The organism is Roseivirga sp. BDSF3-8, from assembly GCF_041449215.1.
Taxonomy (GTDB): domain Bacteria; phylum Bacteroidota; class Bacteroidia; order Cytophagales; family Cyclobacteriaceae; genus JBGNFV01.
Genome location: NZ_JBGNFV010000001.1, coordinates 2,230,102 through 2,460,787, shown reverse-complemented (window position 1 = coordinate 2,460,787; position 230,686 = coordinate 2,230,102). Strand labels below are relative to the sequence as shown.

223 protein-coding genes, 3 tRNA genes and 1 pseudogene (2 of these 227 running past the window's edge) are annotated in these 230,686 nt (G+C 46.5%); 107 read left to right on the top strand and 120 right to left on the bottom strand.

All coding sequences use genetic code 11. The features are described 5' to 3' along the window. The 5 genes from AB9P05_RS10235 to AB9P05_RS10215 form a co-directional block, all read right to left on the bottom strand. On the bottom strand, positions 1-343 hold the 5' portion of the coding sequence (locus AB9P05_RS10235) for a uridine kinase (RefSeq protein ID WP_371908731.1). The gene continues 287 nt to the left of window position 1, outside the view; only the first 343 of its 630 coding nucleotides appear in the window; the start codon lies at positions 341-343; its stop codon lies off the left edge, out of view. Positions 344-350: 7 nt separating this feature from the next. After that, positions 351-929 (bottom strand): non-canonical purine NTP diphosphatase, encoded by a 579-nt coding sequence (locus AB9P05_RS10230; protein ID WP_371908730.1) that lies wholly within the window; start codon positions 927-929, stop codon positions 351-353. An 8-nt stretch (positions 930-937) separates the two neighbouring features. After that, on the bottom strand, positions 938-1,420 hold the full coding sequence (locus AB9P05_RS10225) for an FKBP-type peptidyl-prolyl cis-trans isomerase (protein ID WP_371908729.1): 483 nt from the start codon (positions 1,418-1,420) through the stop codon (positions 938-940). A 98-nt stretch (positions 1,421-1,518) separates the two neighbouring features. After that, positions 1,519-2,445: an FKBP-type peptidyl-prolyl cis-trans isomerase gene (locus AB9P05_RS10220; protein WP_371908728.1), complete on the bottom strand. Its 927-nt coding sequence runs from the start codon at positions 2,443-2,445 to the stop codon at positions 1,519-1,521. Then, positions 2,438-3,475 (bottom strand): bifunctional oligoribonuclease/PAP phosphatase NrnA, encoded by a 1,038-nt coding sequence (locus AB9P05_RS10215; RefSeq protein WP_371908727.1) that lies wholly within the window; start codon positions 3,473-3,475, stop codon positions 2,438-2,440. The genes AB9P05_RS10220 and AB9P05_RS10215 overlap by 8 nt, the downstream gene beginning before the upstream one ends. Positions 3,476-3,666: 191 nt before the next feature. Between AB9P05_RS10215 and AB9P05_RS10210 the strand changes: the two genes are divergently transcribed. After that, entirely contained in the window at positions 3,667-4,086 is a 420-nt protein-coding gene (locus AB9P05_RS10210) for a nucleoside-diphosphate kinase (RefSeq protein WP_371908726.1), read from the top strand. Between the two features lie 22 nt (positions 4,087-4,108). Here AB9P05_RS10210 and AB9P05_RS10205 read toward each other — a convergent pair whose 3' ends face one another. Further along, the gene (locus AB9P05_RS10205; protein WP_371908725.1) at positions 4,109-5,248 is read right to left on the bottom strand and encodes a lysylphosphatidylglycerol synthase transmembrane domain-containing protein; all 1,140 of its coding nucleotides are present in this window, start codon (positions 5,246-5,248) and stop codon (positions 4,109-4,111) included. Further along, positions 5,249-5,998 (bottom strand): ScpA family protein, encoded by a 750-nt coding sequence (locus AB9P05_RS10200; protein ID WP_371908724.1) that lies wholly within the window; start codon positions 5,996-5,998, stop codon positions 5,249-5,251. A gap of 204 nt (positions 5,999-6,202) precedes the next feature. On the opposite strand from AB9P05_RS10200, the gene dxs reads away from it, so the two are divergent. Then, a complete protein-coding gene (gene dxs, locus AB9P05_RS10195; RefSeq protein WP_371908723.1) occupies positions 6,203-8,122 on the top strand; it encodes a 1-deoxy-D-xylulose-5-phosphate synthase in 1,920 nt (639 codons plus the stop codon). A 17-nt stretch (positions 8,123-8,139) separates the two neighbouring features. After that, positions 8,140-8,916, top strand: coding sequence for an alpha/beta fold hydrolase (locus AB9P05_RS10190; RefSeq protein ID WP_371908722.1), 777 nt, complete (start codon positions 8,140-8,142; stop codon positions 8,914-8,916). A gap of 364 nt (positions 8,917-9,280) precedes the next feature. Here AB9P05_RS10190 and AB9P05_RS10185 read toward each other — a convergent pair whose 3' ends face one another. Continuing rightward, positions 9,281-10,090, bottom strand: coding sequence for a DUF695 domain-containing protein (locus AB9P05_RS10185; RefSeq protein ID WP_371908721.1), 810 nt, complete (start codon positions 10,088-10,090; stop codon positions 9,281-9,283). A 791-nt stretch (positions 10,091-10,881) separates the two neighbouring features. Here AB9P05_RS10185 and AB9P05_RS10180 point away from each other — a divergent pair. The 4 genes from AB9P05_RS10180 to AB9P05_RS10165 all read left to right on the top strand — a co-directional run bounded on the left by AB9P05_RS10180 (position 10,882) and on the right by AB9P05_RS10165 (position 13,741). Continuing rightward, positions 10,882-11,427: a hypothetical protein gene (locus AB9P05_RS10180; protein ID WP_371908720.1), complete on the top strand. Its 546-nt coding sequence runs from the start codon at positions 10,882-10,884 to the stop codon at positions 11,425-11,427. A gap of 46 nt (positions 11,428-11,473) precedes the next feature. Then, a complete protein-coding gene (locus tag AB9P05_RS10175; RefSeq protein ID WP_371908719.1) occupies positions 11,474-11,830 on the top strand; it encodes a hypothetical protein in 357 nt (118 codons plus the stop codon). Between the two features lie 610 nt (positions 11,831-12,440). Then, a complete protein-coding gene (locus AB9P05_RS10170) occupies positions 12,441-13,262 on the top strand; it encodes a hypothetical protein (protein WP_371908718.1) in 822 nt (273 codons plus the stop codon). 5 nt (positions 13,263-13,267) lie between these two features. Then, positions 13,268-13,741, top strand: a complete 474-nt coding sequence (locus AB9P05_RS10165) for a hypothetical protein (protein ID WP_371908717.1) — start codon at positions 13,268-13,270, stop codon at positions 13,739-13,741. A 168-nt stretch (positions 13,742-13,909) separates the two neighbouring features. On the opposite strand, the gene AB9P05_RS10160 is transcribed toward AB9P05_RS10165, so the two are convergent. Continuing rightward, positions 13,910-15,130: an HNH endonuclease gene (locus tag AB9P05_RS10160; RefSeq protein ID WP_371908716.1), complete on the bottom strand. Its 1,221-nt coding sequence runs from the start codon at positions 15,128-15,130 to the stop codon at positions 13,910-13,912. Positions 15,131-15,226: 96 nt separating this feature from the next. On the opposite strand from AB9P05_RS10160, the gene AB9P05_RS10155 reads away from it, so the two are divergent. From AB9P05_RS10155 to AB9P05_RS10135, 5 genes are all read left to right on the top strand, one after another. After that, a complete protein-coding gene (locus tag AB9P05_RS10155; protein WP_371908715.1) occupies positions 15,227-16,366 on the top strand; it encodes a hypothetical protein in 1,140 nt (379 codons plus the stop codon). A gap of 38 nt (positions 16,367-16,404) precedes the next feature. Beyond that, positions 16,405-16,806, top strand: coding sequence for a hypothetical protein (locus AB9P05_RS10150; protein ID WP_371908714.1), 402 nt, complete (start codon positions 16,405-16,407; stop codon positions 16,804-16,806). Between the two features lie 892 nt (positions 16,807-17,698). Next, complete coding sequence (locus tag AB9P05_RS10145; protein WP_371908713.1) at positions 17,699-18,925, top strand: exonuclease SbcCD subunit D; 1,227 nt, start codon at positions 17,699-17,701, stop codon at positions 18,923-18,925. Next, complete coding sequence (locus tag AB9P05_RS10140; protein ID WP_371908712.1) at positions 18,922-22,002, top strand: SbcC/MukB-like Walker B domain-containing protein; 3,081 nt, start codon at positions 18,922-18,924, stop codon at positions 22,000-22,002. The genes AB9P05_RS10145 and AB9P05_RS10140 overlap by 4 nt, the downstream gene beginning before the upstream one ends. Positions 22,003-22,318: 316 nt before the next feature. Beyond that, a protein-coding gene (locus tag AB9P05_RS10135) for an IS3 family transposase (protein WP_371908711.1) occupies positions 22,319-23,490 on the top strand; the annotation gives its coding sequence in 2 pieces (ribosomal slippage) (positions 22,319-22,574 and positions 22,574-23,490; 1,173 coding nt in all). A gap of 66 nt (positions 23,491-23,556) precedes the next feature. Here the strand turns inward: AB9P05_RS10135 and AB9P05_RS10130 are convergent. The 3 genes from AB9P05_RS10130 to AB9P05_RS10120 form a co-directional block, all read right to left on the bottom strand. Next, entirely contained in the window at positions 23,557-24,066 is a 510-nt protein-coding gene (locus tag AB9P05_RS10130) for a hypothetical protein (protein WP_371908710.1), read from the bottom strand. 91 nt (positions 24,067-24,157) lie between these two features. Next, on the bottom strand, positions 24,158-24,784 hold the full coding sequence (locus AB9P05_RS10125; RefSeq protein WP_371908709.1) for a hypothetical protein: 627 nt from the start codon (positions 24,782-24,784) through the stop codon (positions 24,158-24,160). A 206-nt stretch (positions 24,785-24,990) separates the two neighbouring features. Then, positions 24,991-26,094: a hypothetical protein gene (locus AB9P05_RS10120; protein ID WP_371908708.1), complete on the bottom strand. Its 1,104-nt coding sequence runs from the start codon at positions 26,092-26,094 to the stop codon at positions 24,991-24,993. A gap of 182 nt (positions 26,095-26,276) precedes the next feature. On the opposite strand from AB9P05_RS10120, the gene AB9P05_RS10115 reads away from it, so the two are divergent. Then, a complete protein-coding gene (locus AB9P05_RS10115; RefSeq protein WP_371908707.1) occupies positions 26,277-27,071 on the top strand; it encodes an SDR family NAD(P)-dependent oxidoreductase in 795 nt (264 codons plus the stop codon). An 87-nt stretch (positions 27,072-27,158) separates the two neighbouring features. Here the strand turns inward: AB9P05_RS10115 and AB9P05_RS10110 are convergent, their stop codons facing one another. Then, entirely contained in the window at positions 27,159-27,308 is a 150-nt protein-coding gene (locus AB9P05_RS10110; protein ID WP_371908706.1) for a pinensin family lanthipeptide, read from the bottom strand. Between the two features lie 155 nt (positions 27,309-27,463). Between AB9P05_RS10110 and AB9P05_RS10105 the strand changes: the two genes are divergently transcribed. The 3 genes from AB9P05_RS10105 to AB9P05_RS10095 all read left to right on the top strand — a co-directional run bounded on the left by AB9P05_RS10105 (position 27,464) and on the right by AB9P05_RS10095 (position 33,117). After that, positions 27,464-28,042 carry a redoxin domain-containing protein gene (locus tag AB9P05_RS10105; RefSeq protein WP_371908705.1) on the top strand — a complete coding sequence of 193 codons (579 nt, stop codon included), beginning with the start codon at positions 27,464-27,466 and terminating at the stop codon, positions 28,040-28,042. After that, positions 28,033-29,307, top strand: coding sequence for a hypothetical protein (locus AB9P05_RS10100; protein WP_371908704.1), 1,275 nt, complete (start codon positions 28,033-28,035; stop codon positions 29,305-29,307). Before AB9P05_RS10105 ends, AB9P05_RS10100 begins: the two co-directional genes overlap by 10 nt. Before the next feature lie 114 nt (positions 29,308-29,421). After that, positions 29,422-33,117, top strand: coding sequence for a BamA/TamA family outer membrane protein (locus AB9P05_RS10095; protein ID WP_371908703.1), 3,696 nt, complete (start codon positions 29,422-29,424; stop codon positions 33,115-33,117). Between the two features lie 2 nt (positions 33,118-33,119). Here AB9P05_RS10095 and AB9P05_RS10090 read toward each other — a convergent pair whose 3' ends face one another. Further along, positions 33,120-33,602 (bottom strand): hypothetical protein, encoded by a 483-nt coding sequence (locus tag AB9P05_RS10090; protein WP_371908702.1) that lies wholly within the window; start codon positions 33,600-33,602, stop codon positions 33,120-33,122. A 50-nt stretch (positions 33,603-33,652) separates the two neighbouring features. On the opposite strand from AB9P05_RS10090, the gene AB9P05_RS10085 reads away from it, so the two are divergent. Both AB9P05_RS10085 and AB9P05_RS10080 read left to right on the top strand, forming a co-directional pair. Continuing rightward, complete coding sequence (locus AB9P05_RS10085) at positions 33,653-34,117, top strand: NUDIX domain-containing protein (RefSeq protein WP_371908701.1); 465 nt, start codon at positions 33,653-33,655, stop codon at positions 34,115-34,117. A gap of 47 nt (positions 34,118-34,164) precedes the next feature. After that, entirely contained in the window at positions 34,165-34,974 is an 810-nt protein-coding gene (locus AB9P05_RS10080) for a toxin-antitoxin system YwqK family antitoxin (RefSeq protein WP_371908700.1), read from the top strand. 43 nt (positions 34,975-35,017) lie between these two features. Here the strand turns inward: AB9P05_RS10080 and AB9P05_RS10075 are convergent, their stop codons facing one another. The 4 genes from AB9P05_RS10075 to AB9P05_RS10060 all read right to left on the bottom strand — a co-directional run bounded on the left by AB9P05_RS10075 (position 35,018) and on the right by AB9P05_RS10060 (position 39,342). Beyond that, positions 35,018-35,407 carry an RDD family protein gene (locus AB9P05_RS10075; RefSeq protein WP_371908699.1) on the bottom strand — a complete coding sequence of 130 codons (390 nt, stop codon included), beginning with the start codon at positions 35,405-35,407 and terminating at the stop codon, positions 35,018-35,020. Positions 35,408-35,518: 111 nt separating this feature from the next. Then, entirely contained in the window at positions 35,519-36,709 is a 1,191-nt protein-coding gene (locus AB9P05_RS10070) for a formimidoylglutamase (RefSeq protein WP_371908698.1), read from the bottom strand. Positions 36,710-36,874: 165 nt separating this feature from the next. Then, a complete protein-coding gene (gene nqrF / locus AB9P05_RS10065) occupies positions 36,875-38,176 on the bottom strand; it encodes an NADH:ubiquinone reductase (Na(+)-transporting) subunit F (protein ID WP_371908697.1) in 1,302 nt (433 codons plus the stop codon). 179 nt (positions 38,177-38,355) lie between these two features. Next, a complete protein-coding gene (locus tag AB9P05_RS10060; RefSeq protein WP_371908696.1) occupies positions 38,356-39,342 on the bottom strand; it encodes a radical SAM protein in 987 nt (328 codons plus the stop codon). 225 nt (positions 39,343-39,567) lie between these two features. On the opposite strand from AB9P05_RS10060, the gene AB9P05_RS10055 reads away from it, so the two are divergent. Continuing rightward, complete coding sequence (locus tag AB9P05_RS10055; RefSeq protein ID WP_371908695.1) at positions 39,568-40,080, top strand: hypothetical protein; 513 nt, start codon at positions 39,568-39,570, stop codon at positions 40,078-40,080. A gap of 62 nt (positions 40,081-40,142) precedes the next feature. On the opposite strand, the gene tnpA is transcribed toward AB9P05_RS10055, so the two are convergent. The 3 genes from tnpA to AB9P05_RS10040 form a co-directional block, all read right to left on the bottom strand. Then, positions 40,143-40,589, bottom strand: a complete 447-nt coding sequence (gene tnpA, locus AB9P05_RS10050; RefSeq protein WP_371906921.1) for an IS200/IS605 family transposase — start codon at positions 40,587-40,589, stop codon at positions 40,143-40,145. 125 nt (positions 40,590-40,714) lie between these two features. Further along, a complete protein-coding gene (gene accD, locus AB9P05_RS10045; protein ID WP_371908694.1) occupies positions 40,715-41,557 on the bottom strand; it encodes an acetyl-CoA carboxylase, carboxyltransferase subunit beta in 843 nt (280 codons plus the stop codon). Positions 41,558-41,652: 95 nt separating this feature from the next. Beyond that, the gene (locus AB9P05_RS10040; protein ID WP_371908693.1) at positions 41,653-42,711 is read right to left on the bottom strand and encodes a class I fructose-bisphosphate aldolase; all 1,059 of its coding nucleotides are present in this window, start codon (positions 42,709-42,711) and stop codon (positions 41,653-41,655) included. A 151-nt stretch (positions 42,712-42,862) separates the two neighbouring features. Between AB9P05_RS10040 and AB9P05_RS10035 the strand changes: the two genes are divergently transcribed. Beyond that, a complete protein-coding gene (locus AB9P05_RS10035; protein WP_371908692.1) occupies positions 42,863-43,057 on the top strand; it encodes a hypothetical protein in 195 nt (64 codons plus the stop codon). Between the two features lie 40 nt (positions 43,058-43,097). Here the strand turns inward: AB9P05_RS10035 and AB9P05_RS10030 are convergent, their stop codons facing one another. The 5 genes from AB9P05_RS10030 to AB9P05_RS10010 all read right to left on the bottom strand — a co-directional run bounded on the left by AB9P05_RS10030 (position 43,098) and on the right by AB9P05_RS10010 (position 52,451). Beyond that, the gene (locus AB9P05_RS10030) at positions 43,098-43,391 is read right to left on the bottom strand and encodes a DUF4834 family protein (RefSeq protein ID WP_371908691.1); all 294 of its coding nucleotides are present in this window, start codon (positions 43,389-43,391) and stop codon (positions 43,098-43,100) included. A 24-nt stretch (positions 43,392-43,415) separates the two neighbouring features. Continuing rightward, positions 43,416-46,229: a carbamoyl-phosphate synthase large subunit gene (gene carB, locus AB9P05_RS10025; RefSeq protein ID WP_371908690.1), complete on the bottom strand. Its 2,814-nt coding sequence runs from the start codon at positions 46,227-46,229 to the stop codon at positions 43,416-43,418. 345 nt (positions 46,230-46,574) lie between these two features. Beyond that, on the bottom strand, positions 46,575-47,972 hold the full coding sequence (lpdA, locus tag AB9P05_RS10020; protein WP_371908689.1) for a dihydrolipoyl dehydrogenase: 1,398 nt from the start codon (positions 47,970-47,972) through the stop codon (positions 46,575-46,577). 112 nt (positions 47,973-48,084) lie between these two features. Next, complete coding sequence (gene odhB / locus AB9P05_RS10015) at positions 48,085-49,665, bottom strand: 2-oxoglutarate dehydrogenase complex dihydrolipoyllysine-residue succinyltransferase (protein WP_371908688.1); 1,581 nt, start codon at positions 49,663-49,665, stop codon at positions 48,085-48,087. A 62-nt stretch (positions 49,666-49,727) separates the two neighbouring features. Beyond that, on the bottom strand, positions 49,728-52,451 hold the full coding sequence (locus AB9P05_RS10010) for a 2-oxoglutarate dehydrogenase E1 component (RefSeq protein WP_371908687.1): 2,724 nt from the start codon (positions 52,449-52,451) through the stop codon (positions 49,728-49,730). Positions 52,452-52,725: 274 nt separating this feature from the next. Here AB9P05_RS10010 and AB9P05_RS10005 point away from each other — a divergent pair, with 274 nt between their 5' ends. From AB9P05_RS10005 to AB9P05_RS09970, 8 genes are all read left to right on the top strand, one after another. Next, the gene (locus AB9P05_RS10005) at positions 52,726-53,286 is read left to right on the top strand and encodes a 30S ribosomal protein S16 (RefSeq protein ID WP_371908686.1); all 561 of its coding nucleotides are present in this window, start codon (positions 52,726-52,728) and stop codon (positions 53,284-53,286) included. Positions 53,287-53,295: 9 nt separating this feature from the next. Beyond that, the gene (rimM, locus tag AB9P05_RS10000) at positions 53,296-53,820 is read left to right on the top strand and encodes a ribosome maturation factor RimM (RefSeq protein ID WP_371908685.1); all 525 of its coding nucleotides are present in this window, start codon (positions 53,296-53,298) and stop codon (positions 53,818-53,820) included. Positions 53,821-53,824: 4 nt separating this feature from the next. Then, complete coding sequence (trmD, locus tag AB9P05_RS09995) at positions 53,825-54,517, top strand: tRNA (guanosine(37)-N1)-methyltransferase TrmD (RefSeq protein WP_371908684.1); 693 nt, start codon at positions 53,825-53,827, stop codon at positions 54,515-54,517. A gap of 87 nt (positions 54,518-54,604) precedes the next feature. Next, on the top strand, positions 54,605-54,964 hold the full coding sequence (rplS, locus tag AB9P05_RS09990; protein WP_371908683.1) for a 50S ribosomal protein L19: 360 nt from the start codon (positions 54,605-54,607) through the stop codon (positions 54,962-54,964). 41 nt (positions 54,965-55,005) lie between these two features. Then, complete coding sequence (gene dapF, locus AB9P05_RS09985; RefSeq protein WP_371908682.1) at positions 55,006-55,842, top strand: diaminopimelate epimerase; 837 nt, start codon at positions 55,006-55,008, stop codon at positions 55,840-55,842. Positions 55,843-55,915: 73 nt separating this feature from the next. Further along, complete coding sequence (gene secA / locus AB9P05_RS09980; RefSeq protein ID WP_371908681.1) at positions 55,916-59,293, top strand: preprotein translocase subunit SecA; 3,378 nt, start codon at positions 55,916-55,918, stop codon at positions 59,291-59,293. A gap of 5 nt (positions 59,294-59,298) precedes the next feature. Then, complete coding sequence (locus AB9P05_RS09975) at positions 59,299-59,820, top strand: SPOR domain-containing protein (protein ID WP_371908680.1); 522 nt, start codon at positions 59,299-59,301, stop codon at positions 59,818-59,820. Continuing rightward, positions 59,820-61,016 (top strand): M20 family metallopeptidase, encoded by a 1,197-nt coding sequence (locus AB9P05_RS09970; protein WP_371908679.1) that lies wholly within the window; start codon positions 59,820-59,822, stop codon positions 61,014-61,016. The genes AB9P05_RS09975 and AB9P05_RS09970 overlap by 1 nt, the downstream gene beginning before the upstream one ends. Before the next feature lie 83 nt (positions 61,017-61,099). Here AB9P05_RS09970 and AB9P05_RS09965 read toward each other — a convergent pair whose 3' ends face one another. Then, entirely contained in the window at positions 61,100-62,218 is a 1,119-nt protein-coding gene (locus AB9P05_RS09965) for a hypothetical protein (RefSeq protein ID WP_371908678.1), read from the bottom strand. 365 nt (positions 62,219-62,583) lie between these two features. Here AB9P05_RS09965 and AB9P05_RS09960 point away from each other — a divergent pair, with 365 nt between their 5' ends. From AB9P05_RS09960 to AB9P05_RS09950, 3 genes are all read left to right on the top strand, one after another. Next, on the top strand, positions 62,584-63,786 hold the full coding sequence (locus AB9P05_RS09960; protein WP_371908677.1) for a Na/Pi symporter: 1,203 nt from the start codon (positions 62,584-62,586) through the stop codon (positions 63,784-63,786). A 79-nt stretch (positions 63,787-63,865) separates the two neighbouring features. Then, positions 63,866-64,243, top strand: a complete 378-nt coding sequence (locus AB9P05_RS09955; protein ID WP_371908676.1) for a hypothetical protein — start codon at positions 63,866-63,868, stop codon at positions 64,241-64,243. Continuing rightward, positions 64,224-64,991, top strand: a complete 768-nt coding sequence (locus AB9P05_RS09950; protein ID WP_371908675.1) for a geranylgeranylglyceryl/heptaprenylglyceryl phosphate synthase — start codon at positions 64,224-64,226, stop codon at positions 64,989-64,991. Before AB9P05_RS09955 ends, AB9P05_RS09950 begins: the two co-directional genes overlap by 20 nt. On the opposite strand, the gene AB9P05_RS09945 is transcribed toward AB9P05_RS09950, so the two are convergent. The 7 genes from AB9P05_RS09945 to panC all read right to left on the bottom strand — a co-directional run bounded on the left by AB9P05_RS09945 (position 64,977) and on the right by panC (position 70,685). Next, positions 64,977-65,897, bottom strand: coding sequence for a helix-turn-helix domain-containing protein (locus tag AB9P05_RS09945; RefSeq protein ID WP_371908674.1), 921 nt, complete (start codon positions 65,895-65,897; stop codon positions 64,977-64,979). The two genes, AB9P05_RS09950 and AB9P05_RS09945, sit on opposite strands and share 15 nt — an antisense overlap. Before the next feature lie 132 nt (positions 65,898-66,029). After that, entirely contained in the window at positions 66,030-67,169 is a 1,140-nt protein-coding gene (locus tag AB9P05_RS09940) for an acyl-CoA dehydrogenase (RefSeq protein ID WP_371908673.1), read from the bottom strand. A 72-nt stretch (positions 67,170-67,241) separates the two neighbouring features. Next, positions 67,242-67,934, bottom strand: a complete 693-nt coding sequence (locus tag AB9P05_RS09935; protein WP_371908672.1) for a zinc metallopeptidase — start codon at positions 67,932-67,934, stop codon at positions 67,242-67,244. A 2-nt stretch (positions 67,935-67,936) separates the two neighbouring features. Next, on the bottom strand, positions 67,937-68,431 hold the full coding sequence (rfaE2, locus tag AB9P05_RS09930; protein WP_371911345.1) for a D-glycero-beta-D-manno-heptose 1-phosphate adenylyltransferase: 495 nt from the start codon (positions 68,429-68,431) through the stop codon (positions 67,937-67,939). Then, entirely contained in the window at positions 68,382-69,458 is a 1,077-nt protein-coding gene (locus tag AB9P05_RS09925) for a lysylphosphatidylglycerol synthase transmembrane domain-containing protein (RefSeq protein WP_371908671.1), read from the bottom strand. Before AB9P05_RS09925 ends, rfaE2 begins: the two co-directional genes overlap by 50 nt. Beyond that, complete coding sequence (gene panD / locus AB9P05_RS09920; protein ID WP_371908670.1) at positions 69,448-69,798, bottom strand: aspartate 1-decarboxylase; 351 nt, start codon at positions 69,796-69,798, stop codon at positions 69,448-69,450. The genes AB9P05_RS09925 and panD overlap by 11 nt, the downstream gene beginning before the upstream one ends. A gap of 38 nt (positions 69,799-69,836) precedes the next feature. After that, positions 69,837-70,685, bottom strand: a complete 849-nt coding sequence (panC, locus tag AB9P05_RS09915; RefSeq protein WP_371908669.1) for a pantoate--beta-alanine ligase — start codon at positions 70,683-70,685, stop codon at positions 69,837-69,839. A gap of 125 nt (positions 70,686-70,810) precedes the next feature. Between panC and AB9P05_RS09910 the strand changes: the two genes are divergently transcribed. The 3 genes from AB9P05_RS09910 to glmS are packed head-to-tail and all read left to right on the top strand — an operon-like array spanning position 70,811 to position 75,054. Beyond that, positions 70,811-71,620, top strand: a complete 810-nt coding sequence (locus tag AB9P05_RS09910; protein WP_371908668.1) for a glycogen/starch synthase — start codon at positions 70,811-70,813, stop codon at positions 71,618-71,620. Further along, on the top strand, positions 71,604-73,175 hold the full coding sequence (locus AB9P05_RS09905; RefSeq protein WP_371908667.1) for a DUF4270 family protein: 1,572 nt from the start codon (positions 71,604-71,606) through the stop codon (positions 73,173-73,175). Before AB9P05_RS09910 ends, AB9P05_RS09905 begins: the two co-directional genes overlap by 17 nt. Positions 73,176-73,218: 43 nt before the next feature. Further along, entirely contained in the window at positions 73,219-75,054 is a 1,836-nt protein-coding gene (gene glmS / locus AB9P05_RS09900; protein WP_371908666.1) for a glutamine--fructose-6-phosphate transaminase (isomerizing), read from the top strand. 132 nt (positions 75,055-75,186) lie between these two features. Here glmS and AB9P05_RS09895 read toward each other — a convergent pair whose 3' ends face one another. Together AB9P05_RS09895 and AB9P05_RS09890 are read right to left on the bottom strand one after the other, a co-directional pair. Continuing rightward, positions 75,187-75,600 (bottom strand): lipocalin family protein, encoded by a 414-nt coding sequence (locus tag AB9P05_RS09895; protein WP_371908665.1) that lies wholly within the window; start codon positions 75,598-75,600, stop codon positions 75,187-75,189. 31 nt (positions 75,601-75,631) lie between these two features. Then, positions 75,632-76,297, bottom strand: a complete 666-nt coding sequence (locus AB9P05_RS09890; RefSeq protein WP_371908664.1) for a 3-hydroxyacyl-CoA dehydrogenase family protein — start codon at positions 76,295-76,297, stop codon at positions 75,632-75,634. 49 nt (positions 76,298-76,346) lie between these two features. Here AB9P05_RS09890 and AB9P05_RS09885 point away from each other — a divergent pair, with 49 nt between their 5' ends. The 5 genes from AB9P05_RS09885 (at position 76,347) to AB9P05_RS09865 (ending at position 79,838) form a co-directional block, all read left to right on the top strand. Further along, positions 76,347-76,727: a RidA family protein gene (locus AB9P05_RS09885; RefSeq protein ID WP_371908663.1), complete on the top strand. Its 381-nt coding sequence runs from the start codon at positions 76,347-76,349 to the stop codon at positions 76,725-76,727. A gap of 4 nt (positions 76,728-76,731) precedes the next feature. Beyond that, the gene (locus AB9P05_RS09880; RefSeq protein WP_371908662.1) at positions 76,732-77,205 is read left to right on the top strand and encodes a hypothetical protein; all 474 of its coding nucleotides are present in this window, start codon (positions 76,732-76,734) and stop codon (positions 77,203-77,205) included. Positions 77,206-77,277: 72 nt separating this feature from the next. Beyond that, entirely contained in the window at positions 77,278-78,822 is a 1,545-nt protein-coding gene (gltX, locus tag AB9P05_RS09875) for a glutamate--tRNA ligase (RefSeq protein WP_371908661.1), read from the top strand. A 12-nt stretch (positions 78,823-78,834) separates the two neighbouring features. Continuing rightward, the gene (locus tag AB9P05_RS09870; protein WP_371908660.1) at positions 78,835-79,074 is read left to right on the top strand and encodes a hypothetical protein; all 240 of its coding nucleotides are present in this window, start codon (positions 78,835-78,837) and stop codon (positions 79,072-79,074) included. Next, the gene (locus AB9P05_RS09865; protein ID WP_371908659.1) at positions 79,074-79,838 is read left to right on the top strand and encodes a TIGR00266 family protein; all 765 of its coding nucleotides are present in this window, start codon (positions 79,074-79,076) and stop codon (positions 79,836-79,838) included. The genes AB9P05_RS09870 and AB9P05_RS09865 overlap by 1 nt, the downstream gene beginning before the upstream one ends. 6 nt (positions 79,839-79,844) lie before the next feature. On the opposite strand, the gene AB9P05_RS09860 is transcribed toward AB9P05_RS09865, so the two are convergent. Beyond that, on the bottom strand, positions 79,845-80,459 hold the full coding sequence (locus AB9P05_RS09860) for an isoprenylcysteine carboxylmethyltransferase family protein (RefSeq protein WP_371908658.1): 615 nt from the start codon (positions 80,457-80,459) through the stop codon (positions 79,845-79,847). A gap of 63 nt (positions 80,460-80,522) precedes the next feature. Here AB9P05_RS09860 and AB9P05_RS09855 point away from each other — a divergent pair, with 63 nt between their 5' ends. After that, positions 80,523-81,257 (top strand): class I SAM-dependent methyltransferase, encoded by a 735-nt coding sequence (locus AB9P05_RS09855; RefSeq protein ID WP_371908657.1) that lies wholly within the window; start codon positions 80,523-80,525, stop codon positions 81,255-81,257. Here the strand turns inward: AB9P05_RS09855 and AB9P05_RS09850 are convergent. Next, complete coding sequence (locus AB9P05_RS09850) at positions 81,254-82,039, bottom strand: Fpg/Nei family DNA glycosylase (RefSeq protein ID WP_371908656.1); 786 nt, start codon at positions 82,037-82,039, stop codon at positions 81,254-81,256. The genes AB9P05_RS09855 and AB9P05_RS09850 overlap by 4 nt on opposite strands. Before the next feature lie 49 nt (positions 82,040-82,088). Further along, positions 82,089-82,655: a hypothetical protein gene (locus AB9P05_RS09845; RefSeq protein WP_371908655.1), complete on the bottom strand. Its 567-nt coding sequence runs from the start codon at positions 82,653-82,655 to the stop codon at positions 82,089-82,091. 181 nt (positions 82,656-82,836) lie between these two features. On the opposite strand from AB9P05_RS09845, the gene AB9P05_RS09840 reads away from it, so the two are divergent. The 5 genes from AB9P05_RS09840 to AB9P05_RS09820 all read left to right on the top strand — a co-directional run bounded on the left by AB9P05_RS09840 (position 82,837) and on the right by AB9P05_RS09820 (position 86,194). Beyond that, a complete protein-coding gene (locus AB9P05_RS09840; protein WP_371908654.1) occupies positions 82,837-83,238 on the top strand; it encodes a plastocyanin/azurin family copper-binding protein in 402 nt (133 codons plus the stop codon). A gap of 745 nt (positions 83,239-83,983) precedes the next feature. After that, positions 83,984-85,207: a cysteine desulfurase family protein gene (locus tag AB9P05_RS09835; protein ID WP_371908653.1), complete on the top strand. Its 1,224-nt coding sequence runs from the start codon at positions 83,984-83,986 to the stop codon at positions 85,205-85,207. Between the two features lie 138 nt (positions 85,208-85,345). Further along, entirely contained in the window at positions 85,346-85,594 is a 249-nt protein-coding gene (locus tag AB9P05_RS09830) for a hypothetical protein (protein ID WP_371908652.1), read from the top strand. 34 nt (positions 85,595-85,628) lie between these two features. Next, complete coding sequence (locus AB9P05_RS09825; protein ID WP_371908651.1) at positions 85,629-85,889, top strand: pinensin family lanthipeptide; 261 nt, start codon at positions 85,629-85,631, stop codon at positions 85,887-85,889. Positions 85,890-85,942: 53 nt separating this feature from the next. After that, a complete protein-coding gene (locus AB9P05_RS09820) occupies positions 85,943-86,194 on the top strand; it encodes a hypothetical protein (RefSeq protein ID WP_371908650.1) in 252 nt (83 codons plus the stop codon). Between the two features lie 56 nt (positions 86,195-86,250). On the opposite strand, the gene AB9P05_RS09815 is transcribed toward AB9P05_RS09820, so the two are convergent. The 7 genes from AB9P05_RS09815 to AB9P05_RS09785 all read right to left on the bottom strand — a co-directional run bounded on the left by AB9P05_RS09815 (position 86,251) and on the right by AB9P05_RS09785 (position 91,696). Continuing rightward, entirely contained in the window at positions 86,251-87,705 is a 1,455-nt protein-coding gene (locus AB9P05_RS09815) for an alpha/beta hydrolase (protein WP_371908649.1), read from the bottom strand. Between the two features lie 36 nt (positions 87,706-87,741). Further along, positions 87,742-88,122 carry a hypothetical protein gene (locus AB9P05_RS09810; RefSeq protein WP_371908648.1) on the bottom strand — a complete coding sequence of 127 codons (381 nt, stop codon included), beginning with the start codon at positions 88,120-88,122 and terminating at the stop codon, positions 87,742-87,744. A gap of 21 nt (positions 88,123-88,143) precedes the next feature. Beyond that, on the bottom strand, positions 88,144-88,746 hold the full coding sequence (locus AB9P05_RS09805; RefSeq protein WP_371908647.1) for a DUF4919 domain-containing protein: 603 nt from the start codon (positions 88,744-88,746) through the stop codon (positions 88,144-88,146). Between the two features lie 29 nt (positions 88,747-88,775). Continuing rightward, positions 88,776-89,339 (bottom strand): hypothetical protein, encoded by a 564-nt coding sequence (locus AB9P05_RS09800; protein WP_371908646.1) that lies wholly within the window; start codon positions 89,337-89,339, stop codon positions 88,776-88,778. Positions 89,340-89,392: 53 nt separating this feature from the next. After that, complete coding sequence (locus AB9P05_RS09795) at positions 89,393-90,244, bottom strand: dienelactone hydrolase family protein (RefSeq protein ID WP_371908645.1); 852 nt, start codon at positions 90,242-90,244, stop codon at positions 89,393-89,395. A gap of 111 nt (positions 90,245-90,355) precedes the next feature. Next, positions 90,356-90,778, bottom strand: a complete 423-nt coding sequence (locus AB9P05_RS09790) for a hypothetical protein (protein ID WP_371908644.1) — start codon at positions 90,776-90,778, stop codon at positions 90,356-90,358. A gap of 12 nt (positions 90,779-90,790) precedes the next feature. Next, a complete protein-coding gene (locus AB9P05_RS09785; RefSeq protein WP_371908643.1) occupies positions 90,791-91,696 on the bottom strand; it encodes a DUF72 domain-containing protein in 906 nt (301 codons plus the stop codon). Positions 91,697-91,763: 67 nt separating this feature from the next. Between AB9P05_RS09785 and AB9P05_RS09780 the strand changes: the two genes are divergently transcribed. Beyond that, the gene (locus AB9P05_RS09780) at positions 91,764-92,198 is read left to right on the top strand and encodes a hypothetical protein (protein ID WP_371908642.1); all 435 of its coding nucleotides are present in this window, start codon (positions 91,764-91,766) and stop codon (positions 92,196-92,198) included. Positions 92,199-92,205: 7 nt separating this feature from the next. On the opposite strand, the gene rodA is transcribed toward AB9P05_RS09780, so the two are convergent. From rodA to AB9P05_RS09725, 11 genes are all read right to left on the bottom strand, one after another. Next, entirely contained in the window at positions 92,206-93,480 is a 1,275-nt protein-coding gene (rodA, locus tag AB9P05_RS09775) for a rod shape-determining protein RodA (RefSeq protein ID WP_371908641.1), read from the bottom strand. A gap of 21 nt (positions 93,481-93,501) precedes the next feature. Beyond that, positions 93,502-95,307: a penicillin-binding protein 2 gene (mrdA, locus tag AB9P05_RS09770; RefSeq protein WP_371908640.1), complete on the bottom strand. Its 1,806-nt coding sequence runs from the start codon at positions 95,305-95,307 to the stop codon at positions 93,502-93,504. After that, a complete protein-coding gene (locus tag AB9P05_RS09765; protein WP_371908639.1) occupies positions 95,304-95,828 on the bottom strand; it encodes a Rod shape-determining protein MreD in 525 nt (174 codons plus the stop codon). The genes mrdA and AB9P05_RS09765 overlap by 4 nt, the downstream gene beginning before the upstream one ends. Then, the gene (mreC, locus tag AB9P05_RS09760) at positions 95,825-96,655 is read right to left on the bottom strand and encodes a rod shape-determining protein MreC (RefSeq protein WP_371908638.1); all 831 of its coding nucleotides are present in this window, start codon (positions 96,653-96,655) and stop codon (positions 95,825-95,827) included. The genes AB9P05_RS09765 and mreC overlap by 4 nt, the downstream gene beginning before the upstream one ends. Before the next feature lie 7 nt (positions 96,656-96,662). Further along, entirely contained in the window at positions 96,663-97,691 is a 1,029-nt protein-coding gene (locus AB9P05_RS09755) for a rod shape-determining protein (protein ID WP_371908637.1), read from the bottom strand. 93 nt (positions 97,692-97,784) lie between these two features. Then, positions 97,785-99,311 (bottom strand): bifunctional phosphoribosylaminoimidazolecarboxamide formyltransferase/IMP cyclohydrolase, encoded by a 1,527-nt coding sequence (purH, locus tag AB9P05_RS09750; protein ID WP_371908636.1) that lies wholly within the window; start codon positions 99,309-99,311, stop codon positions 97,785-97,787. 38 nt (positions 99,312-99,349) lie between these two features. Next, the gene (locus AB9P05_RS09745) at positions 99,350-99,922 is read right to left on the bottom strand and encodes a phosphoribosylglycinamide formyltransferase (protein ID WP_371908635.1); all 573 of its coding nucleotides are present in this window, start codon (positions 99,920-99,922) and stop codon (positions 99,350-99,352) included. Between the two features lie 35 nt (positions 99,923-99,957). Continuing rightward, positions 99,958-100,908 (bottom strand): geranylgeranylglycerol-phosphate geranylgeranyltransferase, encoded by a 951-nt coding sequence (locus AB9P05_RS09740; RefSeq protein WP_371908634.1) that lies wholly within the window; start codon positions 100,906-100,908, stop codon positions 99,958-99,960. Positions 100,909-100,980: 72 nt separating this feature from the next. Beyond that, a complete protein-coding gene (locus tag AB9P05_RS09735; RefSeq protein ID WP_371908633.1) occupies positions 100,981-101,778 on the bottom strand; it encodes a Rossmann-like and DUF2520 domain-containing protein in 798 nt (265 codons plus the stop codon). Positions 101,779-102,252: 474 nt separating this feature from the next. After that, complete coding sequence (locus tag AB9P05_RS09730) at positions 102,253-103,161, bottom strand: hypothetical protein (RefSeq protein WP_371908632.1); 909 nt, start codon at positions 103,159-103,161, stop codon at positions 102,253-102,255. A 293-nt stretch (positions 103,162-103,454) separates the two neighbouring features. Next, complete coding sequence (locus AB9P05_RS09725; protein WP_371908631.1) at positions 103,455-104,039, bottom strand: hypothetical protein; 585 nt, start codon at positions 104,037-104,039, stop codon at positions 103,455-103,457. A 722-nt stretch (positions 104,040-104,761) separates the two neighbouring features. On the opposite strand from AB9P05_RS09725, the gene AB9P05_RS09720 reads away from it, so the two are divergent. From AB9P05_RS09720 to AB9P05_RS09705, 4 genes are all read left to right on the top strand, one after another. Next, entirely contained in the window at positions 104,762-105,166 is a 405-nt protein-coding gene (locus tag AB9P05_RS09720; protein WP_371908630.1) for a helix-turn-helix transcriptional regulator, read from the top strand. Between the two features lie 118 nt (positions 105,167-105,284). Then, positions 105,285-106,481 (top strand): DNA adenine methylase, encoded by a 1,197-nt coding sequence (locus AB9P05_RS09715; RefSeq protein ID WP_371908629.1) that lies wholly within the window; start codon positions 105,285-105,287, stop codon positions 106,479-106,481. Continuing rightward, positions 106,482-108,674 carry a DGQHR domain-containing protein gene (locus AB9P05_RS09710; protein WP_371908628.1) on the top strand — a complete coding sequence of 731 codons (2,193 nt, stop codon included), beginning with the start codon at positions 106,482-106,484 and terminating at the stop codon, positions 108,672-108,674. Between the two features lie 4 nt (positions 108,675-108,678). Beyond that, on the top strand, positions 108,679-110,034 hold the full coding sequence (locus AB9P05_RS09705; RefSeq protein ID WP_371908627.1) for a hypothetical protein: 1,356 nt from the start codon (positions 108,679-108,681) through the stop codon (positions 110,032-110,034). Between the two features lie 1,004 nt (positions 110,035-111,038). On the opposite strand, the gene AB9P05_RS09700 is transcribed toward AB9P05_RS09705, so the two are convergent. From AB9P05_RS09700 to AB9P05_RS09675, 6 genes are all read right to left on the bottom strand, one after another. Next, positions 111,039-112,085, bottom strand: a complete 1,047-nt coding sequence (locus AB9P05_RS09700) for a tetratricopeptide repeat protein (RefSeq protein WP_371908626.1) — start codon at positions 112,083-112,085, stop codon at positions 111,039-111,041. A gap of 39 nt (positions 112,086-112,124) precedes the next feature. After that, positions 112,125-112,295: a hypothetical protein gene (locus tag AB9P05_RS09695; RefSeq protein WP_371908625.1), complete on the bottom strand. Its 171-nt coding sequence runs from the start codon at positions 112,293-112,295 to the stop codon at positions 112,125-112,127. Between the two features lie 666 nt (positions 112,296-112,961). Then, positions 112,962-113,489, bottom strand: coding sequence for a hypothetical protein (locus tag AB9P05_RS09690; protein WP_371908624.1), 528 nt, complete (start codon positions 113,487-113,489; stop codon positions 112,962-112,964). 117 nt (positions 113,490-113,606) lie between these two features. After that, positions 113,607-116,738: a T9SS type A sorting domain-containing protein gene (locus tag AB9P05_RS09685; RefSeq protein WP_371908623.1), complete on the bottom strand. Its 3,132-nt coding sequence runs from the start codon at positions 116,736-116,738 to the stop codon at positions 113,607-113,609. Positions 116,739-116,874: 136 nt separating this feature from the next. Further along, positions 116,875-117,411 (bottom strand): hypothetical protein, encoded by a 537-nt coding sequence (locus AB9P05_RS09680; RefSeq protein ID WP_371908622.1) that lies wholly within the window; start codon positions 117,409-117,411, stop codon positions 116,875-116,877. 878 nt (positions 117,412-118,289) lie between these two features. Then, positions 118,290-119,123 carry a hypothetical protein gene (locus AB9P05_RS09675; protein WP_371908621.1) on the bottom strand — a complete coding sequence of 278 codons (834 nt, stop codon included), beginning with the start codon at positions 119,121-119,123 and terminating at the stop codon, positions 118,290-118,292. A gap of 492 nt (positions 119,124-119,615) precedes the next feature. On the opposite strand from AB9P05_RS09675, the gene AB9P05_RS09670 reads away from it, so the two are divergent. Then, complete coding sequence (locus AB9P05_RS09670; protein WP_371908620.1) at positions 119,616-120,188, top strand: hypothetical protein; 573 nt, start codon at positions 119,616-119,618, stop codon at positions 120,186-120,188. Positions 120,189-120,806: 618 nt separating this feature from the next. Here the strand turns inward: AB9P05_RS09670 and AB9P05_RS09665 are convergent. The 6 genes from AB9P05_RS09665 to AB9P05_RS09640 all read right to left on the bottom strand — a co-directional run bounded on the left by AB9P05_RS09665 (position 120,807) and on the right by AB9P05_RS09640 (position 126,533). Next, positions 120,807-123,350 (bottom strand): heme lyase CcmF/NrfE family subunit, encoded by a 2,544-nt coding sequence (locus AB9P05_RS09665; RefSeq protein WP_371908619.1) that lies wholly within the window; start codon positions 123,348-123,350, stop codon positions 120,807-120,809. A gap of 44 nt (positions 123,351-123,394) precedes the next feature. Next, on the bottom strand, positions 123,395-123,811 hold the full coding sequence (locus AB9P05_RS09660; protein WP_371908618.1) for a cytochrome c maturation protein CcmE: 417 nt from the start codon (positions 123,809-123,811) through the stop codon (positions 123,395-123,397). A gap of 62 nt (positions 123,812-123,873) precedes the next feature. Continuing rightward, positions 123,874-124,158: a CcmD family protein gene (locus AB9P05_RS09655; RefSeq protein ID WP_371908617.1), complete on the bottom strand. Its 285-nt coding sequence runs from the start codon at positions 124,156-124,158 to the stop codon at positions 123,874-123,876. Next, the gene (gene ccsA, locus AB9P05_RS09650) at positions 124,158-124,823 is read right to left on the bottom strand and encodes a cytochrome c biogenesis protein CcsA (RefSeq protein ID WP_371908616.1); all 666 of its coding nucleotides are present in this window, start codon (positions 124,821-124,823) and stop codon (positions 124,158-124,160) included. Before ccsA ends, AB9P05_RS09655 begins: the two co-directional genes overlap by 1 nt. A 1-nt stretch (position 124,824) precedes the next feature. Continuing rightward, positions 124,825-125,514: a heme exporter protein CcmB gene (locus tag AB9P05_RS09645; RefSeq protein ID WP_371908615.1), complete on the bottom strand. Its 690-nt coding sequence runs from the start codon at positions 125,512-125,514 to the stop codon at positions 124,825-124,827. Further along, the gene (locus AB9P05_RS09640) at positions 125,511-126,533 is read right to left on the bottom strand and encodes a hypothetical protein (protein ID WP_371908614.1); all 1,023 of its coding nucleotides are present in this window, start codon (positions 126,531-126,533) and stop codon (positions 125,511-125,513) included. The genes AB9P05_RS09645 and AB9P05_RS09640 overlap by 4 nt, the downstream gene beginning before the upstream one ends. A gap of 153 nt (positions 126,534-126,686) precedes the next feature. On the opposite strand from AB9P05_RS09640, the gene rfbC reads away from it, so the two are divergent. The 16 genes from rfbC (at position 126,687) to AB9P05_RS09560 (ending at position 143,763) form a co-directional block, all read left to right on the top strand. After that, on the top strand, positions 126,687-127,268 hold the full coding sequence (gene rfbC / locus AB9P05_RS09635) for a dTDP-4-dehydrorhamnose 3,5-epimerase (protein ID WP_371908613.1): 582 nt from the start codon (positions 126,687-126,689) through the stop codon (positions 127,266-127,268). Next, complete coding sequence (gene rfbA / locus AB9P05_RS09630; RefSeq protein ID WP_371908612.1) at positions 127,265-128,134, top strand: glucose-1-phosphate thymidylyltransferase RfbA; 870 nt, start codon at positions 127,265-127,267, stop codon at positions 128,132-128,134. The genes rfbC and rfbA overlap by 4 nt, the downstream gene beginning before the upstream one ends. Further along, a complete protein-coding gene (gene rfbB / locus AB9P05_RS09625) occupies positions 128,134-129,150 on the top strand; it encodes a dTDP-glucose 4,6-dehydratase (protein ID WP_371908611.1) in 1,017 nt (338 codons plus the stop codon). The genes rfbA and rfbB overlap by 1 nt, the downstream gene beginning before the upstream one ends. A 120-nt stretch (positions 129,151-129,270) precedes the next feature. Beyond that, a complete protein-coding gene (gene tviB / locus AB9P05_RS09620) occupies positions 129,271-130,527 on the top strand; it encodes a Vi polysaccharide biosynthesis UDP-N-acetylglucosamine C-6 dehydrogenase TviB (RefSeq protein WP_371908610.1) in 1,257 nt (418 codons plus the stop codon). Between the two features lie 12 nt (positions 130,528-130,539). Continuing rightward, positions 130,540-131,574 carry an NAD-dependent epimerase gene (locus tag AB9P05_RS09615; RefSeq protein WP_371908609.1) on the top strand — a complete coding sequence of 345 codons (1,035 nt, stop codon included), beginning with the start codon at positions 130,540-130,542 and terminating at the stop codon, positions 131,572-131,574. A 23-nt stretch (positions 131,575-131,597) separates the two neighbouring features. Beyond that, complete coding sequence (locus tag AB9P05_RS09610; RefSeq protein WP_371908608.1) at positions 131,598-132,800, top strand: O-antigen ligase family protein; 1,203 nt, start codon at positions 131,598-131,600, stop codon at positions 132,798-132,800. After that, positions 132,784-134,265: an O-antigen polymerase gene (locus AB9P05_RS09605; protein WP_371908607.1), complete on the top strand. Its 1,482-nt coding sequence runs from the start codon at positions 132,784-132,786 to the stop codon at positions 134,263-134,265. The genes AB9P05_RS09610 and AB9P05_RS09605 overlap by 17 nt, the downstream gene beginning before the upstream one ends. Continuing rightward, complete coding sequence (locus tag AB9P05_RS09600) at positions 134,262-135,551, top strand: flippase (protein WP_371908606.1); 1,290 nt, start codon at positions 134,262-134,264, stop codon at positions 135,549-135,551. The genes AB9P05_RS09605 and AB9P05_RS09600 overlap by 4 nt, the downstream gene beginning before the upstream one ends. A gap of 2 nt (positions 135,552-135,553) precedes the next feature. Beyond that, on the top strand, positions 135,554-136,666 hold the full coding sequence (locus tag AB9P05_RS09595) for a glycosyltransferase (protein WP_371908605.1): 1,113 nt from the start codon (positions 135,554-135,556) through the stop codon (positions 136,664-136,666). Positions 136,667-136,668: 2 nt separating this feature from the next. After that, the gene (locus AB9P05_RS09590) at positions 136,669-137,811 is read left to right on the top strand and encodes a glycosyltransferase (protein ID WP_371908604.1); all 1,143 of its coding nucleotides are present in this window, start codon (positions 136,669-136,671) and stop codon (positions 137,809-137,811) included. A gap of 3 nt (positions 137,812-137,814) precedes the next feature. Beyond that, on the top strand, positions 137,815-138,978 hold the full coding sequence (locus AB9P05_RS09585; protein WP_371908603.1) for a glycosyltransferase family 4 protein: 1,164 nt from the start codon (positions 137,815-137,817) through the stop codon (positions 138,976-138,978). Then, complete coding sequence (locus AB9P05_RS09580; RefSeq protein WP_371908602.1) at positions 138,975-139,598, top strand: acetyltransferase; 624 nt, start codon at positions 138,975-138,977, stop codon at positions 139,596-139,598. The genes AB9P05_RS09585 and AB9P05_RS09580 overlap by 4 nt, the downstream gene beginning before the upstream one ends. Then, positions 139,595-140,731: a LegC family aminotransferase gene (locus tag AB9P05_RS09575; RefSeq protein ID WP_371908601.1), complete on the top strand. Its 1,137-nt coding sequence runs from the start codon at positions 139,595-139,597 to the stop codon at positions 140,729-140,731. The genes AB9P05_RS09580 and AB9P05_RS09575 overlap by 4 nt, the downstream gene beginning before the upstream one ends. Before the next feature lie 3 nt (positions 140,732-140,734). Continuing rightward, positions 140,735-141,946 (top strand): polysaccharide biosynthesis protein, encoded by a 1,212-nt coding sequence (locus AB9P05_RS09570; protein WP_371908600.1) that lies wholly within the window; start codon positions 140,735-140,737, stop codon positions 141,944-141,946. Positions 141,947-141,950: 4 nt separating this feature from the next. Next, on the top strand, positions 141,951-142,622 hold the full coding sequence (locus tag AB9P05_RS09565) for a sugar transferase (RefSeq protein ID WP_371908599.1): 672 nt from the start codon (positions 141,951-141,953) through the stop codon (positions 142,620-142,622). A 64-nt stretch (positions 142,623-142,686) separates the two neighbouring features. After that, the gene (locus AB9P05_RS09560) at positions 142,687-143,763 is read left to right on the top strand and encodes a glycosyltransferase family 4 protein (protein ID WP_371908598.1); all 1,077 of its coding nucleotides are present in this window, start codon (positions 142,687-142,689) and stop codon (positions 143,761-143,763) included. A gap of 26 nt (positions 143,764-143,789) precedes the next feature. On the opposite strand, the gene cysQ is transcribed toward AB9P05_RS09560, so the two are convergent. Beyond that, positions 143,790-144,548 (bottom strand): 3'(2'),5'-bisphosphate nucleotidase CysQ, encoded by a 759-nt coding sequence (gene cysQ / locus AB9P05_RS09555; RefSeq protein WP_371908597.1) that lies wholly within the window; start codon positions 144,546-144,548, stop codon positions 143,790-143,792. A gap of 108 nt (positions 144,549-144,656) precedes the next feature. On the opposite strand from cysQ, the gene cysC reads away from it, so the two are divergent. The 6 genes from cysC to AB9P05_RS09525 are packed head-to-tail and all read left to right on the top strand — an operon-like array spanning position 144,657 to position 149,878. Beyond that, positions 144,657-145,262 (top strand): adenylyl-sulfate kinase, encoded by a 606-nt coding sequence (gene cysC, locus AB9P05_RS09550; protein ID WP_371908596.1) that lies wholly within the window; start codon positions 144,657-144,659, stop codon positions 145,260-145,262. A gap of 8 nt (positions 145,263-145,270) precedes the next feature. Further along, complete coding sequence (cysD, locus tag AB9P05_RS09545) at positions 145,271-146,176, top strand: sulfate adenylyltransferase subunit CysD (RefSeq protein ID WP_371908595.1); 906 nt, start codon at positions 145,271-145,273, stop codon at positions 146,174-146,176. 27 nt (positions 146,177-146,203) lie between these two features. Continuing rightward, complete coding sequence (locus tag AB9P05_RS09540) at positions 146,204-147,484, top strand: sulfate adenylyltransferase subunit 1 (RefSeq protein ID WP_371908594.1); 1,281 nt, start codon at positions 146,204-146,206, stop codon at positions 147,482-147,484. 33 nt (positions 147,485-147,517) lie between these two features. Then, positions 147,518-148,567, top strand: a complete 1,050-nt coding sequence (pheS, locus tag AB9P05_RS09535) for a phenylalanine--tRNA ligase subunit alpha (RefSeq protein ID WP_371908593.1) — start codon at positions 147,518-147,520, stop codon at positions 148,565-148,567. A 20-nt stretch (positions 148,568-148,587) separates the two neighbouring features. Then, positions 148,588-149,439, top strand: a complete 852-nt coding sequence (locus AB9P05_RS09530) for a 3-hydroxyacyl-CoA dehydrogenase family protein (protein ID WP_371908592.1) — start codon at positions 148,588-148,590, stop codon at positions 149,437-149,439. Further along, positions 149,429-149,878 (top strand): hypothetical protein, encoded by a 450-nt coding sequence (locus tag AB9P05_RS09525; protein WP_371908591.1) that lies wholly within the window; start codon positions 149,429-149,431, stop codon positions 149,876-149,878. The genes AB9P05_RS09530 and AB9P05_RS09525 overlap by 11 nt, the downstream gene beginning before the upstream one ends. A 13-nt stretch (positions 149,879-149,891) precedes the next feature. Here the strand turns inward: AB9P05_RS09525 and AB9P05_RS09520 are convergent, their stop codons facing one another. From AB9P05_RS09520 to AB9P05_RS09450, 15 genes are all read right to left on the bottom strand, one after another. Then, complete coding sequence (locus tag AB9P05_RS09520) at positions 149,892-150,854, bottom strand: AAA family ATPase (RefSeq protein WP_371911344.1); 963 nt, start codon at positions 150,852-150,854, stop codon at positions 149,892-149,894. Between the two features lie 38 nt (positions 150,855-150,892). Further along, on the bottom strand, positions 150,893-152,275 hold the full coding sequence (locus AB9P05_RS09515; RefSeq protein ID WP_371908590.1) for a peptidylprolyl isomerase: 1,383 nt from the start codon (positions 152,273-152,275) through the stop codon (positions 150,893-150,895). Then, entirely contained in the window at positions 152,247-153,092 is an 846-nt protein-coding gene (locus AB9P05_RS09510; RefSeq protein WP_371908589.1) for a peptidyl-prolyl cis-trans isomerase, read from the bottom strand. The genes AB9P05_RS09515 and AB9P05_RS09510 overlap by 29 nt, the downstream gene beginning before the upstream one ends. A 22-nt stretch (positions 153,093-153,114) precedes the next feature. Beyond that, positions 153,115-155,355 carry a peptidylprolyl isomerase gene (locus AB9P05_RS09505; RefSeq protein ID WP_371908588.1) on the bottom strand — a complete coding sequence of 747 codons (2,241 nt, stop codon included), beginning with the start codon at positions 155,353-155,355 and terminating at the stop codon, positions 153,115-153,117. Between the two features lie 108 nt (positions 155,356-155,463). Continuing rightward, entirely contained in the window at positions 155,464-155,880 is a 417-nt protein-coding gene (locus tag AB9P05_RS09500; RefSeq protein ID WP_371908587.1) for an ATP-binding protein, read from the bottom strand. Beyond that, positions 155,870-156,208: an STAS domain-containing protein gene (locus tag AB9P05_RS09495; RefSeq protein WP_371908586.1), complete on the bottom strand. Its 339-nt coding sequence runs from the start codon at positions 156,206-156,208 to the stop codon at positions 155,870-155,872. The genes AB9P05_RS09500 and AB9P05_RS09495 overlap by 11 nt, the downstream gene beginning before the upstream one ends. A gap of 38 nt (positions 156,209-156,246) precedes the next feature. Next, positions 156,247-158,304, bottom strand: a complete 2,058-nt coding sequence (locus AB9P05_RS09490) for a GAF domain-containing SpoIIE family protein phosphatase (RefSeq protein WP_371908585.1) — start codon at positions 158,302-158,304, stop codon at positions 156,247-156,249. Between the two features lie 127 nt (positions 158,305-158,431). Continuing rightward, positions 158,432-159,901 (bottom strand): IMP dehydrogenase, encoded by a 1,470-nt coding sequence (gene guaB, locus AB9P05_RS09485; protein ID WP_371908584.1) that lies wholly within the window; start codon positions 159,899-159,901, stop codon positions 158,432-158,434. Positions 159,902-159,994: 93 nt separating this feature from the next. Continuing rightward, positions 159,995-160,825 carry a hypothetical protein gene (locus tag AB9P05_RS09480; RefSeq protein ID WP_371908583.1) on the bottom strand — a complete coding sequence of 277 codons (831 nt, stop codon included), beginning with the start codon at positions 160,823-160,825 and terminating at the stop codon, positions 159,995-159,997. A gap of 4 nt (positions 160,826-160,829) precedes the next feature. After that, on the bottom strand, positions 160,830-162,164 hold the full coding sequence (locus AB9P05_RS09475) for a DUF58 domain-containing protein (RefSeq protein ID WP_371908582.1): 1,335 nt from the start codon (positions 162,162-162,164) through the stop codon (positions 160,830-160,832). Continuing rightward, positions 162,161-163,138 carry an AAA family ATPase gene (locus AB9P05_RS09470; protein WP_371908581.1) on the bottom strand — a complete coding sequence of 326 codons (978 nt, stop codon included), beginning with the start codon at positions 163,136-163,138 and terminating at the stop codon, positions 162,161-162,163. Before AB9P05_RS09470 ends, AB9P05_RS09475 begins: the two co-directional genes overlap by 4 nt. A 7-nt stretch (positions 163,139-163,145) precedes the next feature. Continuing rightward, on the bottom strand, positions 163,146-164,366 hold the full coding sequence (locus tag AB9P05_RS09465) for a DUF4350 domain-containing protein (RefSeq protein WP_371908580.1): 1,221 nt from the start codon (positions 164,364-164,366) through the stop codon (positions 163,146-163,148). 2 nt (positions 164,367-164,368) lie between these two features. After that, positions 164,369-165,082 (bottom strand): DUF4129 domain-containing protein, encoded by a 714-nt coding sequence (locus AB9P05_RS09460; RefSeq protein ID WP_371908579.1) that lies wholly within the window; start codon positions 165,080-165,082, stop codon positions 164,369-164,371. 19 nt (positions 165,083-165,101) lie between these two features. After that, the gene (locus AB9P05_RS09455; protein WP_371908578.1) at positions 165,102-165,986 is read right to left on the bottom strand and encodes a hypothetical protein; all 885 of its coding nucleotides are present in this window, start codon (positions 165,984-165,986) and stop codon (positions 165,102-165,104) included. Continuing rightward, a complete protein-coding gene (locus AB9P05_RS09450; protein ID WP_371908577.1) occupies positions 165,964-166,938 on the bottom strand; it encodes a stage II sporulation protein M in 975 nt (324 codons plus the stop codon). The genes AB9P05_RS09455 and AB9P05_RS09450 overlap by 23 nt, the downstream gene beginning before the upstream one ends. 45 nt (positions 166,939-166,983) lie before the next feature. Here AB9P05_RS09450 and AB9P05_RS09445 point away from each other — a divergent pair, with 45 nt between their 5' ends. Genes AB9P05_RS09445 through AB9P05_RS09425 form a run of 5 tightly spaced genes read left to right on the top strand, consistent with a single transcriptional unit; the run spans position 166,984 to position 170,292 of the window. Next, positions 166,984-167,727, top strand: a complete 744-nt coding sequence (locus AB9P05_RS09445) for an RDD family protein (RefSeq protein ID WP_371908576.1) — start codon at positions 166,984-166,986, stop codon at positions 167,725-167,727. A 5-nt stretch (positions 167,728-167,732) separates the two neighbouring features. Continuing rightward, on the top strand, positions 167,733-167,981 hold the full coding sequence (locus AB9P05_RS09440) for a cytochrome b5 domain-containing protein (protein WP_371908575.1): 249 nt from the start codon (positions 167,733-167,735) through the stop codon (positions 167,979-167,981). Between the two features lie 42 nt (positions 167,982-168,023). Next, on the top strand, positions 168,024-168,890 hold the full coding sequence (locus tag AB9P05_RS09435) for an N-acetylglucosamine kinase (protein ID WP_371911343.1): 867 nt from the start codon (positions 168,024-168,026) through the stop codon (positions 168,888-168,890). A gap of 2 nt (positions 168,891-168,892) precedes the next feature. Beyond that, positions 168,893-169,699 (top strand): N-acetylmuramic acid 6-phosphate etherase, encoded by an 807-nt coding sequence (gene murQ, locus AB9P05_RS09430; RefSeq protein ID WP_371908574.1) that lies wholly within the window; start codon positions 168,893-168,895, stop codon positions 169,697-169,699. After that, complete coding sequence (locus AB9P05_RS09425; RefSeq protein WP_371908573.1) at positions 169,699-170,292, top strand: hypothetical protein; 594 nt, start codon at positions 169,699-169,701, stop codon at positions 170,290-170,292. Before murQ ends, AB9P05_RS09425 begins: the two co-directional genes overlap by 1 nt. Here AB9P05_RS09425 and AB9P05_RS09420 read toward each other — a convergent pair. From AB9P05_RS09420 to AB9P05_RS09400, 5 genes are all read right to left on the bottom strand, one after another. Continuing rightward, a complete protein-coding gene (locus AB9P05_RS09420) occupies positions 170,289-170,876 on the bottom strand; it encodes a SprT-like domain-containing protein (RefSeq protein ID WP_371908572.1) in 588 nt (195 codons plus the stop codon). The genes AB9P05_RS09425 and AB9P05_RS09420 overlap by 4 nt on opposite strands. Before the next feature lie 89 nt (positions 170,877-170,965). Beyond that, positions 170,966-171,226 (bottom strand): hypothetical protein, encoded by a 261-nt coding sequence (locus AB9P05_RS09415; RefSeq protein ID WP_371908571.1) that lies wholly within the window; start codon positions 171,224-171,226, stop codon positions 170,966-170,968. 67 nt (positions 171,227-171,293) lie between these two features. Then, positions 171,294-172,601, bottom strand: a complete 1,308-nt coding sequence (gene der, locus AB9P05_RS09410; RefSeq protein WP_371908570.1) for a ribosome biogenesis GTPase Der — start codon at positions 172,599-172,601, stop codon at positions 171,294-171,296. Between the two features lie 48 nt (positions 172,602-172,649). Continuing rightward, entirely contained in the window at positions 172,650-173,543 is an 894-nt protein-coding gene (gene era, locus AB9P05_RS09405) for a GTPase Era (RefSeq protein WP_371908569.1), read from the bottom strand. 48 nt (positions 173,544-173,591) lie between these two features. Further along, positions 173,592-174,266 (bottom strand): NYN domain-containing protein, encoded by a 675-nt coding sequence (locus AB9P05_RS09400; RefSeq protein ID WP_371908568.1) that lies wholly within the window; start codon positions 174,264-174,266, stop codon positions 173,592-173,594. 46 nt (positions 174,267-174,312) lie between these two features. Between AB9P05_RS09400 and AB9P05_RS09395 the strand changes: the two genes are divergently transcribed. Continuing rightward, complete coding sequence (locus AB9P05_RS09395) at positions 174,313-175,089, top strand: TSUP family transporter (RefSeq protein ID WP_371908567.1); 777 nt, start codon at positions 174,313-174,315, stop codon at positions 175,087-175,089. A gap of 413 nt (positions 175,090-175,502) precedes the next feature. Beyond that, positions 175,503-176,165: an OmpA family protein gene (locus AB9P05_RS09390; RefSeq protein ID WP_371908566.1), complete on the top strand. Its 663-nt coding sequence runs from the start codon at positions 175,503-175,505 to the stop codon at positions 176,163-176,165. Between the two features lie 11 nt (positions 176,166-176,176). On the opposite strand, the gene AB9P05_RS09385 is transcribed toward AB9P05_RS09390, so the two are convergent. After that, a complete protein-coding gene (locus tag AB9P05_RS09385) occupies positions 176,177-177,250 on the bottom strand; it encodes a hypothetical protein (RefSeq protein ID WP_371908565.1) in 1,074 nt (357 codons plus the stop codon). A 37-nt stretch (positions 177,251-177,287) separates the two neighbouring features. Between AB9P05_RS09385 and AB9P05_RS09380 the strand changes: the two genes are divergently transcribed. From AB9P05_RS09380 to recO, 4 genes are read left to right on the top strand one after another with little or no spacing between them, the layout of a single operon-like run. After that, positions 177,288-177,611, top strand: a complete 324-nt coding sequence (locus AB9P05_RS09380) for a 2Fe-2S iron-sulfur cluster-binding protein (RefSeq protein ID WP_371908564.1) — start codon at positions 177,288-177,290, stop codon at positions 177,609-177,611. Positions 177,612-177,623: 12 nt separating this feature from the next. Beyond that, positions 177,624-178,235, top strand: a complete 612-nt coding sequence (locus AB9P05_RS09375; protein WP_371908563.1) for a thymidine kinase — start codon at positions 177,624-177,626, stop codon at positions 178,233-178,235. Beyond that, entirely contained in the window at positions 178,232-180,463 is a 2,232-nt protein-coding gene (locus tag AB9P05_RS09370; protein ID WP_371908562.1) for a hypothetical protein, read from the top strand. Before AB9P05_RS09375 ends, AB9P05_RS09370 begins: the two co-directional genes overlap by 4 nt. Positions 180,464-180,466: 3 nt before the next feature. Continuing rightward, positions 180,467-181,156 (top strand): DNA repair protein RecO, encoded by a 690-nt coding sequence (gene recO, locus AB9P05_RS09365; protein ID WP_371908561.1) that lies wholly within the window; start codon positions 180,467-180,469, stop codon positions 181,154-181,156. Between the two features lie 64 nt (positions 181,157-181,220). On the opposite strand, the gene AB9P05_RS09360 is transcribed toward recO, so the two are convergent. Next, positions 181,221-182,048 carry a phosphopeptide-binding protein gene (locus tag AB9P05_RS09360; protein WP_371908560.1) on the bottom strand — a complete coding sequence of 276 codons (828 nt, stop codon included), beginning with the start codon at positions 182,046-182,048 and terminating at the stop codon, positions 181,221-181,223. Between the two features lie 75 nt (positions 182,049-182,123). Between AB9P05_RS09360 and AB9P05_RS09355 the strand changes: the two genes are divergently transcribed. Both AB9P05_RS09355 and chrA read left to right on the top strand, forming a co-directional pair. Further along, the gene (locus AB9P05_RS09355; protein WP_371908559.1) at positions 182,124-183,095 is read left to right on the top strand and encodes an isopenicillin N synthase family dioxygenase; all 972 of its coding nucleotides are present in this window, start codon (positions 182,124-182,126) and stop codon (positions 183,093-183,095) included. Between the two features lie 13 nt (positions 183,096-183,108). Then, positions 183,109-184,287 (top strand): chromate efflux transporter, encoded by a 1,179-nt coding sequence (chrA, locus tag AB9P05_RS09350; protein WP_371908558.1) that lies wholly within the window; start codon positions 183,109-183,111, stop codon positions 184,285-184,287. Here the strand turns inward: chrA and AB9P05_RS09345 are convergent. From AB9P05_RS09345 to AB9P05_RS09285, 13 genes are all read right to left on the bottom strand, one after another. Next, a complete protein-coding gene (locus AB9P05_RS09345; RefSeq protein ID WP_371908557.1) occupies positions 184,284-185,186 on the bottom strand; it encodes an LD-carboxypeptidase in 903 nt (300 codons plus the stop codon). The genes chrA and AB9P05_RS09345 overlap by 4 nt on opposite strands. 62 nt (positions 185,187-185,248) lie before the next feature. Then, on the bottom strand, positions 185,249-185,815 hold the full coding sequence (locus tag AB9P05_RS09340) for an OmpH family outer membrane protein (RefSeq protein WP_371908556.1): 567 nt from the start codon (positions 185,813-185,815) through the stop codon (positions 185,249-185,251). 30 nt (positions 185,816-185,845) lie between these two features. After that, positions 185,846-186,379: an OmpH family outer membrane protein gene (locus tag AB9P05_RS09335; protein WP_371908555.1), complete on the bottom strand. Its 534-nt coding sequence runs from the start codon at positions 186,377-186,379 to the stop codon at positions 185,846-185,848. A 4-nt stretch (positions 186,380-186,383) separates the two neighbouring features. Continuing rightward, on the bottom strand, positions 186,384-189,041 hold the full coding sequence (locus AB9P05_RS09330) for an outer membrane protein assembly factor (protein ID WP_371908554.1): 2,658 nt from the start codon (positions 189,039-189,041) through the stop codon (positions 186,384-186,386). 8 nt (positions 189,042-189,049) lie between these two features. Next, positions 189,050-189,787, bottom strand: coding sequence for an isoprenyl transferase (locus AB9P05_RS09325; RefSeq protein ID WP_371908553.1), 738 nt, complete (start codon positions 189,785-189,787; stop codon positions 189,050-189,052). Between the two features lie 88 nt (positions 189,788-189,875). Next, on the bottom strand, positions 189,876-190,535 hold the full coding sequence (locus AB9P05_RS09320; RefSeq protein WP_371908552.1) for a DUF6089 family protein: 660 nt from the start codon (positions 190,533-190,535) through the stop codon (positions 189,876-189,878). A 65-nt stretch (positions 190,536-190,600) separates the two neighbouring features. Beyond that, positions 190,601-191,674 (bottom strand): DUF6089 family protein, encoded by a 1,074-nt coding sequence (locus AB9P05_RS09315; protein ID WP_371908551.1) that lies wholly within the window; start codon positions 191,672-191,674, stop codon positions 190,601-190,603. Positions 191,675-191,758: 84 nt separating this feature from the next. Further along, positions 191,759-192,634, bottom strand: coding sequence for an NAD kinase (locus tag AB9P05_RS09310; protein WP_371908550.1), 876 nt, complete (start codon positions 192,632-192,634; stop codon positions 191,759-191,761). A 22-nt stretch (positions 192,635-192,656) separates the two neighbouring features. After that, on the bottom strand, positions 192,657-193,322 hold the full coding sequence (locus tag AB9P05_RS09305; RefSeq protein ID WP_371908549.1) for a CBS domain-containing protein: 666 nt from the start codon (positions 193,320-193,322) through the stop codon (positions 192,657-192,659). After that, a complete protein-coding gene (locus tag AB9P05_RS09300) occupies positions 193,319-194,086 on the bottom strand; it encodes an alpha/beta fold hydrolase (protein ID WP_371908548.1) in 768 nt (255 codons plus the stop codon). The genes AB9P05_RS09305 and AB9P05_RS09300 overlap by 4 nt, the downstream gene beginning before the upstream one ends. Then, positions 194,080-194,691 carry an aminodeoxychorismate/anthranilate synthase component II gene (locus AB9P05_RS09295; RefSeq protein ID WP_371908547.1) on the bottom strand — a complete coding sequence of 204 codons (612 nt, stop codon included), beginning with the start codon at positions 194,689-194,691 and terminating at the stop codon, positions 194,080-194,082. Before AB9P05_RS09295 ends, AB9P05_RS09300 begins: the two co-directional genes overlap by 7 nt. Beyond that, entirely contained in the window at positions 194,688-195,215 is a 528-nt protein-coding gene (locus AB9P05_RS09290; RefSeq protein WP_371908546.1) for a CvpA family protein, read from the bottom strand. Before AB9P05_RS09290 ends, AB9P05_RS09295 begins: the two co-directional genes overlap by 4 nt. Before the next feature lie 2 nt (positions 195,216-195,217). Beyond that, the gene (locus AB9P05_RS09285) at positions 195,218-195,670 is read right to left on the bottom strand and encodes a GatB/YqeY domain-containing protein (protein WP_371908545.1); all 453 of its coding nucleotides are present in this window, start codon (positions 195,668-195,670) and stop codon (positions 195,218-195,220) included. Between the two features lie 61 nt (positions 195,671-195,731). Between AB9P05_RS09285 and AB9P05_RS09280 the strand changes: the two genes are divergently transcribed. After that, the gene (locus AB9P05_RS09280; protein ID WP_371908544.1) at positions 195,732-196,451 is read left to right on the top strand and encodes a pyridoxine 5'-phosphate synthase; all 720 of its coding nucleotides are present in this window, start codon (positions 195,732-195,734) and stop codon (positions 196,449-196,451) included. Then, the gene (locus AB9P05_RS09275; protein ID WP_371908543.1) at positions 196,451-197,227 is read left to right on the top strand and encodes an alpha/beta fold hydrolase; all 777 of its coding nucleotides are present in this window, start codon (positions 196,451-196,453) and stop codon (positions 197,225-197,227) included. Before AB9P05_RS09280 ends, AB9P05_RS09275 begins: the two co-directional genes overlap by 1 nt. Here the strand turns inward: AB9P05_RS09275 and AB9P05_RS09270 are convergent. Then, positions 197,216-197,440 (bottom strand): DUF2905 domain-containing protein, encoded by a 225-nt coding sequence (locus AB9P05_RS09270; RefSeq protein WP_371908542.1) that lies wholly within the window; start codon positions 197,438-197,440, stop codon positions 197,216-197,218. The two genes, AB9P05_RS09275 and AB9P05_RS09270, sit on opposite strands and share 12 nt — an antisense overlap. A 23-nt stretch (positions 197,441-197,463) precedes the next feature. Here AB9P05_RS09270 and AB9P05_RS09265 point away from each other — a divergent pair, with 23 nt between their 5' ends. Next, the gene (locus AB9P05_RS09265; RefSeq protein WP_371908541.1) at positions 197,464-198,192 is read left to right on the top strand and encodes an SAM-dependent methyltransferase; all 729 of its coding nucleotides are present in this window, start codon (positions 197,464-197,466) and stop codon (positions 198,190-198,192) included. Positions 198,193-198,319: 127 nt separating this feature from the next. Continuing rightward, entirely contained in the window at positions 198,320-199,609 is a 1,290-nt protein-coding gene (gene metK / locus AB9P05_RS09260; RefSeq protein WP_371908540.1) for a methionine adenosyltransferase, read from the top strand. Between the two features lie 77 nt (positions 199,610-199,686). Here the strand turns inward: metK and hpf are convergent, their stop codons facing one another. The 5 genes and pseudogenes from hpf to AB9P05_RS09235 all read right to left on the bottom strand — a co-directional run bounded on the left by hpf (position 199,687) and on the right by AB9P05_RS09235 (position 202,423). Further along, positions 199,687-199,986 (bottom strand): ribosome hibernation-promoting factor, HPF/YfiA family, encoded by a 300-nt coding sequence (hpf, locus tag AB9P05_RS09255; RefSeq protein WP_371908539.1) that lies wholly within the window; start codon positions 199,984-199,986, stop codon positions 199,687-199,689. Between the two features lie 28 nt (positions 199,987-200,014). Then, complete coding sequence (locus AB9P05_RS09250) at positions 200,015-200,650, bottom strand: tyrosine-type recombinase/integrase (protein WP_371911342.1); 636 nt, start codon at positions 200,648-200,650, stop codon at positions 200,015-200,017. A 6-nt stretch (positions 200,651-200,656) separates the two neighbouring features. After that, positions 200,657-200,908 (bottom strand): annotated as a pseudogene (locus tag AB9P05_RS09245) (site-specific integrase); the annotation flags it as partial. A gap of 71 nt (positions 200,909-200,979) precedes the next feature. After that, positions 200,980-201,174, bottom strand: a complete 195-nt coding sequence (gene rpsU, locus AB9P05_RS09240) for a 30S ribosomal protein S21 (protein ID WP_371908538.1) — start codon at positions 201,172-201,174, stop codon at positions 200,980-200,982. Between the two features lie 82 nt (positions 201,175-201,256). Further along, positions 201,257-202,423, bottom strand: coding sequence for an acyl-CoA dehydrogenase family protein (locus tag AB9P05_RS09235; protein ID WP_371908537.1), 1,167 nt, complete (start codon positions 202,421-202,423; stop codon positions 201,257-201,259). A gap of 246 nt (positions 202,424-202,669) precedes the next feature. On the opposite strand from AB9P05_RS09235, the gene AB9P05_RS09230 reads away from it, so the two are divergent. The 7 genes from AB9P05_RS09230 to AB9P05_RS09200 all read left to right on the top strand — a co-directional run bounded on the left by AB9P05_RS09230 (position 202,670) and on the right by AB9P05_RS09200 (position 209,591). Further along, a complete protein-coding gene (locus tag AB9P05_RS09230) occupies positions 202,670-203,989 on the top strand; it encodes a UDP-glucose/GDP-mannose dehydrogenase family protein (protein ID WP_371908536.1) in 1,320 nt (439 codons plus the stop codon). Beyond that, positions 203,979-204,944, top strand: coding sequence for a UDP-glucuronic acid decarboxylase family protein (locus AB9P05_RS09225; protein ID WP_371908535.1), 966 nt, complete (start codon positions 203,979-203,981; stop codon positions 204,942-204,944). The genes AB9P05_RS09230 and AB9P05_RS09225 overlap by 11 nt, the downstream gene beginning before the upstream one ends. Further along, positions 204,941-205,966 carry a UDP-glucose 4-epimerase GalE gene (gene galE / locus AB9P05_RS09220; protein ID WP_371908534.1) on the top strand — a complete coding sequence of 342 codons (1,026 nt, stop codon included), beginning with the start codon at positions 204,941-204,943 and terminating at the stop codon, positions 205,964-205,966. The genes AB9P05_RS09225 and galE overlap by 4 nt, the downstream gene beginning before the upstream one ends. 1,010 nt (positions 205,967-206,976) lie before the next feature. Then, positions 206,977-207,159 (top strand): hypothetical protein, encoded by a 183-nt coding sequence (locus tag AB9P05_RS09215; RefSeq protein ID WP_371908533.1) that lies wholly within the window; start codon positions 206,977-206,979, stop codon positions 207,157-207,159. A 344-nt stretch (positions 207,160-207,503) separates the two neighbouring features. Beyond that, positions 207,504-207,896, top strand: a complete 393-nt coding sequence (locus AB9P05_RS09210; protein ID WP_371908532.1) for a TraR/DksA family transcriptional regulator — start codon at positions 207,504-207,506, stop codon at positions 207,894-207,896. Next, positions 207,897-208,463 carry an SMC-Scp complex subunit ScpB gene (gene scpB, locus AB9P05_RS09205; protein ID WP_371908531.1) on the top strand — a complete coding sequence of 189 codons (567 nt, stop codon included), beginning with the start codon at positions 207,897-207,899 and terminating at the stop codon, positions 208,461-208,463. Positions 208,464-208,556: 93 nt separating this feature from the next. Next, complete coding sequence (locus AB9P05_RS09200; protein WP_371908530.1) at positions 208,557-209,591, top strand: pseudouridine synthase; 1,035 nt, start codon at positions 208,557-208,559, stop codon at positions 209,589-209,591. Between the two features lie 212 nt (positions 209,592-209,803). Here AB9P05_RS09200 and AB9P05_RS09195 read toward each other — a convergent pair. Continuing rightward, positions 209,804-209,876 (bottom strand) — tRNA-Phe (locus AB9P05_RS09195). Between the two features lie 84 nt (positions 209,877-209,960). On the opposite strand from AB9P05_RS09195, the gene AB9P05_RS09190 reads away from it, so the two are divergent. From AB9P05_RS09190 to AB9P05_RS09170, 5 genes are all read left to right on the top strand, one after another. Next, entirely contained in the window at positions 209,961-211,325 is a 1,365-nt protein-coding gene (locus AB9P05_RS09190) for a 4Fe-4S dicluster domain-containing protein (RefSeq protein ID WP_371908529.1), read from the top strand. Between the two features lie 10 nt (positions 211,326-211,335). Beyond that, positions 211,336-212,133 carry a (Fe-S)-binding protein gene (locus tag AB9P05_RS09185; RefSeq protein WP_371908528.1) on the top strand — a complete coding sequence of 266 codons (798 nt, stop codon included), beginning with the start codon at positions 211,336-211,338 and terminating at the stop codon, positions 212,131-212,133. A gap of 165 nt (positions 212,134-212,298) precedes the next feature. Next, entirely contained in the window at positions 212,299-212,781 is a 483-nt protein-coding gene (locus tag AB9P05_RS09180) for a hypothetical protein (RefSeq protein ID WP_371908527.1), read from the top strand. A gap of 86 nt (positions 212,782-212,867) precedes the next feature. Further along, positions 212,868-214,889, top strand: coding sequence for an OmpA family protein (locus tag AB9P05_RS09175; RefSeq protein WP_371908526.1), 2,022 nt, complete (start codon positions 212,868-212,870; stop codon positions 214,887-214,889). A 74-nt stretch (positions 214,890-214,963) separates the two neighbouring features. Beyond that, entirely contained in the window at positions 214,964-216,127 is a 1,164-nt protein-coding gene (locus AB9P05_RS09170) for an AIR synthase-related protein (RefSeq protein WP_371908525.1), read from the top strand. 76 nt (positions 216,128-216,203) lie between these two features. Here AB9P05_RS09170 and AB9P05_RS09165 read toward each other — a convergent pair whose 3' ends face one another. Next, positions 216,204-218,510: a M1 family metallopeptidase gene (locus AB9P05_RS09165; protein ID WP_371908524.1), complete on the bottom strand. Its 2,307-nt coding sequence runs from the start codon at positions 218,508-218,510 to the stop codon at positions 216,204-216,206. Positions 218,511-218,524: 14 nt separating this feature from the next. Continuing rightward, complete coding sequence (locus AB9P05_RS09160) at positions 218,525-219,283, bottom strand: HupE/UreJ family protein (protein WP_371908523.1); 759 nt, start codon at positions 219,281-219,283, stop codon at positions 218,525-218,527. A 24-nt stretch (positions 219,284-219,307) separates the two neighbouring features. Here AB9P05_RS09160 and AB9P05_RS09155 point away from each other — a divergent pair, with 24 nt between their 5' ends. Continuing rightward, the gene (locus tag AB9P05_RS09155; protein WP_371908522.1) at positions 219,308-219,712 is read left to right on the top strand and encodes a DUF6702 family protein; all 405 of its coding nucleotides are present in this window, start codon (positions 219,308-219,310) and stop codon (positions 219,710-219,712) included. Here AB9P05_RS09155 and AB9P05_RS09150 read toward each other — a convergent pair. Further along, the gene (locus tag AB9P05_RS09150) at positions 219,699-220,259 is read right to left on the bottom strand and encodes a 2'-5' RNA ligase family protein (RefSeq protein ID WP_371908521.1); all 561 of its coding nucleotides are present in this window, start codon (positions 220,257-220,259) and stop codon (positions 219,699-219,701) included. The genes AB9P05_RS09155 and AB9P05_RS09150 overlap by 14 nt on opposite strands. A gap of 116 nt (positions 220,260-220,375) precedes the next feature. On the opposite strand from AB9P05_RS09150, the gene AB9P05_RS09145 reads away from it, so the two are divergent. The 3 genes from AB9P05_RS09145 (at position 220,376) to AB9P05_RS09135 (ending at position 223,830) form a co-directional block, all read left to right on the top strand. Continuing rightward, complete coding sequence (locus AB9P05_RS09145; RefSeq protein WP_371908520.1) at positions 220,376-220,663, top strand: SemiSWEET transporter; 288 nt, start codon at positions 220,376-220,378, stop codon at positions 220,661-220,663. A gap of 6 nt (positions 220,664-220,669) precedes the next feature. Further along, positions 220,670-221,179, top strand: a complete 510-nt coding sequence (locus tag AB9P05_RS09140; protein ID WP_371908519.1) for a cupin domain-containing protein — start codon at positions 220,670-220,672, stop codon at positions 221,177-221,179. Positions 221,180-221,274: 95 nt separating this feature from the next. After that, on the top strand, positions 221,275-223,830 hold the full coding sequence (locus tag AB9P05_RS09135; protein ID WP_371908518.1) for a M14 family metallopeptidase: 2,556 nt from the start codon (positions 221,275-221,277) through the stop codon (positions 223,828-223,830). A gap of 3 nt (positions 223,831-223,833) precedes the next feature. Here AB9P05_RS09135 and AB9P05_RS09130 read toward each other — a convergent pair whose 3' ends face one another. From AB9P05_RS09130 to mutS, 4 genes are all read right to left on the bottom strand, one after another. Next, positions 223,834-225,801 (bottom strand): hypothetical protein, encoded by a 1,968-nt coding sequence (locus tag AB9P05_RS09130; protein ID WP_371908517.1) that lies wholly within the window; start codon positions 225,799-225,801, stop codon positions 223,834-223,836. A gap of 321 nt (positions 225,802-226,122) precedes the next feature. Then, a tRNA-Leu gene (locus AB9P05_RS09125) sits at positions 226,123-226,208 on the bottom strand. 105 nt (positions 226,209-226,313) lie between these two features. Further along, positions 226,314-226,386: transfer RNA gene (locus AB9P05_RS09120), tRNA-Gly, on the bottom strand. 82 nt (positions 226,387-226,468) lie between these two features. Further along, positions 226,469-229,090: a DNA mismatch repair protein MutS gene (mutS, locus tag AB9P05_RS09115; RefSeq protein WP_371908516.1), complete on the bottom strand. Its 2,622-nt coding sequence runs from the start codon at positions 229,088-229,090 to the stop codon at positions 226,469-226,471. Positions 229,091-229,192: 102 nt separating this feature from the next. On the opposite strand from mutS, the gene AB9P05_RS09110 reads away from it, so the two are divergent. Beyond that, positions 229,193-229,732, top strand: a complete 540-nt coding sequence (locus AB9P05_RS09110; protein ID WP_371908515.1) for an RNA methyltransferase — start codon at positions 229,193-229,195, stop codon at positions 229,730-229,732. 7 nt (positions 229,733-229,739) lie between these two features. On the opposite strand, the gene AB9P05_RS09105 is transcribed toward AB9P05_RS09110, so the two are convergent. After that, positions 229,740-230,686, bottom strand: partial view of a TonB-dependent receptor domain-containing protein gene (locus AB9P05_RS09105; RefSeq protein WP_371908514.1) — the end only. Its footprint extends 1,516 nt past the window's final position; the window shows 947 of its 2,463 coding nt (coding positions 1,517-2,463); its start codon lies off the right edge, out of view; the stop codon is at positions 229,740-229,742.

The window sequence follows — 230,686 nt, the reverse complement described above, 5'->3', positions numbered from 1 at the left end:
TTCCCTCGACCACAATGATGGGGGCGGGCTTGAAAATAAGCTTTGAGGGGGTGGCCTCAGGGTTATTGAATGTATATTCTTCCCGCTCTACGATGACACCTTGCTTGAGCTTACGAATATCGTTAGCATATTCCTCATGATTGATGCTATGAGGGGTGTCAAAGTTCTGGACGCCATTCTCATCCACAGGTTGCAGATGACGTGGCCGGTAGTAATTGTCCTGGCTGATAAGGCAGACTTCATCAGAGGTGAACTTACCTATCAGGCTATTGAGAAAACGGGTCTTTCCACTGGCGCTACCGCCTGTAATGCCAACAATGTAGGGATTATGGCCTTCCTTCATCAGAGGATTATTTCTTCTTTTTAAGGAATTTGATAAGTTTAGCCACGGCGAGAGCCCTGTGGCTGATATCGTTTTTTTTGCTGCTACCCATTTGGGCAAAGGTCAGTGACTCTCCGGAGGGAACAAAAACGGGGTCGTAGCCAAAGCCTGCTGTCCCTTTCTTTTCATCAATGATCTCCCCTTTAATGCACCCTTCAAACTGCCTGAGCTTCCCATCGATGATAAGGGAGATAACGGTCCGGAACTGGGCGCGGCGGTCTTTTTTATCTGCCAGCCTTTCGAGCAGCTTACGGATGTTGGCCTCATTATCACGTCCGGGTCCGGCATAGCGGGCGGAATATACGCCCGGCTCACCATCAAGTGCGTACACCTCGAGGCCGGTATCGTCTGCAAAGCAGTCTACCCCATAGGTTTGATGCACGTATTCTGCCTTTTGGGCACTGTTCCCTTCCAGGGTCTTCTGAGTCTCTGCCAGCTCCTCGTGACAGCCGATATCCTGAAGGCTCAGGATATCGTACTCATCACCGAGAATATCACGGATCTCGTCGAGCTTTTTCTGGTTATTGGTAGCGAAGCAAATCTTCATAATCAGAATTACCTGACGCTAATTAGATGGACTTCGAAACCAATGATTGTATAAGGAGGAATGGGACCTCCGCCGGTGCTACCGTAGGCCAGGCGAGAGGGCAGGAAGAAGGTACCTGCACCGCCTTCGTTCAGTTTTAAAACGCTGTACTCGAACCCTCTTATTACTCTCCCTTCGCCAATGACGAACTCGAGTGGCAGGCCATTTTCGTTACTGTCAAAGACATTGCCACCTGGAAAGAAGCCGGTGTAGCGCACGCTTACGGTATCGCCTTCCCGGGGGGCGGGTCCTGTGCCTACAGAATCGATATAGTAGCGCATACCACTGGTATCGCTCTGGTAGGCAATATTTCTGGCATCCAGAAAGTCCTCGATGGATTGTACCTCTTCTGCGTGAGTAGGGGGAACAAAGGGTTCAGGGTCATCGTCATTAAGACAACTGAACAGGGCGAATGGCATGATAGCCAGAATATATAGCAGTGATTTTTTCATATTCAACAAACGATCAAACGTCCAAATTTACATAGTATACGACAAATAAAAAGCAGGCACAGGGCCTGCTTTGGTATTTAATGCGTTTTTGTATACGCTTAGTTCGCTGTATCGGTGTTTTTCTTTACTTCGGTCACACTCAGCTCAAATACAAGAATGCTGTTAGGACCAATCTGTGCGCTGCGTCTCTGATTTCCGTAAGCCAGGGCACTAGGGATAATAAGGGTGGCTTTATCGCCTTCGCTCAGGTAGCCAATGCCTTCGTTCCACCCGGGGATAAAGCGGGTTATGCCATACTGCAGGCCGATGGGCTCATAAGGTCTGCCTTCCATGAAAACGCCTGCTTCGCGGGCGGTCTCTTCAATGCTGGAATCAAATACGGTACCGTCAAGCAGGTAACCTGTGTAGTTGATCTTAACGCTGTCGCCTTGCTCAACCTCTGGGCCGTCACCTTCTTCGGTGATCACGTAGCGAAGTCCTGATTCGGTTTTTTCCAGGCCTTCCATGTTGTTCTCAGCAATGTATTCTTCAATGGCGGTCTCGTCCTTTTGGGTCTGCTCGCGGCTCATGCGCTCAGCGTACTCCTGCTGGTCGGCTACTTCTACCAGGCGAATGTTAAAGGTGATGTTCTCTTCGGCTTTAACGGTATCAGGAAGCTGATCCATGTTAAAGGTCTTTTTGAAGAAGGTTTCGGCACCGACTTTAGCCTCTACGCTATCGCCTACCTGCATCATACTGATGATTTCTTCAATACTTCCTTTCTGGCCCATCATGGTAGAGTCATACACCATTACGGTATTACCATTAGGCATTTCGCTGCTGCTGAAGAACTCATCTCCATCATCAGCGGTATAGGCAAACTTCATTACCACTACTTTACCATGAGAGGGGCTGGCGCCTTCACCTTCTTCGATGTACTTGTACTGTACACCGCTTTCGAGTGTTTCATACTCTTTGGTATCGCAAGATGTGGCTGCGGCCAGGGCCATAACGGCAAATGCGGCCTGTCTGAAAATTTTATGCATGTTCGTTGATCGGTTTTCCGTTTTGCAATAGTTGGTCTTTGTAGTCATCCAGCAGGCTCTCGAATTTTTCTACTGTTTTTTCGAGGCTGTCATCGGATTTGCCACCGGCGGCATTTTTGTGTCCTCCGCCTTCAAAATGGGCCCGGGCAAACTTATTGACACTAAAGTCACCCACGCTTCTAAAGGACATTTTAACGGCTTCTGTACGGTCGATGATAACAGCGGCCAGGGTGATTCCTTCAATACCGAGCGCATAGTTAACAAGGCCTTCGGTATCACCGGTCTTACTATTAAAGCGCTTTAGCTCTTCGGCAGATATGGCGAAGTAGGCTGTACGGTATTCGGGTAAGACGGTAAGCTTTTCGTTAAGGGCATATCCGATAAAACGCACCCTGTCCAGGCTATTGGTATCGTAAATGAGTTTGGATACTTTGCTCACATCGGCCCCGTACTCCATAAGGTCAGCAGTGATGATGTGCACATTGCGGGTGGTATTAGGGTGCTTAAAAGACCCGGTATCGGTCATGATACCTGCATAGAGGCAATCGGCTATGTCCGGATCGAGGAGATCTGTCTCTTCCATATCACGGATGAGCATATAGATCAGCTCGGCGGTGGCGGCGGCTTTCTTATCCCATTTGCTAAAGTCAGCAAAATCTTCCGGCTCTTCATGATGGTCTATAAGGACCTTGGTAGCGGAAGCATTGCGAACGAGCTCGCCGAGCTCATTGATACGATGGAGATTAGAAAAATCCAGGCAGAAAATGGCTGTAGCCTCTTCTATAAGGCTGGCCGATTGCTGCTCGTTACCCTCGTTGAAGACGATCACTTCATCATTTCCCTTCATCCAGTGCAAAAAGCGGGGATAATCTGTAGGGGTAATGACGGTTACGGAATGGCCTTTCTTCTTCAGAAAAGCAGCCAGCCCTAACGAACTGCCCAGCGCATCCGCATCCGGCTTGTGATGGGTAGTGATAACGACTTTCTGAGGTACGCTTAAGAACTCTTTAAAAGATGCTAAATTTTGCATTGGCAATAACCCTTTTTTGACAGGGGGGTTGACCTCAGTGAAGTGCAAAAGTGATAATAAAATAGATAAAAACAAAAGCAGGCCGGCCTGACCGGGGCTGCTGAGCGCTTTTTGCCTTCACTCTTAATAATTAAATATAAATGCTATTTTTGCGGCCGTAAATACGGTTTTTATTCCAAAATTGACTCAACATGGCAGGAAACAGGACATTTTCTATGATCAAGCCTGACGCTTACGAAGCAGGCAATACAGGCGCGATCCTCAAAATGATGGAAGAAGCAGGCTTCCGTATTGTTAGCATGAAGCTTACCAGACTTACGGCAGATAACGCCGGAGCCTTCTATGCAGTTCATAAGGAGCGTCCATTTTATCAGGATTTGGTATCTTATATGTCCAGCGGTCCTATTGTGGCGCTGATCCTTGAAAAAGACAATGCTGTGGCGGACTTCCGTAAACTTATCGGAGCTACTAACCCTGCTGAAGCAGAGGATGGCACTATCCGCAAGCTGTTTGCCAAGTCTATCGAGGCTAATGCGGTACACGGATCTGACAGTGATGAGAACGCAGCTATCGAGGGTAGCTTCTTCTTTGCTGAAACGGAGAAGTTCTAATCTCCGGTATCGGAAAGATTAATTAATTGCCGGTATCCCCGTGGGTGCCGGCTTTTTTTGTGCCTCCGCCGTTATTTGCTTTCTCTTCCTTCCGGGCTTTGAGCTTATCTTCTTCTGCCTTTTTCTTAAAAAAGACTCTGCGTATCCAGCGGGGAAGCACGAGGGCTCCGAGCAGGAGGTAGAGGTAGTAGGTGAATAGTCTCCAGAGGATGTTGGTGCCGATGGTATAGTTGCCGAGGAAGTTCTCAAAGAACACGGGGAAGGCAAGCTCGGCGGTACCACTGCTACCGGGGGTAGGTGAGAAGAGCATAACTATCCAGAGAATGATCTGCCGGGCGAAAATGGTGAGGTGACCATTGAGGTCGATGCCGGCAAATGCGGACATGAGCGCATTGAGAAGGATGTACCTGGCTGACCATATAAAAATGGTGAAAAGGGAGATCTTAAACCAGTAGGCAAAGCCTTTACCTTTGAGCTGGGCGCTTGCCATGATAATTTCGTTGCCGTGCTCATAGGCTTTGTAGCGCCACCTTTTTAACAGGCGGTTGCTGGTAAGCCGGATAAGGAGCCACTTGAAGCCGCGTGGCCTCACAAAAAGGGCGAAGGCCATAACGGAGGTGTAGAAAGCGATAAGGCTGTAGCTGACGTAAAACACGGCCTTAAGGTTAATGCCGAGCTTGGCTATGGTGGCTACTTCCGGAAATATGTCGCCTCCGGTAACGAGAAGAATGAGGGGGGCAGCGACGACAAAGAAGAGGTTATCGAAGATGGCGGTGACCATAACGAAGGCGAGGGACTTGCCGAGATTAAGGCCTTCCTTATTCATAATAAAGACGGCAACGGCGGTACCGCCTACCACGGAGGGGGTAACGGCGGAGGCAAACTCCCACATAATGATGGTGAATACGCAACTACCCCATGAAAGCTCTTTGCCGGTAATGGTGCGAAGCCTGGCGACATAGCCTGCATCCCGCATGAACAGCACCAGAAAGGCCAGTATGATGGGGAGGGTTTTGGCATTGAGGACGAGCCTCAGGTCTTCCACCCGGATGGATTCATCGCTGGCAAAAAGATAGAACACTATACCCACACCGATAACGATCGGTATCCATACATTTTTAGGGTTTAATGTCTTGAATATCTTCTTAGAGTCGATGTCCATTTAGTGGGCAAGTTCCTTTTCAGGCTTTTTTATCCAAAAATTATTGAAGCCCTCGCCGAGCTGAATAGTGATCAGACTTAACTGCACGAGCTCCAGTATGGCCAAAAAGTTAAAAATGACGGCGATCTTATTGGGGATCTTTTCAATTACCTTTTGAAACGGAACGGGGTCATTACCTTCCACCTGGTTCAGAATAAACTCCTTTTGCTTTTCGATGGTGTAAGGGTATTGTACTACCTGGTGCACCGGCCGGTTCTGCTCATCCTCATACCGCTTCATTACTTTAAGGTATGTTTTCAACAGCTTAAAGAGGTCTATGTTTTGCAGTTCGGCCTCAACATTGGAAAGTTCGCTGAGGGCGCGCACCTCTTTGATGACGTTACCCCTCTTTTCGGCATGGAGCATGTTCTCTTCCATGGTGGAGAGCTCCTTTACTATCTCTTTGTATTGCTTATACTCCAGGAGGTGACGCACGAGCTCCTCGCGGGGGTCTACTTCGTTACCTTCTTCATCGAGAACGGGCCTTGGCAGCAGGGTTTTGGCCTTAATACGCATAAGGGATGCGGCGACCAGGATGAATTCACTTGCTACCTCGATATTAAGTGATTCCAGATGGTGAAGGTAGTCAAGGAAGTCATCTGTGATTTTAGAGATTGGAATATCGTAAATATCAAGCTCATCCCGCTCTATAAAGAAGAGGAGCAGATCGAAGGGGCCTTCGAAAAGAGGTAACTTGATCTCAAAACTCAATTCAGGGAATCTTTTTTACGATTATTGCCGTTTTCTAAATTTCAAAGATATTATGAAATTGCTTAGGAAGCATAGCGAGTGAAATTTTTTATGTAATTTTGACAATGCTGGCAATCCGGAAAAGGGCTTGTCAGCGTATTTTTTAAGGGCAAACATTTCACTTAGGCGAAGGTTTGTTTAATTATTGCACCAAAAAAGGTATACATGCTTATTGAACCCGGTAAGCTGCTGGCCCAGGTAGAGACCCCGGAAGATCTCCGGAAACTCGACCGTTCGCAACTGGTTCAGCTTTGCGAAGAACTAAGGCAGTACATTATAGACACCGTTTCCGTATACGGAGGCCACTTTGGCGCCAGCCTTGGCGTGGTAGAAATGACAGTGGCACTGCATTATGCCTTTAATACTCCGGTAGACCAACTGATATGGGATGTGGGCCACCAGGCTTACGGCCACAAGATCCTTACCGGGCGAAGAAACGAATTTCACACTAATCGTAAATACAAAGGTCTCAGCGGCTTTCCCAAGAGAAAGGAGAGCGAGTACGATACATTTGGTGTAGGGCACAGCTCTACGTCCATATCGGCCGGCCTGGGTATGGCGATAGCTTCTCAGTATAAAAAAGACGACCGCCAGCATATTGCTGTGATTGGTGACGGCGCTATGACGGGGGGTATGGCCTTTGAGGCGATGAACCATGCGGGGGTGAGCAATACGAACCTGCTTATCGTGCTGAACGATAACTGCATGTCGATAGACCCTAATGTAGGGGCGCTGAAGGATTACCTGACGGACATCACGACGAGCCACACGTATAATAAGGTGAAGGACGAGGTGTGGAACCTGCTGGGTAAGATGAGCAAGTTTGGCAAAAGTGCCCAGGAGATAGGCTCAAAGGTGGAGAGCAGCATGAAGAGCTTTCTGCTGAAGCAGAGCAACCTCTTCGAAAGTCTGAACCTGCGCTACTTTGGCCCGATAGACGGTCATGATATAGACCACCTGGTAAGTGTGATGGAGGACCTGAAGGAGATTCCCGGCCCTAAGATTCTGCACTGTATTACGACAAAGGGTAAGGGCTACGCACTGGCGGAAAAGGACCAGACGAAGTGGCACGCGCCGGGCAAGTTCGATAAGATCACGGGAGAGATCCGTAAGAAGGTATATGATACGCCACAGCCGCCTAAGTACCAGGAGGTATTCGGACGGACAATAGTGGAGTTGGCGGAGAAGAACAAAAAGATAATGGGCATAACGCCTGCAATGCCAAGCGGAAGCAGCCTGAACATCATGATGAAGGAGATGCCTGAGCGGGCATTTGATGTGGGCATAGCAGAGCAGCACGCGGTAACGTTCAGCGCGGGACTGGCGACGCAGGGTATGGTGCCTTTCTGTAATATCTACAGCACATTTATGCAGCGGGCGTATGACCAGGTGATACATGATGTGTGTATCCAGAACCTGCACGTGGTATTCTGCCTGGACAGGGCGGGCTTTGCGGGGGCGGATGGCCCTACGCACCACGGTGCCTATGACCTGGCTTATATGCGGTGCATCCCTAATATAGTAGTGGCGGCGCCTATGGATGAGCCGGAGCTACGCAATATGATGTATACCTCACAGCTACCGCGCGAAGGGGCTTATTGTATACGCTACCCACGCGGCCAGGGTGTGACGCCGGACTGGAAGACGCCTATGGAGAAGATCGAGGACGGCACGGGCCGCCTGATCCGCGAAGGTGAGGATATTGCTATCCTGACGATAGGCCATATAGGTAACTATGCGGTTACGGCCTGTGAGGAGCTGGAAAAGCTGGGTGTGGACGCAGCGCACTACGACATGCGATTTGTGAAACCGCTTGATGAGGAGATGCTGCATGAGGTATTCTCTAAATTCGATAAGGTGATCACAGTGGAGGACGGCTGCCTGATGGGTGGCTTCGGTAGTGCGGTGCTTGAATTCATGGCGGACCATGGCTATATGGCAAATGTACGTCGCCTGGGTATTCCTGACCGTATCGTAGAGCATGGTGAGCAGCTGGAGCTGCACCAGGAATGTGGCTTCTCTCCTGAGGGTATTCGCAAAGAGGTGATGTCTCTCCTGGACGCGACTACGGTGGCCAAATCTTAATATTTCCTTAGTATTTTATGTCAACGCTTCATATGCGCCACATGGGGCAGGGCTTTCCTGTGGTGCTTCTTCATGGGTTTTGTGAAACGCACATGATCTGGTCGGATATGGCGGTAGCGCTATCTGCTGACTATAGTGTGTGGATGCCGGATCTGCCGGGATTCGGGGAAAGTAAGAACCTGCCGGATGGTTTTAGCATCGAGGATGTAGCGGAAAAGGTGTATGCGGACCTGAAGGAAAAGGGACTGGAGGAGTTTGCGGTGATCGGGCACTCACTGGGTGGCTATGTGGCGCTGGCTATGGCGGCTAAGCACCCGGAGGCTATCAGGCTGCTGGGGCTATTTAACAGTACGGCTTATGCGGACACGGAAGAGAAGCGCCACACGCGTAATAAGACGATCGAGTTTGTGCAGAACCGTGGGGTGCAGCGCTTCATCGATACGTTTGTACCGAACCTGTTCTATGGCCCCCGCCGTGAAGAGCTGGCGGATGCAATAGAGGAAATAAACCTGATTGCGCGCCGCACTTCCAAAGACAGCCTGGTGAACTACACTAAGGCGATGCGCGACCGCCCTGAACGACTGGACCTGCTGGAGAACTTCGACAAGCCGGTACTCTTTATAGCGGGGGAGGAAGATAGCTTTACGACACAAGAAGATATACACCGCCAGGCGCAGCTACTGCTGAAGCCGTACGTGCAGGTGCTGCCCCAGACGGCTCACATGGCGATGTACGAGCGCTTTACGGAGACGTCGGAGTTTATTAAGGGGGCGCTGATGGAGGTGGTGGGGTAGGCTGCCGGGCTTTCTACTATTTTTATCTTTACTGCTTTTGTTACATCTCCCGGACGGAGCTTTCTGCACATAAGGACAGGTTACCCCTGCCCCCTTCGCCTGGAGCCGGAAGGGGGAATTGGGGTGGTGCTTTCTTAAAGATATTGGATGCAAAATAACTGCACTAGCGCTAGCATCCGCTTGTGCTCCCCGCGTATTGCACTTAATCAACTTATGTATTCCACAACATCGGCTCTATCAGTATTCATCGGTGCCAGTCTGGTTTCGGCCTTACAGGCCTTTTAATTATGCTCATTATATTTCTAGCCTGGTTTCGTCCCGATGGGACTATATTTCATTTGATCATCTGATAAATGGAGTATACCTAATCTTCATGATCCCACTCTTCTTCATTTACTTCCCAGTCCTCGTAAGTACCGTGGAAGGTGAGGGCCAACTTCTGTAAGGCTAGGGTGACTTCATTGATATGGTCGAGCGAAAGTTTTTCTTCTTTCTTTACCTCTAGCATAACAGACTGGTTCTCCTGGCTTTCATCCGATACTTCGAAGCCCAATTTGATTAACTCTGCTCTGCATTTTGAAAGGTTATCTTCATCCTTAAACATAATGAAATGATAGATATTACCGTATTCCGGCCAGGGAAGGCCGCCCTCCTCCTGCTGTTCTTTATAAAACTGATAGTTTTTTGCGTTTTGATGCATTAATAGTGCATCGGCCGGAGGGTACAGGTCGTGGGTAAACACTTTCCAATCGGGATCTGACACTATTTTTACTTCCCAGCTTAGACCTTCAGTATTAGATAATACATCAGACATATGGTCTTCAACAGGCTCATCAGCGGGTAGGTAAAAGAAGAGTAGCTTTTTAGTATGAAGGTGGATACTGCCGGCATAGGTAGCGCCGAGCGCCGCTGTTAATTTCCTATTCAATGCCTCTTCGGCGCTATCTAATGGGGATTCTCTCAGACTGGTCTGAGATAGGAGTAAGGTAACGATGCACAGAGAAGGCTGCCGTGATAGCCCGGCAATTTCCTTACACCCTACATCAACGCCTATATGTGCTTGTTCGTCATGGTGTTCACTATCATATTTTACCCATTCCGACTGGTAAAGGGGCTTTTCATAACGGGGTGGTTCTGGTGAGTCAGATGAAAATAGGCGCTTTATCCAATTCATACGGCATAGGGAGTTTTTGTAGTGGCTATTAAATCGACTTTAAAATATGAATTCTTTAAAGAAGAATGGCAAGACTATGTGCATCGCCCAGGTTTTTCACGCGATTCGATGACAGGCTGGTTTCTGAAATATTGGCTTTTGCCTGAAGCACACCCAGGGTTAGGGACTTCTATAATTAGTGATGGTGAGTCAGGGCTCGTGGTAGTAGAGGAAACATCCCGGCTGGTTTATTAGCCCATTACTTTGCCCTATTACATCTCCCGGACGGAGCTTTCTGCACATAAGAACAGGTTACCCCTGCCCTCTTCGCCGTTACATTTGCTGGCTTTACTGGCCTCGCAGGGCCGGAAGGGGGAATTAGATTGGTGTATTTTCAAGGATATAGTGGGAAAGTTCTTTCGGTGTAGAAGATTGGGTGCGATTGCGACAAGGTGCAAGACTGGCATCTCTACTGTGGTATTCTGATTAAACTTAGTCGGATGATTCACGGAGCTTGTTTAACGCCTCACTCGTATGTAAAAAGTACAATTTTACTGTTATGGAGGGACACCGAACCTTAGGCGAAGGAAGGGCGAACGGATGCCTTACTCTACACGGTTTAAAGACGGTTAAGAGACGGTTCAGTACCGGGTCAGACGATGCACAAAATTTGATTGAAAAAGGGAACTTGCGGGAAAGACAGGGCATATTAAAAGTACAATTTTTAGCCGTTCAATCAAAAGAAAATAGGCTGTAACTATTGCCTTATTTTATGGGTGAGGACTATTTTAGAGGTCTGAACTTAAAAGAACATGGCAGTAAATAAAAAGAATGCCTTGCTGAAAGGCTTTGTAGGAAAAGTAGGCGGCTACGTTTTAAAGGAGCTACCTAATGGTACTCAGTACATTGCTAAACTTCCTGAGAAGAAGAAGGGCAAAATCCCGAAAAATCAAAAGGCGGAGAACGATGACTTTTCAAATGGGGTGACCTACGCGAAACAGGCAAGGCTTTGCCCTGAAGCGATTGCATATTACACGAAAAAGAGAAAGAAGAAGAACATCTCGGTTTTCCATGCCGCAGTAAGTGACTACCGGGGTAAGCCGCAAATAGTAAAGGTGGAGGTGATCCCTAATGATGAAAGGGTCTGCCTGGATGTGATGGCTGTGGATAATGTGGGGATCACGGAAATAAAGGCTGAATATATGGGTTGTGACGGTAAGCCGCATAGCCTGCTACCTAATGTGGAGAACCGGCCCAACCGGTTTGAGATACCTAAAGAGGCTATCGCCTCGGCAGTGACGATAACGGTGAAGGACCGGCCGGGGAATGTGGATAGTTGTGTGGTAGAGGGGTGGTGAGTGATAGAGGTGGTTGAATGAGAAGTTCTGATAGAAATAGAAATGTATGAGTGATAAAATAGAAATTACGGAAAACGAAAGACATAAATTATGTAAAAAGATAACCGAATGCGGTACATACATTAGTGAATGGCTAACTGGTCAGCCAAATGTGGGCGAAGAGTCTCTTACCGATTGGTTCCTGTATGAATTAGATAAAAGTTCTCCACTCCTTCACTACAAAAAATTTAATAAATATGAAGAATCAAGAAAAGGTGCTGACTGGCTATGGGAGATCGTTCTGTCAAATGAAAGTTCCATAACCTTTTTGGTTCAGGCCAAAAAAGTAAGTGATGACAAAAGCGTTAAGAAAGCATTAGCTTATAAAGTAGGAAAGCACAAGACTCCTCAGATGGAGATATAATTAAGGCACGCACACAGTATTACCGCACTACCTTTTTATTGTTTCTATACCATTGCGCAAACTGAGAACTCCCGATGCAGAGGCAATAAGAAGAAAGAAGGTGTTTTTTGGACTGATGCACATTGGTTAAACCGTTATAATAGCCCACCTCCCTTTAGTGAACTAATGGAACTTACTACGCCGATAGCCTGCCTATTTTGTTGTGACCTGTTTAACATTGCAGACTACCTGGAAATGTACTTTCGCGATTTCCGATTTCGTAGGAATTTGAATAATTACATAAAGCAACCTAGTCAAGAGATTCTGAATGTAATTGAGGTAGGGTTTTCTGAAAGCCTGCTTATCCTTGAAGAACGGTATGCCCGGTACGCAGATGGCATTGTGATTGTGGATTTAAGGGAGACTTGATTTAAAAGGCTAATCTGAGGGTAGAGACCTGTGTAATGCAACTTAGTAGGCACCAGAGACAAAAATTGTCCGGTATTGGTACAGAAAACGATCTATTGGACATTTTTAAATGAAAATTGAAGTACCTGAAGGGTGTCATTATCGGATATTTTTTATAATATTTATCACATAAGTGATCGTTTAATAAGAATAGCATACAAAAATGTCGACCGGTGTCTTATTTTGGAATGTGCACAGGAAGGAGCTTGGCAGGGAAATTGCAACTATTTGCGAGGAAAAGGGCATTGGTATTCTTTGCCTGGCTGAATGTCCTAACCCTAACAACTTGCACGAATCGTGGTTAAATGGCTATAAAAGGATAGAAACGCTTTACGAAATTAACCAAAACCTTTGTATATTCTACAAATTATCTGATTTAGAGCTAGAGCAAAAAGAGGAACATCCTAAGCAAAGGGTTGTCTTACTAAATTTGAATAGGGTTCGTAATGAAAATATTCTCGTAGCGTTTCTTCATTTAAATTCGAAACTCTGGAAACGAGAAAGTGATCTTCGTTTAACTGCTGGAATTGTAAAAAGGTGGCTAGATCAAAGAGAGAAGATATACGGAGGAAAGCTTATGGTAGTTGGAGATTTTAACATGAATCCATTTGACCCGGGGATGATTGCCCCAGACGGGTTTAACGCTGTATTGCATTCTCAAGTGGCAAAAAAACGAGTCAGAAAAATTAGCACTGAGTATTATAGCTACTTTTATAACCCTATGTGGTCCTACTTGGGTGATAGAAACTATCAGGATGGATCGGCCAAGGTGGCCGGAAGTTATTATTATAGCAGAAGCACAGATAGTAATTGTGTGTTCTGGAACATGTTTGATAAGGTGATACTACGCCCGGAATTGACAGATGATTTCAATTTTGAGAGCCTTGACTATATCACACATATTAATGGTGATAACCTTCTTAGAAATGGCAGGCCACATAAATCAAAGTATTCTGATCATCTTCCTTTATACTTTAGAATTTGATAACTATGCAGGACATCCAAAATATACTCCCCAGAAGAAATACATCGAGAATAAAGCGCATTAAAGGAGATGCTGCTGATAGTGTATTAGTAAAGTTTGCTCAAGCTATATCAGATACTTACAGGGACGATATAGACGGAATCGTAGAGGAAATCAGTTACCTGGAGGATAAAAGGGCTGATAGGATCGCCGGTAACTACAAAATAGGGTATGCGCTATTCTTAAAAGCTTTGATAGGTTCAGGGCATTTTGTGCAACTTGTGGAAGTTCATTCAATTCAGAATACGATCTATCCGGTAGAGGTAATGCTGATTGGATATGATAGTGGAGAAAACATGATATGTAACAGCGCAGAGGAGCTGGAGCAATGCGTTATAGACTATATGCAATCAGATTATTTCAATGATCTGATTCAGTTTTTATACGCCCGTATAGAAAGCTACAGGGAACGAAATGCAGATGAAGAGGTAGGCGTATAGCCATTTATGCCGTACCTACGGCACTCCTTTATTTTTATATCTATTTATTCTACAAAGGTTTCGCCCCGATGGGGCTTATAGCTACCGAACTGATATAAAAAGGTGGAAGGTTGTCCTGTTTCAGAAATCCGCCTGGATAACTACTGGCATAATACTACGTAAGTCATTTCAGCTAAAAAACTTCTTCCTAAGCGACTCCACTGTGTGATACTCCCCGTCAAATTTGCGGTGAAGCATTCTATGGCAGTTGGGACATACCAGGCTTAGGTCTTCTATACCGTTTAGCTTTGCGCCTTTATGTATTGGGGTATCATGGTGGCATTCTATAAATGGCTGGCCGTACTTATCTATAAACGAGAACTCGCAGACCTCGCAATGTAGCGTACCATTCTGCAGTGCCTGTGCTTTTTTGGCGTTTACCAGCTTTCTGTTACGTTCCCTGGTTAGGTGCGTCACCAGTTTCACCTTTCCTTCCCTGCTAGGTTCATGTTCTATATCATCAGCATCAGAAGGGGGAGCGTAGGGGTTTGGGTTATTTATGAATGGTCTGAAATAGGGCCTGAATAAGTCCCAGATGGCTAACTGGGCATCCTCTACATCATCAATACTAAATATTTTCTCAGGTTCTTCAGTCCGGCCCCAGGCCCTATTACGCAGGTTAGACTCTACAGGAACACTGCTTTTTAACGGAATATCATGGATATTATTAACTACGGCTATTATCCGTACGCTTCTGCCTTTTTGGTAATTCCCATAACCATCTTTCAATACTTTTCTATCAACAGGAGTTACTAAATGTGTTAAATAGATCGTATTTTCAGATCTACCTTTCTGAAACAGGCAAATGATTTCACCGGGGTCTGCGGCAAGTATATTGCTGTTCAGTTTTTCAGGCCAGTGAAGCGTAAAGACATCAGGGCTTTTCAGGTAGGCATTCCCTGCATCATTGGTTACATTCTTAAGGTATTTTATATCCAGGAAACTAGAATCGGCAATGCCAAGATCAAATTCAGGCTTGGGGATATAAATACCTCCGCTGCCATTTAATGTACGACTGTTAATATCCTTACCGGTAGATGAAGCCAAGCTTTTAAGTTTACGAGTCAGTTCTGGGTAGTGAGGATCACGATTTTCTACTTTATCAAAGAAAGGATTAAGAAATTGCTGGGTGTCTCTACCATCACCCTCTCCACTATAATTATCAATACCCATATTTTTGTACCCTATAAACTTACTGGGGCCAAATAAGTCCAGGTATGGTATATAGTACCAATGAGAAAATTGGCTAAAACGACGGAGGGCAATAGAACCCTCAGTTTGTAAATCTTTATTGAAAGCAATAACATTTGCTACAACCTCTTCAAATTCACTTACTTCTTTTAAATTCATATTGTATAAATGGAAATAAATCAGTTTTTTCGTTAAAAAACAATAAAACAAAGAGGGTATAAGGTCAGTGCCTTTATAACCTTTTGATCTTCAGCTATGGAAGAAAAATTCACCCCGCCTACAGAACCTATCAGTGAAAAGGATTTTTGGGAAGCTCTAGAAGCGGGTAGAAGTATATATAATACGATAATTGATTTTCCGGTTGAGTTTGAGCTAAACGAGAAACTGGTTGCAGTTCGGTTTTTCGGGGTAGTCTTTAAAGAAAAGCTTACTGTAAAAGGCTCGGGAGAAAAGGCAAGTGGGATTTACCTTAGAAATACAGTCTTTGAAAAGGATGTTGTGTTTTTGAGCCTGGATGTCATTAGTATGCAGGCTGTCAATTGTGAATTCAAGCACTATCTCAACCTAAGGGGAGGCGTCTATAGTGAAGATAGTTCTTTAGAAAGGTGCGTGTTAGGAGAACTGTATCTATCAAGTGTAAACTTCCAAACCCTATATATTATTGATGGAAAAATAAATGGCAAGTGTATATTTGATAGATGCGGATTTACAAGATCGTTATTAATTAGAAATACCCAAATTCATTCGTATTTTGAAATACGCAATTATAAACCCCATGCTTTCTGCCAAGATCTGAATATAGATCGATCAGTTTTTAATAGTGGCTTCCAGATATTTGATACTGTGATAGATCAAATGACTATTATTGATTGCGTAATCAAAGGCCAGTCTAAGGTACAGTATATTAAAGGTGCTAATCTATTAAAGATTAGCGGCCTTAAGACGAATGAGCCCTTTAACGTTTACCTCAACGATAATGTAGTTAGAAGCCTTATAGTAGAGCCGGGAAAAGAAGCAGAAGGAAAGCTTGTGGTTTGGAAAGGGAGTATAAACTACCTTTCTCTCCTTGGGGGAAATGAAAGTCTCCATATTACGTTTGATGAGCTTCTCATAAGTAGTTTGAATATCGACAGCTTCATCAATCATTACCGAGTCAATTTTTTGGATTGTGAAGCTAAAAAAGCCACTGAGGTTAAAAATTCGAAGTTTACAATTTCGGAATCGGACCTAGGTAAAACAGCCTTTTACGATTGTGATTTTTTCGCCTTCAGTAAGTTCACAATAAAGTATAGTACCACAGACCAAGTGCTGTTAAGAAACACCAAATTATTTAGTACTCAAAAGCTGATAGAAAGTAATCCTGCTGCTGAGCAGCGTGACGTATACAGCAACTAAAGCACGCCAGCAATAACCAGGGTAATCGTATACAGGCATTGGAATTTCAGGCAAGAGAATTTAAGGCCTACAAAAGGGAGATTAAAGACCGCCGATCCTGGTGGCATGGTGACAGGTGGATTTTACTCCTGAGCCAAACGAATGACTATGGCCTGAACTGGCAAAAGCCCATTTTGCTATCTGCTATATGGACAATTTTTTTATATGTGGCCATAGTACTAAGTTTGGACACCAGCGGCAGCAACTGGTCACTAATTACCCAAAACTGGCAGGCTTTCTGGCAGCTTTTTAACCCTGCCCATCGGCTGGAAAGCCTTTTCCCGGATTATCCTAACTGCCTTACGGGCTGGACGTATTTCTGGGACTTTCTGCACCGCTTGGGGTATGCTTTTCTTATCTATCAGACTATTAGTGCCTTCAGGAAGTTTTTCAAAAATTAGCCTAGGGCTACGCTATTACAACCCGGGGGTCCTTATGCGGGGAAATACTTTCTGCTTTTTTCAGGTGGCATAGCCTCGATATGGTGGCAACTATGGTCACTTCCGGATAAGGTTCAACCCCAGATTAATCAACTTTTTGCCCAGGCTCACTATTGTGAGTTTAGCGAAGCGTAACTTGTACGGAATGGATTGTGATTTCCCATTTTTGTAAGTTTTTACCTTACTGCCTTGGTGTAAGGCAAGCGGCTGGGGTGGGGTAGAATATGAAATAATACTCATAATACTTTACTGCTCTGTTACATACGCTGGCAAGCGCACAGGTCCCCGGGACGGAGCATGTTGCCTATAAGGACAGCTTACCCCTGCGCCCTTGGCTATTACATTTGCTGTCTACATAGGCCGCACCGGGCCGGAATGCATAGCCTTCAAGATAAGGGTAGTAGTACACTGAAATGATTACTCTCTTGCCATTTGCCGCATGTACGACCGGAAGCCGGCCCAGCGGAAGCCGGCCCACCGAGAGTCGGACCACCGGAAGCCGGACCACCGGAAGCCGGACCACCGGAAGCCGGACCACCCCGAAATAAAACACGCCTTCGCGTTTTTACTTCCCCCCTCCTATTACCATAGGAGGGGAATTGGTGCTTAGCTTGATGGCTATGGGCCGGAAGGGGGAATTAGGATGGTGTATTTTCAAAGGTATAGCAGGAAAATTCTCACGGTGGCTGAGATTCACTACCAAACGCAACAAGACACCAGCATGGCGTCTCTACTGGTGCTATATCATCATTCTGAACTTCAATAACTCTATGATTCCACCCGCATGATCTGGCTCATTAGGGTTTGACAGGATGTAACAATTATATTGCGGGCATAACCGGAAAGGAAGCGCATGAGGATATTACATACGGCAGACTGGCACCTGGGTAAGCGGCTGATGGACTACTCGCGGTTGCCGGAGCAGCATGAGGTGATGGCGGAGATCTGTGAGGTGGCGGACCGCGAGGAGGTGGATGCAGTGATCGTGGCAGGTGACTTGTTTGATACGTATAACCCGGGCAATGAGGCGATGGAGCTGCTGTACCGTACGCTGAAGCGCCTGAGCAGGGAGGGCCAGCGGCCGGTGATTGCGATAGCGGGCAATCATGATTCGGCGGACCGGATAGAGGCACCTGACCCGCTGGCGCGGGAGTGTGGTATCCTGTTCGCAGGCTATCCGGGTTCGCATATACCTGCCTTTACGCTGGATACGGGGCTGGAGGTGAGCCACTCGGAGCCGGGCTTTGTGGAGGTTCGTGTGCCGGGCATAGGCTACCCGATGCGGCTCTTGCTGACGCCTTATGCGAATGAGGTAACGATGCGCCGCTACCTGGGTGAAGAGGACCGGGAGGAAGCGCTAAGGCAGGTGCTGGCGGAGCGCTGGCAGCACCTGGCGGATAGATATTGTGATGACCTGGGGGTGAATATGCTGACGGCGCACCTGTATGTGATGAAAAAAGGGGGGGCTGAACCGGAGGAGCCGGACGATGAAAAGCCGATCCTGCATATGGGTGGAGCGCAGGCGATCTATACGGAAAATTTTCCTAAAAACATGCAATATGTGGCGCTGGGCCATCTGCACCGCTACCAGACGGTGGACAAGGAGCCGTGCCCGGTGGTGTATAGCAGCAGCCCGCTGTCCTATAGCTTTAGTGAGGCGGGGCAGCAAAAGTATGTGGCGATAATTGATGTGGAACCGGGTAAGGAGGCGGAGGTGCGCCGGGTAGCGCTGGAAAAGGGCCGCAAGCTGATCCGGAAACGCTTCGAAAGTACGGAGGAGGCGGTGGAATGGCTCACTGCAAACGAGCAAACTTTTGTGGAGCTGACGCTGGTGACGGAGACGTACCTGGCTGCGAAGACGAAAAAGCAGCTATATAATGTGCACGATGGCATTGTGTCGCTGATACCGGAGGTGACGGGTGAGCAGGACCCGATGCAGGCAAGGGGAAAGGTGATGCCGGATATGAACCGGGACATTCGCGACTTGTTTAAGAGCTATTTTGAACATAAAAAAGGCCAGGAGCCTAACGAGGACCTGATGCAGCTATTTAATGAAATACTGGAGGCGCAACGCTCATGATTCCTGTAACGCTGACAATAGAAGGCCTGTACTCTTACCGGGAGCGGCAGACGATAGACTTTGAGACTCTTACGAGCGGGCAGCTTTTTGGCATATTTGGCGGGGTGGGCTCGGGTAAGTCGTCTATACTGGAGGCGATCATGTTTGTGCTGTACGATCGCAGTCCGCGACTGAGTGCGCGGGGTGACAACCGGTACTACAATATGCTGAACCTGCAGAGTGACAGCCTGTACATTGACTTTACTTTTAAAGCGGGTAAGCAAAATGAGAGCCTTTACCGCTTTACGTTTACGGCGCAGCGCAAAAAGAGCGACTATGACACGGTGGAGGTAAAGGAGCGTGGCTACTATATTGATAAGGGAGGTGACTGGCAGCCGCTGCCGGATAAGCTGGATACGGCGGAGGTAGTGGGCATGAGCTATGAGCACTTCATGCAAACGATTATCATTCCCCAGGGGAAGTTCAGGGAGTTTATCGACCAGCCGGCGCGTGACCGCACGAAGATGCTGCAGGAGCTCTTCCGCCTGGATAAGTTTGACCTGGGGGAGCCGGCAAATAAGCTGGTGAGCGGTACGAAGGAGGACTTGCTGGTGCTGAATACGCAACTGGAGGGCTTGGGAGAGGTGAGCGAGGAGCAGTTGGCGGAAGGCCAGCAGGCTATAGCGGAGATGAAAGAAAAGCTGCTGGATGGCCAAAAGGAAACGGTGGACCTGCAGGCACAGCAAAAGGAATGTGAACGGCTGAAGGGGCTTTACGACTCGCTAAAGGCATACCGCAATGAACTGACGATACTGCAGGGGCAGCAGGACAGCTACCAACAGCGCCGCTCCTCGCTGGCGCGGTATGAGCTGGCGGTGGTGGAGTTTCGCGATAAGCTGGAAAGCTACGGGCAGCTACAGCAGGACCTTATAGAACAGAAGGAACAGGTAACAAACCTTATCCAAAGCCTGGAACGACAGAAGGGGGCGCTGGCAGAAGCGGAAAAGGATTATGAAGAGGCAGAAAAGGGGCTTGCGAACCGGGAGCAACTGCGCCAGCAGTTGGAGGACCTGGAGCTGATTATTGACATAGGCGAGGAAAGCAGGAAGGAAAAAGGCCTTAGTGAAAAGCTAAAGGCACAGGATGCGGCATGTGAGAAGATCAGGCACGATCTGGAAGAAGGGAAAACAAGGCTGGGAAAAACGAGGGAGCAACAGGCGGGCCTTGAGGATATGCCTGACCGCGAGGGGGAGATTATAACGGCGCTGAACGCACGGCGTGACATACGCCGGCACCAGGAGCGAACGACCAAGCTTAAGGAGACGGTGGCGGCGGAGCGGCTCCAACTGGAAAAGCAGCAGGGGGAGCTACAGGAGCTTCTGAAAAGCAGCGGGCTGGAAGCAGACTCATCCCTGGCTACAGAGGCTATCGAAGAGCAGATTGCCGAAAGGTTACGGGACGCTGAAAAGGAACAGGCGACGCTGGCGGAAGAAAAGAACAGGCTGCAGGTAAAGCACCGGCTATCTGAGTGGGCGAATGACCTAAAGGAGGGAGACCCCTGCCCGCTGTGTGGAGCCACGCACCACCCGGATGTAGCGGGCTTTGAAGCGGTACATAGCCAACTGAAAGTGCTAAGCAAAAAGGAAGCAGCGGAAAAGGATAAAGCAAGGGTGTGGACGGACCTGAAGGTACAGGTAAGCCGCATAGCAGCGACACTGGAGGGGGCGCAACAAAATGTGCAGAGCCGGGAAAGGGAACTGGCGGAACATGAGAGCCAGCCTTTGCCTGAGGTGGCCCCGGACTATGCTGAAGCGACGGAAGAAACGCTGCAGCAGAGCCTGGAGGCAGCGAAAGCGGCCCGCCAGCACAGGAGTAAGCTGGCAAAACAGCGGGAGGAGCAGGAAGCAACAGTGGAAAAACTGCGGACACTCGCTGAAACGCAGGAGCGTGCCCGGCAGGAAACGCAATCGGAACAGCGGATAGCGGCGGCAGCGGTAGCGGATAAAAAGCAGCGGGTAAAGGTGCTGCCGGTGGAGAAGTTCATGGAAAAACCGGTGGAGGAGTTGCGCCGCAGTGCGGAGCGGGGTCGCCGTAAGATCGCGGACCTGGAGGCCACTTACGAGCAGAAAAAGAAAGCGGCAGAGGAGGCTAAGCAGGCTTATGTACAAACAGAAGCTACGCTGAAGAGCCGCGAGGAGCAAAAGAACCTGACGGCAAAGCGTGCGGAGGATAGAACGGCGGAACTCAATGCGCTGGCTACGCAGCATAACTTTGACTCGCTGCAGGATATAAAAGCGTTGCTAAAAAAGGGGCTGGACATAGCGACGGAAAAGGACGCACTGGCGGCCTATGACAAAAAGCTGCACAGCCTTGGGGAGCAGGTGAAGAAGTGCGAGAGTGACATCGACGGCCAGGCTTATGAAGCGGAACGGCATGAAACCCTGAATAGGCGCCTGGATGAACTGCGGGAGACGACGGGCAACCTGGAAAAGCAACTGGCAGTGGCGGAAAAAGAGCGCCAGCGGATGCTGGAGCAGATGGAAAAGAAGAAGGACTTGCTGGAGAAGAAGGAGGCCCTGGAAGTACGCCTGGGCAACCTCAACGAGATTGCCTACCTCTTCCGGGGCAGTGGCTTCGTGCGCTATGTAAGCAGCATACGCCTGCGGGACCTGTGCCGGGCAGCAAACGAGCGATTCTTTAAGCTTACAAAAAACAACCTGAGCCTGGAGCTGAATGAGCAGAATGACTTCATTGTGCGCGACTACCTGAACAATGGCCGCACACGTCTGCTGAAGACGCTAAGCGGCGGGCAAACTTTTCAGGCAGCGCTTTGCCTGGCGCTGGCGCTGGCGGAAAATATCCGCAGCCTGAACGAGGCGGACCAGAGCTTTTTCTTCCTGGATGAGGGATTCGGCTCGCTGGATAAGGATAGCCTGCGCATTGTATTCGAAACGCTGAAGAGCCTGCGCAAAGAGAACCGCATCGTGGGCATTATCTCACACGTAGAGGAGCTGCAACAGGAGATAGACCTTTACCTGAAGATAGAGAATGATAAGGAGAGGGGCAGTATGATCGGGTATAGCTGGAAGGGTGATTAATGAGGGAATTTTGAATGAGGGAATGAGTGAATAATAGAGTTACAGAGTGTGATTGAGTGGTGAGTTTTTAGTTATGAGGGCTTAGTAACGGAGTAATTGAATTATAGAATAATAGAATTTTTAAGCAGGGTACGGGCCGGAGAGTTGGTGCCTTTTTTAATGAGTGAATAACAGAGTAATTGAATAATAGAGTTATCGAGTGTTGAGTTGAGAGAATGAGCGAAGGGTTGAATTGTTGAATAATTGAGTAATAGGTGGATCTGCTACCTTAGATTGGACAGTGAGTTAAGCACATAAGGCTTACCTTTACAGAATAATGAAGAGATTACGCAGACACTTTGATAAGGAGTTTAAGCAAATGGCTGTAGAGTTGTGCGATGCAGACAAAACAGCCAAAGAAGTAGCCGAAGAATTAGGGATTCGTTCCGAACTGGTCAGGCGCTGGTGCCGTGAGTTCAAACAACATGGAGAATCTAGTTTTTCCGGCCAGGGCAACCCTACTTTAAGTGAAGATGAGAAGGAGATAGTTCGGTTAAAGAAAGAGCTACGGGACGCTCAGTTGGAACGTGATATCTTAAAAAAGGCCATAAGCATTTTCTCCAAGGGAGACAGCAGGTTTACCGATTCATAAAGGCATTTAAGGCTGAATATGCTGTTGAGAAAATGTGTAACGTATTCCAGGTCAGCCGCAGCGGTTATTATGCCTGGTGCAATCGTAAACCGTCGAATCGGGCTAAAGCCAGGAAGGGATTACAACAGGAAATACGTCAGATTTATACCGAGGTAAAAGGAAGGTATGGAAGTCCGAAGATCTGTGCAGAATTACAGAGAAACGGCAGAAAAGCCTCCCGTCCTTTTGTCGCCAGGCTGATGCGAGCTGAAAGGTTGAAATGTATCAGGAGCAAAAAATACAGAGGTTATACAACAGATTCAGATCATCACTACAGTATTCCGGACAATCATTTAAATCGGGATTTTACCGCTGCAAGGCCGGCAGAGAAGTGGGTGTCAGATATAACCTATATCTGGGCGGGCACCAAATGGCTTTATTTGACGACTATCATTGATTTATATGACCGTAAAGTCATTGGATGGTCTTTGAGTACGACATTAAGTGTATCTGAGACGGTGATGAAAGCCTGGCAAATGGCAATTAAGAACAGGCCGATAGAAAAAGAACTGATCTTTCATTCAGACCGGGGGATACAGTACGCCTCCGAGGCATTTACTTACGAACTCAGAAAAAGAAGTGTTATCCAGAGTATGAGCAGAAAGGCCAACTGCTGGGACAATGCGGTAGCTGAAAGCTTCTTTAGAACTCTGAAATCGGAAATGGTATATCACACCCATTTTAACAATATCATGCAGGCTAAAAGAGCTGTTTTTGAGTTTATTGAGGTGTGGTATAACCGAAAGAGGCTACATGCCGCACTAGAGTATAAAACACCTGAAGAATACGGAAATACAAACTTACCTATATGTGCTTAATAGATTGTCCACTTTTTTGTTGCAAGTCCAAGGTTTACAGGGTGATTTTTAGTGGGACTGTTACCATTATGCAGAAATATTAAGCACTAAATCGGCATTCAGATCAGCAGCTAACTGCTTAGCGTGTTTGACTGCTTTATCCTTATTGGCATACTCGAAAGAAAGTACGGGCTCGGATGAATCAGAATAAATAAGGGTTTTAAAATCCGTTACCCTCCCTGAAAGAGTCGGGCTAATCCCATTAGGGGTATTAGTGCTTTTGTAGCTTCGTGAAATTACTTTTACGCATGATATGTCGGGCAGGGCAACCCATTCTCCAAACCTATACCCTCCTATGGATTGGTACTCTTTAAATCTATTATGAGTGAAGTCAATTAGCGTACCGCTGTAAAGAGATACAATAAAGAGGCCTATCACTACAGCGCCTATTCCCACGGCCAGGACCTTTTCCAGGGAGCTATCACTCTTTAAAAATAAAGGACTGGCTAAAGCAAATAAGCCTGCAAGTATCAGAAGTATACCGAGCAAGTGTGGTCCTGATCCCAGGCTTCTTTTCTTAAAGTTGAAATTTGCCATACTAAATCACCTTGTGGTGCATAACAGGCATAATTTCAACAATCAGAATTGCTTCCGGAAGCAGTTTTTGCTGAGCGGTATGATCGAACTCCTACTTCCCCCACGCCCGGTAGCCCAGACTGAAGCCTACATAGTCCTGGTAGTCGTCCCCTACCATATTGAAAGCGGCGGACAGGTCGAAGCGGCCTAGCAGGGCACCGGCACGGATGCCGAAGCCGGTATCGGTTACCCAGCGGCGGGTGTTCTGGTAATTACCTGGATCGCGTATAAGGATCCAGCGGTTGTGGGTGAGTATGACCAGATTAACGCCTGCGTAAAACTGATGCCTGCCGCGATTTTTACCTCTTCGTGGCTGCCCAAAAAGATATTCTGCTTTCAGGTAATTGTTAAGGACATAGTTGGCGCCCTCCCGGCACTCACCGCCACAGCCACCAGGTAGTACAAGTACGCCATACGCAAGCGCAGTAGGCTCAAATCGATACCCAAACCTATAGCGTCCGTTTATCAATATGTCCGGCTCAACGAATACACCGATACCGGTAGTGGTATTGAAGAGGGTGTTGGATTGGTTAAAATTGAGCCCTGCCAATACGCCGATCTCCCGGCTGGGCCTTTCCAGGCCGGATCTCTCCAGGCCGGACCTATCCAGGCGGGACCTCTCCTGCGCGGTGGCTTGTACACTCAGGCAGATTATCATAATTATGAAAGCTATCCTCATTATACAGGTACGTTTACTTTTTGATTGCTTTAGTAACATGACCAGCAAACGGGGCTGATGCCGGCCCTACGGACGTAATAGAATAGCTAAAGAAGGACTGCAGAATTCAAGATAAAATAACATGAAGAAATTACTAAACCCTACCATACATATAAAAAACGGAGCCACCTGAGTAGCCCCGTTTATACCTATGCAGACTATTCGTACTATAAACAGGGTCCTGGGCACAGGCTGTCCACCTGAAGCTCCTGCCCCCCAATCATGAATTCCTTCACGGGACCATCTATACATAATCTGATAGGGTTTCCATTACTATCATATACAATATTGATCGTAGTACCTCCTAGTTGTTGTCCGTCGATAGATGAGAACTGACTGAAATTGATAAAATCACCATTTACTTCGAGGTTCTCATTGCCTCCGAAGTCGGCCACATCGATACACAGTCCGTCTACCGTACAGGGAAGATTAAAGTAGGCATTGATATTATTAAGTTGCATCACCTGGCCGCTCATATGGGGTGCAGCAGGGGTCTGCATGGTAGCCTGGCCTTTTGCATACACCGTTCCGTTACTAAACTCAAACTTATCGAACGCTACTGCTCCTTCGCACTCCTCCAGGGCAAAGCCATCTCCCACCTTATAAGGACCGTAGTCCTGACGGTCGAAACTTTCACGACATGTGCATTCATCCTCCATACAAGGCCCAAGGCAAAGATCATCGATAAAAAGCTCCTGGCCGCCCAGGGCAAATTCATATATGGCTCCAGTGAGACAAAGCACAGCGGGGTCACCACTGCTATCATAGGTAATGGTTACCTGCGTATTGCCGATAACCTGCCCGTCTACATTATTAAAGTCGGGGACGTTTACAAAGTCACCATTGATTCTCAGGTTAATATTTCCTCCGTAATCCGCTACTTTGATGCACAAGCCATCTACTGTACAAGGCAGATTAAAGTGCAGGGTGGTATTGCCGGTAAACATGGCACGGCCACTCATATTGACAGGGGCTGCATTCCATGTTTGTGCCAGCCCGCCACTGGTCCAGCTTCCGTCGGTAAACTGAAAGTGTTTTACAGAGATAGCTTCAAGACAGGAAAGGCCTGTAATCGTATCGCCTGCTGACCACTTTGAAAATGGCAGGTTATCGAAGGTTTCAAGGCAGGTGCATTCTTCCGGGTCAAAAATTTCCTGTATTTCATCCGGCAAACTGCCTCCACCTGATTGTTCCACCTCTTCTTTGTTACAGCTTTGGACAATTGCCAAAATAGAAATAAGCAAGAAGACAATTATTCTTAAATACTTCATGGTCAATTGATTTGGGGTTTTTTCCCTTTATCGGAAAACATAGGTTAGGTAACCGAAAAATGACTATAAATGGCCATAAAAAGCCCCGGCGTCATTTACCATAAGCCAACCTCCTCTCCGGCCATTTAAACCCCGCCGGGACCACTCCGTAAACAGGAAGACACTATCAATATTTTTTAGAAATGGATTTACAGCTAACTGGTAAAACCGCCTTCGTGAGCGGATCTACGGCAGGTATAGGGTACGCTATCGCAAAAAGACTCCTGATAGAAGGAGCTGAAGTAGTTATTAATGGCCGCTCCCAGGAAAGCGTAGATGAGGCCATAGAGAAGTTGAAAAGGGAGGTGGCTAAAGCGCAGATTTCTGGTATTCCTGCTGATTTCTCTAATGCGGTACAGGTAGGCGGGCTAATTGAGCGGCTTCCTGATATTGATATCCTGGTGAATAATGCAGGTATTTTTCAGCCGAAAGACTTTGCCGATATCCCTGATGAGGATTGGTACAGGTTTTTTGACGTAAATGTAATGAGCGGTATCAGGCTTTGCCGGGCTGTATTCCCTAAGATGCTGGAGCGAAATGAAGGGCGCATCATTTTTATCAGTAGCGAATCAGGCATTGCTATAGCCGAAGAAATGATACACTATAGCATGACCAAGACTGCACAATTGGCGATTAGCCGCGGACTTGCACAGCTAGCCAAGGGCACGAACATTACCGTAAACTCGGTGTTGCCCGGCCCTACCCGGTCTCGTGGAGTGAAGAAGTTTATTGAAGAAGTAGCCGAGTCACAGGATATGTCAGTAGAAGAGGCTGAACAAGACTTCTTTACTACTAACCGCCCTAACTCTCTGCTGCAGCGCTTTATAGAGGTAGATGAAATTGCTAATACAGTGGCCTATTTTGCCAGTCCGCTTTCTGCGGCTACTAACGGCGCTGCCATAAAAGCCGAAGGCGGAATAGTGACGTCAATTATCTGAGGTAAGATACAAGGATATGCCCCGGCAAAACCGGGTGACGGGCATTTGAAACAGAAGCCCCTGCTTTATTAACAGGGGCTTTATTAATTAATGGTGGTTGCACATACACTGTGTGTAGTAGTTGAACGTAACGCACCAGGCTGACTCTCCACCTTTTACTTCATTCTTCTGCTCTGGCTGCACGTCACATACAAAGCTTTCAACTTTAAGTTTCTCGATGTTCAATTTCTTTTTCATAATTGATAATAATTAAAAAAGCCCCCTACTCTATTACTGGATTTTCAGGTCCCTCCATAAGTCAACCCCCAATTTACTAGTGTCAATTTGTTTTCATAATTATTCCACTGAAAATTAATCATTGATCCGCCTGTTCTCATCAGCGCACTAACAGATTGAAATTCTCAGCATTTGGCCTTATTTTTGACATAGACCCAAATACGATGATGGTATATCTGAGACGTTTTCTCTCGCTGCTGCTGATCAGCGTTGCTTGCCTGGCATTTTCTGCCGCCGTGCCGGCAGAAAAGCCTGCCGGAGAGGTATATGTGTTCCTGTTTTCAGAATGCCCCATCAGCCAGAAGTATATTCCTAAACTAAATAGGCTGAATGAAAAATATCCGCAAATACACTTTACGGGCATTTTCACGGGTTGGGATGAGCCAGCAGATATAGAAGCCTTTAAGGAAAAGTATGGTGTGGAGTTTGAGACTATGCGGGATGAAGGCAACAAAATGGTCGAAATGCTGGACGCCACTACTACGCCGGAAGTATTCCTTTTTGATAATGAGATGACTGCCCTTTATCGTGGCAAAATAGATAACTGGTATTATGCGCTGGGCAAGTACCGCAACCATACCACCCGCCACTATCTGGACGAGGCTATTTCGGCTTACCTTAACGGAGAGATCATTGAAACGGTACGCACCCAACCGGTAGGGTGCCTTATCGAACGGAACAGCGTATGCAAATAAAGATCAGTGGCATCCTTACATGCCTTACGCTACTCACGGCCAGCCTTTCCGCAGTCGCACAGGAAGAGGCCCTTACTTACCATAAGGACATCGAGCCTATTATTATTAAAAATTGTGTACCCTGCCACCGCCAGGGTCAGGCGGCCCCCTTTCCTCTTACCAGCTTTCAGGATGTGATCAAGCGGGCAGACTTTATCAAGCATGCGGTGGAGACCCGCTATATGCCGCCCTGGTTTGCAGACCCGGAGTTTCGTTCGTTTAAAAATGAGCGCATCCTGAACCAGGAAGATATTGATAAGATAAGTGCCTGGGTGGCCCAGGGCAAAAAACGCGGTACGCCTGTAGACCGGCCTGCATTGGATAACCTGGCCGAAAGTTACCCGGAGCCGGATCTGGTAGTGCCTATGAACAAACCCTTCACTATCCCAGGCGATAATCAGGAGCACTTTCGCGTTTTTGTTATGCCTACAGACCTGGAGAAAGAGGTATATGTAAAGGGCATAGACTACCTGCCCGGCAACCGCCGCTATACCCATCACTCACGAATGATGATCGATACGACCAATACCATTCGGGAAGATGACGGCATAGAAATAGGAGAAGAAAGCGTATTTGAGAATAGCACCATTACCCTCTACGACTACTTCTATCATGGTTGGGTACCGGGCAACTTCCCTGTGATGTACCCTGAAGGTATAGCCAAAAAGTTACCGGCCGGCAGTGACCTGGTGATGAACGTACACTACTCTCCCACCCCGGTGGATGAGACTGATAATGCCCGGGTGGCATTTTATCTCTCAGATGAAAAACCTGAGCGGTTTGCCAAAACCTATATTCTCAAAGAATCTGATATTACAAATGGGCCCCTGATAATACCGGCGGGAAGTAAACAAACATTCTATATGCGGTCTCCGGTGATCAGAAAAGACATAAGTTTAATCAACCTGCTACCTCATATGCACCTGCTGGGTAAGTCCTTCAGAGCCTTTGCCATCACACCGGATTCTGAAGTGATCCCATTACTAAAAATAGATGACTGGGACTTTAACTGGCAAATGACCTACCAGTTTCACAAGATGCTGCGCATACCAAAAGGTTCGGTGATCTATGCCGAAGCCACATTTGATAATACGGAAGAAAACCCTCGTAACCCTAGCTACCCCCCCGTGGATGTAGGTTATGGATGGGGTACTAAAGACGAAATGTTTGAGCTAATCATGCAATATGTACCCTACCAGGAAGGGGACGAAGACATAGAGCTATAGGAAACAAAGAAGCCTGAGCACCGTAATTACTTTATCCTCCGGGAAAACTTTTTAATAAACCCACCCATACTATGCAAACCAAGATCGCTCAGGGTGGTTTTTAGCTACATGCTCATGAACTTTACGTACCGATTGATTTTTACCCTGGCACTGTCAGGCCTCATGCTATTAGCCGGATTACGGCAGACCAAAGCTCAAAACAGCACGGATAGCCTCACTTTTAGTTTATTCCTGATCGGCGATACGGGAGCCCCCACCTTACCAGGAGCCAGAGAAAACCTGGAAAAATTGCGCGGCCAGCTACTCCAATCCGGTAAGCACAGCGCGGTTGTTTACCTTGGAGACAACATTTACCCCTATGGCCTTCCGGATGAAAATGACCCTCTCTATGAGATAGAATCACAAAAGATCACCTTGCAGTTAGACCTGCTCGAAGGGTATGCCGGCCAAATCTACTTTATCCCCGGTAACCATGATTGGCGACAGGGTAAGGAAAATGGCCTGAACCGCGTAAGAAACCAGGAACGCCTGGTAGAGTCTTATCTGGAAAATGAAGAGGCCTTTATCCCTAATGATGGCTGCCCCGGTCCGATAGTGAAATACCTCTCTGAAAACATAGTACTTATCGTAGTAGATACGCAGTACTTTCTACATAAAAACACAGTACCCACCAAAGAGGATGGCTGTGAATACACAGATCTGGATGAGGTTCTGACACAGGTACAGGACATACTGGAGCGTAACCAGGATAAGAAAGTAGTACTGGCCACCCACCACCCGTTTTTCAGTGCCGGACCACACGGTGGACATACCACATGGAAGCAACACATATTTCCTCTGACCGACCTGGATGATAACCTCTACATCCCCCTCCCTCTTATAGGCTCAATATATCCCCTGTACCGTAGTTTGCTGGGTGACATTCAGGACATGCCTAACCCGCGCTATTCACAGGTACGCAATGCGTTTGTAAGCTTACTTAACAGCTATCCGAACACTATACATGCGGCAGGCCATGAGCATATGCTGCAGTACTACCTGGAAGATAGCGTGCACTACATTGTAAGCGGGTCTGGCGCTAAGACCGCTACAGTGATGCGCGAAGGGGGAAAATTTCTGGCTAATCAAAATGGTTTTGCCAGGCTGGATTTCTTCGGAAATGGTGATGTAAAACTTGAGTTCCACAGCATTAATAACGAAAAGGCCATTTATGACGAAATCATATTTAATAAGGCGATAGACACATCGGCAGCAGCCGACCTTTCCGAGGGTTCCAGAAACCTGGACTACTCTGACAGTACGGTCATAGTAGCCGCCAGCGGGCAATACGCAGCCAATAGTTTCAGAAAGTGGCTCATGGGCGATAACTACCGGAAGGAGTGGCAACAGCCTGTAAAAGTCCCGGTATTTGATATCTCCAAGGAAAAAGGTGGCCTGGAAATAGTAAAGCGTGGTGGTGGGCAGCAAACCAAGAGTCTGCGGCTGGAAGCTGATGATGAAAAACAGTATGTACTCCGCAGCATAGAAAAATACCCTGAGAATGCTATACCTGCCCCCTTACGAAAGACCTTTGCCGCCGATATCGTACAGGACCAGATCAGCGCCTCTCACCCCTACGGAGCCATAGTGCTGCCTCCGCTAGCTGATGCAGCAGGGGTGTTGCACACCAACCCCAGTGTGGTTTTTCTTCCCGATGATCCACTCTTAGGGCCTTACCGTAAAGATTTTGCAAACACCCTGGTACTTTATGAAGAGCGGCCCGATGAAGACTGGTCGGACCAGGCAAGTTTCGGATATAGCGAAGAGCTGCTAAGTACCCGTTCTGTAATAGAGGACCTGAAAGACGATAGCGATAATTATGTAGTGCAGGATGAAGTACTCAGAGCCCGCCTCTTTGATATGATCATAGGAGACTGGGACCGGCACGATGACCAGTGGCGATGGGCAGAGTATGACAATGATGGTAAAGGAAAACACTACATACCTGTTCCCCGAGATCGAGACCAGGTATTTTTTGTAAATGAGGGGTTTATACCTAAGCTGGCCAGCCGTAAATGGGCAATGCCTAAAATAGAAGGCTTTGACTACGAGATGCGCTACCCTCCGGGGTTTATGTATAATGCCCGCTACTTTGATCGTACCTTTCTAAACCAATTGGAGAAAGAAGACTGGGTCGCTATATCTGACACCTTGCAGCGCCGCCTTACTGATGAGTCTATTGAACAGGCTATTAAGTCCTGGCCAAAAGAAATCTATGAGCTTTCCGGTGAGGAAATAGTAGCTAAGCTCAAAAGCCGTAGAGATAATCTAAAAGGTAATGCCCTTGAGCATTATTCTTTTCTCGCCAAAGGAGTAGACATACCCGGTAGCGATAAGCATGAGCACTATATGGTGGATCGCCTGGATGACGACCGTACCAGAGTCAGAATATACAAACGAAAAAAAGACGAAGGCACTACCGATAAGCTTCTGTATGACCGTACGTTTTTTACTGATGAAACAGATGAGATCAGGCTCTTTGGACTGGAAGGCGAAGACCGCTTCGATATAAAAGGAGATGCAAAAGATGGCATTCTGATTCGGGTAATAGGCGGTGCCGATACAGATACCGTGATAGTGGATAGCAATGTTCGCGGGTGGGTTCGCAAAACCAAGGTGTATGATACCAACGAGGACAATTACATCGTAAAGAACAGTGATACCAAGGACCGCACGAGTGATCGTCTCGACGTAAATGCGTACGACCGCAAGGCGTTTCGCTATGACCAGCTCATACCACTTGTTTCCATAGAGTATAACCCTGACGATGGGATATTTCTGGGTGGGGGAGCGATGTATACGAAACATGGTTTCAGACGAGAGCCCTACGCCAGCAGAAATAAATTTACGACAAACTATGCGCTTAATACCGGGTCGTTCAACATCCGGTACAAAGGTGAGTTCAACCAAACCGTCGCGTCGTTAGACCTTGTGGCCAGGGCCAATATCCGTGCTCCGAGATTTGTTAACAACTTTTTTGGCTTAGGCAACGAGGCGGTAAATGAAGAAGACGCAAATGGCATAAACTATTACCGTGTCCGCTACGAGTGGTGGGATATCGGCGTGGAACTCCGCAAGCGCTTCGGCTTTAGCGAAATTAGTGCCGGTCCTATGTATGAAGGCATAGAGCTGGAAAATACAGGAGGTCGCTTTATTGCAGAAATGGCCGAGAACGATGAACTCGAGCCCAGCCTTTTTAGTAACCGGAACTATGGAGGTATTAGTGGCCACTACGAACTGGATTTGCGTGATGATGAAATAATCCCTAAAAGAGGCATCTATTTCAATATTGAGGGCCGGGCCATGACAGGTATCAATGACCTTAGTAATGATTATGGCGTGTTACAAGGTGATCTCAGGTTCTACAACACCTTCCGCAAGCCATTCCCATTTACCTTTGCCACACGCTTTGGCGGTGGGGTGACCCTGGGTGATTTCCCGTTTTTCCAGGCACAAAAACTGGGCGGTACGGAAAATCTACGTGGCTACCGGATGACCCGCTTTTACGGAGGTTCCATGGCATATAATAATACGGAGGTTCGTATTCACCTGCTGAATTTTCAAACCTACCTTTTCCCGGGTCAGCTAGGCATACTCGCCTTTCATGATGTAGGCCGTGTCTGGTTCGACGGTGAATCTTCAGACAAGTGGCATACAGGATACGGAGGAGGTATATTCGTCTCTCCGATAGGCCAGGTGGTCATTTCAGCCATGATAGGTGCCTCAGAGGAGGATGTATTGCCTTTAGTGAAATTTGGCTTCCAGTTCTAGACCTAATTTACCGGCACGGCATTAGCACCTATATCTCCAACGGCAAGTATGGTAGTATAGCCGGCGCCGGCATCCAAATGTACTTTTACATGACCGTCAAAAGCTAGTAGATCATCAAATGTGAAGTCAGAATCATCCGCCAATACATCCACGTCTGTCGTGCTGATACCCGTGTCACCATCTACCGGATTGAGCATAGCCGCCATCAGTGTATTGTCCAGCGATGCGCTGCCGTAATGCAGATGCGCCGGATGCTCGCCGCCGGGTACTGTATTTTCAAGCCCTATCGTTACCCTTACCAAACCGTTAGTCAGTCTGTAAAAGCTAACGGTTCCAGAAGCATTGCTGCCTTCCCCTGGATTGAGCCGATAGACAATCCCTTCTCCAGTGATGCCGTCTGTTGGTATAGGACCGCCGTCATCATCTGAGCAGCCGGCAAAAACAAGGGTAACCATTACCAATCCGAAAAAACTAAATAGCCTCATGCCTAGTATTTTATTAAAGTAACGCCCGCAGCTAGTAAATCATTTCACTTATGACAATTTCCGCCGGTATTCTCCTTTACAGGAAAAAAGGTAAATCTATCGAATTTCTGCTGGTTCATCCGGGCGGCCCCTTTTTTAAAAATAAGGATAAGGGCTGGTGGACAATTCCTAAAGGGGAGCCGGAAGAGGACGAGAAACTTCAGGACACCGCCACTAGAGAGTTAAAAGAAGAGACTGGTATAGAAGTACATGATAATCTCATTCCGCTGGGGCAGATAAAACAGAAAGGAGGCAAGACTGTGCATGCCTGGGCCGCCGGAGGGGACTGGAATCCGGAGAGCGGCCTACCCGCTGATACCTTTGAAATGGAGTGGCCTCCGCGGTCCGGAAAAAAGCAATCATTTCCTGAGGTAGATCAGGCCAGGTGGTTTACTCCTGAAGCACCTAAAGAGTACATTAACGCCGCACAAACTGAACTGATTGAGAGACTAATAAATACCCTAAAAGGTGATTAGCCTGTTGAGCCCATGGGAAATACATGCTAAAAAAGTATTTTTGAGGAATGATACTTCGTCTTAAGCACCCCATCTCTATCCTAATACTCGGTTTTGTGCTCCTATCCGGCACCGCCTGTTCAGATAAGGACATGAAAAGCCTTAGATCCCTCTTTATCGAGGTACCGGAACAAGAAGCACCGGCACCACCTCCGGAGGAAAAAGACGCCGGTAAGCCAGTCGTTCGTATCAAAAAACGTGCAGACGGAACGGTAAAATCAAAGATCAGGTACCGCTATGGCGTGAAGGATGGCCTGGCTGAGCAATGGTATGATAATGGCAATATGCGCGCAAGCATCGAATATAAGAGTGGTATGCGCCATGGCACAGCTAAAATGTACTATGAAAAAGGCGGCCTATTTCGCGAAACGGAATACCAGAATGACCGCAAAGATGGCATGATGACTATTTACCGTGCAAATGGAAAAGTAAAAGCTAAAATTCCTTATAAAAACGGACACCCAGGTATAGGTACGCAGGAGTTCTATGTAAGCGGTAAGGCTAAAACTGAATACCCGGAATTGCTTTTCGATAGGATCAATAAGCTGGCTTCGGAAAACCGCTACCTGATAGAAGTAGAGTTATCTGAAAAAGGGCGCGATGCTACCTTTTATTATGGCCAGCTCATAGATGGTAAATACTTTCACAATGGCATGATCATGCTGGAAACTCCGGAAAAAGAGAAGGGGCTATTGGAAATCACCCTGCCCCCGGGCACACAGGTCAACGAGACATTGAATATTGTGGCGGTGGCTGAAACAAGCATGGGTAACCCCTATGTTGTGCAGAAAGAACTGCCTGTAAGCATCCAAAACTAAAAAAAAACCGGCATGACCGGGCTTTTATAATATCATCTTAATATCAGGCCTTTATCACAACTGTGCCACCCCAGTTATCCCCTAAACGCTTGCGATTAGAACTAAATACCAAAAAGGCATCCAAGAACTGGAAAATGGGTATGATAAGAGGGACGTTTCTGAGTATACTGGCTTTGTAATTACCCTTAACTGACCCGCGGGTAGACTCTTCTATCACTCTTATATTCATGACATACTTTCCTACACTTTGGCCGTCAAAGAAAGGAAGAGCATCACGAAGCAGAAAATATGCTACGCCAAGCAAAGGTATCACACTCAACATGAGAGCAATGGCAACATCAATTAAAGTAGCAGCCAGACGAGCCGAATAGCCTCCAAGAAGACTTGGCCCTACCTGCGCATATATAGTCGGATTTACAGATTGGGTTGTCATAAAATGTGTCATTTAGGTTATTGCATATTGATAACGTTAAGCAGGCATTTTAGGTTTGCCTGACGCTATATTCTCAATATACGCCATACTGCCATGAGAATCCAGTCCGGCTCATACCAGCTTCGCGTAGGTGTTCAGCCACCTGTCCGGCACTTCACCTTTTGAAGCCTTCTCATAATCGGTATAGCTGCATGGCACCATCCTGTTCCTGGCAAATCGCCCTGCCTGATCAGGGTGAGGTACTTCCATCCACCACTTATCGCTTTTCTTACTCTTAAAGAAAGTAAGGGTTTCCGGCTCACTGGGCATACTTACCACATACTTAAGGTAATCGTTTGAACGAAAGTCCTCGCTATCTTTTCGGTGGTAATATCCTTCAATGAAGTACCACACCATAACAGCAATAAGCTTTGCGGTAGATGAGCGATCATCATCCAGTTCAGCTTCATATCCATAAAAGCCAGCGGAACTTAATTTATCATTGGTGCCCGCATACCATGCTACCTGGCAAGCCTCTTCTCCTGTCATACCAAAGGGCTGTGCGTCTGCGCAGCCGGGAGCATCCCCTATCCTTATTGCAGCCGCATCGAATGAAAGCATATCTGCATTGCGAACTACGGGCTCCATTTCCTGAAGATGCTGCCTCAGATACCCTATCCGGAAGCACTCAAAGTAGAGCTTCTCTAATACCGTAAGGGCCGCGGGGTCGGTCAGGTACGCCTGGTAGGCCAACAGGGTGAAATTAAAAAGGTAATTAGGCTCATGCAGTAATAGCTTCTGCACATGCTTACGGGAGAGAGGAGCCTGGCCATCCTCTTCCATATCAAGAATACTGTCTACACACAGGACACTCACCAGTTTCTCTATATCTTCATAGGCCGCGTACTGCCCGTAAGTATAGGCATGGCTCCCCCCCAGGATTACCGGCATGGTATTTTCTGACAATAAGGCGGCGCAAACTTCCTTGAGACGCATAGTTGTATCTTCCTCATCCATTCCCGGACGAATATTACCAAGGTCTACTACCTTATAAGGCCCTACGCCTTTTTTAAGGGCATAAAGCTGCTTACGAATGGCCATAGAGGCTTCTGCGGCAGGCTTTTCGTTGTACTCATTGTCAGAAGAGAGGCCACCCTCTTCCGACTCATAAGGCAGGCCTATGCCAATTAGGGCAATGTCTGCCTCACGGTAATCCGGCATTTGTCCGAAATTCACCTTGACGTACTTAAGCAAATTAGAAGCACTCCGATTGTCCCTGAATGATTCTTCTGGTATCGACGAGAAAAATATCTTTAAGTCCATATCCAAAAATAGTAATTATCGATAAGTGAAGCGGCGACGGCTTCAATTTCTCTAGGCAAATCAGAAATAGACTGCTAAAGGGGGGCTATTTTTTTATCCCGCAGCACAAAAAGAAAGGCTGCCCTACTTTGTAAGACAGCCTTAATTATATCTGGCTTCGGAGAATTAACCACCGAAGTCGTCAAATCGAATGTTTTCAGGGGGTACACCCAAGTCGTCAAGCATCTTGAGCACAGCCGCGTTCATCAACGGAGGTCCGCAAAGGTAGTACTCAATTTCTTCAGGCTCCGGATGATTCTTCAGGTAGTTATCATACAACACCTGGTGAATAAAGCCTACATATCCATCTCCACTATCCTCAAGGCTATTTTTCACCTTCCAGTTGTCTTCCTCAAGGGGCTCGGAAAGGCCGATATGGAACTGGAAGTTAGGGAAGTCCTTTTCAATATTACGGAAGTGATCCACATAGAAAAGCTCGCGCTTAGAACGACCACCATACCAGTAACTAACCTTCCGGTCACTCTTCTCAGTATGGAATAAGTGGAAGATATGCGAACGTAATGGAGCCATACCGGCACCACCACCAATGTAGATCATTTCGCGGTCAGTAGGGTTGATGAAGAACTCACCATAAGGCCCCGAAATAGTTACTTTATCACCTTTTTTGCGGCTGAATACGTAAGATGAGCAAATACCAGGATTTACATCCATAAACTTACCGGCAGCGCGGTCCCACGGGGGAGTCGCAATACGAATATTCAGCATAATAATATCTCCTTCGGCAGGGTGATTAGCCATTGAGTAGGCACGGAAGATGAGCTCATCATTCTTCATTACCAGATCCCACATACCGAAGTTGTCCCAGTCACCCTTATATACTTCCTGCTTGTGGCCCAGGTCAGGGTGAGGAGTGATGTCGATGTCCTTGAAATTAACAGTGATGGGAGGAACGTCTATCTGAATGTATCCACCTGACTGAAAGTCCAGGGTTTCGCCCTCGGGAAGTCTCACTACAAACTCCTTAATGAAGGTAGACACGTTGTAGTTCGATACCACTTCGCAGTCCCACTTCTTGATCCCGAATATCTCTTCAGGTATCCGAATGTGCATGTCCTCCTTTACCTTAACCTGGCAGCTCAGGCGCACATTACTTTTTTGTTCTGAACGGCTCAGGTGCCCGACCTCTGTAGGAAGAACGTCTCCACCGCCATCTTCTACCACGCACTTACACATGGCGCAGGTACCACCGCCACCACAGGCAGAAGGAAGGAAAATGCTTTTAGTAGAGAGCGTTGAAAGCAGGCTGGAGCCGGCTGAGGCAATGATCGGGTTGTCTTTATCTCCATTTACAAAAATCTTCACATCGCCCTGCTGTACTAATTTGGACTGCGCAAATAGCAGTACCAAAACCAACAGGATGATGATCAGTGTAAAGGCGATTATTGCCGATGTTACAACTGTGGTCATCGAATTACTCGTTTTATTTTACACTACGTGTCAAATTGGGTCACAAATATATCCACAAATAGGCAAAACCATAAGTTGAGAAGGATAAATTTTATTACACCCTAAATCGTTGGACGACATACGGATAAACCCATTTTTAAACACAAGAGAGGCAAAAAAAGTTGACTCGCCAAAGATTTTTATCCTCTAATCCTCAGGCTTTTGTAGGTACCCTTTGTCAGATTGTATTTCAGCGTACTTCTTAAGGCTTTCCAGAAGTACCTGTTTACCTCTACTGCAAATGACGGCTGCATATAGCAATTGATTACACACCCTTCACAAGCCGGCATGCGACCTTCTAAAGCAACAACCTTCTGAACTTCAGGGCTATGGTATAGATCAAACAGCTGATTATCAATGGGGAATTCCTTTTCACCAAGATGATAACATGGTAGTACGAGCTTATTCTCAGGTGAAATTACCAGAGTGGTGCTTGCGGCTTTGCAAACCGGCCGGTCTACATGATTGCCTCCGTCCCTTCTTAGCGCAATAAACCCTTCATTAAGGTACACAAGCTTTTTACGACTCCATTTAATCAGTGATTTAAGGGTATCGTTACTGAGGCTGCTGCCTGTCGTTACATCATTGTACCCAAAAACCGGATTCAGAATAAGTATCAGGTTATCCGGCAGGGTGATCTCCTGATATACCTCCTCTATTTCGTCCAGATTATCCTCAAAAACAGTAAATAAAATGTCTGGCCGCTCACCAAGATCCCTGGCTATACGAATTGACTCAAGGACCTTATCATAACAAGCCACTCCACGCATTTCGTCATGCTTCTCCCGCTCAGAAGAATCAAGCGAGAAATGCAGCATGTCTACTTTTCCTTTTATACGCGAGGCCCATTTCGGATATAGTAATCCATTCGTGGTCAGAGTTGTAATAAAACCGAATTCTTTGGCAAGCTGAAGCAATTCATCTATACGGCGGTGTAGCAAAGGTTCACCTCCGGTAAAGTCAATTACCTTAACCCCTAGCTTTTTCAGATCCCTGAAGTTACTTTCAGCCGTCTCAAGGGTAATGTATGGGCTCGGGCGCTCCCATATGTCGCAAAAACCACACTTGGCATTGCACCGGTATGTCACATAATAATTGCATAAGATGGGGTGACGTATCAGCCTCATAGCTCAAAATAAGGTTTTTTGGTTTCCTCTGACAAACCTGCAGGGTATTATTGAATGATAAATGGCAACAAAAACCAGCTTTCTGTTTTTATCAATAGCATGAATGAGCAAACCGAAAAGGCGAGTCCACTCCCACTACCAGCCCTTCCGTTGGCCCTTACAGTACGGCCAGTCTCAACGCTACGGAGCCAATTACCGGGGTTAGTCCCTTCCTGGCGAGGCCCGGTGAGCTATTTTCTTATTTGCTTTCTGATTTATTTCCTGACCAGGGTGCTAACCGGGTATGACCCCCTGGAAAATACTGTAGCTATTTCCGGTGAACCTCCTTCTGATAATCCGGGCATCAGAACTATCAAGCGTGCCGGGTACTTCCTGGTAAGGCATTTCTGGACATTTCTGGCCATGTTTGCCATTATTACCGGAATGGCTTACCGGGTCTTTTTTGGGGGGAAACCTTTCGGACAGAGGTACTGGTGGAAGCTGTGCCTGTATATTTCAGGTCAGATGCTGTTATTTTCAGCCCTATGCATCCCAATTACATTTTTCTTTCCTCAAGCTTACTTTTTGCCTTTCATTCTTGAAGCGATTTATATACTTCCTGTCTTAGGTCTGATGAGTGGGCATAAGCTGGGCTGGGCCTTACTTAAGTCTGCCTTTGCACTGATGATCGGACATGGGATCTACGCTTTGGTAATTCTTGGCGTCTCCTTTACTGTTATTGACTTGCTAAACCTGTAAAAATAAATTACCCCCACCAAAGGAGGGGGTTTTCAATGGTTATTACCCCCAAAGGGGGATAGTCAGTTATCGAATAGCGGGATATCTATATCCCCATCCTCTTTCTTATCTTCCTTCTCCTGATACTTAACATACCGCTTTATCTTTTCTTCATCTATGCCTACCGTACTTACAAAATAGCCTCGTGACCAAAAATGATTGCCCCAATAGGGTTTTCTGCGAAGACTCTTGAAGTTCTTAAACATCATGATCGCTGTCTTACCCTTGAGAATACCCATGAAGTCTGATACACTAAGTTTCGGAGGTATACTACATACCAAATGAACGTGATCTGGCTGAATGTTCAACTCTTCTACCTTGACCTCCTTCCATTCACATATCGTCTTTATCTTATTCTCCAACGTATCTGCAACAATATCACGAAGTATACGGTGGCGGTACTTCGGGGTCCATACTACATGATAGACACAATAGTAAAAGCTATGCGATAGCTTACGATACTTGCTCATTCCACAATATACCCCTACTGGCATAGCCCTCAAACATGACCACCGTCTAAGACGGTGGTTTTAATTCGATTAATAAAGGCCACCCCGGGTCTAGGGCAGCCTTTCTCAAGGATATTAAATGCTTGCTAGTTTTGAAGCATTTTTAATAATGTAGTAAGCCTGTTTTTCAAATTTCTCCTATCCACAATAAAATCCAGGAAGCCATGCTCTAGAAGAAATTCTGCGCTCTGAAAACCTTTAGGCAAATCTTTACCGATCGTTTCACGAATTACCCTTGGTCCTGCAAAACCTATTAATGCACCGGGTTCGGCAATGTTAAAGTCACCCAGCATAGCAAAAGAAGCTGTTACACCGCCTGTGGTAGGATCCGTAAGCAGTGAAATAAAGGGGACCTTAGCCTCTGATAGTAAGTGCAATTTTGCCGAGGTCTTCGCCATTTGCATTAGTGAAAAGCCTGCCTCCATCATGCGGGCCCCACCAGATTTGGAGATCATTAGAAAAGGGATATTGTTTTCTCTGGAGTGATCAATAGCCCTGGCAATTTTTTCACCAACCACAGACCCCATAGAACCTCCAATAAAGCTGAAATCCATACAGGCTACCGTGACCTCCACACCGTTCATTTTTCCTGATGCGGTACGAACAGCGTCTTTGAGCTCAGTTTTCTTCTGACTTGCTTTAGTCCTCTCAGGATAGGGTTTACTGTCAACAAAATTAAGGGGATCAGCTGATGACATATTCTCATCCAGCTCCGTGAATTCGTTGTTATCAAAGATTATTTCGAAATATTCTTTACTGCCTATTCGGACATGATAATCATCATCGGGGCACACATATGCGTTATTACGAAGCTCACGCATATGTATAATTTTCCCACTAGGTGTTTTATACCAAAGCCCATCAGGCGCTTCCCTTTTATTCTCAGTAGGGGTTTGTATTCCTTTATCCTGCCGTTTAAACCAAGCCATATTGTAAAGCGGGTTTTAATTGTTCACCGGAAACAATAAGAATTTATCATCGCTTCCGCAAAATGATGCCGGGGCATAAGCCCCGGCAAATTTTATCAGGCTACCGTGATTTTATTTTCAAGGTATACATCCTGGATAGCACGGAGAAGTTCAGCGCCTTCTTCCATTGGACGCTGGAATGCCTTGCGTCCGGAGATAAGCCCCATACCACCAGCACGTTTATTTATAACCGCTGTTTTCACTGCCTCAGCAAGGTCAGACTCTCCGCTGGAAGCTCCCCCTGAGTTAATAAGACCTGCACGTCCCATGTAGCAGTTTACTACTTGGTAGCGACAAAGATCAATTGGGTGATCAGAAGAAAGCTTATCGTACATAGAAGGGTGCTGCTTAGCAAAGCCGATGTTTTTAAAACCGCCATTGTTTTCAGGAAGCTTTTGCTTGATAATATCAGCCTGGATAGTTACTCCCAGATGGTTTGCCTGTCCGGTAAGGTCAGCCGCTACGTGATAGTCAGTGCCGTCCTTCTTAAAGCCACTGTTACGCGTGTAGCACCACAGGATTGTAGCCATACCCAATTCATGAGCACGCTCGAAAGCCTCTGCTACTTCAATTAGCTGGCGGTTAGATTCCTCAGCACCAAAATAAATAGTGGCACCTACAGCTGTAGCACCCAGCTCCCAGGCTTCATCCACAGATCCGAACATGATTTGGTCATGCTTGTTAGGATATGTCATTAGCTCATTGTGGTTAATTTTCACCACAAAAGGGATCTTGTGAGCGTACTTTCTGGAAAGAAGAGACAGACCACCAAATGTAGTGGCTACCGCATTACAACCACCTTCTATAGCCAGTTTGATAATGTTTTCAGGATCGAAGTAAAGTGGATTAGGAGCAAATGAAGCACCGGCGGTGTGCTCTATCCCCTGATCAACAGGTAGAATTGAGAGAAAACCTGATCCGGCCAACCTGCCATGATTAAACAGGGAAGCGAGGCTTTTGAGCACCTGTGGGCTGCGGTTGCTTAATCCAAAAATCTGATCAACAAAGTCAGGGTTAGGAAGGTGTAACTGACTCTTGTCAACCGTATTACACGTGTGTTGTAAAAGTGACTCAGCATCGTTTCCGAGTAGTTCTACGATTTTTTCGTATGCCATGCAGATTTCTTGATTTGGTACTAAAGAAGTGTAAAGATACGATAAATTTCAATTCGTACTATTTAACTACATGTGTAAAGGATGGTTGGGTAAAGTCAGGCTTTTGGCAGGCCGGGGGGCTACCTTTATGTTTTATCTAATTTAGGAGGATATGAAAAACCTGATCAAAAAGATGTTACTCACTTTTTCCGTTGCCAGCTTCTTTCTGGCTACCGGTTGTAACCCGCCTGTGTATGTTACACAGAGCCAGCAGGCCTATCATGACTACACGGCGGTTAATCACAACAAGGTGGTGAATAAGACCAAAAAACCCAGGACAAAAAACAAACGGAACAAACGTTACTAGTATTCAAATAAAAAGGAGGCAGCAGCCTCCTTTTCTTATTTTAATCCTTAATCTCTTCGTAATCTACATACTCACCGCCCTTATAGCCGTTTCCAGACGGTTTTCCCTTTCTCTTCTCTTGTTCAGGGATGTAGTCAATGTTTACATTCCCTCCCATAGGTCTAGTATGTTTTTGCTCATTTGCCTTTTGCTGCCGGTTTGCTCTTTGCTGATAATGCCCGAAATTATCACGCGCACTATTTCCCAGTGAACTAAAAAGCATTCTCATAAAAAAGCCGCTGAGCTTATAAACAGCATAGATAACAATCAGAAATATGATTAGGAATTTGAACATTTTTTAAAGGATTTACATAATAACCTATCGGCTCAGATATAGGTTTCGTTCACTATATATTTTCAGGAAATAGTCGTCCAGCAAATCATCAATAAAATAAATCGCCTCTCCAGTGGATTTCATTTCCGGCCCAAGCTCCTTATTTACGTTAGGGAACTTGTTGAAACTAAATACCGGTACCTTTATCGCATACCCTTTTTTGGTCGGATTAAAGGTAAAGTCACTCACCTTCTTTTCCCCTAACATTACCTTGGTCGCATAATTAACATAAGGCTCATCGTAAGCCTTACATATAAATGGTACGGTCCGACTGGCCCGTGGGTTGGCTTCAATTATATAAACGGTGTCGTTTTTAATAGCAAACTGAATATTGATAAGGCCAACGGTGTTAAGTGCCAGGGCAATCTTTTTGGTATATGTTTCGATCTGAGCCATCACAAAATCACCCAAATTATAGGGGGGCAACACCGCATAGCTATCCCCGGAGTGAATACCAGCCGGCTCTATATGCTGCATAATACCAATAATGTGAACGTTCTCCCCGTCACAAATGGCGTCAGCCTCAGCCTCTATAGCTCCATCGAGAAAATGATCCAGCAGCACCTTATTGCCCGGGATTTCCCTGAGGATATCTACTATATGATGCTCCAGTTCATCCTTATTTATCACAATTTTCATGCTCTGCCCACCAAGCACATAGGACGGGCGAACCAGCAGTGGAAATCCCAAATCATCGGAAAGTTTGAGCGCATGACCTGCATCCTGAGCCACTCCGAACTTAGGATAAGGGATGTCATTTTCTGCAAGTAATGTACTGAAGCTTCCCCTGTCTTCTGCCAGGTCAAGTGCTTCAAAGCTGGTACCAAATATCTTTATACCATATCGATCCAGTTTCTCCGCTAACTTCAAGGCTGTCTGACCTCCCAACTGAACGATAACCCCGTCGGGTTTTTCATGCTGAATAATATCATAAATGTGTTCCCAGAAGACTGGTTCGAAGTATAGCTTATCCGCTATATCAAAGTCAGTGGAAACAGTTTCGGGGTTACAGTTTATCATTATGGTCTCATAACCGCACTCTTTTGCAGCCAAAACACCGTGTACGCAACTGTAATCAAATTCTATCCCCTGCCCAATGCGGTTTGGCCCTGACCCAAGGATAACTACCTTCTTCTTATCTGTTACCTCTGATTCATTTTCATGCTCAAAGGTACTGTAATAATAGGGGGTGCTTGCTTCGAACTCCGCGGCACAGGTATCCACCATTTTATATACCCGCTTGACCCCTAAATCAGTACGTTTCTTATATACATCACTCTCCAGGCATCTGAGTAGATGTGCAATTTGACGGTCAGCGTAGCCTTTCTCCTTAGCCTCCATGAGTAATTCCCGGGGTATTGAATCCAGGTTGTACTGCTCAATATCTTTTTCCAACTTCACTAACTCCTCAATCTGATTGAGGAACCACTTATCTATTTTGGAAAGCTTTTTAATTTTATTGAAAGGAATGCCTAGTTTAAAAGCATCATATATATGGAACAACCGGTTCCAGCTTGGATGCTCAAGGCTTTCCAGTATTTTGTCCTGATCTTTAAGCTCTTTCCCATCTGCACCGAGACCGTTTCGCTTAATCTCCAGTGATTGACAAGCCTTCTGTAATGCCTCCTGGAAGTTTCGTCCTATACCCATTACCTCTCCCACAGATTTCATCTGCAGGCCTAGCTTCCTGTCACTTCCTTTGAACTTATCGAAGTTCCAGCGAGGTATTTTTACAATTACATAGTCAAGTGCTGGCTCAAAATAAGCAGATGTAGTCTTGGTAATCTGGTTTTTAAGTTCGTCCAAGTTATACCCGATCGCCAGTTTGGCTGCAATCTTTGCAATAGGGTATCCTGTTGCTTTACTCGCCAGGGCTGATGAGCGTGACACCCGGGGGTTAATCTCAATAGCAATGATATCATCATTTTCAGGGTTTACTGAAAACTGAACATTACAGCCACCTGCAAATTGCCCGATACCATTCATCATTTTTATAGCCAGGTCACGCATACCCTGATACACGGTATCAGGTAGAGTCATAGCAGGGGCTACTGTGATTGAGTCACCCGTATGAACGCCCATCGGATCAAAGTTTTCGATAGAGCAAATAATGATCACATTCCCATTATTATCTCTGAGCAATTCCAGCTCATACTCCTTCCACCCAAGAATACTTTGTTCTACAAGCACTTCATGAATTGGTGAAGCATGCAGACCGCTGGTCAGAGCTTTATCGAAGTCTTCAGCCTTTTCTACAAATCCTCCACCATATCCCCCAAGCGTATAACTTGGCCTGATTACGAGAGGGAAACCAATTTCCTGTGCTATTTCTTTACCCTGCAAAAAGGATGTAGCTGTAGAACCCTGGCAAACACTTACCCCGAGCTCATGCATTTTGAGGCGGAATTTCTCCCTGTTTTCCGTGGTTTCGATAGCATCGATATCCACGCCTATGATCCTGACTCCAAACTTCTCCCAGATGCCTGCACGGTCACAATCTATCGCCAGATTAAGAGCGGTCTGTCCTCCCATGGTAGGCAGGACGGCATCAACTTTATGCTTTTTGAGTATGTCAATAATACTCTTCTTCTCAAGAGGCTGCAGATAAACGTGGTCAGCAGTCACCTTATCAGTCATGATGGTGGCTGGATTACTATTTATCAGAATCACTTCAATCCCTTCTTCACGAAGAGAACGAGCGGCTTGAGAGCCTGAATAGTCAAACTCACAGGCCTGACCTATGATAATGGGACCGCTACCGATAATCAGGATGGATTTGATACTGTTGTCTTTAGGCATTGCAGGTTTTGGATTGGAAATGGCTGCTATTGATAAATTGCACAAATTTAGACCTAAAGACAGGAATAACCAAAGTTTGCCAAAGAGAGGATAAATAAAACCTGGAAACCGAAGGATAAAAAACGCAGGCAAATGCTATTACTAAGCACTGACTATCAATCAATTGAGTATAAGCTTGCTACCTGAATTGAGTTGAATTTTATCCACAATAGGACAAACAATAAAGGTAAAATCAGACTTATATCAGTGTGCTGTCAAGACTTAAGTCCAAATTTTTGGTTTTAAGCAAATGAGACAGGCCAACCCAAGGGTTGGCCTGTCCTGTTTATAAGGGGTTATAATTTCTTATATGTGGAGCGCCCTGTTTTCTGTTGCAGCCAGGCAGGCTTCTTTTATTGACTCTGTAAACGTAGGGTGAGCATGAGACATTCTCGCAACATCTTCAGCAGAAGCCCTGAACTCCATAGCTACTACTGCCTCAGCAATCATATCCGCTGCACGGGGTCCTATGATATGAACACCAAGTATCTCATCAGTTTCCTTGTCTGCAAGAACTTTTACAAGTCCGTCCGTATCCATACTTGCCCTGGCACGACCAGAGGCCTTGAATGGAAAAGATCCTGACTTGTATTTTCTCCCGTCTTCCTTAAGCTCTTCTTCTGTATAGCCTACGCTAGCTACTTCTGGCCATGTATAAATTACTCCGGGTATTAGTTTGTAGTTGATGTGCGGCTTCTGACCAGCCATGGTTTCTGCAACAAAGATACCTTCCTCTTCTGCCTTATGCGCCAGCATTGCGCCGCGAACAACATCACCAATAGCATATATGTTGTCAACTTTGGTTTTCAGGTTATCATCCACCTCAATTTTACCGCGCTCATCAGTAGACAGTCCGGCAGCCTCAAGATTAAGCCCTTCCGTGTATGGCTTACGTCCTATGGATAGGAGGCAATAATTACCTTTAAATTCTTTCTTCTCTCCCTTATCATCCTCAGCAGTAACTACGACTTCATCGCCTTTACGCTCAACCCCTGTTACCTTGTGTTTCAAATTAAAGTCAAAACCGAGCTTCTTAAGCACCTTTTGGAGCTCTTTACTCATTGTTTTATCCATTCCGGGAGTTATTCGATCCATAAACTCCACAACGGTGACCTTACTGCCTAAGCGACCATATACAGAACCTAACTCCATACCAATATACCCGGCACCTATAATGATTAGATGCTTAGGAACCTCTACAAGCTCCAAGGCCTCAGTGCTAGTAATAATTCTTTCCTTGTCAGGCTTTGCAAAAGGCAAATCAGATGGCTTTGAGCCAGTAGCAATAATAAATTTATCCGACTCAATAGTCTTCTCCTCTTTTCCACCTTTGATGACCAGAGTATGCTTATCCTTAAACGATCCCAATCCGGTATGTACATCAATCTTATTCTTTTTCATAAGATACTGCACACCGTCCACTGTTTGCTTTACAACACCGCGCTTTCTCTCAATCATTTGCTTGATATCGACAGAAAGTTTCGAAAGGTTAATGCCATGTTCCTTGAAGTGGTTTTGGGCATTATGGAAATGCTCGGAAGAGTCTAATAATGCCTTTGAAGGAATACATCCTACGTTCAGACAAGTACCACCAAGAACAGGATATTTCTCGACAATGGCTGTTTTTAATCCCAGCTGGGCACAGCGTATGGCTGCGACATAGCCACCCGGACCGGATCCGATAACTACGACGTCGTATTTCATGGAAGAAGGATTTAAGTAAAAGACAGAATTTAATTAAATGCTTGAAGAAAGCGGAGAAGCGAAAAATAAAGGCGGGGAACCACCCCCGCCTTAACCTATGAAAAAGAAAAAACTAAACACCCAGAAGCAACCTTGCAGGGTCTTCGAGCAAGCTCTTAACCCTGACAAGGAAGCTAACGGATTCCTTTCCGTCAATGATTCTGTGGTCGTATGAAAGGGCCAAATACATAATAGGCCTTACGACTACTTCTCCGTTTTCTACCACAGGACGCTCAACTATATTATGCATCCCTAATATCGCAGACTGCGGGGCATTTATGATGGGTGTAGACAGCATGGAGCCGAATATTCCCCCGTTAGTGATGGTAAATGTACCTCCGCTCATCTCATCAATACTAAGGCGGTTATTCTTTGCCTTAGTCGCTAATCGCACAATTTCCTTTTCAATTTGATGGAAACCGAGCTTCTCAGCATTTCGGATGACGGGAACTACCAGCCCGCGATCGGTAGACACTGCAATAGAAACATCACAGTAATCATTGAACACAATCTCATCTTGATCGATCATGGCATTTACGGCCGGAAACTCATGCAGCGCCATGCAAACTGCTTTAGTAAAGAAGGACATAAAGCCCAACCCGACCTCGTATTTATCTTTAAAAGTATCTTTATACTTTTTTCTCAATTCCATGACAGGCTGCATGTTGACCTCATTGAAGGTCGTCAGCATCGCTGTCTCGTTTTTGACAGATACTAACCTTCTTGCGATCGTTTTCCGGAGATTTGACATTTTCTCACGTCGTTGAGATCGATCAGAAGCTGATTGCTCAGGGGCTGAACCCTCACTGGTATTAGTCTCTGTCTTGGCTGGTTTTGAATCAGATGCTTTCTTATCACTCTTTTGAGCGGACATTGCATCTTCTTTCGTGATTCTCCCGTCTACTCCGGAACCTTTCACCTCATCAGGTGAAATCCCTTTTTCTTTCAGGATTTTAGCGGCAGCAGGTGAAGCGTGACCTGTAGCATAAGTGGAATTATCACTCTTGCTCCCGCTGGCAGACTGATCTTTTTCAGACACTCCACCTGAGTCTTTCTTTGAGCTTTCTTCAGCTACCTCAATTTTACACACCGGAGAACCGATTTCAAGGGTTTTTCCCTCTTCAGCTAAAATGGAAAGAAACCCGCTCGCCTCGGCTGTAAGCTCAAATGTAGCCTTATCAGATTCAATTTCTGCAATTACTTCATCTAAGTCAACAAAATCTCCATCTTTTTTTAACCAAGAAGAGATAGTGACTTCTGTAATTGACTCACCCACAGCAGGTACGGACATTTCAATAACTTCACCAGTTTTACTGGCTCCGCCATCTTGTTTCCCGTTATCCTCAGGCTGTGTTTTATCATCCTGCCCGCTTTTTTTAGCTTCAGGCTTTTCTTCACCCTCGCTATCAGCAGCGTCACCGTTTTCATCAATCTGGCAAATGAGTGCTCCGACTTCTAGCGTCTCACCCTCTTTTGCTTTGATCTTCAGTACTCCGGAGGCTTCAGCATTTAATTCAAAAGTCGCCTTATCCGACTCGAGCTCACAAATGACTTCATCCATCTCAACATAGTCTCCGTCACTTTTGAGCCATTGAGCAATGGTAACTTCGTTAATAGATTCCCCTACTGCGGGAACCTTTACTGCTATGCTCATATTATTTCAGATCTAAAGGTCGAATAATTTTTTATGAAAAACAATAATATTTTATGTCGAATTTATGCAAAAGCCTTTTCAATTATCTCTAACTGCTCTTTTGCGTGCATTTTACCATAACCTGTAGCGGGTGATGCACTGGCTTTTCGACTGATAACATCCATTTTGACATCCCGATAAACCCTCAATACAAATGACCAGGAACCCATGTTTTCAGGCTCTTCCTGAACCCATACCACCTCAGCACCTTTGTATTTATTTAATAGAAGTTCATTTATCTGGTCTTTAGGAAATGGATGAACTTGCTCCACTCTAACAAGTGCAACATCCTTACGTTTCTGCTTTTGTTGCTTTTCCTGCAGATCGTAGTAGATTTTTCCACTACACAGTACTACGCGCTTTACAGACTTAGGTTCTGCATAGTGGTCATCCAATATTTCTCTGAAATGCCCACTAAGTAATTCAGACTTTTTAGAAACCACTTTAGGGTGCCTGAGCAACGATTTTGGAGACATTACCACCAGTGGTTTACGAAACGGCCACGCAAGCTGCCTCCTTAAAAGGTGGAAGAAATTTGAAGGCTCAGTTACGTTAGCCACTATAATATTGTATTCGGCTGCTAATTGCAAAAACCTTTCGGGACGGGCATTACTATGCTCGGGGCCCTGGCCTTCGTAGCCATGAGGAAGTAATAAAACAAGACCGTTCATTCGCTGCCATTTGGTTTCTGAGCAGGTTACAAACTGATCTATCATTACCTGTGCCCCGTTGGCAAAATCTCCGAACTGAGCCTCCCAGATAACCAGAGCATTAGGATTGGCCATAGCATATCCAAATTCAAAGCCCATGGCTCCATATTCAGAAAGCAGTGAATTAAATACTCTGAACTTTCTTTCGGTACCTTCAAGGTGATTCAGGCTATTATATGCCTCACCGGTCTTAGCATCATGCAATACAGCATGGCGGTGGGAAAATGTACCTCTTTCCGAATCCTGACCTGATAACCTAACCAGCTTATTTTCAAGCATAAGAGAACCATAGGCCATAAGCTCGGCAGCGGCCCAGTTAAGCTCCTCGTTTTCGAAGAACATCTCTTTACGTTGCTTAAACTGTTTTTCTATCTGGCGGATAGGCTTGAACCCTTCAGGCAAAGAGGTAAGCGCCTTCGCTATCTTAGCATAAGCATCTTCTGAAATACCTGTCTCAGGAGATGAAGCGAAATCTTCAGGAGTAGATCTCCTAAGTTCTTTCCACTCCTTTTCCATTTGCTGATACTGGTATGGTAGAGGCTTCTGTTTTACCATGTTTAACCGGTCCTGAAGCAACTGGCGGAACTCATTATCCATTTGCTCAGCCAGCTCAGCATCCACGTCACCACGCTGTATAAGCTTTTTATTATATACCTCTCGAGGATTAGGATGCTTGGCTATAAGTCCATATAGCTTAGGCTGAGTGAATTTTGGCTCATCGCTTTCATTATGACCATGTCTGCGATAGCAAACCATATCAATAAAGATGTCGCGGTTAAATTTCTGCCGGAACTCTATTGCGAGGTTCATACAAAATACCACCGCCTCAGGATCATCTCCATTCACGTGTAAAACAGGTGCATCAATAATTTTGGCTACATCTGTACAATAAATACTGGAACGGGCATCATCATAATCAGTAGTAAAACCAACCTGATTATTGATGACGAAATGAATAGTACCACCAGTGTAATAGCCTTTAAGCTTTGACATTTGCGTCACTTCATACACGATACCTTGTCCGGCAATAGCTGCATCACCATGAATAAGGATAGGGAGTACAGAATCCTCATCATCATCGTACTCAATATCTATCTTTGCCCGGCAAAAGCCTTCAACCACAGGGTTTACAGCCTCCAGGTGGCTGGGGTTGGGTGCCAATTTAAGATTCACCTTTTTACCTGAAGTTGTTTCAACTTCAGAGCTGAAACCCATATGGTACTTAACGTCACCGTCTCCCATGGTTAGATCAGGATCGGCCTTACCTTCAAATTCGTTAAATATCTGCTCATAGGTCTTGCCCATGATATTCGCCAGTACGTTAAGACGGCCACGGTGAGCCATGCCTATAACGACTTCTTTAATACCAGAGTCTCCCCCTTTATTAATTGCTGCGTCAAGAGCAGCGATTGTGGTTTCGCCCCCTTCCAGAGAAAACCGCTTCTGTCCGAGGTATTTTGTATGTAGAAAGTTCTCAAAGACGACAGCCTCATTCAACTTTCTTAAGATGCGCTTTTTCTCATCTGAAGAAGGGTTGAAATGAAGTGCTTCATGTTCGCTTTTATCCTTAAACCATTGTAAGATTTCAGGCTCCCGGATATACATGTACTCAAAGCCTACGGTGCCTTCATAAATATACTTTAAGGCACCAATAATCTTTTCCAGACTGGCTTTTCCGATTCCGATTAATTTTCCCGCTTCGAATTCCTTTCCAGGGTCACAATTCTCCAGGCCGAAATCCTCAGGATCAAGGATGGCTTTATGATCACGACGCTTTCTAACAGGGTTGGTATTAGACCTTAAATGTCCCCGCGTGCGATAAGCGTGAATCAGGTCACGCACGGCGATTTCATCGGGGTCTGAAGAATCAATACTTACCGACTCACCATTGGCATCAAAGTCTGTTTTATTGAATTCAAAGCCTTCAAAAAAGATCTGCCAGGTTTTATCTACAGAGGTGGGATCGGACTTGTAGCTTTTATATAGTTCATCTATATATGAAACATGGGCGTTTGCTATATAGGAGTATTTATCCATACGGGCTTTGCAGAAAGATTTATTTAACAAAGATAAGAAATCGAATTTGGATGAAAAAACCGTTAAAACGGTTATACGGTTTAAGACATTAATTTACTGTTTGACAACCTCTTATCCGCAAAGCTAAACTAGCCGCGCCTATTAATGTTGTATCTCCATACCAGTTTGCGAGTAAACTAAGGACACATGTGGCATCAATAAAAAAAATTCATATCTTTGCGCTTTAATTTAAAATGCGGACGGGTTCCGCGATCAACGTAAACACGTTAATAAAATGGCTGTTAGAATCAGACTAGCGCGTCGAGGACGCAAAGCGAAGCCTATCTACGATGTAGTTGTGGCCGACTCGAGGTCTCCCCGTGATGGAAGGTTTATTGAAAAAATAGGCCTTTACAATCCGAACACCGACCCTGCAACCGTAGATATTGATACGGAAAAAGCATTTGAATGGGTAATGAAAGGTGCCCAACCAAGTGATACAGTTAGGGCCATGTTATCTTATCGTGGTGTAATGTACCGCAAGCACCTACAGCATGGTGTTTTAAAAGGTGCTATAACGCAGGAAGAAGCAGATAAACGCTTTGAAGAATGGTCTAAATCCAAGGAAGAAAAAATCCAGGGTAAAATTGACCGTCTGGCAAGTGAAAAATCGAAAGCTGCTGCTGAACGCCGTGAAGCTGAGGCAAAAGTGAAAGAAGCCAGAGCTGAAGCACTCCGTCAGAAGCAAGCTGAAGCAGAAGCTGCTGATGCACCTGCTGAGGAAGGTGAAGAGGCTGCCGGTGAAGAAAGCACTGCCGCAGAAGGTGGAGAAACTGCTGAAGAAACAAAAGAATAATCCTCTGCCATGCAGAAAGATGATTGCTACCAACTAGGGTATGTGATCCGAAAGCATGGTACAAAGGGAGAAGTTCAGGCTTTCCTGGATGTAGATGATCCGGAAGCTTATGAAGAATTGGAATCAGTGTTTGTTCTCAAAGAGGGCGATACACTGATTCCTTTTTTCATTGATACCATTGAGATCCGGGGCCAAAAAGCTGTCATCAAGTTTGAAGACATTGAGACGGTGCCGGAGGCAGAAAAAATGGTCGGAAGCCAACTTTATTTACCCCTGGAGGTACTTCCCGAACTTTCGGATAACCAATTTTATTATCATGAGGTGATCGGATACACTGTAGTGGACAAAACATTGGGTCCTATGGGTACGGTCAAAAGTTTCATCACTCTGGGGCCACAACACCTCATGGAGATGGATTATAAAGAGAAACAGGTACTCATCCCCGTAACTGACCATATTGTTATCCGGCCGGACAGGGAGAGTAGTATTATTCATGTGGATTTGCCGGAAGGGTTATTAGATATTTATCTCTAACACGATGCGGATAGACATAATAACTGTTGTACCAGAATTACTGTCAGGACCATTTAGCCACTCTATACTAAAACGGGCGATAGATAAGGGCCTTGTTGAAGTAAATGTAATTAACCTTAGAGAGTATGCCACCAACAAGCATAAGCAGGTAGACGATTATGCATATGGTGGAGGAGCAGGGATGGTACTTATGGCAGAGCCTGTAGTAAAATGCATTGAAAAGCTTCAGGAAGAGCGGACTTATGATGACATTATATATATGAGTCCGGATGGAGAGCCATTTATTCAAAGAGTCGCTAATCAATTGGCCCTGAAAAAAAACCTTATCCTGCTCTGTGGTCATTACAAAGGAATTGACGAACGCATCAGAGAGCACTTTATCACCCGGGAAATAAGTATTGGTGACTTTGTGCTATCCGGCGGAGAATTAGCAGCGGCAGTTGTAGCAGATGCTGTCATTCGGCTTCTACCCGGGGTCATAAGCGACGAGACTTCTGCACTTACTGATAGTTTTCAGGATGGCCTTGTGGCTCCGCCTGTGTATACAAGACCGGCAGACTTCCGGGGGCATACAGTTCCTAAAATTCTCTTATCGGGGCATGAGGCTAAAATAGAAGCCTGGAGGTTTGAAAAGGCGGTAGAGAGGACAAAGCAACGCCGACCAGACCTATTTAATAATGACAGCCTTAATTCATAAAGAAATATTCAGACAAAGCTTTACATTCCAAATAAATGGAGTATCTTTGCAGTTCCGTTTTTGGGCACTGAGAAAAATCCAGAAATCATGAGCGATTTACTGAAAATAGTTGAGCAAGAGTATCAGGAGGCTAGAAATAACCACCCTGATTTTAATGCCGGAGATACGATCAACGTTCACGTAAAGATCAAAGAAGGTAACAAAGAGCGTATTCAGCAGTACCAGGGTACTGTTATCCAGCGTCGTAACAAAAATTCAAACGGTGAAACATTCACTGTTCGTAAGATATCGAACGGTGTTGGAGTAGAGCGTATTTTCCCCATTCTTTCTCCAAGTATCGAAAAGATCGAGGTTATAAGAAGAGGTAAAGTTCGTCGCGCTCGCCTGTTTTATCTACGTGGCCGTCAGGGTAAAGCTGCCAGAATCAAAGAAAAGCTGCGCCGTTAATCATGATCTTTCCGTAAAAAGAAATTTGAAAGCCAACATAAATGTTGGCTTTTTTTGTTATTACCCTAATTGATAATCCACTCATTATCAAACTCATGACTCATATTACATTTTATAAATACCAAGGCACTGGAAATGATTTTGTCATGATCGACAACAGAAGCCAGGCTATCAGTCGTGACAACCTTTCTTTAATAAGGCAATTGTGCGACAGACGATTCGGTATCGGAGCAGATGGATTGATTATGATTGAGAATCATCCGGAAGCAGATTTTGAAATGGTATATTTCAATGCAGATGGGTCTATGAGTATGTGCGGCAATGGTGCACGATGTGCTGTCATGTTTGCCCGGCAATTAAAAATAATTGAAAATACCACCGTTTTCATAGCAATAGATGGAAGGCACTCTGCATTTATCAAGGATGGGCTAGTACACTTGTTAATGGGAAAACCCGGCCCGGTAATAACGAGAGATACTGACAGGTTTGTTGACACCGGAAGTCCACATCATATTCGGTTTGTAAAGAACCTTCAGGAGTATGACGTAGTAACTTTGGGTAGAAAGATCAGGTATGGCGTACCCTATTTGCAGGAAGGCACTAATGTAAACTTCGTAGAGGACAGCGGAGGGGAATTCAGCGTACGCACCTATGAACGCGGCGTAGAGGATGAAACGTACAGCTGTGGCACGGGAGTAACAGCCGTTGCCCTGGCTCTGTCATCGGAAAAAGCCTATCCCTCACCTATAAAAATCAAAACCCGAGGGGGGCAACTACAGGTATCATTTGAGGAAAAAAATGGTCAGTTTGATAATGTTTACCTTATTGGTCCGGCCAAATTTGTATTTGAGGGTATAATCAACCCTGAAATTTTGTAGGGAAGGTAATTATGGCTAGCCTCCTTGCCGAAAAGACATTAACTTTAGAACCTGATTTTTGATATAAGCAACAATGATAAATTTTCTAACGAAAGGCCTGACTAAGTTATTCGGTACCAAATCGGATAAAGACATTAAGGCTGTATTGCCCTATGTAGAGCTAACGAATACCGAGTTTGCTAAATTAAAGGACATCTCTGATGACGAGCTGAGGGCACGAACGGAAAACATTAGGGAAGAAATAAATAATGGGCTAAGCACTATTGATGAGAAGATAGAAGGGCTTAACCGAAAAATAAAGGATGATCCAAATATGGACATCCATCACAAAGAGGAAATTTTTGCTGAAATCGACAAACTTGAAGAGGAGCGTAACAAAGATCTTGAAGATATACTTCTTCAGGTGCTTCCAAAGGGTTTTGCTATAGTAAAAGAGACAGCCCGTCGCTTCAAGGAAAATAAGACCCTGCGCGTTACAGCCAACATGTATGATAAGCAACTGGCGGCTACTTACCAGAATGTGGAACTAGAAGGGGACACTGCTATCTGGCATAATAAGTGGGTAGCCGCAGGCAATGAAATTGTTTGGGATATGCTGCATTACGACGTGCAGATCATCGGCGGGATTGTACTTCATCAGGGGAAAATCTCCGAGATGGCTACAGGTGAAGGTAAAACACTTGTTGCTACTTTACCAGCGTTCCTAAATGCCCTTGCCGGACGAGGCGTACACATTGTAACGGTAAACGAATACCTTGCCAAGCGTGATAGTGAGTGGATGGCCCCTATATTCCAGTTCCATGGCATGAAGGTGGACTGTATTGATAAACATCAGCCTAACTCAGAAGAACGACGGAGTGCTTACGGAGCTGACATTACCTATGGTACGAATAACGAATATGGCTTCGATTATCTCCGTGACAATATGGCCCGCGACAGCAATGATCTGGTACAGCGCCGCCATCATTTTGCTATGGTCGATGAGGTAGATAGTGTACTGATTGACGATGCCAGAACTCCTCTTATCATCTCAGGCCCGGTACCCCGCGGAGATGAACACGAATTTTATGAGCTTAAGCCACGGATTGGCAAACTGGTAGATGTGCAACGGAAACTTGCCAGTCAGTATTTGCAGGAGGCTAAAAAGCTAATTTCTGAAGGTAACGAAAAGGATGGCGGCCTTGCGCTATTCAGAGCCTACCGCGCTTTTCCTAAATACAAGCCATTGATAAAATACCTCAGTGAAGGAGGGATTCGCCAGGTTCTTCAAAAGACAGAGAACTACTACCTGGCTGATAATGGTAAACTAATGCCAGAGGCTGACGAACCTTTGTACTTTACTATAGAGGAAAAGAATAACAGTGTCGAGCTTACCGAAAAAGGAATTGACTTAATTACTGGTGAGGGCGAGGACCCTAATTTCTTTATTCTTCCTGATATAGGAACTGAGATTGCTAAGCTGGAGGACAAAACGGATTGGGAAAACGAACAAGCTAAAATCCAGGAGAAGGATAGTATTCTGCAGGACTACTCAACCAAAGCAAAGCGGATTCATACGGTAAACCAATTACTTAAGGCATATTCACTCTTTGAAAAGGACACTGAATACATTCTTGTAGATGGTAAGGTAAAAATTGTAGATGAGCAGACGGGCCGTGTCATGGAAGGCCGTCGCTATTCTGATGGACTTCACCAGGCAATTGAAGCTAAGGAGAACGTTAAGGTAGAGGATGCTACTCAGACTTACGCAACCATCACTCTGCAGAACTACTTCAGGATGTATCACAAGCTTAGTGGTATGACTGGTACAGCAGAAACAGAAGCCGGTGAGTTCTGGGAAATATACAAGCTTGACGTGGTGGTGATTCCTACCAACCGCCCTATCGTAAGAGATGACCGTCAGGACAAAGTTTATCGTTCTGTACGGGAAAAATTCAATGCGGTAGTAGAAGAGGTTGTGGAGCTTACGGAACAGGGACGTCCTGTACTGGTAGGTACTACTTCGGTGGAGATATCAGAATTGTTAAGCCGGATGCTGAATCTGCGAAAGATTAAGCACCAGGTACTAAATGCCAAGCAACACGCTCGAGAGGCTGACGTAGTAGCTGAAGCTGGTAAGCCTGGTACAGTGACTATTGCTACTAACATGGCAGGTCGTGGTACAGACATTAAACTTACAGCGGAATCGAAACAAGCCGGTGGTCTAGCTATTATTGGTACAGAACGGCATGAAAGTCGCCGTGTAGACCGCCAGCTGCGGGGCCGTGCAGGACGTCAGGGTGATCCCGGGTCTTCCCAGTTTTTCGTTTCATTGGAGGATAACCTAATGCGCCTCTTCGGAAGTGACAGGATCGCAAAGATCATGGATCGGCTCGGACTTGAAGAAGGGGAAGTAATTCAGCATAGTATGATTACTAAGTCGATAGAAAGGGCACAGAAAAAGGTAGAGGAAAATAACTTTGGTACCCGTAAGCGACTGCTGGAATATGACGACGTAATGAACAGTCAGCGCGAGGTAATTTATAAGAGAAGACGTCACGCGCTGCACGGTAACCGCCTTCAGCTTGACATCATGAATATGATGTACGATACAGTAGAAGAGGTTATTACCAATACCAGAGGAGCAGAAGATTACGATGGCTTTAAGCTCAATATGGTAGGTACATTTGGCATGGACATTAATATGGACCATGATTCCTTCACTAAGGGACATCCGGCTCAATTAGTAGAGCAAGTGTACAGCGAAGTATACAAGCATTATCGAGAGAAGAATAAGCGTATTGCTGATACGGCCTACCCTATTTTCCAAAATATTGAAAAAGAACGGGGTGCAACCGTAGAAGACATCGTAGTTCCGTTAACTGATGGCAAGCGCCAAATCCAGGTGGTATCCAGTCTTAAAAAGAACCTGGAGTCAGATTGTAGTGAATTGATTGAATCGATGGAGAAGATCATCACTTTAGCACTCATTGACCAGACATGGAAGGAGCACTTGCGTGATATGGACGACCTAAAACAGTCCGTTCAGTCCGCCGTTTGGGAGCAAAAAGACCCGCTACTTATTTACAAGTTCGAAGGGTTTGAGCTTTTCAAGGCCTTTATAGCAAAACTGAATGAGGACGTAGTGAGCTTCCTGGCTAAATCTAATATCCCCGTTCGAAGTTCTGATGAAGTTCAGGAAGCCAGAGCAAGACAGCGTCAACGGCAAAAGCTACAGGAGCAAAAGGCTGAAAGCGGCTCTGTACTTAGCGGTGGCGGACAAGCATCTAGCAGCGATACACCAAACCGCCCTCCCCGTGAGAAAACAGCCCCTGTTAAATCTGAAAAGATAGTGGGTCGCAATGAGCGGGTTAGTGTTCAATACACAGATGGGCGCGTGGTGAAGGACGTGAAGTTTAAAAATGTAGAAGAAGACCTTAGGAATAACCGCTGCGTAATTATCGAAAGTTAATGGATATGAAAACCAGATTGTTACTTTCTGTCGGCCTGTTGGCGACCCTTTTTGCCGGACCTGCATGTAAAACACTTGAAACCGGTGATAAAACAGCACGCGATCGTTACCAGGAGGATTTGTCTCAGGTCCGGAAGGAGTTTGAAGCTGCTAAAAAAGCTGACCTTTCGGAGCCAGAAGAAGAGATCAATGAGATGGAGGTAACAGTTGGTGTTAGCGGAGATGTAAATAAACGTCTCGAGGTAGTTTATGATACACTTAAAGAGCGTAGAGGAAAGAACCCAGCAGTCCAGGGCTTCACAGTACAGGTATATGCGGGCCCTAGCCGTAGTGAGGCGAATGAAGCTAAGGAGAAGGTTTACCACACTCTGGAAAACGTAAACCCTGAACTTCAGTACATCCAGCCTAATTTTAAAGTTAAGGTAGGACAGTTTTTGGATCGCCTGGAGGCTCAAAAAATGTATGCGCAACTGCGGGAAGAATTTCCACAAGCCCTTATTATTCCTGAAAAAATTTACTTGAAATAATGTCAATTAAGGACAGAGTGCGGTCACTGGCCGCAGATATAAGCCCAAAGGTGGTGGAGATGCGCAGGCATATTCACGCTAATCCGGAGTTGTCTTTCAAGGAATACGAAACCAGCAAATACGTAGCCGGCAAGCTCCGTGAAATCGGGCTAAACCCAAGAGAAGGAGTAGCGGATACCGGGGTTGTAGCGCTTATAGAAGGCCGGAACCCTTCTTCAAAAACAGTTGCACTCAGAGCTGATATGGATGCTCTGCCCATAGTTGAGGAAAATGATGTTCCTTATAAAAGCAGGAATGAAGGCGTGATGCATGCTTGTGGACACGATGTTCATACCGCTTCGCTACTTGGAGCAGCCAATATACTACAGGAAGTAAGAGATAGCTTTGAGGGAACTATAAAGCTTATTTTTCAGCCAGGAGAAGAGAGAATACCAGGCGGGGCCTCTCTCATGATAAAAGAAGGGGTACTTCAAAACCCCGCCCCTTCCGGAATTATTGGTCAACATGTCATGCCATTAGTACCTGTAGGTAAAGTAGGATTCCGGCCGGGTATGTATATGGCCAGCGCAGACGAGCTCCATGTTACCGTGAAAGGAAAAGGTGGTCATGCAGCCATGCCTGAAATGAACATTGACCCCGTCTTGATCACAAGCCATATGATTGTAGCTCTTCAACAGGTGGTGAGCCGTTTTGCGCCTCCTAAGATACCGACTGTCCTGTCATTTGGAAAAATTATTGCGAACGGTGCAACTAATGTGATACCTAATGAGGTCCATTTACAGGGGACATTTAGAACACTAAATGAGGAATGGCGTGAAGAGGCTCACAGGCGGATAAAAAAGCTTGCTGAAGGACTTGTAGAAAGTATGGGAGGAACAGTCGATTTTGAAATCAAGAAAGGCTACCCCTACCTGGAAAATAACCCTGAGCTTACTGACCGGGCAAAAGAAAATGCCATACAGTATATGGGAGCTGAAAACGTCGTGGATCTGGATATATGGATGGCCGGTGAGGATTTTGCTTTTTATAGCCAACAGGTAGATGCATGTTTTTACCGTTTGGGAATTAGGAATGAGGAAAAAGGAATAACCAGCGGAGTGCATACCCCTACGTTTGACATTGATGAGAGGGCTCTGGAAACTGGCTGTGGTCTAATGGCCTGGCTAGCCTTGAAAGAGCTAGGCATCAGCGAATAATAAGAATATAATATTGATAAGATAAAAGCCTGGCTTACTTTGGTAAGACCGGGCTTTTTTGATGTTCACTTCACAACAGTCTCTTAAAATATTCCTTCCCTCAACTCCTGGTTAATGGCTATCGCAAGTAGTATAGAGATAATAAGACCGATAGCGGCGTATAAAGCATCTCTTCCAAGCATTTTTAAAGCCTTATTGACACTAACACGGGCACTGTGTTTAGATGTTCTCTTTACGAAAGCTATGGCAAGCTCACGTCCGCCTAACAGACCAATGAAAACCCAGGTAGTGCTCATTGGTATCTGACTATAGCCTTTGAAGTAATACAAGAGAATAGCATAGACAAAATCGACAATCGTAGCTGCTCGTATATCCGTGACGCCTGATTTTTCCTGAACAATTCCCTGTATACGATCTCCCCGAAGGTAAAAGAGGAGTCCCAGGCCAAGAAAAATATACCCGGCAAAACCAATAAACTGCCAGCCGGAAAGACTACGAGGCAAAAATATGGCAATATTAGCTGCATCCTGCATGATCCATGCAGCCCATAAGGCGCCTGAGGTAAGCCACTGCACAGGCATCCACCATTTGGCAGGCTTACCTTTCATGTATTTGTCAACAAAACGGGCTACCAGAAGCCAGACAATGATAGCTACGACAAAGGCCACTACATAGCCGAGCATACTCTTCTTCAGGACCTTAAATATGGCGTCTGCTTCAGAAGAAAAGGCATTTAGTAAAAGAAAGGTCGTAGAGACAGGCATCCTCATCCTGGTGAGGATCAATAGTATAAGGGGGGCAGCAAGCTGAAGAAAGGTAAAAGTATCAGGTGCTTCACTAAAGCCTTTGGTAGCAAGGCGCTGGTAGCTTACATCTCCATCGAATGTAAACCATGAATAAGTAACAGTCACCACAAAAATACCACCTATATACAGCCATAGGTGGTACCATCTTCTTTCGCTATTAGAAGCAATAAAGGTCCCTATCGTCTGAATACTATCATTAGCAATAGCGGAATAGCCTGCCAAAGCGAAACCAAACCACATAGCAATATTCGGATAAGGTGTAACCGAGCCTGCTACAAATAGCAAAAATGCTATGATCGTAATAAATACGCTTTCCTTTTTAGTAAGATCGAAAAACTGATAAACAACTTTTCGAACCTTCTTCCTATGTAATGATGCTGTACCCTTTCCTGCCATTACCTAAGCTATGGTTTTTTTAGTAGCTCGCCGGTTTTGACGCATATCGACAAAATCGTCAGAATGCAAAGCTAGGCATACTTTAGTTTATACAATGTTAATAATTTGTTAACTGATGAAAAAGAATGTAACAATGCCTTAAAACTGGATTGTGTTGGCAAATAATTAACCTTTCTATCTCAAAGAATTTCGCTTTTAGGCTCCATCTAAAAGATTAACAATTGCTTTACACGCATTGCCAGTTACTGATTCGTTCATTTAATAAATTTGCGCTCTTGTCACGGCACCCTGGCTGAGGCTATTTTTGCAACCCCAGGGTTCTTTCACTTAGTGCAAACAATACATCCAGGTTCTAGCATCAACTCATGGTTATTAACAACGGGGAACAATATAACGAGGAGCAGAGAGGTGGCAGCCTGCTTGGTCGTATTCTCGTGGTTGTAGTCGCACTATTTTTATTTCTCCTATCCATTGAACTGATATCCACGGCCTTTGGGCATTTAGGTCGGGAAACAGCGCAATCTATCATTGCTGCAACCTCCAATCCTTTCATCGGGCTTTTTATCGGCTTGTTGATTACTGCGATCATACAAAGCAGTTCCACCACTACATCTATGGTCGTGGCTGTAGTAGCATCCGGGGGACTAGGGCTCTCTCAGGCTATCCCTATAATCATGGGGGCCAATATTGGCACCACCCTTACGAGTTCTTTGGTCTCACTGGGTTTCATTACTAAAAAAAACGAGTTCCGTAAGGCTATAAGTGCCGGTACTGTACATGACTTTTTCAATATTTTTACGACTGCCATACTGTTCCCCCTTGAGTATGAATATAATTTCCTGTCCGGGCTTAGCCGCTATATTACCTCTCTCATCACGTTAGATATTGATCAAGGAGAGGCTTTTTCCTTATCATTCTTCAAGCTTGAGGCTATTGCTGCCTGGATACTGGAGTTAGTGCAAATACCTGGAGTGGTAGTTGTTATCGCATTCCTTTTTCTATTTGGTAGTATCAAGCTTCTTAGCTCTCTCATCAGCAAAATAGTAATCGGGGGTTCCAGGGACAGGTTAAACAAGTACTTTTTTCAGAGCCCGGCAAGGGCTTTTTGGTGGGGAACCGCGATTACGGGTGGCGTGCAAAGCAGCAGCATTACGACATCCTTGATGGTACCCCTGGTAGCTACGGGTAAAATCCCTCTACGGAAAGCTTATTCATTTATTTTAGGAGCCAACATTGGCACTACTATTACGGCGTTGCTAGCTGCTCTTTTTAAAAGTGATGCGGCCGTTAGCATTGCATTGGTTCATTTACTCTTCAACCTAATTGGCGTCCTTATTTTCCTGCCTTTTCCTGTATTACGCAGGATACCTGTGGGCCTAGCCAGCGCATTAGGCCGTATTACGATGAACCACCGGATTATCGGTTTTATGTACATCATAATCATATTTTTTTTACTGCCGTTTGCTCTGATATACCTTAATAAGGATATGGAAATAGCTTCTGATCTACCCACCACAGAGGTTCTTTTGGAAGAACCCGGCCAACAGATTGAGCCTGCCAAAAGTTAATCACAAAAGCTGGCCTGGGTTTTAAGTTTACTTTTTGCTACAGGAAAGCTACCTTGTAGGTAACTAATCATTTTTTAATATGAGCCAGAATTCACCCGCCCCATCCGAAAGCCAGGAGACCAGCCGTTCACCCCAGGATCTGATGCAGGAAGTTGAAGAACTAGGGAGGCAGATAAGAAGCTTAAACGAAAATGCCGAACTTGATTCACGTCAATTAATGAATCTTATACTGGCAGCGGGGGGAACAATAGCTACGGCCCTGATTATTATTCGGTACTTCAAAAGTAAAAAGAAGCGAAAAAAATCATTCAACCTGTTTGGAAAACCTAAAAAAGACAAGCAATTATCACGTGCTCTGAAACAGCAGGCGGCAATTATTTTGATTGCTATTTTTAGAAAAGAAATTGTAAAATTGCTCCAAAAACTGGAAATCCTTGATGAAGGGGAATTTTTATGAAAGCCTACGGGCTAATAAGAGGGCCGGTAAAAAATCTGTCGCACTGCTAATTGACCCGGACAAGATCCACGATATGGTGCAGCTACAACGGCTAATAAACCATGCATTGGAAAGTCGTGTCGATTACTTTTTCGTGGGTGGCAGTTTGATCACCGACAGTAATTTCAGTCAGGTGGTTCAGTTGTTAAAGCAAAGTTCAGAATTACCGGTAATACTATTTCCTGGTAGTAATATGCACCTGGACCCGTCGGCAGATGCAATACTATTTTTAAGCCTCATATCTGGCCGTAATCCTGAATTGCTTATAGGCCAGCATGTATTGGCCGCTCCGATATTAAGAAAAAGTAAGCTGGAGGTGGTGAGTACGGGTTATATCCTTATAGATGCGGGTAATCATACCACTGTCAGCTATATGAGTAATACGCAGCCTATTCCTCATGACAAGGTGTCTGTGGCAGCCTGTACTGCTATGGCGGGTGAAATGCTGGGGCTTAAGCTGATGTACCTAGATGCAGGCTCAGGTGCTGACCGCCCGGTAAGCCCCCGGATGATATCCGCCGTCGGTAAATCTATAGATACTCCCCTTATAGTAGGAGGAGGAATAAATAACGGGCACAAAGCGAAGGATGCTCTTGAGGCAGGAGCTGATTTATTAGTACTTGGAAACGGGGTAGAAAAAAACCCCGGACTTCTGACCGAGGTTTGTGATATTGTTTATGCACACAATCGCACACTAAACGTTCATTAAGGACTCTCTGCGGCGCATCTTGCCGGCAGGAATACCAAACATCATTTTGAAACGACGGCAGAAATATGCTGTATCTTTATAGCCCACTTCTTTACCTATTTCGCGAATACTCTTCTTAGAGGTACGCAAGAGGTTTACGGCTTTTTCCATTCGCTGATATTCAATGTAATCCTGAGGATTAATTCCGGTCAGCATTTTAAAATACTGCCCCACATAGTCTTCAGATACATTAGCCACATTAGCCAGCACTTTGTTAGAGAGGTCTCCACCCAAATTCTCTTTGATATAAGCAAAGATATTAATAAGGCGGGGGTCTTTAAAGTAGGTACTATTGGTAGCGAGTTGTTCTACAAACATCTTATTAACCAATATATGCCTGATAACCTCCACTACCAGATAATCCACACAGATCTTAACAATCCGATCTTTGCCGGCCAGGTCACTATTGGTTTCTTTTAAAACATCAATCAATAGCTGGCTGATCTTAGAATTATCATTGATAATGAAAGGGGGTATATCGAGAGAAGCAAAAAAGTTTACTGAATCGAAAACCTTAGCTTCAAAAGTGATATAACTATAACTTTCATACTCGGAGTCGGGGTTAACCTCTTCTACCTGCTGAATATAATTTTCTTTATTATTGATAAAGTCATCATTACTCAGCACGACGGCGTTGTTACTTCCGTATGTAATTGGGGTGGACTTACCTCCGGGAATAAACAACATCTCGCCTTCCTTTACTACTTCGCTTTCTTTACCAAACCTCAGCTCTCCTTTGTTTAGCATGAGGATGGTATTCTCAACGTCGTAGAAATTTTCGATGGTATGTGGCTGTATAATCCGGACATTCTTGGCCTTGATGAACCTGACCCCGATAGACTCAATAATCTTATTGTAATCTTCCATTAATCATCAAAATTAACTCGCTTAAAAAGTGCTGACCCTTACCGGATCGCTGTATTATTAATATACGAAAAATTCAAAACGAAATTATACTTTATCTTCACAAAATTGCGAATAGTTCTATTAACGCGGTTTTTATTTTAACAGTTCCCGGCTAATTACAATTTTCTGAATTTCGGAAGTACCTTCGTAAATCTGAGTAATCTTGGCATCACGCATAAGTCTTTCTACATGGTATTCTTTCACAAAGCCATAACCGCCATGGACCTGAACAGCCTCCACAGTAACATCCATTGCTACCTTAGAAGCAAAAAGCTTAGCCATAGCACTTGCCTTAGCATAGTCTTTTTTGGCATCCTTGAGAGCAGCAGCTTTCAGACATAAAAGACGGGCAGCATCAATTTGGGTAGCCATGTCAGCGAGTTTAAACTGGATACCCTGATGATTGGATATAGGCTTTCCAAAGGCTTTACGTTCTTTGGAATATTCCAAGGCAAGCTCGTAAGCACCGCTGGCAATACCAAGGGCCTGAGAAGCAATACCAATGCGACCACCGTTAAGTGTCTTCATAGCGAAGGTAAAACCAAAGCCATCATCACCGATACGATTCTCTTTGGGAACTTTTACGTCAGTAAACATAAGGGAATGTGTATCAGAGCCTCTAATACCTAACTTATTCTCTTTTTTACCTACAGTAAAACCTTCCATTCCTTTTTCAACAATAAGGGCATTGATGCCTTTATGTCCTTTTTCAGGATGGGTGTGAGCTATCACAAGATATACGCTCGCACTGTTTCCATTTGTGATCCAGTTCTTAGTGCCATTAAGCAGATAGTGATCACCTTTATCTTCAGCAGTAGTCCGCTGTGAGGTAGCATCAGATCCAGCTTCGGGTTCAGAAAGGCAGAAGGCGCCGATGATCTCACCGGTGGCCAGTCTTTTCAGATATTTTTCTTTTTGCTCTTCTGTACCGTATGTCTCAAGGCCCCAGCAGACCAAAGAGTTATTTACAGACATTGCTACAGAAGCAGAAGCATCTACCTTAGAAATTTCCTCCATTGCCAGCACATAGGAAATGGTGTCCATGCCACCCCCGTTGTATTTAGGGTCGACCATCATTCCCATGAATCCCAGCTCACCCATTTTTTTAATCTGCTCAGCAGGGAAAGTTTGTGTTTCATCCCTTTCGATAACGCCGGGAAGAAGCTCATTCTTAGCAAATTCCCTTGCGGCAGATTGTACCGCCAGATGTTCTTCGGTAAGTTCGAAAATCATTGCTTGTATAAATAATTATATATTAGACCGGAATTAACTTTTTTTCGGCGAGCAAATATAGAAAAAATTCAATTAATCCCTACCACCAAATAATGCCATGGCCAGATAGGCTAACTGAGCAAATGCACCTATAGCAGCTACCACATACGTCATGGCTGCCCATTTAAGTGCATCTTTTGCCATACTATGCTCCTGACTTGAAACCACCCCTTGCCGGTCAATCCAGGCAAGTGCCCGCTTACTGGCATCGAATTCTACAGGAAGAGTAACTAATGAAAAGAGGGTTATGACCAAGTAACAGCCGAAAACGACCAAGAGGATCGGTTGATACCCGACATTCAAAAAGAACCCACCGCCAAATATTGAAGCAATAACTATAAAGTTCAGTATCCGGCCACTCACACTTTGCACCGGTACTAAGGCTGATCTCAACTTAAGGGGGGCATATGCCTTAGCGTGCTGCACGGCATGCCCGCACTCATGAGTAGCAACAGCTACTGATGCAGCGGAACGCCCATGGTAAACGGCTTCACTGAGATTAACCGTTTTATTTCCCGGATTATAGTGGTCGGTTAGCTCTCCGGGTGTGGAGATGATTTCTACATCATATATCCCATTATCGCGTAGCATCTGAGCGGCTGCCTCGGCGCCACTCATATTCGACCGGAGAGGAATTTGTGAATACTTTTTAAACTTATTCCTAAGCTTGGCTCCTACAGCAAAGCTTATGATTGAGAATATAATACCTATAACAATTAGTCCCATGATTAATCAGGTGCTGATTCTTTTATCTTTTTTACGATGTTGGTAGTGGAGTACCCGCTAACGAGTTTAATTGTAGCGACATTTCCACCCATTTTCATTACGAAATCTGCCCCTACAATGTTGTCTACTGAGTAATCATTTCCTTTGATAAGTACATCAGGAATAAGGGCTTCTATGAGTGCCAGAGGGGTAGGATCGGAAAATAATACCACAGCATCCACAAAAGCGAGAGAGGCGATAATGCGAGATCTGCTAACCTCATCAGTGATAGGGCGTGAGGGGCCCTTAAGCCGGCTCACGGAGGCGTCTGTATTAACCCCAACTACGAGACGGTCCCCCTGGCGGGCAGCTTTTTCAAGGTATTCCACATGACCAAGGTGAATAATATCAAAACACCCATTGGTAAAAACCACTTTTTCACCGGATGCCTTCCATTTATTTACCTGTTTAGCTGCTTGGCTGAGGCTGTAGATTTTCCCTGAGGTGTATGTCTTCATCATTATGCGGGGTTTGAGCTGATCGCCTTTTTACAAACAGGGCAGTAAGTGCAGAGATACCTCCAAAAAGGATGACAGCCACCGTTTGAGAAGTATGTAGTACGGTAGCAAAAAACAGACCGTCTGACTTTCCTATGCCATAAATCACCAGTATTGCACTAACCATAAGGTGGTAAGTCCCAAAGCCGCCTTGTACAGGGGCCGCCATACCTAGCCCTCCCATCATTAGTATGCTGAGCCCGGCAATGGCGGGCAGGCTACTGGTTTCGGGCATGGTGAATACAATTACATAGGACATGAGATAGTACATGAGCCAAATAATGAAAGTACTACCCCAGAAGTGGAGAGGCTTTTTTACCTTTCGGATACTGACAAAGCCCTCTATCACTCCGGACAAAAGGCTTCTTACCTTAATATACAGGCTGGTTTTTCTGATCTTCCTTCGGAATAAAAAAAAGGCTAACACCAAAAGGGCGGAAGAAAATGCTACCACCCCTGGAAGATAACCAGGTATGGAACTGATTACGCCGCTGACATTCTCAGAAATATACCCTGTTATAAAGGTCTGAATCTTATCCTGCTCTAACAGGAGAACTGAGCCAATAATCGCGATCAGAATAAGGAGATCGAGAACTCTTTCTGCCACGACAGCGCCGAAGCTATTGGTAACTGGCACATCGTCTGTCCGCTTAAGCACCATGCACCTGAATAGTTCACCCATCCGTGGTACAGCCAGATTTCCCAAATAGCCGGACATAACAGCCAGAAAAGAACGATATGATTTGAGCCTGAATCCCTGGGGTTCGAGCATGAGATTCCACCGATAGGCCCTGGCCCAGTGGCTGAGCAAACTAAGTACGATACTTAATACTATCCAGGAATAATTAAGGTCTGCAACCCGATCAATAAAACCATCAGTATCAACTTTTTGAAAAAGATACCACAGCAGCCCTATTCCAAGACCTGCAGAGATCAGGTATTTGGCTACTTGTCCTGCCTTTCTAAGTAATGGGCTCTTAACTGACAATCTTATTATCCTTATCTGGAAATAGCAGGGTGGGCTGATGAGACTTGGCCTTTTCCCATTCCATCATGGCGTAGGAGATAATGATAACAATATCCCCTACCTGTGCCAGCCTTGCCGCGGCACCATTAAGGCAGATTTTGCCACTTCCCCTTTCTCCTTTAATAACATAGGTTTCAAGCCGTTCGCCATTATTGATATTGACGATCTGTACTTTCTCGTTTTCAATAAGGTTAGCGCCATCCATCAGATCTTCATCGATAGTGATGGATCCTACATAATGCAGCTCTGCCTGGGTGATACGAGCTCTGTGTATTTTTGATTTACAAACTTCTACAAACATTGCTAAGCCAAATCTTTTTTTAGGTATTGGATAAATCTCTAGATATTAACTATCAGATTATCAATTAGCCGGATATTACCAACATAACCCGCTACGCATAACACAACTTCATCACCTACAGTTTCATTTGAAAGAGGCTTAAGTGTATCCGGATGGGCAATTTCAAAATACTCTAAAGATACGCCATTCTTTTCTTCTATCAACCTGCCTGCCAGGGCACGGGCACCATTTACATTTTTATCGCGCTTAAGAACTTCGGCAGCCGCATTGAGTGCTTCAAAAAAAACCGGTGCTGCAGCCCTCTCCTCTTCTGACAGTCGCATATTCCGGCTGGACATAGCTAAGCCATCTTTCTCCCTAATTATTGGTACTCTTATAAGCTTCACCGGGAAATTAAGGTCTTTAACGAGGGTCTGAATGATGAGGAATTGCTGATAGTCTTTTTGCCCGAAGTATGCCCTGTCCGGCTGTACCATGTGTAAAAGCTTGCTAACTACGAGGCCGACTCCCTGAAAATGACCGGGCCGGAATTTGCCTTCAAGAATTTCTTCGAGGTAGCCGAAGGTAAGGGATATTGTTGCTTCGGAGGGATAAACCTCTGAGGTGTCAGGAGCAAACACCAGATCGCATCCGGCCTCTTCAAGCATCTCACAGTCCTTTTGGAGGGTACGCGGGTACTTCTTGAGATCAGCCGGGTCGTTGAACTGTGTGGGATTGACGAATATACTACAGACAGTAAACAGGTTCTCTTTGACCGACTGGCGGACAAGTGTGAGGTGACCTTCATGCAGTGCGCCCATGGTCGGAACGAATCCGATGGATTTATCGTTTTTACGGATCGAATTCAGGTATTCGCGCAATGCTTTTATCTGCGTGATTACTTTCATCTGTGCGGGACTGTCAAAATAAATAGCCGCAAAAGTACGTTTAAATACCCGTAAATACCTTGAAAAAAGGCAAAAATATTGTAATTTTGTAGTCCCGTTTAGTGTCTAAATTAAACTCCCTCAATATGTCAAAACTTCGCATTCTTTATGTAGCCAACGAAATCAATCCTTTTCTACAGACATCCGAAGTGGCCGAGTTTGTCCGTAAGCTTCCTCAGGCAATGCAGGAGCGCGGAATGGAAATAAGAATTCTCGTGCCTCGTTTCGGAACGATCAATGAAAGGAAGAACCGGCTACATGAAGTGGTAAGACTTTCGGGTATAAATATTTCAGTTGGTGATGAAGAAAAGCCTTTGGTTATCAAAGTAGCTTCTATTCCTAATGCCAAACTCCAGGTTTACTTTATTGATAACGAAGATTACTTCCACCGGAAGCATGTGTTCTTCGATAAAGAAAATAAATTTTTCGAAGACAATGACGAGCGGGCAATCTTTTTCTGTAAAGGCGTTATAGAAACAGTACGTAAACTGGGTTGGGCTCCTGACATTGTACACTGCAATGACTGGATGACCAGCCTCGTACCTATGTACTTGAAAACGACTTACAAAAACGATCCTCTTTTTGCTAATACCAAGACGGTATTTACTGTCTACAACAATGAGTTCACTCATAAATTTAGCGAAAATCTGATCGATAAGGTCAAAATGATCGACATAGAAGACAGTATGCTTACACACCTTGAATCCGCAGATCTTGAAGGATTCATTCGTATTGGCATGCAGTACAGCGATCTGGTGATTAAGTCAGGAGAGAATTTCAATGAGCGCATGGAAGATGTGTTTAGCGAATTCACAGATAAAAAGATAGAGGAAATTGACGCAGACCAAGATTACCTGGAATCATACTATAATTTGTATAATGAACTTGTGGGGTAAGAAAACCTATGGGCTGGCAGTTATTACACTGCTAGCCCTTTTTATGTCTTCTTGTAAAGAAGAATCGCCGATAGGCACAGAACTTGAACCAAATAAAAATAACGTAGGGGTAGCACAGGTAGAAATACCGGTACTTTATGATAATGTAAAAATCGATTCTATCCTCTCTGCTGACCTTAGAAGGAATAACCAATCAAGCAGCTTTTCAAGGATACTTTTAGGAAAAGTTCAGGACCCGAATGTGGGCACCACCACACTTGAAACATATGTGACTTTCGAAATCCGGGATGGTAACAGGAGGCTGTTCCCTGCGCGGGATTCAACCTCGACAAGCCTTGAACTCCGTCTGGCTATAACTGATGCTACCGGCAATTTGAGCCAGGACCAGTCCTTCGATATCTATGAGGTATTTAACGAAATAGAGATAAACAAAAACTACTATACTACTGAGAGGGAGGGATTTCTACCTGGTCAGGAGCCTATAGCTAGTTTTACTCTTTCGGAGCTGGATACGGTTGATTTTGAAGAAGGTGAAATTCAAGAGGCACTGTTAACTCTAAACAGGGACCTGGAAAGGCGTTTGTTTGACTTAGCTGCCGATACATCCAAAACGATATTTGTCTCTGATATAACGCTAAGAGATAACTTCAAAGGCATTGTAATTGTCCCTCGTGATGATAACTCAGCCATTGTCAGTTTAGACAGGGACCTTTTGTCTCTTACATTAAATTACTATTGGTTGTCTGATAATACAGATGAGGACGGAAATGTGGTCCAAACAGACACGGTAGAAGAGTTCACGCTGCTTGGACCTGAGAAGGCCTACTTCAACGCCGAGGTAGATCCTATTATGCCCTTTCAGGGATTATCAGGGAGCGGAAGGCAAGTAGTAGATACTCAGGATCAGTTTGCTTACCTGGCACCGCCCTTAGGGGCCTATCCCAGGCTTAATTTCGAAAATATTAAGTTATTTAAAGATACAGCAAGCACGGAAAATATTGCTGTGAATCTGGCGCAGCTAATATTAAGTGGAATAGAAAACGCCCCGACAACGCCAAAACCGAGGATTCTCTCTATAGGTGTTACTAATGATGATCTGACCTTTGTTAATTCTACTTCGTCTGTATTAGGCAATGAGAGTGTCAGCCCCCTGATGGTAGCCAATGAGTCCGCAGTGATCCTGTCAGGATCTTCGCCGCTCGCATACACCACAAGCTCAGCTATCAGAATGGAACTGTCCGAAGATGGGTCGGAGTATGTGGGTGATATAACCAGCCTGGTACAGCAGCTGATGAGACAGGACTCTTTAAAGGTTGCTTTCAGCAGGGTCGGAGAATCCACTAATGAAATTGACTCAGTTTATGTGGGTTATAATGATTATCTTCTTATTCCCCAATCAGGTATCACGGGTGGTTTAGAGATAGACCCAGGAACTGACTCTACTGCTTCCACAGCTAAGGTTACAGGCGTGTATCCGATATATAATACTGTGAGAACTGTGAAGTTTGACGGTAGCCGTTTCAAGCTTAAGATTTACTATACGACAATCGATTAAGGGGTTAACTCCCCCAGCGTTTAACATTCAATAGTTTCCTTATATGTGTGGAATCGTCGGATATGTAGGGCATAGAAAGGCCAGCGATGTTATCATTAAAGGCCTGAAAAGGCTGGAATACCGGGGCTATGACAGTGCTGGTATTGCCTTAATGAACAATGGTCTTCAGGTCTACAAGAAAAAGGGTAAGGTAGCTGACCTCGAAGAGGTACTTGAGGGCGCAAACCTAAACAGCACTATTGGCATTGGGCATACTCGCTGGGCAACCCATGGTGAGCCAAACGATGTTAATGCACACCCTCACTACTCTTCTACTAAAAACCTGGCCATTATTCATAATGGCATTATTGAGAACTATAGCTCTCTGAAGCAGGACCTTGAAAACCATGGTCACGAATTTCAGAGTGAGACGGACTCAGAGGTATTTATTCACTTCATTGAACATATTCAGAAGGCAAATGATTGTCCGCTGGAAGAAGCGGTAAGGCTGGCGCTGACCAAGGTAGTAGGAGCTTATGCCATCGTGATCATGTCCGCTGATAACCCTGACCTACTGATAGCGGCCCGTAAAGGCAGCCCACTTGTAATCGGACTGGGGAATAAGGAGTTTTTCCTTGCCTCTGACGCGACACCCATTATTGAATACACTAATGAGGTGGTTTATTTGAATGATTACGAGATAGCAATCATTGATAATGGCACCATGCGTATTAAAAATACGCAGGATGTGCCCATGCACCCTTATATTCAGACGCTTAATCTGGAGCTTGAGGCGATCGAAAAAGGTGGCTATGAGCACTTTATGCTCAAAGAGATTTTTGAGCAGCCTAAATCTACAGGTGACTGTATGAGAGGCCGCCTGAATGCTTCAAAGGGCCACCTGGTTCTTGGAGGAATCCGGGAGTATGCTAATAAGCTAATCTCTGCTGAACGTATTATAATGGTTGCATGTGGTACCAGCTGGCATGCATGCCTGGTGGCAGAATATATCTTTGAAGAGTTTTGCCGAATACCGGTAGAGGTTGAGTACGCCTCTGAGTTCAGGTATCGTAACCCAATCATCCGTGAAGGGGATGTGGTAGTAGCCGTAAGCCAATCCGGTGAAACAGCAGATACTCTTGCAGCCATTGAGCTGGCAAAGAGTAAAGGCGCAATTATTTTCGGCGTTTGTAATGTGGTAGGGTCCAGTATCGCCCGCACCTCACATGAGGGTGCTTATACACATGCTGGCCCTGAGATAGGTGTGGCAAGTACAAAGGCATTCACAGCGCAGCTTACTGTACTTACAATGATTGCCTTAAGGGTAGCTCACAAAAAGGGCTCTATTACAGAGCGAAAGTACCATGAATTACTGGTAGAGCTTGAAAATATACCTGGCAAAATTGAAAAGGCGCTAAGCCTGAATGATAAGATCAAGTATATGAGTGACCTGTTTAAGGACGCTCGTAACTTCCTGTATCTAGGTCGGGGGTATAATTTCCCGGTAGCCCTGGAAGGAGCCCTTAAGTTAAAAGAGATCAGCTACATTCATGCGGAGGGTTATCCTGCTGCTGAAATGAAGCACGGCCCGATAGCACTTATAGATGAGGAGATGCCAGTGGTATTTATTGCTACACGGGACAGCTCTTATGATAAGGTGGTGAGTAACATCCAGGAGGTGAAAGCACGGAAAGGAATCGTTATCGCTGTGGTGACGGAAGGTGATGCCCTTATTCCTAAAATGGCCGACCATGTGATAGAGGTGCCTGCGGTTAATGAGGCCCTGATGCCGATGGTTTCGGTGATTCCGTTACAGCTGCTTTCCTACCACATTGCCGTTATGCGCGGGTGTAATGTAGATCAACCCCGTAATTTGGCCAAGTCCGTCACGGTGGAGTAGCCAGACCCCTTATTTGAGTAAAGGATTTAGTAGTGGCTGCCCGGAGGTTTTCCGGCAGCCACTTTTTTTTATATCAGCCGATTAGGCAGGGGACTGCGGTATTGAGGTTACTCTCAACAGACTATTCCTGTTTCAGGAATCTGCCTTTGTAAGATTAACCACGAATCTTTTTGTAAACTCTGAGCGGGCCCCTCTCCATTGCATATTTTTCCCTTCCAGCGTTATAAGCCAGTAGCTGTCATCTCCGCTGCCTGCATCACTATCAAGGTAAAGCAGTAGACCTTCCGGGGTTTCCTCCAGCAGCCACTTACCTGAATTTTTTCCGTAAGGGTCCCCTCCGCTTTCAAAGGTGCCATCTTCATTAAAAACGGCATAGCGGTTTCCAGCCGGATTGTGCTCGTTGGTCACATCGTTTCCATTCTCGTAAAGTTCCCGCATATTCCATCGACCGACTAATTCCCTGGCTGGTTGTGGGGGGTCCTGAAAACCAGACATGAAACATATGATGGTAAGGGTAGCGATAATTAGGTTTACAGAGCAATTCATTAGTAGCTGAATTTTTATCTGGCTCGGGTTATTAACTAAGGAGCAGGTATTCCCGCTTTAAGAGAGGGCATATCTTATACCGTTCATCGTGGGTATCATTGTATAGAGCCTCAAGCAGCTCGTATACATTATCCAGGCCCATTTTGCTACACCATTCAAAAGGCCCCATGGGGTAATTGGTGCCTAGTTTCATTGCTGTATCAATATCCTGGCGGCTCGCAGTACCTTCCTGAATCGTATAAAAAGCTTCATTAATGATCATGCAGACCACCCGGGGTGTAACCATTCCTACCCGGTCCTCCACTACATAGGTTTCAATACCCAGGCTTTTGCAGGTGTCATTTAGCAATGTTCTGTGGCTTTCCTCAAGCATGCTCACCTCGAGCCGGTCCCGATCGAGCATGGTGGGGAGCCCATTGAACCCAAAAAAGGTACAGGCTGCTTCTCCGGTAAAATACTGCAGCTCTGCAAGACTGCTTTTAGGAATACTTAAAAATACAACCAGGCCATCTCTATGTAGGTATGCTTCAAGGTTTTCAGGGCTTTCTTCGGCCAGAAAATCAAACACTACCCCGGCCTTATCAAGCTCAGACGAAATACCGGCGTAACTATCTGCAAAAGCCCAACCCTCACTGTCTTTGAACATAGATTTAAATTCGGGGACAATTTCCTCCCGGGCCAGAACGAGTACATTCATATTTACTAACTTTGGTCCTAAAGTTACGATAATTCAATAAACAACCTGTATGGCTAAGTCAATCATCCGTACGCAGGACGCACCTGCCCCTATAGGCCCTTACAGCCAAGCTGTATTAGCTGGCAACACATTATATGTTTCCGGTCAGATAGCTCTTGACCCTGACTCCGGCGAGTTGATCAATGATAATATCACGGAAGAAACTCACGCGGTAATGAAAAATATGGAAGCTGTGCTGGCTGCGGCAGGCATGTCTTTCTCTAATGTGGTAAAGTGCTCAATCTTTGTAAAGGACATGGGGCAATTTACCACAATCAATGAGGCCTACGGGCAATACTTTGCAGATGCTCCGCCTGCTCGCGAAACGGTTGAAGTGGCAAGGCTGCCAAAGGATGTGAACGTGGAGATATCCTGTATAGCTGTACAGTAAAAGAATGGGATTGCTCCCCGGGCACACAGAAATGCTGATATTACCACTTTCTGAAAAAGAGGTGCGCGAGCGACTTTATCAGGTGGTCTATCCCCTGTCTCATAACCAGCCAATGGCTGCTTATAAGGAAAAAGATGAGTTTTTATTTAACGGACAGGTTAAAAAGGGACATTTTCGGATCAGTCGCAGGGTAAAGCATTCCAACTCTTTTCTTCCTCTGGTGGGGGGCTCTGTGGAAGAAACCAGGAAGGGGTGTATTATACACATCAGCTATTCCTTATTTCCGAGTACCAGAGCTTTTCTATGGTTTGCCCTGACAGTTTCGTTACTAACGGCGGTAATTTTTCTGGTCCAGGAACAACTCCTTTATGCGCTGATTGGCATAATAACGGGGGTTTCCTGCTATGCCGTTGCCAGGGTCTCATTCAGCAGAGCCCTGGAGGAATGTCGCCTTAGGCTGTTGCCTGTATTCGAGTAGCGACCTTCCTGCCGTTTTCTTAATTATTATTAATTTGCGCATTCAACAGCGATTTTTGAGAATATCATGCCCATGAATAAGGAAGTTAGAGTACGTTTTGCTCCCAGCCCAACGGGAGCCCTTCATATAGGTGGTGTCAGAACTGCCCTTTATAATTACCTGTTTGCCCGTAAAAGCGGAGGTAAGATGCTCCTTCGTATAGAGGACACGGACCAGACGAGATATGTGCCGGGAACGGAGGAGTATATCATGGAAGCGCTGGACTGGCTGGGCATTAAAATGGATGAGGGCATCAAAGAGGGGGGCGAGTATGGTCCATATCGCCAGAGTGAGCGGAAAGAGCATTACCGCCAGTATGCAGAAAAGCTTGTTGAAGAAGGAAATGCCTACTATGCATTTGATACACCTGAGGAGTTGGATGCAATGCGTGAGCGGCTAAAGGCGGCCCGTGTGGATCAGCCTCAGTATAACGCGATCACGCGTACGACAATGAAAAACTCTCTTACGCTGTCTGCTGAAGAGGTAAAGCAGCGTATCGATTCTGGTGAGCCTTATGTGATCAGACTGAAGGTGCCTAAGAAGGAGGAAGTCCGCCTGAATGATATGGTTAGAGGATGGGTGATGGTCCACTCTACTGCTATAGATGACAAGATCCTGATGAAGTCTGACGGAATGCCTACTTATCACCTGGCGAACGTGGTGGATGACCATATGATGGGCATCACGCATGTGATACGCGGTGAGGAGTGGCTCCCCAGTGCACCACTGCACGTACTACTGTACCGTTTTCTTGGCTGGGAGGATAGCATGCCACAGTTTGCTCATTTGCCTCTTATACTAAAGCCTGATGGTAACGGTAAGCTGAGCAAGCGTGATGCTGAAAAACATGGGTTCCCTATATTTCCTCTGGAATGGACGGAGCCTGAAACAGGTGAAAAGGTAGAGGGCTTCCGCGAGTTTGGGTTTTTACCAGAGGCATCTATCAACTTCCTGGCATTTTTGGGTTGGAACCCAGGTACGGAACAGGAAATATTCTCTATGGATGAGTTGATTGAAGCTTTTTCCATCGAGCGAATAGGCAAATCGGGTACAAAGTTTGACATTGATAAGGCTAAGTGGTATAACGAACAGTACATCAAAACCAAGTCTGGTGAGCAACTGGCGGGGTACCTTCGCGAAAGCCTGAACCAGGAAGGAATTGAGGCATCTGATGAGCGGATAATCAGGGTTTGTGAAATAATGAAGGAGCGTGTAACGTTCCCCGGCCAGTTCTGGACAGATGCCAAATTTTTATTCGTCACCCCTGATTCTTATGATGAGAAAGTGGTGAAGAAAAAGTGGACGGATGAAGCAGTCCTGGCTCTGACTGAATATAAGAAGGCCCTGGCAGATGTGGATAATCTCACTCCTGAGACGGCCAAAAGTGTGCTTACTGAGACACTGGAAAAAAACAATATAAAGATGGGCCGGGTTATGCAAGCAGTACGACTGGCCATTACCGGGAAGGGTGCGGGGCCTGACCTTATGGATATTATTTCTATCCTGGGTAAGGATGAAGTGATTCTGAGAATTGATAACGCACTGTCTAAACTGGAGGGCCAGGTCATCTCTAAATAAAAACAGAGAGCCATGGCAAAAAAAAAGTCAGAAGATAAAAGACCAAAGGTAGACCCGGAGCTTACGGGCTTCGATATAAAGATTGATAGCTTCGGGGAAATAAAAACCAACTTTGATATAGATAAAATCAACCAGTTCCTTAATCGGAAGGTGGACGACAAGAAGCTACGCGACCGCGACGATATTAATAAGGATACGGGTAGAGTGATGCGTGATGAAGAATCTGAGGACGAAAAAGAAGAGGGTAATTGATGCACGCACACGAAATAGACTATAAGATCCTGGGTGAATCAATCCAGGTAGCAGAAATTATACTTGACCCCGGTGAAGCTGTTATAGCAGAAGCCGGGGCCATGTTGTATATGGACGACGGTATCCGGTTTGAAACCAAAATGGGTGATGGATCGGAGCCAAACCAGGGGTTTCTGGGCAAACTGGTATCGGCTGGTGCACGGGTGATTAGCGGTGAATCGGTATTTGTAACCCGGTTTACAAATGACGGCGCCTCCCGGGCTAAAGTAGCTTTTGCCGCCCCTTTTCCCGGCTCAATCATCCCATTGGACCTGAGCCAATTATACAACAACCAGGTAGTGGTACAAAAGGACGCTTTTCTATGCGCGGCATTGGGCACCAAGATTTCCATATCCATGAGTAAAAAATTGGGTGCCGGCTTATTTGGGGAAGGCTTTGTATTTCAGAAACTAAGCGGCGACGGGATGGCCTTTATGCATGCAGGGGGTATGATCCTGGAGAAGCAACTGGATAACGAAACGCTCCGGGTAGATACCGGATGTCTTGTAGGGATGGAGTCTTCTGTAGACTATTCTATTGATCGTGCCGGCGGACTGAAGAGTATGCTTTTTGGCGGTGAGGGCCTGTTTCTTACCACTCTCAAAGGGTCAGGTAAAGTTTGGCTACAGTCTCTACCGCTTGGGCGTTTAGTAGAAACTATAGGCGGAGGAGGTAAAAACAAAGACAAAGGGGAAGGCTCGGCCATCTCTGACTTCCTGGAGTAATTACTATCACCTGCCCAGCCTGGGAATGAGGGCTGGGACTTTCTCTTTATATTCTTTGTACTCAATTCCAAAGCGGTCCATAAGCCGCTTTTCTTCTATTCTTATGCCTATAAAAATATAGACCACACTAATAAAGCAGATGATCCAATTGGTGATGGTGGGGGCAAACAGGGCATAACCTATTACGATGAGCAGCGCCCCTGCATAAATTGGGTGGCGTATTTTTGATAAGATACCTTCCTTTTTCAGTTCTTTTTCATCGTCTTCGGTATACGGGCTGAATCCGATAAACTGGCGGAAGTCGAAAACCTTAAAAGCGAGCCGGACTACTATTACGCCCCAGGTGGCAAAGAACATTGCCAGATAGCGTAAAAAGTCATTGGGGGGAAGGAGTCGGGGTCCCTGAATCACGGCACCAGCAAGCAAAACAGGGATGATGGTAAACAAGGCAATCAGGTTATAAATGAGCCGGTAGCGCCCTGCAAGAAAGGGCATTGCCCTAAGTAGGTATGCTTTGACATGACGGCTGGCAAGCAGGCTATGAAATGAAAAGTAAGCCACCCAGAGGCCTGCGATAAGCAGGTGTCCACTGTGCCAGCCTAATGAGGTAGTTTGCTCCATAATGCTTTATTACTATCAAATTTACTATAAATTGAGAACTGCCCCATCAATGACAGTACAATTGTGAAAGACTTGTTTTCCGGCCATGCAAAAGATTATGCGACGTACCGGCCTGGCTACCCGGAGGAGTTATACGCGTTTATTTTTTCTCAATGTCCAGGGTTAAACCGGGTGTGGGACTGTGGGACAGGTAACGGGCAGGCGGCTATCAAGCTAGCTAAAACATTCAGAGAGGTGGAAGCTACCGACATCAGCCGGCAGCAACTATCCAATGCTGTTGCTGCAGAAAATATTCACTACCATGTGAACCAGGCCGAGGAGACGAGTTTTGAAGATAAGTCGTTTGATCTGATTACAGTGGCTCAGGCCCTGCATTGGTTTGATTTCTCCGGGTTCTTCAGGGAAGTGTCCAGGGTTTGCAAAAAGGATGGGCTGCTGGCTTGCTGGGGTTATGAGCTACTGAATATAGATGAAGAAACTGATGCTGTCATTCACAGATTTTATGCATCACTTGAACCGTACTGGCAGCCTGAGAGGAAGCACATAGAATCTTGTTATGCATCTATCCCGTTTCCCTATGAAATGAATACCCGGCACTTTACTCAAAAAGAGGATTGGAACCTTAGCGGCTTATGCAACTACCTGAACACATGGTCTGCGGTAAAGAAGGCTGCAAAGGAAACAGGCAGGGAACTGGTGGAGGAAGTCAGAAAGGAACTCTCTGCTACCTGGCCGGAGGATGAGATACGCGGGGTTACCTTTCCGGTATTCCTGCTCTACGGACACCCAAATAGCTAGTCCGGCTTTTGCCTGGCTGGGCAGAAATAGGTACTACGGCCACCGACCTTTATGTTTTGCAAGGGCTTACCGCAGTGGGGACATTTTGCCTTTTTACTTCGATGATTGACGAGGTAATAATCAGGAAATTCACTGTAGTGGGCATCTTTCTCAATAGCGAGCTTTAGGATGTCCTGTAGCTTGTTGTAGACTTTTTCGACCTCATCTTTAGTGAGTTCATTGGCTGGCTTTTCGGGGTGCATGCCTATTTGGAACAGGACATCATCGGCAATCCAGTTGCCTACGCCCGCGGCTACTGACTGGTCCATCAGTACGGTTTTAACGGCTACTTTCCTACCTGAAAAAGCTTCCCCCAATTCTGAAGGGGTAAGTTCTGTCGCATCGGTACCCAGCTTCTTCTTTCTCCGATATTCTTCTATAGTATCTGCGAGCCCCAACCGGGCAAATTTTCTTTTGATGATGAATGACAGGTGAAAACCCTCCTGAAAAGAGAAGAGTATCTGGGTGTATTTGGGGGTATCTTCCTTATCCTTAAAATATCGGAGATGTCCGGTCATACCGAAGTGAAAAACAAGGACCTTACCTGAAGATAGGTGGGCAAAGAGGTACTTCCCTATTCTTTCTGTCTTTTCGAATGATTGGCCTACGGCAGCTTTTTTGATCTCATCGGCGGGGGCACTTAGTACCACAGGATCGTCAGTTTCTATTTTACTGATTTTCTGATGCAATGAGGTGGCATCGAAATACGTTTTGAAAGTCTCTACCTCGGGTAATTCGGGCATAGTAATTTTTTAGAAAAACCATGCCTGAACAGTAATGTTTGTGATCAGTTCATTCTTCCGCTTCGTCCAGAATATCTGTGATCTCTTCCATTTTTTTATCGGAATATCCACCTTCAGTGGCGTACACGACTTTACCATTCTCATCGAGAACAAAGAAGTAAGGACGGTCCTTACGGCCAAGGTCAAGCTGGTCTTTGTAGGATTTGATATCTCCCTTGTAAAACAGAATGTACTGATGCAGGCGCGAGTCGATATTCTCGATTGCTTTCTTTTTGGCTCTACCGGCAGCCACTTTTTTGACTCCGGTAAACATGGGGACAAAATATACATTCACATCATAGGTAAAGCTGGCAAAGAGACCTGCTTCTTCAGATGAGCGTAAAAACTTATCGTATACGGGCACGAGCCATGAGTTGAGCTCATCCTCAGACCTTTTTGAATAAGCCAGGCCTACCAGTGTGTATTTGCCTTTGGTGTCTTCTGGTAGTGATACTATGGCGTCTTCCAGTGTTTCCCCTTCAAGAAAGGGGAAATTACCCCCTACCTGGGCAGTGGCATCTGTAGTACACAGACTAATAAGGGCGAACAGAAAGATGGGTATAACTAAGTTTTTCATATTTTTGACTTTGCTATCAGCTAATGAACGGCAAAAAACATAAAAAATTTCTACCCAGGCAGTCTAAACCTTACAAGGGCAATTATGCAGGTCAGAAATAGGACTTTTTCCAATAGGCTTTAGTTTTAAGTCCTTTTTTATTGTATAAATCTTATACTATTAAAGTAGATCATCCCACCCTATGCGATCGGTGTTTTTTACCTTACTCGTCATATTTGGCGTACTCGTGATTTTATTTAATGTCTTTCAGCAATACCGGCTGGAACGACCTATAGCTGATGTGACTATAAGAGGAAATCAGATGTTGGAGCCTCGAGTGGTTACTATCAAGAAAGGTGAGGAAGTAAGCTGGATCAATAATACGGACAGTGTGCAGATAGTCACGTCTATTCCTGAGCAGAGTGCTCATGCTTACCTGCTTAAGCGTTCTTCCACCATGGCTTCATTTCACATAGGCCGAATAGAACCTGGCAAGAGCCGGAATATGTCTTTTTATGAGGCAGGCAGTTATTTGTATGTTTGCGAGGTGGCTAAGGGAAAGGCTGTGGCGACGGGAATCATTAATGTGGAGGAGAGGGAATAAAAAAGGGGCTGTCTCAAAAGTAGTAAGGCCTTTATTGATGCCAAGCAAGATTAGGATAATTACTTCACACTCTGCATAGCGAAGTCGGACGTGACCGGGTACTAACTTCGTGGAAATGGCAACCACGGTTCCTTCCGGACGAGGTCAACCCCACGGTAGTTTGCAAACTCAAAATTATATTTCAAATAAAAAGAAAGAGGCTGCCTTTTGAGACAGCCTCTTCTTCTAATACTATTGCTTAGCCGCTGTGCTTATCGCGTGGGCAGCGGGGAGAATCTGGTTTCTGGCATGACTGCAGCGCATTGGCATGGCATACAGGACATTCTCTTGGTTCAGTAGCGTTATATAAAGCTTCGTAGCGTATCATATCTATACCTAGTTTAAAAAATCAAACATTCAATTCAGTAATAAAACCCTGAAAAAAGGAGGTTTGTTTAGGGCATTCTTTATTTACAATGGTTTTAAATAATTGATATCCAATTGCTTGAAAATACATGAAAGCATGAGGTGGGGAAACAAATAAGGAGTATGCCAGCCCCTGACTGACAGCTATTTTATTCTGCGAAAGTGTCCCGTTTTTTAACCCAACTTTGTCGGGGTGGGTGAGTTCTACTTCTGAAAGGCGCTTTCTACTCCCGGGTAGTATGGATGTATTGATTACTCTATGCTGCTCCCTGAGGGATACCTTTCCTTTTTTATTTTCAATCTTGACTATTTTATTCCTCCCGTTATCCTAAGGGGATAAATGAAACAGTATATGGGCGATAACGGAATTTTCCTGGATCATAATGTAACAACCCCAACGGATAAGAGGGTGGTGGAAGCCATGCTTCCATACTTCACTGAGAAATTTGCCACTATACACAGCCAGCACTCTCTCGGCAAAGCTTCTGCTAAGGGCGTAAAGGAAGCGGGGGGACATATTGCAAAACTGATTGGCTGCGCTCACTTTGAGCTCACGTATACCTCGGGTGGCACAGAAGCTGCGAATATGGCTATGAAAGGGCTTGAGATGGAGTATGGTGACCAGGGTTTTGAAATCCTTACCACCCGTGGAGAACACCAGGTAATCCGCGACTTGTGTCATTATCTGCAGCAATTAGGGTGTGAAATCCGCTACCTGCCTACTGATAAAGGTGGTATGATACTAACGGAGGCCATAGACGATCACCTGAACAGTAATACACTGATGGTGGCGATAGGAATGGTAAACGGCGAAACGGGTGCCATACAGCCTATAGAGACCTTGGGTGAAAAGGTACGGGCAAAAAATGCCGTGGTGAGCCAGGGTATGCCTCATATAGCGGCACCGGTATTATTTGTGGACGGATCTCAGGCAGTGGGTCGCATACCTGTGGATGTGGTAGGCCAACGAATAGATATGATGTCATTCACTGCGCACAAGTTTTATGGTCCTATGGGTGTGGGTGCTCTGTATATGCGTACGCTGAAACCGAGGCGTGTAAAAATCACCCAGCAGACACACGGGGGCATGTTTCAGCGGGCTATGCGCAGCGGTAACCTGAATGTACCTGGTATAGTAGGCATGGGAGAGGGGGCCAGAATAGCACGGGCTGAAATGGATGAGGAAAACAGCCGATTACAAAAACTGCGTGATACGTTTGAGGATAAACTGACAAGGCTACCGGGTGTCTCTATAGCTGTAAAACCGGAGCACCGTGTTCCTCATTTGACCTCAATACGTTTTGAAGATGCGCCAACATCCACTCTGAATGGTCACTTAAAGCGTGTACAGGCCAGTATTTATTCATCATTTGCCAGCCGGACGGATGAGGGTAGTGTGGTGCTTCGCCGATTAGGGTTTACGATAAAGGAAGCCAGGGAGACGATGCGCTTTTCACTTGGCCGATTCACTACGGAGCAGGAGCTGGATGAGGCTGTGAAGGATATTGAGCAGGCCCTGCTTACTACGCGGCAGGCAGAAACAGCAGCACATTCCGGCGCCTAAGTCTGCCTGTTACCTGCTATCCATTCATTTGACCATGAGGGCTGAGCCAGCAACCGCCAGTTTAATTGGTTAAAATTGATTATATTAATAAGAATGTCCTGCAGGGCAGCAATTATTTAATTGATATAATCATTAATTATGAAGAAAGACAAACTAAGCCTCAAAACTATCGCAGTAGAAAGTTTCAGAACCTCTGCCCGTCCTAATCTGGAGACTATCAGAGGTGGGTACGAAAACAGTAATTGCCGTACAGAATGCTTTGATGGCTGTATATCGGCCGCTGAATCAGGTTGTAACAGTTGTGATGGCGGTGGTACCGGAGGAGGAGGTGGTACTGGCCTGGCATGTGGTACCGACCAAATTGTAAGCTGCTATGTGGCATGCTGATACAAGGTTTCCAACCTTTTAATTAATTACTCCTATGAAGAATGAAAAACTAAGCCTGGATGGTATAAAGGTGAAAAGCTTTCAAACCTCTCTTAACTACCAAAAATCGCAAACGATAAGGGGTGGGTATAATGGCGATAACAGTGAATGCCGCACTTTGTGCAGGCTGGGCTGCGAATCGGCTGCTGAGTCTGGTTGTACGAGCTGTGGCGATACGGGCGGAGGAGGAGGTGGTACGGCGTACTACGAATGTGGTACGCAGGAGAGAATTACCTGTCTGGTACCTTGTGACTAAAGACCGGCGGGCTTTAAAGCTTGCTCTTACCTACATCTCTAAAATAAAGTACTATGAAAAAAGACAAAATAAACCTGAAAGCCATTGAGATCAGAAGTTTTAAAACCACACTGGGTACCAAGGGGTCGCAGATGGTAAAAGGCGGAGTAGAAAACAGCGCATGCCGAACTATCTGTTACCTGGATTGCCAGTCGGGCCAGCATTCAGGCTGTACAAGCTGCGGTGACGGTGGAACCGGTGGCGGGGGTGGCACGGGAGCCACCTGCGATACGGTAGAGATATTCTCTTGCCAGTACGCTTGTTGAGCGAATAAGGACTGAATACTACTAACTTACCGGCAGTTATCTAACTGCCGGTTTTTTTATTCTTTTAGCAAGCGGAAGGTTCTTTGAAAGTGTTGTGATGTGATGGTGACCAGATAAAAGCCTTCAGTTACCCGGGGTGATACTTTCAGCTCTATGCCAGAGGCTGAAGCTGAGCGTACTGCAGATTTCACAGGATAGGACCTGCCGGCTGCATCGGTACAGCTTAGGTGAAGGTCTCCGGGCCTGATATTAGCGGTATTTACCTTAATAATCAGATACTCTGTAAAGGGATTAGGAAATACCTCCAGGTCAATATCAATAGCATCGTCGAGACCACTTACGACTCCTTCTACATGAATGGCTATCTCATCGCTATTCCGGTCGTTTTTGTCGTCAATAGCGGTTAGCTGAAATACATAATCGCCAGGTCTGAGGTTCTTAATGATTACCTCAGGACTATTATAGTTGGTGAGTGTGGGGCCGGCAGGGCCGCTAAGCTGTTTCCACAAATAGGAGGTAATGCTGCCATCTTCATCTGACACGCTTCCTGCAAGGACCAGGGAGTCCAGGGGCAGTTCCACATCTAAATCCTCACCGGCATAGACGTGAGGAGGCAGGTTACCCACTTCCACGCCATTATCTCCGCGTGTATACCTGAGAAACCAGCGATAAAGATTAGGCAGATCGGCGGAACTGTTAGCGGGATTAAAACTGATGGTGTCAGTGGCATCGTGATCTATGGGTGTGCCTTGCCTGTTCATATCCAGGCTGACGAGCTGGGGTGAGAAGGCCGGCTGGCAATTATTAATCTTTTCAATAAGGGTCTGGGCTGAGCTGTAGGTAACGGTAGCGGTATTGTCATGTATGGAATGATAATGAAGGAGGGGAAGGTCTGCAGAAGCAATGAGGCAGGCATCCTGCTCACTGTATGAGCCTGCGAGAACTGCGACTGCGGCCAGGGGGGGTGCTTGGTCACGCCTTTCTGTATCTGCCAGAAACTCGTATACGCCACGGCCTCCCATGCTGTAGCCTACGAGGTAAACTCTTGAAGGGTTGACCCGATAGGTTTCTACCGCATAGCTGATAAATGCGGCAATGTCCTGGCTGTTCCAGTTGGCATCTGACCGGTTCTTTTGTGGTGAAAGTGCCAGAAACTGCCACTCTTTCGCATTCACTGTAAAGGTAAGGTCGCTTCCCTTGTGGATGACCCTGGTCAGGCCGGTTTCGAGCATGATATCGAGGCCGGCACTGGTACCATTGCCTCTTCCGCTATTGCCATGGAGGTATACTATGAGGGGAAAGGTTTCTCCTGACTGATTGTATCCTTGCGGTAGGTAGCGCCAGTATCCGTTAATTTCACCGGCACTGTATTCGCTACCTGTCACTTTGCTATGTTGTTGCGCCAGTAGTACAGTGGTGGACAGGCATAGCAAGCCTGATACAGATAGTAAAAAATGGCAGACCTGTAAAAGGCCGTTTTGCAGAAAACGAGAATAAGTGTTTTTTCTCATGATAAAAAAATAACTGTGTAGCGAAAAAAATCGGGTTTATGCTACTTCAGTCAGGCGCCGGGAATAGACCCGGGTCAGTGCCTTGGCTCCTCCATGGGTGCCTACCCACAGGCCGTAAATACCAATTACGGTACCTATAGGGAAAATAATCAGATTCAGTACGCTTAATATGATGGCCAGATGCCTGGCCCAGTTCTTTAGTTTAATGAGGCCTATACCTGCTATCAGCCCCGGTACACCAAGTATGACGAAGTAGGAGCTCATAAAGAAGCCGGTGATTAAGGTAACGGTCTCGTTTATCTCTTGCAGGGGGCCGGAATTTACAGACACGCCTGCAATAAAATAGGTGGCGGTGCCTATATAGATGAGGCTGATGATAACGAACAGTATACCGAGTGCTTTTAAATGGCTTTTCATAATTATGGTCAGGTTATTAGCTCACTCCTTTACTACATAGTAGCTGAGGGGATTTTCTATGTCAAAAAATATTTTTTTGAGCCCCCGTTCATTAGGGCTCTCGAGGGTGTAGACAGCGAATCTGCCATCTACTACTTTTCGCTCCTTAGGCGAAAGGGAAAGATAATCCAGTAAGTAAGGCTCATCTTCCTGGTAGAGCAGAAAGAGGGCTTCACTGGCTGAGCTACCATCGCCTGTATTGCAGATGACGGTAAGCAGGTTCTGGAAATGCCTCTGGTATGAACGAGCCTTACTGTACTGTCCAAGTTCAGAGTAGCAGGTATACATGGTAAGCGCTACGCCGAGCATGAAGGGGGCTTCTTTGAAAAGGGCCTCCCCTATATTGGCGGCCTCGCTGAATTTTCTCTTCGTCAGAGCACTATCCAGTTCGGCAAGGCGGGCTTTCTGATGACCTGGTTTGTAGCCAGGATGTTTTACGTAGTTACGGTACAGGTTTTCGTAGTCGGCTAGCGTAAGACTGGAATCACGCGCCATGGCTCTGTCCAGCAGTCTGTGATACTTCAGGGAAGAATCATCCGACTGGCTAAAGGCAGGCCGTTGAATATCAAGGGACAAGAGGCCCATGATTATAATCGTATAGCGTATAAACCTGTTCAATTTCTTTGCTTTTCTTCATCGCCCTGGTTCAGAGCGGAGAACTCATTTTCCTGGAGGGCCCCATCTTCATCGATATCGTATATCTTGAATAAGAGGCTGCTAAGTTCTGACATATCCAGTTCACCGTCTCCGTCGGTATCCCACTCTTCAAAGTACTGCAGGCTATCATAAAAGGCTACGAACTCACTTTTCTGCATGATGCTATCGTGGTCTTTGTCCCAATAGGGAAACTTACCTCTCTTCCTGTATTCCTTCTCATTGAGGTAAAAGTTAGTGGCAGCTGCCCATTCGTTAACCTCGAGTACGCCATCATTGTCAGCATCCCAGATGTCGTAGCTGCTGGCAGAAAATTCATTTCTGTTTATCCTTCCATCAGCGTCATGGTCCCAGGCATTTAACAGACCGGACTCGGGGTATGTGGAACTAAACTCTTTATCGTCAATTACAAAATCACCATCCTCGTCCCACGATTCATATTCCTTGTAGTTCTTATTATCACATGAGCACCACGCGGGAATAATCAGTACTATAAGAAGTATGGTAAGTACTCCTCTTATCATGCCTATAAAAATTTATGGGTTTAAAAAAATATAAGAAAGCGATGGATAGCCGGTCACCTCTGGTCAAGATGTTCTTTTAAATAATTTATTGCCTGCTCATAGGCTTGTCTTGTAGCTTCTGAGTCATAGTCAGGATTACTTGGATTGGCAAACGCATGGTTAGCATCATAAAATAAAAGTTCTACGTCTGCGTCAACTTCTTTCATCTTCTCTTTAAAGGCTCTGGCTTTGTCAGGAGTGATCCAGGCGTCTTGCCGGGCAAATATGGCGAGCACATCTGTTTCCAGTTTTTCGAGCTTGTCGGTGTCCATTTCGGGCATGCCATAGTACATGACGCATGCCTCTGCCTTATCGCCGAGCATGATGGCTGCCTGCAGGGACCAGCCACCGCCGAAGCACCAGCCTATGGTACCGATAGCTGCGTCTTCGCCTGCGTACTTACTTGCTGCGCTTATGATAGCACGTGCTCTCTCATCGGATGTTGCCTGCATGTATTTTTGGGCTTCCTCCTGAGAGGAGGCCACTTTACCGTCGTACAAGTCAAGGGCTATGATATTGACCTTTCCACCGAGATCATCATAGAGTTTTTTGGATTCGTTCTTGACATACTCGTTCAGGCCCCACCATTCATGAAAAACAAAAAGGTAATGACCGGAATCATTGGTGGCAGGAATCATCCATGCACGAGCATCGGGGCCATCGGCTAGGTCCAGGTCTATAAATTCTCCTGCCTCTTCCTGGTAAATAAACTCTCCGGGTGGCCGGTGATCAGATGCAAAAGCCTTATCTCCTCCGAGTGAGGCAAACTTTTGGGTAGGGCTAGGGACGCAGCAACTGCTATGCTGTGCAGTTAGGGATAGCGGAAAAAAAAGTACCGCTAACAGGAAAGGAAAACTGAAGCGCATAAGCCTTTGTCATTGATAAAAAAATTCTGCCACAGGGCAGATGACATTTTTCGTCTACTGACTAACCGTGATTATGCGAAAATGTTAAAGGAAAATTTACCGTCAGCAAACCTAGCGGGCCCGAGCCTGAGAAAACGCTTTAAAAGCTAGTACGATGAAAACGGGAATCCACACAAGGTCATTTACGATGAGATGAAACAGAAACTTCTTGTTTACAGTGAGCTCCATGATGTCATAATAGAACCAGATAGCTCCGAAAAACTTAGATAGAATGCCAATGACAATAAGATAACGGAACCGTACGGGGTACAGTGCGGCTATGAAGTAAAGGATAGAAAAGATAAAAATGCCCACGGCTTGCCAGCTAATTATGAGGGGGGTGTCATCTGTACGCTGGGTGACCCACCGGTAAAAAGCATCGGGAAACCAATAGATGAAGGCAGCCCAGGAAAGGTTATAAAAAGAGGCCAAAAGCAGGACACCTCTCATCCAATAGGGTACGGTGGGTTTAGGCTGGGACGTATCGTTGTGCATGGCTATCAATTCTTAAGAAAAGAGGCTGGTTTGTTGGTTTTCATACCAGTGGGGCACAGGTATTTCTGCATCGCACTGTTTATTCAAGGACTCTATGAGGTATAGGGCCAGGTCTGCATTGAGGTGCTGCTCAGGCTCATGCACAAAAATATATACTTCTTTTAATCCTTCCTCTACCCATTGGCTTATTCTTTTTACCCAGGCATCTATTCGGCTGTAGTCGGTGGGGTGTAGATTATGGCCATTGAACCGGAGAAAAAGAAGGGGTGTGGTAAGGCGCTGGTGGAGGACATCGCGGCGGCCGGCGACATCGCTAATGACAGCAGAGATATGGCGCTCTGTAAGATAGCTGAACATGTCGTCCATTAGTGTGGTATCCTGAAACCACTGTGGGTGCCTGAACTCCAGGGCTAATTTAAAGTCCCGGGGGAGGTATTCGAGGAGTTGAATGAGATCATCTGCACGGTCTCCGCTGAAATAGGGGGGTAACTGCAGAAAGGAGGTGCCGAGCTTATCTCCGAGGGCAAGTATATGCCGGAGAAAGCGGTCTATTGCTTCGGGGTTACCAACCATCTGACGGCGATGGCTTATGAACTGGGGAAACTTAGGGCAGAACTTAAACCCATCCTGCACGCTGTCCCTCCACTTATGTATGGTATCGAGGGTGGGGATGTTATAGTGGGTTGAATTGGCTTCTACGGTATAGAACTGTTTGCCGTAGGCCTGGAGGTATTTACTGCCAGGGGTACGGGGTGGAAATACTTTACCTACATAGCCTTTGACGGACCACACGGAGCAGCCGATGTAGTAGGTGACGGGTGCTGCTCCCTGCTGCCTGAGGATGTCGGGGGTGGCGGGATGGGTTTCGGGCAGGTGCCAGTCTACTTCTTCAATATTTTCGAGTCTTCCAAACTTCATATGCTATCAACCAAAGTGATGTTTTTAGGTTATTGATTGTCGGTGGTTACATGTAAAAGGTAAACTTATGAATCTGAGGTTTGGTACTAAGGTAGATGCGGACTGGCAAAGCGTGAGGGAGGGGTTTGATGAAAAGCTATTCAAGGCGCTGAACCCGCCCTTTCCGCCGGTAAAGGTGGTACGCTTTGACGGCTGCCATAAGGATGACGTGGTGTCCCTGGAGCTGAACTTCCTGCTATTTAAACAGCGGTGGACGAGTCTCATCACGGAACACGGCTACTCTGACAATGGCTTTTATTTTATCGATGAGGGCAGGAAGCTGCCTTTTTTTCTGAAAAGATGGAAGCACCACCACGGGCTTATAGGCCTGAAGGATGGCACTGAGATCATCGATGATATATCATACGGCACGGGCACTCTTTTGACGGACTGGCTTATGTACCCTGTGCTTTATGTGCAGTTTGCGGTACGTAAGCCGGTGTATCAAAAGTATTTCGGCTGAAGGGGGTCTACCTTGAGAATGCGTTTTTCCGGTGGGAATCGAGCTTAAGCAGTATGAAGAGTAAGGTGGTAAAAGCGAGCAGGCTGGAACCTCCGTAGCTGAAAAAGGGCAGGGGAATACCGATAACGGGAAAAAGCCCGATGGTCATGCCTATGTTGATCATGAAGTGGAAAAAGAGGATGCAGGCGACGCCGTATCCGTAAATTCTGATGAAGCGGTCTTTTTGCCTTTCACTAATGAAGATGATGCGGTAAAGGAGGGTAATGAAGAGGGCAATGAGAAGGAAACTACCTGCCCAGCCGTGCTCCTCTCCTATGGTGCAGAAAATAAAGTCTGTATGCTGCTCGGGCACGTAGCTGAGCTTGGTTTGGCTCCCTTCGAGAAAGCCTTGTCCCCACATGCCTCCTGAGCCAATAGCGATCTTACTCTGGTTTACGTTATAGCCTGCTCCCTGGAGGTCTGATTCAGGATCGAACAGGACATTGATACGAGCGCTCTGGTGGGGCTGCAGGACATCGTTTACAAAGAAGTCTACGCCAAAAACTACTGTAAAGAAGACGATACCAGCGGCAAGTATGCCTACTATGCGCCAGAACTTCATCTTACTAAAGAGGCCAAGAGCGAGTAGTATGAGGAGGCCTATGGCCAGATACATGTACTCGGGGCCTACCCACAGGGTAAGAATAAAGAGTGCGAGCCCGATAAAGCCGGCAATAAGTACCCAGGGGGTAAGGCCTTCGCGGTATAGCACAAACACGAAGGAGCCAAACACGAGGGCGGTACCGGCATCTCCCTGTATGACGATAAGGGCCATGGGAAGGAGGATGATACCGCAGAGTACGAGGAAGTCCTTATCGAGGCGATCGAACTTCATGGAGCGCTGTGAAATAAATTTTGCCACAGCCAGGGCGGTGGCAAACTTAGCAAACTCTGAGGGCTGGAGGCCGAAGGGGCCAATGCGTATCCAGGATTTGGCTCCGGAAATAACGGGTCCTATGCCGAGTACAGCGACCAAAAGCAGAATAACAAGGGCATAGAAGCCGTAGGCAAAGTGATCGTAGAACTTGAAGTCAATGATAAATATGGCGATGCCGGCGATAAGGGCTACGGCCATAAAGAGTAGCTGCTTACCGGAGTTCATCTCCAGGCTGAATATCTTATGGACGTCTTCGGCATTATACTCGACGGCATAGATATTGAGCCAGCCGAATATGACGAGGCCGAAATAGATCATGACGGTGACCCAATCGACATTAGAAAATATATTACCCTCTCTCCTCAAGTCTGTCTGTATCTGATTTTATTAAAGAAAATCTCCTTTGAGTACGTAATCTTCTATGTAAGGCCGGTCGGTACCGCCTTTGATGTATTTCTCGATCATGAGTGATGCAATGGCGGCAGCGGAACGGGCTCCCTGTCCTGCATTTTCGACGTACACGGCAATGGCAATTTTGGGGTCATTGCGGGGGGCAAATGCCATAAAGCCGGAGTGGTCTTCGCCATGGGGGTTCTGTACGGTACTGGTTTTCCCACACACCTCAATATCTTTTAGTTTGGCCCTGTACTGTCCGGTACCATGGGTGATTACCTGTGCCATGCCCTGCACGACCATCTCGTAATGCTCGGGGTCTATACCGGCATAGTTCTTTTCTTTGTACTCATCGAGTACGTGATTGGTGGTGCCAATGCTCTTTACGAGGTGGGGGCTGTAGTAATAGCCTCTGTTTGCGATAAGGGCGGCGAGGTTGGCCATTTGCAAGGGGGTGATGAGCATCTCTCCCTGGCCTATACTGAGTGAGTAAATGTTGGAGAACTTCCAGCGGCCTTCGCCATAGATGTTGTTATAGTAGGAAGGACCGGGTATGTAGCCGGACTTGGCATTTGGTATGTCTACCTGTGGCTTAACGCCGAGGCCAAAGTTATGTACATACTCCTGCCACTTCTCCAGGCCTATTTCTGTGTCTTTGTAGGTGTTGTCACTGACGTTCTGATTGAGGACGCGGCGAAATACTTTTACAAAGTAGTTGTTACTGGAGTTCTGTATGGCCTTTGGCACATCGTAGTAGCCTGTGGGGGCGTGATCACCTATGAGGGAGCCGTCACAGTATATTTTTTCGGTAGCGGTAATTACGCCTTCCTGCAGGGCAATAAGTGACTGCACGCACTTGAACATGGAGCCGGGAGGGTAGGTAGCCATGAGGGCCCTGTTAAACAGGGGCGCGAGTGTATCGCGCTGCAGGGCTCCGAAGTTTTTACCATAATTTTTACCTGAGAGCAGGTTAGGATCGTAGGTAGGGGCTGAGATAATAGCGAGTATCTCACCGGTGGCAGGCTCGATGGCTACGATGCTGCCTACTTTACCGGCCATAAGTTTCTCGCCATATTTCTGCAGCTCGAGGTCTATGGTGGTAACGAGGTTTTCTCCGGGAATGGCGAGGGTGTCGAAGCGGCCTTCTTCGAGGCTGCCGACCTCACGGCCGAGTGCATTCTTAACCTTATACTTTACGCCTCTTTTACCCCTGAGAAAGGGCTCATAGGACTTCTCTATGCCGCTGTGGCCCAGGTAGTCTCCTGAGCGGTAATATTTAGATGAATCGGCTGCGAGCATGGGGCCGGATATCTCGGCAATGTAGCCGAGTGCATTGGCCATGACGGGGTGCTTATAGGCCCTGGCGGTCCGTGGTTCTATATAAAAGCCATTGAAGTCTACGAGGGCATCCTGTAGCCTGGCAAATTTTTCGTGTGAGATCTGCTTTTCGAAGAGATAAGGAAGCCTGTACCGTTTTGAAACGATGGCGTCTTCCATGCGCCTGACATACTCTTCTTTGGTTATTCCGAGGAGGTTGCAGAAGCGGGCGGTATCTATCCCCTTGGTCTTTATGGGTGTGGCATAAAGGTCATAGAGGGGGGTGTTGTAGGCAATGAGTTCACCGTTGCGATCGGTGATGAGACCACGATAGGGGTGCTGGGTAACCTTAAGCTTAAGGTTATTCTCGGCTTTTAGCTTTAGCTCATCGTTCAGTACCTGAAGGGCAAAGAGCCTTCCCAGGAAAATCAGCCCGATGAGCAGAAATACTGCCATGACCACTATGTGACGGTTCTCGTTCATATAACAGACCTACGTGATGAGTAGAACAAATACTGAAATACGACCAGCATAGTAAAGGTGAGGAGTGTACTTGCCACTACTTTGCTAAGCGTAAAAAAGAATAAGTGAAAACTCCCTACTTCCACGTAAAAGAGGATAAGATGGTGTACGAATGAAAGGGCAATGGCATAGGTTGCAAACCATTGGCTTCCCAGCAGCTTGAGCCGGGGTGTTGACACGTTCTCGTACCCTCCCCGTGGTGTGATCAGATTGATCCAGTAAGGCCTCAGATACATCATGAACACAGAGGCGGCGGCATGAATTCCCAAACTGTCGTAAAAAATATCTACGACCAGGCCGCAGATAAAGCCGAGCAGCATGGCGGGAAGGCGCCCTATGTCAAAAGGCAGCATGAGGAGGGCACCAATATAGATGAAGCAGAAGGCGGTGTCGAAGAGCACCACATTCCTGAATATGAGCACCTGCAGCAGCAGGTAGGCGGCAAAAGCCAGCAGATGTCCTATAAGGCGGGCTCCATTCATGGGGTAATGGCTACATTTTCTATACTGTCTCTTTCTTCTTTCATTTTATTCTCCACCACGTAGACGTATGACAGGTTGCCAAAGTCGGTGGAGAGCCTGAGTTTGATATCGTAAAAAGAGGCGTCTTCTCTGAGCTTTACTTCTTCGACAATTCCGACAAGTACGCCGCCGGGATAGACGGCATTATATCCGGAGGTAATGATGGTATCGCCTTGCATTACACTCTCTGAGCGTGGAATAAATTTCAGCTCTGCGGTAGAGGCGTCTTTGCCTGGCCATGAGGTGCTGCCAAAGTAGCCGGTACGGCGTACCTGGCTGCTTATGAGCATATCATTATGCAATACGCTAATTACGGTGGCGAAATTCTCAGATACGGCCTTTACGCGGCCAACTACGCCTCCGGGCCCTATGACGCCCATGCCGGCTTTGATGCTATCTTTTTCCCCCTTATTAAGGGTGAGGTAGTTATTATACCTCCGGGTGCTGTTATTAATGACCCTGGCAGGGATGTATTGGTAGTCTTCCAGAAGCACGGTTTTGCGGAAGATGTTGCCGGCGGTATCGGCGACATCTTCAAGTACATCGAGCTCTGCCCTAAGGCGGGCATTCTCTGCGGCGAGTTCCTTATTGGCCTCCTTGAGGGAGAGGTACCCGGTAATACCGGACTGTGTCTCGAGCAGATTGCCTACAAGGGCATTGGAGGAATTAAAAAAGGCGGCGCCCTGGTAGTTGTTATTCCGAACTATGAGGTAGGTGCATACCAATTCCAGCAATATGAAAATAAAGAACGCGCGATAACGGTATATTACCTTTAATAATGACCGCATTTACTCCTTAGGTCATCAGTACTGCCTTGTATGAATCGAGGTTCTTAAGTGCAAGGCCTGTGCCTCTCACTACGGCTCTCAAAGGATCCTCTGCTACGTGAATAGGTAGCTTAGTCTTAAGGGCGAGCCTCTTGTCCAGGCCTCTTAGCAAGGCACCTCCACCGGTAAGGTGAATACCGTTATCGTATATATCTGCAGAAAGCTCGGGAGGTGATATCTCGAGGGCTTTGAGCACGGCTTCTTCTATCTTGGAAATGGATTTGTCGATGGCGAAGGCGATCTCGCTGTAGCTGATCTTGATTACCTTGGGTATGCCTGTCATGAGGTCGCGCCCACGGATCTCGTAGTCTTCGGGGGCATCATCGAGTTCGGTAAGGGCTGAGCCTACTTCCATTTTGACCTTTTCGGCAGAGCGCTCACCGATAAGCAGGTTATGCTGGCGGCGCATGTAGTCGAGTATGTCTTTGTTAAAGGTATCTCCGGCGACGCGTATGGACTGGTCGCAGACAATACCACTGAGGGCAATCACGGCGATCTCGGTGGTACCCCCGCCTATGTCTACGATCATGGACCCTACGGGCCTTTCTATGTCAATGCCTATCCCTACAGCAGCGGCAAGGGGCTCATGGATCATGTATACTTCCTTAGCCCCGGCATGTTCGGCGGAGTCACGCACGGCACGTTTTTCCACTTCGGTAATACCGGAGGGAATGCATATGACCATGCGATGGCTGGAGGGGAACATTTTTTTCTTGCCGTTGTCGATCATCTTGATCATCCCTCTGATCATGTGCTCGGCCGCATGGAAATCTGCAATCACGCCGTCCTTAAGCGGGCGGATGGTTTTGATATTTTCATGCGTTTTTTCATGCATCTGCATGGCCTCTCTGCCTATGGCAAGGACCTTGGAAGTGGTACGGTCGATTGCAATGATCGACGGCTCGTCCACTACAATCTTATCTTTATGTATGATCAACGTATTCGCTGTTCCCAGGTCGATCGCTATATCACTGGAGAAAAAGTCAAACAATCCCATTTCGTATTTCCCTTAGCTTTAGGGCATAACAAATTTTATTTCCCCGAAAGTTACTAATTACAAATGTCTCTGAGCGTGTGGCGTGCCTTTTTTTCAATGTTTGAAATGGCGCACCCCGGTAAATACCATGGCCATGTTGTTTCTGTCACAAAAACCAATGGAATCTTCATCTCTTATGCTACCTCCGGGCTGTACTACCGCGGTGATGCCTGCCTCATGTGCGATCTGCACACAGTCGGAAAAAGGGAAGAAGGCATCGGAGGCCATAACGGCACCCTTAAGATCAAAACCAAAGTTTCTGGCCTTTTCTATGGCTTGCTTAAGGGCATCGACGCGTGAGGTCTGCCCTACGCCACTGGCGAGCAACTGGCCCTTTTTAGCCAGCACAATGGTATTGCTCTTAGTATGCTTTGCAATTTTTGCAGCGAACACGAGCGCCTGGGCTTCATTTTCGTCAACCTTACGTTCAGTCACTGCATTAAAATCATCGGTACTCTCACTACTAAGGTCACGATCCTGAACAATAGTTCCGTTAAGAATACTCTTATGCTGTTTCTTAGTTTCCAGCCCTTTATGTTGCTGCAAAAGAACGCGGTTCTTCTTGCCCCTGAGTATTTGGAGGGCGTCGTCGTCAAAGCCGGGGGCGATTAAAACCTCGAAAAATAACTTATGTAATTCCTCTGCGGAATCTTTATCAATTTTGGCATTGCTGACGAGGACTCCGCCGAAGGCTGAAACGGGATCAGCGGCGAGTGCATTGGTGTAGGCTTCCTTAACGGTGCTTCCGTGGGCCACTCCGCAGGCATTGGTATGCTTGAGTATGGCAAAGGTGGTGGTGTCAGGAAACTCCTCTATCAGGGAGACGGCTGCATCTATGTCTACGAGGTTGTTATAGCTAAGCTCTTTCCCGTTAAGCTGTGAGAACATGTCCTCCAGGCGGCCGTAAAATATGCCTTGCTGGTGGGGGTTTTCTCCGTAGCGGAGTACGCGGCTGGTGCGCTGGCTGTTCTTGAAGCGGGGGAGCTTATCTCCTTCGTTGAAGTAGTTGAAGATGGCGGTGTCGTAGTGACTGGAGATGTCAAATGCCCTGGCAGCGAGGTATTTTCTATCCTCAATGCTGGTGTGGCAGTTCTTTTCTTCAAGGATGGTCTGGAGCTCGGCATACTGCTCGCGTGAGCTTACTATGGTGACATCTTTGAAGTTTTTGGCGGCGGCGCGGATGAGTGATATGCCTCCGATATCTATTTTCTCGATGATGTCCTGTTCTGCGGCTCCGGACGATACTGTCTCCTCAAAGGGGTAGAGGTCTACGATGACGAGGTCTATCAGAGGTAGCTCATAGGTATTGATGTGCTGGGTGTCCTCCTGGTGGTCTCTTCTGGCAAGTATGCCGCCGAATACTTTGGGGTGCAGGGTCTTGACTCTGCCGCCGAGTATGGAGGGGTAGTCGGTGATGTCTTCGACAGCCGTAACCTTAATGCCCAGGTCCTCTATAAAGGAGCGGGTGCCACCGGTACTGAAAATTTGTACTCCGGCAGCATCGAGTAGCTTTACAATAGGCTCCAGATTGTCTTTATAATAGACAGAAATTAAGGCGGATTGTATTTTTTTTAGAGACATGGTCGGGGAGTTTTGTCAGGGCGTAAAACTAGAAATTTTTATAAATTATTCTCAATGTAAGTCTGTATGACTTGAGGATAATGGCGATGTTCCAGCGCCAGCACCTTAGCGGCGATGTCTTCGGGCGCATCGGCGGGCTCAAGGTCGGTAGTGGCCTGAAAGAGTACCTTGCCTTCATCATACTTTTCATTTACGAGGTGTATGGTCATGCCGGACACGGCCTCGGCGGCTTCTTTTACGGCGCGGTGTACATTCATGCCGTACATGCCTTTACCGCCGTACTTGGGCAGGAGGGCGGGGTGAATGTTGACAATCCTGTCGGGATAGGCGCTGGTGAGGGAGTGGGGTACCAGCCATAGAAAGCCTGCGAGGGCTATGAAGTCTATTTTAAACTCCCGGAGCAGGTCGAGCACCCGGCCGTTCTCGTAGAGGTCTTCCCTGGTGAAGGAGAGGGCGGGTATGCGCATGTCTTTAGCATGCTGCATAACGGGGGCGTTGGGCTTATTGCTCAGGAGCAGGGTGACACTAATTTCAGGATGGTCTTTGAAGTGTTCGAATATCTTCCGGGCATTGGAGCCTGAACCGGAGGCAAATACGGCGATCTTATGCATACAGCGGATCGGGTTTGGTCATCATTAATCAGCTATTAAAAAAATATCATGCTCAGTATACCGCTTAGCATCAATAGCTTGCAGTAGGTACTGAGTGTACCGAAGGCGCGCCTGGTATCGGCATACACGAGCTTGTATACGAATAGGGTAATGGGCACGATCAGTAATAGAAAGTATATATTGAGCACAGTGTTTTGCAGATAGGAGGCCATGTAAAAAAGAATGAATATAAAGAGGCCACAGAGGACATAGAGGAAGCTTTTGGTCTTTCTCATGCCCCAGACTATGGGGAGGGTCTTACAGCCGAAGCTTCTGTCGCCGCGTACGTCTTCAAGGTCTTTGATGATCTCTCTTACGAGGGTGATGGAAAAGGCGTATATGGCGTAGGTGGTGATGAGAAAGGGGTGATAGGGGTAGTGAACGGCTATGACGAGGAGGCTGGCTGCGGTGAGGAGTGCCACGGTGAAGTTGCCGACAAAGGCAATGCGCTTGAGCTGATTGCTGTATAGCCAGAGGAGGAAGCTGGAGGTAAGGTGTATGAGGCCTATCTGCCAGGAGACGAGTATGGCCATAGCGACTCCGGCAAAATTGAGTATGGTATGGGCGAGCATGGCTTTGCGCCTGGTGAGGCCTTTGCCTATGACTACCTTATCGGGCTTATTGATGTAATCGATCTTGACATCATAGTAATCGTTTATGATGTAGCCTGCGGCTGCGATGCAAATGGTGCTGAGTGAGATAAGGAAGAGGTCGGGATCGAGGAGGTAGCGCTTCCACTGTGGGGGCTCGCCTGCGAGAAAGAGGGCGGCCATGTACTGGGTAAGGACTATGATGCCGAGGTTCTGCACGCGAATGAGGCGCGCGACCATGTGCCAGAAGCCCCGGAGCCCCGGGTCTGCAGGAGGCTCAGGGCCAAAGGATTTCCTCTGGTCGCTATGGGGGGCGGCCATAGGGGGGTGTGCCTTGGCGGTGGGGCTTTTTGTCACATTCAAAAATAGAGGTATGAAACGGACTACACCAACAAAAGCGGATGATTCTATTAAAAGTTTCTGGCTGGCTTACTCGTGGTGATGGGTATAGGTCTGCAGGATGTCTTCACTGATGAGCTTATACAGCCGGGCTTTATCGGGGCTTTGGTTAAGAAAGTCCATGTGTTTGGCAATAGTTTGCCGGTCACCGCGGCGGGCAGGGCCGGTCTGGGCCTTTTCGGGGGAGATCTCGAGGCTATTATTAAGCGTTTCCCGTATGAGGGGCTTAAGCATGTCGAGTTTGAGGTCCTGGCCCTGGAGTATCTCGGCACTGGCGCGTAGCATGTGGTTGGTGAAATTACAGGCAAAGACAGCGGCTACATGAAGACTGAGGCGGTCACGGCTCTCTACGCGGTAGACTTTCTTACTGATGGAGTGGGCCATATTGATAAGGTATTCCTCAGCCTCCTCATTAGTGGCCTCAATGCACACGGGTATGCCTTCGAAGTTCACATCCTTTTCCTTTGAGAATGTCTGTATGGGGTAAAATACTCCCCTGGCCCAGGCACCGGGATGGTCAAGGACATCTATACTAAGAGCGCCGGAAGTATGGGCAAGCAGGGCGCGCTCAGGTAATATGAGGCGGCTGACGAGCTCGGGGACGGCGTCGTCGCTGCTGGCAATGAGAAATATGCGGGCGGTGCTTTCGCTGAAGTCAAGGGACTCTACAGGGGTGGCGGATTCGAGCCTGGTGGCAAGCTTTTCTGCATTCCTGATATCTCTGCTATATACTTCACGGACTACATGGCCTAGCCGCTCAAATGCGGGGGCGACATGCCAGGCAAGGTTGCCTGCGCCGATAATGGTGAGTTCGTACTTTCCTGCCATAAGTGGTAGTTGTTTTAAAAAATGACACAGTGGACTCTAAAAAAAGAGGCCTCAATATAATGAATGAATTTTGAAGGAGGGAATGGGGGAATGATTGAGTAATAGAGTTACAGAGTAATTGAGTGGGGTGGGTAATGAATGAATTTTGAATGAGGGAATGATGGGATTGTTGAGTAATTGAGTTGGAGAGACGTAGATTGATGGGGATGAGGATGGCAGGGTAGTTAATGAGTGAATGATTGAGTAACAGAATAATAGAGTAATTGAGTGGGGGGTTTTGAGTTTTGAGTGTTGAGTGTTGAGTTGGGGGCGGTAGATGGATGGGTTGGTGGATGGCTGAGAAGTTAATGAGTGAATTTTGAATGAGGGAATGAGTGAATGATTGAGTAATAGAATAATAGAGTAATTGAGGGGGGTGGGTAATGATGGAATTGATGAGTAATAGAGTGGTGAGTATTTAGTGGTGATCAATAGTTATTGAATGAGGGGGGCGGCGTTGAAGTGGATGAGGATGGTGCCTTTTTTGTCGGGGTGCATGGTGAAGGAGATGCTGCCGCGCTGGAGGGACATGATGTGGCGGGCGGCGGCTGCGGCGGTCTCGGGGGACTCGGCACGTGGATTGGTGTGGCGCAGGAGGTCGGTGCTGTTGAGCAACTCGAAGTTATGGGGGGTAAGAAGACATGGCTGGCAGTCTATCTGTAAGGCAGGGCTTTCAGGGTGGCTGTCAGGTATGCTGAAGGCGATATGGCCCCCGGCCGCGGTGATGCGTATAAGCTGGAAAAGCAGGGAACGGATGAGGAGGCCGGTAAGGAAGGGGTCGGCCATGGGCCGGGGGACATCCCGGGGGGTGGCGGTTATGGTCACTTTATGCCGGGTGGTATAGCTGGCAAGGGCGTCCACGCTAGTATTTAGCAGGGCATAGAGGTCCAGAGGAGCGGGCTCTGCCTGAATGAGGATGCGCTGGGCGTATAGCCAGTCGAGGGACTGGAGTAGCTGGCTTTCATATTGCCTGAACTGTTGGGCAAGGCCGGTCAGGGTATCTCCTACCCTGCTGTCGTGGGTAAGCTTCTCGAGCTGATGGCAGGCGGCATCAAAGCTACGCCGGACGGGGCGAAACTGAAGATCCAATAGAATGGTCTCTATCCGGCTGATGTCTGTAAACCGCCTGACTTCTTTGTGCTCTTTATGATAGGAGGCGTATTTCTCTCTGACCTTTTGGCGCATGGTGATGAGGTCTGCGGCTATATCAAATACGAGGTCGTTCTTCCTGCCTTTGTTAAGCACTTTGCGTACGTAGCTGACATTGAACCCGGTGATGCGGGCGATCTCTTTAATGTCACCATGTCCGACAAGTCTTTCCTGGAGGCTGGTGGTATCACTCATTATTACTGTGCTCTGTTATTATTTATCTGCTGCGGGCCAAAGGTGCTTTAGGGGGACCGGCAGCCAAAAGGCCACATCTACGACCCACATAAAAGCAACAACTAATTGCCATATGTGAATTAATGAATATTAATGTTGCGTGAAAAATAAATGAGGCGCATATATACACGGGAATCAGATAAAAGGAGGAAGGGGGGCAGGACTGGCCTCTATTAGGCTCATGGATGCCTTTATAAGGGGCATAAAAAAGGCCACCCGGGGGCGGCCTTTTTGCATAGCAATGAATGTAACGCTTATCCGGGCATTCCAGACACAACCTCTACTTCATACTCGGTGACGTTACCGGCATGATCCTCGGCTATAGCGGTAGCATAGACGGGGGTACTGGTGACATCAGCGGTGAGGGTGTAGGCATAGAGGGCGCGATCATCGGCCAGGGTGGCATCGCCTTCCTGGAGGGTGTTACCCGCCCCATTATGAAGTCTGACTTTAAGGCTTTTAAGCTCAAAATCATCGTAGGCAAGAACGAATATGCGGCTACCGGTGGTACCGTCATACTCATCGAGGCTAATGGTCTCGATCTTAGGTGCCTTAAGGCTGTCACGTACCGCCATGTTATAGGCGGATAGCCTGGTGCCTGCTGCGGCGTCTTCGTAGCGTTCCCTCAACTGATCGTTCTGCAAGGCAAGCTTAGCATATACGGTAGCGCGGTTAAAGCGCTCCCGGTGGGCTATTTGCCGGTCTGTAGCGGGTACGCTACTACTGGAAGGGCGCCCGCTTACGAGGGTGCGGCCCATTCTTTGCCTGTACACGATAGATCCTTTGCGGGCTGCGCCACTAGCGCCTTCTACCCAAACGTTGTCTTTAATAATTGCCATTGTTTTTCATGTTTATTTATGTGTGAAACAATGATGCAATTATAGGCCAGGTGGCGCACAATGAGCGACTTGTGTAATAATATAGTGTTTTTTTACACTGGCATTCTGCGATAAATGGACCTAAAATTTACCTATTTAAAATTGGAAATACCTGTTTTACAGATACTTAAAAACAAGAATGGTATTGGAAAAATAAATTGAGAAATTACCGGACGGAAATTTTTTGTATAAGATAGGTACATGTAATGTTTTGCCCATATACGTAAATAAAATGAACTGGTTAAATGCAATAAATTGACATATAGATCATTATGGAGCGTTACAACCTGGACAAGGCGGTGAAAAGGTTACGTAATGTATAATAGGCTATAAGCACAAAAACCCGAACCATTACGGTCCGGGTTACATCACCAGCTATGAATAAAAGATATAATATTATAGACCTGTCATATTACACAGGCGGGGGTGTCAGGCTCAGGGTATGTACAGCAAAGGGTATAGGTCATGCGAAATAACTGGTTCATGGAAATGCAACTGAAGGGCTGATAAAGCAACTCAATCGCTATCTGATACAATAGTACGAACCTCCTGTTACTTTTCAAAATATTTACGCAACATTTTTATTGTTTAAACATCTTATTAGCACATGTGAGTTGCATTTGCTGTCGCCTGACTGTTGCGTTGTCTTATCAAAAAGGCTAAAAAAGCTATATTTGCCAGGAATGGAAAGGCTACAGGAAAACATCCGGATACTGCGAAAGCGCAACGCCCTGAAACAGGAGGACGTAGCCGGATACCTGGGCATTACGCGGGCGGCGTATGGTATGTACGAAACGGGCTCGCGGGATGTGCCGCATGAAAAGCAGGTGCTGATCGCGAAGTTCTATGACATACCTCTACATGAGCTACAGGCGGGTCGTATAGAAAAAAACGTACGAAGCGCAGGGGCTAATCCGGGAGTGGCCTCGCTGCAGAGTGACGAACTGATGCAGCTAAATAAGATGGACCTGGTGAGCCACTGCCTGGCGCTGCAAAAGGAACTGGATGTGGCCCGCAGCCGCAACCAAAGGCTGGAGCAGGACCGCGAGGAGATCAAGCGGGTGCTGAGGGGGCTGATGGAGAGGTAGGCAAATTATGGTATGATCAAAACTATATTTTTCACACCTTCCAAAAATGTGGGTTCATGTTAAGAAATTGATACCTTGCCACATAGAGATAAATTGACTGTTCGGGAACTTATCAAAGATGAAGCGAAGATCTGAAACGCGAGATGCCAAAAACCCTAAGATTCCTCATCTTTTGAAGTATATGGGTTCAAAACGGGAGATAATTGATTTTGTAAAATCTTCTGTCGATAGACTTAACGTCAATACAAATTGGTTTTGTGATCTTTTCTCAGGGACAGGTGTAGTAGCTGGATCTTTTAAGGGGATATACAATATTCATGCAAATGACATCCAAAGCTATTCTGCCATTCTCGCTCAAACCTATCTATTAAATTTAAAAAATACAGTAAGTCCACTAGCAGTTAAAGAGATACATAGCAAATTATTAGAGCGCCTTTCTCATTTTCATTCTAAATACCCTTTTAATTTTGACTACAGTGAAGCTACCAGTTTGAATGACTTTGTAGAGCTCGAACAAGCTCAGCAAAACCTGATACAAAAGACCTTCAAAGATGATTTTCATTTATTCACCAGATACTATTCAGGGACATATTGGTCTTTTGAACAATGTATGTGGATAGATGCAATGCGTGCCATAGCTGAAGAATATAAGGACAAACCACACTACTATGTAATCTTATCCTGTTTGATTTTTTCAATGTCTTATACTTCTCAAAGTACAGGACACTATGCGCAGTATAGAGATGCTAATACTGAAAGTTCCATGAATGATATTATCATCTATAGGAAGAAAGACTTATGGCCTTATTTCGAAAGAAAATTTATAGAATTAACTACCTCCATAAATGGAGGTGCCTCTGAGTTCAAGACCACCACATTAGATTACATCGACTGCCTCCGAATAATTGAAAAAGGATCTATTGTGTATGCAGACCCACCTTATCAGTCAGTGCATTATTCACGTTTCTATCATATATTAGAAACCCTTGTAAGGTATGATTATCCAAAGGTCCTTTTTAAAGGGCGTTATAGAGATGATCGCCATCAATCTCCCTTTTGCAAGAAAAAAACGGTAGAGGGTGCATTCACGCATCTATTTGAAGGTGTAAAATTTAGGGATGCTCATTTGGTGTTAAGTTACAGCGATACCGGCATGATATCACTAGAGGATATTCTGAACATTTCAGAAAAGACGCTAAATCAAGGTTATGAAAGGCAGGTCCTTGATATTGACCACATTCATAGTAAAATGGGGCGAAGTGACATTAGACATCATGATGTGAAAGAATACGCTATCCTTTTTAAACGTATTTAAATGGCAAAGCTTAGAGACATTTCCAGCTTAACAGCTTCTTGGACAAAATACAGCGCTGTCCAAGTGTTAAATAGTATTTCGAGTGAGGAAGAGCTTAATAAATACCTTAAGAAGGAAGTTGAACTGGATGAACCTATTCTTAGGAAATTCCTTGGAATAAAAAAGCTCTCAGACCCCATTCCACAATATTGGTTGGATCTGCAAAAATACCCTAACCAAAAACGCCTTTTTGGACTTCTAGCAGCAATTTTCACTCATTATCAGAACATCGAGGATTTTGCCGAAATTCATTCAACTGGTGATATGAAAGGGGTTCTAATAATGCAAAGAGGAAAGAATTATACCAACCTCAGGAGTGCGTTGGTCGAATCTGGCGCTGCTCCTAATAGTTCTAGGCGAAAAGATGAGGTTCCTTATGATCTGACCCCACTATATGAGAGAGGAGCGGTAGGGAAGTTATTTAAGCAATTACTCTTCGAAAGGCTGAGCAGGGTTGGCTACACAAAGAAAGAGTTAGAAAATGATTTTTATGCCATTTGCTATGGGCACAAATTTCATAATGCAATTAGCCTTACCAAAGAGGCATTTAAAGACTGGTTAGAAGGAAAAAGCTTAATAGATAGTAGCTTAAAATACAATCTTGAACAGTTAAAAAAGTATCAAAAAATACAAGCATTTAGGGTTAATCAGTGGCTCTCCGAATGGAATACTATAGAGTTTAACTCAGATGAACTAAGGGCCAAGCCAGAACCGAATTTCTACATGTTTAAGATGGATGCACGTTTATTGAAACGTTTGTCAGATGTTCATCGAAGAAAAGCAGAGAAATCGCGGTCAGAGGATCATAATACCCAAAGAGCACATAGTACCTCTCGATCAGAAGAGATTCATAATTATATACATGGAGGTTTTCCTTGGTCAACTATCTCGAGAAACCAACAGGAATCGTCTGAATACAGAGATTTGAAAATGCCAGGCATTCTTCCTACAGCCATAATTGCAAATATTCTTGGACCAGAAGCCGAAAGAGGTTCTAGTATCATGAAGCAGTCTGATTTAATCAAAGTACCAAATACAGATGCTGACATAATCGAGCTAACTCTTCCAGACGATGTTTTTAATGAAGAATGGGACCCTGATTTGAAACCCATGGAAATTATAGATGGGCAACATCGCTTATGGGCTTTTGATGAAAACGAAGAAGTTAATGGTAGTTATGAACTACCGGTAGTCGCATATTATAATCTAGATCGAGCTTGGCAGGCTTATTTGTTTTATACTATTAATATCAAGCCTGTAAAAATAAATACTAGTTTGGGGTATGACCTCTACCCACTATTGAGAACCCAAAAATGGCTAGAAAGCTCCAAGGAAGGTCTTATTTTCTACAGAGAAAATAGGGCACAGGAGCTAGTTGAAGCTCTTTGGTCATATAAAGAAAGCCCATGGAAAAACCGTATAAAGATGCTTGGCGAAGGAGATGGTAATATAAGCCAATCAGCATTTATTCGTGCATTAACAAATTCATTTTTCAAGAAAACCGTTGAACAAACCTCTCGGGGAATGGGTGGTCTATTTTCCGATATTATTAAGCATGGCCAAAAAATTCAAGTTATCACGTGGAACCGAACCCAACAAGCTGGATTTCTTATTCTTATATGGGACTTAATTGCCCATTCAGTTGATGAAGATAAATGCAAAGAAGAATGGGCTATTAGCATTCGAAAAAATGAAAAAAGGGAAGACTTTGTAGATGTTTTAGATCCTGCTTTTACCTCAAAAAACTCTCTCTTATCGAGAGATCAGGGCGTTAGAGGTATATCAATGTTTGCCAATGACTTTTTCTATTCTTTGGCGGATTCAGATGAATGGAATTTGAATGAAATTGAATGGGAAGATGATCTGGATGATAAAGCAATCGAAAGTGAAAGTATTGATAAAGCGATCAGTGAATTTAAATCACATTCTTTATATACGGTAATGCAAGCTTTTGCCAAAGAAATTCCAAAATTAGATTGGCGAACAGCTTCAGCAGACTTTGCTGACAATCCAGAACAGAAAGATAAACAAATGAAATACAAAGGAGGAAGTGGCTACAAAGAGGTTTGGAACTCCTTAGCCCAAATATTTATGAAATCTTCTAATAATGTTATTAGAAAGCAGGCAGAAAAGCTAGAACAATTCATTCGATGAAATAATGGCATTGCAAAGTTTTATTGACAGCGCCTCCAGCATCCCTGTAATTGATGGGGCGAAGGAATTGAAAAAGTCCCACATCGTTAATGGAAGATTGATTGATCCAAGTAATCCATTGTGCATTAATGCGATGGACGCTGTTAAAAACCACTTCAAACCTACTGGAACCAATCTTAAAATCAATGAAATAACAACCTACCTTTCAGCATCTTCATTACTCCACCTACTTGATGGATGGGTTTATTTGTCACATGCAATTGAAAGTATTTTAAAAGGTGATAATGGAATCCCTGTCCACCTTGGGTATTATGCAGAGTTGAGAGCCTCAATGTCATTCCTGGCCACTGAAGGGGTTGGAGTCTTTAATTTCGACCATTTGAATATAGGCTCAAATTTTACTGTCTCAAAGAACCCAAGTATTGCTAGACAAGACGGAACACACCAATTCGTCTGGAATGCAATTGAAAAATGGTCAAAATCATCGAATAAGCCAACTTTAGACATGCTTCAAGCATTTATGGTTAATGGTAAAACATTTGATGAATGGCTAAATGCATTCCCTCATGCTACACTAATTACGGGATCGGCTCTAGTGATGAGATGGTTAGCCCAGTGGAATTTTGATGTTAAATCCTACAGAGATGATCGGCAAAAACGTAATGAAGTAAGTTATCGGCCTAAAAGAATAACCAGTAATACTGGTGGATTAAACTTGCACAGCGTTATTAGCCATTTAAGTACTTTCTGGGAGCTTTTTGAACCTGAACAAACAAATAGGTTTCATCTACTGGATAAATTTCTTTTACGGATTTTGTTACAAAATTTATATAAATCACTTTCCCCTACTATCCGCAACAATAACTCACTTGAAGATTTAATTAAGGACACCTTCAATAATTTGGGCTTGAGTCATTCTAGTTCCCTCATTAAATTTCTATCTGATAATACCCCTATTTCCCATCCGTTATTTACCGAAGCAAATAATCATGCTGTTAATCCAACGACAGGATTGCTTAACCCACTCTCAGTCGTTGCGAGAGCAACACTAATGCTTAGAATCGCTACTGGAAATGTATCAATGATTTACTCCAAAGCTGGAATATCAAAAGCAGATTTGGACTTTTTGTGGGATAATTTCGGAATTGAAAATGGATTCTGGCAAAACGGAAATATACCGGAGGATTTTTGTGACATGTGGGAAGATTTAAAAGAATACATTGATGAGGTAGCGGAATGGGGAGCAAAGAAGGGCACAACACTTACTTTGGCAGAGTTATATGAGGATTATAAGATACCAGGTGCTATGAATTTTTACAAACAGTTTCATAGAGCTGGATTATGGGGCATAGCAATTTAGAAGATAATTCCAATTCCCCGATTTTTAATTATCTAAAAGATACCATGGCAGTATTACCCAGCTTCAATCCTATCAATATAAATAAAGAGGAATTTTTGTACTTCAAAAGAACCGAGATCCGGTATCAGCTTAAGCTTACTGGTGAAAATAGTAAATAACCTTTCTTGAACTGCCCTCCCCTACTCCAGCTCAAAGTGGTTTCCCATTCTTTTATGGTGCGCTAGTGTGGTTGGTCCCGGTTTTTAGTAAGGGGGAGTTTGTAAAGGCGGAAAATGACACCTTGAGGATGGGGGAGTAAACACCGGGTAGCAGCCGGCCAGCCAGGAACATTCTGCCGGAGCCCTGCATGGCTGCTCGCCGGAAGCCGGCCCGCCCCTGGTTGGTGAATTTCTTCGAAATTTCTCCAACCGGTCCCCGCCGGATTGCCGGACCACCAAAGGGCGGGGAATGGCTAACATTCTATTTTTTTTAGCCACTTACACTCTTACCTACGGGCTTAGGCTGCGTGCCTACGGCACTTATGGTTGGTTTGCATTATTGGCTACAAAGGCAGCGCCCCGAAGGGGCTGGCCTATGTTAGGCACAGGTGATTAAGGCGCCGAATAGGCCGCGCTGGCAAAATCTCATCACCTGGCTCAGGGTAGGATGATATAATGAGGTGAAAATAATAGGCCGAAGGGGCTACCCTGAGGGGCCGGGGATGCCGGACCACGAAAGTCGAACCTCCGGAATGCCGGCCCAGCGGGATGCCGCCCAGCGGGATGCCGCCCAGCGGAATGCATTAGAAGCTGCCGTAACTGACTGCTTTAAAAAGCATTCTGCCAGTACCTCCGAAAGTCGGACCACCGAAAGTCGGACCTCCCCGAAATAAAACCCGCCTTCGCGTTTTTTGATCCCCTCTCCTATTACCACAGGAGGGGAATTTTAGTGCTTAGCTTGAGGATATTCACCCCGGGAAGGGCAATTGCTGGCTGGGCTGACGGTTTTGGTGTAAGGGTGAGGGTTCAGGTTTGGGTGTGGTCGCTGTCGAGGTCGAGGAGGTAGCCGATGCGCTCGCGCATGTAGCGGACTTTGTTGCGGTAACGGATGGTGTAGAAGGCGAACTGCATGGCGGCGAGCAGGGCAATGCCTCCGAGTATGATGAAGGCGAGCTGGCGGTTATTGGCGGCGCGGCGCTCTTCGAGGTTTTGCAGGCGGGCCTCGGCGGCCTGGTAGCCTTTTTGGGCATGCACGCGGGTGACTTCGGCGCTCTTGTCGTGCTGGCTGAGGCGGTCCCTGAGGTAGGTGATGTCTGCACCGGCCATTTCGGCTTTGAGCAACTGGGCGAGGTCCTGCTCACGGATGGTAAGGTCTGGGTGGGCGAGTACTTCTTCTACGAGGGTGGCAGCCCGGGGGGCATCGCCATGGCGATAATAGGCTTCGGCGAGGTTGATTTTAGCCATGGTCATTTCCTCAGTGGCAAGGGCCTCTTCAAGTATTTGAATTGACTCCTGATAAGAGGCTACCTGTATCAATGCAAAGCCCAAATTAGTTTTGACCTCTGTAATGATGTGGCTATTATTATCCGTCTGCGCAATTGATTCTAATACATCAATGGCCTCTTGAATATTTCCCTTATCGATATAGCAATTGGCAATCCAGTTTTTAAGGTCTAATACCTGCTTTGAGTCTGCGGGTAACAGCGTGATGGCCTCATTAAAGGCTTGGATGGCTTCGTCGTATTGCTCATTGTATCTTAAGCATAGTCCTTTAAGCCAAAGCACGTCTAATTCACCGGGCAGATCATTTAATACAGATAAGGCCTGCTCATAGGAAGCGCTATAGTAATAGGCATAGGCCAGGTTATATCGTATATCTTCCTGAAAGTTTCCCTCTTCTGAAAAATTATCTGCAAGCTCTAAATTCTCAATCGCTCCGGGAATATCTTCTGCTTCAAGAGCTGTTTTTCCTCTTTGAAAGTGGGTCTTGGAAAGGTCTTCTTCAGTCTTATCAATATCGGTACAGGAAAACATTACCCATACAAATAGAAAAAAAATATAGCGTGGTCTCATTCTTATTTAGCTAGTTCAGTGGTCTATGGCAGGCGTATCTTAATTAGTCGACTCTTCCTCTTCAGTGCCTCCCTGTCTAATCGGCGGTTCGGTGCCGACGGTTCCCCCATCGGCTACAGAAGCAGTCCGGTATGGGTCTGTGGATTCATTTTTGGCCCCTCCGTATATGCGGGCGGGGTGAAAGGCATACTGTTTTAGTGCGGCTTTCATCAGGATGTCAGTATTCTATTTGGTGATGCAATTGGGGTCCTGTGCCATGCGGGCAAAAGGAACCGGTAGGCAAGATAAGCATTTTGAGTAATAGAATGATAGAGGAATAGCGTTACAGCGTAATGAGTGAATTATGGAATGATTGAGTAACAGAATAATTGATTAATAGAGTTGTGAGTTGGGGGTGTTGAGCTGGGGTGTTGCCGGTAGAGGCGCGATTGATCGCGGCTTGTGGCGGATGGCTGAGAAGTTAATGAGTGAATGATAGAGTAATTGAGTTACAGAGTAATTGAGTGGGGAGTGTTGAGTTTTTAGTGTTGAGTTGGGGGTGGTAGATGGATGGGGTGGCGGATGGCTGAGAAGTTAATGAGTGAATGATTGAGTAATTGAGTGGGGAGTGTTGAGTTTTTAGTGTTGAGTTGGGGGTGGTAGATGGATGGGGTGGCGGATGGCTGAGAAGTGAATGATTGAGTAATAGAGTTACAGAGTAATTGAGTGGGGAGTGTTGAGTTTTTAGTGTTGAGTTTTGAGTTTTGAGTTTTGAGTTTTGAGTTGGGGGGGGTAGATGGATGGGGTGGCGGATGGCTGAGAAGTTAATGAGTGAATGATTGAGTAATAGAGTTACAGAGTAATTGAATTATCTGTTTGGGGAGAGGGGTTACGGGATTAACGAATGACTCTGAGGTCAAACCGGCCATCGGTTACCCGTAGGGTATCGCAGGTCTCGTTCACGGCGGTGTATTCAAAGGTACCCGACACATATTTCTCAAAAGGATTGTACTCCACAATCTCCACCCAGCCCTCGATATTGTCCCAGGCGCGGTAGTCGCAGTAAAGGCTATCATACCTAATATTGAACTGCATGTCTGAGTCAGGATAATTAAATCTTACTTCTTCTTTATTATAAGGTTCAATAGCTAAACCTACACTAGCATTTTCATCCCTAAAATCTGCTCTAAGAGATATTTTATCAAATACACTAAAATCAGCCAATGCATTGGGATAATAACTCACAAAAGCCTCTCCATTTATGAGGCAGCCAAAGGTGCCTTTGCCTTCGGTGGTAAGCGGGGGCAGTTGCTCTATGGGGGGGATAGGTGCGGGCCTGGGGTTATCATCATCGCCTCCGAACAGGAAGCAGCCGGGGAGTATAAGCAAGGCGACAATGAAGCAGATGCTGGTCAATCGGTGCATGGCTATGCTGAATTAATCGTGGTAAATATACGGGTATTTTTCCAATAGGTAGGACAAGGGAAGGAGGCAACCCCCTGCACGCTGTGCCCGGGGCCACCTCCTTTTATCTGCCTGTTGTTAGTCTATAATAAGCTGCTCGGTCACGGAGCCGCCCTTCCACCATAGCTCGATGGTGTACAGGCCTGCAGGCAGGCCGCTCACATCCAGGGTGCTTGTGCGCTCGTGGTTCTGCTGCTTTAGTACCGTCTGCATGCGGTTATCGCGTATCCGCACGCGGTAGAGGTTACGGCCGGGCTGCTGCTGCGCCTCCGGCGGAAAGCGTACGGTAATCATATTCCCCGCCGGATTAGGATAAAACTCCGGCAGCACGCTGCGCTCGGTGGGGTTGCCCGGCCCTTCGCAGGGGTCTGTGACCGTACCGCAGGGCTCAGACGAACCTCCGCAGCTATAGCCATTGCCGCTGACGCATACATCGATGTAGTCGGTGGCGAAGTTGCAGCCGTTGCGCAGCTTGACCATCACCCGGGCGGGGCCGGTGGTGGTGGGGGTGATGTTGGCCTTCCAGCCCAGGTTTTGTACCTGCCAGCCTTCGGGCACCAGCCACTCGTAGCTTTCTACATTACTCACGGCAGAGACGTAAAAGGTGGTCTCGGAGTCCAGCGACAGGGTACTACTGCCCTGCAGCTCGCCGCTCAGGGCCTGCTGGTCCAGGTCGCCCACGGTGAGGTGGGCAACCGGGGTGCTGTAGATGCCGCAGTCGCCGGCATCCAGTTCTACGGTGACGGGGTAGCTGAGGCCGGTCATGCCTTCGGCGGTACGTACGGTGAGGGTATTGCCGCTTTCGGCGATGACCTCTAAGCGCTCATCGGTGATCCAGGTGAGGGGAAAGCCGAAGGGGTTATTGACGGACAGGGTGACCTCATCGCCGCTGCACACGGTGCCGGGCAGGCTTACCTCCGGCCGCCAGCCGCAGCGGCCTGCGCAGGGCTGGCCGAGGCTGAGGCCTTCCAGCTCGTCCGCCAGCCACCGGCCTTTTGTCTGGGACAGCAGCAGGTGGGGCTGGTTGGTGACGTTCTCGGTAATGTAGTTGACCATGGGAGTTTGCAGGCCGGTGGGCATGGCCGCCGTACCGCTGTAGCGCAGGTAGAGCGCCTCCTGCGGGGGCAGGCTGCCGTCCGGCTCCTGCACGTCCAGGGCGCTTACGGTAGGCACAAAGCTGAACTCGGTCACGGGCAGCAGCTTCAGCACCTCTTCGGGTACTTCCTCATCCACGGCGCTCATGCCCATGGTGCCGCCGGGGGCATTGTCCAGCGGCAGCATGCCGGCCTTACTGTCGATGTTCACGTCCGTTAGCGCCTGGCTCACGGGTATGGTCCACAGGATTTTTTTCTCCATCCATACCTTGTTGCGGTATATGCGCGCAGGGCCGTCATCGGGCAGGGCATTGAGTTTGATGTCCCACTTCAGGTCGTTTTGGGTGGTCACCGGCCCCAGTACAAACAGCCCAGGGCGGCTGGTGAGGGGCGTCAGGGCCGTACCGAGCAGGTTCCACAGGTAGGGCAGGCTGTAGGTGCCACTGAGTTGAAAAAGGGAGGTGCCGGCGGCAAAGGCCTGGCGGTCGCCGCACTCATGCCCGTTAGCCAGGGCGACCATGCGGGTGCGGGCGGGATCTACAAAGGGATACTGCCGGGTAAACTCAAGTCCCCGCAGGTCAATGGGGTCGGCATCGAGGGCCACGGTGTTGCCTTCGTTACGGGCCTGGTAGCGGAGCAGGGAGTTGGCGCCGTAGGAGTTCAGCACGTCCATGCCCATTTGTATGGCGGGGAGCATTTCGCGTACGACCAACTTTTTGCCGATGAGGCCGAGGGGCCCTACTTTCAGCTTGAGGCCGGCGACGTGCTTGAGGCCGAGCTGAAAGGCGACAGGTATGTTTGCTCCCTGGTAGGGCACGTCATTATTGATGAAGAGGCTTATCTGGTGGTCGTAGTCCTTCTCTTCGGCGAGGAGCATGGCATTGGCGCCCTGTATGCCGCCCATGCTCAGGCCCAGCATGACGTTGGGCTCGGTGCTGCCGGCAGCGGCTTTGTCGTCGTTGACGGCCTGTATCACCTGCAGCAGTATGTTCATATTGGGGCTGTAGATGTCGCTGCCGTCGACCCAGTCCACAAACACGATGTCGTAGCCGTTCTCTTCCAGAAAGTCGGAGAGGCGCTGACCGGGATAATCCAGATTAACAACTGCAGAAACCCCGCTAGGCTGCTCAAGAAAATTGTCCACGTCATAATTCTGGGTGGGGTCGTCCGGCGCGATCAGGTGCCAGGGGTCGAAGCCTTCCACCACAATAAAGGGCTTGCGCAGCACGCCGTCATTATTGGCGTATACGCGGGTGACGACGGCCTCGGGCTCCAGGAAGCTGAAGACCTCCACGTCGCGGGGGTTGCCGGCGTATCGGGTGGCGGGGGCGCTCTTGGCCAGGGCGGGTACCCCGCTTATCTGCACCTGGGTATAGGCCTCGCGCAGGGTGCCGTCGGCATGGCTCATGCGCAGGCGGATGTCCTTGCGGCCGTCGGCCCCGTACCAGGCAGCCACGGGGCTGTTCCAGCTAACGGACCGGTAGCCGCTGCCGTCGCCCAGGTCTACGCTGAGGGCGGGAAGGGGCGCGCCGGTGTTAGTAAAGTAAAGGCTGTCCACAAACACAAAGGTCTGGGAGGGGCCGCGGAGTTGGTTGCGGCGGGGGACCATGGCCACGGCGTGGGCGGTGGTAAACGGATTGCCCTGCTTATGGACTACCTGCTCATTGACAATCTCCACATAGCCTCCCGGCAGGCCATCGGTGCGGAAGCGCTGGTAGGCATAGTCCATCACGGGCATGGTGACCGGGCTGCTCACGCCGTTATCGCCCAGGGTTTCGGTGACGGCTATGGCACTCTGCATGATGCGCTGGTGCACCACGGCGGGCTCTTCCATGGTATAGCTGCTGAACTGCATGCTGTACAGGGAGGCATAGAGGGCCTGCCAGCCGAGGTAGTCGGTGGCGGCGGTAGTGCCGGGCTGGCCCTGGTAGGGGGCCACATCGGCGAGGTTATAACCATAGTCATAGAGCAGGTTACTGGGCACATAGGCCGGGTCTACCTGCGCAAAGATGTGGCGCATGCGGTCGTGCACCTCATCTTCTGCCTGGGCCAGGGCGCTGAGGCTAAAGCACAGCCCGGCCACCATAGCCAGCAGGCTACGCGTTACGTTTTTCATAGATATTATTGTTTGTTGATTGCTGGTTTTAGAAAGGGGCTAAAAGCGAGGCACGTAATCAGCCAACTACTCAGAGAGAAACAGCGAGGTGAAAATTGTCCCTGTTAATGCGTGGTAAGGTTGGACACCTCTATTATTAACGAATGACCCTAAGGTCAAAACGGCCATCGGTTATACGCAACGTATCACACTGATCATTGACAGAGGTAAACGCAAACGTACCCGAGACATATTTTTTAAAAGGGTTATACTCTTTAATATCTATCCACCCTTCCACAAAATCTTCAATTTCGTAATAACACCGTGGATGATTTAAATCAAACCTAGAAAAGGTGGCTGATGAATCTGGCAAATGAATTAGTCCTTCTTCTCTATTATAATTTCCTAACCCAATAGTTAAAGCACTTTCTGGCCTCTCATTATAGGCATGAAATGCAATAAAATCTATCGTACTATAATCCGCCAGAGCATCCGGATAATAACTCACAAAAGGCTCTCCGTTTACGAGGCAGCCAAAGGTGCCTTTGCCTTCGGTGGTGAGGGGGGGCAGTTGCTCTATGGGGGGGATAGGTACGGGCTTGGGGTCATCGTCATTGCCTCCGAACAGGAAACAACTGCTTAGCATACTGCCTGCCAGGCAGATAAGGAGGTACAGGCTGGTCTTCTTTATCATAGCTTATTGGTTCTGAGGTAAATTTACTCATTTTTTTTTCAATAGAGTTGGGGAGTGGTTAATGAGTGAATGATAGAGTAACAGAATAATAGAGTAATTGAGTGGGGGGTGTTGAGTGTTGAGTTTTTAGTGTTGAGTTATGAGTTGGGGGGTGGTAGATGGATGGGGTGGCGGATGGCTGAGAAGTTAATGAGTGAATTTTGAATGAGTGAATGATGGAATTGATGAGTAATAGAATTATTGATTAATAGAGTTTGAGTTGGAGAATGGTAGACTGACGGAGATGAGGTTCAATAGAGTTGGGGAGTGGTTAATGAGTGAATGATAGAGTAACAGAATAATAGAGTAATTGAGTGGGGGGTGTTGAGTGTTGAGTTTTTAGTGTTGAGTTATGAGTTGGGGGGTGGTAGATGGATGGGGTGGCGGATGGCTGAGAAGTTAATGAGTGAATTTTGAATGAGTGAATGATGGAATTGATGAGTAATAGAATTATTGATTAATAGAGTTTGAGTTGGAGAATGGTAGACTGACGGAGATGAGGATGGCAGGGGTTGGGTAATGAGTGAATGATTGAGTAATAGAGTAATAGAGTAATTGAGTGGGGAGTGGGGAGTTGGGGGTGGTAGGTAGTTGATGAGGGAATGATAGCGTTGTTGAGTAGCCAAATAGTTGAGGCTATTAAAGGGTTTTTCAGGTATGATGTTCTCCTAAAATACCCAGCCATACTGCCCGCTTAACACGCTAAAGCGTTTATAGGGGGCCTAAAAGGCGGACGAGACCACGTCCGCCTTATGTGTAAGATAGTAATTTTTTCTATCTGTAATTAAAACTGAGGCTGTAAGCGACCTAAAACCCAGCAGGTTGCTTTGAAAGCCAGGCTATTGGGACCTGGAAAATGAGTAGCCTATGGCAAAGGAGTACCAGAGTCTACCCTGGTAAATCCAGTCATTTCCGACATCGCTTGCGTAGTCCTGCCCGGTGACAAATCCAACATCGAACTTATTTAACTGGAAGATGAGTCCTGTGCTCCAACTAAACCCTGGAACGGTGTTGATGCCATTGCCGGGCTCTGTAGTAGTGGTGGTGTTGTTATTAATATTGATAAAGGACAAGCCGAAGGTGGCTGGAAAGGTGAGGTAATAGGGATGCCTTTTTGATATTCTTTTTGTGACACCGAGATAGGGACCAATGGTGACATCGGTACTCATGGTGAAGTTTTCCTCTTTTACCTCGGGACGTAATTTGAAGGGTACTGTGAGCAGACCCGTGGTGACTCTATAATTACGGAGCTCCCACCAGCTTATGTCATAGAGGGTATCTTTCTTAACGGCCATAAAGTCGGAATATGAAGTGGCAATAAACTTACGCTCTCCTTTTACAATAGAAACCCTGACAGGGCTATTGGGGAGAATTGCGCGAGGGCTTGGGTCGGGTATCTGCTTATTGCCCTTAAAGCTGGGGTACTCGAGTATGGCGTACTTTTGATTTTGAATGGTAGCGGTATCAAAATTGGATGAAACGATAAAGCCGGGAAAGGAATAGAGGATGGTATCATCTTCTAATTGGTACCTATCACTTATGGGCTTGAAATTGAGCCGGTCGCTCAGTTCGAAATATGTGCTGTATTCGGAGGTTGATTGGTTTTGGGCCATTGATGGGCTTATGGCTGCTATCAAGATGAATATGGCCATAATGGTAATAGCGGTTCTCATTTAGTTTTTCAGTATTTACAGGTTTTTAAAATAATTATGGCGGAATACTATAAATATTTATGCGGATAATTAAACCTGGAGAACTATGCCCTGAGTGCGGGCATGTAAGTTTCTGGCACAGAATAGAAGGGGTTGTATAAGCGAGGGGTAAGGGTCGACTGGCAGAAAAAGAGGCTATGAAAAAAAAGTTATGCAGGAAAAATACAAATAGTCTCTGAAGTAAAGGGGAAGAGGCACGTTATAGGCTGCCTATAGGATAGGTATAGGATAGGCGAATTAGTTACGGGGCAGAGAGGGAGCAGAGACGAAGGAGCTCGTGGGGTGAAAGGGAAAAAAAAGGTCTTTGAAAAAGGGCCTGATATTGGAAAAGTCAAATTTACACAAGCAGCAGGAAATAAAAAAGCAGGCGAGGTAATGAGGGCTGAATGATTGCATGGAAGGGCGAGGTGGCATGACATACTTTTGCCTTACACGAATGAAACCTGAAAAAACATGGCAAAAGTAACTGAAGACAGCCCCTTTTACGGAATAACGGGTAAAGTGGGGGACTATGTGGTGAAGAAACGTAAAAATGGGACGACGTACCTGGCAAGCAGGCCAAAAAATGGCGGAGGAACGCGCTCGGAAAATCAGAAGGTGAATGAAGAGCGGTTTGCCCTGGCGGTGGATTATGCGATTAATGAACTGCGCAGACCAATGGGTCAACTACACTATGAGGCGTATAAGAAGGATGCGCAAAGTGCCTACCATGCGGCAATACGTGACTTTATGTGCGGTCCGACGGTGGAGCATGTGGAGGTGGCGCGCGAAGGAAACCGCCTGAGGGTGATAGCGGAGGTGACGGACGATACGCAGGTGGTGGGCTGCTGTATCTCTTATGAATGGGAGGGTGAGACGGTGTACGCTGACCCGGAAATAATGGAGGGCTGGGATATGTACTTCTGGGAAATAGTGGACAGGGATATAGATGAGCTTACGATCCACGCGATAGACCAACCGGTGAATGTAGGGGATGTGCTGGTGAAGGTGAAGGAGGAACGGATAGAGGTGGTGAGGTATGAGTAATGAGGGAATGATTGAGTAACAGAGTTACAGAGTAATTGAGTGGGGGGTTTTGAGTGGTGAGTGTTGAGTTATGAGTTGGGTGGTGGTAGATGGATGGGGTGGCGGATGGCAGGGTAGTTAATGAATGAATTTTGAATGAGAGAATGAGTGAATGATTGAGTAACAGAATTATTGGTTAATAGAGTTTAAGTTGGAGAGGAGTAGACTGACGGAGATGAGAATGGCAGGGTAGTTAATGAGTGAATTTTGAATGAGTGAATGATGGAGTAACAGAATAATAGCGTTACAGAGTAATTGAGTGGGGTGGGTAATGAGTGAATTTTGAATGAGTGAATGATTGAGTAACAGAATTATTGATTAATAGAGTTTAAGTTGGAGAGGAGTAGACTGACGGAGATGAGAATGGCAGGGTAGTTAATGAGTGAATTTTGAATGAGTGAATGATGGAGTAACAGAATAATAGCGTTACAGGGTAATTGAGTGGGGGTTTGGGGGGATGGGAAAGGTAGGTGATTGGATTTGAGGTAGGTACAAAAAAATAGGTGCCAGATCTCTCTGACACCCTGAACCTAAATAAACATGAAAAACTAAATTTAGGAATTTTTTTCGAAAAAAGCATCACTCGAGGCCTTTATCTCGCATTTTTTTGAACTCCGTATAGCGGCGGTATACGGCGATGCCAAAACCGAACATGAGGACGATGGTACCTACCCAGAGGATGTTGATAAGGGGCTTCTCCACGACCTTGAGGATGATGTAGTCCTTTTGGGCGGTGTTGATGCCTACGGTGAAGGTCTCTGTCTCGGGCTCGATGTTCATGAGGGAGAGCCTGACACCAAGTTCGGGCGCCTCGGCAGAGATGAGGCCGGCGCGCTTCTCGTTTACCCGCAGGACGTACATGGGCTCGAGGGTAAGGTCTTCCTCACCGGTCTGTACGGCTATCTGTGCTTTGATGGCGATATCGTCGGGCCGGAGGTCTACGCCTTCTACTTCCTGTACGCGGTCTATGCGGTTGATGGAGGCTACATAATCATTGACAAAGAAGTTCTCGCCTACTCTTACGCGGTTCTCTTCGGTTTCGCTCCACTCTTTTTCGTCTTCGGGGTCTGAGACTACGGTGACGTGTGTGTAGAGGTCTTTATCGAAGGCGCGGTGGATGTCGGGAGAGACGACGAAGCCCATGCTGGGATTGTCCTGCACACGGGGGTAGAGGTCAAACGAGCGTCCGCTGGCGGTGGCGTAGTTGACGCGGTAGTAGGTGTTCTCGCTATTGTATGAGATGCTGTCGCCTTTGCTGAAGTATTGCTTACCGTCCCGGCTGTAGGCTTCTTTGGCTATCGCTACCATGGGGTCGCGGGTGGGTATGAGCTTTTCATTGGGCACATAGCCTGGTACGCCGTCGACGTCGCGGTACTGGCCGCGGTATGAGAGGGTATCCTGCCCCATGATGGCGCTCTGATTGAGCCAGAGGAGGAGGTTTTCCTTATTGATCTCATCGGGGAACTCGCGGTCATACAGTAGCCCGGTATTATTGAGGCTGATGACATTGGAGTAGCCACTGCTGAAGAGGATACCGAGGAGCATGAGGCCTACGCCTATGTGGGCGATGGAGCCTCCGCTGAGCCGGAGTCCGCTGGTCTTGAGGACGCGGAAGAGAATGGTGGCATTGGAGACGATGGAGTAGACGCCTGCGGTAACGAGTATGATGTAGGCAGGGTCCTGCATCTTCTGCACAATGAGGATGATGCTGGCTACAAGCAAACTGATGATAGCGGGAGGTATGATGGCCTCGCGCAGTTCTTTGCCCCCGATCTTTTTCCACCAGAAGAACTGGCCGGTGCCGGATAGGAGGAGGAGGAATATGGCGAGCCACATTTGCCACTGGGTATAGAATATCTCGGGATCGGAAGGGGGGGCAAGGTTGCCGTTGCCTCCGAACATCTCGGCGATGGCATTAAATACGGGTATGGAGGTGAATACGAATACCTGGAAGCTCATGAGGCATAGCACGGCGGCGCCTATAAATATCCAGAACTCGCGGCTGTAGGTGCTTACTTCTTCGGCGGTGGTGGGGAGGCCTTTCCAGCGTACGATGCTGAGGGCCACGGTGCCAATGAAGAAGGTGAGCAGGTAAATGAGCAACTGCCCGCTGAGGCCAAGGTCGGTAAAGGAGTGGACGGAGGACTCGCCGAGTATGCCGCTGCGGGTAAGGAAGGTGCTGTAAAGAATGAGGATGAAGGTACCGGTGACGAAGATAACGGAGGCCTTGAGGGCGCTGCCGCTCTTGCGGAAGGTGATCATGGTATGGATGCCGGCTACCTGAATGAGCCAGGGGATATAAACGGCATTCTCGACGGGGTCCCAGCTCCAGTAGCCACCGAAGTTGAGAGTCTCATAGGCCCAGTAGGCGCCCATAAGGATACCAAGGCCGAGTACGGCGCTGGAAAAGATGGACCAGGGAAGGGCGGGGCGCACCCACTCGCGGAAGCGCTTCTTCCAGAGGCCTGCAATGGCAAAAGCAAAGGGGACAAGAGTGGTGGCGAAGCCGAGGAAAAGTACGGGAGGGTGTATGACCATCCAGTAGTTTTGCAGCAGGGGATTAAGCCCTGTGCCGTCCTCGGGTACAAAGTCTGGATTAGTGGCAAAGATGGGTGCGTCCATGACGTCACGCAGGAGCATGAAGGGGGAGCTGCCTATCTTAAGGTCTATACCGGGGATGACGACGCCCATGATCATGGAGGTAAGGAAGGCCTGCACAAGGCAGAAAACGGCCATGACGGGGGCCTGCCACTGGCGGTTGGTACGGATGATGATGAGGCCAAGGATGACGTTCCAGAACATCCAGAGGAGGAAGCTTCCCTCCTGCCCTTCCCAGAAGCTGCTGACCATGTAGTAGACGGGCAGGGTGCTGCTGGCATGTGACCAGGCGTAGTGGTACTCGAAGTAGTTATTATAGATAATGCCAAAAAGGCTGCCTACGACCAGGAAGACGGCGGCGCTGTGTATATAGAAGATGACGCGGCCTGTCTTATTAAATCCCTGCTGCAGCTCGGGGTGGTCTGAAGAGGCACCCCTGAAGAAACTAAAGAAGGAAAACAGACCGGCGACGAAGGCAATAATGACCGCAAGATGCCCTAGCTGGCCAATGAGCAGATGTACCATAGGCTATGAAACAAGGCCCGCCCGGCGTGGGCGGGGGGATTGTCTTAGTTGTTAGATGAAGTGATAACGACGTCTTCCTGGTATTTGGAAGGACACTTGAGGAGGATCTTATCGGCCACGAAGGCTTCGTTCTTATAAGACCCTACGACGACTACTTTTTCGGATTTGGTGAAATCGGGCGGCACGGGCTCACCGAAGTAGACCTTTTGCTCGTCCTGGTTTTCATCGATCATGACAAAAGAGAAACTGAGCTTGGAAGGGCTCTCCTGTATGCCTACGATCTGTCCGGTGGCGTCCTTTTTGAGTTCGCCTACGATGTGGATGGAGTTGTCGCTGCCTGTGTCGGAGAGGGAACGTGCCTCTTTGAATGTGACATAGCTACTGGCATTACCGGAAACGGAGATGATGACCATGATGGCCACTGCTATGACTGCGATACCGATTATATGCGTGACTTTCATATGAGCCTGTGAATTTTTTTGCAAGGTAATAACAAGGGAAACAGAATTAAAATTTCCCGGAATCAGGCATTTTCCGCGACTTTACGGGATGTGCCTATTTCCTTTTCCAGCCGGCTTACTTTCCGGTCAATATTTACGGCATAGGCTATGATACCGGCAAAGATGACGGCAATGATGGCTACGACGACATATATTTTACCATCTTCCCGCATGCGGTCTGCCATGGGTACCCCGGTGTTGGTATAATCACCGGCGGTGATCTCCTGCTTTTCTGCCTGTCGGGCCTGGGCAGGAGAGGCGGCAAATGCGGCGAAAGCGAGCAACAGAATGAACAGTACTCTTTTCATCAGTATTCTTCTTGAGTAGTTAATATGAGGTTACGGGTACGTATGCGCAGGGTGCTGAACCAGACGCCGAGCAGGGTCCAGCCGATGACGGCGGGATAAAAGACCATGCGGAGCTTGCTGTCCATGTCATAGGCATTGAAGCCGGGGTTGCCGCCGTTACCTGGGTGGAGGCTGTCCTGCATACGGGGCAGTATAAAGAGCAATGCGATAAGGGCAAAGAAGGCAAAGATGCTATAGATGCTGCTTACGCGGGCTTTTTGCTGCTCGTCTGTAAAGGAGGAACGGAGTACGAAATAGGCAAAGTAAATGAGGAGGCCAATGGCGGCTGAGTTTTGCTTGGGGTCTCCGCTCCACCACTCGCCCCAGGTGTACTGGGCCCATACCATGCCGGTAATGATGCCGAGGACGCCGAAGGTAACGCCTATGTTGGCAAACTCGACGCTCTTAAGGTCATGGGCGGGGTCTCCGCTACGCAGGTACTTAATGGCGTAGACGACTGATGCGAGCAGCAGGAAGATCATGCCGAACCACATGGGTACGTGAAAGTAGAGGCCGCGTATGGTCTCATTGAGAATAACGAGCCGGGGCACTTCCATAAGGAGGCCGCCTATAAGGGTGTAGGCCAGCAGGGCGACGGCGAGAATTTTCCACCAGTGTTTTTTCATGTCAACTCCTCCACAAATAAGGAAACAGTAATAAAGACAGCACCACCACGATGGCATCGACGGCGGCAAGGGTAATCATATCGTCATAGCTGGAGGAGAGATGGAGGCCATCCATTGCATTTTTGGATATGCTGATGATGAGTATGAGCATGGGTAAAATTACGGGAAAGCTCAATACGGCCATCAGGGTGGCGTTGTTCTCTGCCTTGGCGGCGATACCTGCCACCATGGTGAGGGTGCAGCTAAAGCCTATGGCGCCGAGCAGGATGTTTACCAAAAAGAGGGTATGGTCCTGCACGGGATTGCCTAACACGACTGAGTACACGAGGTAGCCCAGGAGTGATATGACAGCTAATAACAGTGAGTTATACAATATCTTCGCAATAATAATTCCTTGCGGACTTGCGAGTGTGTAGTAGTAAAGCTGGCGCCCCTCTCTCTCTTGTGAAAAGCTCTTGCTGACGGCATTGACGGCGGTGAAGAGGATGATGATCCAGAAGAGGGTATTCCAGGTGATGGGGCTGGTACTGCCAAGGGTAACGTTGAAGCTGAGGTAGCAGACGAGTACGGTGCTGACAATGTACAGCAGGAGGCCATTGAGGGCGTACTTCTGCCGCCACTCAAGCAGGAGCTCTTTCCGTATGAGGGCGGAGACTTCGGATGTGAGTGTATTTGCCTTAAGGTGGCTCATGCAGGGTTATTTCGCTTCTGGTCGTAGCGGATGAGGTAGCGGTTAAGCCCCTTCAACAGTAATAGCAGATAGCCGATGGCGAGGAAGATGATTCCCCCGAGCAGGGCATATACAGGTTTGGATACGCTGAAGAGGGGGGCGTAGTTACCAAAAGGCTGAATAACTTCTATGGCGGGGACTTCTGCGGCGAGGTCTGCCTGGAGTTTTTTCCGGTAGAGGTAGTCGGCATCCTGAAAGAGGGTGGAGTAGCGCGTTTCATCTATCCTATTATCGGTAAGGACGAAGCCTGCTCCCTGCCCTGCGGGGGTGTTGCGGATACTGGCGATAATGGCACTCTTGAGGCTGTCGAGGCTGGCAAGGTCTTTTTCGAGCCGCTGGGCGAGCTGCTGCTCCTGGCGCTTGAGGAGGGCCATGCGCTTGCTGAAGTAGGGTGAGCGCTGGAAAAAGGCGGGCAGTTGCTGATCGAGGCTACGGATGACCTCGACATTGGTAGCTGTGACGTAAATAAGGTATGTGTCGCCGGTAGTCATGGCCTCGATATTGTCTGTAAGGGAGGGGTCTTCTTCTATATCAGACCTGAGTCTTTTCTTAACGAGGTTCTGAAACTCCAGTGAAACGGGCTCGAATACGGCCTGTACGGAAAAGCCTCGGATAGTGGCGGCTTCTTCGGGTGAGATGTTGAGCTCGGCGGCGAGTTGACGGGGCCGGTCGGCCATTTCATCAAGCCGGCTTACGAGGCTGGTGATTACCCTTGGGGTAAAGAGGGAGGAGCGCAGCATGATGGAAGAGGAGTAGGTGTCTTTCTTAATAAAGGAAAACCCTACACCGATGGCGATGCCTATAAGGAAGAGGGTGATAAGCATGCCCTTGTGCCTGACGGAAGTGCGGCGGATAAGGGCAAGCAGGGCGACAAACCGGCGGCCGAGGCTTGCAAGGCCTCTTCGTATGCTTCTGAAGAAGCTGCGGATGTCTATCTCATCGGAATGAGGAGGCTGCGTTGGACGTTGAAAATCAGACATTCTCTAGCGATTTTGCGGTGCAAAAATAGGAATTTATCTCTAGTACACCGCCCTAGATTCCATCATTATATTACAGTATGGCGGTGATTCAGCGGCATTTACCAAATTGTTTTTAATTTTGCAGGCGAGAAAAACCTCTGCCGCTCATTATTTATGCAAATAATTAAGACGGAATTCCCCGGTCTATTCTTAGTAAAACCCCGTATCCTGGAGGATCACAGGGGGTATTTTTATGAGGCGTTCAATTACCGGACGTTCAGGGACCTGACAGGTATAGACATCACGTTTGTGCAAGATAACCAGAGCACGAGCCACTTTGGGGTGATGCGCGGCCTGCACTACCAGCTGGAGCCGTACGGACAGGCCAAGCTGGTGCGTGTGCTGCATGGCCGGATCGTGGATGTGGTGGTGGACCTGCGCCGTGACTCGCCTACCTTTGGCAAGTCTTACACGCTGGAGATGAGCCACGAAGACCATACGCAGATATTCGTACCAAAGGGCTTTGCGCACGGATTTGTGGTGCTGAGCGAAAAGGCGGAGGTGATCTATAAATGTGATGCGTTTTACACACCAGCAGAAGAACGGGGCCTGTACTATAACGATCCTGTACTTAATATAGACTGGCGGGTGGCGGAAGAGGACATCATCATTTCGGAGAAAGACAAAAAGCTGCCTCTGCTAAAGGATGCGGAGTATAACTTCAGCTATTCGGGACATTCAACCATAATCCCATGAAAGGAATCATACTGGCCGGCGGATCCGGCACCCGGCTACGCCCCATCACGCTGGCGATAAGCAAGCAACTGATGCCGATATACGACAAGCCGATGATCTACTATCCGCTGTCGGTGCTGATGCTGAGCAATATCCGCGAGATACTGATCATATCGACGCCGGAAGACCAGCCGCTTTTTCAAAAGCTGCTGGGCGACGGCAGCCACCTGGGCTGTAGCTTCAGCTACGCGATACAGGATGAACCCCGTGGCCTGGCAGATGCTTTTATCGTGGGCAGGGAGTTCATTGGCCATGACAAGGTAGCGCTGATACTGGGGGATAACATCTTTTATGGCGCAGGAATGCGTACGCTGCTTCAGGGCCATAACGACCCGGACGGGGGGGTGATATTTGCCTACCACGTACACGATCCGCACCGCTACGGCGTTGTGGAGTTTGACGACAACCAGAAGGTGATCTCGATAGAGGAGAAACCTGAGGAGCCGAAAAGCAACTTTGCGGTACCGGGGCTGTACTTTTACGATAATGAGGTGGTGAATATAGCGGCGAACCTGAAGCCGAGTAAGCGGGGTGAGATAGAGATCACGGACGTAAACAAGGCTTACCTGGAAAAGGACAAACTGCATGTGGGCATCTTTACCCGGGGCACGGCCTGGCTGGATACGGGGACTTTTGCCTCTATGATGCAGGCAGGCTCCTTTGTACAGGCTATAGAGGAGCGGCAGGACCTGAAGATTGGCTGCATAGAAGAGGTGGCTTATAAAATGAAGTTCATAGACGCTGAGCAGCTTACGAGGCTGGCGCAGCCTCTGCTGAAAAGCGGCTACGGTGAGTACCTGCTCAAGGTGATTGAACAGAAATGGTAATGGCAGATAGGATGAAGCATATACTGATCACGGGGGGAGCAGGATTTATCGGCTCTAACTTTGTACCTTATTTTCTGGAAAAATACCCGGAATATACGGTGCTGAACCTGGATAAGCTGACTTATGCAGGCAACCCGGAGAACTTATCGGAGGTAGCGAAGCACCCAAGGTATACCTTTATACAGGGGGACATCTGTGACGGGGCCATGCTGGGCCACGTGTTTGGGCAGTATGACATACGTGGGGTGATCCACTTTGCGGCGGAGTCACACGTGGATAACTCGATACTGGGTCCTGAGCCATTTATCACTACGAATATTAATGGGACGTTTTACTTGCTGGAAGCGGCGCGGGCTTACTGGATGGAGAGGCCATTTACCTATAAACCTGGTTATGAGGGCTGCCGCTTTCACCATATAAGTACGGATGAGGTATATGGCTCGCTGGGGGCTGAGGGGCTCTTTACAGAGGAGACTCCGTATTCGCCTAACAGCCCGTACAGTGCCAGCAAGGCTTCGAGTGATATGCTGGTGAGGAGCTACTACCATACGTATGGTTTGAGTGTGGTAACGACGAACTGCTCTAACAACTATGGCCCAAAGCAGCATACGGAAAAGCTGATACCGGTGGTGATACGTAAGGCGGTGAACCTGGAGCCGATCCCTATTTATGGTGATGGTAAAAATGTGCGCGACTGGCTGTATGTGCTGGACCACTGCAAGGGAATAGATGAGGTGTACCACGGGGGCCGCAACGGGGAGACGTACAATATAGGGGCTGAGAACGAGCAGCAGAACATTGTGCTTTGCCGTACCATTTGCAGGCTGCTGGACGAGATGAAGCCTCGCGGGGATGGTAAAAGCTATGAGGAGCTGATACGTTTTGTGACGGACCGCCCGGGGCATGACAGGCGCTATGCGATAGATGCCTCTAAGATACGTAATGAACTGGGCTGGGAACCGGAGGAGGATTTTGAGAGCGGCCTGAGAAAAACGATTGCTTTTTACCTGCCGTAGGGGGTAAAAATGGCCCGTAATAAAGGATAGGCTATTTGCGCGTTTTTTTCGCGTAATAATGACTAGTTTTGCCCAAAAATTTTTTAAGGATACTTATCCTATTGAGAATCAGTAGATATTATGAAAAAAATCGGTGTCATAGGACTCGGTTATGTGGGACTACCACTGGCAGTTGAGTTTGGTAAAACTTACGAGACCACAGGTTTTGATATAAACCAGGACCGCATAAAAGAGCTGGAAGGCGCATACGACAGGACTAATGAAACGACTGCAGAGGAGCTAAAGAGCAGCACTAAGCTGAGGTATAGCTCGAGCATTGCGGACCTGAAGGAATGCGACATCTACATAGTGACGGTGCCTACACCGATAGATGAGTATAAGCAGCCTGACCTGACGCCGCTACGCAAGGCTTCGGAAACGGTAGGCAGTGTACTTGGCAAAGGGGACATCGTGATCTATGAGTCTACGGTGTACCCTGGCTGCACGGAAGAGGACTGTGTGCCGATACTGGAGGCTAAAAGTGGCCTCAGGTATAATGAGGACTTCTACTGCGGCTACTCGCCCGAGCGTATAAACCCGGGAGATAAGGAGCACAAGGTGACGACTATTAAAAAAGTGACGAGTGGCAGCACGCCGGAGATTGCTAAGGAGGTGGACGCGCTCTACAAAAGCATCATACAGGCGGGTACTCACCTGGCGTCGAGCATAAAGGTGGCGGAAGCGGCGAAGGTGATCGAAAATGCTCAGCGTGATATAAATATCGCCTTTGTAAATGAGCTCTCTCTGATCTTTGACCGCCTGGACATAGATACTACTGAGGTACTGGAAGCTGCAGGTACAAAATGGAACTTCCTGCCTTTCCGCCCGGGTTTGGTAGGTGGCCACTGTATAGGGGTGGACCCGTATTACCTGACTTATAAGGCGGGAGGGGTGGGCTACCACCCTGAGGTGATACTGGCGGGCCGCCGTATCAATGATAATATGGGGGTGCATGTATCCAGCAAAATGGTGAAGCTGATGGCACATGCAGGCAAGGGTATCAAGGGCTCCAGGGTGCTGGTACTGGGCATTACGTTTAAGGAGAACTGCCCGGACATACGCAACAGCCGGGTGATAGACATCATCCGGGAGCTGGAGAGCTTCGGTGTGGAGGTATCTGTGTATGATCCGCTGGCCGATGCCAAAGAGGTGAAGGACGAATATGGCCTGACGCTGGTAGATAAGCCGGGTGATACGGACACCTACGACGGGGTGGTGCTGGCAGTGGCCCATAAGGAGTTTGGCGAACTGGACTTTGAGAAGCTGAAGAACAACGACGCCATTATTTACGACATAAAATCATTCCTGCCGCGTGAAGTAGCACATGCGCGCCTGTAACAGATAAGAGTAATGAGCAATTACACCATCAAGGCAGACGAAAAAATACTGGTAACAGGAGCCGCGGGCTTCATAGGTTACCACCTTTCTAAAAAACTACTGGAAAACGGCTTTACGGTGATCGGGCTGGACAACATCAATGATTACTATGATGTGAACCTGAAACACGCCCGGCTGGACAAGCTTAAAGCCTACGACTCCTTTCATTTTCATAAGGTAGACCTGAAGGACAAACAGGGGATTGACGCCGTATTTGCGGAGCGCCAACCTGACTATGTGGTGAACCTGGCCGCGCAGGCGGGAGTACGCTACAGCCTGGAGAACCCTTATGTATATGTGGACAGTAACATCACGGGCTTTCTGAACATACTGGAGGCTTGCCGCCATAACCCTGTGAAGCACCTGGTGTATGCGAGCAGCAGCTCGGTATACGGGGCGAATACGAGCATGCCGTTTAGCGTGCATGACTCGGTGGACCACCCGGTGTCTCTGTATGCGGCGACGAAGAAATCTAACGAACTGATGGCGCATACGTACTCGCACCTGTTTGGCGTACCTACGACGGGGCTTCGCTTCTTTACGGTGTATGGCCCGTGGGGGCGTCCGGATATGGCGCTGTTCCTGTTTACGAAGGCGATACTGGAAGACCGCGCGATCGATGTGTATAACCACGGTAAGATGCGCCGTGACTTTACGTATGTGGATGATATAGTGGAGGGTGTGTACCGCCTGATACCTGCGATAGCGGAGCCAAATAATGACTGGGACGGCGATAAGCCTGACACGGCGACGAGCTTTGCCCCATACCGGGTATTTAATATCGGTAATAACCAGCCGGTGGAACTTATGGAGTTTATCGGAGCGATAGAAAAAGCGCTGGGTAAAGAAGCGAAAAAGAACATGATGCCCCTGCAGGACGGAGACGTGCCGGCTACTTTTGCGGACGTGGAGGACCTGATGAACACGGTAAACTTTAAGCCGAATACGTCGATAGATACGGGTATTCAGAATTTTGTGGACTGGTACAGGGAGTACTTTAAGGTATGAGCCCTGCCGGATTACCGGACGCTGTGACACGGCGGATAATCTTTATACACAGGTTATCCGCTGTTTTATTTCCTGCACTGCTGGTTTTTTCGCCGGCACTCCCTAATATCCTGCTGGCCATACTGGGGGTAAGCGGGCTGCTTACGGCCCGCTACACGCGGCCCTTACACATCACAGGCGGCTCCTTCATAGCCGCCTTACTCCTGTTTATACTTTGGAAGCTGGCGGGCATAGCTTATTCAGACGATACGGCGGAAGCCTGGTCACTGATGAGGCGGCAGATGACGCTGCTGGCTATACCTTTTTTCTACCTGTTTCCGGGGAAAATAAGGCGGGTGGACGCTATACGGGCTTTTTATGTGTTTTCCCTGGCTTGTGTGCTGATGGCGGTGTATAGCCTGGGGATGTCTTTGTACACGTACCGGGATACGCTGCAGTATGTGGGGGGGACTAACATCTACCGCTTTGTGCGGCTGCACCCGGCGTACTTTTCTATGTACCTGGTGCTGGTCTTTTTCTTTTTGATGAGGGAGGGGCTGGGCTGCATGCGAAGGAACCAAATGGGGCGTGCCTCGGGGTATGTGGTGGTGACGGGCTTCCTGTTCATTTATATTCTGATGATGAATGCGCGCACGACTACGCTGGTATTCGGGGGGCTGATGGTGCTCTCTGCCATTTTTTACTTTTTCAAAAGCAAACCGCGCTTCCGTTACGTGACTGTGGGGCTGTCGCTGCTGCTGGGGGCGGGCACGTACTTTATCATTCAGGGCTCGTACATGGTGCAAAATGATCTGGTGAACCGCTTTGAGACGGCACTGGATACGCGCATGGAGATATGGATGGCGGGTTTTGATACGGCGCTGCAGCACCCGCTGGCAGGGAGCGGCACGGGTGACAGCCGGATGGACCTGTTTGCCACGTATGAGGAAAAGGGGATGGAAGAGGCGCTGGCGCATCGCTACAATACGCACAGCCAGTACCTGGAGACGATGATACGCCATGGGGTACCGGGCGTGCTGATGCTAGTGGGAATATGGGGGGTGCTGCTGGCAGGGGCTTACCGCCACAGGAGCTGGCTCTGGATTCTTTTTGTGCTGCTGGTGGCAGGGGAGTGCCTTACGGAGGTCATGCTGGACCGCCAGATGGGGCTGTATTTTATCGGGAGTTTTGCGGCGCTGTTTTATCTGATGAACGAAGGACCACGGCCGGATGAAGGTAACGCCTAACAGCCTCATGCTATTTGCGATGCTGCTGGTAGCGGTGGCAGGGGCCTGCGTGGCAGCGACTGCTATGCTGCCTCTGCCTGCGCTGTTGCTGGCGGTAGTGGCCTATGCCCTTGCCTTTCTCCTGATCAAGCATTCGGTGAAAGGCTACAATACGCTGGCTGTTCTCTTTCTGGTCTTTTTCTTCCTGTATAACTACACGGCGCCGATAACGGTGGTGCAGGGGGTGGAGCCTGAGGGCTACTTCGGCGAGGCAACACTTCCTGTAACGGCGGAATTTATCTACCAGGTATCGCTGGCCCTGCTGGCGTTTTCCCTACCCTTTGTGGTAATCGCCAACCGGCATGGAGGCCACAGCCCTCTGCCGGCAGGGCGTTATACGCGACGTATGCTGATATTGGCCATACTGCTGGCAGCAGGGGCAAGTGCGGGGGAGGTGGTGAACCTGCTGCGTGCAGGAGGCACCTCCGTACTGCTGCAGGGCAAGGCGGTGTACCAGGAGGCTACCTCAGACCTCTTTATTACGATTCCCTCGGCCTTTATGGCGCACCTGGCATTTGCGTGCCTGGGCTTCGGGCTGGTGGGCTATTATGATGGTAAGCTGTGGCGCATGGTGCTGAATAAAAAATTTCTGGCCTTTGTGGTGAGTATTCTGCCGGTGATGCTGATCTACGTGGTGCTGGGCCGGCGAGGGCCATTGCTTGGGTGGGCGCTGTCATTTATCATCGGCTTTACCTTTCTCAGATACAAGCGGAGTGTGGGGCTGCCTGTGATCTCGCTGGCGCTGGTGGGGTACTTTCTGCTGGCTTTTCTCTTTGTGGCGAGGGCGCAGATAGCGATAGCGATAAAAACGGGTGATACGGAGCGGATGATGCGTGAACTGAGCAGGCCGGAGCGCTACGAGAAGCTGAACCCGGCGTACAATGAATTTGGCGCGGCTTTTCTGAACTTCACGCGGTTCAGGCTGCGGGAAAAAGAGGTGGGCGAGCAGCGCCTTTACGGGGAAAGCTACCTGGGGGCGGTACTGGTGCCTGTGCCGCGGTTCCTGCTACCCTTTGAAAAGCCGCCTACTATCACGTACCGCTTCCGGGACATGTTTTATGAATCGGAGGCGAAACGGTCGCGCATAGCGGGTACGGGCTTTTCGAGCGTGCTGGAGGCCTACTGGAACTTTGGCTTTTTAGGGGTATTGCCTGTATACTTTCTGGTGGGGTGCCTCCTGTTTTGGGCGGAGCGCAGGCGGGCAAGCCTTAAGGGGTACTCAATTTTGTTTGTGGGGGCTTACCTTATCTTTGTGCCTCTTATGCAATCGTTTCATCGTTCGGCCTTCGGACTACCCTTCGGCATCGTACTGGTGACCCTGGTGCTATATAATGTGGCGGGGGTGCTATTTGTGGGTGACCGCAGCTTTTATAAGCGGGTGGTGGGGCGCTACAGGGGCTCTGCCGGGGAGGAAAATGCGGGATGAGAAAGGATACTGATGTACATGAAAAGACCCCTTCAGGGAAAAAGCCCGGAGGAAGAAAAAAGCTGATCGAGAATTTTTTGTCTTTCTCAGGTATCAATATTCTCAATACGCTGATCCCTCTGCTGATATACCCTTACCTGGTACGGGTGCTGGGGGTAGAGATGGCGGGCCTTATTGCCTTTAGCGGTAGCCTGGTGGCTTACTTCCGGATAGTGGTGGAGTATGGCCTGAGCCTGGTGGGGGCGCGTGACCTGGTGCAGTTCCAGGCCAATAAGCCACGCAGCCTGTCGGTATTCAGCCACATTATGTGGATACGGCTGCTGCTGCTGGCGGCGTCACTGGCGGTGGGGACGGTGGTGATCTTTGCGGTGCCTGTGTTCCAGAAGGAGTGGCTCTTTCACGTGCTGTTCCTTAGCGCCCTGATCGGGGAAACGCTGTATGTGCCCTGGGTCTTTCAGGCCTATGAGCAGATGAAGTATGCGACGCTGAGCATGGTTGTGAGTAAGGTGCTGTTTGCTGCAGGGGTGTTCTGGCTGATTCAGACGAAGGCTGATTACCTGTGGTACCCTATTCTTTTCTCGGGCTCAGCCTTTATCTCAGGGGTGGCGGCACTGTATTTTATTTTCAGAAAATTCAGCCTGCGCATTACAGGACTGCGCCCGGTAATGCTGAAGTATTACCTGGTGGAGGGCTGGTACCTCTTCCTGTCGCGCTTGTTTGTGAACTTGTACAACTCAACGAATATCCTGATCCTGGGCTTCTTTACGAATGAACTGATTGTAGGGTACTATGCCATTGCGGGCAAGGTGATATCGGCGGCTATCTCGTTTGTGGACATCCTTAACCAGGTGCTCTACCCACGCCTGTCTCAGGCGTACCGCAAAAGCAAGGGAGCCTATGAACGCATGCTGAAGCAGTCGGCCATTATCGTGCTGGGGGCCGGGCTGGCGGGTTCACTCTTCTGCCTGGTGCTGAGCGAGTGGATTGTGCTGGTAGTGGCCGGTGAGGTGGTGCCTCAGTCGGTGACAGTGCTGCAGATCATCAGCGCGCTTATCTTCCTGGCCTCCATCGGGTCATTTTCTACCAAGCAGTTTATCATTGCCCGCAAGAATAAGCTGGTGACGCGCATCGTGCTGATCACCTCGGTGGTGAACCTGGTGCTGGTATTTATAGTGGTGCCCTTTTACGGACTGGTGGGGCTGGCGGTAGTATCAGTAGTGGTGCGCCTGACGCAGGCGGGGCAGAACCTTTACGAACTGAAGGTACTTACTAATGAACTGAAATAGACATGGTAGGGATTCACAGAAACAGACCGGTATTATTCGTAATGCCGAGCGACAGGCTGGGGGGGGCGGAGACTATTCTGAAGATCGTGATGCGAACGCTGGCCACCCGGGTGCAGCGGATAGAGGTGGTGTTTATCTCTCATAAAGCGGAAGGCAACTGGGAGGACCTGCCGGAAAATATCCATACGCACACGATCCCCTCTGCTACTGAAAAGGGGGGGCTGATTCCCGCGGCAAGGCTGATCAAAAAGCTGTGCCGTATGGCGCCCTTTCAGGCTACTTTCAGCTCCCACAGCCATGTGAATGCGTACCTGGGACTGCTGAGAAAGGCTGGGACACTAAAAACGGACCGCCTGATCGTGCGTGAGAGCAGCGTGACCTTTGACCGCTATAAGGGTGGATTCGGGAGATTTATGGAGCTGTTGTACCGTACGGGCTACCCGGCGGCGGACCTGGTGATCGCACAGACGGACTATATGCGGGAGCGGCTGCTGGATTACCTGCCGCCGGCCCGCGGATGGAACCTGCGTACGATTCATAGCCCCTTTGATGTGGAGAGGGTAAGGGAACTGGAGCAGGCGGAGGTACCGCCACTGACGGACAGGCCTTATGTGGTATCGGCGGGCAGGCTGGAGCGTGTAAAGGCTTTTGACCAATTGATAAGGGCTTTTGCTCAATTACCTGCGGAGGAGGATCTGGCACTTGTGATACTGGGCGAGGGTAGTGAGCGTAAGATGCTGGAAGAGCTGGCCAAAGAACTGGGATTGAGGGACCGGGTAATCCTGCCGGGGTTTGTCTCAAACCCTATCCCCTACTTTCGTGAAGCGCGCCTGTGTGCGGCAAGCAGCCGGATAGAGGGCTTTTCGAATGTGATCCTGCAGATGATGTCGCAGCACGCGGCGATAGCGACGACACTGGCGACGCCGGACTATGGGCGCCTGCCAGGGGTATTTACCTGCCCGCCGGGGAACCCTGAAGCGCTGGCGGGCATTATGTCACAGGCGCTGCGCCTGAGTGCTGAAGAGCAGGCGCAAAATCGCAGGCAGTTTGCGGCGTATCTGGCAGAAAGAAGCCCTGAAAAGTTCATAGAAGCAGCCTGGAAGGCATCTGAATAAGCATGAGTAAAAAAAAGCTGGCGATACTGATCATCTCCCTCCGCGGGGGAGGCGCGGAGCGGGTAGCCTCTATCCTGCTGCAGGAGCTACACGAGGTATATGATGTGCACCTGGTGCTGATGAGCCGGGATATTGTCTATGACATACCGGATAACATTAGGATACACTACCTGACTGACCAGCCTGCGGATGAAAGTACGCTGAGCCGCATGATGAACCTCCCCCGGCTGGCGTGGGCCTATCATAAGCTGGCGCGCAGGGAGGGCTTTGATGTGTCGCTGTCTTTTATGTACCGCCCTAACTTTATTAATGTGCTGGCCCGCAAGCTGGGTATGAAGGCGCGTGTACTGATCAGTGAACGCAATAACCCGAGTGAGCAGCATCCGCTATTCAGGTTTCTGGTGAGAAGGCTGTATGGTGATGCGGACGTGGTGGTGCCTAATGCGGCAGGTATGGGCCGTGAGCTTATCAATAACTTCGGTGTGCCGGAAGCGAAAGTAGCGGTGATCCATAATCCGGTGGACTTCTCTCTGATCCGTGGGGAAGGTGATATACCTGCCAACGCTAATGCGGGTACTGAAGGGCCCTTCCGCTTTGTGACGCTGGGCCGGCTAAACCGCACGAAAAACCAGGTGATGCTGGTGGAGGCCATGCACGTGCTAGAAGATAAAGACTGTGTGCTGGATATAATCGGGGAGGGGGATCAGCGCCCGGTGATTGAAGATGCGATAAAAAAATATGGCCTGGAAAAGCGCGTAAACCTGCTTGGATTCAGAAAAAACCCCCACCAGTACATGGCCGATGCAAATTCTTTTGTATACGGTTCCAACTTTGAAGGCTTTCCTAATGTCTTGATAGAGGCCATGGCCCTGGGGCTGCCGGTAATCAGTACTGACTGCCGCTTTGGACCGAGGGAGATACTGCATCCGACGGATACGGATTATAGCCGCTCTGTAAGTGCCCCGCTAAGGGCTGAGTATGGCTACCTGCAGCCTCTGAATGATGCGAAGGCTATGGCTGACACTATGAGGCTGATAATGGAGAACAGTGACCTGAGAGAGCAAATGTCGAAGAAGAGCCTGGAAAGGGCGGGTGAGTACGAAAAGGATAAGATCATCACCCGATTTCGTCAAATCATCGGCTAGGAAATGCCCAAACTCATACGGATCACTACTGTACCTATCAGCCTTAAGCTGTTGATAACGGGCCAGATGAAATACATGGCCAGACAGGGGTATGATGTGTATATGGTAAGCGCAAAGGGCCCGGAGATACCGGAGGTGACGGCCCGCGAGGGGGTGCCACACAAGGTAATCGGGATGACGAGGCGCATCACGCCATTGGCAGACCTGCTGTCGTTATTCAGGATGATTCTGTATATGCGTGATATAAAGCCTGACATAGTCCATACACATACGCCAAAGGCGGGCTTGCTGGGAATGCTGGCTGCCTGGGCTTGTGGTGTGCCTGTAAGGGTACATACGGTGGCGGGCTTGCCGCTCCAAACGGCAAGGGGCATGAAATTCAGGTTGCTTACACTTATAGAAAGAATCACGTATGCCTGCGCTACGGAAGTATGGCCTAACAGCGGGGGGCTTTATTCTTACATAGAGCAAGGGAATCTCACTTGCTCTTCAAAGCTGCATATGATAGGCCGCGGCTCCTCTAACGGCATTGATCTGAGCGTCTACTCAAGGGAAGCCCTGGACTCTGGCACTCTCCGGAATATAAAGAGGGCGATAAGCTATGACGCTGAAAAGCGCTACTTGCTGACAGTGGGGCGCATGGTAAAGGATAAGGGCATAGTGGAGCTGGTGGAGGCATTTGACGAGGTGGCTGCCACCCGCCCGGATCTGCATCTTGTGCTGACAGGACCCTTTGAGGAAGAGGGCAATGCCCTGCCTGAAGCTGTCCGGGAGTATATCCTTCACCATCCGCGCATAACCCATATAGCCTGGACGGACGATATCCCTTACTACATGGCTATAGCTCACCTGCTTGTACACCCATCGCACCGGGAAGGGTTTCCTAATGTCCTTCTCCAGGCCGGCGCCATGGACTGCCCTATCGTATGTTCGGACATTTCGGGCAATAACGATATAGTTCAAAATGGAAGGACGGGCCTATTATTTGAGGCAGGCAAAAAAGACGCAATTGCTGAAAACCTTTCATGGGCATTGGATAGACCTGAGCAAATGAATAGTTTTGCACTAACTTTAAAAAGTGAAATTATCACTCACTTCAGGCGTGAAAATATACACGGTGAAATAGCGGGGCACTATCAGCGACTATTAGAAAAGGTAAAAAATTGAAGCCTGTAGTCATCATAGGATATTCAGGCCACGCCTATGTGGTTTGTGACCTGCTGGAACAGCTTGGGAGGCAAATTATGGGCTATTGTGATAAGGAGGCGAAAGCTGTAAATCCTTTTGGCCTGCGCTACCTGGGCAGTGAAACGGAAGGCAGTACATTAAGGGAGATTAAAAACTCAGACATCTTTGTCAGTGTAGGCGACAACTCTATTAGATTGAAAATCAGCAAGTTTCTTACAGGCCACCATTGCACTTTCTCTACTTTACTTCACCCTGCGGCGGTGATATCTGCCCATGCGCGCATACAAGCGGGCACCATGGCGGCGGCCGGTGCCGTGGTAAATGCGCTGGCGGAAGTGGGAGAAGGGGTGATACTGAACTCTGGCAGCATAGTGGAGCATGAGTGCCGGGTAGGTGCCTATGCACACATAGCGCCGGGTGCGGTGCTTGCCGGTAATGTGCAGGTAGGCGAAGGTGCCTTTGTGGGGGCTAATGCGGTAGTAAAACAGGGCATACGAATAGGCTCAGAAGCGGTGATAGGCGCAGGTGCGGTAGTAATAAAAGATGTGCCCGAAGGGGCTGTTGTAGCCGGTAATCCACAAAGAAAGATCAGAGGATGATACCATTGACGATACCGGAAATAAAAGGCAATGAGTGGAAGTACGTGAAGGACTGCCTGGATACGGGATGGGTATCTTCTGTAGGCGCCTACGTAAGCCGCTTTGAGCAGTCCGTGGCAGATTATAGCCACTCCTCTTATGGTGTGGCCACCATGAACGGGACAGCGGCTCTCCACATTTCCCTGCTGCTTAGCGGGGTGAAGCCAGGTGATTATGTAATTGTGCCCAATCTCACCTTTGTGGCGAGCATAAATGCGATCCGGTACACGGGGGCGAGCCCTCTGCTTATGGACATAGATGAGGCGAGCTGGCAAATGGACCTGGACTTGCTGGAACACTACCTGAAAGCAGAAACGACTGTAACTGAAGGTGTCTGCCGGTTAGATAAGGACAACCGGCCGGTAAGGTGTATTATGCCGGTGCATGTGCTGGGGGGCATAGGAGATATGGACCGGCTGTGCAAGCTGGCAGAGAGGTACAGCCTTACTATGGTGGAAGATGCCACGGAATCACTGGGTAGTACCTTCCGGGGCAAACCGGCAGGAAGCTTCGGTGCCTTTGGCTGCTTCAGCTTTAATGGTAACAAGATCATTACTACCGGAGGGGGTGGTGTACTGGTAACGGCAGATAAGGGGCTGGCCGAAAAGGCAAAACACCTGACGACACAGGCTAAGGCGGACCCGGAGGAGTACTACCATGACGAAACGGGCTATAACTATCGCCTGGTGAATGTGCTGGCTGCCATGGGGGTGGCCCAGATGGAGCAACTACCGGGCTTTATAAAGCGGAAGAAGGAAATTGCGGCTTACTACCGCGAGCAGCTTGGGGGTGTAGGTGATATACGCTTTCAGGAGCATGATAAGGACTGTGACAGCAATGAGTGGCTGTTTACGATCCGTACCGAGAGACAAAAAGGGCTGCTGAAGCGCCTGGCGGAAGAGGAGATCATAGCCAGGCCCTTTTGGGTGCCCATGAACAGGCTGCCTATGAGTAGGACTGATCTGTATGTGCAGGAGAAGGATGTGGCGGGTAAGGTGTATTCGGAGTGCCTTAGTATCCCCTGCTCCTCGGGCATTAGTGACGGAGAGCTTGAGACTGTCACGAAGACGATAAAAGAATTTTTCAGGAAATAAGAAATGGTGTTTCTGAATCTGTCAGCATTTATAAAGCGCATTACGGGCCGCAGCGAAAGCCTGCTGGCTCCTGATCTGGAGGCTTATCATGATGAACTAAGCAGCCGGATAGACGGGGCTTCGGTATTGGTCATAGGCGGAGCGGGCACCATAGGGTCAAATTTTATCAAGGCGCTGCTGGCCTATAAGCCAGCTAAACTATATGTAGCCGACACGAATGAGAACGGTCTGACGGAACTGGTGCGTGATCTGCGCAGCAACCCGGACCTGAATATACCGGAAGACTTTAAGACGTACCCGCTGGACTTCTCGGGGCCGGTCTTTGAAAAAATATACCGTGCCGAGGGCCCTTTTGATATGGTGGCCAACTTTGCGGCTCATAAGCATGTGCGCAGCGAAAAGGACCACTACTCTGTGGAGGCGATGGTGCGCAATAATGTGCTTAATGCGGTGGGTCTGCTGGAGCTGATGGCCGAACAGCCTCCGGGCCGCTTCTTCTGCGTATCGACGGACAAGGCGGCTAACCCGGTAAATGTGATGGGGGCGAGTAAGAAGCTGATGGAGGATGTGGTGCTGAACTATGCGGACCGCCTGCATGTGTCGACGGCGCGTTTTGCCAATGTGGCCTTCTCCAATGGCAGCCTGCCTGCAGGGTTTATTGAGCGCCTGCATAAGCAGCAGCCGCTGGCAGCTCCCAGGGACATCAGGCGCTACTTTGTCTCGCCGGAAGAGTCGGGACAGCTTTGCATGCTGGCTTGTGTGCTGGGGAATAACGGAGATATTTTCTACCCTCGCCTGGATGCGGATAAGGATATGGTATCCTTCACGAGAATAGCAGAGGACCTGCTGGCCGAGTATGGGTTAAGGCCTGATTATTGCAGTGATGAGAAGGAAGCTATACAAAAGGCGAAGAACCTTGACCCTGAGGCGAAAACGTATCCGGTTTTATTCTTTCCCAGCAATACAACGGGTGAAAAACCGTTTGAAGAATTTTATACGTCCCTGGAAACGAGGGATGAAGAGCGATTCACAAGCCTTGGTGTGATCACGGAAAGTGCCTGTGCGGCACCTGATGCGGCAGCGCTCAAATCAGACCTCGAAAAACTTTTTCAGAGGAATGATTACAGTAAAAAAGACGTTGTTCAACTCTTGGGCAAATATGTCCCGGGTTTTGCACATGAAGAGAAAGACAGACATTTAGACCAAAGTATCTGATACTATGTACCAGTATGTAAAAAGAGGTTTTGACCTTATCATCTCTCTGACCGTGTTTATCATGGTTAGCCCCCTGTTTCTGGCGATCATGCTGATCCTCAGTGTTACGGGTGAGCGGGAGGTGTTTTACCGCCAGAAGCGCGTAGGTTATAGAAATGAGCCGTTCTATATACTCAAATTTGCCACGATGGTAAAGAACAGCAGTAAGATCGGCACCGGAGATATTACCCTGCGCAATGACCCCCGGGTAACTAAAGTGGGGCGTATACTTCGCATTACCAAGCTTAATGAGCTCCCCCAGATCCTGAATGTGATCAACGGAGATATGAGCCTGGTAGGCCCGCGCCCTCTGATGCCTGTAAGCTTTGAGAATTATTCTCCTGAAGTACAGGCCAGTATTTATAATGCGAAGCCGGGGATCACAGGGATAGGCTCGATCATATTCAGAGACGAGGAAAAAATGGTTTCTGAGAGCGGAATGGAGCCGCGGATGTTTTACTCGCAGTTCATTTTCCCCTACAAAGGGGCGGTGGAAATGTGGTATCAGCGTAACTCCTGCTTTTTCACAGACTTAAACCTGCTGTTGCTTACTGTTTGGGTGGTGCTCAACTCAGACTCGAGAATATACTATAAGGTGTTCCCGGATCTGCCCAAAGAAACGGCCCAGTTCGCATAAAATCCTGAAAACAGGGGTTATTGATCGGCCAATTGCTTAATTTTGAGAGCGCAATGCTGAAGGTATGTCTTTATTGATCTACAGTTTTATCACTTCTTTTCTGGTGGCTTTTTTTACCATCCCGCTGGTAATAAAGTTTTTCACCAAAAAGAAGATATTTGATATACCTGGCGGCCGAAAGATCCATAAGAATTTTACTCCCTCCATGGGTGGTATTGGTATATTCGGGGGGCTAATGCTCTCGTCAGTCTTCTGGATGACTTCGGGTGAGCTGGCGGTTTTCAAGTATGTCTTCGGCGGGCTGGTGATCGTATTTATCACGGGCATGCGTGATGACCTCATTCCCCTTCGCCCTTCCTACAAGCTTATTGCTCAGATAGTGGCTGCTTCCATGGTAGTGGGACTCAGCGATATCCGCCTGAACTCCCTCCACGGCCTCTTTGGTGTATATGAAATCCCTTTTTGGCTTGGTACTTCCCTATCTGTTTTCACGATCATTGTCATCACTAACAGCTTTAACCTGATAGATGGGGTGGATGGTCTGGCAGGTACTATTTCCGTCATCGTGCTATCGTCCTTCGGGATCTGGTTTTACCTATTGGGTAATTACCCTATCAGTATCATGATCTTTGGCATGATCGGGGCCATAGTGGCTTTCCTAAACTTTAACTGGGAGCCGAGCCGGATCTTTATGGGGGACACGGGGGCGCTGGTCATCGGCTACTTTATGTCTATACTGGCTATTTATTTTATTGAGCAAAATGATAGCCTCTCGCAGGGGCATGCCTATAAATTTACGCCTACCATATCGACAGCGGTAGCGGTACTCATTATCCCTCTTTTCGACACGCTGCGCGTGTTTATTTCCCGTGCTATCCGGGGTAAGAGTCCTTTTTCGCCTGACATGACGCACCTTCATCACTTGCTTCTGCGCCTTGGCCTGAGCCATAGCGGGGCTGTCATGGTACTGGGGGGTGCTAATTTACTTTTTATCGTTATGGCCATTGCCATGAGCAGCCTGTCTGACGTTATCGCGCTGCCTGTAATAGTAGGGACGGCTCTCTTACTGAGCCTCTTTCTGGAAGGATTGGCCAGGAGACAGGATAAAAAAAGACAGAACGCTCTAAGTCGCCCTGCCTGATCATTTCATTTATTTTCCGGACAGCCTTACCAGCCTGTACACAGAAATGATGTGTTAAGCAGTGATTCCTTGTTATAGCGGAAAGGCTCCGGGCCGGTTTCGATCATTACCCTGCCGCCGGCAGCTTCGAGTACGGCATGGCCTGCGGCGGTATCCCATTCCATAGTGGGCCCGTGGCGATAATAAATATCTGCCTTGCCCTCTGCCACCATGCAAAACTTTAGGCTGCTGCCTACTGAAATACTGTCTGTAACACCATATTCGTTCAGGACCTTTTCTTCCTCAGGGTTAGCATGGGACTTGCTTCTTACTGCCACCAGGCCACTCTCCTTTTTACCGTTGACTGTAAGCTTCTGCTGCCAGTCTCCTTCTACCTTAAAGGCTCCGTCCTCTTTAGCTCCGTAGTACAGAATATCCTTGGCGGGCACGTACACCACACCGGCGACGGCTTCATTATTACGGATAAGCGCGATATTTACAGTAAACTCACCATTACGCTTGATAAATTCTTTAGTGCCGTCCAGGGGATCCACTAACCAGTACTCTTTCCACTGACTACGATCCTGATAAGTGATCTCTTTGCCTTCTTCACTAATGACGGGCATGTCCGGGAAACTTTTTTTCAGCCCTTCCATAATGACTTCATGAGAGGCCTTATCAGCAAGAGTAAGAGGCGAATTATCTTCCTTAAAGTCCACTACGGACGAAAAATCCTCGTTCTGATAAATGCCCATGATGGCAGCCCCGGCATTTCTTGCTATTTCAATAATGGTATTAAGTTCCATCTTTCAATTCTAAATGGCTAAATTTACGATTCAAAGCTACGTAAAATTCGAACTACGGTCCGAATACTATATTTTTTTATTATAGTTTTGTAAAAAACTTAGGTGATTTTGGAAAACATTCATCCAATTTTTGACACCATCCTGACTAAACAAGATAAGGAATCGCTTTTAAAACAGCGAGCCAAGGTTATCTGGATGGTGGGTCTGTCAGGATCCGGCAAGAGCACACTGGCCCGGGCGCTGGAAAATGACCTTCATAATAAAGGCTATTTAACCAAACTGCTCGACGGCGACAACCTGCGCACCGGGGTAAATAACAATCTTGGGTTCAGTACGGAGGAGCGCCGCGAAAACATTCGCCGTGCAGCAGAGGTTTCTAAACTTTTTGCCGATTGTGGCATCATTACCATTTGTTCGCTCATCAGCCCTACCCATGATATTCGCAGCATGGCGCGCGACATCATAGGCAGGGATTCGTACCTGGAGGTATTTATCAATTGCCCGCTGGAGGTATGTGAAGAGCGTGATGTAAAGGGACTGTATGCCAAGGCACGCAAGGGTGAAATAAAAGCATTTACCGGAATCAGCAGCCCCTTTGAGGCCCCTGCAACACCCGATATTGAATTACGGACGGATATACATAACTTAGCCGATAGTAGCCGGCAGCTTGTAGAGGCCGTTCTTCCGGTAATCGATTACAAAGACGAGAAATAACATCATTAATGACTTCTTATAATCTGACGCACCTCGAGCAGTTAGAATCGGAAGCGATTTTCGTGATACGCGAGGTAGCTTCGCAGTTCGAGAACCCTGTTCTGCTGTTCTCCGGTGGTAAAGACTCTATCACCGTTCTCAGGCTGGCTCAGAAAGCCTTTTGGCCTGCCAAGATTCCTTTTTCGCTCATGCACATCGACACGGGTCACAACTTCCCCGAGACTATCCAGTTTCGTGACAAGCTTGTGAAGGAGCTTGGTGTAAACCTGATCGTTCGCACGGTGCAGGACTCTATAGATAAGGGCCGGGCCCGTGAGGAGAAAGGACCTAACCCCAGCCGTAACTCTCTGCAGACCATTACGCTGCTGGATGCCATCGAAGAATTTAAATTTGACGCAGCTTTTGGCGGTGCCAGACGGGATGAGGAAAAGGCGCGCGCCAAGGAGCGATTCTTCTCTCACCGGGACGAATTCGGCCAGTGGGACCCTAAAAACCAACGCCCCGAACTGTGGAACCTGTTTAACGGCCGGAAGCACGTAGGAGAGCACTTCCGGGTGTTCCCGATCAGTAACTGGACTGAAATGGATGTGTGGCAGTACATCAAGCGTGAGGAGCTGGAAATACCCGAGATTTACTTCTCTCACGAGCGGGATGTGGTTACGCGCAGCGGGGTATTGCTTGCCAGGAGTGAGTTCATTACCCTGATGAATGATGAGGCATACGAAAAACGGGTGGTTCGTTTCCGTACCGTTGGCGATATGACTTGTACGGGTGCTGTTGAATCCCCTGCCGCTGATCTGGATCAGATCATACAGGAGGTAGCCGCGGCCCGTGTTACAGAACGCGGAGGCCGTGCAGATGACAAACGCTCTGAAGCTGCCATGGAAGACAGGAAGAAGCAGGGTTATTTCTAGAATATTTTTTAAAGAAGAGATTTCGAGATGATCGAACAATCCATAAATACAGAAGACTACCTGAAAATGGATCTTCTGAGGTTCACCACTGCCGGAAGTGTGGACGACGGTAAAAGTACGCTAATCGGCAGACTGCTGTTTGACTCAAAGGCTATTTTTGAGGACCAGATGGATGCCATAGAGCAGTCCAGCCAGAAGGCAGGCGACAGCTACGTAAACCTGGCGCTTCTTACTGACGGTCTGCGGGCAGAACGTGAGCAGGGCATTACCATTGATGTGGCCTATCGTTACTTTGCCACACCTAAGAGAAAATTTATCATTGCGGACACTCCCGGTCATATCCAGTACACGCGTAACATGGTTACCGGTGCTTCTAATGCCAACCTGGCTATTGTACTGGTAGATGCGCGTAATGGGGTGGTAGAGCAAACCTGCCGGCATGCATTTATCGCCTCTCTCCTACAGATCAAGCACCTGGTACTGTGCATCAATAAGATGGACCTGGTGGACTACAGTGAAGAGGCTTATGAGAAGATCAAAGATGACTTCGAGGATTTCAGCGCCAAGCTGGAAATACCTGACATACACTTCATTCCTATCAGTGCCCTGAAGGGGGACAATGTGGTGAAGAAAAGCGAAAACATGCCCTGGTATGACGGCGGCACGCTACTCTACACGCTGGAAAATGTGCACATAGGCAGTGACCTGAATTATGTGGACAGCCGCATGTCTGTACAGCGCGTGATACGCCCGCAGAGTGATGAGTACCATGACTTCAGAGGCTACGCGGGCCGTATAGAAGGGGGTATTTTCAAGCCAGGTGACGAGATACTCGCCATGCCCTCAGGCTTTACCAGTAAGATCGCCAACATCCACCTGATGGATAAAAAACTGGGTGAGGCCTTCCCTCCTATGTCGGTGGTGATGACGCTTGAGGATGACATCGACATTAGCCGCGGCGACATGATCGTAAAACCTCATAACCAGCCTACTGCCAGCCAGGATATTGAGCTGATGATTTGTTGGCTAAATGAGAAAAAGCTGCAGCCTAATGGTAAGTATGCTCTTCGCCATACCTCACAGGAAGTACGCTGCATTATTAAGGACGTGCGGTATAAGGTGAACATCAACACGCTGCACCGCATTGAAGACGATCTTGAAATTGGTCTTAACGATATCGGACGTATTCGTATTCGTACTACTAAGCCGCTCTTCTTTGACAGCTACAAGAAGAACCGTAATACGGGTAGCGTAATATTGGTAGATGAGTTTACGAACGAAACGGTAGGTGCTGGCATGATCATCTGATCGGCCTGCCGGGAAATAAAGAAGAAAGAGGAAATGCAGGATAAGATCCGGGAATTAACGAATGAGATAGAGGGCTATCAGGTTTCCAACAATGATGAACTGGAGGCCTATCGTCTGAAATTTATCAGCCGTAAGGGGGTGATGGGCGAGCTTTTTGCCGGGCTGAAGGACGTGCCCAACGAAGATAAAAAAGCAATGGGTCAGGCCCTGAACGTGTTGAAAAATGAGGCGCAGGATAAGTTTAAAGAACTTATTACCAGCCTGGAGGAAAGCACAGCAGGCGCTAAGTCTCATGACCATCCAGATCTTACCCTGCCGCCTGTGCCTGACCAGTTGGGCACTATTCATCCGCTGTCTAAAACGCAGCAGCGTATCATTGAAATATTTGAGCAGATCGGGTTCAGTGTGGCAGAAGGCCCGGAAATAGAGGATGATTTTCATAATTTCAGTGCACTGAACTTCCCGGAGAACCACCCGGCCCGCGAAATGCAGGACACATTCTTCATTGAGAAGAATCCGGATATGGTACTGCGTACGCACACTTCATCCGTTCAGGTACGGGTAATGGAAACGACGAAGCCGCCGCTGCGTAAGATCATGCCGGGCAGGGTATACCGTAATGAGGCGATTTCAGCGAGGGCCCACTGCTTCTTTCACCAGGTGGAAGGTATCTACATCGCTGAGAACGTGAGCTTTGTGGATCTTAAGCAAACGCTCTATCACTTTGCCAAGGAGATGTTCGGGCAGCAGAGTAAGGTACGCTTCCGTCCCAGCTACTTTCCGTTTACAGAGGTAAGCGCAGAAATGGACGTTAGCTGCGGCCTGAATGAGCCGGGCACCTGCGAAATTTGCGGAGGCCGTAAGAATGTATGTAAAGGTACCGGCTGGGTAGAGATATGCGGTGCAGGTATGATAGACCCCCAGGTGCTGGAGAACTGTGGTATAGACCCGGAAAAATACACTGGTTTTGCCTTTGGAATGGGGGTGGAACGTATCGCTATGCTGAAGTACAATATCGAGGATTTACGCCTTTTCTCTGAAAACGATATACGCTTCCTGCGTCAGTTTACCCCCATGGGATAATATAGAAGAACAAAGATTCTATGAATATAAGTAAAGTTGCCGTAGCCGGATCAGGTGTAATGGGCGCAGGTATCGCGCAGGTAGCTGCCATGGCTGGCTACGAGGTGATGATGTATGACCTGAAACCTGAAATGCTGGAAAAAGGTCTTGCCACTATCACTAAAAACCTGAATAAGGGAATAGAGAAGGGTAAGGTGACTAATGAACAGAAAGAGTCTGCCCTCTCCCTCATAGCGACTACGGATCGCCTGGAAGAGGTAAAGGCAGACCTTATCATAGAGGCGGTAGTGGAGCGGCTTGATGTAAAGCAAGGGTTATTTAAAAAGCTGGAGGAGATCAACGGACCCGATACGATTCTGGCGACAAACACCTCTTCTATTCCGGTAACACGTATTGGAGCGGCCCTCAAAAGGCCTGAAAACTTTCTTGGCCTGCACTTCTTCAATCCGGCGCATATTATGAAGCTGGTAGAAGTAATCAGCGGCGCTGCCACCAGCAGCGAGGTAGCCCAGGCCGGATACGACTTTGCGGAACGTATCGGAAAAACCCCGGCCGTGGCAAAAGATTCTTCCGGCTTTATCGTTAACCGTGTGGCGAGACACTTTTATGTAGAGAGCCTGAAAATTGCGGAGGAGGGTGTAGCGGATGTGGAAACGATAGACGGCCTGCTGCAAGGGGCCGGATTCCGTATGGGACCTTTCCGCCTGATGGACCTGATAGGAGTGGAAACGAACTTCAGTGTGACCAAAAGTATGTTTGAAGCCTTTCACTACGACGTTAAATTCAGACCCAGCCGCATACAGGAGCAAAAAGTGGATGCCGGTCACTTCGGCCGCAAGTCGGGCCGCGGCTTCTATAATTATGAGAAATAAGGCACATTATTTTCTAGTTCTCTTACTCAACCTCACTGGCTTATACCTGAGCGCCTGCTCATCTGATGAAGAGCCTTACCCCCGCTTTCCGGTGGTTACGGTATATGAGGAAGTATATCTGGACAACCCAATCCTGCAGGCAGACCTGGACAATCCGTCTAAGCGCTTTGTGTACCTTAACGCCGGCATTAATGGTATCATCCTCCACAAAACAATAGATGAGCGCTACATCGCGCTGGAAAGACTGTCTCCGGTAGATGTGGATGCTGACTGTACGGTGAATGTGGATGTGTCAGGCTTTTTCATTGACGACCCTTGCTCTGATGCCACGTGGGACCTTGAAGGAAACCCTTCCGGAGGTGGTAATGCATGGCCACTTTACCAATACCAGACCAGCCGCACAGGACAGGGCGGTAATTACCTGATCATTACAAACTAACGGAAGCCGGAGACTACAGCAGCTCTCCGATGATCTTCTCAATACTTATGCCTTCCGCCTCAGCCTTGAAGTTACGCACGATACGGTGACGAAGGGCGGGCACAGCAACAGCTTTTACATCTTCGATATCGGGAGAGTATTTAGCATTTAGCAGGGCATTACATTTGGCTCCCAGCACAAGGAACTGTGAGGCCCTGGGGCCTGCCCCCCACTCCAAGTATTCATTGGTAAGGGTATGCGCGCGCTCAGTCCCGGGTCTGGTCTTGCTTACAAGGTCCACAGCATACTCCACTACATTATCAGCCACAGGTACTTTTCGGACCAGCTCCTGGTAAGCCATGATTTCCTCAGCGGTCAGCACAGTATTCACCTGGTTTTTTACGGCGGTGGTGGTATTCTTCACCACTGTTACTTCATCTTCGTAACTGGGATAGTCCAGATTAATATTGAACATGAATCTGTCAAGCTGGGCCTCGGGCAGGGGATAGGTACCTTCCTGCTCTATGGGGTTCTGGGTAGCCAGCACGAAAAAGGGCCTGTCCAGCGGAAAGTATTGCCCGGCTATGGTAACGGCATACTCCTGCATGCTTTCGAGCAGGGCAGCCTGGGTTTTGGGCGGGGTACGGTTTATCTCATCAGCAAGGATGATATTAGCAAATATCGGCCCTTTGATAAACTTAAAGTTTCTGTCCTTATCCAATGTCTCAGCTCCGAGTATATCGGAAGGCATTAGGTCGGGCGTAAACTGAATACGGTTAAAACTCAGGTGAAGCGCTTCGGATATGGTTTTAATAAGGAGTGTCTTGGCCAATCCGGGCACGCCTACCAGCAGGCTATGGCCCTGGCAGAAAATGGAAGTAAGCAGCAGGCGGACTACCTTGTCCTGTCCTACGATTACTTTTGAAATTTCGGCAGTGAGCCGGGTATATGCTTCGTGAAAACTATCCGCTGCTTCAACATCGGTTTTAAACTGCACCATATATTCGAGCTAATTAAAAAAATTGGCCCCTGCTGTCAGGGGCTGTCCATTATTCCGCACTGATCGTAGTCCGGATCGATATAAATATACACTTCTTTTTTGGCCTGTTCGAACCAGTCGTCCAGTGCACTGGTCTTTTTCTCATTTTTTGTGGCCAGAAATATCTTCTGATAATCCTGCTTCAGGTTGGCCTGGTGAGGCGCTATCTTATCTTTATAATAGATAATGCGCATTCCTGTTTGCCCGTCTGCCGATGTGAATTCGATAGGCTCTGAAATATCCCCTACCTGCATGGTATCAATCGTAAAGAAAAGGGTGGGGTCGAGGTTTTCAGTACTCACCCGGGGTGTGCCTGTGTTATCCAGAAAGAAGCCGCCACTGTTGCCGGTCTGCTGATCATCGGAGTATTCCTTGGCTGTCTCTTCAAACTCTATACTATCATTAACGATAAGGGTACGAAGGCTATCAAGGTATTCAGAACTGCGCTTCAGGTCAGATGGCCTGGTCTTAGGCTTGATAAGTATGTGACGGGTATTGAATTCGTTACCCCTTCTTTCTATTAGCTGAATGACATGAAAGCCAAACTGTGTCTCTACTGGCATGCTTATCTCTCCAGGCTTCATTTTAAGGGAAGCCGCCTCATATTCAGGAGCAAGCTGCCCGCGTGCGAAGAAACCAATGTTACCACCGCTTCTCTCAGCACCAGGCTCTTCGGAGTACATTCTGGCCATTACGCCGAAATCAGCCTCGCCATTAACGATATCGCTCCGGATTTCTGTAAGCTGACGTTTCACCTTTTCCTTTTCTTCATCCGTAGGTTCGGGAAATTTCACTATCTGACCTACGGTTACTTCGGTAGAAAAGAACGGAAGGCTGTCCTGAGGTATCCTGTTGAAGAACTTTTTTACTTCTGCAGGTGATACAGTGACCGAGTTAGTAACTTCACTCTCCATGCGGTCAGCCGTAAGCTGCTCTCGCAAATCTCCGCGCAAATCGTTTCTGATTTCCTCTACGGATTTATTGTATATCTCCTGAACCTTCTCCTCACCACCAATCTGGGAAAGGATGATGTTCATACGCCGGGCCAGGTTAGCTTCAACTTCAGGCTCTGTCACTATGACGGAGTCTATCTCAGCCTTGGCAACTAACACCTTGGTGAGCACCAGGTCTGACAGCATCTGACACCTCACTCTGTCGCCTCCGCGCTGCCCTCTGGACATCAGGTCGAGGTAAGCTTTATCGAGGTCAGACTTGAGAATGATGTAATCATCTACCTTAGCTATGATCTTATCCACAACCATTCGCTCGCCTTCCCCACTCTGTCCGTATGCAAGGGGACTGATGGCCAGTAATACCCCCAGGCAACAGGTGACCAAAGCCACTATCCTCTTACTCAATCGAATAGATCTCAAACTCATTGTTATCTTTTGCTTCTTCGTATATATTCCTTTCTAGCTGGTCTGCTAGAGCTACTTTGCGTTTGTTAATGATGATGTTTCTGATATCATCTTTCACAAACTCTAACGGTGAGGTCTGGTCTGAAATTTTATAGTCCTGAATATGAAGTAGGTATTCGAACTTTTCATCGTCAGTTTCCGCAAAGGTATTACTTTCCAGAAACTGTACCTTATTGGGAATGCTCATAAAGGGCGTGTTGGCAATCACCTCATCAAAATTAAGCCATAGAGAATCCTCCATGGAATAGTTCATTGCAAACCGGAAGGCGTAGCTTTTAAGCTCTTTTTTATTTTCAGCATCGGGCTTCCTCATCATTTGTTTTATCTGAGCAAGCTTAGGAGCGTCTTTGGGTACTTTTAAAAACCACCCGCGAATGATGTTCTGCTTAAGCTGAAAATTGTCCTGATTGATATCATAGTAGGCCTTAACCTCCTCATTACTCACAGCCGTGTCCAGGTTCTCATTGATGTATTGTTTCTGAAATTCATAGACCATCAATGCATAGCGGTAGTCTAATATTTTTCTTTCAAGTTCGGCTTTATCATAATCCACCTCTTCCGAAGCTTGCGAGATAAGCAGTTGCTTCCTGACCCAGCTGCGGATGTAGCGGTCAACAAGGCTGGCGCTATCGGTAGCATTCATGCCTCTGGGGACTATCCCCGCCAGGTCTGTCATCCTTAGCTGAGCGTCACCTGCCTCGGCCACCAAGGGGTCCTCCGAATCGTCTTCTCTGCTACGTATACCCAACTTATCACATGATTGAAAAGCGAGCATCATCAGTAGGCAGACTAACCACCCTTTACTCATTCTCAAACTTCCTGTATATTTCGTTCAGTGCCCTCCGGTTTATCTCCACAGGGTATTTCTCCCGAAGTTCAGCTACCCACTCCTTTTCCAGATGCTCCTGGTAATCACTGATGACCTGACCTCTTATTTCAGACAGTTGCTTAGCCTGAGGCTCAAGCACCTCATATATCCGGATGAGGGCATTTTCATCATCTGTTACTTCATAAACTCCTTTTTCGGCAGGCAGGTCCTGTAGCATTTCGTTACCTGACACTTCAAACCGCCCATAATCTACACGGAATGACAATGGACGCCCCTCATTCAGGAAAGCCTCCATGTCTTTAGGAGACGTGCTCATAATGGCTAACGCCGCCGTGCTACTTTCCGTACCTTGTGTTCTCAGCTTTTCGCCATTTATGCCAAAACGGCTCAGGGTCTGGCGAACTGAGTCTGCAAACGCCTCATCTTCCTCAGGCAGTGAAGCCGTAAGGATCAATGATGATTTGGCATTTACCCGTCTGGCAAGGCTATCCAGCTTAAAACGGTGCAGGTTGTTGAACAGCATGTCACCATCTCCGGGTTCCAATACTGTGGTACTACCGGATACAGGGTAGAGGTCAGCTTTCAGCAGGGGCTTTACTTCATCTGCCAGGCTGGCATCTGAAAGTTTAATTATTGCTGCATTAAAACGTTTGCCCCATTGGTATTTTTCAATGTTTTCCTGGTAATAGTTCCGAAGCCCGCTAGTGTCACGGGTGGCTTTTGACCATACTTTTCGATCCATTAGTTCGAATAGTAATATACCTTCACGGTACTCCTGATACAGAAGGCGATAGTCATCGTACTTATCTGCCAGGTGCTCTTCTTCATACTCTACCAGTTTCATTTCTGTCCAGCGGTCATACAGGTTTCTTACGGAAGGCTCGGCAGTCCCTCCCCTGTTGAGCCCTTCAGCAGACCGTTCCGCGAGGGAAATGAAGTCGCTGACATAGTAAGGTTTTAAATTGATGGTAAATACCGCCTTGGACCCAAGTGAGTCTGACTGTGCTTTCTCCCAATTACCGGAAACAGCAGCTGTTGACACCAGAGCGACCATCTGCTCCAGGACCTCAGTATTCTCTTGGAATGAGTTTTCTTCTTTGAGGCGCTTAATGAGTGCTTTCTTGTTCACTTCGGCCCGGCTATCCCGGTTAATTTGCCGGGCAATATTTTCCCGGACATCCTCCAGAGCAGGAACTGACTGTCGCTCAAGAAGTCTAATAATATGCCAGCCATACGGGGTTTTAACAGGCTCGCTTATGTCTTTTGGGTTTTCTAGGGCGAAGGCAGCATTCTCAAAAGAGGGTACCATGTTACCAGTTCCAAACCAGGGAAGCTCACCTCCTCGATCTTTTGTATTCAAATCTTCTGAGTACTCACTGGCTGTCTCGAACCAGTCCGCTCCCTGGTCAAGCATACGGTAAATCTCTTCAGCTTTTTTACGGGCCGCCACGCTGTCTTCAACGCTCATACCCTGAGCGGCGCGAATCATAATATGAGCCACTTTTATTTTTCCGCGGCTTTCGCGCTTATCGTGTACTTTTACAATATGATAGCCATAGCGTGTACGGAAAGGCTCACTAACCTCCCCTTCCGCGGTGGCATATGCAGCCTCCTCAAATGGATATACCATTTGCATGGACGTGAAATAGCCGAGATTGCCGCCGTTTTGAACCGCAGAGGGGTCTTGGCTATTGGACCGGGCAAGTGCATTGAAATCCTCCCCATTTATGGCCCTGTCCCTTAGTGCGGTTATCTTTTGGTAGGCTGCCAGGGTGTCCTGCGGTGAAGCGCCGGGATCTACCGTGATAAGGATATGGCTTGCGTTCACCTCCTGCTTGCTTCGCTCGTATGCTTCTTCAATCAGGGCGTTGGTAATAGTTGTTTCGGTAAGATAGGGTTTGGCCAGTTGCTTACGGTAGGTCTCGAGCTCCTGTATAAAAGCTTCCTCATTTTGCAGCCCCAGTGATTCTGCCTCTTTTACCTTCAGCTTAAAATTTACGAATAGCTCCAGGTACTCGTCTATCTCCTGCCGGGTGATGACGGAGTCATTATTGAAGTTGTTCTTATTAAAAACATAAATGAACTCTTCGTTTGTTACCTCTTTGTCACCGACCTTAAACAGGTAATCGCTGTCATGACTTCCCTTTTTGGGTGCAGAACAAGCGGTAACTAAAAGGGCTAGTCCTAGGATGATACTTGCAGTCTTTTTCATTTACCTGGTTGTCAGATATATTTTTTACGCAAATCGATGACAATTTTAGCGATTTTTTCTGACAGAACATATGGAAAAGCTAAGGGGAGGGATACAGAGAGGGTAAAATCAGAGCTTTTTGAAGAGACGGCAGGTGTTTTGGTTGCGTTTGCTCTCGAACTGGATGTCGTCCATAATACGCCTTACCAGCATCAGGCCAATGCCTCCTTTCTTCTTTTTCCGAACCACTTCCTGAAGGCTGGGCTCCTTATATTCTGCAAGATTAAAGCCTATTCCCTTATCGGTGATTTCAAAAATAAAGTCATTGTCCTTGTTCACGCGGATGAACAGTTCAAGATGTTCGTTGGGATTACATTGGTGTGAATGGATCATCAGGTTGGCGCATACCTCATCCACCGCCAGCACAAGTTTGTTTACTTCCACTTCGCTGACGTTGTATTTAGCCAGTACTTCCGATACAAAAGACCGGATTTCGCACAGCTTATCCTTGCGGCAGGGTACTTTATATTTAAACTTAGCCGACAACCTCTATTGCTTTCTCTTTGGTATCTACTAACGTAAGTAATTGATCCAGGCCCAGAATTTGAAAAACATTTTTAACCTTTTCGTTTACGCCATAGATCACCATTGTTTTGCCTTCTTTTTTCATATCCTCAATGTAGGACATGAATACCCCCAATCCTGCTGAGGAAATATACTCCAGCCCGGAGCATCCTATGGCTATTTTTTTATAGCCACTTTCAAGAGCCTCAGCAATGGCTGTATCAAGGTGAATAGAAGAACTGGCATCCAGTTCGCCCTGAACGGTAATAAAAAATATTTCTCCTTCTGCCTGAGTATCAATATCCACCATAAATTGGTACGAATAATCCCCTTAAGGGTTTGTTTTCTTTATAAAAATTTTATAACCAGTGCGGTGTAATCATCGTCAAGTCTGGCCTCTCCGCTAAATAAATAGAGGTCTTCTAACACTTTATCGGAGATATCTTTAGGTTTTCCGGTAGCCTCTTTCTGAATCAAATTTTTCAGCCTCTCATATCCGTATTCCTCACCCTCCTTATTTCTGGCCTCCACAATACCATCGGTATACAGAAACATAACATCGCCAGGCTGATAGGTTACCGTGTTGGTTTGTACGTAGCGGCTGTACTCAGAGTTTCTTAAAATTCCGAGCCCCAGCCCACTATCGGCATAATAGCATGCTGATTGCGTTTCTTTGCTATAGTAAAGTGTAGGACAATGACCTGCCCTGACAAACTCAACAGTACGGGTATTAGTATTAATCAGGAAATAGGAAGCAGTAATGAAGCTGCTCTTATCAAGGCAGCGGCTGAGGGCGGCATTTGCCTGGATGATAAAGTCAGCAGGTGAGTCTTCCACATCTACGAGGCTATGGAAGACCCCCTTCATCTGAGACATATGAAATGCCGCAGAGGTACCCTTACCGCTAACGTCACCGATAATGACCGCTAGCTTATGATCATTTATTCTGAAAAAGTCATAATAGTCACCTCCTACCTCATCTGCTGCCTCGGAAAAGGAAACCATACTAAGGCTTTCTTCCTCTAATACGGAATGAGGCAGAAGGCTTCTCTGGACTTTTTTAGCAATTTTAAGGGCCTCCCGGTATCGTTCGTTCTCCAGGGCCTCACCGAGCAGACGGAAGTTTTCAAGGGATATACTGGCCTGATTACAAAAGGCATTGATGATATCAATCATCTCCTTGTTAAATCCATCTTTCACATCCTGCAGGAGGACGAGGGTGCCTACCTGCTCACTTTGCACAAAGAGGGGATATACCAGTATGGACTTATAATCCGGGTGGCGTAGGTTAGCAGACAGGCGTACATTTTCAGGATCGTCAGAGGACTCCCTATCGAGCACCTTCTTCACGCTGGCCTTATTTATATACCCTATAATCTCAGGGATTTCATTCTTACTCAGGTCGCGGGTATAGTAGGTGTTATTTTTTCGACCTTCAGCGCCGTATACTTCAAGCCAGGCTGCATTTGCAAGCACGGAGCTGGCGGCACTGTCAAGCAATATCTCGTATACACTTTCTTCCTGTTGCTCACGGGTTACTGTTTTACTAAGCCGCTGGAAGTTGATGACTTCCTCAAGTTTTTTCTCAAATACAGAAGATGTGGGCAGGTTAAAGAGTATAACCAAGAGTGAAAAAATAGCATAAGCCAGTATAAAAATGACCAGCGAAAGCATGAATACACTGGTGGTAGGCTCTATAGTAAAGTGATAACTGGTGCTGTACTCAAGCAGATTTTTAAGGAAGTACCATAAATAGAGGATGACCAATAAGATGAGTAATATGGCTTTCCACTTCTGCTTAAAATTCAAATAGGCTATCCACTTAAGATTTACACTGAGTACAAAACCCAGAATAAGCAGAGGGACTATAATAAATAATGAGACCGACTCGAATAGCTGCAGGTTAAAAAAATCGACAACTAAGCTACCTAAAAGCAGGTATTCGAAGGCATTCCAGGCAGTAAGTAGCCACCGGTTCTTCTGATATAGAATAAGGCGCTTCCATACCACAAAGGTGGAAAGCAGGAAGGCGAGAGTAAGACCAAGATTTATATGGTAGAAAAAATCTATGAGCAGGGCATTACTGGCAAGCTTACTGTTGCCCATCATAAAGAAAAAGAACTGTATGAAGAGGGAGACCACAGTGGCCACAAGGCCGGTAACAAATACCCGCCAAAGCAGATCGATGAAATTAACACTTTCCGCCTTACCAATCCTGAACCGGTAATAAATGAAAAGCAGTACAATGAAGAGATCGAGAAGAATGATTGGCAGGCTCTTATTAATGCCGGAATCAATGTTATTGATAGCACTGAACTGGGAAAAGAGGCCGGTTATGAGTAGCCCCAGCCAGGAGGTTACGGCAAGAAGCAGACTGATTCTTCTGATATGTCTGGCTGACAGCATTCGTGTTATTCTAATTCTGTTCCTCTTTGAGGCCTAAATTTAGTAAATACTTGAAATGAAGAAAGAGGACCACCCACTGATGGTCCTCTTTTTATGTCAAATACGCATAATCTTAAGTAGAAAGGTATTAGCGGCTATAGTTAGGCGCCTCACGGGTAATGGTAATATCGTGAGGGTGGCTCTCTGCCACACCTGCAGCGGTGATCTTGACAAACTTTGCCTGCTTAAGGTCATCAACCGTAGCAGCACCACAATATCCCATACCGGCGCGCAGGCCTCCGGTAAGCTGGTAAAGCACTTCTGAGACGAGCCCTTTATACGGAACACGTCCTACGATGCCCTCTGGTACAAGCTTCTTAATATCGTCTTCGGCGTCCTGGAAATAGCGGTCCTTACTGCCATCATCCATAGCCTCCAGAGAACCCATACCACGGTATGATTTATATTTACGTCCCTCCAGCAGAATAATGTCTCCGGGGGCCTCTTCTGTACCTGCAAGGAGTGAGCCGATCATTACTGAGCTGGCACCACCGGCCAGGGCTTTTACCACATCACCACTAAAGCGAATACCCCCATCGGCAATTATAGGCACATCGGTATCTTTAAGTGCAAGGTAACAGTCGATGACGGCAGAGAGCTGGGGTACGCCTACACCGGCTATAATACGGGTGGTACAAATACTTCCCGGCCCTACTCCTACCTTAACGGCATCGGCACCCGCATCAGCCAGGGCTTTGGCGGCATCACCCGTAGCCACGTTACCTACTATAAGTTCAAGGTCGGGAAATTTTGCTTTCACACGTTTGGCTGCCTCTATTACCCCTTTGCTATGTCCATGTGCTGTGTCAATGCTTACCACATCAACACCTGCGTTTTTCAGGGCTTCAATTCTTTCTATGAGATCAGGGGTCACACCTACTGCAGCCCCCACGCGCAGGCGCCCGTACTTGTCCTTGCAGGCGTTGGGCCTGTCTATGTTTTTGAGAATATCCTTGTAAGTAATAAGCCCGGAAAGCCTGCCCTCTTTATCTACAATAGGCAGTTTCTCTATTTTATATTGCTTAAGAATGTCCTCTGCTTCCTCCAGGGTTATGCCAGGCTTGGCCGTAATGAGGTTATTACTGGTCATAACGGAAGAGACGCGTGCCCCAAGATCCTTCTGGAACCGGAGATCTCGGTTGGTCACGATACCTACCAGTTTACCCTCAGCATCAGTAACAGGGATTCCCCCGATCTTATGCTCTTTCATGATTTTGACTGCATCAGAAACAGCCGCATTTTCATTGAGCGTAATGGGATCCAATATCATCCCACTCTGCGAGCGCTTAACCTTACGAACCTGATCGGCCTGACGCTCGGTGCTCATGTTCTTATGAATAAAGCCCAACCCACCCTCAAGGGCCATGGCTATTGCAAGATCTGCCTCAGTCACTGTATCCATAGCAGCAGATACCAGTGGAATATTGAGATTGATATTGCGAGTTAGCCGCGTGGGGGTGGTGGTATCGCGGGGTAGAACTTCGGAATAACCGGGAATTAAGAGGACATCATCGTAAGTGAGCGCCTCTTTAATGAAAAAGGAAGTGTCGTGGTTCATAGCAAATAACCCTGTAATTATTTGCCAGTCAAAATTACGCAGCATTTACCAGATTTAAAACCTGATGCCTCACATAAATTTTCAGAAATCTCCCTAATCTTCAGGAATGTACCTTAGCAGGACTAGTGGAGCCGCCTGACCCGCACCCGCAGGCTGGGATATTTCCAGCTTCTCTTTATCCCACTTTGCCAAGGTCTTTTCACCTGTGAATTTGTGCCAGATCATATTATACACACCGCTGATGTCTGCTTTCTTAAGTATGCCCAGTACTTCGCCTTCTTCAGCACGGTAGTTACCAGCTTCGTAAACGACTACCTGCCACACATCTTCCATAGGGATAACGGCTACGGTAAAGTCCCCCTCTCCTTCTTCTACACGATACAGTCCGATGATAGAGGGATTTACGGCGGCATTGATCATGGTATCGAGCTCTTCCTTTTCATATTGAAGACGTTTGCTCTTTTTAGACTTTTTGGCTTTATCTTCCTGAAAATCCAGTTGGAAATCTTTTAGCTTCCTTAGCGCCCAGGAACCTCCGTCCTGAAAGGCATCTGCAGGGGAGTTTCCGGAACCACCGCCTTTAGCGCGGTACATAAGCACTCCGTTACAGTCTTCGAAATCAAATATTACCTGGTACTTACCTATCATACGAGGCACTGTTTCTATGGTAGCGTAGGTGGCCAGGCAGGGGTTTTTCTTTAGCTCTGCAGGCCAGTTAGACTGGTCACCCATCAGGACTTTGTATCCGCTACTCAACATGGTAGCAGACACCTGGGATACCAGCCCATATGGATCGAGTGTGTCTTCCTCTCCGTATGATGGGTCTATGACCACGTATTTTACGGAGTTCATAACATCAGGCACCTGCGCCAGCAGGGGCGCGCATGTAAGTAGTGACAGGGTAAGAAGCAGGTATTGTTTCATATGATTAAATAAGACCTCTCGCCTTTAACTCCAGATACTTGTTTACAGTTTGAACAGTCAGGTTTTCCGGAGGTGTTAATACGGCATGAACGCCTATTTTATTTAGTTCTTTTACTATTTGCTTCTTTTCCAGTACAAATTTCTCGCCAATTGTCTTGATGTACACTTGCTCCAGATTCTTGGGGGTACTATTGAGCAAGCCGGTCAGTTCTGTGTTTTCAAAAAAGATGCAAACCACAAGATGGGAGTGGGCTAGCCGCCGAAGGTGAGACAGCTGCCTCTCCATGGAAACAATGCTCTCAAAGTTGGTAAAGAATAGCAACAGGCTTCTCTGGTTAAGTTTTCGTAGAAGCTGAACAGTTACTCTTCCCAGATCCGATTCCATAAAGCTGGTTTCCTGATGATACAAGGCTTCGTTAATAAGCTTCATCTGGACATTACGCTTACTGGCGGGAATGATCTGGTCTACCGTTGATTCATAAGTCACCAGGCCTGCCTTATCATCTTTTTTGATGGCAATATTTGTGATGGCCAGGCTGGCATTAATAGCGTAGTCCAGGAGGGTCATGCCTTTGAAGGGGCTTTTCATTAACCTCCCCTTATCTATTACAGCATAAATATGCTGTGATCGCTCATCGGTATAGTTATTAACCATGAGCTGACTACGCCTCGCGGTGGCCTTCCAGTTAATAGTGCGGAAATCATCACCAGGGACATAGTCTTTGATCTGCTCAAATTCCATGTTATGGCCAATCCGGCGGATTTTTTTTATGCCTGAATCCACCAGTTGATTGGATATAGCCAGCAACTCATACTTCCGCATTTGTATATAGGAGGGATATACGGCTACTTCTTTGCCATAATCGTAGCGGTACCTGCGCCGGAAAAAACCAACCGGGCCGGAGGCAAAAACGTTAACAGCTCCGAAGCTATACACGCCTCTTTTCACGGGATGCAGGGTATACCGAATTTCTTTTTCTTCACCCGCCTTGATACTGTAGCTAAAGTTTACATCCCGCTTCTGAAACTGGTGGGGGATCTCATCGACAATACCTCCTGTAACCCTGAATGAATAATAGTTATGAAGCTCTATGCGGATAGAATTATCATCACCGTTACTGAGCTTATCGGGGGCTACTCGCACTGCTTCGACACCATTCTTCAAGGAATAAATCATAAGCAAATCCAGTACTATAAGCACGAGATAAACAAGCAGCAACACCCTGCCTATGTAGAGCAAGGGCGCAAAGAAATGGCCCAGCAGGAACAGTCCGGCAAGGGCTCCTCCTACAAGGTAAAAGCGGTTAGAAGTGTACGATGTCCTTAAAAAACTGATCACCTTGGCACTTCCAGTTTATCGATAATACGACCGATAATTTTATCTACAGAGTCCCCTTCCATTTCCTTTTCAGGAGTTAGGATAAGACGGTGCCGTAATACGGGTGCGGCTATGAATTGCACATCTTCGGGCGTGACAAAATCACGGCCACTGATAGCGGCATACGCTTTGGCACCGGCAAGTATAGCCAGGGAGGCTCTGGGCGAAGCGCCCAGGTAAAGATCATGATGTCCTCTGGTATCGGAAACAAGGCTGGCAATGTATTTAAAAACCTCGTCGCTTACGTGGATCTCCCTGGTGATCTGGCGGTACTTTACTATTTCCTCACCGCTCAATACCTTACTGAGCGTATCCAGCTTTACCCCGGTGGTATCGGTGTGGAATTTCTTAAGAATGCTTACCTCATCATCTACATCCGGGTAACCTACCTCTATTTTAAAGAGGAAACGATCCAGTTGGGCTTCCGGCAGTCTGTAGGTGCCTTCCTGTTCGATGGGGTTCTGGGTAGCTACTACCATAAATGGTTCCTGGAATGGGAGTGTTTCCCCATCAGCTGTTACCTGACGCTCTTCCATTACCTCAAATAGGGCAGCTTGGGTTTTAGCAGGAGAGCGGTTTATCTCATCAATGAGAAGGATATTGGTAAATACCGGCCCCTTGCGATAGCTGAAAGTGCCCTCTTTCATATTGAACACGCTGGTACCAAGAATATCGGAAGGCATGAGATCAGGAGTGAACTGAATACGGCTAAAGTCCACATTAAGAATACGTGCAAGCACTTTACTGGTGAGGGTTTTGGCTACTCCGGGAACCCCCTCGATAAGTACATGTCCATCAGCCAGCAGGGCGGTAAGTAATAAATCTACCATCTGGTCCTGGCCTACTATGACCTTGCCTACTTCCAGACGTATTCTACTGACAGCTTCACTGAGACCGGAAAGGTCTAACCGGCTATCGAATATCTCATTTTCCATGTTTTCTCTAGTTATAGAATCTTTCGATCTTGTTGTTAAGAGAGAGCAAGCCCCCCTGATCTATCACTAAGGTATTTCTGAATCTGTTTACTTCGGCAACCAGCGCTTTGATCTCACTCTTAGGCTTACCACTTTTCTTCTGAAGCCTGTCCTCAAAAGCAGCATCCAGCCTGGAGGTATCCAAGTAGTACTTTGTCCGAATGTAGTCCAATAGAAACTCGGTCTTTTTTAATGCCAGGTTGGCGTGGTCTCTTCGCTGGTAATAGAGCCTCCCTATGGTCTCTGTAAATTCAAGACTGGTGTTTTTGGGTGGCTCCATAACCGGAATTATCCTCTGCCTGCGTTTGGAATTAAAGAATGCGAAGAGAATAAGCAGGATCAATGCCAGATACCATGTGTACCGGAGGGAAACCCGATCTTTAACATAGCGCAGCATACTCGTATTTGCCTGTGAGCCTCCCATGAGGTAGTGCGTATTGTACACTACCGTGGCTGATGAGGGTAATCCTGCCAGAGCAAGTGAGGCAAACTTATGGTTGTCCTCCTTTAGAATATTGTAGTTAGTAAGGGCCAATGGGCTGGCTGAAAGGGTAATTGATCCTTTACCCACAGGGCAATTTACCAGAACTGCGTATTCATCGAGATTAGAAGTGGCCCATACATTTACATTAGCAGTGCTATCCAGGCGGAATAAGGTAGGGGTTTGCTGCTCCCTGAAGGAGAACTCTCCTTGCATACCCGGATGGGTAGAAATAACATCCAGGCGACCATTTCGCATAACACTGGCCGGTGTTGGGTTATCACTCTCCTCCCCTTCCCAAATATCAATGTTCATAAAGATATTTTCAGAAATGCCAAGGCTATCTAAAAGACCACCCCGGAACAATTCGGCTGAAATAAAAAAGTGATTCCCCTTCCTGGCACGCCTTAGGATTTCCTCATTTTCCAGCCCGGTAGTAACGAACTCTTTAGAAATTAAAATCATTGCCACAGGGTCATCCTGAGTCATTTCGTTAAATACCTGACTTATAGATCCCCGGGTGTGTATGAGCGTGTCGGGCTCGAGAATATCATCGACCAGATCATAAAAAACATAGGTACCAAAGGGTATCTTATGATCAGTTTTGAAGGTCTTACGCCAGTCCTGTTTTTGCGGCAGAGCATAGGTAAATGCTATAAACCCGCCGATGATAAGGCCCATCCATATGAGATAACGGTGGTTTTTCATCTTTATGCGAGCGATTTTTTCATATGATCAAACACAGACCGTACCCTTTCCACCTGGGCCAGGTTAACATCGAAGTCACCGTACCAGCTATAGACAAAGTAATAGTTGAGGGTTTCAAAATCGGATGCCAGTGGATCTACCCTCATTTCTCTCAAATAATCGGCATTGGTTTTATGTGGCTTCCAGTTTATACGCTCTTTATCGCTGAGTTCTTTTAGCATATGCAGATAAATGAGCCTTATCACTTTCCTGTAATGGCCATTTTTCATGGCAGCCTCTATCTCAGAAGCAAAATCGATCTCGTGAATATTCTCATCTTCCACCTTGTAGGTAATGGCAGAAGATTTTTTACCACCCCGGTAGAAGAACCCAAGGTCGAATCCAAACATTTTGGAAATGATGAAAACAATGAGCGCGACAATTATCAGGGTGAAAATAATAGTCCCGATACCACCGCCAAAGGCAATCTCAGCGGCACCCGCAAACCACTCTGCAATCTTTAGCAGAATAATATCCATCAGCGAGAGGCCTTCTACGCTTGCGTTTTCTTCATAGATGAAGTCCGGATCATTTCGGTAGGTCTCGAGAGCTTCATCAGGCAGGGTTTGAATAGCAGAAACCTCAGTGGCTGTGGCTCCAGCAGTTTGTCCGGAGGCAAAAGAGGCAACCATAGGGATTATCAGCATAGCCAGCCATAGTATCCGATGGAGTCTCAAAGTGAGTGTCTTAATAAGATTAATAGGAAACAATGTTCTCGTTATTGTCCTCTTCTCTTTTCCCAAAATTATTTACAGCGTCCATAATGCCTGGGGCTTCGGATGCTTCTCTGAGGCTTCCATACAAAAACAGATTTCCCAGGTAAACTAACACATAAGAGAGGTAAGCCAGGGCGGTGGGTATAGCCACTATAAGTGTTGTGACCCATATGGGCACATCAATACCAGATTCTCCTATTGCGGATGACATCCCGACAAATGCCGTAAGAATATAGACAGGCACTTGTATAACTGAGCCAATTATACCAGCCAGTAGGGCCATGATGAAAATAAAACCAAGGCTTGGGAAGAATTCCTGGTTAACAAGTTTTACAGAACGCCCGAGAGAGGAAAATATATCGGTGTCCTCCATGATGTAAATAACATGGCACAATGACATGGCTACAGCAAGGTAAATACCAGGTAAAATCAGGAAAATGAAACCTACTATAACGATTAGAAAATAGACAATATTAAGGAAAAAGACAGGGATCAGTTTTCCTTTAATCACGTGCCATACTGCCTTTCCTGACACCTTTTCGCCAGGTTCACTCAGTGATGAGTAGACCTTCATATATCCGGCCACTACGCATACCATTATGGTGAATACGACCAGTGATAAAAAGTATATCACAAATATCATTGGCCCCATGCCATAATCATTTGGATAGGATGCTATTACCTCCAACTGAAAGGCTGTATTGAGACCTCCTAGTAAAGCAAGGAGCAACAGAGGAACACCTACAAACCGGGCGAGGACATGTAGCAATGGTTTTGCTTCACGGCCTATAAATGAGAAAGCCGCACTGAACTTCTGTCCAAAGTCTCTCTCTTCGAAGAGTTTAATCCTGGGTCTCTCCTGCATCTTTTCTGTTCTTTAGGTTATAAGGGAGAACAAAGAAATAATAAATGAGAATAAATAGCGAGATAATTATGATGGATAGCTTACCTGCCCAATGCCAGTGGGTATAACGGGTGATAAAGGACTCTATAAACCCTGCTATGATGAAGAAGGGAATTAATCCTACAATCATTTTCAGGCCCTTTTTAGCCCCTTTTTTTAGAGAAACCACCCGGGAGTAAGTTCCGGGAAATAGTAGGCTGTTACCCAAAACGATACCTGCACCACCCGCCAGTACAATTGCTGAAAGCTCTATAGTACCATGTAAAAGCACGACTAAGAGGCTATCGCTCAGCAAACCATGCTGAAAAAACATAGTAAAAAAGGCTCCAAGCATTATGCCATTACTGAAAATTATGTAAACGGCTCCTACTGTGAAAATAATCCCCCGTACAAAGGCATTAAAACTGACGGCTATATTATTGATGGTAATTGAGAAAAACATGCTGACCTGGCCGCTTTCACCATAAATTCCCAGAGGGTCGCCGTTACTGATATTCTCCAGGGTATGATCTACGTATACGTCTCCTAGTATAACCCTGATAAAGGACTCATCTCCTAGTGTACTGAGCACCCCGATTAATGTGCCTGCTGCAAAAAACAGGAAGCTGTACAATACTTCTTTATACGATTCGGCAAAAGCGAGAGGAACTTCATACTTCCAAAAAGTGATAAACCTACTCCCCTTTTCTTTTTTATTACGATAGATATTATGATGGAACCTGGAGGTAAGTTCGTTAAGGTAGGAGGTAGTCTTAGCCTTAGGAAAGTGAGATTTTGCAAAGGCAAGATCGTCAGTTAGTTTGATATAGAGTTCGGCCACCTTATCAGGGTGTATGGCCTGCTTATCTTCTATCAACTTTTCAGAGGCCTGCCATCGATCGAGATTTTGCTTTACAAATGCCGATTCTCGCATTTTTTTTAGAAAAAATTTTGTGAAATTTAGCACAAATTAATCGACATGCAAAGAGTAAGTATTGAAACCACGCAGAACGTCGACATTGAATATGATCTGGCGAGCATAGGAGATAGGATCGGGGCGACGCTGATAGACTATGCGGTATTAGTAGTGTATGTGTTATCCATTATATTATTGGCGGTCATATTTGCCCCTTCAGGGTTTGATATAGATAGGATGGACGAAGGGCTGCTTGTTGTCATTTTGGCATTAATCGCTGTTCCCTATGTTTTTTATTTTCTCGTTCTGGAGCTGGCCCTTAACGGACAGACTGTCGGAAAGCGTTTTATGAAAATAAAGGTGTCCCGTATGGATGGCCGCTCTCCAAGATTTAGCCAATACCTTATACGCTGGTTATTTCGTCCAATTGATGTAGGTATATTTTACGGAATAGTGGGTCTCCTATGCATAGGTATCGGTGAGAAAGGCCAGCGGCTGGGTGATATACTGGCAGGCACTACGGTGATTAAACTTAACAGGCGTACACGTATTGATAATACAGCTCTGGCGCAAATTGCCAAACAGGACGATTATCAGCCTACCTATATGGAAGCTGACAAGCTCACCGATCAGGAAGCAGCCCTGATAGAAGAGGTACTTTCGATTTCTACCAAAACGGGTGACAGAGAACCTGTGCTACGACTTTACACCAAGGTCAAGCAACTTCTCGATATTCAGACCAATGAAACTCCGGAAATCTTTCTCCGCACCGTGGTTCGTGACCATGCTCACCTCTCCGCTAAATAAACAGCATGGCAGTAAAGCCTATCACACATATGCAACTGGCCTTGCGAAACGGCCATGACAAGGAAGAAATATGGGTGGCCTATGAGGGCAAAGTGTATGATGTGACCCGTAGCCGGCTATGGCGTGACGGCAAGCACTATGAACACTGGGCCGGGCAGGACCTGACGGAGGAGTTGACAGATGCGCCACATACGGAAAAGGTTTTCGAGCGTTTCCCTGTTATCGGTATATTAGCACCCCAGCCGGGCACCTGATCCCGGTCTTTATATTTTTAACCTTTATTCTGCCCGGTGCGCATGATTTTAATAGCAGACAGTGGCTCCACGAAAACTGATTGGCGTCTTTTAGGTAAAGATGGCCAGATAACACAGGCCAAAACACAGGGCTTCAACCCCTTTTACCAGGATCAGGAGACAATAGAAAAAGAGCTTAGCGAGGTATTGCTTCCTCAGCTTTTGGGAAAGCCAGATGAGATCCATTACTATGGAGCAGGTATATCGGGCGAACGAAACCAACAAATTCTTCATTCTGCACTACTTACTACATTTCCGGAAGCGGCGCTTATAGAAGTGCAAAATGATTTGCTTGCATCAGCAAGGGCTCTATGTGGCTCGGAGGAAGGCATTGCCTGCATATTGGGTACGGGAGCTAACTGCTGTGTATACAATGGCGAGGAGATCGTCTCTACTGTGGGGGGGCTGGGGTATGTTTTTGGCGATGAGGGGTCGGGCGCGAGCCTGGGTCGTCAGCTACTGAGCGAGTACCTGCATCACACGCTACCCAAACACTTACATGAGGCATTTGATAAGCGATATAGTACCAGCAGAAATGAGATTCTGGAGAATGTGTACAAGCGACCAATGCCTAACCGCTATCTTGCCGGTTTTAGTAAGTTCTTGTTTCATCACAAAAATGACCCACACATCTATCGCATGATCTACCTGAGCTTTACGGAGTTTATGGAGAAAAATGTATTGAAATGCACAAATCATCAGCATTACAAAGTGCATTTTGTGGGCTCTATAGCGTTTTACTATAGTGATATTTTGCGCCAGGTGGCAAATGACTGCCATGTGGCACTCCGCAATGTACTTGAAACCCCAATAGCCGGTCTGAGCTTATATCACCAGGAACAGGCGGGTATTTCTGGCCGTTACCTATGAGCATGGAAAACACAACAGAAAGCACCTCTAAGCACGACAACCTACATACAATGTCCACAGGACAGCTCCTGCAGGGAATTAACCAGGAGGACCATACGGTTCCCATAGCTGTAGGTAAGGCCATTCCGCAAATTGAAAAACTGGTGGAGGAGATCGTTCCGCGAATGCAAAAAGGAGGAAGGCTTTTTTATATCGGTGCCGGCACCAGTGGCAGGTTGGGCATTGTGGATGCATCCGAGTGCCCCCCTACCTTTGGCGTACCTCATGATATGGTGATTGGCCTGATCGCAGGAGGTGATAGTGCCATCCGGAAAGCCGTGGAGTTTGCAGAAGATGACCGTGAGCAGGCATGGAAGGACCTTAGCAGCTATGATGTTACCCAAAATGACACGGTAGTTGGCATAGCGGCCAGCGGCCGTACTCCCTATGTACTTGGCGGAGTAGAGCAGGCCAGGCAGGCGGGGCTACTGACTGGGTGCATTACCTGTAATACTGACTCAGAACTGGCCCGACTGGCTGAGTATCCCGTTGAAGTGATTACAGGACCTGAGTTCGTGACAGGCAGTACACGGATGAAAGCGGGAACGGCTCAGAAACTGGCCCTGAATATGATTTCTACCGCAGTAATGATTAAGCTAGGCAGGGTTAAAGGGAATAAAATGGTGAATATGCAGCTTAGTAATAATAAGCTGGTGGACCGCGGAACGCGGATGCTTATGGAAGAGTTATCTATCGAAAGAGAGGAGGCCCGTGCTCTTTTAGATCGTTACGGCAGTGTGCAGCGGGCCCTGGACGATTATAATTCATAATGCATACCCTTCAGCCTTATCATCGCTGGCTTCAGTACTATGACGTTGCTGATGATGTACAGTCACCGTTTTATGGCAAACAGTATAACTATGATCTGTACTCGGATACAATCTACGGCTACTATATAGATCCGGCATGGGATTTTATGGGTAGTGAGACCCTGTATATTAAGATTCTGTATGCTGATTACGATAGGGGCTTTGCGGTGATAGAAATGATAGGTGAGTGGAATGATGCTCTTTATAATGACATCATGCACCTGAAGCGCAACATTATCGACCACCTACTTAGGGAGGGCATCAATCAATATATTCTTATTGGGGAAAATGTAATGAACTTTCACGGTAGCGATGACTGCTACTATGAGGAGTGGTTTGAGGAAGTGGAAGAGACAATGGATTTTGGACGTCCCGGCTGGATTGCAGCCATTAATTTTCGTGACTTTATTTGCGAGGAGTGGGACCGGTTCAATATTGGTTCTTATATAAACTTTGGTGGCAGCCTGGATATAGACAACTGGCGCACTATGCAGCCATTACCTTTCTACACCTTAGTCAACAACCTTATTACTCGCCGAATAGAGCTCATTTAAGCACACCGTTCTACTAAAGCACTTAGGCTTACGAGGTAATTCCGTCCGGTTTTAACTTCAATACACATAACACGGGTGCGTCTCTTAAGGCCCTTTTCAAAAACCCGCCCGTTTAGTTTGAACCTGGTACCTCTGGGTAGCCCCGCCAAACTATCTTTACCCTCAGGCATCCGGTCATGTGCCTGTAGCGCTAAAGCAAGTTTTGGGTCAGAGTAGGAGGAGGCCTTCGGGTTAATAAAATAATGCTTGAGAGCCACCAGAACATCCCCTGGAAAAATAAGATCAGAAAGAAGGGGCTGAAACAACCTGCGAAAGGTGATTTTCCACTCCTTTCCATGGGGCTTTATATGGTGGCCATGAGTGTCAAAAGCCACCAGGTGAGCCACTTCATGCACAAAGGTTATCAGAAACGCATACGGATTAAGAGAGCTATTCACCGTAATGATATGAATACCCGTAGCCCGCTCGAACCTGTAGTCCCCGAATTTTGTACGCCGGTTACCCGCAAGCCTGAACCGAAAGGGATATTTCTGCCACAAATCGACACAATAGTGCACCGCATTCTGGGGTACATGATTTTTCAACAAATTATATAAAGAGGCCTGTTCCATTCACGTCAGGGCATAAAAAAAGGCTTTAGCAAGCTAAAGCCTTAATAATGAAGTATATAAAATTATCCTTCAACTTCTTCTTCAGCTACTTCCTCAGTAGAAGCAGATTCTTCAGTAGCTTCTTCAGCTTCCATAGAAGTTCCGTCTTCCATGTCTTCGCCTACTTCCTCTACCTCGTCACCTACATCTTCAGCGGCATCTTCCATGTCCTCGCCTACTTCTTCCATAGTTTCTTCTACTTCAGACTCATTAGACTCAGGCTCACAAGAATAGAAAGATACGGCAAAACCGCATACCAAAAGGAGTGCAAATAATTTTTTCATCGTAAACAGAATTTTTGATTGCAAAGGAACAATTTTAATATTTCTAGATATACAGAACAAGTACTTGTTACTTTTTTCTGAATATTAATTTGATCGGAACGCCCGTATAGTCAAATCTAGCGCGTAATTTATTTTCCAAAAATCGTTCGTAAGGGGGTTTTATGTATTGAGGTAGATTGCAAAAAAACGCGAAAGTTGGATTTTTCGTAGGTAGTTGCGTTACGTATTTTATCCTGATATACTTTCCTTTAAGTGCAGGAGGCGGATACCGCTCAATCTCAGGCAACAGGGCCTCGTTCAATGCTGAGGTAGGTATACGCGTGTGCTTATTCTCATAAATCTGCACTGCAAGTTCGATTGCCTGAAAGATCCGTTGCTTCTTGAGTACGGAAGCAAAAATGACGGGGATATAGGAGAGTGGGCCAAGTCGATCTTTTATCTCCTTTTCTATCTTTTTATGGGTATTAGAGTCTTTGCTGATCAGATCCCACTTATTGATCATGATCATCAATCCTTTTTTATATTTGTGTCCAAGGTTTATCAGGTGCAAATCTTGAGCTTCAAGGCCTCTCTCAGCGTCTACCATCACGATACACACATCGCTATCCTGCAAGGCCTGAATACTGCGGAGCACGCTATAAAACTCAACATCCTCCTTTACTTTGGCCTTTTTGCGCACACCTGCCGTATCCGTAAGGATAAAATCCTTACCGAACATAGTGTAACGGGTGTCGATCGCGTCACGGGTGGTACCTGCTATATCTGTTACTATGGAACGCTCTTCTCCCAAAAGAGAGTTGAGAAAGGAAGACTTGCCAACATTAGGCCTGCCAAGAATTGCGATGCGGGGGATACCAGCTTCGGGATCTTCGTCACCCTCATCCGGGAAGTGGGCAACTACCTCATCGAGTAAGTCGCCTGTACCATGGCCATTAGCAGCACTAACGGTGAATACATCACCTATGCCCAGTGCGTAAAATTCCCCGGCCATCATTGTTCTCTCAGTATTATCAGCCTTATTAGCAACGATATACAGGGGTTTTTTCAGCCCTCTAATGATGTTGGCAAAATCCTTGTCCAGGCCAGTTAGACCGGACATAACATCTACCATAAAAAGCACTACTGAGGCTTCCTCAAGCGCCAACTTGACCTGTGAGCGAATAGCCTCTTCGAAGGCATCCTCCGAGCCTTCTACATACCCCCCGGTATCGATTACTGTAAAATGTTTGCCATTCCATTCGCCATAGCCATAGTGCCGGTCGCGGGTAATACCCGGTTCGTCATCCATGATGGCCTTGCGTTTTTCAACCAGTCGGTTGAAAAGAGTGGACTTGCCTACGTTGGGTCTGCCAACGATCGCGACTATGTTTGCCATGAAACTTCTGGAATTTTTTTTGCAAAAATAGGGAAGAAAGGCGGAATATCAGCCTCTATATCCAAAACGATTGAGCTGACTGGTTCTTTTTCGCCAATCTGACTCCACTTTTACATGTTGCTCAAGGAAAACCTGCTTTCCGAAGAAGTCTTCCATGTCCTTTCTGGCCTGGGTACCGACCTTTTTGAGCATTTCCCCTCCCTTACCTATGATGATACCTTTTTGAGTATGCCGTTCTACAAAAATTTCGGCGCGGATACGGATGATGCTCTCATCTTCCTTGAACTCAATCACGGCCACCTCAGTACTGTAGGGGACTTCTTTCTTATAGTTCATGAATATCTTTTCCCGAATAATCTCGGCAGCAAAGAACCTCTCAGGCCGATCAGTCATTTCCGTTTTTGGGTAATAGGCCGGATGCTCTGGCATGTTCTCAAGGATAGCCTCAAATACCCTGGGTGTATTCAGTCCCTGGAGAGCAGATATGGGAATTATTTCCTGCGGATTTACATGCTGCTTCCAATAGGTGATTTTTTCCTGCAGCACGGTGTCATTCTTGGCAAGGTCAATTTTATTGATAATTAGCAGGATGGGTACTTCCACATCCTTCAGTCTTTTAATGACGTCTTCCTCATCAAACTGCTCATAGAGGTCCGTTACAAAAAGAATGACATCAGCATCCTCAAGACTGGTATTGACGAAGTGCATCATCGAGCTTTGCAGCTCATATTTGGGTTTAATAATGCCGGGTGTGTCCGAATAGACTATCTGGAAATCATCTGAGCTGATAATCCCCATGATACGGTGGCGGGTGGTCTGTGCTTTGCTGGTAATAATAGACAGGCGCTCACCTACGAGTACATTCATAAGCGTGCTTTTACCAACGTTCGGTTTGCCTATAATACTGACAAACCCGGCTTTATGTGGATTTTTATCTGGCATGGCAGAAGGGTTTACTCTTACGGGTAAACCAACCTTAATGAAAAATGATTATCCGGCAAATATCTTTGCAATACTTGTACGCTCTTCTTCCTTTCGGCTGCCGTAGCGATGGTCTATTTCCTGGTGCATCGGCAGGTAGTGAGTACACTCATTTATGAGCACTTGGCTGGTGGTGGTAGAAGTCTCCTGAATGTCCCAGCTTACCAGCGCTACGCGTGTACCAAGACCATTAAGCTTTCTGATAAGAGGAATATAATCAGTGTCACTGGCAACCAGAGCCAGCACGTCGAATTTCTTCAACAAGGCAAGCTCAAATGCCTCCAGTGCAAACCATACATCAATGCCCTTTTCTTCTGCATTACCATAACGATCCACCCGCATAGGAAATACATGCTGAATTATATTAGCATACATGAGTGAATCATCGATATACTTTTCTGAAGTAAGCGCTTTTAGCAGCTTATCCTCGTCCTCGTGGTAGTCTTTCATCTGACTCATGGTAAATTTACCCCTGAACCAGTGCGACTCTATCACCTGAGTAAACTCCGGGTCTACATTTTCTTTGGCGGCTACGCGCTCCTTCACATATTCTGCAAAGCCCTGGAAATTGAAATTCCGCTTGACTGGATGCGAAAACCTGTAGTAATTGTTAACGGTTGAGAAAAAATTCCCATCATAGAAGATGGCAATCTTGGTCAATCGGCTCGAAATGTCGGCAATCATGTAAAATTTATTTATCTAATATTTCTGTGTGTTGTAAGTATGTGATATGGAATACGTCATCATCGGGATAGCAGCCTTACTGACCTCGCTGCTAACCTTTATATCCGGCTTTGGACTGGGCACATTACTTATGCCTGTATTTGCTGTGTTTTTCCCCATCCAAACTGCCATATCACTTACCGCGGTCGTTCACTTTCTGAACAACCTTTTTAAGCTTTTGCTTATCGGCAGAGCCGCCAATCGGGATATCGTCATCCGCTTCGGAGTACCGGCTATTGCCGGCGCCGCAATAGGCGCTTATCTGCTTTCATGCCTGTCAGATGCAGGCACTCTATATTCTTATACGCTGGGAAGCATCAAAAAGGACGTTTCCTTTTTAAAATTTCTCATTGGCGCTTTAATAATTCTTTTCGCCTTTCTTGAATTAAAGCCATTGGGCTTCAGACGTTCAGGAAAGGTAGCCGGCCCACTCACAGTCGGAGGACTACTCTCCGGGTTCTTTGGTGGGTTATCGGGACATCAGGGTGCTTTACGAAGCGCTTTTTTAATTAAACTTGGCCTTTCAAAAGAAGCCTTTATAGCCTGCGGTATCATCATTGCGACTTTTATAGATGTTACACGCCTAAGCATATATTTCAGTAACTTCGACTTGGCTTTACTTAGCCAAAACACGACATATCTGGTTGTAGGAACACTTTCTGCATTTGCCGGTGCCTTTGCAGGAAAACTGCTTCTCAAGAAGGTCACATTGGCTTTTGTTCATGTATTTGTTGCCGCTGCCTTATTTCTGCTGGGCTTCGCAATGATGGCTGGATTAGTATAGGTTAGTGTGAATTAAAACACTAAAAAATATACTTTTTGCAAGAATCATTAACGTAAGTATCAAGCCTTTCTGCAAAAATAGCCTCAAAAAAAGAAAATTATTGCCGTTTCTCCAAAAGTACACTGAAGTGTGCCACAACCTGCACTCAATTTAAACTTGTCTTAAGTCGATTAATATCCACAAAACGAGCAAGTATAAATTGAAAAGTCGTTCTTTTTCAGCTAGATATTACACGAGTCTACTATATCATGGGCTGAGCGGGCAAATGGCACCAGGTATAGTTAGCTTTGTCTGAAGTGGACATGAGCCTATCCATAAAATATTGCCTGGTTGTAACAGTAATGCTGTATGTTATGTGTGGGAGCGGACCGCTTTCTCGGGAGGCCTACGCCCAGCACAATGCGTTCGGGATCTTGAAAAGCCCTCAGAAGCAATGTAAGAAATTACGAAAAAACAGATCAGGTAAAAAACCCTTCATCTCATTTCGCTTTCTATTTGGCAAAAAACCTGACCCTTCTGTAGTAAAGGTACCATACAGACATACTAAGCCAAGGGAAATCCTCGCAGAACACAAGGAGGAGAAAAGGGAAGAAGAAAAACAAAAGGCTCTTGCTAAAAAGGAAGAGATAGAAGAAAAGAAAAAAAATGACCTTATTCCACTGGATAGCCTCCCCCCTACTATTTCAGAAAAGCACGCACGTATCCGGAAAGAAGTCCGAAAAAGGCTGGAAGAACACGAAGAGGGGGAGCCTCTTATTATTGAGCCTTTATATTTTATTACCGCACAGGATGAGTTTGCCTTTGTGGACATGGACCCCTTTTTGCTAGCAGTAGAATTTGCTATGCAGGGACGAATCGTGTTGGTAGAAGGCCATACTGATGATCGCGGGGATGAGAATTACAACCTTCAACTAAGTATGAAAAGGGTAGGCCGGATACAGCAGTTAATGCACGATATTGGTGTGCCCGATGAACGTATCTCCGTAATTGGTTATGGTGAAAGCCAACCCTCCTACGATAATTCTACTGAAGAGGGCAGGCAAAAAAACCGGCGTGTTGATTTTACAGTCTTTTAACCTGTGCCGTATCAGGCATATTTACGCTGTAGCATAAGATAAAACTCTTCAACTTCCTCTGAGTCATCATCCCATCCGTACCTACCTGCCACCTGGGAATTCAGGTATTGACGGGCCTCGCTAATTGAAGTAAACCCATCGAGCTGTTGTAGTGTCTCATTAAAAACCTGTTCATCACCACTAAACAGGCTGCGGGTAAACATGAACTTTTGATTAATTGTCAAAGTCTTTCGTAAACTATCAACCTTTGCCCCCTGATGAATAGCCGGTCTTCCTGTTTCGTCCTCATTACTTTTAAGCCGGTCGTGAACAGTGGTCATTTCTCTTTCATACCGCTGATAGATACTCTGTTCTTCTTCCTCAATCTTGCGTCTGTTCTCAGCCTCCTGTTCATCCTCTCGACTCAAAGCCGGAGCCTGCTGATCTCCGGAACCTGTAGCAGAAAACGATTGCTCCCCTGTGTATAATTGGTCCTCACGTATTGGGGCAAAACGGTTCAATTGTTCCAGATAGACCTCAGTTTCTTCCGGGTGATCACTTGCTTCACTCACCACCTCATCCAACATGTGAATGACACGCTCTACGCTAACGGAGGAGGCCCCTTCCTCTTTTGCCTTCATTAGCACACCATCTGCCAAAAACTTATTAATACGGTAGTATTTAAAAAATGATGCCAGCTCAGGCACTGTCCAGTTCCCTCTGTGATTTTCCAGCTCCCTTCGGTAAAAGTCGTAGGGACTGAATATAAGAAACAAAGTATCCTCGGCGGCACGTCTGAGAAGGGGCTCAAAATGATTCCTTCCTATCCTGATATGGCGGCTCAGTGTATTCATGAGATCTTCCATAGCGTGCTTTACTTCTGGAGCCTCATAATCGAAGAATGGACTCCGCAGCCTTGCAGACTCCTCTTGCCACCTTGCAAAAAGGTGCTTTACAACAAATAAATTGATCTGCCGGATGGGGGTCAGTTCCAGAATTTCGCTGCCGGTAATAAAGTCATTTCGCCTGAAATGGTCATCTGCTATTTCTGTAGCTGCCAGCCTGCTGTAGCTCTCTCCGGCCTTCTCATTAAATTTGCTCACCATCCTATATTTTACTTCTTTTGTAACTTTTATTTAAAATATGCCTACGCTGGAAATTGTTAATCTGAACGGTAAACTAGTGCATTTTCGTGAGGGATCGAAGACTGTCCTCTCCATCTTACACGAAAACTTTATCGATTGGATGCATGCCTGTGGAGGCAAGGGCAGGTGTACTACCTGCAAAATGATTGTGACGGATGGGAATAGCAGCCTTCCGCCACTCACCCCCCTCGAGCAAAAGTTTGCCGACAAAGGTCGTCTATCTGATAACGAAAGAATGGCCTGCCAGTGTGTTCCGAAAGACAACTTATCTATACGTGTGCCAGAGCAGAATAAACTGCCGCATATGGAGTATACCGACTGATCGCTAGTAGCCATGTTTATCGAACCTAATTTAGGCAACAGAAAACAAAAAGACGGGCAGCCAATAGGCTGGATAGAGGTAATATGTGGCAGCATGTTCTCTGGGAAGACAGAGGAGCTGATCCGCAGGCTTAATCGCGCGCTAATAGCCCGCCAGAAAACGGAGATTTTTAAGCCAATTATCGATACGCGTTACCATGTGGAGAACATTGTCTCCCACAATGAAAATCATATCCGTAGCACCCCGGTTAATTTTGCAAATGACATACTCCTGCTCTCAGGAAATTCATCGGTGGTGGGGATAGATGAAGCACAGTTTTTTGATGATGAACTGGTGGATGTATGCGTGCAACTGGCCAACAATGGCAAGCGGGTAATACTGGCAGGGCTGGATATGGACTTTGCCGGAAAGCCTTTTGGCCCTATGCCAGAGCTAATGGGCATCGCCGAATATGTGACTAAACTTCACGCCATATGTGCACGATGTGGCAGCCTGGCATCGTTCTCTTTTCGCCTCACAGCCAGTAAGAATAAAGTGGAACTCGGAGAAACCGATATCTACGAAGCACGGTGCAGGCCCTGTTTTGTGCAAGGGATGAAAGAACAGCAACATTTGGATAGTTGAACAAAAGCCTGATCATATGCCTCATCAGCTGGCTGATAATCCATGCCATGCCGGTTTCAGCCCAGGATATACCTATAGGCACCTGGAGAACTCATGCCAGTTATACACGCATTACGTACCTGGCCGCAACCGATGATGGCGTATTTGCAGCAAGCCAGAATGGGCTCTTTTATTTCAATAATAATGATGGCTCAATTACCAGGCTATCTAAACTAAATGGCCTTTCCGGAGGCCGATATACAGCCTTGGCATTTGACTATACCAGAAACACCTTGGTAATAGGCTATGAAAATGGCTTTGTTGACCTGCTTTCAGGAAATGGTGAGGTCGTTACGCTAACCGATATAGCGGATGCCTCTTTACTTACTTCACCTGCCATCAGGCACATAGAAATATCATCAGGCCGTTATTACCTATCTCTCTCTATTGGGGTTTTGGTAATATCTGCTGAGGAGAAAGATATAATCGCCACCTACCAAAACCTGGGAGAAAATGGCTCATCACTTCCTGTGTATGGTTCCGCCATCTACAATGATTCGCTCTTTATCGCGGCTGGCTCCACATTACTGACGGCTCCGTTGGATGGGGTAAACCTACAGGATTTTAATTCATATTCCCGTATTTCCTGGCCCTATCAAGGTAGTTTGCTTCGTATTGAAGCCGGGGGCAACTATTTAGTGATGGCGTCAGATTCTACGCTTTCGCTATATCACCCTGATAATACCTTTACGCTATTACCCTCAGCACCTTCTTCCATCCGGGGGCTTTCTGCTTATACAAATGGTGTATTGGTGGCAGGAAGCGAGTCAGTATTTTCTTACAATGGCAACCTGAACCAGGTGTCAGGCAGCACAGTAATGACTCCACTGGTGGCAGCCGGTAATCCGGAGGATGTCCTGTACATAGCTGACATAGAATCGGGGCTGGTGAAAAAATCGCTGGCAACTGAAGAGGCCTTCAGGCCTAATGGGATATTGCATCCGGTTCCTGGAAAAATGTACAGTCGGGGTGGCCGAACATTTGCAATGTATGTAGATCCTTTTAATCCGGAGTCCGGCAGGGAGGGATTCTCTTTATTCCAAGATGGACGGTGGCTCAACTTTGCCTTTGATCTGCCCTCAGCTACAAAAATTCCGCTTAGCGGTATCGCCGGAGGCATTTCCTATTACCCTGAAGACAAGTCATATTATGTAGGCTTGAGCAAGGAAGGCATACTCAGGTTCGCCGGTCCTGATGACTTTTCTACCGCTGAGGAGACGCCTTTCTCCTTAGCCACCCCAGTGATAAGTGATATGCACACTACTTCCACCGGAGAGCTTTTATTGACAGCCTACCATAACACTCAGCCACTTTTCAAACTTAACCCGGAAGGAGGTTGGGAATCGATTCCTGTGTCCGGAGCCCTTAGAAACAGTATTACCAAAGCAACTTCAACCTTTACTGGCGAGTATTTTCTTATTTCACGGCCCCCTGCCGGTAGTGGAGGTATAGTAGGTATTAAATCAGAACCGGCACTAAACCAGGTCACACTTACACAAGGAGGCAACGAACTTCCCGGGCGGCTTACCTTTGACCTTACTGAGGATCTCGACGGACGGTTATGGATAGGCGGCCTGGCCGGAGTCGCATTTCTAGCGTTTCCTTCCTTAGTATTTGAAGAATCAGTCAATGCGCAGCGTCCGGTTTTTGATCAGCGGTTTTTACTGGAGAATGAAAGCATCACTGATATTACCATAGATGGTGGAGACCGAAAATGGCTCGGCAGCTTTAACGGTGCATGGCTGTTTGACGATAGCGGTGAGGAAATTGAGCAGATATATCATTTTACAACTGAAAACAGTCCCTTACCAAGTGATACTATTTATGACATATCCATTGATGGTGTTACAGGTGAAGTATTTTTTGCCACTTCCGGTGGTCTGGTCTCCTATCGTGAAGGGGCTACCTCTTCCAGCCGTTTCTTCGGCAGCGTGAAGATTTTTCCTAATCCAGCCCCTTCAGATTTCGGCGGCGTGATAGGCATATCCGGCCTTGTAACTGATGCCACCGTTCGAATTACCAATGCCAAGGGGAAACTAATCAGGCTACTGGATGCAGAAGGGGGGACCGCGGTATGGAATATGCGCGATGAAAATGGAAGACGGGCCGGCCCGGGGGTGTATGTGATATTTGCAGCAGATGAAACCGGGCAGGAAAGCATTGCCGGTAAATTAGCCATAATGCCTTGATTTATGCTTTCAAAAACCAGAGGCATTGTGCTTAACTTCATTCGCTATAAAGACACTTCTATTATCGTAAAAATCTATACGGAAGCTTTCGGGTTACGTACATATATCGTAAATGGAGTCCGTAGTAACAGAAGTAAGGCTTCTAAAATAGCCTTTTATCAGCCCCTTACCTTATTAGATCTAGTTGTATACAATCAGGAGCAGCGTGAAATTCATCGCCTTTCTGAAACTAAGTGCTCAAAAACCCTTCAATCTATTCCTTTTGAGCCTGTGAAAGGCTGTATGGCGCTCTTTATAACAGAGATGTTAAGTAAGGTACTGAGAGAGGAGGAGTCAAATAAGGAGTTATTTAGCTTTATATATCATTCCGTTGAGATGCTGGACATGTTAGAGAGTCAATATCAAAACTTTCATATCCAGTTTTTGCTAAAGCTTGCTGCCTTTTTAGGCTTTGGCCTTACGTCTGAGCAGGAGTTTTTCGGACAGGTACATCACTCTCCAAATGATGCCCTGGCTGTGGAAGAAAGCCGGGTAGCTGCACACTTATTAAAAGAGCCCTTTACTCTCCCGGTGAACTGCGCCCGCAGTGTAAGAGCCCACCTGCTTGAGCTAACATTGGATTTTTACAAAATGCATGTTGAAAGCCTGGGGGAGGTTAAAAGCCTGCCTGTCCTCAGAGAGGTTATGAGATAAAAAAAGCCAGACCTGCTATATCAGGTCTGGCTTCACTTTATATCTTTTATCGCTTTTTGTTAGCTTACATAGCTTCTTTTAGCGTAACGGTACGTGTCACGTCATTGAAAGGACCTGGCACTGCATTTCCCTGGCTATCAAGCAGCTCAAGCCTGATAGTGTTCTCACCCATAGGCATTCCCTCAATAAGATAAGGCTGCCATTCGTCAATCATAAACTCTTCACCATTGATAGTGGCTCTTACCTTGTTACCGTCAGCACTCAGGTCAGTATTTACCAGATAGAAGTCAAGCAATACTTTCTGCGTATCAGCACCTGTGTACTCTCCTTTAGGTCGGCTGTAGAACATATGCGGAGCAGTAAGATCAACATCTTTAGTGTCAGCATTACCCACTTTAAAGTGTTTCACGACAAATGCATCCGGGTTTTTTACACTTTCATGGTAAGATCTTGAAAGAAAAGCTAATGCCACATAATCATCATCAGCCAGGTCTGTCGTCCAGTCCGGCTCATAGATTGCATAGTATGGCTCGTTATTCAAAATCAGGTGAATATGTTGACCCTTATCGCTTTTTGCAATACCAATATTTTCACTTCCTTCTGTAGGAACACCCAATTCATAGTTTGTTACATTAAACCCAAATTGCGTGTCACCAGCCTGTGCCACATCACCGGCAGGCTCATTCCACTCCAGCTTGGCATCCATTAGCTCAGCTGATTCTGTAAAGGGAGTAAGGCTAAGCTGAGACTGTTCCTGATCCTCTGCCATGGTTTCGGTAGAGTCATTCATTGTCTCTTCTTCACCCTCCTGGCCAGAGTTAGAAGTATTTTCACATGCTGTAAAAAGTGCAAATGAGAATAAACCTAATAAAAGTTTGTGTGTTAGTTTCATAGTCATGGAAATGGTTTTCAGAGAGCCAAAGTTATCTTATTTTTGCCCAAATAAAAGCCAAATTGGCGTCTGCTTATGAGTCAAAATTTGTACGATGAAATTCCTTCGCTGGATTTAAAGGACTTCACCGAAGGTAACGAGACCCAGAGAGAAAAGTTTGTGAAGAAACTGGGCGATGCATATCAGAATATTGGGTTTGTGGCCATCAAAAACCACGGACTAAGCGATGAACTGGTTAGCAAACTATACGCTTCAATAAAAGAGTTTTTTGCTTTACCTGAAGGGGTGAAGAAAAAGTACGAAAAAGATGAGCTTGCCGGACAGCGCGGATATACCGGTAAAATGAAAGAACACGCCAAAGGGCGTAATACGGGTGATCTGAAGGAGTTTTACCAGGTGGGTCAGGAAGTGAAGGATAAAGATCCTATAAAATCAGAATACCCTGATAATATCTGGCCGGATGAAGTGCCTGAGCTTGAGCCCACAGCCCTGGAGGCTTACCGCACACTGGAGAACGCCGGCAAACAAATGCTTCGCGCCATTGCTATTCACCTGGAACTGGAGGAGACTTATTTTGAGGATAAGGTTCACAATGGAAACAGCATTCTCCGGGCGATTCACTACTTCCCAATAGAAAACCCTGAGGAAATACCTGAGGATGCTGTAAGAGCAGCTGAACATGGTGATATTAACCTGATTACGCTTCTGATGGGCGCCAGTGCAGACGGACTACAGGTGCTTCGCCGCGATGGTAAGTGGATACCTATTACTGCCTTACCAGAACAAATTGTGGTAAACGTTGGTGACATGCTTAGCAGGCTTACTAATAATAAGCTGAAGTCAACAATTCACCGCGTGGTAAACCCTCCCAGGGAGCAAATGTCCTCAAGTCGCTATTCGATTCCGTTCTTTATGCATCCTAGATCAGAAATGGACCTTACCTGTTTGAAAGGTTGTATTACGGAAGAGTCTCCTAAACAGTACGATGATATAACTGCCGGAGAGTTTCTGAACCAGCGCCTCGCTGAAATCGGATTAAAGAAGTGACCTATATCTCTCTTTGATCAAGAGGATACGGTATATCATATTCCTTCGGGACGTAGCCATTATGGCCCTCACAGCATTTGGAGGGCCTCAGGCTCATATTGCCATTTTTCTTGACAGGCTCGTAACTAAACGGGCTTACCTGACCGAGGAGGAACTGATTGAGCTAAACGCGCTGTGTCAGATTCTCCCCGGTCCTACTTCCACGCAGACTATTACAGCTATTGCTTTTCGCATAGGGGGACCGAACCTGGCATATCTGACCCTGATAGTATGGATACTACCAGCTGTAACGCTCATGATAGCTGCTGCCCTCGGGCTATCTTACCTTCAGCAGGAAGATATATCGATAGATTTTACCCGTTTTATTCAGCCTATCGCAGTAGGTTTTGTCGCCTATGCAGCGTACCGTATTTCACTGAAAATCATTAAAACCCGGACTGCCCTCCTACTGATGTTAGTGGCTGCAGTGGCCAGTTATTTTTTTCGTTCACCCTATATCTTCCCGGTACTCATTTTGGCAGGTGGTCTCGTAACGGCTTTTCGGTACAAGGCCCAGCCTAAAGAAGCGAAAACAAAGCTGAACATACAGTGGGCTAATTTCTACTTATGGGGGGGCGTGTTGATAAGCGCCGCCCTACTGGGTAATATCTGGGATTTCAGAGGTGTGTTGCTATTTGAAAACTTTTATAGAAACGGTAGCCTTATTTTTGGAGGCGGACAGGTGCTAATCCCTTATTTATTTACTGAGTTTGTAGAATTTAAAATGTTCCTGACCTCCGAAGACTTCCTGAACGGTTATGGTATGGCCCAGGCAGTGCCAGGGCCTACATTTGGGTTTAGTGCCTTTATAGGAGCTATGGCTATGGAAGAACAGGGGGTATGGGCACAAATTGGCGGAGGACTACTTGCTGCAGCGGGAATATTCCTGCCAGGCACTTTTTTAATCTTCTTTGTAATAAGGTTCTGGGAAGGGTTGAAAAAATACCGACCTGTAAAAGCCTCCCTGGAGGGAATAGCAGCAGTGAGTGCAGGCCTGGTGTTGGCTGCAGCCTTAATTTTACTAAAGCCTGTGTCTGATGACATCGCCAGCATTATCATTATGCTGGTCACCATGATGACACTCCTGTACACAAAAATTCCTGCCCCATTCATTATCCTGGCCGGATTATTAGCGGGGTTAATTATCCCTTAATCAAAGCTTAGCTTCGCGTTTCCCTCGCTAGTCACCTTCAGGGTGCATTTAGCTCCGTGGATAACCGGATGGTTTGGATAATCGTGCCCGATGTTGAAATTATACCCTACGGGATATTGGTATTCTTTCACATGTTCATGGATAATCTGGTAAGCTTGTTTGCCAAAGGGTATGGGATTATCATTCATACCACTCATTTGACCCACTACGAGGCCTGCCAGGCTCTCAAGTACTCCACTAAGCTTAAGGTGCACCATCATCCTGTCTACATGATAGAGGTATTCATCCAGATCCTCTATAAACAGGATGTTACTAACGGAAGGGACATTAAACGAGGTGCCTTCCATAATGCTAATCATTGACAAATTACCACCAACAAGCCTGCCGCTGGCTTCTCCATGTCTGGAGAACTCAGACTCAGGGGCTGTAATAGGCTCAGGCCCGGAAAAAAGTAGCCTTCGCAACATATCTACGGAGTCTCCCGCCTTATCTTTTGAAAAAAGACCGGGCATTATTCCGTGTATGGATTCTATACCGAGATAATACAACCTGAAAAGGAGTACAGAAATATCACTGAAGCCGATTAGCCATTTAGGGCTACTTATGATATTACTCCAGTTAACAGCATTTATAATACGCATGCTGCCATATCCGCCCCTGGCACAAAATATAGCCTTACAATGCGGATCGTCAATCGCCGCCTGCAGGTCAGCTGCACGCTGAGCATCCGTTCCTGCAAACTGATGATTGTCTTCAAACAGGTTATTTCCGAATACGACCTGCAGCCCCCATTCATTAAGAATACTGGCAGCTTTGTCCATATCTTCCGGGGTTACTTTCCGGGCAGTAGATATAATCCTGACTTTATCTCCCGCTTTAAGGTATGTTGGTCTGTGCATGCTGTAAATAAACAAAAAAACCCCGTCGTTTGACGGGGTTTATGGGTTAACAAAAATGATTGTTAGTTTCCAAGTTCAGTGCCTTCTGCTGCTGGCTTAGGGGTAATACCCAGGTTTTTAAGTACAGCGTCTGAAATGTTGTCCCGGTCCTTATTCTTTGCGAAAAGGATCAGTGGCATACCTCCAACATTAGGAGAAAGGATATAGTCATATCCCTGGGCAGAGGCTACTGCGTCTATGGCACCCTGAATTTTGTCATATGCAGGCTCAAGGAGTTCGCCGCGCTTTTGCTGCATAGCAAACTCAGCTCTTTGCTGAAATTCCTGGATACTGGCTTGCATTTCCTGTAGTTCAGCCTGGCGATCGGCACGTACTTCGGGAATCATGCCCGGACCATTCTCCTGAAAGTCTTTCGCTTTTTCCTGGAAGGTCTGGATTTTATTCTGAAGCTGAGTGCTAAGCTGCTTTTCGTATGATTTCAGCTCAGATTCAATAGTTTTTGCTTCAGGCATCTGACTCAGTACGTAATCCACATCCACGTATCCGATCTTAAATCCGGCCGACTGGGCATGTACTGCAGGCACGGCCAATAATAACGCAACTACTACGTATATCAGCTTTTTTTTCATGGTATATTCTTTTTACTAATTAATTACTTACTACTCGTTTTCCTCGGTGGACTTTACCAGTCCTAATTCTTCAAGGACAAATTCTGTATAATCGTGTACCGGATCGGTATATATCATGACCAGTTCACCACTTTTATCAAATACTATGGCAAGGCGTTGGTTTTTAGCTACCTTTTCCACTGCTTCGAACACTTCATCCTGAACAGGCTTGATCAGTTCCTGCTTTTTCAGGAAGAACAATCCTTCAAAACCAAAGATCTTGTCCTGTAGCTTTTTAGCTTCTTCCTCCATCTGCCGGATAGAAGCCATACGCTCAGCTTTTAACTCAGGCGTAAGCAGGACTTCCTCTGCCTGTAGCTCGTCATACTCCGCTTCTATCTCTTTGTATTTGTTCCTGATTTCATCCTGCCATGCTAAAGATAGTTTATTTATCTCTTTCTTGGCTTCCTGATATTCAGGCATCTGCTCCAGAATGTAAGCGGCGTCAACGTAGCCGAACTTCTGAGATACTGCATAATGCGTGCCAAAAAAGCATATTGCAAAGAGTAGGAATAATTTTTTCATGAGCTTATCTGGGTAACACACCAATTGAGAAGTGGAACTGCGGGCCCGAGCGATCCAACTGACCAGGCACAGTATCAAACCCATATCCCCAGTCTACGCCCAGAAGACCGAATGCAGGCATGAAGATTCGCGCACCAAACCCGGCAGACCTGTACATATCAAAGGGGTTGTACTCCTGATAATTGCCCCAGTTATTACCTCCCTCAAGGAAAGTAAGCAAATAGATTGTCGCACTGGGGTTGGTAGACAGGGCATACCTGAGTTCCATTACGAACTTATTATACGTTACACCACCAGTGATAGCCTCATCCGTAATATCAAACGGTGGAGTAAGGTCATTATTAGGATATCCACGCAGACCGATAACATCGGTACCAAGCAGGAAGTTCTGTCCGCTTAGGCCGTCACCACCTAAAGAGAATCTCTCAAATGGCCCGACGCCTATTTCATCACCATAGCTACCAATAAAGCCAAAGTGGGCACGAGTCTCGAGAACAAGTTTATTAGCTAGTCCTATGTAATACTTAGCATCGATCATCCACTTGTGGTACTCTATCCATTTGTATTTTTCCGAGTTCTCAAGCTCATCATAGTTTTTGTCTGAGAAAAGGGAATAGGGTGGGGTGAGTGCCAGGCTCATACTGATGGAGGAGCCCCTCTTAGGGAACATGGGATTATCAAGGCTATTCCGTGATAGCGTAGTATTGAATGTCAAACCATTTGCTGTGCCAGTCGAAAAGGTAAATACATTACCATAATTCAGTAGGTCATACACCTGGTAAGTAATGCTATTACTTAGCACAAAGTAGTCGTCCGGCCAGGTTATTCGGCGGCCTAATGATACGGTAGCACTGTATAATTTAATAAACCCATCATTAGAGTCGTCTGCGTCGAAAAAGTTAGTACGGGATATAGAGTGATTAAGTCCTACAGTGAAACTATTAGGTTTACGCCCACCGAGCCACGGCTCTGTAAAGGAGAAAGAGTAGTTCTGAAAACGGGGTCCGTTAGCCTGTGCCTGAATAGAAAGGCGCTGACCATCACCCTTAGGTAAGGGCTTCCACTTTTCAAGGTTAGTGAAGTTCTTTAAAGAAAAGTTATTGATGGTGAGGCCGAGTGTACCTACAAAGCCAATAGGGCCGCCCCATCCGCCGGATAGCTGTATCTGGTCAGTCGGGCTTTCTACCAGTGAATACTCAATATCCACAGTCTCATTGGCGGGGTTTGGCATTGGGTTGATACCAATCTGCTCCGGATCAAAATAACCTAACTGAGAAAGCAACTGTTGCGTCCTGATTATCTCACTTCTATTATATTTCTGGCCCGGATAGGTACGGATCTCCCTTAGGATCACGTGGTCACTGGTACGGTCATTACCGGTGATAGTGATTTTATTGATAGTAGCTTGCGGTCCTTCGTAGACACGCATTTCCACATCAATAGAATCTTCGTCAATCTGAACTTCTACAGGCTGAATATTGGAGAATAAATATCCGTTATCCTGGTACAATGAACTGATGTCTGTACCATTAGGATTGAAGGTGAGCTTTTTATTTATAAGCTCCATATCATATACATCCCCACTTTCAACACCTAGTACGCGATCAAGCATATCATCTTCATACACGTAATTTCCTGTCCAGATTATATCGCGGAAATAATAGCGCATCCCCTCGTCTACCCAGATATCTACATTTACCCTATCCTCACTTACCTGATAGACACTATCTTTTACAATGCGGGCATCACGGTAGCCTTTACTGTTGTAAAAGGTGATTACGTTCTGCAGATCAGGCTTTACTTCTGAGGGGATGTATTTACTGCTGTTAAAAAAGTTGAGCTTAACATTATCTGCTAAAAATTTTTTAAACTCACGCCCTGAAACATCATAGGTACTATCAAAAAACTCACCGTCAATTGACGCCACACCATCTATGATTGCTTTGTGTAGGGAAAAGCGGGCATGTTCTTTAGTTTCTTTTAGCTTACTTTTAAGCTTTTGATCATCGAAGTTTTCGTTACCGTAAAAGTTAATACGGTTTATTTTAACACGCTTACCTTTATCTACGCGAACGTCAAGCTTGACGCTGTTAGCCACCAGGGTATCATTGGTAGGTGTAATATTAATGTCAGCGTACAGATGCCCCTTCTCTACAAAATAGTTTTTTACAGTGAGCTCAGTGTTTTTAATGAGCGCATCGGTAACTACCCTTCCGCGTATAAGACCAATCTTCTCATCAAGATTTGCCTTTTCGGTCTTATTAACTCCGTAAAACAAAATTCTGGAAAGGCGTGGACGTTCTTTCAGGGCGATATCCAGCCAAACCTGGCCGTTTTCCATTTTGGTGATGTAGATTCCTGCATCACCGATTATACCGTGATTCCACAGCTTTTCGATAGCATTGCTAATATCGTCACCAGGAATACGGATTTTGTCACCTACTTTGAGTCCCGTTAGGGCTATCAAAGCATTTTTATCCAAAAACTCAATCCCTGAAACGGTAATATCAGCTATCTCAACCTCCTTGGGGTTTGTATAACTAAGGGCAGGATTATTCTGAGTCCCTCCGGCATTTTGCCTGCCACGCAAGCCTATCTGTGCCTGGGCTGTTAACTGTATTATAAACAGTGCAAGTAGTAATAGAAGTGTACTTCTCTTCATCCCCGATTTCACGGTTTCATTTGTTCGCTGATCTTTCCAAACCTTCTTTCTCTTCTCTGGTAAGCGATGATTGCTTCGTGCAGATCTTTCTTTCGGAAGTCAGGCCAGAGAACATCAGTCATGTATAACTCACTATAGGCAATTTGCCAGAGCAGAAAATTGCTAATACGCATTTCTCCACTCGTTCGAATAAGAAGCTCAGGATCAGGTATATTATTTGTATTCAGGTAGCTGGCAAATAAATCGTGATCTATTTGATCAGGGCTAATCTTTCCTTCAGCTGCTAAAGCAGCCAATTTTTTAGCGGCTTCGACTATTTCCCACCTGCCACTATAGTTGAGCGCAAGGGTAAGTGTAAGCCTTTCCTGATCGGCCGTATCTTCCATAGCCTTTCGCAGGTTTTCCTGACAAGACTCAGGCAGACGGTCGGCATCGCCAATGGTTTGGAGTTTTACTTTATTCTTAATCAGCGTCTTGGTTTCCTTACGAATGGTCTGAACCAGCAATTCCATCAGGCCATCAACCTCAGCTTTGGGCCTGGCCCAATTTTCAGTTGAAAATGCATACAGAGTCAGATAACCAATGCCTAACTCAGCGCAACCTTCGGTCACATCACGAACGGCTTGAATGGCATTGCGGTGCCCGAAAATTCTAGCTGCCCCTTTCTTTTTAGCCCACCGTCCGTTGCCGTCCATTATAACGGCTATATGTTGCGGTAAATTATTTGGATCTATAATTTCTTTCATCACCTACAGGATGCCCAAAACAACGCGCAAGGTACGAAAATACAGTGGTTTATTAAACAGTAAATTAGTTTGTTTAGCAGTGACGGCACTAGTTGGCATCGAAAGGACAGGGTACTGTGTAGAAGCTGTAGCTTAAAGTGAGTCCCAGGAAGTAATACCAATCATTATCATGAGAATTGCCACCAGTGAAATTCTTGAGGTTTTGGGCATTATCAGAGACATTGTCCAGATAATCAAAAAAGGTGGTTCGTGCTCCGAATTCGGCTCCAATGGTCCATTTAGGATTAATCAGGTACTTAACCCCACCCCCAAAAGGAATCATTAGCTGGGTGTTACTGTATTCAGCGTTACTCTCTTCCTCTCCCCAAAAAACAAAACCACCAATGCCTGCAAAGAGATAAGGTGACAGGTTAACCAGGTCACTGGTCTTATAGGGAAGAAAGTTATATTCAATGACTACGGATCCTTCGAGTATGCCAATATCAAATGCAGCATTTCTGTTCTCAGCATAGATATCATAGGCATCTTCATCCGAGGCCTTCATACTACCGCCGAGCATACTTACACGAATACTCACCGCTTCGCTCATATTTCGGCGAACAAATACCATCCCTCCTGGCTGGTTATCGCTGAATGTATAGTTCGGAGACAGGTCGCCGGTATAAGTAAGACCGCCCACGCCAATACCCACATCTAGGCCCTGGCCGCTAACAGTACCTCCTGATAAAATTGTGCAAAAAAGCACCATAAAAAAAGAGAAACCCAAAGCCGGGTTTCCCTTACAAGTTTTTAATGTCTTCACTGTAATATGCATTACCTGTATTTAGCTCGACGGAAAGATGCACCGATTATATACTGTATCTGTATCCTGGTGATGAATATGGCATCATTATCATCTGCATCTCCGCGTGGGTTTTCCAGGTCAGCCCTTTCCGGTACTGAACCGTATCCTGCGAAACGGCCATTGTCATCTACTCTTATAAACTCCTGAACCCTTTCTAGGTTTCTAGAATCACCTGAACGTACATCTGTAGGCTCCAGAGAGCGATCAGACATGGCTCGGGCAAGATCAGAATCAAGATCATTCAGGTTGACATAATTTCCGCTTACGTCATCAATGTAATCAAAGAACAAGAACCGATAAGCAAATTCAACTGAGAAGTCGATGGCCTGGTTCGCAACAAAGCGAAATCCAAGACCTACCGGTACTGCTAGCTGGAAATTGCTATAAGGCTCAACGGCGTATTGATCACTGTATTGCCCTTCGGTACCGAGATCCTTTAATGAAACCCAATCTCCTGCATTTGCTAAGGGCTGAGGGCTAGCTGTCAGGCTTGGGTAATAGAAATCGGGAACCTGTGCTTTGGGATCATGGTGAAATACTGATACACCGCCAAAAACGTAGGGAGTGAATTCTGCCCGGCTGGCAAACGTACCAGAGTTCTCTTTGAAGTCAAACACGGCTAGTGCGGCAAACTCCTTAATATCATTACGGAAAGACAGGTTACGCACATAGCGGTACCTGGCAGTGGCATCATTAATATCAGCAGACTCGTAATCACTTGAACTGATCCGGCCATACATCAGATCAGTACGTATAGTAAACTGAGGGCCAAGTCTAAGGCTGGCATTAATTCCTATACCCGGGCGGGTGAAGGATATGTCAGTACTGGCAAAGTTCGAGGCAGGGGCTATATCACCAAAGTAATTTAGTGCATTGACATTAAAGCCAAGGGAAATATACCGCCTGCTGCCGCCAAATTTCGTTTTAAAACCGCGGAAGTTCGCCATTCTCCGGTTATTCCTACGGTTTATCTGTGCCTCTGCGCTGTCATACGCTAAAGCCACTAGAAAAAACGCCACAAGCAGCAGAAAAAGCTTTCTCATATTAGCGGAATTAGTTGTATTGATAAATTCCTATCTTTTTTGCTTGAATTTCAAAAATAGGTATTTGTTTCAATTATTTAAAAATTAATTTCTTACGTCCAGACCCCAGTTCAATTTCTGGCGTAAGGTATCCAGAAAATTATAGTCATTAAGTTGTAAAATCTTCGCCCGGAAAGACTCTTTCCTCACGGCCATCTGAATGTTCGCATCTACAGAGCGGGAACGGCTATCCAGACTCACCATGAAATTCTTGCTGCGCCCCTCAATTTCAAAACTTATGACACTATTATCTGAAACGATCATAGGACGTATATTGAGATTGTGAGGACTGACAGGGGTTATAACAAAATTACTACTATGTGGCCAAACTATAGGCCCTCCGCAACTTAAAGAGTACCCGGTGGAGCCTGTAGGAGTAGCTACAATAAGTCCGTCTGCCCAATAACTATTCAGGTATTCACCATCTATGAATGTATGTACGACAATCATAGAACTGGTATCCTTCTTCAGAATAGTAAATTCATTCAGCCCAAAGTTAAGGCCTTCAAATATATCCAGATTACTCTCCAGCCTAATAAGATTTCTGTAATCGAACCAATAAGCTCCTTTCTTGATAGCCAAAATGGCGTCGGCTACCTTTTCCCGAGGAATACTGGCCAAAAAGCCGAGCCTGCCCGTATTAATACCCGCTATTGGAAGCTCGCTCTCCCCCACATGGGTGAGTGTTTCGAGAAAGGTGCCATCTCCCCCCAGACTGAATATGATATCACAGGAAGAAAGGTCGTCACCTTGAAAGTATTGTTCATAAGGACCTGTTTCAATATGGTAATTCTTCAGAATGGATGAATAACTTCTGGATATGATTACTTCCACACCGTGCTTTTTCAACTCATTGAATACCTCCTGAATAGTAGGTACGCTTTTCTCATCAAATACACGTCCGTGAACGGCTACTCTCATATTGACTTATTGGGGAAATACCTCAGATGTCGAGATACCTGAGAAGTATATCAATTCTTTCCTTCTCGTTTGAAATAGCTTCAGATTCCTGAAAACGTGCAATGATTTTATATCCGAAACGCTCCAGGGTGGCTATAATATGTGAAAGATCTACTTTATTAATCTTTAGAGTCAGCTTAAATTTGGTAGGGTCGAGTGTGTCATTGGCCACACTACTACTGAGGATTTTTGCGCCCTCTCCTTCGACCAGCCGGCTGATCTCACTTAGGGAATAATCATTGTGAGCCATAGAGAGTACAATAATGCCTCCGGAACTCTGAACAGCAGCTGTCTGGGCAAATGCCGTAATTGTATCCTCCACTGTGATTACACCAAGGTAGGTATTGTCATCATCGAAGACGGCTACCATCTGCACACTACAATTAGTAGCTGTTTTAATAATATCATAAAAGTGCTGGCTGCCAAGCACGTAACAATCAGAACCAATGAGGTCAAAATCACGTACCTCCCGGTCTATTCTGTTATCTTCATAAATTGTGTCTTCGTGAATCAGACCCAGGAAAATACCTTTATCCACAACGGGAAGTTGATTAACGCGAAGCTCCTCCATCCAGGTGATGGCTTTGTGGGCCTCATCTCCCGGTTTAATGGGAGGAATCATATAATTAATCAGTTCTTCCGCGATCATGCTGCTTTATGCGCCTCGTTTTCCAGCCAGTTTTCCAATATTCGGTTAAATTTCTCAGGATGCTCCATCATAGGTGCATGACAACACTTGTCTATGAATCTCATTTTTGAATTAGGGATAAGCCGGTGAAATTCATGAGCAACCAAGGGAGGGGTAATAGTATCGTTAAGTCCCCAGATTAACAACGTAGGTATTTGGATATTGGTTATATCCTTGGCCATATTGTGTCTCTGTGCAGATTTAGCAATTGCTACAATACGCAGACACTTAGGTATGCTCTTGGTGGTTTCAAACACTTCGTCTACCAGCTCTTTGGTAGCCGTTTCCGGCTTGTAAAAGGTGTATTCCACTCTTTCCTGAATGTACTCATAACTTCCCCGTTTGGGAAATGAGCCTCCCATACTGTTCTCAAACAGGCCGCTGCTTCCTGTGAGTACCAGCCGGCTTACTTTACTTTCATTTTTAAGTGTATAGATCAGTCCCACGTGCCCCCCTAATGAGTTACCCACAAGGATCATGTTATCCAGTTTCATGGTCTCTACGAATCGTTCTACAAAGTCTGCCAAGCCATCCATACCTGCTTTTTTGAGCGGCATGGTATAAATAGGCAGCATAGGTATTATGACCCTGTGGCCTGAGGAAAAATTTTTGATGACTCCCTCCCAGTTACTCAATGCACCAAAAAGGCCGTGAAGTAGTACCATAACGTCTCCCTCACCTTCATCTATATATCTGAATTCTCCTTTTTCTTTTATCTCTACCATGATAAACTCACTTTTTGGTCAATGACAAAATTGCTTTCGGCCTTTAAATTATAATGATCAACCCAATTGTTCAGCATAGCCAGGCCGCTTTCTGTTAAAACAGCTTCGGGATGAAATTGTAATCCGCACAGAGGTAATTCTTTATGGGCGATTGCCATTACTTCACCCTCATCTGTAGTGGCCAATACCTTAAAACAGTGGGGCACTCTGTCAAGCACGAGGCTATGATATCTAACCACTTTTACGGGAGTAGGCAATCTATTCCAAAGAAAATGCGGAACACATTGAATCTCGCTGACTTTACCGTGCATTGGCCTTTTCGCCTTTGAGAGCCGTGCACCGAAGTGCAGCCCTATGGCCTGATGCCCCAGACAAATACCCAGAATAGGGAGGCGGCCTATATAGTAATTAAGAATTTCCATCAGGCCTCCGGCCTTATCGGGTGTACACGGCCCTGGAGAAAGAACTACCGCTTCATATTCCTCGCAAACTATTTCGGTAAGCGGAGTATCGTTTCTGAATATGGCGCACTTTACACCTATCCTTGCAAAATAGTCTACGAGGTTATATGTAAACGAATCGAAATTATCGTAAATAAGTATCAATTAGCTCTGAAAATATCGTCCAGCTTTTCTGACATTTCCTTTATAAAAGGAATAGCACCGCTAAGAATATCTATAACTGCGGTAGTTACGACCATTACTATAGGATAAACCACAGAACCCTCTTTCCAGTTTGCCGGTAGGTCAAAATGCATCATATCAAATAGCCATAGCAGAAACCCTACCGCAAAGCACCATTTTACCGCGCCCAATATTGCTCCGGCAACGTTATCGGCCAACCCAAGGGGAGTCAGATCAATCAGCTTCTTAAGCCCTCTTCCTAAAAGGGTGACAGTAAGCAGAATGCCTATAAATATCAGGGCAAAAGCAAGCACCGGCACATAAAAAGCATCTTTTTCAAGCATGGCAATAAGCCACTCCTGAGCTACATCCAGTAACTTTATTGATCCAATCACGGCAAGCACCAGCCCTATAAACCCAAATATGGAAATTAAGAGGCCTTTTCGATAGCCTTCCACGGCTCCGATTACCAATAAAACCAGTAATATTATATCGAGTGTATTCACCCCTACTGGCTGAGTCTTTCCTTGACCTTCGCGGCAATCACCTTATTATCTGCCTTACCGGCCATTCGCTGGCTTGCCGCTCCCATTACCTTACCCATATCCTTCATGCCTGAAGCTCCGGTTTCCGAAATGATCTTATCTACTTCGGCTGAAACCTCATCCTCTGAAAGCTGCTCTGGCAGATACCTTTCTATTATTTCCAGTTCTGCTAGTTCTTTTTCAGCCAGATCCTCTCTGTTTTGTTCTTTAAACACGGCAGCAGAATCACGGCGTTGTTTAGCCGCTTTGTTTAAAAGGGCAAACTCAGTCTCTTCTTTCAGGCCTTCTCCACCGCCCTTTTCAGTTTCAGCCAGAAGAATAGCAGACTTAATTGCCCTCAATGCCCGCAGCTCATCCTGGTTTTTATTGCGCATGGCATGCTTGATATCGTTATTAATTTGCTCCTTTAGACTCATATCAATTCGGGTGTAATAATTGTTAACTTGCCGTAAAATTAGAGAATTATATCCAAATGCTATGACCAGGCTTAGCGTGAACGTAAATAAGATTGCCACTTTGCGTAATGCAAGGGGAGGAAATAACCCAAATGTGGTACAGGTGGCGAAGGATTGCGAGCACTTTGGCGCTGAAGGTATAACTGTACACCCCAGGCCTGACGAAAGGCATATTCGCTACCAGGATGTTCTGGACCTTAAGGAGGTCGTAACCACTGAGTTCAATATTGAAGGTTACCCTGATGACCGATACCTGGAGCTGGTAGAGAAGGTAAGACCTGAGCAGGCCACCCTGGTACCAGACCCACCTGATGTGCTTACATCCAATGCGGGGTGGAATACCATAAAGCACATGGACTACTTGAGGGAGGTTATATCCCGGATAAAAAGCTGGGGGGTACGGGTATCCATATTCATTGAAACGGACGAAGAACTGATTAATGCGGCGGCTGAGACGGGCACTGACAGAATAGAACTGTACACTGAACCTTACGCAACTAACTACCCTACGGATAAAGGGAAAGCAGTAGCGGCGTATGTTAAGGCAGCCGAACAAGCCAGAAAGTTAGGGTTGGGCCTGAATGCAGGCCATGATCTGGACCTGAATAACCTGGCTTTTCTTAAACAAAACATTCCCTATCTGGATGAGGTAAGTATCGGACATGCCCTGGTTTGTGATGCACTCTACTATGGGCTCGAAAATACGATACAGATGTACAAAGAAAAATTAAGGGACGCGTAATGGCCGAAACACTGCATTTTAAAGAAATGGGCGAAGGTAAGCCCCTGGTTATCTTTCATGGTTTGTTCGGTTCTTCCGACAATTGGGTGACCGTTGGCCGTGAACTGGCCAAAACCTTTCAGGTGTATCTGGTAGATATGCGTAATCATGGAGACAGCCCTCACCAGGATGTGCATACCTATGAGTCTATGGCTGAAGACATTTTGCAGTTTCTAGATGATCAGAAGCTGGAAAGGCCATTTATTATTGGGCATTCTATGGGGGGTAAGGCGGCTATGAATTTTGCCGTGCGCCACCCTGACAGGTTCGAAAAGCTGATAATAGTAGACATAGCACCGAAGGCTTATCCCGTGCATCATCGTACGATATTGGATGGCCTGATGGGAATTGATGTAGCTAATCTGGAAAGCCGGCAAGAGGCAGATAAGCAGCTTGCAAAATCGATTCCGGAAAAGCCAGTCCGGCAGTTTCTGTTAAAAAACCTCGACCGCGACAAGGAAGGGGAATATAGCTGGAAACTAAACCTGGCTGCCCTTGATGCCAACCTGGAAACAATCGGTGCAGGTATGGAAGAACACTACACGACTGATAAGCCTGTATTATTTATCAGGGGTGAGAAATCGAATTATATACAGGATCAGGATAGTATTGCTATTGTGGCACTTTTCCCTAATTCATCCATAGAAACTATTAAGGGTGCAGGGCACTGGGTGCATGCGGAAAAGCCACAAGAATTCGTGGAACTGGTAACGGGATTTATTCAATCACCCTCTTAATTTGTAGTAGAGATATAAAAGCAGGGACAGTATGATGCTTAGCAGGATACTGGTGCCCAAGGGAAAGTAGAAGGAGAAACCAGGTTTTTTAACGACTATGTCTCCGGGTAGCTTACCTAAGCCACCTGTTTTGCTACCAATAAAGAAGATCAGGCCGGCAAAGAATATAACAGCTCCGGCCACCATCAGCATTTTCCCTGTTTGCTCAGTCATAGAGCTTTATTTAGTGCATTTTTATGAAGGAAGCAACCCTTGAAAAAGGTACGGTTTATTTAATACCTAGTGTGCTGGCACCAGACTCGGCACCCACGGTAATTCCTGAACAAATACGAGATGTGGTCAGGAAAACGGATTACTACCTTGTAGAAAATATTCGAACAGCCCGGCGTTACATCAGCAGCCTTAAGACCGGGGCGGTCATTGAATCACTCGAATTTAACGAGCTTGATAAAAAAACGCCGGATCACATAGTAAAAAAGCTATTAAAGCCCGCCTGCGAAGGCCGCTCTATAGGTATTATTTCAGAGGCCGGATGCCCTGGAGTAGCAGACCCCGGGGCCAGAGCAGTAGAGGAGGCCCATCGTTTGGGACTAAATGTAGTACCCTTAACTGGTCCCTCCTCTTTTCTACTTGCATTGATGGCGAGCGGCTTTAACGGGCAATCTTTTGAATTTCACGGGTACCTGCCGATAAAGGCAGGGGAAAGAAAAAAAGCTCTTGGCAAGCTGGAGAACGACAGCAGAAGGAACCGGAAGACCCAGATATTTATGGAAACTCCCTATCGTAATGACAAGATGGTAGAATCCATTTTAGCGAATTGTCAGGCAAGTACAAAGCTGTGTATAGCTGTGAATATATCCGGGTCGGATGAGTTTATATACTCTGCCCCAATTACCGAATGGAAGAAATTAAAAAGATCCTTTCATAAGCAACCAGCAGTCTTTCTGATATACGCCGGTGATTAACCAAGGATAGTTTATATTATTCTACTAAATAATTTTATTTCATATAGAATTTCCCGTTTTTAGATTCGGTCAAATTCACATAAATTTGACCTATATTTTTATAAGAGACTTAACATATCACTTAGCGATGTCATATCTATTTACTTCGGAGTCCGTTTCTGAAGGCCATCCTGATAAAATTGCTGACCAGATTTCTGACGCGATAATCGATCACTTTTTAGCATTTGATAAAGATTCAAAAGTAGCCTGTGAAACTTTAGTTACTACCGGACAGGTGGTGCTTGCCGGTGAAGTGAAATCCGGAGCCTATGTAGACGTACAGACCGTAGCCCGTGACGTCATTCGCCGTATTGGCTATACAAAAGGTGAATACATGTTCTCTGCAGATAGCTGCGGGGTATTGTCAGCCCTGCACGAGCAGTCTCCTGATATCAACAGAGGGGTGGACAGAGGCAAACCTGAAGAGCAAGGTGCCGGTGACCAGGGTATGATGTTTGGATATGCTACCAACGAGACCCAGAACTACATGCCTTTGGCTCTGGATCTGTCTCATAGAATATTACGTGAGCTGGCAGCCCTTCGCAGAGAAGGAAAGGACATTGCCTATCTCCGTCCTGATGCAAAAGCACAGGTAACAATAGAATATGATAACGACCACAAACCTCAGCGAATAGACAGTATTGTGGTTTCCACACAGCACGATGACTTTATACAGCCGGACGATGACTCTCTGGCCGCTCAGACTCGCGCAGATGAAGCAATGCTTGAGCAAATACGAAAGGATATTAGAGAGGTGCTAGTACCGCGGGTAAAAGCCAGCCTAAAGCCAGAAATACAGGAGCTGTTCAAAGGTGAAATTACCTACCATATAAACCCTACTGGTAAGTTTGTGATTGGCGGACCACATGGTGACGCAGGCCTGACTGGCCGTAAGATTATCGTGGATACTTATGGGGGTAAAGGCGCTCATGGTGGTGGAGCTTTCTCGGGTAAAGATCCCAGTAAAGTAGACCGCTCAGCTGCATATGCAACCAGACACATTGCAAAAAATATGGTAGCTGCAGGAGTTGCAGATCAAATTTTGGTACAAGTGTCTTACGCTATCGGGGTTGTAGAGCCCACTAATATTTTTGTCGATACCTACGGTTCTGCCAAAGTTGACCTCAATGACGGTGAAATCGCCGCCAAAATAAGGGAGATATTTGATATGAGACCTGGTCTTATTGAACAACGCCTAAAGCTACGAAACCCTATTTACTCTGAGTCTGCTGCCTATGGACACATGGGACGTAATCCTGAGTCTGTGGAGAAGGTATTTTATGACAGTACGGGTAACGAGGTAAAGAAGAATGTAGAGCTTTTTACCTGGGAGAAGCTCGATTATGTAGATAAAGTAAAGCAGGCATTTGGTATTTAAATCCTGGCTTAAGTATATGAAAAAAGGGCCGGTCGTGTAATTCGACCGGCCCTTTTTAATTATCTTGCTGTTATGGGTTAGTGAGTCATTTGCTTTTCCTTATGCTTTTTCAGCTGCCTGCGTAACGCCTCTATTACCATATCAGTAGCTGCCTCAAAAGAACCTGATTTTTCCTTCGCAAAAAGTTGTTGGCCAGGGATATTCAGCTTTATCTCTACTACTTTATTTTCATTGGTTTCGTTTTTGTCAAGTTTTAAAAAAACTTCCCCATCCACTATACGGTCATAAAAAGTATCTAGTTTGTCCGCTTTTTTTTGAATGAAGTCGAGCAACTTCTGATCAGCATCAAAGTGAATGGAATGCATTTGTAATCTCATAGCAGTAAGATTTTAATAAATTAAAAATTTATGCTTTCGGGTGGGCCTGCTTAAAAATTTCTCTGAGCTTTTCGTGGGTGTTATGAGTATACACTTGAGTGGCAGCTAAATTTGCATGTCCCAGCAACTCTTTCACTGCATTTAAATCCGCCCCCTTATTCAAAAGGTGGGTGGCAAATGTATGCCTCAACACGTGAGGGCTCTTTTTTTCAGCATTGGAATATAATTCCAGGTATTTTTTCACCACCCGGTAAATCATAGTAGGATAGCTTTGCTTCCCACTATTATTAACGATTAAAAACCTCTCTTCGTTTTTAAAATTTTGAACCTTTTTAATATCAAGGTACCTGCTTATTACCGGCGACAGTGATTCGGGAAATGGGATGATTCGCTCTTTGTTTCGCTTGCCAAGGACTTTAATTTCTCTTTTATTAATATCCACAGCATGTTCATGTAGTCCGGTCAGTTCAGACAACCTTATTCCAGTACAGTAAAGCAGCTCAATAATCAGGCGGTCTCTCCAACCACTGAAATCATCAGAAAAAACGGAAGGGTTGAGAAGATCCGCCATTTCTGGTTCCATTGCAAAAGAAGGAAGCCTTTTGGGGGTTTTGACATTTCTCACCTTATAAGTCGGGTCTTTTTCAAGCCCATGAAATTTCATAAGGTATTTATAGAAGGTCCGAAGGGAGGCAATCTTCCTGTTTATAGAAGTAGGCGCCAGCCCGTCGTCGGAAAGGGTAATTATCCAGCTCCGGATATCGGCGTGAGTGACCTGAATGAGAGAGGTACCAAGGTCGGAATCTGGCAGTGGAGGTGACAAAAAGTCTTGGAACTGGCCCAGATCAATACGATAAGAGGAGACTGTATGAGGGCTTGCCCTCTTTTCAAAGGATAGGTATCTAAGAAAGGATTCTATCATAAAGCAGTATTGCAGGGAGGACTCTCCCTGCAATACAACTTACAAAATATATTTAAAAAACAGACTTGCTGTTAGTTATTCTCTTGCGAAGCCATTTTTTGACGATAAGCGGCTTTAAGACGCTCAGTACGACGTCTTACGCTAGGCTTTTCAAAGTAGTTACGTGAACGAACTTCTCTAAGCGTGCCGGTTCTTTCAAACTTTTTCTTAAAACGCTTGAGTGCCTTCTCGATAGACTCGTTCTCTTTTACATTAACTACGATCATATATCTCTCCTTAAATTAAATTCCACGTTTGAAGTCGCAAATATACTACAAAAATAATACTTCACAAACCTTCAACAGTTAATTACTTTAAGATGGCTCTTGAAATTACCAGCTTCTGAATTTCACTGGTTCCCTCACCTATTGTACAAAGTTTACTATCTCTATAATAGCGTTCGGCCGGATAATCTTTCGTAAAGCCATACCCTCCAAAAATCTGCACACCTTCTACTGAAGCTTCCACACAAACCTCGCTGGCATAGTACTTAGCCATCGCTGACTCCTTATTAACACTCTTGCCTTGATTTTTGAGTTCGGCGGAACGGAAGGTGAGTAATTTGGCCGCCTCAATCTTAGTGGCCAGATCGGCAAGCTTAAAGCCAATGGCCTGGAACTTACTGATAGATTTACCAAACTGTTCTCTCTCTTTGGAGTATTGAAGTGCAGCATCAAAAGCCCCCTCTGCAATTCCCAGGCTAAGGGCTGCTATAGATATGCGGCCACCATCCAAAACTTTGAGAGACTGCACAAATCCGTCACCTACATTTCCAAGAATATTTTCGGCAGGTACCCGACAGTCTTCAAAAATCATTTCTGCTGTTTCGGAAGCCCGCATACCAAGCTTATCCTCTTTACGGCCACCTTTAAACCCGGCGGTTCCTCTTTCAACAATAAAAGCGGTCATACCGTGGGAGTCTCCCGGCTCACCGGTACGGGCAATCACAACCGCCACATCACCGGAGATCCCGTGAGTGATAAAGTTTTTTGCCCCGTTAAGAACATACTCATCACCATCTTTTACTGCCACAGTTTTCATATTACCAGCATCAGAGCCAGTATTAGGTTCAGTAAGGCCCCATGCGCCTATCCACTGTCCGGTAGCCAACTTCGGAAGATACTTTTTCTTCTGAGCCTCACTACCAAACTGGAAGATATGGCCCGTACACAGACTATTATGTGCCGCCATACTCAATCCTATCGAGGGATCAATTTTAGATAATTCAAGAATGGCAGTTACGTATTCGTGATAGCCAAAGCCAGAACCATCGTATTCATGAGGAACGAGTACGCCCATAAGGCCGAGTTCGCCCATTTTATGAAAAAGATCCTTGGGAAAATGCTGCTTTTCATCCCACTCCCTCATGTAAGGTTTAATCTCCTTATCACCAAAATCTTTCACCATCTGGGCAATCATTGCCTGGTTTTCAGCCACTGTAGCCGTACTCAGACTTTCGCTAGCCACTGCATCCATAACTTATTGATTTTCAGGTTTATGTGATCCGCACTATTGACAGATTCGCTAATTTAATGCAAAGCTAAATGAAAAACAAACTAACATTCGTTCGTTTATTAAATCTTCAAATACTCCATTTTTAGGCATATTATGGTAAAATTAATCTTATATATTTGCCTCCAAGGATGTTGTTTTTGATCATTTTTTGCTCTTAATTTACTTCCAAAATAATTTTTTTAGTATTTAAACTTTATAAAACACAACATGAAGATAGCCGTAGTTGGAACTGGTTATGTCGGTCTCGTGACTGGCACTTGCTTCGCAGAGACCGGTAATCACGTTACTTGTGTGGATATTGACGAGAGAAAGGTCAATAAGCTGAATAATGGCGAAATCACCATTTACGAGCCTGGTCTTGATGTACTTTTTGACCGAAATATTGAACAGGGTCGTTTAAAATTCACTACTGACCTTAAAGAGGGGATCGAAGGCGCAAAGGTAATCTTCCTTGCTTTACCCACACCTCCCGGTGAAGATGGGTCTGCGGACCTTCAGTATGTGTTAAAAGTGGCTTCAGATCTGGGCCCACTTCTCAAGGACTATGCTGTAATTGTAGATAAAAGTACTGTACCTGTTGGTACCGCCGAAAAAGTCGCTGCTGCCATAAAAGAAAAATGTCAATGTGATTTTGATGTGGTTTCCAACCCTGAGTTTCTCCGTGAAGGTGTAGCGGTGGAGGATTTCATGAAACCTGAGCGTGTGGTGGTGGGCACCTCATCTGACAGAGCCCGTAAGCTAATGGAAACGCTTTATGCTCCGCTTGTACGCCAGGGTAACCCTATTCTCTTTATGGATGAGAAGTCTGCTGAGTTAACCAAATATGCAGCCAACTCTTTCCTTGCCACGAAGATCACCTTTATGAACGAGGTGGCTAACCTTTGCGAACTCGTAGGAGCAGATGTGGACCAGGTACGCCGTGGTATTGGTACGGATTCCCGTATCGGAAAGCGCTTCCTGTTTGCTGGTATTGGTTACGGAGGCAGCTGTTTCCCTAAGGATGTGCAGGCCATGGCTAAATCAGCCAAGGATGCCTCTTATGATTTCCGTATCCTCAAGTCGGTTATGGAGGTGAATGAAAACCAGAAAACTGTACTCCTTAACCGTATGGAGGAGCATTTTGGTGGTGACCTGAGGGGAAAAAGAATTGCTATCTGGGGCCTGGCCTTCAAGCCTTATACAGATGATATTCGTGAGGCTCCTGCCCTTCTTAATATTCAGGCACTTCTGGATAAAGGCGCTACTGTATCCGCTTATGATCCTGAAGCAATGGAAAATGTAAAAGAGATCATGGGCGACAAGATCAGCCTGGAAGATTCTCCTTACACCACGCTGGAAGGAGCTGACGCCCTGATGATCATGACTGAATGGCCTGTATTCCGCACGCCTGATTTTGATAAGATCGGCAGTACCCTAAAAAATAAGCTCATATTTGATGGCCGTAACCTGTATGATGTAGAGGATATGGAAGAACTGGGCTTTGAGTATTATAGTATAGGAAGAAGACAACCGAAAAATGGCCAATAAAGAAAAAGTATTGATCACAGGTGGAGCCGGATTTCTCGGCTCACACCTTTGCGACCGCTTTCTGGCGGAAGGGTATCATGTTATCGCTATGGATAATCTGCTTACAGGTTCCATGGATAACATAGAGCACCTGATGGGGCGCTCCGATTTCGAGTTTTACCACTGTGACGTTTCTAAATTCGTACACGTACCTGGTGAACTAAAGTATATCCTGCATTTTGCCTCACCTGCCAGCCCTATAGACTACCTGAAGATGCCTATCCAGACATTGAAGGTAGGATCCCTGGGCACTCATAACCTTCTTGGACTAGCAAAAGCTAAGAATGCGAGAATACTTGTAGCTTCTACTTCAGAGATCTATGGTGACCCAATGGTACACCCTCAAAAGGAGGACTACTGGGGAAATGTAAACCCTGTGGGGCCACGGGGAGTGTATGATGAAGCTAAGCGCTTTCAGGAAGCAATGACCATGGCTTACCATACTTTCCATGGCGTGGAAACCCGGATAGTAAGGATTTTCAATACGTATGGTCCGCGGATGAGACTGAATGACGGGCGCGCACTTCCTGCATTCATCAGCCAGGCACTTCGTGGCGAGGACCTGACAGTCTTTGGTGATGGCTCTCAGACAAGATCATTCTGCTATGTATCTGACCTGGTGGATGGTATTTACAGGTTATTACTTAGCGATCATCCTCAGCCTGTGAATGTGGGAAACCCTCAGGAAATTACTATCAAACAATTTGCAGAGGAAATCATTAAGCTGACTGGTACTGACCAGAAGATCGTTTACAAGCCCCTGCCTAAGGATGATCCAAAACAGCGCCGTCCAGATATAACCAAAGCACAGGAAGTGCTTGGCTGGGAGCCTAAGGTTGAGCGCTCTGATGGCCTGAAAGTAACTCTGGAGTACTTTAAAGAAAAGATCCTGAAGGGGCAACAAGCACCTGCATGAGACAAAAAATACTGGTGACCGGCGGTGCCGGTTACATCGGCGCACATACTGCTTCGGTACTGGATAAAGAGGGGTACGAGCCCGTGCTACTGGATAACTTTAGCAATTCGGACAGAACACTCTTATCCGGCCTCCGGAAGATCACCGGTAAACAAATTACCTTTCATGAAGGAGACTGCAATGACCGCAGTCTCCTTCATTCTATTTTTCAGAAAGAGGGTGATATCGCTGCAGTCATTCATTTCGCTGCCAGAAGGTATGTGGGAGAATCTGTGGAAAAGCCCCTTTATTACTATAGAAATAATGTAGGCTCTACGATTACCCTTTTGGAGGTAATGCTTGAGCATGGTGTAAGTGATTTTGTATTCTCTTCCTCCTGCACTGTCTACGGCCAGCCGGATGAACTGCCGGTAACAGAAGATACCCCCCGAAAGCCAGCGGAAAGTCCTTATGGAAATACTAAAAAAATCTGTGAGGATATTATTCAGGATACAGTCCTTAGCGGACAGCCAATTAAGGCCGCTATCCTTCGCTATTTTAATCCTATTGGAACTCATCCATCACACCTCATGGGAGAGGTTCCTCACGGCGTACCAAACAACTTAATTCCATTCCTAACCCAGGCAGCAGTGGGAGTACGCCCTGAGCTAGTTGTATTCGGCGATGATTATGACACGCCAGATGGGTCGTGTATCCGCGACTACATCGATATCATGGATTTGGCGGAGGCACATGTACAGGCTCTCAAATTCCTTCGGTCTACTGAGGCTAATAGTCTTTTCGAAATATTTAACCTTGGCATCGGGGAAGGAAAAAGCGTACTGGAGCTAATAAAAACATTTGAAAAAGCTACCGGCGTATCTCTCAACTATAAGATTGGCCCCCGCCGCCCCGGTGATGTTGAAAAGGTTTATGCAAATGTAGATAAAGCCAGTGAAGTCCTACTATGGAAAGCCACAAGGGACATGAGCGAATCCTTGTACAATGCCTGGCAATGGCAGCTTCGCCTGGGTAAGCACTAGCCCGTCCCCCTCCCCTATACCAGGTGCATAGCTGTCAAGCTGAGAGTAGAAATCCCTTCGGTTCGCGAATTAATTTTTGAGGGAAAGCAACCTCACCTCTTAGATATGGCTTCCTTTTGCACTAATGCTTACTAACGCGGCCACCTTTTCCTAGGTAGCGCTGTGCTTCATTTCAACTTCACCAGGGGAAAGAAATTTTACGGGAGGGGTGCAAGTACTCTATCACTCAGAATGTCGAACACCCGGATGGTGGCACATCGATAGCCCGAATCGTCGATAGTCGGATCACTCCTATTACCACAGGAGGGGAGTTAGTGCTTTGTTTCATGGGTATGCAGCAGGGGTATAGACGTAGATAAACTTCAAAATATGCAATTAGCAAGCAACAACTAAAGTCCTTTGTCAGGCCGAACAAAAGGCGAAGGAAGGACCTTCTCTACTCGGTTGAAAGACGGTTTAGAAACGGTCTAGTATTGGGTTGGTGATGGTGAAAAAACAAGATGAAGTTTTCGAGGGCAGGGGCAAATAGCCTATTGTAAAAATACAATTTATAGCAAGTAATCCAACTGAATCATACACAAACCCGGCTATACTTTTACCCTTGGTTTGACGGCTATGCATACCAGGTGGGGGTAGATGGAATTGACCACACCCAAAAACCGGGGTATCACTCCCATAAAAGAGGTATTTCCTAAGTGGCAATTACTTTCCTAACAGCAAGCAGCAATTTTAATGTAAAGAGTGGATCACAAGCATCCAGCTAAATAGAATGTAGCCGCAGACACTCTCTATTGTGGGACCCAAAAAACAATTGGTTGCTAACCGGTAATTTATAATTCTTAATTAATTGGGGCTTACGGCCACGATTTTTTTGGAAAGCCTCCCCTATTATGGATGGTGGTACTCCGGATTCCCCCCACCCAACTGTGGGGATATTAGCCCGGGCCTCTTTTCATGCTCCTTTGCGTGCTTTAGATTAAGTTATTGTTAATCAATAAACACTAGTAATTATGAAAAGCAATAAGCTAAAGCTTGACAAACTAAGCGTATCCTCTTTCCGGACCAGTAGGGAAGAGCTTATCCTAAAGGGTGGTGCCCAGAGTGATGTGTACACCGAATGCATAGACATCTGCTTTGAAACAAGGCCTGTCATTTGCGGCACGATCAGAGGAACGATCTGCTGTTATCCATGAGACAGAAGGTTACTTCCGGTAAACGTAATAATAAAATAATGGTGGGGGAGCCCACCATTATTTTATTTAAGCCAGTATAAATTATTTTTGTGCCGAAAAATTAGGCAAAAGAGCCGTGTAAGGAATTGTTTTAAAAGTTATTGCATTTAATAATTACAAACAGGAGAAGATTGCGGCTCTTCATTCGGAAACAATACTATTAACTAGTTTTTAGCATCATTTAAATAGCATATTCTTTCTGATTAAAAATAATTATGTTATTTTCGATGCAATTTTTATAAAAAGATTTTACCAGTTAGTGTATTTTCTTCTGGAAAAGGTTTGTGTATAAAACGATCTGGATTATGAACGAAGAAGTAAAGACAAGGACCCGCTACTCTGATGAGGAGCTTAAAGAATTTGAAGCAGTTATCACCGAAAAGCTTGATAAGGCTAAAAATGAGCTGAACTATATCAAGGAAACGCTCAGCCGGCGGAACGACAGTGGTACGGACAATACAGCGGGCAACCTGAAGATGTTGGAAGATGGGGCTGACACGATTGAAAAAGAGAACCTCAGTCAGTTGGCGGCAAGACAACAAAAGTTTATTACACAGCTAGAAAATGCTCTTGTAAGAATTAAGAACCGGACGTATGGCATCTGTGTTGATACAGGTAAGCTTATTCAGAAAGAACGTCTAATGGCTGTGCCACACACTATGCACAGTATTGAGGCTAAATTAGCGAAAAGACAATAGGTGGATTTTTTACAAAATCATATTGAAGCACTTGTTTTCTGCTCTCCTAATCCGTTGCAGGCTGACGAGATCAGAAGTTGCCTGAGTGAAATGTTTGAGGCCGATGTCCCGGAGGATGATATTAGCAGGGCACTAAAAAATATTGAAGAAAAATATAGTGCCGAGGATTATTCATTTCAGATATTTCATGTGGGTGGTGGGTTTCAGTTCATGACCAAGCCTGCCTACCAGGCCAGTATTTCAATACTTCTGAAACAGCAGTCCAAGAAAAGGCTCTCTACATCTGCCCTGGAGACCCTGTCCATCATTGCTTATAAGCAGCCTGTGACTAAGGGGCAAATGGAACAGATCAGGGGAGTAAACTGTGATTATGCTGTTCAAAAGCTGCTAGAGAAGGAATTGGTGGAGATTAAAGGAAAGTCTGAAGGAATTGGCCGACCTCTGCTTTATGGAACTACTGATAAGTTTATGGAGTACTTTGGCATCAACAGCCTTAGGGAATTACCTACACTTAAGGATATCCAGCAGGAACAAAATGAAATCGGGGATCCTCAGGAACAGGAGTGAAAAAAATAATTAACTTTGCAAAGAGGCCGGGGATTCCGGCCTTTTTTTATTCTTAATGGATGAAGGTGGCTGATTCCGTATGATCATCTTACTATGAGAGGAAAACAAGGCAATTACAGAGGCAAAAGAAACGAAGGGAAGAAAAATCACTCAGATGATGACAGGCCCAACGATGGCAAAGGATATCAGAAAGGCAAACGAAAGCCTTACCGGAGCAATGATGATACCGAAGGTTTTGAACGTAAAGACAACCGGAAGCCAGGAAAAAGAAGCAAGAAAAGACCATTTGCCGATAATGCTCCGAAAGGCAACCGGCCAGCCTACGAAAAATCAGATAAAATAAAAAAGGCGGAAGCTAAGTACGCCTCGAAAGGGAAGGGCAAAGGCAAGCGAAGGCCTGAACCTTCCAAAAAACCAGAGCAAGGCACCAGGCTTAATAAGTACATTGCTAATGCAGGTGTCTGCAGCAGGCGTGATGCTGACAAGCTAATAGCCGCCGGAGACATTAAGGTAAATAATACGGTAATCACCGAAATGGGCTTTCGGGTAAATAAGGGTGATAAGGTTACTTACAAGGGCAAAAAGCTGAAAAATGAGAAACCGGTGTATGTGCTTCTCAATAAGCCTAAAGACTTTATCACTACTACTGACGACCCTCAGCAGCGCAAAACAGTTATGGATCTGGTGAGTCAGGCAGGGGATGAAAGAATATTTCCTGTAGGTAGACTCGATAGACAAACCACAGGTCTCCTTTTACTTACCAATGATGGAGAGCTAGCCGAAAAACTCGCCCACCCGGCCAACAACATTAAGAAGGTATACCAGGTAGACCTGGATAAACCCATCACTGAAAATGACTTTAAGGCCATACAGGAGGGTATAAAGCTTGATGATGGCCCTGTAGAGGTGGATGAGGTAGTTGTCCTGGATAAGGATCGCCAGATACTTGGTCTGGAAATCCACATAGGGAGAAACCGCATTGTAAGGCGACTATTTGAGCATCTGGGTTACGATGTGGTACGTCTGGATCGGGTTTATTATGCAGGCCTCACAAAAAAAGACCTGTCACGCGGACATTGGCGCTACCTGACTGAGGAAGAAGTGATAAGACTTAAGTATCTTCGCTGATAAGAGGTTGCTGACAGGCGCAATATAGAACCGTTTTAAATTAACGGTCAAAATAGTCGGCTTGCATACTATTTTATAAGTATATGTTTATTTTAGCCTGCAGAAAACCTTTGCAGGCTATATTTATTTATGAAGTTGAACGCAAATAATGGTGAGATTTTGAAGAAGGGCAGAAAAGAAAAAAGCCCTCTGAAATCAGAGGGCTTTGGAAGTGGTGATGAGTGGATTCGAACCACCGACTCACGGATTTTCAGTCCGATGCTCTACCAACTGAGCTACATCACCAGCGTTTGAGGTCACAAAGGTATACAAAGAATAAGAACCTGCAAAAACTTAGGTAAAAAATTAGAACAAATTTTAATCGGTCACATGGACTACTTACCTCAAATCCTTTTCCTGCTGGTATTGGCGGTTACAGCCTTTATCATGTACAAGCGAATCAGCAGGATAAAAAGTACTATTCAGCTTGGACGCCCCCTGGACAGGTCTGATAATCCGGGCGAACGATTCAAGGTGATGACTCTGGTGGCGTTCGGCCAGAAAAAGATGTTTAAGCGAATAGTACCCGCTATTCTTCACCTCTTTCTGTATGTAGGCTTTGTCCTCATTAACATTGAAGTATTGGAGATAATTCTTGATGGTCTTCTGGGTACTCATCGTTTATTTGCGGAACCCGTGGGGTATGTTTATGGCCTGCTGATAAATTTCTTTGAATTCCTGGCGTTTGCCGTTATTGTTGCCTGTGTAATTTTTCTGATCCGTAGGAATCTGCTACCCATACGCAGGTTTAAGGCCCGTGAGCTTACTTCATGGCCTAAGCTTGACGCAAACCTTATCCTGGTTATAGAAATCGTGCTGATGCTCGCCATTCTTACCATGAATGCCACAGATCAGATATTACAGACCAGGGCCAGTGACCTGGCGGCTGCCGGCATGCATGCATACCCAGTTACAGGTGCACTATTCTTTAGCTCATGGCTTGTGCCTCTATTTGATGGCATGAATACTCAAAGCCTGGTAGTAATTGAGCGGGCCGCCTGGTGGTTTCATATTGTAGGTATTTTTGCGTTTGCTATCTACATCACTTATTCTAAGCACCTTCATATATTTCTGGCCTTCCCGAATACTTATTACTCCAATCTGAATCCTAAGGGTGAGATGCGTAATATGGATGAAGTAACCAATGAGGTGAAAATGATGCTGGGTATGCCGGTAGAGGGTGCAGACCAGGCTTCTCCGGCAGAAATTGCGCGTTTTGGCGCTAAGGATATTAATGACCTTACCTGGAAGAATATCATGGACTCATATTCCTGTACGGAATGTGGCCGGTGTACTGCTGAGTGTCCGGCCAACCTGACGGGTAAAAAACTTTCGCCCAGAAAAATAATGATGGATACCCGTGACCGGGCAGAGGAAGTAGGGAAGAGTATTGCTTCCGGGGGGAAAGGCCTGGAAGATGGCAAGTTCTTGCTGGACGATTATATTCAGCGTGAGGAGCTTATGGCTTGTACTACGTGTAATGCCTGCGTGGAGGCCTGTCCAGTAAATATTGACCCGTTATCCATTATACTGCAAATGAGGCGTTACATCACCATGGAAGAGTCCAAAGCACCAGCCTCGTGGAATTCCATGTATAGTAATATAGAAACCAGTATGGCCCCCTGGAAATTCCCTCCTACGGACCGCTTTAAGTGGGCCGATGACCTGAAAAAAGAATCGAGCACTGAAAAATAACGAAGAGGACATGAGCGTAAACGAAATCAAAATACCCACCATGGCGGATATGTCAGCCGCAGGTGATTCACCTGAAGTGCTTTTCTGGGTTGGCTGCGCCGGCTCATTCGATGATCGCTACAAGGCTGTTACAAAAGCGTTTGTTAAAATACTGAACATGGTAGGCGTTTCTTTTGCTGTACTTGGCCCGGAAGAAAGCTGTACGGGAGACCCTGCCCGACGTGCCGGTAACGAATTCCTTTTCCAAATGCAGGCTGTGTCAAACATCCAGGTACTGGACGGCTACAATGTAAAGAAGATCGTGACGGCATGCCCTCACTGCTTCAATACACTCAAAAATGAGTATCCTGCACTTGGTGGAAATTATGAGGTAATCCACCATAGTACATTCCTTCAGCAACTGATAGATGAAGGACGCATACGCCTGAAGGAAGGAGGCGCCTTCAAGGGCCGTAAGATTACCTTTCATGACAGCTGCTATCTCGGCCGGGCAAATAACGTCTATGAAGCTCCCCGCAAAGTAATTGAGGCGCTTGATGCCGAGCTGGTGGAAATGAAGCGCTGCCGCACTAAGGGCCTTTGCTGTGGTGCTGGTGGCGCTCAGATGTTCAAAGAGCCCGAAGAAGGTAAAAAGGATGTCAATATCGAACGTACGGAGGAGGCACTTGCTACCGGTGCTCAAACCATAGCCGTAGGGTGCCCTTTTTGTATGACTATGATGGCCGACGGGGTGAAAAACAAGGAAAAAGAAGGCCAGGTAGAGGTACGTGACCTGGCTGAGCTAATCGCTGAAAGCGAAGGCCTCTGATAAGACTGTGATCCATAGTTAGCCTTTGGAAGTATATCCAAAGGCTTTTTTTATGGGGTAAAATGGGCCGGGCTTGTCATGATATTAAGCACTTGTCAAATGGCTGATGCAGAAACTTATTATCTTCATGCCCGGTTATTTTTTTACCATTAAAAGCCATATGCCATGAATATCACATTTGACGAACTCAGCCCGGATGCAAGAGTCTGGATTTTCCAGGCGGACAGAAAACTTGAGACCAGTGAACAACAGGTAATAGATGATGAAACCGCTCTGTTTGTAAGAGATTGGAAGGCCCACGGAAAGCCCTTGAAGGCAGCCTCAAGATTGTATTACGACCAGTTTCTTGTAATTGCACTTGATGAAAAGGAACAGGAAGCTACAGGATGTGCCATCGATACATCAGTGGCTTTCATAAGAGAACTGGAAAAAGCCCTGCAGGTCAACTTCTTCGATCGATCTAAGGTGGCTATCATGCGCAATGATGAGGTAATGCTCGAAAACCTTAAAGAAATTAAGGATAAAGTAGATAAGGGACACATAACAGAGGACACGCCGGTTTTTAATAATTTGGTGGACAAAAAGAAAGACCTGGATAACCAATGGGTGGTTCCGGCTAAAAAAAGCTGGCTTAACAGATATTTTTAGCTGTAATATTCCGTTAGTTCATTGAAAAATAGTTTTTTAGGGATAATAAATACACTATTAGCTTAAACAGACCCATAGTTTGTCTTATGAGTAGACACTCGCTTTTACTCCTACTCGCGATCGGATTGTTCTTATCTGCCTGTAATGCAGGAAAAATGGCTATCAAAAAAGGTGATAAGAAGATGGATCGCGGGGAATACGATCTTGCTATTGATTACTACCAGAAAGCCGCAGATAAGAACTACCGGAAGGGTTATGCCTTATACAAAGTGGGGGAAGCCCTTAGGAAAGGAAATAAGCTTCATGCATCCGAGCCCTACTATGCAGGAGCTATTGAAGCTGGCTACACGGAAGATAGTGCACGAATGCACTACGGATTTGCCCTGAAGGCAAATCAAAAATACGAAGAGGCAAGAGATCAATTTGATAAGCTCAGTGCATCAGGAACCATTGAGGGGGTCGTTGCAAGAGCTAATAAAGAGCTCACCAACCTTGATAAGCTTGACAAGCTACGTGAAAAAGAGACTTTTTTCAGGGTAAAAAACCTTGAAGAAGTAAATACGGCCACTGCCGATTACTCTCCTTTATACTTTAACAAAAAGCTATACTTTGTCAGTGCGCGTAAGGATGATAAGGTAAGTAAAGCAACAGGCACTCCCTTCACGGATATATTTCAGGTAGACAGTAAAGGTGCTGTGGTGGACATGAGTACCCTTGAGTCTCTCGGCGATGAAGTGAATGATGAAGGTATTCACGAAGGGTCGCTGACTTTTAGCCGAGACGGCCGGACCATGATTTTTGCTAAAGGCAACAGTGGTAAAAGAAAAGGCAAAACGGATGTGCACCTTTACATAACCCGCTACCGGAATCAGCAGTGGTCAGAGCCGGTAATGCTGAACATCAATGACCCTGAAGCCTGGACTTCCACTCCCACATTCAGCCGGGATGGTCGCACCTTATATTTTTCTTCTAACCGCAAGGGCGGATACGGAGGTACGGATATCTACAGTGCACGAATGGACGGACGGGGACGTTTTTCGCAAATAAGCAATCTTGGCCCTGAAATTAATACTGCGGGTAACGAGATGTTCCCTTATGTTTCAGACGAAGGAAAACTTTATTTTAGTTCAGACGGGCACCCTGGTTTTGGCGGCCTTGATCTTTTTGAGGCTGTCAGGGCAGGTGGAAAAATCTCTATCGAGAACCTTGGCACTCCTATCAACAGTAGTTATGATGACTTTGGCTTGTATTTATTTGATCCTTCTAAGGGATGGTTTACCAGTAACAGACCAGGGGGGGCAGGTGATGATGATATCTATACCTTTGTCAATAACGACCCAGACCTGAAAATAGTCAATTACATGCTGGCCGGCCTTACCAAAACGAGTGTGTCAGAGGATTCACTGAGCATACTACCATTAGTAAAGGTAAGGCTGCTGGATGCAGAAGAGAATTTATTAGAAGAAGTAAGTTCTAACAGGAGTGGTCAGTTCTCCTTCAGGGTGTATCCGGAGGAAGACTATGTGCTTATTGGTGAACGTCCGGATTACTTTACTACCCGATTAGAGTTTTCTACAAAAGGCCGGTCTGTGGCTAAGGAAGATCTGACCGAAATGGTTACCAATGTTCGCTTTGACACTACCCTTGTGCTGGACCGGATCGTGCTGGACAGGTCCATTGTACTGGAAAACATTTATTATGATCTTGATAAATGGGACATCCGCCCAGATGCAGCGCAGGAGCTTGACAAATTAGTAAACATCCTGAAAGACAACCCTCAAATAAGGATCGAGCTAAGCTCTCATACGGATGCCCGTGCTGATGATGACTATAACGATGTGCTATCACAACGCAGAGCGGAATCTGCAGTGGAATATATCATTAATCAGGGGATTGAGGCTGAAAGGCTAAGAGCCAAGGGATATGGAGAGCAGCGCCTGATTGTCAAAAATGCTCAGACGGAGGAAGAGCACCAGCGAAATCGCCGTACTGAGTTTAAAGTGATAGAATATAATAAGGACATGGCTAAGCAAGAGGAAGGTGATGAGCAGGAAGGCGATGAGGAATCTTTTGACGAGGACAGGTATTTTAACAATGACGATCAGTAAATAAGGAAAATTTTAGTACATAAAGGCCTCCCCATGGGAGGCTTTTTTATTTTTGCATAAACCCACACATCGATATGCAGGACAGATATGCAAGACGCGGTGTTTCCGCAGACAAAGAGGACGTACATAATGCCATAAAAAAAGTAGATAAGGGCCTTTTTCCTAAAGCCTTTTGTAAGATAGTACCGGACCTGCTATCTGGCGACGAAAACTGGTGCACTATCATGCATGCAGATGGGGCGGGCACAAAGTCTTCCCTGGCTTATATGTACTGGAAAGAGACGGGTGATCTATCTGTATGGAAGGGGATAGCACAGGATGCTATAATTATGAACACGGACGATTTGCTCTGCGTTGGAGCAACGGGGCCGATCCTTTTATCAAGTACTATTGGTAGAAATAAGTCTCTGGTGCCCGGGGAGGTGATCTCAGCACTGATCAATGGCACTGAAGAGGTGTTGCAGATGTTGCGTGATCATGGTATCGATATCATAAGTACTGGGGGAGAAACTGCGGACCTGGGAGACCTGGTCCGTACCGTAGTGGTAGATAGCACGGTAACTGCCAGGATGAGGCGTGATGAGGTGATAAGCAACCACACCATAAAGCCGGGAGACGTTATAGTAGGCCTAACCAGTTATGGACAGGCAACGTACGAAGACGAATACAATGGAGGTATGGGGAGCAATGGCCTGACTTCTGCTCGCCATGATTTCTTTACTAAGGCCCTGGCTCAAAAATACCCGGAAAGCTTTGATCCTTCCGTACCGGAAGACCTTGTATACAGTGGGCATTACGGCCTGACTGACCGCATAGAAGGTGTTTCGCTGGACGCAGGTAAACTGGTGCTGTCACCAACACGGACTTATGCCCCTATTATGAAAAACGTGCTGCAGCAGCTCCGCCATGAAATTCATGGCATTGTGCACTGCAGCGGGGGTGCTCAAACTAAAGTCCTGCACTTTGTAGACGATCTTCATGTGATAAAAGATAACCTATTCGATACCCCGCCGCTGTTCAAAGAAATACAGAAGGCCAGTGGTACAGAATGGAAGGAGATGTATAAAGTATTTAACATGGGCCATCGGATGGAGATCTACCTGGCAGAAGAGCATGCACAGAAAGTAATCGACATTAGTAAGTCATTCGCGGTGGATGCACAAATAGTAGGCTATGTGGAGGCCTCGAAAGGTAAAAAGCTAACTATCCGTTCGGATTACGGAGAGTTTAGCTATTGATACATGTACTTTAAACGCAAAAGAGGCTGGCCATATGAACGGCCAGCCTCTTTGGTATAGTATACGCGCAGTTTCCTTATGGCTTACTGCGGCTGTCTTTTTTCTGCATAGGATTAGCTTCTTTTTTCTCTTTGAAAAGGTCGAAGCGTGATGGCATTTCCTCTTTAGGCCACACATTGTTTGACAGGTCAATGTCGGCTGTCTCTTTCTGCGGATCCATTACGATACGGTCAATGGTTTTCATAGTAGCAAAGACTTTGGTAGCACTATCCTCGTTCATTCTCCACACTTCTGCAGGAATATGCATCTTTTCCATGCTGCCGTCTTCATAATAAAACTCGAGAATGAGGGGCATGACCAAGCCACCTACATTTTTGAAGGTAACCTCATAAAAGTTGTACCCTTCTTTCAGCAGGTTCCTCTCCCTATTATTTAATGTAGAAAGGAACTCCTTATACTCCTGCACATCTGCCTTGGTTACATCCAGATCATCATACTCGTTATAGAAGTCCTTCAACTCAGGTTTACGCTCCACCACTGTCTCAGGCACATCCTTTTCATTATTGATCTGGGTAACGGTCTTTTCGCTATCACGCTGAGAGCGTGCAATAGCATTTTCGATCTCAGGATTCATGGTGTTAAGGGTGTAAAGCTTAACATCTTCTATAGCAATATCGACGGGGTCAATGCTATAGAACCAACCTCTCCAATACCAATCCAAATCTACTCCACTGGCATCTTCCATGGTACGGAAGAAATCTTCCGGAGTAGGGTGTTTGAAAGCCCATCTCTCCGCATACTCTTTAAATGCGTAATCGAAAAGCTCGCGCCCCATCACTGTCTCGCGAAGAATATTCAGGGCTGTAGCAGGTTTCGCATACGCATTGTTACCAAACTGTACAATATTTTCGGAATTGGTCATGATTGGCTCCAGCTGATCCGGGCTACTTTTCATATAGTCCACGATCTTGTGGGCAGGCCCGCGGCGTGAAGGATAATTGCGGTCCCACTCCTGCTCAGTGATAAACTGCACAAACGTATTGAGCCCCTCATCCATCCAGGTCCACTGCCGCTCATCGCTATTTACGATCATGGGAAAGAAGTTATGTCCAACTTCGTGAATGATCACACCAATCATACCATACTTAGTCTTGCTGGTATACGTCCCGTCCTTTTCAGGGCGACCGAAGTTGAAGCAGATCATAGGATACTCCATGCCGATATCAGCAGCATGTACGCTGATGGCCTTGGGGTAAGGATAGTCTATCGTCATTCGCGAATACACCTTCAGCGTATGTGCGACTACTTCTGTAGAGTACTGTTCCCAAAGAGGGTTACCTTCTTTGGGGTAGTAAGACATGGCCATCACGTCTTTGCCATTAATGTCTACAGCCATGGCGTCCCAGATAAATTTACGGGATGAGGCAAAGGCAAAGTCTCTCACACTATCCGCCTGAAAAACCCAGGTCGATTTTTCAGTAGACTTACGTTTCTCGATTTTCTTAGCTTCAGACTCAGTGCGGATGATCACAGGCTTGTCGTAGCTGCTTTTTGCTGCTTCCCAGCGCTCCATCTCTTTGCTGGTAAGCACATCACCTGCATTTTGCAAGGTACCGGTAGCTCCAACCATATGATCTGAAGGCACCGTAATCTTCACCTCGTAGTCACCAAAAGGAAGGGCAAACTCGCCTCTGCCATGGAACTGCTTGTTTTGCCAGCCCTCTACATCACTGTACACTGCCATGCGGGGAAAGAACTGGGCTATTGTGTACAGATAGTTATCATTTTCCTCAAAATGCTCATAGCCGGAACGGCCACCCATATAAAGGCGGTCATTGATATTATATGACCAGTCGATACCAAAGGAGAACTTATCGCCAGGCTTAAGAGGCTGCTCGAGTTCTACCCGCATCATGGTTTTATTTATGGTATAGTCAAGTTCGCTACCATCAGTATTTTTAACGGCACTGATCTTAAACCCACCATCAAAATCATACCCGATGATTCCCTGGAGGTCTTCCAGATCGGTCTCTTCGTCTATCTTGTTGGTGGCGATCTTATATTTGTCAGCATCTTCTGCACGAACATTCTGATCTAACTGCACCCATAGGTACTCCAGTACATCGGGGGAGTTATTTGTGTAGGTGATGGTTTCCGAACCGGTAATCCGCTGATTCCTATCATCCAATTCGATCTCCATTTTATAATCTGCCTGCTGCTGCCAATACTGATGGCCGGGGGCACCACTGGCAGTACGATACACATTAGGGGATCTTAATTCAGGATTAAGTTGCTCAAACTTATTTCCATGATTGGAAGTGCTCTGAGCAAAGGAAAAAAGAGGGGTTAGGGTAATGATTAAAGCGAGAAGTAGTCTACCCATTTTAAGATTATAGTTTACCAAAACTTATTTTCGATCATTAACATAACGGAGATTCCGGCTATGGCAGCGGATATAATGGTATTCCACTGTTTACGGGATACTCCAAAGAGACCAATAAATATAAAGGATATGAATAAAAAAATTGCAACAATAGCAATTTGCCCTACTTCAATACCAAGGTTAAAGGCAAATAATTCCTCACCAATGTCCTTTCTAAGACCTAGTAATCCACGCAGCGCATTGGCGAAACCCATACCGTGAATAAGCCCAAAACCGCCGGCAAAGGCATAGTTGAGTTGCATGTAGGAAGCAGGCCTGCCGAAATCCGACTTAAAAAGATTGCTGACGCTGGTGATGAAAATTGTAACAGGAATGAGAAATTCCACCAGGCTGGTCTTAACTCTTATCACATCAAATATACTGAGGGCCAGGGTAATGGAATGCCCCAGTGTAAAGGCCGTTACTAAAATCAGCACTTTACGCCAGTCTTTTAGCTGATAGATGGCACAAAGAGCAAAAATAAAGATGATATGGTCAATACCATCAATATCGAGAATGTGGTCGATCCCTAAATTAAAATACAGGGAAAATGTGTTCATAAACAGGTTTTCGCTTTGATTTGCGATTTCGAAGCCCCAAAAATGCACAAAAAATAAGGAAGGGACATAACGGGTGCGTAATTTGTAGTATAAAGCAGGAAAAGATTTACGGGTATTTACGAAATGAACACAGCAATTCTTTATATTCTGGCCATAGCAGGCATATTTACGCACCCCTTTCACGTGGCGGTTACAGAAATGAGCTATAATATGAACAGGCAAAGCATAGAGGTAAGCCAGCGTATGTTTTCGGATGACCTGGAGAAAGGGATCAGATCAGCATATGGTATCTCTTTTGATATCCTTGAGGCCAGTCAGGCGGAAAGGGATACACTCATCATGCGCTATATCAACGACAATTTTCATCTGAAAAAGAATAAAAAGCGCTTGACTATACGCTACCTGGGGTCGGAATTTGAGGAAGAGGCTTTATGGGCATATTTTGAAATCCCTGCCTCTGATACTGAAAACCTGTCTTTAAGAAATACATTGCTTTTTAATGAGTTCGACGACCAGCAAAACCTGGTGCATATTGACAGGCAAAAGGATTTGCGTAGCTATATTTTCAGAAGAAGCGATAAAGAACAAGTCATTTTTCGTTGAATGAATATTGCCTGTGAGTTTCCCACTTGCCGTTTATGTTTTTAAGTAAAGTGAGCTCCTTTGCCTCAAAGCTGAAGGAAGCTCCCTCGTCTTTTACCTCCTCCCACGCTTCATTGAACATAGGCTTTTTCAGATCACGGAAAGCTACGGTCATATGTGGCCTGAAGGGGCGGTCTTTATAATTCGCATTAAGCAAATTGAGATTAGTACGCATTCTTCTCACCAGATCTTTCTGAACACTGGCCATCTCATGATTCTCTGACACATTTAAAAAAATGACCCTGGGAGGAAACGCTTCAAAGCCATTGATTTCAACAGGAAAGGGGGTAACCTGAGAAGAAAATGAGCTAAACAACTCGTGTAGTAGGTTTTCTTTTTCCGGCTTCCAGCGAAAGGGCATGTGAAGGGTAATGTGAGGAGGGCTCTTCAAGGCCGCTTTGGTCTTGTATTTTTCATAAAAAGACTCCTTTATTAATGTGACCTCCCTACGGATTTCATCCGGCGGCAGCAAAGCCACAAAGTATAACAAATCCTTTTTTCCTCCCATAGTTTACTGGTAACTGATATCTTTCCTAAAGGGAATTTCTTCCTGATGGTTCGCTCCGGAATGATAAAGATGATTCATTTCTTTATTTATCGGCAGATACCTTTTTAATTTAATCCATGATCATCACAATCATCGGCCTTTTAGCTGCCACACTTACCACTTTCTCTTTTGTTCCACAGGTATTGCATACGCTACGAACCAATGACACCCGTGGTATATCGCTTGGCATGTATAGCGCCTTTGTGATTGGCATCGCCTTATGGCTGATTTATGGCATCGTAAAAAATGACTTACCCATTATTCTGGCAAATTATATCACTATTCTCCTTTCGGGAGCCATATTGATCATGAAATTAAAAAACCGGAAAAAGGACCGTGACCACCGGCAGTATTCCGAAAAATAAAAAACTATGCGTAAGAGCGAAGGACCCTTCTGGATTGAGCAACTATCCCTGAAAAAGCATCCTGAAGGTGGGTGGTATAAAGAAATGTACCGGGCAGAAGGAAAAATCTCTGATGAAAAGGCTTTGTCTCACTATGGATCGGCAAGGCATTACTATACATCTATCTATTTTTTGCTGAATGAGTCAGAAATTTCAGCTTTTCATCGACTGCGTAGCGATGAACTGTGGTACTACCATGCGGGCTCCAGCCTTACGCTATATGTGATAGACCAAAAGGGGAGCCTTAGCACCCATATTCTGGGGCCTGGTGTGACTAGGGGTGAACATATGCAATTACTGATACCTGCAAACAGCTGGTTTGCAGCAGAGGTGAATAATCCGCTTTCTTATACCCTGATGGGCTGCGCAGTAGCTCCGGGTTTTGAGTTCGAGGATTTTGAATTGGCAGATGGCAGTAGGCTAGCTGAAGCTTATCCTGAACATGAGGCCCTCATCAGGCGGCTCAGCGTCAATTAATAGTCTTTACATTAATTTCAGACCGTATTTACAACTGTCCATTGCAGGGATATAGCGGAACGTTTATTTTTTGCTGTTAATACCGACTCTTATATATGACTTACAAATCAATTATTGCGGCTATCTTTTTCTTTGCTCTCGTCTTTCCGGCAGGAGCCCAAAGCCTTAAAGCCCCATCAGAATTTCTGGGCTATCAGTTGGGGGAGCGTTTTACGCACCACTACCGGGTAACTGACTACTATGAACATGTAGGTGAGCAAAGCGACCGTGTGCAAGTAAAGGAATACGGACGTACTTATGAGTACCGCCCGCTCTTACTGGCCTACGTATCCTCACCTGAAAACCTGGAGAGGCTTGAGGAAATAAGAACGGATAACCTGAAAAGAGCAGGTATCTTACCCGGTCAGCCGGAAGGGGAGCCTGTTGCTGTAGTATGGCTTAGTTACAATGTACATGGCAATGAGTCGGTAAGTACGGAGGCTGGCATGGCAACCTTGTATCACCTGGGTAATCCTGCCAATGAGGAAAGTCAGGAATGGCTTAAAAATACTGTAGTTATACTTGATGCATGTCTGAATCCCGATGGCAGAGAACGGTACGTAAACTTTTACAATCGTGTATCAGGTGCCACATACAACCCATACCCTATGGCGGCTGAACATATGGAGCCATGGCCTAATGGCAGGGCGAACCACTATCTTTTTGACCTGAACCGTGACTGGGCCTGGCAGACCCAAAAGGAGTCGAAAGCGCGCCTGGAGGAGTATAACAAATGGTTACCTCATGTGCATGCGGACTTTCATGAGCAGGGTATAAATGAGCCTTACTACTTTGCTCCGGCAGCAGAACCTTTTCATGAGGTGATCACTCCTTTCCAGCGGGAGTTTCAGACCAGAATAGGAAAAAACCATGCCCGGTACTTTGATGAAAATAATTGGCTCTATTTTACCCGGGAACGTTTTGACTTATTCTACCCCAGTTATGGAGACACTTACCCAACGTACAATGGGGCCATTGGTATGACCTATGAACAAGGTGGCAGTGGCCGGGCGGGCCTTGGTGTGATTACGGCTGAGGGCGATACGCTAACGCTTAAAGACAGAATAGCCCATCACCACACGGCAGGGTTGAGCACGGTGGAAGTAACCAGTAAAAATTCCGGGGAGGTTTTAACGGAGTTTGAAAGGTTTTATGATGAGGCTGTCAGTAACCCTGCAGGGAAGTATAAAGCGTATGTGATACGTGGCGAAGAGAACCCTGACAAGGTAAATATGCTGACAAAATGGCTCGGACAGCAGGGCATTGAGTATGGCTACACCACCCGTGGAAGCCGCCTGAGCGGCTTTCGCTACCTTACCGGACAGCATAACGCTTCCTTTACTACGAGCGATAAAGACATCGTCATTAGCGCCTATCAACCTAAGAGCACCCTACTAAGTGTGCTGTTTGAGCCGGAAAGTAAGCTGGTAGACTCTGTAACCTATGACATAACGGCTTGGGCGGTACCTTATGCATACGGCCTTGACACCTATGCTCTCACAAAGAGACTTGATGCTCAATCCACCACTGGCAGGGATGATACGACTAAAAAAATCGATCTTTCACAGGATGCTTATGCCTACCTCATTCCCTGGCAAAGCCTTGAGGATTTGAAAACCCTCTCTCACTTACTAAAGGAGGGTGTAAAGGTTCGATATGCTGAAAGGCCTTTCAGCATTGACGGAAGGGAGTATGGCCGGGGTACGTTAATCATAACCAGTACCGGAAATGAATCCATGGGGGGTAAGCTGGCTACTATCCTTACTGATCATGCCAATGAGACGGGTCAGGAGATAATACCGGTTACCACCGGGTTTGTTACGAGTGGATCGGACTTCGGATCGGATAGAGTAAGGTATATGGAAAAGCCGTCTGTGGCCTTGGTGGCTGGAGATTACGTCAGTTCACTGGCTTATGGTGAAGTGTGGCACTTTTTCGATCAGCAGATTGATTACCCTGTGACTACTTTATATACAGATTATATCTCTGAAGTGAACCTTTCTGACTTTGATGTGCTGATTATGCCTAATGGTTACTATGGCCAGTTCCTAAATGATGAATTCAAGGGTAAGCTTAAAAACTGGATACGTGAGGGGGGCCGGCTTATACTTATGCAAAATGCGCTATCAGCATTCGCAGATGAGGACGGGGGAGCGCTACAGTCATTTGCTTCTGAGGAGGAGAAAAAACGCTTTGAGCAGAAGGAAAAAGAAAGGTCAGAGAAGGAAATACTGAGTAAATACGAAGACCGCGAAAGACAGTTTATCCGTAACTATATTCCTGGCAGTATATACAAAACCCGGGTTGATAATACCCACCCTCTGGCTTTTGGATACCCTGACACATACTTCACGCTAAAACTCCCGGGGAATAATTATGCCTACCTGCAGGATGGCTGGAATGTGGTGTCCCTCCAAAGTGCTTCGGATAAGATTAGTGGCTTCTCAGGAAGCATTGCCTCTGAGCGGTTGAATCAAAGCCTGGTCTTCGGTGTGAAAGAAATAGGCAACGGCCGAATTATTTATATGGCAGATAATCCCCTGTTCAGGGCTTTCTGGCAGAATGGCAAGCTGCTGTTTGGTAATGCAGTATTCTTTGTGGGGCAGGATTAAACCTCAATCAAAAGGCTCGATGCGGGGCTTTGGATTAAAAAGGTCTTGAAAGGCAAAGGGTGCCGATAAGGAAATATAGAACTGCAGTGCCGACCCTCCCAGGGGTGGTGCCGGATACAGGGTGGTATGAAACTCAATGGTCCGGAATACGAGGCTCTCATTTCTGATACGGCACCCGGCTCCTACCCCTGCATATAGCTCACCACGGGGGCGGTCCCGGTCTTCCGGCAAGGCCCCCATATCTACGAATCCATAAGGGGCAAACCTGAACCCATATAGGGACCCGGGGGTAAACCAGACACTCTCTATGGAGCCACTCCACAAGGTTCTGAGGGCCATACCTTCTCCATGCAGTCCGCGAATATCATCATCAAGCTCGTCCGTTTCAGGAGCAAATGCATCCACCCCCTTGTTTACCTGTAGTCGGGCAAAGTTTCGCACCCTGGTACTCCCTACCAGAAGTATGGGCATGAAATAATCTACCCTGTATCTGTTAGCTAAACCTGACCATTCTCCGTTTTCTCTTAAGCCACCCATCCCATAGTTGAAGTGTATATACCCGATCGGAGGATAGTAAAAGGCCCACCCCACACGGCCGCCCAGGTAGGGTCTGTTGCCAAATTCTGAAAAGTCTCTGCCAGCGATCAGCGAAGCAGAATACCCTACGGGTAAATCCTCTGTAATTCCGAATGCGAAAATATAATTTGACTTAAGGTATCTCCGGTATTGATAGGTAAGTGAGGTCAGGACAAACTGACGGTCCTGAAACCTGATATTGCTATCAGCCTTTACTTCCGGTCTCTTTTGAAAATCATAATTACCTAGCCGCAAAGCGCCGGTGAGGGTTCTCCTGCGCTGTTGACCAAATGTAATGGCGCGACCAAACCAGCCATCCTGAAACTGAAACGAGACCGGTGAGAAGTAGGTGGTATCTGCATATATCCGGCTCTCGCGTCTGGAAATACTTCCTGCTTCAAACCCTCCACCATATTCTGTAAGAGGGCTAATAAAAGGCTTAGAAAAAGTCAGAAGTTTTCTCTCTTCTAACCAGTTATCTGCCAGAGAGAGACTTACCTGTGTAAAGGAATGCCCGAGATTACGACTTGTGAAGGAGGCTTCATAACCGTTAGGTTGCTGCGAGTTTCGGTTTCTGACATAGCCTGCCTGTATCTGGTTTCCCGAGCCACCGATATTTCTATTAACAAGTAAGAGACTATAGTTTCTAAACCCATCGAAGCGGCCTGTGAATGACAATGGAAACCGTGGCTGAATCACTATGGTAGCACTTACTTCTCCGGGCTCACTCAAGTCATTTAAGACATAAATGCGTGCATCGCGGACATAGGGCAACTGTCTCAGAAGCCTCTCACTATCCGCAATAATGAATGGGTCAAGGGTATCACCGACTGTAAATAAAATGTTTGCCAGGATCAACCGTTTACTTGTAGGAGGTAGTACACGGTTCAGAAAGCTTTTGCCTTTGGTTTCTCTTGTGGTATCAATAATATCACCGCCGATTATAGGCACCTCTTCCACAGAGACCTGATTGATGATTCCCCGCCTGTAGGGTTCATAGTAGATTTCACTTTGAACGATGGTATCGGATCGATAGATATCCTGAGCAATAGGCCGGAAAAAAAGCCGGAAAAGCTCTGCGGTAATGCCGTCCTCCCCTGCTTCATTTTCAAGTGAATCATAAAGTGCAGCGCTCCGGTAATAGGGGTTTGGTCTTACCTGCCAGCTTTCTCCTCCCGGAATCACCATGACGGTATCACGATAGGGGACAATCAGCGTATCATGAAGGATGATCATCTCGCTTCTCCTGACCCGCACAGAATCGGGCTCACCGGGCACATCCACAGGCACCTGGGCAGCAGCGGTTACACTGATAATACAGCAGAGGTAAATAATATGGTAAGACCTCCGAAAGGAAGATGAAAAGTAACTCAGTATTCTCTCAATATCGGTCATGCACAATTCGGGATTGCCTTATTAGTACCTAATGTATGACCTTTTGTTTTATTAGATAATAAACATAAGGGACCTGCCAATGGCAGGTCCCTTAATTTGTTAATATTTAGTAAAACACTAACGGGTTTGAGTTGAGAAAAGTGATTTGTGTTATAAGAATAGCTAAACACCTATTTTTCACTTGGTTAGCTATTCACAGATCTAAAGCTATAAATCACCTTGGGGTGAAAATGTTTGAAAATCAGAAAATTAAATGAGGGGTGGAGACAAAAAAGGCAGTGTAAGCTATCTGCGAATTACCGCTGACGTTACACTGCCTTGTACCGAGAGCGGGACTTGAACCCGCACGGGCATAACTGCCCACAAGATTTTAAGTCTTGCGTGTCTACCAATTCCACCATCCCGGCATCAGATGCTCATCTGAGCACTGCTAAGGGTCTTACTAAATAGATAGAGCAATATACAAAAAATGACCGGCCGTAACCGATCATTTAACCCTTTAAATCTAATTGAGCGAAAGACGGGATTCGAACCCGCGACCCCGACCTTGGCAAGGTCGTGCTCTACCAACTGAGCTACTTTCGCTTTTATGCCCTTCTAGTTGCCTGAAGGGATTGCAAAGGTAATAAGTGGAATTTTATTTTCAACCTTTTGCCATATTTTTTTTTTACTTTTTCTCCTCCATCAGCCCTTTTAGTTCATTAAGCTTAAGAAGGGCTTCTACCGGAGAGATAGTATTGATATCAAGTGCCTCCAGCGCTTCCTTAGCTTTTTCCATGCGCGGATCTATTTCAAAGAGGCTGAGTTGATAATTATTTTTGGGCATTTCCCTAAGTCTTTCCTGCCGCTTATTGTGCCGGATTTTATCCTTTTCCAAGTGATGCATAATATCTGCAGCGCGAATAACCACCTGGTTAGGCATTCCAGCCATTTGTGCCACATGAATACCAAAGCTGTGCTCACTTCCGCCCTCTTTGAGCTTCCGCATAAAAATCACCTTATTTCCTACTTCTTTTACAGAAACATTGAAGTTACGTACACGCGGAAAATCCTCGGCTATCTGATTGAGCTCATGGTAGTGGGTGGCAAATAAGGTCTTGGCGCGAAATTTAGGATGGTTATGAAGGAATTCCACTATGGACCAGGCTATGGAAATGCCATCGTAGGTACTAGTGCCCCTGCCTATTTCATCCATCAGCACCAGGCTACGGTCAGACAGATTATTTAAAATACTGGCGGTTTCGGTCATTTCCACCATAAATGTGGACTCTCCTCTTGCCAGGTTATCTGAAGCGCCTACCCGCGTAAATACCTTATCTACCATGCCTATAGTAGCGGCCGTGGCAGGCACAAAGCTTCCCATCTGTGCCATAAGTACGATAAGGGCTGTCTGGCGAAGCAGTGCAGATTTACCGGCCATATTGGGCCCTGTAATGATCATGATCTGGGCCTCTTTGGTATTAAGCGTCGTATCATTAGGCACATACTCCTCCCCTGCAGGCAACTGCCTTTCAATCACAGGATGGCGACCATCTGTAATTTCCAGCTCATACCCTTCTGAAATTACCGGCTCGCAATAGCGGTTTGTACGCGCCTTGCAGGCAAAACTGATGAGACAGTCGAGAGTGGCCAGTATACGTGCATTTTGCTGCACCTGAGAAATGTAATCTACAGCAGCAAGCACTAATTCGGAGAACAGGCGCTGCTCTATCTGCACCATTTTCTCCTCAGCGGTCAATATTTTCTCCTCATACTGTTTCAGCTCTTCGGTAATATAGCGCTCAGCGTTTACGAGGGTTTGCTTTCGAATCCACTCGGAAGGCACCTTATCTTTATGAGCATTGGTAACCTCAAGGTAATAGCCGAATACTTTATTATAGGCGATCTTCAGGGAGCTGATACCCGTTTTTTCCATCTCACGGCGCTGGATCTGTACCAGGTAGTCTTTCCCGCTAAAGGCAATTTTACGCAGATCATCCAGTTCAGCGTCTATTCCATCACGGATAAGGTTTCCCTGATTTGATACGATGGGAACCTCATCCTGTAATTCGGTCTCTATTTTGTCAAGCAAATATTCGCATAAATGAAGCTGATCTCCCAGTCTGGTAAGGGTGGCTTGTCCTGAGCCAGAGAGACGGTTTTTTATGGGGACTGTATTTTTGAGAGCCTTTTTTAGCTGGAGCATTTCCCGGGGATTAATCCTCCCCACAGCCACTTTGGAAATCAGTCGCTCTACATCGCCTATGAGTTTTAGGTGCTGCAGCAACTCATCGCGAAGTTCATCCTCATTGAGCAGGGCCTTGACCATACCAAGCCGTTCTTCAATGGCTCTTTTTTCCTTCAGAGGAAGGACTACCCACTTTTTCAGCATACGCCCCCCCATAGGGGTCACTGTAGCATCGATTATGTTTATCAGGGGTATACCTCCATCCTGCTGAGGGTAAATAAGCTCCAGGTTCCGTATGGTAAACTTGTCCAGCCATACATATCGATCCTCTTCTATACGACTTAGAGAGGAGATATGACTAAATTCTTTGTGCTCCGTTTCTTTCAGGTAGTGTAACACGGCACCGGCGGCCACCACGCCCAAAGGAATATTCTCCACACCAAATCCTTTGAGGTTTGTGGTCTGGAAATGAGCCGTCAGGGTTTCGTAAGCATAATCGTGCTGGTATACCCAGTCTTCCAGCCCAAAGGTGTTATACTGATCACGAAAATATTTCTGAAAGACTTCTTTTTGCTGCTTGCTAAAGATTACTTCACTAGGCTGAAACCCTTGCAGAAGCTTATCTACATATTCCGGGGTACCCTCTGCGGTCATAAACTCACCGGTACTCAGGTCCAGAAACGATATGCCGACCACATCTTTTCCAAAGGATACAGAGGCCAAAAAGTTATTCTGATTTTTCTCAAGGACGTGGTCATTGTAAGCCAGCCCGGGGGTAACTAATTCAGTAACCCCTCTTTTCACTATTCCCTTTACGCTTTTTGGGTCTTCCAACTGATCACAAATGGCCACACGGTGTCCTGCACGTACCAGTCGTGGCAGGTAACTTTCCAGGGAGTGATGGGGAAAACCAGCTAACTCTATATGTGAAGCAGCTCCGTTTGCCCGTTTAGTTAATACGATTTCCAGTACCTTGCTGGCCGTAACAGCATCTTCCCCAAAAGTCTCATAAAAATCTCCGACCCTAAATAGCAGTAAAGCACCGGGGTACTTTGCCTTAATGGCATTGTACTGTTTCATCAGAGGGGTTTCTTTTGCTTCCTTTTTGGATTTTTTAGCCATATGGGATCGTATCAGGGCAAGACCCTGCCTTTGCTTTGCTAAAAGATTATAGTTTTGTACCTGAAGTATCGCGTTAGCCGGCCTTCACTTATTTTCCTGGTTATGAGAAAACTGAAAACGGAAGAGCTGCAACGGCTCAGTATCGAAGAATTCAAAATTAAGAAAAAAATCCCATTGGTTTTGGTGCTGGATAATGTCCGGAGTATGGCCAATGTAGGCTCCACTTTTCGTACAGGTGATGCCTTCCGAATCGAAAAAATTTTACTTTGTGGCATTACAGCTCAACCGCCTCATCGTGAAATCAATAAAACTGCTCTTGGCGCCACCGATTCTGTGGATTGGGCCTATACGGAAAACACCACAGAAGCAATTAGTGAGTTGAAAAAGGCAGGGTACACAATTGCAGTGGTGGAGCAGGCAGAAGGCAGCACGGCCCTTCAGAGCTTCATGCCTGATCCTGCTCAGAAGATTGCTGTAGTTTTTGGCAACGAAGTCTTCGGTGTTTCTGACGAAGTTATAGAATTAGCTGATGTGGTTTTGGAAATACCCCAGTATGGGACGAAGCACTCTCTGAATATATCTGTCACTGTAGGAATAGTGACCTGGGATATTTTCTCTAAAATGAATCCTCCTGTCGACTGATGAATTTTTAATAGGTAAAACCGAGAGTCAGGTAGATGCTTCTGCCATCGGCAGGAATAATACCCGGGCCGGGATAGCCATCGGCCCGCCTTGTAAAGTACTTATTATCTGTCGCGTTATTTACTCCCCCCGATAAGGTGAACTTGCGATAGGAATACCTTGCTGAGATATCCACAACATAATAGCTAGGGATAACCCCGGACACGGCAGTGGGGGTAAATTCCGTATTGAACGCATCGGTGTAGTGCTGGTGAGTATAACTGAACTGGCTGCTAAGGGAGAAATTACCTTGGCTGTAGTTGAGCCCGGTGCGTAATGTGAATGGACTTACCAGCTCCAGTTTTTTTCCTTTGGTACTTACATTCCCTTGCTGATCTTCTAGGTCAGGCAGGTTACTGCTCAGGTATTCGGCATTAATAAATGCCGCATTAACAAAAAGGTTGAGGCCGTGCCTGGAGCCTTTCCCTGCGGCGAGCCTCCATATATCTGCCTCAGCAAATGCCTCTATGCCAGCGCTGTAGGCATTACCGACATTACTGCGGTATCGCTGGTCAATGTTCAGCACAGTATCTATGCGGTTTACGAACCCGATGCGGTCGTTGTAGCGAAGGTAAAAAGCGCTGACATCGTAATTAATTAACCCATCCCTCTCTGAGCCTCTAATTCCCAAATCTATATTGAAGCCCCGCTCGTCTGTAAGGTTTTCATCCACCCTGACATTCTCATTTACCACCCTCAGATCGCTAAACGTAATGGAACGGAAGTTTTGGCTAAAGTTTCCGTAGAGCTCACGGTCTTCATTAAGCTTATAACTCAGGCCTACACCGCCGAGTACAAAGGCTCTCTCGTTATTCTTGCTTTCGTCAAACCGGTTATCTGAGATGATATTACCCGCAAAATCTCTCACAACCTGACGGTAAAAGCCCTCGGACCGGGTCCTGATGTATTCCAACC

What these genes read in the sequence shown, in the direction of transcription:
- AB9P05_RS10230 (WP_371908730.1), bottom strand. Translation starts at nt 929, where the DNA reads ATGAAGATTTGCTTCGCTACCAATAACCAGAAAAAGCTCGACGAGATC.
- AB9P05_RS10225 (WP_371908729.1), bottom strand. Translation starts at nt 1,420, where the DNA reads ATGAAAAAATCACTGCTATATATTCTGGCTATCATGCCATTCGCCCTG.
- AB9P05_RS10220 (WP_371908728.1), bottom strand. Translation starts at nt 2,445, where the DNA reads ATGCATAAAATTTTCAGACAGGCCGCATTTGCCGTTATGGCCCTGGCC.
- AB9P05_RS10215 (WP_371908727.1), bottom strand. Translation starts at nt 3,475, where the DNA reads ATGCAAAATTTAGCATCTTTTAAAGAGTTCTTAAGCGTACCTCAGAAA.
- AB9P05_RS10210 (WP_371908726.1), top strand. Translation starts at nt 3,667, where the DNA reads ATGGCAGGAAACAGGACATTTTCTATGATCAAGCCTGACGCTTACGAA.
- AB9P05_RS10205 (WP_371908725.1), bottom strand. Translation starts at nt 5,248, where the DNA reads ATGGACATCGACTCTAAGAAGATATTCAAGACATTAAACCCTAAAAAT.
- dxs (WP_371908723.1), top strand. Translation starts at nt 6,203, where the DNA reads ATGCTTATTGAACCCGGTAAGCTGCTGGCCCAGGTAGAGACCCCGGAA.
- AB9P05_RS10190 (WP_371908722.1), top strand. Translation starts at nt 8,140, where the DNA reads ATGTCAACGCTTCATATGCGCCACATGGGGCAGGGCTTTCCTGTGGTG.
- AB9P05_RS10185 (WP_371908721.1), bottom strand. Translation starts at nt 10,090, where the DNA reads ATGAATTGGATAAAGCGCCTATTTTCATCTGACTCACCAGAACCACCC.
- AB9P05_RS10180 (WP_371908720.1), top strand. Translation starts at nt 10,882, where the DNA reads ATGGCAGTAAATAAAAAGAATGCCTTGCTGAAAGGCTTTGTAGGAAAA.
- AB9P05_RS10175 (WP_371908719.1), top strand. Translation starts at nt 11,474, where the DNA reads ATGAGTGATAAAATAGAAATTACGGAAAACGAAAGACATAAATTATGT.
- AB9P05_RS10170 (WP_371908718.1), top strand. Translation starts at nt 12,441, where the DNA reads ATGTCGACCGGTGTCTTATTTTGGAATGTGCACAGGAAGGAGCTTGGC.
- AB9P05_RS10165 (WP_371908717.1), top strand. Translation starts at nt 13,268, where the DNA reads ATGCAGGACATCCAAAATATACTCCCCAGAAGAAATACATCGAGAATA.
- AB9P05_RS10160 (WP_371908716.1), bottom strand. Translation starts at nt 15,130, where the DNA reads ATGAATTTAAAAGAAGTAAGTGAATTTGAAGAGGTTGTAGCAAATGTT.
- AB9P05_RS10155 (WP_371908715.1), top strand. Translation starts at nt 15,227, where the DNA reads ATGGAAGAAAAATTCACCCCGCCTACAGAACCTATCAGTGAAAAGGAT.
- AB9P05_RS10145 (WP_371908713.1), top strand. Translation starts at nt 17,699, where the DNA reads ATGAGGATATTACATACGGCAGACTGGCACCTGGGTAAGCGGCTGATG.
- AB9P05_RS10140 (WP_371908712.1), top strand. Translation starts at nt 18,922, where the DNA reads ATGATTCCTGTAACGCTGACAATAGAAGGCCTGTACTCTTACCGGGAG.
- AB9P05_RS10130 (WP_371908710.1), bottom strand. Translation starts at nt 24,066, where the DNA reads ATGGCAAATTTCAACTTTAAGAAAAGAAGCCTGGGATCAGGACCACAC.
- AB9P05_RS10125 (WP_371908709.1), bottom strand. Translation starts at nt 24,784, where the DNA reads ATGAGGATAGCTTTCATAATTATGATAATCTGCCTGAGTGTACAAGCC.
- AB9P05_RS10120 (WP_371908708.1), bottom strand. Translation starts at nt 26,094, where the DNA reads ATGAAGTATTTAAGAATAATTGTCTTCTTGCTTATTTCTATTTTGGCA.
- AB9P05_RS10115 (WP_371908707.1), top strand. Translation starts at nt 26,277, where the DNA reads ATGGATTTACAGCTAACTGGTAAAACCGCCTTCGTGAGCGGATCTACG.
- AB9P05_RS10110 (WP_371908706.1), bottom strand. Translation starts at nt 27,308, where the DNA reads ATGAAAAAGAAATTGAACATCGAGAAACTTAAAGTTGAAAGCTTTGTA.
- AB9P05_RS10100 (WP_371908704.1), top strand. Translation starts at nt 28,033, where the DNA reads ATGCAAATAAAGATCAGTGGCATCCTTACATGCCTTACGCTACTCACG.
- AB9P05_RS10095 (WP_371908703.1), top strand. Translation starts at nt 29,422, where the DNA reads ATGAACTTTACGTACCGATTGATTTTTACCCTGGCACTGTCAGGCCTC.
- AB9P05_RS10090 (WP_371908702.1), bottom strand. Translation starts at nt 33,602, where the DNA reads ATGAGGCTATTTAGTTTTTTCGGATTGGTAATGGTTACCCTTGTTTTT.
- AB9P05_RS10085 (WP_371908701.1), top strand. Translation starts at nt 33,653, where the DNA reads ATGACAATTTCCGCCGGTATTCTCCTTTACAGGAAAAAAGGTAAATCT.
- AB9P05_RS10080 (WP_371908700.1), top strand. Translation starts at nt 34,165, where the DNA reads ATGATACTTCGTCTTAAGCACCCCATCTCTATCCTAATACTCGGTTTT.
- AB9P05_RS10075 (WP_371908699.1), bottom strand. Translation starts at nt 35,407, where the DNA reads ATGACAACCCAATCTGTAAATCCGACTATATATGCGCAGGTAGGGCCA.
- AB9P05_RS10070 (WP_371908698.1), bottom strand. Translation starts at nt 36,709, where the DNA reads ATGGACTTAAAGATATTTTTCTCGTCGATACCAGAAGAATCATTCAGG.
- nqrF (WP_371908697.1), bottom strand. Translation starts at nt 38,176, where the DNA reads ATGACCACAGTTGTAACATCGGCAATAATCGCCTTTACACTGATCATC.
- AB9P05_RS10060 (WP_371908696.1), bottom strand. Translation starts at nt 39,342, where the DNA reads ATGAGGCTGATACGTCACCCCATCTTATGCAATTATTATGTGACATAC.
- tnpA (WP_371906921.1), bottom strand. Translation starts at nt 40,589, where the DNA reads ATGAGCAAGTATCGTAAGCTATCGCATAGCTTTTACTATTGTGTCTAT.
- accD (WP_371908694.1), bottom strand. Translation starts at nt 41,557, where the DNA reads ATGGCTTGGTTTAAACGGCAGGATAAAGGAATACAAACCCCTACTGAG.
- AB9P05_RS10040 (WP_371908693.1), bottom strand. Translation starts at nt 42,711, where the DNA reads ATGGCATACGAAAAAATCGTAGAACTACTCGGAAACGATGCTGAGTCA.
- AB9P05_RS10035 (WP_371908692.1), top strand. Translation starts at nt 42,863, where the DNA reads ATGAAAAACCTGATCAAAAAGATGTTACTCACTTTTTCCGTTGCCAGC.
- AB9P05_RS10030 (WP_371908691.1), bottom strand. Translation starts at nt 43,391, where the DNA reads ATGTTCAAATTCCTAATCATATTTCTGATTGTTATCTATGCTGTTTAT.
- carB (WP_371908690.1), bottom strand. Translation starts at nt 46,229, where the DNA reads ATGCCTAAAGACAACAGTATCAAATCCATCCTGATTATCGGTAGCGGT.
- lpdA (WP_371908689.1), bottom strand. Translation starts at nt 47,972, where the DNA reads ATGAAATACGACGTCGTAGTTATCGGATCCGGTCCGGGTGGCTATGTC.
- odhB (WP_371908688.1), bottom strand. Translation starts at nt 49,665, where the DNA reads ATGAGCATAGCAGTAAAGGTTCCCGCAGTAGGGGAATCTATTAACGAA.
- AB9P05_RS10010 (WP_371908687.1), bottom strand. Translation starts at nt 52,451, where the DNA reads ATGGATAAATACTCCTATATAGCAAACGCCCATGTTTCATATATAGAT.
- AB9P05_RS10005 (WP_371908686.1), top strand. Translation starts at nt 52,726, where the DNA reads ATGGCTGTTAGAATCAGACTAGCGCGTCGAGGACGCAAAGCGAAGCCT.
- rimM (WP_371908685.1), top strand. Translation starts at nt 53,296, where the DNA reads ATGCAGAAAGATGATTGCTACCAACTAGGGTATGTGATCCGAAAGCAT.
- trmD (WP_371908684.1), top strand. Translation starts at nt 53,825, where the DNA reads ATGCGGATAGACATAATAACTGTTGTACCAGAATTACTGTCAGGACCA.
- rplS (WP_371908683.1), top strand. Translation starts at nt 54,605, where the DNA reads ATGAGCGATTTACTGAAAATAGTTGAGCAAGAGTATCAGGAGGCTAGA.
- dapF (WP_371908682.1), top strand. Translation starts at nt 55,006, where the DNA reads ATGTTGGCTTTTTTTGTTATTACCCTAATTGATAATCCACTCATTATC.
- secA (WP_371908681.1), top strand. Translation starts at nt 55,916, where the DNA reads ATGATAAATTTTCTAACGAAAGGCCTGACTAAGTTATTCGGTACCAAA.
- AB9P05_RS09975 (WP_371908680.1), top strand. Translation starts at nt 59,299, where the DNA reads ATGAAAACCAGATTGTTACTTTCTGTCGGCCTGTTGGCGACCCTTTTT.
- AB9P05_RS09970 (WP_371908679.1), top strand. Translation starts at nt 59,820, where the DNA reads ATGTCAATTAAGGACAGAGTGCGGTCACTGGCCGCAGATATAAGCCCA.
- AB9P05_RS09965 (WP_371908678.1), bottom strand. Translation starts at nt 62,218, where the DNA reads ATGGCAGGAAAGGGTACAGCATCATTACATAGGAAGAAGGTTCGAAAA.
- AB9P05_RS09960 (WP_371908677.1), top strand. Translation starts at nt 62,584, where the DNA reads ATGGTTATTAACAACGGGGAACAATATAACGAGGAGCAGAGAGGTGGC.
- AB9P05_RS09955 (WP_371908676.1), top strand. Translation starts at nt 63,866, where the DNA reads ATGAGCCAGAATTCACCCGCCCCATCCGAAAGCCAGGAGACCAGCCGT.
- AB9P05_RS09950 (WP_371908675.1), top strand. Translation starts at nt 64,224, where the DNA reads ATGAAGGGGAATTTTTATGAAAGCCTACGGGCTAATAAGAGGGCCGGT.
- AB9P05_RS09945 (WP_371908674.1), bottom strand. Translation starts at nt 65,897, where the DNA reads ATGGAAGATTACAATAAGATTATTGAGTCTATCGGGGTCAGGTTCATC.
- AB9P05_RS09940 (WP_371908673.1), bottom strand. Translation starts at nt 67,169, where the DNA reads ATGATTTTCGAACTTACCGAAGAACATCTGGCGGTACAATCTGCCGCA.
- AB9P05_RS09935 (WP_371908672.1), bottom strand. Translation starts at nt 67,934, where the DNA reads ATGGGACTAATTGTTATAGGTATTATATTCTCAATCATAAGCTTTGCT.
- rfaE2 (WP_371911345.1), bottom strand. Translation starts at nt 68,431, where the DNA reads ATGAAGACATACACCTCAGGGAAAATCTACAGCCTCAGCCAAGCAGCT.
- panD (WP_371908670.1), bottom strand. Translation starts at nt 69,798, where the DNA reads ATGTTTGTAGAAGTTTGTAAATCAAAAATACACAGAGCTCGTATCACC.
- panC (WP_371908669.1), bottom strand. Translation starts at nt 70,685, where the DNA reads ATGAAAGTAATCACGCAGATAAAAGCATTGCGCGAATACCTGAATTCG.
- AB9P05_RS09910 (WP_371908668.1), top strand. Translation starts at nt 70,811, where the DNA reads ATGTCAAAACTTCGCATTCTTTATGTAGCCAACGAAATCAATCCTTTT.
- AB9P05_RS09905 (WP_371908667.1), top strand. Translation starts at nt 71,604, where the DNA reads ATGAACTTGTGGGGTAAGAAAACCTATGGGCTGGCAGTTATTACACTG.
- glmS (WP_371908666.1), top strand. Translation starts at nt 73,219, where the DNA reads ATGTGTGGAATCGTCGGATATGTAGGGCATAGAAAGGCCAGCGATGTT.
- AB9P05_RS09895 (WP_371908665.1), bottom strand. Translation starts at nt 75,600, where the DNA reads ATGAATTGCTCTGTAAACCTAATTATCGCTACCCTTACCATCATATGT.
- AB9P05_RS09890 (WP_371908664.1), bottom strand. Translation starts at nt 76,297, where the DNA reads ATGAATGTACTCGTTCTGGCCCGGGAGGAAATTGTCCCCGAATTTAAA.
- AB9P05_RS09885 (WP_371908663.1), top strand. Translation starts at nt 76,347, where the DNA reads ATGGCTAAGTCAATCATCCGTACGCAGGACGCACCTGCCCCTATAGGC.
- AB9P05_RS09880 (WP_371908662.1), top strand. Translation starts at nt 76,732, where the DNA reads ATGGGATTGCTCCCCGGGCACACAGAAATGCTGATATTACCACTTTCT.
- gltX (WP_371908661.1), top strand. Translation starts at nt 77,278, where the DNA reads ATGAATAAGGAAGTTAGAGTACGTTTTGCTCCCAGCCCAACGGGAGCC.
- AB9P05_RS09870 (WP_371908660.1), top strand. Translation starts at nt 78,835, where the DNA reads ATGGCAAAAAAAAAGTCAGAAGATAAAAGACCAAAGGTAGACCCGGAG.
- AB9P05_RS09865 (WP_371908659.1), top strand. Translation starts at nt 79,074, where the DNA reads ATGCACGCACACGAAATAGACTATAAGATCCTGGGTGAATCAATCCAG.
- AB9P05_RS09860 (WP_371908658.1), bottom strand. Translation starts at nt 80,459, where the DNA reads ATGGAGCAAACTACCTCATTAGGCTGGCACAGTGGACACCTGCTTATC.
- AB9P05_RS09850 (WP_371908656.1), bottom strand. Translation starts at nt 82,039, where the DNA reads ATGCCCGAATTACCCGAGGTAGAGACTTTCAAAACGTATTTCGATGCC.
- AB9P05_RS09845 (WP_371908655.1), bottom strand. Translation starts at nt 82,655, where the DNA reads ATGAAAAACTTAGTTATACCCATCTTTCTGTTCGCCCTTATTAGTCTG.
- AB9P05_RS09840 (WP_371908654.1), top strand. Translation starts at nt 82,837, where the DNA reads ATGCGATCGGTGTTTTTTACCTTACTCGTCATATTTGGCGTACTCGTG.
- AB9P05_RS09835 (WP_371908653.1), top strand. Translation starts at nt 83,984, where the DNA reads ATGAAACAGTATATGGGCGATAACGGAATTTTCCTGGATCATAATGTA.
- AB9P05_RS09830 (WP_371908652.1), top strand. Translation starts at nt 85,346, where the DNA reads ATGAAGAAAGACAAACTAAGCCTCAAAACTATCGCAGTAGAAAGTTTC.
- AB9P05_RS09825 (WP_371908651.1), top strand. Translation starts at nt 85,629, where the DNA reads ATGAAGAATGAAAAACTAAGCCTGGATGGTATAAAGGTGAAAAGCTTT.
- AB9P05_RS09820 (WP_371908650.1), top strand. Translation starts at nt 85,943, where the DNA reads ATGAAAAAAGACAAAATAAACCTGAAAGCCATTGAGATCAGAAGTTTT.
- AB9P05_RS09815 (WP_371908649.1), bottom strand. Translation starts at nt 87,705, where the DNA reads ATGAGAAAAAACACTTATTCTCGTTTTCTGCAAAACGGCCTTTTACAG.
- AB9P05_RS09810 (WP_371908648.1), bottom strand. Translation starts at nt 88,122, where the DNA reads ATGAAAAGCCATTTAAAAGCACTCGGTATACTGTTCGTTATCATCAGC.
- AB9P05_RS09805 (WP_371908647.1), bottom strand. Translation starts at nt 88,746, where the DNA reads ATGGGCCTCTTGTCCCTTGATATTCAACGGCCTGCCTTTAGCCAGTCG.
- AB9P05_RS09800 (WP_371908646.1), bottom strand. Translation starts at nt 89,339, where the DNA reads ATGATAAGAGGAGTACTTACCATACTTCTTATAGTACTGATTATTCCC.
- AB9P05_RS09795 (WP_371908645.1), bottom strand. Translation starts at nt 90,244, where the DNA reads ATGCGCTTCAGTTTTCCTTTCCTGTTAGCGGTACTTTTTTTTCCGCTA.
- AB9P05_RS09790 (WP_371908644.1), bottom strand. Translation starts at nt 90,778, where the DNA reads ATGCACAACGATACGTCCCAGCCTAAACCCACCGTACCCTATTGGATG.
- AB9P05_RS09785 (WP_371908643.1), bottom strand. Translation starts at nt 91,696, where the DNA reads ATGAAGTTTGGAAGACTCGAAAATATTGAAGAAGTAGACTGGCACCTG.
- AB9P05_RS09780 (WP_371908642.1), top strand. Translation starts at nt 91,764, where the DNA reads ATGAATCTGAGGTTTGGTACTAAGGTAGATGCGGACTGGCAAAGCGTG.
- mrdA (WP_371908640.1), bottom strand. Translation starts at nt 95,307, where the DNA reads ATGAACGAGAACCGTCACATAGTGGTCATGGCAGTATTTCTGCTCATC.
- AB9P05_RS09765 (WP_371908639.1), bottom strand. Translation starts at nt 95,828, where the DNA reads ATGAATGGAGCCCGCCTTATAGGACATCTGCTGGCTTTTGCCGCCTAC.
- mreC (WP_371908638.1), bottom strand. Translation starts at nt 96,655, where the DNA reads ATGCGGTCATTATTAAAGGTAATATACCGTTATCGCGCGTTCTTTATT.
- AB9P05_RS09755 (WP_371908637.1), bottom strand. Translation starts at nt 97,691, where the DNA reads ATGGGATTGTTTGACTTTTTCTCCAGTGATATAGCGATCGACCTGGGA.
- purH (WP_371908636.1), bottom strand. Translation starts at nt 99,311, where the DNA reads ATGTCTCTAAAAAAAATACAATCCGCCTTAATTTCTGTCTATTATAAA.
- AB9P05_RS09745 (WP_371908635.1), bottom strand. Translation starts at nt 99,922, where the DNA reads ATGCATAAGATCGCCGTATTTGCCTCCGGTTCAGGCTCCAATGCCCGG.
- AB9P05_RS09735 (WP_371908633.1), bottom strand. Translation starts at nt 101,778, where the DNA reads ATGGCAGGAAAGTACGAACTCACCATTATCGGCGCAGGCAACCTTGCC.
- AB9P05_RS09730 (WP_371908632.1), bottom strand. Translation starts at nt 103,161, where the DNA reads ATGAGTGATACCACCAGCCTCCAGGAAAGACTTGTCGGACATGGTGAC.
- AB9P05_RS09725 (WP_371908631.1), bottom strand. Translation starts at nt 104,039, where the DNA reads ATGGCAATTATTAAAGACAACGTTTGGGTAGAAGGCGCTAGTGGCGCA.
- AB9P05_RS09720 (WP_371908630.1), top strand. Translation starts at nt 104,762, where the DNA reads ATGGAAAGGCTACAGGAAAACATCCGGATACTGCGAAAGCGCAACGCC.
- AB9P05_RS09715 (WP_371908629.1), top strand. Translation starts at nt 105,285, where the DNA reads ATGAAGCGAAGATCTGAAACGCGAGATGCCAAAAACCCTAAGATTCCT.
- AB9P05_RS09710 (WP_371908628.1), top strand. Translation starts at nt 106,482, where the DNA reads ATGGCAAAGCTTAGAGACATTTCCAGCTTAACAGCTTCTTGGACAAAA.
- AB9P05_RS09705 (WP_371908627.1), top strand. Translation starts at nt 108,679, where the DNA reads ATGGCATTGCAAAGTTTTATTGACAGCGCCTCCAGCATCCCTGTAATT.
- AB9P05_RS09700 (WP_371908626.1), bottom strand. Translation starts at nt 112,085, where the DNA reads ATGAGACCACGCTATATTTTTTTTCTATTTGTATGGGTAATGTTTTCC.
- AB9P05_RS09695 (WP_371908625.1), bottom strand. Translation starts at nt 112,295, where the DNA reads ATGAAAGCCGCACTAAAACAGTATGCCTTTCACCCCGCCCGCATATAC.
- AB9P05_RS09690 (WP_371908624.1), bottom strand. Translation starts at nt 113,489, where the DNA reads ATGCACCGATTGACCAGCATCTGCTTCATTGTCGCCTTGCTTATACTC.
- AB9P05_RS09685 (WP_371908623.1), bottom strand. Translation starts at nt 116,738, where the DNA reads ATGAAAAACGTAACGCGTAGCCTGCTGGCTATGGTGGCCGGGCTGTGC.
- AB9P05_RS09680 (WP_371908622.1), bottom strand. Translation starts at nt 117,411, where the DNA reads ATGATAAAGAAGACCAGCCTGTACCTCCTTATCTGCCTGGCAGGCAGT.
- AB9P05_RS09675 (WP_371908621.1), bottom strand. Translation starts at nt 119,123, where the DNA reads ATGAGAACCGCTATTACCATTATGGCCATATTCATCTTGATAGCAGCC.
- AB9P05_RS09670 (WP_371908620.1), top strand. Translation starts at nt 119,616, where the DNA reads ATGGCAAAAGTAACTGAAGACAGCCCCTTTTACGGAATAACGGGTAAA.
- AB9P05_RS09665 (WP_371908619.1), bottom strand. Translation starts at nt 123,350, where the DNA reads ATGGTACATCTGCTCATTGGCCAGCTAGGGCATCTTGCGGTCATTATT.
- AB9P05_RS09660 (WP_371908618.1), bottom strand. Translation starts at nt 123,811, where the DNA reads ATGAAAGTCACGCATATAATCGGTATCGCAGTCATAGCAGTGGCCATC.
- AB9P05_RS09655 (WP_371908617.1), bottom strand. Translation starts at nt 124,158, where the DNA reads ATGAAAAGAGTACTGTTCATTCTGTTGCTCGCTTTCGCCGCATTTGCC.
- ccsA (WP_371908616.1), bottom strand. Translation starts at nt 124,823, where the DNA reads ATGAAAAAACACTGGTGGAAAATTCTCGCCGTCGCCCTGCTGGCCTAC.
- AB9P05_RS09645 (WP_371908615.1), bottom strand. Translation starts at nt 125,514, where the DNA reads ATGAGCCACCTTAAGGCAAATACACTCACATCCGAAGTCTCCGCCCTC.
- AB9P05_RS09640 (WP_371908614.1), bottom strand. Translation starts at nt 126,533, where the DNA reads ATGTCTGATTTTCAACGTCCAACGCAGCCTCCTCATTCCGATGAGATA.
- rfbC (WP_371908613.1), top strand. Translation starts at nt 126,687, where the DNA reads ATGCAAATAATTAAGACGGAATTCCCCGGTCTATTCTTAGTAAAACCC.
- rfbA (WP_371908612.1), top strand. Translation starts at nt 127,265, where the DNA reads ATGAAAGGAATCATACTGGCCGGCGGATCCGGCACCCGGCTACGCCCC.
- rfbB (WP_371908611.1), top strand. Translation starts at nt 128,134, where the DNA reads ATGGCAGATAGGATGAAGCATATACTGATCACGGGGGGAGCAGGATTT.
- tviB (WP_371908610.1), top strand. Translation starts at nt 129,271, where the DNA reads ATGAAAAAAATCGGTGTCATAGGACTCGGTTATGTGGGACTACCACTG.
- AB9P05_RS09615 (WP_371908609.1), top strand. Translation starts at nt 130,540, where the DNA reads ATGAGCAATTACACCATCAAGGCAGACGAAAAAATACTGGTAACAGGA.
- AB9P05_RS09605 (WP_371908607.1), top strand. Translation starts at nt 132,784, where the DNA reads ATGAAGGTAACGCCTAACAGCCTCATGCTATTTGCGATGCTGCTGGTA.
- AB9P05_RS09600 (WP_371908606.1), top strand. Translation starts at nt 134,262, where the DNA reads ATGAGAAAGGATACTGATGTACATGAAAAGACCCCTTCAGGGAAAAAG.
- AB9P05_RS09595 (WP_371908605.1), top strand. Translation starts at nt 135,554, where the DNA reads ATGGTAGGGATTCACAGAAACAGACCGGTATTATTCGTAATGCCGAGC.
- AB9P05_RS09590 (WP_371908604.1), top strand. Translation starts at nt 136,669, where the DNA reads ATGAGTAAAAAAAAGCTGGCGATACTGATCATCTCCCTCCGCGGGGGA.
- AB9P05_RS09585 (WP_371908603.1), top strand. Translation starts at nt 137,815, where the DNA reads ATGCCCAAACTCATACGGATCACTACTGTACCTATCAGCCTTAAGCTG.
- AB9P05_RS09575 (WP_371908601.1), top strand. Translation starts at nt 139,595, where the DNA reads ATGATACCATTGACGATACCGGAAATAAAAGGCAATGAGTGGAAGTAC.
- AB9P05_RS09570 (WP_371908600.1), top strand. Translation starts at nt 140,735, where the DNA reads ATGGTGTTTCTGAATCTGTCAGCATTTATAAAGCGCATTACGGGCCGC.
- AB9P05_RS09565 (WP_371908599.1), top strand. Translation starts at nt 141,951, where the DNA reads ATGTACCAGTATGTAAAAAGAGGTTTTGACCTTATCATCTCTCTGACC.
- AB9P05_RS09560 (WP_371908598.1), top strand. Translation starts at nt 142,687, where the DNA reads ATGTCTTTATTGATCTACAGTTTTATCACTTCTTTTCTGGTGGCTTTT.
- cysQ (WP_371908597.1), bottom strand. Translation starts at nt 144,548, where the DNA reads ATGGAACTTAATACCATTATTGAAATAGCAAGAAATGCCGGGGCTGCC.
- cysD (WP_371908595.1), top strand. Translation starts at nt 145,271, where the DNA reads ATGACTTCTTATAATCTGACGCACCTCGAGCAGTTAGAATCGGAAGCG.
- AB9P05_RS09540 (WP_371908594.1), top strand. Translation starts at nt 146,204, where the DNA reads ATGATCGAACAATCCATAAATACAGAAGACTACCTGAAAATGGATCTT.
- pheS (WP_371908593.1), top strand. Translation starts at nt 147,518, where the DNA reads ATGCAGGATAAGATCCGGGAATTAACGAATGAGATAGAGGGCTATCAG.
- AB9P05_RS09530 (WP_371908592.1), top strand. Translation starts at nt 148,588, where the DNA reads ATGAATATAAGTAAAGTTGCCGTAGCCGGATCAGGTGTAATGGGCGCA.
- AB9P05_RS09525 (WP_371908591.1), top strand. Translation starts at nt 149,429, where the DNA reads ATGAGAAATAAGGCACATTATTTTCTAGTTCTCTTACTCAACCTCACT.
- AB9P05_RS09515 (WP_371908590.1), bottom strand. Translation starts at nt 152,275, where the DNA reads ATGAGTTTGAGATCTATTCGATTGAGTAAGAGGATAGTGGCTTTGGTC.
- AB9P05_RS09510 (WP_371908589.1), bottom strand. Translation starts at nt 153,092, where the DNA reads ATGATGCTCGCTTTTCAATCATGTGATAAGTTGGGTATACGTAGCAGA.
- AB9P05_RS09505 (WP_371908588.1), bottom strand. Translation starts at nt 155,355, where the DNA reads ATGAAAAAGACTGCAAGTATCATCCTAGGACTAGCCCTTTTAGTTACC.
- AB9P05_RS09495 (WP_371908586.1), bottom strand. Translation starts at nt 156,208, where the DNA reads ATGGTGGATATTGATACTCAGGCAGAAGGAGAAATATTTTTTATTACC.
- AB9P05_RS09490 (WP_371908585.1), bottom strand. Translation starts at nt 158,304, where the DNA reads ATGCTGTCAGCCAGACATATCAGAAGAATCAGTCTGCTTCTTGCCGTA.
- guaB (WP_371908584.1), bottom strand. Translation starts at nt 159,901, where the DNA reads ATGAACCACGACACTTCCTTTTTCATTAAAGAGGCGCTCACTTACGAT.
- AB9P05_RS09480 (WP_371908583.1), bottom strand. Translation starts at nt 160,825, where the DNA reads ATGAAACAATACCTGCTTCTTACCCTGTCACTACTTACATGCGCGCCC.
- AB9P05_RS09470 (WP_371908581.1), bottom strand. Translation starts at nt 163,138, where the DNA reads ATGGAAAATGAGATATTCGATAGCCGGTTAGACCTTTCCGGTCTCAGT.
- AB9P05_RS09465 (WP_371908580.1), bottom strand. Translation starts at nt 164,366, where the DNA reads ATGAAAAACCACCGTTATCTCATATGGATGGGCCTTATCATCGGCGGG.
- AB9P05_RS09455 (WP_371908578.1), bottom strand. Translation starts at nt 165,986, where the DNA reads ATGCAGGAGAGACCCAGGATTAAACTCTTCGAAGAGAGAGACTTTGGA.
- AB9P05_RS09450 (WP_371908577.1), bottom strand. Translation starts at nt 166,938, where the DNA reads ATGCGAGAATCGGCATTTGTAAAGCAAAATCTCGATCGATGGCAGGCC.
- AB9P05_RS09445 (WP_371908576.1), top strand. Translation starts at nt 166,984, where the DNA reads ATGCAAAGAGTAAGTATTGAAACCACGCAGAACGTCGACATTGAATAT.
- AB9P05_RS09440 (WP_371908575.1), top strand. Translation starts at nt 167,733, where the DNA reads ATGGCAGTAAAGCCTATCACACATATGCAACTGGCCTTGCGAAACGGC.
- AB9P05_RS09435 (WP_371911343.1), top strand. Translation starts at nt 168,024, where the DNA reads ATGATTTTAATAGCAGACAGTGGCTCCACGAAAACTGATTGGCGTCTT.
- murQ (WP_371908574.1), top strand. Translation starts at nt 168,893, where the DNA reads ATGGAAAACACAACAGAAAGCACCTCTAAGCACGACAACCTACATACA.
- AB9P05_RS09425 (WP_371908573.1), top strand. Translation starts at nt 169,699, where the DNA reads ATGCATACCCTTCAGCCTTATCATCGCTGGCTTCAGTACTATGACGTT.
- AB9P05_RS09415 (WP_371908571.1), bottom strand. Translation starts at nt 171,226, where the DNA reads ATGAAAAAATTATTTGCACTCCTTTTGGTATGCGGTTTTGCCGTATCT.
- der (WP_371908570.1), bottom strand. Translation starts at nt 172,601, where the DNA reads ATGGCAAACATAGTCGCGATCGTTGGCAGACCCAACGTAGGCAAGTCC.
- era (WP_371908569.1), bottom strand. Translation starts at nt 173,543, where the DNA reads ATGCCAGATAAAAATCCACATAAAGCCGGGTTTGTCAGTATTATAGGC.
- AB9P05_RS09400 (WP_371908568.1), bottom strand. Translation starts at nt 174,266, where the DNA reads ATGATTGCCGACATTTCGAGCCGATTGACCAAGATTGCCATCTTCTAT.
- AB9P05_RS09395 (WP_371908567.1), top strand. Translation starts at nt 174,313, where the DNA reads ATGGAATACGTCATCATCGGGATAGCAGCCTTACTGACCTCGCTGCTA.
- AB9P05_RS09385 (WP_371908565.1), bottom strand. Translation starts at nt 177,250, where the DNA reads ATGGTGAGCAAATTTAATGAGAAGGCCGGAGAGAGCTACAGCAGGCTG.
- AB9P05_RS09380 (WP_371908564.1), top strand. Translation starts at nt 177,288, where the DNA reads ATGCCTACGCTGGAAATTGTTAATCTGAACGGTAAACTAGTGCATTTT.
- AB9P05_RS09375 (WP_371908563.1), top strand. Translation starts at nt 177,624, where the DNA reads ATGTTTATCGAACCTAATTTAGGCAACAGAAAACAAAAAGACGGGCAG.
- recO (WP_371908561.1), top strand. Translation starts at nt 180,467, where the DNA reads ATGCTTTCAAAAACCAGAGGCATTGTGCTTAACTTCATTCGCTATAAA.
- AB9P05_RS09360 (WP_371908560.1), bottom strand. Translation starts at nt 182,048, where the DNA reads ATGAAACTAACACACAAACTTTTATTAGGTTTATTCTCATTTGCACTT.
- AB9P05_RS09355 (WP_371908559.1), top strand. Translation starts at nt 182,124, where the DNA reads ATGAGTCAAAATTTGTACGATGAAATTCCTTCGCTGGATTTAAAGGAC.
- AB9P05_RS09345 (WP_371908557.1), bottom strand. Translation starts at nt 185,186, where the DNA reads ATGCACAGACCAACATACCTTAAAGCGGGAGATAAAGTCAGGATTATA.
- AB9P05_RS09340 (WP_371908556.1), bottom strand. Translation starts at nt 185,815, where the DNA reads ATGAAAAAAAAGCTGATATACGTAGTAGTTGCGTTATTATTGGCCGTG.
- AB9P05_RS09335 (WP_371908555.1), bottom strand. Translation starts at nt 186,379, where the DNA reads ATGAAAAAATTATTCCTACTCTTTGCAATATGCTTTTTTGGCACGCAT.
- AB9P05_RS09330 (WP_371908554.1), bottom strand. Translation starts at nt 189,041, where the DNA reads ATGAAGAGAAGTACACTTCTATTACTACTTGCACTGTTTATAATACAG.
- AB9P05_RS09325 (WP_371908553.1), bottom strand. Translation starts at nt 189,787, where the DNA reads ATGAAAGAAATTATAGATCCAAATAATTTACCGCAACATATAGCCGTT.
- AB9P05_RS09320 (WP_371908552.1), bottom strand. Translation starts at nt 190,535, where the DNA reads ATGGTGCTTTTTTGCACAATTTTATCAGGAGGTACTGTTAGCGGCCAG.
- AB9P05_RS09315 (WP_371908551.1), bottom strand. Translation starts at nt 191,674, where the DNA reads ATGAGAAAGCTTTTTCTGCTGCTTGTGGCGTTTTTTCTAGTGGCTTTA.
- AB9P05_RS09310 (WP_371908550.1), bottom strand. Translation starts at nt 192,634, where the DNA reads ATGAGAGTAGCCGTTCACGGACGTGTATTTGATGAGAAAAGCGTACCT.
- AB9P05_RS09305 (WP_371908549.1), bottom strand. Translation starts at nt 193,322, where the DNA reads ATGATCGCGGAAGAACTGATTAATTATATGATTCCTCCCATTAAACCG.
- AB9P05_RS09300 (WP_371908548.1), bottom strand. Translation starts at nt 194,086, where the DNA reads ATGGTAGAGATAAAAGAAAAAGGAGAATTCAGATATATAGATGAAGGT.
- AB9P05_RS09285 (WP_371908545.1), bottom strand. Translation starts at nt 195,670, where the DNA reads ATGAGTCTAAAGGAGCAAATTAATAACGATATCAAGCATGCCATGCGC.
- AB9P05_RS09280 (WP_371908544.1), top strand. Translation starts at nt 195,732, where the DNA reads ATGACCAGGCTTAGCGTGAACGTAAATAAGATTGCCACTTTGCGTAAT.
- AB9P05_RS09275 (WP_371908543.1), top strand. Translation starts at nt 196,451, where the DNA reads ATGGCCGAAACACTGCATTTTAAAGAAATGGGCGAAGGTAAGCCCCTG.
- AB9P05_RS09270 (WP_371908542.1), bottom strand. Translation starts at nt 197,440, where the DNA reads ATGACTGAGCAAACAGGGAAAATGCTGATGGTGGCCGGAGCTGTTATA.
- AB9P05_RS09265 (WP_371908541.1), top strand. Translation starts at nt 197,464, where the DNA reads ATGAAGGAAGCAACCCTTGAAAAAGGTACGGTTTATTTAATACCTAGT.
- metK (WP_371908540.1), top strand. Translation starts at nt 198,320, where the DNA reads ATGTCATATCTATTTACTTCGGAGTCCGTTTCTGAAGGCCATCCTGAT.
- hpf (WP_371908539.1), bottom strand. Translation starts at nt 199,986, where the DNA reads ATGAGATTACAAATGCATTCCATTCACTTTGATGCTGATCAGAAGTTG.
- AB9P05_RS09250 (WP_371911342.1), bottom strand. Translation starts at nt 200,650, where the DNA reads ATGAAATTTCATGGGCTTGAAAAAGACCCGACTTATAAGGTGAGAAAT.
- rpsU (WP_371908538.1), bottom strand. Translation starts at nt 201,174, where the DNA reads ATGATCGTAGTTAATGTAAAAGAGAACGAGTCTATCGAGAAGGCACTC.
- AB9P05_RS09235 (WP_371908537.1), bottom strand. Translation starts at nt 202,423, where the DNA reads ATGGATGCAGTGGCTAGCGAAAGTCTGAGTACGGCTACAGTGGCTGAA.
- AB9P05_RS09230 (WP_371908536.1), top strand. Translation starts at nt 202,670, where the DNA reads ATGAAGATAGCCGTAGTTGGAACTGGTTATGTCGGTCTCGTGACTGGC.
- AB9P05_RS09225 (WP_371908535.1), top strand. Translation starts at nt 203,979, where the DNA reads ATGGCCAATAAAGAAAAAGTATTGATCACAGGTGGAGCCGGATTTCTC.
- galE (WP_371908534.1), top strand. Translation starts at nt 204,941, where the DNA reads ATGAGACAAAAAATACTGGTGACCGGCGGTGCCGGTTACATCGGCGCA.
- AB9P05_RS09215 (WP_371908533.1), top strand. Translation starts at nt 206,977, where the DNA reads ATGAAAAGCAATAAGCTAAAGCTTGACAAACTAAGCGTATCCTCTTTC.
- AB9P05_RS09210 (WP_371908532.1), top strand. Translation starts at nt 207,504, where the DNA reads ATGAACGAAGAAGTAAAGACAAGGACCCGCTACTCTGATGAGGAGCTT.
- AB9P05_RS09200 (WP_371908530.1), top strand. Translation starts at nt 208,557, where the DNA reads ATGAGAGGAAAACAAGGCAATTACAGAGGCAAAAGAAACGAAGGGAAG.
- AB9P05_RS09190 (WP_371908529.1), top strand. Translation starts at nt 209,961, where the DNA reads ATGGACTACTTACCTCAAATCCTTTTCCTGCTGGTATTGGCGGTTACA.
- AB9P05_RS09185 (WP_371908528.1), top strand. Translation starts at nt 211,336, where the DNA reads ATGAGCGTAAACGAAATCAAAATACCCACCATGGCGGATATGTCAGCC.
- AB9P05_RS09180 (WP_371908527.1), top strand. Translation starts at nt 212,299, where the DNA reads ATGAATATCACATTTGACGAACTCAGCCCGGATGCAAGAGTCTGGATT.
- AB9P05_RS09175 (WP_371908526.1), top strand. Translation starts at nt 212,868, where the DNA reads ATGAGTAGACACTCGCTTTTACTCCTACTCGCGATCGGATTGTTCTTA.
- AB9P05_RS09170 (WP_371908525.1), top strand. Translation starts at nt 214,964, where the DNA reads ATGCAGGACAGATATGCAAGACGCGGTGTTTCCGCAGACAAAGAGGAC.
- AB9P05_RS09165 (WP_371908524.1), bottom strand. Translation starts at nt 218,510, where the DNA reads ATGGGTAGACTACTTCTCGCTTTAATCATTACCCTAACCCCTCTTTTT.
- AB9P05_RS09155 (WP_371908522.1), top strand. Translation starts at nt 219,308, where the DNA reads ATGAGCTATAATATGAACAGGCAAAGCATAGAGGTAAGCCAGCGTATG.
- AB9P05_RS09150 (WP_371908521.1), bottom strand. Translation starts at nt 220,259, where the DNA reads ATGGGAGGAAAAAAGGATTTGTTATACTTTGTGGCTTTGCTGCCGCCG.
- AB9P05_RS09145 (WP_371908520.1), top strand. Translation starts at nt 220,376, where the DNA reads ATGATCATCACAATCATCGGCCTTTTAGCTGCCACACTTACCACTTTC.
- AB9P05_RS09140 (WP_371908519.1), top strand. Translation starts at nt 220,670, where the DNA reads ATGCGTAAGAGCGAAGGACCCTTCTGGATTGAGCAACTATCCCTGAAA.
- AB9P05_RS09135 (WP_371908518.1), top strand. Translation starts at nt 221,275, where the DNA reads ATGACTTACAAATCAATTATTGCGGCTATCTTTTTCTTTGCTCTCGTC.
- AB9P05_RS09130 (WP_371908517.1), bottom strand. Translation starts at nt 225,801, where the DNA reads ATGACCGATATTGAGAGAATACTGAGTTACTTTTCATCTTCCTTTCGG.
- mutS (WP_371908516.1), bottom strand. Translation starts at nt 229,090, where the DNA reads ATGGCTAAAAAATCCAAAAAGGAAGCAAAAGAAACCCCTCTGATGAAA.
- AB9P05_RS09110 (WP_371908515.1), top strand. Translation starts at nt 229,193, where the DNA reads ATGAGAAAACTGAAAACGGAAGAGCTGCAACGGCTCAGTATCGAAGAA.